This window comes from Streptomyces sp. WMMB 322 (assembly GCF_900090145.1).
GTDB lineage: Bacteria > Actinomycetota > Actinomycetes > Streptomycetales > Streptomycetaceae > Streptomyces.
In genome coordinates, this window is sequence record NZ_FMHI01000009.1 from 1 (window position 1) to 228,645 (window position 228,645).

A 228,645-nucleotide genomic window follows, 5' to 3' on the forward strand; every position below is an offset into this window, starting at 1 on the left:
CGTGCTCCGTCGGTGGCGCAGATCGCGGAGCATGCGCGGATGTCGCAGGAGGATGTGCTGGTGGGGCTGGAGGCTCTGGAGAGTTACAGCACGTTGTCGCTGGATGCGCAGTTGCCGGGGTCGGATGACGGGTATTCGCTGGCGGACACGCTGGGGCGCAGTGAGCCGGGGTTCGATCATGTGATCTACCGGGAGTCGGTCAAGCCGCGGTTGGAGCGGCTGCCGGAGCGGGAGCGCCGCATTCTGTACATGCGGTTCTTCTGCGACATGACGCAGACGAGGATCGCTGATCAGCTGGGTATCTCGCAGATGCACGTCTCGCGTCTGATCAGCCGGACGTGCGAGCGGATCCAGCAGGAGGTCGACGCCGGCACGGACCGCGAAGACGACACCGGCGAACACCGGCCCGAACTCACCGCCGCCTGACCCCGGCAGCAGCCCTTCCGCACGCGACAGGGCCAGGGACGACCGGACATGGGAGCGCACGCCCGACCCGTTCGCGAACCCGCGGCGAGGTCGGGCGACTGCCCGGTCACGCCTCCCCGTTCCGCGTTCCGCGGCCACACGGTCCCGGGCACCAGCGCCTGGCACACGGCACCCGGCACCCGGCGACGCGACCACGACATCGGCCGGCACCTTTCCTTCCGTCCCGCGGCCGGCCAACACGTCTGCCCCAGGTTCACCACGGCCCGAGCCTGGGGCAGACCCCCACCCGTCCCGCGCAGTCGGCCGCATGCCCAACCGTTCGCACAGGCTTCGCAGTTCGCCGTCGTGGAGCGTGGCCCGGGCCCGCCGTCGCAGCGCAGGCCGACGCGGACATCCGGACGGCCCCGCGACTACTCTCCGGCGCGGAAGTCGTCCCTGCCCCCGGCCACATCCGCCGCCACCTCGGTGACGGTCCTGCCCAGGGAGAACGCACGTGCCCGAAGCCTCGTCATCGCTTCCTCGGCGTCCACACCGAGCCGCACCATCAGCATCCCGACGGCCCGGTGGACCTCCTCGTGATTGGCCTCCGCGTCCAGCCACCAGGCCACTTGCGCCTGTTCGTCCTCCCGCGGCTGATCCCGGTGGAGGCTGACGAGTCTCAGGCAGAGGACGTCGGCCGCGCGCATGCCCAGCCGGAAATCAGGCTCCTCCAGGGTGCTGGGCCCGGAGTTGTAAAGGTCGACCGTGCCCAGCACGCGGCTGCCCTGGCTCATCGGGAACGAGAAGGCGGAGCCGGCACCCGCTTCGACGGCATGGCGGGCGAAGACCGGCCACCGCCGCGTGTCCGGTCCGGCCGTGAGGTCGGCGGCGGCCACCGGCTCTCCCGACCGGGTCGCACAGTGCCACGGGCCCTCGCCCAGCGTGTACTGGATCTCCGCCAGTTGTGCGGCGATGCCGTCGCTCGCGCACAGGGTCACATGTGACCGTTGCTCTCCGCCGGTCAGCGAAAGCGATCCGCCGGCCGTCCGGAGCAGCCGCACACATGCGGCGCACAGCCCCGCCGGTATGCCGTCCGCGGGCTGGTCCGGCGGCGGGATGGCCGCCTCGGCCACGAAACCGCGCCACCGGCGGTCGCGGTCGTCCTCTTCCGGCTCCGCAGGCCCCTCCTCCGGCTCGCCGGGATCCGTGCCGTCAGAGTCCCCGCCGGGTCGCAATGTCCTCACCTCCGCCTTTCGTCATCACTACCGATCCGCCACCCCTCGGACTGTGAACTGCCCTGCCGCCGACGGCCGGACAGCAACCCGACAGCGACCGGAGCGCCACTGAAGGGCAACTTCCTTCACCACTCCGGGAGTCGAGCCGCCGGGGCCGGTGCACCCCCACTTGCCCCACCTGGGTCGAGCTGACCCGTCAGACGCGCCAGTCCTGTCTGTTCTGCATGTCCCTCCTGTCCCTCCTGTCGCGCCTGTTCGGGCGCCTCAGTCGCGGGTGAGATTCCGGACGGCCCCTACACGCAGGGTTTCCAGCACCTCGGCCTGGCTGCTCGCGCGGGAGACGAGTCCGGTGAGGCCGGCCCGGTCGATTCCGTCGACGTGGGGCGCGAGTTCGAGCAGCGTGCGCCGGCCACTCGGCGCGCACGGCGATTGGTGCGGCCGCGTCACGGACTTCCGCCGGCCGGGCCCCGACGGCATCCGGCCGCCGCACCGGAGGGTCGGTCTTCCGGTGCGGTCTTCCCGGGATCAGCGGCCGAGGGCCCTCTCCAGCTCGCGCTTGCTCATCGAGGAACGTCCCTTGATGTTGCGCTGCTGCGCCTCGTTGTAGAGCTGATCGCGCGTGGGGCCGCCCCTGGGGCCCATCCGGTTGCCGGAGCGCCAGCCGCCGCGTTCCGGTGCGGACCTGCCCGCCGTGGACGTACGGCTCGCCCGCCGGGCCTCGCCGGTGCGCGCGCGCTCCTTGTTCACGGTCCGGGACGCCAACTCCTCGGCGCGGCCGGCGGAGGCGCCGCGCTTCTCGGCGCCCTCCTTGATGTGCTCGTACTGCCTCTCGCGCTTGGCGTTCGCTCCAGCAGGCATGACTCTCCTCCTGCCTGTCGACGACTTTCGGCCCCGAGTGCCCCGCATGCACAGGGCACACGTGAGGGCCGGACATCTCTCCCGGAACGTGCCCGTCGAACCGCGCCCGCAAGGACCGTGCCCGCAAGGACCGTGCCCGCCGGGCAGGGCGGTCGGGCCGCCGCCATGCCGCGTTCGCGTGCCGTTCGACGAGCCGGCCGCCCGACCCGCCGAAACAGGCCTCGCAGACGGTCAGTTCGGGCCGGGTGCCGTCGTCCTCCTCCAGGCAGAGGAGCTCGCTGACGTACTGCAACTCGTCCGTGAGGCGGACGGCTTCACGCACGTTCCGGAACCGCCGCGCCCTTGGCTCACGGCCCGGACGGCCGCGCCACGGGCCCCGGAGGCGCCGCGTCCCCGGTTTGAACGTCTCATGCGGGTCAACCGGATGTGAACGTCGGACGTATGGACGAGCTTCGAGGCAGAACGGACACTTGTGTCACAGCTGTCCCGAACAGTGGAGGCGGCGGCAGGTGCCCCCTGCACGAGCACTCTGGAGGGTGCGCAATGGACTGGCGCTACCGGGCCGCGTGCCGGGACGAAGACCCGGAGTTGTTCTTTCCGATCGGTTCGTCGGGACCGGCGCTCATGCAGATCCAGGAGGCCAAGGCGGTCTGCAACGCCTGCCTTGTGAGAAGTCGGTGCGAGGCGTTCGGCTTCGGCGAGTACGACGGGGTGTGGGGCGGACTTTCGCCCGCCGAGCGGCGACTGGCCAAAGGGACCGGCGGGACGAGCCCGGGCTCCCGGCGGGCATGACCAGGCCGGGGCCGGGCCCCGGGCGGTGACATGACCGAGGTGCCGGGGCCGGGCCCCGGCCCGGGGGGCTTGCGCGGCGCGGGCGCGGGAGTCGGAGTAGGCGTCTGCGCGGGCGTCGCCGCCCGCGGGTGCGCGCTCAGGCGAAGTGCGGCGGCCCTTCCGGCCCGTCGTCCGTGACCGGCCCGGGCCGCGGCCCGTCCGCTTCGGGCGCCGGGTGCGGCGGAGAAGCCTCTGACCGGAAGTTGCGGCGGTCCTGCCGCGCGGGGCCGCGGTCCGCCCCGGCGGGCCTGTGCATCTCCGTCCTGGTCATCCGGCGGGCACGGTTGTTATCCGCGGGACGATGCGGGGTACCCAGGCGCCTCCCCCGGACCCAGAGGAGGCGCACGATGCCCGGAACCGATTCGGATCACCCCGTGGAGCAGCAGCCGCAGCCGCCGTTCCCCCAGCAGGACGACGAACATCCCGGCTACACCGACCGGATGAGCCCTCGGCCCGACCACGGGGAGTCCAGCTACGAGGGCAGCGGCCGCCTCACCGACCGCAAGTGCGTGATCACGGGTGGGGACTCCGGCATCGGCCGCGCGGTGGCGCTGGCCTTCGCGCGGGAGGGGGCGGACGTGCTGCTGACGTACCTGCCGGAGGAGCAGGGCGAGGCGGAGGAGACGGTGCGCCTCGTGGAGGACGCCGGCCGCCGTGCGGTGTCCCTGGGGTGCGACATCAGGGAGGAGGACGAGTGCCGGCGCGTGATCGACACGGCCGTCGGCGAGTTCGGCCGCATCGACGTCCTGGTCAACAACGCGGCGTATCAGATGTCCCAGCCGGACGGCATCGAGCACATCACCACCGAACAGTTCGACCGGGTAGTACGAACCAATCTCTACGGCATGTTCTGGCTGTCCAAGCTCGCCCTTCCGCACATCCCCGAGGGCGGGACCATCATCAACACCACGTCGGTGCAGGCGTACAAGCCCAGTCCGCATCTGCTGGACTACGCCATGACCAAGGGCGGGATCGTCAACTTCACGCAGGGGCTGGCGGCGATGCTCGTGGAGCGGGGCATCCGCGTCAACGCGGTGGCGCCGGGCCCGGTGTGGACGCCGCTGATCCCCGCGACGCTTCCCGACACCTCGGAGTTCGGCAAGCAGGCCCCCATCGGCCGTGCGGGCCAGCCCGCCGAGATGGCGCCGGCCTACGTCTTCCTCGCCTCACCGGAATCCAGCTACATCACCGCCGAGATCATCAACGCGACCGGCGGAACCCCGCTCCCGTGATGCCCGGAGGCGCGGCAGTACGGACGGCGGCGGCAGGTCCGCGGGTCCGGCGTCCGTCCGCGGATGCGTCTCAGCGGGCTCGCCGCGCCGCACTGCCCGCACCCCGGGCAGGTCCGGTCCGTGCTGTGCGGCACCCCACGTCCTCCGCCCGGGTACCGGCCGGTGGACGGCTGTTGAGACATTCCGCGATCTCCGCGCCGTGCGGCAGCGGAGAGGAGCAGTGGAGCGGAGCAGGAAGGACACAAGAACGGCTGGTCGGTCCTCGGCGCGATTCCCTGCCTCCCGCCAGGGACCGGCAGGTGTTCATGACGAGGGTGTTCATGACGAAGAACCCCTGAGGACCGCACGCGCGGAGCGAGTTGCCGCCAAAGGCGTGCGGGCCGCCGGGCGCTCCGCTGCCGGAAAATCCGTTCCTTCCGGCTCCGGAAGGACGGAGACTCATCGCATGGACGGCATGGGGGAGTTCCGGGAGGCGGTCACCGCATGGGCGGCAGGTGGCCACGGCGGCCCCGCACGCGAGCTCGCCGCGCGGCTGCCCGTCCGGACAGCGGTCCTGCTGGAGGGGCCGAGCGACGTCGCAGCGGTCAGCGCGCTGGCCGCGGCCCGCGGCAGGAACCTGGACGAGGAAGGAGTCTGCGTCCTGCCGGTCGGCGGTGCGATGAGCGTGGGACGCTTCACCCGCGTCCTCGGGCGTTCCGGCCTGGGCCTTCGTCTGACGGGCCTGTGCGACGAGGCGGAGAGCCGCTACTACGCGCGCGGCCTGGAGCAGGGGAGCGCGGCCCGGCCGGAGTTCTTCGTCTGCGCTGCGGACCTGGAGGACGAACTCATCCGGGCGCTGGGCGTGGAACGGGTGGAGGAACTCGTCCGCGCGGAGGGCGACCTGCGTTCCCTGCAGATCTTCCTGCGTCAGCCCGCCCAGCGCGGACGCACCTCGCAGCAGCAGCTGCGGCGCTTCCTCGGCACCAAGAAGGGACGCAAGATCCGCTACGGCCGCGTCCTCGTCGAGGCCCTCGACCCCGACCGCACACCCGCCCCACTGGACGGGCTGCTCGCCGGCCTCTGACTCCCGGGCGACGTCAGCGGCTTCTCCCCCCGACGTCGGGAAGACAGGTGAGCTGAAGGCCGCGCACGGCCACGGGGCCGCGCAGCGGCCGGAGTTCCACGGGCGGGCGCTACTGCCCCACCCGGCCGTCGACGCGTTCGCGCAGCAGGTCGGCGTGCCCGCAGTGGCGGGCGTACTCCTCGATCCGGTGGACCCACAACTCCCGTACAGCGGTGCCGTCCTGCCCCACCACCCGTGCGCCCGGATCCGCGTACTCGGCCAACGCCGCGTCGGTTTGCGCCTGTTCCCGCTCCAGGTCGGCGAACGCGGCCTCGACCGCCGCCTGTTCCCCGACTGCCTGCTCGAAGTCGGCGTCACGCGCCCCGTACAGCTTCGGTGCCGGATCACCGGGAGTGATCCAGTTGCGCCAGTCACGCTCCACCTCGGCGAGATGACGGACCAGACCGAGCAAGGACATCGTCGACGGCGGCACCGACCTGCGCGCCAGTTCCTGCGGACCCAGCCCGTCGCACTTCATCCGCAGCGTCAGCCGGTAGTCCCGCAGGAAGTCCCGCAGCGTCGCCAACTCGCCCTCCGGGGCGGCTCCGTCCTTGTTGCGGGGATCCTCGTCGGGGTCCGCCCACATGTCGGGGTGGACGGCGGCCTGGCTCCAGCGTTCGGGTACGTCGCTCACCGGGTTCACGATGCTGAGCGGTGGCCCGGCTTGCAAACGATTATCCCGGTCCTCCGCCCGGTGCTGCGCGGGCCGGTTCCGGACGCGACCGGGAACGACCGGCCCCGGCGGAGTCCACCGGGGCCGAACCGAAGTCGGCCAGGGACGGTTGACAGCCGGACGGACCGGCTCGCACACCGCGGCCCGGCACGGCCGCCGCCCGGCCTGCTCAGCCCGGGCGGTGGCCGGTGGGCGGATCTCCGCCCGTGGTGCGCGCGTTTCAGGAGAGGGCCAGGCCGTAGGCCGCGAGAACTTCCCCGACGGGCTGGTAGAAGGTCGACCCGCTGCCGGCCCCGACGATGAAGCCGAGCGCCGTGCCCCCGGAGAAGGCGGGACCGCCCTCGTCGCCCGGCTCCGAGTGCGCGGTGGAGCGGAAAAGGCCGCTGACGGTGCCCTCCGGGTAGTTGACCGAGACGTTGACCGCCTGGACGGTGCCGCACTGCAGGCCGCTCACCCGTCCCGCGTGGCACATCGACTGGCCGACGGCGGGCGAGGCACTGCGGGTGATGTCGACAGGTCCGCCTGCGCCGGTCTCCACCTCGCCCGGCCGTGCGACGTCGGGGTTCGTGTAGCGGATCAGCCCGTAGTCGTTGCCGGGGAAGGACGATCCGGCCGTCGAGCCGACGGGGACGGTCATTGCGGGATCGGCGTACCAGGTGTCCGCCCCCGTCACGCAGCGGCCGGAGACGATGGCGTAGTCGGTGCCGCCGTTGGTGGCGTTGAAGCCGACGGTGCACACGCGCCCCGCAGCGTAGAGGGAGTCGCCGCCCCGGACGGCCACCTGGCCGGCGGCCGGTCCCGCGTCCCGGTCCTGCGTGGCGGCGTCCCGGTCCCGGTCCTGCGTGGCGGGGCCGGCCGTGCCGGGCGTTCCCGCGTCGGGTGCGGCATGTGCGGCATGTGCGGCATGTGCGGCCTGCGCGGGCAGCGCCCCGAGCAGCATCACCGCGAGCAGGGCGGCACCCGCGGCGAGGCGCCCGCGCAGTGTGCCGCGCCGGTCCGCGTCAGGTCTTCGGCAGCTTCGTGATCTCATCGTCGAGTCCTCCTGGGCTGTTGGAGCCGATGGTCCGACGGGCAGTCCGGCCGGCCGGGGCACTGCGCAGAAGCCCGGCCCGCAGCCCGGCCGGTCCCGGGCACTCGGGCATGCCGCCAACCGCCCGCCGCTGCTTGCGTGTTGGGCCCGTCATCGGCCGGTCTGTCCGAGCCTGCCCATTGTGTGAGAACGGTGACGGGCGCACCAGACGGCCTCGCGCCGGGCGGGACGGGCTGCCGCCCCGCCGCGCGCTCAAGGGCGCGGGACCGGAGCCGTCCCTGCCCTCGCCTCGCCGCTTTCGGCGACGCCGAACGCAGCCACCTTGCGGACGGCGATGATCGCGACCGTCAGCAGGATGGCGTCCCAGGACAGATCGCCCGCGAGGCGGATCAAGCCGGCCGACATGAAGAAGTCCAGAAGGACGGGCAGGGCGGTGCGGATCGCGCGCGTGGTCACATAGGCCGCCAGGAAGGTCACCACGCCGGCCGCGGTGACGAGCAGCGCGGCCGCTTCGATCGCCGCTTTCACGCTAGGGCGCCTTCCGTTCGCCGGGACCGGCCTCCGCGTGCTGCCGCTCTCCTTCCGCTTCCCGCTCCAACTCGGCACGTTCATGAGCGATCTCACGGCCCAAGAAGTAGTTGAGCGCCGTCCGGATGGCGGCGATCGCGGCGAGCTGTCCGATCTCGGTGAATCCGGGCGAGACCGCGGTACGCAGCACATCGCCCGCCAGCTGGAATTCGAGTCCCAGTACGAGGAACCTGCCCAGCGTCAGGCGGATCCGGTTGAAGCCCTTCCCGTGCTTCCCGCCACGCGTCACGGCCGCGATGAAACGCACGAACGACCAGCACGCGCCGACAAAAATGATCAGTGCGCCCGCGGCCTCCACCACGCTTACGAGGACATCGATGGCCTCACGCAGGTTCGACTCCGGCAACAGCTCCCACGAAAGGATCATTCCTGCCGGTTACCCGGCGGCAGCAACCCCGTCCACCTGGCGCCTGCCACGCCCTTCCAATGGCAGACACCGGGCGGACACGATTCAGGTGTGCAGTCAGAGTCCCTCGTCGCTCTTCACGGGCGCCGCGGTGTGCTGCTGCTTGACGGCTCCCCCGGTGGGCGGGACCGCTTCCGCGACGCCCTCGTCATGGGTGCCGGCGTCCGCGATCCGGCGCGGGAGCCTCGCCGCGACGACGACCGTCACCACGGCCAGGGCGGCCGCGACGCCGAAGGCCAGCTTCATCCCGCTCACCTGCGCGGGCACCGCGGCGACGCCTTCGGCCACCAGGTGGCTGGTCCGCGCGGACATCACGGTCACCACGAGCGCGGTCCCGAACGCCGCGGCGACCTGCTGCAACGTCCCGAGCATCGAGCTGCCGTGCGAGTACAGGTGCGGGGGCAGTCCGCCCAGGCCGAGCGTGAAGACCGGCGTGAACGTCGCCGCCAGACTGACCATCAGCAGTGCGTGCAGTCCCAGCACCTGCCAGTACGGCATCGTCATCGAGACCTGGGTGAACCCGACGAGGGCGAGCAGGGTGACGATCGAGCCGGGCAGCACCAGCGGCCGGCTGCCGAACCGGTCGAAGAGCTTTCCGACGGTCGGCCCCAGCAGGCCCATGGCCAGACCGCCCGGCATGACCAGCATGCCGGTCTGCAGCGGGCTGAGTCCGCGCAGGTTCTGCAGATACAGCGGCAGCAGGATCATCGATCCGAGCATCGCCAGGAACCCGACGGACATGAGGATCAGGGACAGGCGGTAGGTGCGGTTCCCGAGGATGCGCATGTCCAGCAGTGGCACACCTCTGCGTTGCAGCTTGAGCTGACGGATCACGAAGACCGCGATGGTCGCGACCCCGGCGACGACGATGCCGATGCCGGCCCCGACGTCGCCGCCGCTGCCGCCGAAGAGGCTCAGGCCGTACACCAGACCGCCGAAGCCGAGCGCCGCCACGCCCACGCTGAACCAGTCGATGGAGCTCGTCTGCGGGTCGCTGATGTTCTCCAGCTTGCGCAGCCCGAACACGGTCACCAGAGCCGCGATCGGCAGGACGACCACGAACAGCAGCCGCCAGGAGCCGAGTTGCAGGATCAGCCCCGACACGGCAGGTCCGAGCGCGGGCGCCACCGAGATCGCCAGGGTGACGTTGCCCATCACCCGGCCGCGGTCGTGCTCGGCCACCACGATCATCAGCGAGGTCATCAGCAGCGGCAACATCACGGCCGTGCCCGCGGCCTGCACGATCCGGCCGAGCAGCAGCACTGCGAAGGACGGCGCGACGGCCGACAGGCCGGTGCCCGCGAGGAACACACCCATCGCCATCGCGTAGGCCCGGCGGGTGGTGACCCGCTGCAGGAACCAGCCGGTGACCGGAATCACGGCGGCCATGGTGAGCATGAACGCGGTGGACACCCACTGCGCCGACTGCTCGGTGATGCGGAACGAGGACATCAGACGCGGAATGGCGTTGATCATGATGGTCTCGTTGAGGATCACCACGAACGTGGCCAGCACCAGCAGCCGCACCACCGGCGGTGTTCGTCCGGCCTGCTTGGCCGGACGTTCTTGTATCGCAGCTGACACGGCAGCACCTCGTTGGGTTTCTGGTCACAGTCGCCTCGGGCAGCCGAGGGCCGTCGGGACGGACGTGGGTGTGGGCACCGGTGACGACCGGCATGCCAGGCAGAACTCATCGGCCGGCCCGAGTGTTCCGCATAGTTGCGCAGATCTCCTCCGATTTCTCGTCGGCTCCACGAGCTTCCGCCGGACCCCGCCGCGTTGCTCCCGACCGCTGCAACGAGATCGTCATACGGCCCATCGGCCGGCCGTGGGGCGCTGATCCGTCGACGCCGTGAAGGGGGTCGTGCTCCCGCACTGCGATCGCCGACACCGAGTGGGGGCCGGCGGCGAGTGGGACCGGCGGCGGCCCCCGACCGGGGGCGCGCGGTCGTGCGCCGTACCAGTGGCCGTCGGCGGACGGGGGCGGCAGGGGGGCGCCGCCGCTCCGCGCCCGTTGACTTGTCGCAAGGCATGACGCACGATGTTGCGACAAGATTTGAGACAAGCTGCCGGGCAAGGGCGTGGGAGCTCGTCATGGTGAAGGGACTCGTCATGGTGGAAGGAAGGGCCGTCGGATGACTGAGCGGCCGGTGCGTCCGGCGGATCTCGAGCGGGCCCGCGTGTGGCTGGTCGGGCACGGCCTGAACGACGCGCGGCCTACACCGCTGCTGGCCGCGCGTCTGGCGGTGCGGAGCGGCAGCCGGCTGGCCTCCGGCGTCCTGCTGGCCGCGTTCATCATCGCGGTCGCCCTCGTCTACAGCGTCGCCCGGTCTCCCGGCGCGGTCGACGGGCCGGGGGCCTACCGGCACTGGCCGCTGCTGGTCCTGACTGCGGTGGTGGCGGGCCTGGTGCTGGCCCAGTCCCTGCTGGACCGGCGGGTGCGGCGGGCCGACCGGCGCCTCGGCGCGACGTTGCCGCGACGGGCGGCCCACCCGGTCCGCCCCGGCTGGCGGACAGTGGTCGGCGTGCCGCGTGCGGTGTTCGCCGCCGCCACGTTCGCGGGCACGCTGGTGCTGGCGATCGGCGCCCTGACCACGCTGGATTCCACGGCGCGGTACGCGGCACTCGTCCTGATCGTCGGGCTGTGCGGGGTCGCGTTCGGCACGGCTGTCCAGCTGCGCCATGTTCTGACGCACCCGGTCGTGGCCGACGACGAGGTCTCGCTGGCCACCGACGTCATCATGCGGGTCGAGGACGCCCGCCATGTCACCACGCCGACCGTCGTGTGGTGTCTGCCGGCCGCCTCGGTGCTCGACGCCGTGCCTCGCTGGTGGATCATTGCCTGGTGTCTCTTCGTCGCACTGGGCGCCGTCACGCTGGCGCTGATCACTGTGGGAACCGCTCTGGCGGCACGGCGGCGCGGCACGCCGCTCGCGCCCCGGTGAGCCGATGATCGTCATCGACTCGGCCTCGCCCGTCCCGCCGTTCGAGCAGCTCCGCGCCCAGCTCGCCCGGCAGATCCAGGACCGCACACTTGCCGTGGGCACCCGGCTGCCGACCATCCGCCGCCTGGCCGCGGACCTCGGTCTGGCGGTCAACACCGTCGGCCGGACCTACCGGGAGCTGGAGGAAGCGGGGCTGATCGAGACCCGCGGATCGGCCGGCTCGTTCGTCTCCGCGGCCGGCGAGCAGGGACGCGAACGGGCACGCCGGGCCGCCGCCGAGTACGCCGCCGTCATCGCGAGCGCAGGCATCGACGCCGACGAGGCCGTCCGCATCGTCCAGGCGGCGCTGGCCGAGGGCACCGCGGCATCTCCCTCGTCCCGGACCGCTCAGAAATAAGGACCGGGCGCAGCGACATCCTTCCGGGCCGCCCGGGACAAGCCGGGTCGGACGGCCCCGCTTTGTTGTGGGCGGCCCGGGGCGTGGCCGCCGCGGACCGTCCGGCACGACCGACTCGACGGCGCGGGCATCGGCTCCTTGCTTGTCTCCGGTCCTCCGGGTCTCCGGGTCTCCGGTCCTCCGGTCCTCCGGGCCTCCGGGTCTTCGGGCCTCCGGGCGGAGTCGGGCGGCGCGGCGGCAGGCGATGTGTCAACGCGCGTGAAGGAGGGCGAAGTTCACACTCACCTGCCGGTCCGTCATCTCGCCCGTCACATCCTCACAACACAGGCCCGATGTCTTTGATCACGCTCATAAGCCCATGTGAGGACGGTGTAACGGGGAGACCGAACTCATTGGTCATCAGGTCACCTCCGGTAACCTCAACGGCTACGCCGAAACCCCGAGAGCGCAGGCCGCCCCGACGCCTGCGCTCATCACCGGAGCGACCAACCGACATGACCCCCCTTCACCGAGCAGGCTGTTCGACCCATGAGTGACTTCCTCGAACCGCGCTTCCTCGCCGTGTCCCTGTTCATGCTGTTCATAGCCGCCTGCCTGTTCCTCGCGATGTGGGTCAGCCCGGATCTGCGCCTCGGCGACGGATTCTTCCGCGAGGGCAAACAGCTCGGCACCGTGCCCACGGGCCTGGCGTTCGCCAGCGAGATCATGCCCACCGCCGCCGTGCTCTACCTGCTCGGCACGGTTGCCGTCAGCGGTGTCGACGGCGTGATCCTCTTCGTTTGCGCGGCCGCGTCTCCCGTGCTGATGCGACGATGGCTGGCCGGTGGGCTGCCCGAAGTCAGAGGCCGGACGTTCGGTGAGATGGTCACCCGCCACCTGCCGCACGGGTCCGCCAAGCGCTGGGTGGGAGCCGCGTGTCTGGTGGCCGTCCTGCCCCTGCTCATCGCGCAACTCCAGCCGCTCGGACACGCCGCCCAACTCATCGGGCTGAGCGATCCGTTCTCCCGGCGGCTGTTGATCGTACTGGCCGGCGGACTGATCCTCGCCTGTGCGGCGATAGGTGCCGCCCGCGGCGCGACCTTGCACCAGATCGGCACCGCCGCTTCCTTCCTGCTGATCGCCCCCGTGATGGCGGGAATGGTGCTGCTGCGCTTCGACGGTGACATCGGCACCCTGCTGGAGGCCGCGGAGCGGCAACAGGGGGGCACCGGGGCATATCTCGGCACCGGCGGCCTCTTCGGAGGGGGCGTCGCCGGGCACCTGGACCTCCTCAGCTACGCCGGCTGCGTGCTGCTCGGTGCCGCCTTCCTGCCGCACATCGCCGTACGTCTGGCCGGATCGCCGGATGCGCGCACCGCCCGGAGGGCGGCCGGGGTGGGGGCTGCCGCTCTGTGCTTCCTCGTCAGCATGGCCATGTTCCTCGGCTTCGGCATCGCCGCTCTGGTCGACCGCGAGGAGCTGGCCCAGGAAGGCCCGTTCGGCGGCGTGAACCTGGCATTGCTCGCCATGGCCCTGGACGGCGGCGAGACGGGCGAGGTGGGCAAGCTCCTGTTCTTCATCATGTGCGCCGTCTTCCTCACGATTCTCGCCTCCGCCTCCGTGCTGCTGCTGTCCGGATCAGCGTCGATCGTGCACGACCTGGGTCTCGGCGGCAGCTCCGAGGTGGAACCGAGCGCCCGCGACCGAGGGGCGGTGCGGGCCCGGGTCGCCATGGTGTGCCTGGGCATCGTCGCCATACTGATCTCGGCGTCGACGATCGACGTGAACCCGCAGTTCTGGCTGGTGATCACCTACACGGAGACGGTCTCGACGCTGCTGCCGCTGCTTGTGTTCAGCATGAGCAAGCGGTCGGTGCCGTCCGCTGCGATCAAGTACTGCGTCCTGGTGACCACCGTGATCAACCTGGCCCTCATCGCCCTCTCGCCGTTGGTCTCGGGCAGCACCCACGCGCTCTTCCCCCACGGGGACTGGAGCATGTGGCCGCTGACCTCCCCGAGCCTGCTGAGCGTGCCGGCCGGATTCCTGATCTGCAGGGCCTTCGCCCGGCGCGCACGCACCGGCAAGGACGCAGCGGCCGGCGACGAGTACGTCCCCCCGGCCACCGCACCGCTTCGCCGCTGATCGCCGGAGAGGGAGCCAGGGTTCCGTTCCGGGCGCGGACATGGCCACCGCAGTGCTCACGCCGCGGTGGCCATGTCGCCGTGTGGGCCTGCCGGTTGGGGGCCGGCGGGCGCCGGCCGGTCAGTCGGGTTGCGCCGCGTCCGCCGGCCCGGGCTGTCCCGCGTCGGCCAGCCGCTCGGCTCGCAGCGCGGAGCGCCTCAGCTTGCCGGCCGCGCTGCGCAGCGGGGTGTCGACGAACTCGACCGACCTGGGCCGCTTGTGGGGCGACAGCCTTGCGGCGAGGAAGGTGCTGATCTCCTCTGCCGTGATCGTGCCGATCTCTTCGACCTGGACTATGGCGTGGACCCGGTTCCCGCGTTCGGCGTCCGGCAGCCCGACGACCGCGCTGGACAGTACGTCGGGGTGCCCGGCGAGCGCGCTCTCGATCTCGGCGGGATAGACGTTGACGCCGCCGACCAGCAACATGTCCGAGCGGCGGTCGCGAAGGTAGAGGTACCCGTCCGCGTCGAACTCACCGATGTCGCCGAGGGTCGACCACCCGTCGGTCTCCTCCACCTCGGCGCCGATGTAGCGGAAGGTGGACGGGTTTCCCGGAACGGCCCGCATGAAGACCTCACCGGCGGTCCCGGGCTCGGTGACGGGCGTGCCGTCGAGCGAGACGATCCTGATCTCGCCCCAGGTCACGCGGCCCACCGAGCCGCGGTGCCGAAGCCACTCCGGGCCCGAGATGGTGCATCCGGCCTGGGCCTCGGTCCCGGCGTAGAGCTCCCAGATCCGCTCCGCGCCGAGCCAGTCGATCCACGCCTGCTTGACGGCGGGAGGGCACGGTTCCGCGCAGTGCCACACGGACACCAGCGAGGAGAGGTCGTAGCGTTCGCGGGTCTCTTCCGGCAGTGCCAGGATGCGCCGCATCATGGTCGGCACCATGTACATCCAGGTGATCGCGTGCCGGTCGGCCTCGGCCAGTACCCGCTCCGCGTCGAACCTGCCCAGGAGCGTGACGGTGCCCCCGTTGAACAGGGCCGTCATGGCCGTGGAGAAGGGCGCGTTGTGGTGGACCGGCGCCGTGATGAGTACCTGCTCACCGTGGCTGAGGCCCCAGGCTTCCGTGTCGAAGGCGTTGAACGTTCCCGGCGAGCCGGAGAGGATGATCTTCGGCCTGCCGGTGGATCCTCCTGAGGTCGGCGCCTTCCACGACGGGGCGATCTCCGTCGCGACGTCGGCGTCTGCCCCGCCGAGCCGGCGCAGCTCCGCGACCGTGGTGGACCGGAACCGCCCGCCGCCCAGGGGCACGCCGCTCTCCAGGCCGACGACGGCCGCGGGATCGGACAGTTCGAGGATCGCCTCCTCCTCGGTCGGCGCGAGTCTGGTCGAGAGCGGCTGAGGGACGGCGCCGACCTTGAGACAGGCGAAGGCCGCCACCACGACGTCCAGGCCGTTCGGCAGCATCAGAGCGACGATGCGTCCTCGCTCGACACCGGACAGCTTCAGGCCGAGAGCCGCGGAAGTGCTCGCCCGGTGCAGCTCTTTCCAGGTCAGCTCCTCGTCGTCCGCGCGCACCGCGACGGCGTCCGGACGCTCCGCGGCATGAGCCCCGGGGATGTCACCGAGTGGGAATCCGACTTCGGGAGTGAACATGTGCAGTCTCTCTTCGTCGTTCATGGGGTGGCCGGGCCGGCCGACTGGTCAGCGGTAGAGGTGCGTTCCGGGGATCGCCTCGGGGTCGCGGCGCACCTCCACCGGGTTCGTCTCGGGCAGGAACCAGGCGCAGACGAAGGTGATGACGCCCATGAGGGCGATGTAGGCCGCGACGAGTGTGGTCGTCCCCGTCTCCGCGATCACCGCGGTCATGAGGATCGGTGTGCCGCCGCTGACGACGATGGCTGAGAGCTGGTACGCGAGGGAGGCGCCGGAGTACCGGACGTTCGGCGCGAAGAGCTCACCGAGGAAGGCGGCCGCCGGGCCGTAGGTCAGTCCCTGGAAGAGGAATCCGACGGCGACCGCGACGAAGATCAGCGGTGCCGACCTCGTGCCCACCAGCGCGAAGTAGGGGAAGGCCCAGGCCGCTACCCCGAACCCGCCCACGAGGATCAGGATCCGCCGCCCGAACCTGTCCGACAGGTGTCCCGCGAAGGGGAGGACCGCTGTCATGAGCGCCGAGCTCAGCATCGTCACCATCAGGATCGAGTTCCGCTCCATGTGGAGCGTGGTCGTGCTGTAACTCAGCAGGCCGGTGATGCTGACGTAGAAGAGGCTGTTCGTCGCGGACAAGGTGCCGCAGCCGAGGAGGATGAGCCGCCAGTTGCGGCGCACGGCCTCCCTGAGGGGCGCCCGCACCACGCTCGCCTGCTGCTTCCGCGCCGCCTCGTTCTTCAGTTCCCGGAAGTCGGGGGTGTCCTCGACCTTCTTCTGGATGTACAGAACCACGGGGAACATCACCACGCTGATCAGGAACGGGATGCGCCACCCCCAGCTCAGGAAGGCCTCGCCCGGCACGAAGGTGCTGGCCCCGATGAGAATCAGGTTGGCGAGGATGACCGCGACCGGGACGCTCGTCTGACCGAACGTGCCTGCGAACCCACGGCGTTTCGGAGTGGCCGACTCCGTGAGGAGGAGCGCGATCCCGCCCCACTGGCCCCCCGCCGCGAGCCCCTGGACGAAGCGCAGCGCCACCAGCAGGACCGGAGCGAGTACGCCGACGCTGGCGGCGCTGGGCAGACAGCCGATGAGGAAGGTCGCGGCCGTCATTCCGACGAGGCAGGCCACGACCGTGGGCTTGCGGCCGTACTTGTCGCCGAAGTGACCGGCGAGAAGCCCGCCGAGGGGACGGGCCACGAAACCTGCCCAGAAGGTGCTGAAGGACAGCAATGTGCCCATGAGGGGGGAGGAGTCGGGAAAGAAGACGTGCGGGAAGGCCAGCGCCGCCGCCATGCCGTACAGGAAGAAGTCGTACCACTCCATCGAGCTGCCGATCAGCCCGGCTGTGAGCAGCTTCCAGGAGGTACGGCGCTCGGCCGTCGAGGCGGGAGCGGAGCCGCCGCCGTGGGCGTGCGTCTGCGCGGATGAAGTCATGCGATTCCCCTCGGGGTTGGGAAGAAGACGATGGGCGGGCGTCGGCAGACCGGCTCCCCGGGCATTCAGTGGGCCCCCGCCGGCCTGGGCCGGCCCGCTACCGGTACGGGTCGGGCGGCGCGCCGAACGGCGGTGACCTGCTACTTGCGATGTGCGTCACGACCAGGTGACGTGGAGGGTGAGACTAGAGCCGCCCAGGCGCTCCACAGGATGCGAAGCAAATACACTCCTGGCGACGGCAAGGTGTATGAAACCTCCACCCCGCTTCTCCGTAGGGGTATCGATGGCACGCATGGAATCCGGCAGGCCACGCAGGGAATCCGGCAGGCAGCCAGCGCCCGCGTCCGCCGGCACGGACCACGACGAACTGGCCTCCTACCGGCTGCGGCGCGAGCGCGAACTCAGCAGCCTGTACGCGACGACTCGTTCCCTGGCGGCGCTCGGCGAGGTCGACGAGGTCCTGCCCTCGATCGTCAGACACGCCCACGAACTGATCGGCAGCGACTTCGCCTACCTGTCGCTCCTGGACGCGGAGGGAAACCTCGCCCTCAAGGCCTCGGCGGGCACCATTTCGCCGGAGTTCTCCTCGGCGCGCATGCCGCAGGGGGACGGTCTGGGCGGGCGTGTGATCGAGTCCAGAGCCCCGTACTGGGTCAGCAACTACCGTGAGGCCCGCGCCCTCAGACACAATTCCGCCTTCGACCTGCTCGTGGCCGGTGAGGGCCTCATGGCCCTGCTCGGCGTGCCGCTCCTGGTGGGTGAGCGGGCGGTGGGGGTGCTCTTCGCCGCCGACCGCACCGAACGGCCCTTCGAGACTGATGAGGTCGCCCTCTTCAGCGCCTTCGCCGACCACGCCGCGATCGCCCTCAACAACGCCCGCCTCTACGAGGAGAGCCGCATCTCGGTGCAGCAACTCCAGGAGGCTTACCGCACGATCGAGGACCAGGTCACCACGATGGAGCGGGCCGCGGCCGTTCACGAGGCGCTCACTCACGTAGTGCTGACCGGCGGCGGACCCGGAGACCTCGCGCAGGTTCTGGTCGAGCACCTGCGGGGGATGGTGACCATCCTGGACCGCGACGACACAGTCGTCGCGAGCCGTTCTTCGGGGGCAGACGCCGCGGACACCGGCCGGGAACCAGCGCGGGAGCTGCTCGAGGCGGCGCGCAGGACCGGGCGGTGCGCCACCGCGGAGGGGGAGGACGGGGCCGTCCACAGCGTGGCGGTCATCCAGGCGGGCGGCAGTCATCTCGGTTCGCTGTCCCTGACGCGTCACACCGCGCCGGAGCCGCCGGACATCCGCATGCTCGAGCGTTCGGCCCAGATCATGGGCCTGTTGATCCTGATGCGTGATGCCCGCGTCGAAGCGGAGGAGCGGGTCTGCGGCGAACTGCTCACGGAACTGCTGTCACGTCCGGCGGTCCACCCCGCTCAGCGCGACAGAGCACTCGTCCGCGGGGTCGACGTCGATCGCCTCGACGTGCTCGTGGTGGCCGACTGCCCGGGGAAGTCCACGAGCCACGTGGTGCGTGAGCTGCATGCCGCCTCGCCCGAGTGGTCGGGACTGGCCGGCGAGTACCTCGGGCGGGCCACGATGCTGCTGCGCGCCGACGACGTGCAGGAGGCGGCAGGCGCCCTTCACCACCGGCTGCGCCACACACTCGGCGCGCCGGCGCTCGTGGTGGCCGATCGCATCCAGGGGCACGAACGTTCCCGCTCGTTCACCCTGGCACGGCGCTGCCTCGAGGTGATGCGCTCACTGGGAGAGACCGACCGTGCCTCGACCACACAGCAGTACGCGATGTACGCGCTCGTCTTCGACCCCGAACGCTCGCACGACCTCGACCGGTTCCTCACCGACGTCCTCGGCCCGCTGCTGGAGTACGACCGACGACGCTCCACCGACCTCGTCACCACGGCATCCGCCTACTTCGCCCACTCGGGGAACCTGAGCCGGACCGCTCGCTCCCTTCACGTGCACATGAACACCCTGCTCAAGCGCCTGGAGAGGATCGGGTCCCTGCTCGGCGGCGACTGGCGCTCCCCGGACGCTGCACTGCGCCTCCACTTGGCGGTCCGTCTGCATGAGTTGCGGGGGGTGCTCGAAGGGGGAAGCTCCGGCGCCCCGGGCTGAGCAGGTTCCTCTTCGCCTCCGCGGAACTCCGGGAAGCCGGAACGGCAGCGCCGGGCTGCTACTTCGAGCGCCTGGCCGAGTTGGGGCCGAGGCCGTGGAGGACCTGGCCGAGCTGGTCGGGAGTGAGCGGCGGCGCGGGCAGGGACGGGACGGCTTCGACGCGAAGTCCGTCGAGGACGAGGGCGAGACAGCGGCGCCATGCACCCGGAACGACATCGGCGGACGCCGGCACGACCCTGCCGAGTGCGGCCAGGACGAACAGCAGGTCCTCGGCCACGACGTCATCGCGAACGGTGCCCTGCTCCTGGGCGCGGGAGATGAGTATGCCGATCGTCTCGCGGTTGTGGAGATGGAGGGCGTCGAGGGAGGCGGCGCCCCGAATGGCCGTGGTCATCAGGTCGTTGGCTGCCCGGTTGGCCGCCAGTGTCGCGAACACCCCTTCCAGATAGCCGGTCAGGCCGGCCCATGCGTCGGCGTCGGCACGCGCCTCTTCGCCCAAACGCGTTGTCTCGGCCAGCAGTTCGTGGAAGACCGATTCCACCAGCGCGGCCCGGTCGGGGAAGTGCCGGTACAGCGTCGCGTTGCCGACTTCGGCACGGCGGGCGATTTCGTCGAGGGGGGCGTCGAGCCCCGATGTCGCGAACACCTCGCGCGCGGCGGTGAGGAGCGCCTCCCGGTTGCGTTGAGCATCGCGGCGCAGAGTCACCGCAGTTCCTTGCCGACCGTCATCTCATGACCCCAACTCTTCGGATTGCAGGCAAGCGTGGACCACTCCCCGGTTGTGATGCTAGCGTCCCGTCAACCGGGGAGCCGTCCCCGGTTGACGGGGGAGGTGGGCGTGGCGGACACGGCGCTGGTCCTGGGAGGGGGTGGCCTGACCGCGTACGCGTGGCAGACCGGTGTGCTGGCAGGGCTGGCAGGGGCCGGCGTCGATCTCAGGTGCGCCCACCTGCTCGCCGGCACGTCGGCCGGCTCGCTGCTCGCGGCCGAGCTTGCCGCGGGAACGGCGCCGGCCGACTTGTACGAAGGGCAGGTTCGCGGGGAGCGGCCCCTGCCGGACGTGCACTTCACGCTCGCCATGACCGCCAAGTACCTGTGGGCCGCTCTCGGTTCGCGTGATGCGGAGACCGTGCTCAGGCGGCTGGGCCGACTGGCGCTGGCAGTGCGCAACGTGCCGGAGAGGGAGGTCCTCGACGCGATCGGTTCCCGGCTTCCGGTCAGGGCCTGGCCGAAGAGGATGCTGCGGGTGTTCGCGGTGGACGCTCTCACCGGGGAGCCCACCGGCTTCAGTGCCCACAGCGGGGTCGACCTGGTTCGGGCGGTGGCGGCCAGTTGCGCGCTGCCCCCGCTCTTCCCACCGGTCACGATCGGAGAGGGGCGCTGGATGGACGGGGGCGTACGCTCCACGACCAACGCGGACCTGGTGCGCGGCTGCCGGAAGGCCGTCGTGCTGGCTCCGATACCCAAGGGCCCCGGGGCAAGTCCGGACGCCCGGGGCCAAGTTGCCTCACTGGAGGCCGACGGTACTCAGGCCGTCCTGCTGATCCCGGACAGGGCGGCCCGCCGCGCGTTCGGCCGCGATCCCCTGGACGCGACCCGCGTTCCCGGCGCGGCACGGGCAGGGCTGCGGCAGGGCTCTGCGAGCGCGGAGCGTGTCCGCGCGATCTGGTGCAGCTGAGCCGGCAGAGCGCTCCGGGCCCGGGAGAACTCACGAACAGGCCATTCCCGGCGACGAGTTGAGCTGCAGAGTTGAGCCGGGCGAGTTGAGCCGGAAAGTTGCGCCGGAAAGTTGAGCCGAACAGTCGGACCGAAAACGCGGCGTCCGTCCCCCGGCTCCGCTGCTTCGACGGACGACAGGGTGTGGACGGCGGTTCGCCGTCACCGGGCTGTGAGAGCGAGCAAGGTCCGTACGGCATCGCCGAGTCTGCGTGGGCGCAGCGTGCCCGCCGGGTGCGGCCGGGCCCACCCGGGCCCCGCCACCATGACGGCCGGGTGCATGCGTGCTCCGCGTACGCCCCACTTCAGGGAGCTCAGATGCCGGGCGAGGGGGCGGCTCGCCGTGCCGAACGACTGGGCCCACAGCACGACCGCGGCAGGACCGGTACGGCGGACCGCTGCGTCGAGCGCCTCGGTCGGTACCGCCGCGCCCAGCATCGAGATCGCGACGCCGTGTTCCGTCAGGGCGGCGTTGAGTGCCTCCAGCGGCAAGGTGTGCTCCTCGCCCGGGACGCATGCGAGGAGCACCGACGAAGCGGACGCCCCTCCTCCCCGGGGAGCGGCGGCTCGACGCAGAACCGTCGACACATGCCACGAGAGCAGGTGCTCCACCTCTATGTACCGCTCGCCGGAGCGCTCCCACTTCCGGCCCACCGCGTTCAGGGCGGGCATCATCACTTCGTCCCAGGCAGCCACGAGACCACGTTCCTCAACGGCGGCCGTCAGCAGACCTTCGATGGCGCGGGAGTCGAGCCGCCACGCGGCGCGGCGGAGCCCCCGCAGCTGCCGGCCGTCCTTGCCGGGCGGGCCGGCCGGCGGGGTGGGCGGTTCGTCCGCTCGTCCACCGGCCTGGTCCGCGGGGCGCGCGGAGGCCACGCCGGACGACTCGTTCAAGGCGGTGCGGGCCGCTTCGGACGGCGGTATCCCGGTACTGGTGAGCTGGCACATCCGCTCCAGCACCGAGAGGTCGTGTCGAGTCCACCGGCGGTGGCGGCCGCCTTCGTGGGCCGCCGGTCCGATGCCGTAGCGGTGGTCCCAGGAGCGCAGCGTCGTCGGGGCGATGCCGAAGCGGCGTGCCACCGCACCCGTGGTCAGGCCGACGGCCGGGATGTCGAGAGGCTGTGGAGTCCGGGAGTCGCTCACCCCGTCACCGTACGACGCACAATCGACGCGCTTTGCGCCGGCATCGCCCTGCCGCAAGCCTCGGGGCACCGGGGCGCACCGAACGCCCGGCGGGCCGGGGGGTCCGTCCAGCCGGCCCGACGGGCCTTCCGGCCCCTCCTCGTCAGGTCCCGCCGGGCTGCCACGGTCTGGCAGGAGGTAGAGCTCATGACCGCGACTGCGTACGCGGGTCTGACGACGTGTCCCCCGCTCACCGAGGAGGAGGTGAAGGCGGAAGAGATCGCAGCAGGTTTCGTCGAGGGCGACGAGCGGTGCTTCGCCGAGCTGTATCAGCGGTGGGAAGCCCTGGTGTTCAACCTCGCGATGCGGGTTCTCGGCGATCCCCGGGAAGCGGAGGACGTGACTCAGCAGGTCTTTCTCGCGGCGTGGCGCGGCCGGCACTCCTACCGGCCCGAGAGGGGGCCGTTTCCTGCGTGGCTCGCCGGGATAACGCGCCGGAAGACCGTGGACACCCTTTCCGCGCGCACCCGGCTCACCCAACTCGCCGTGGCAGCCGGTTCCGGAAGCCGCCCCGACGATGCCGCGGCCCAGGACCAGCCCGAGCGCGTGGTCGACCGGGTCCTGATCCTCCAGGTCCTCACGACGCTGCCGCATGTGCAGCGCGAGGTCCTCGTCCTGGCGTTCTACGAGGACCTCACCCACAGGCAGATCGCGGAGCGGACCGGTCTCCCGCTGGGCACCGTGAAGAGCCACATCCGCCGCGGCCTGCACCGGCTGCGCCGCTCTCTGGACGGCAACCCGGAGCCGGACCATGAGCGCGAGGGGATTCAACGATGCGCAAGCGACGCGAGGAACGAACCCCGTGTGCTGCGGGACGCCGCCTGAGTGCGAGGCCCGAGGAGAGGGAGGCCCGAGGAGAGGGAGGCACTCGGGGAGAGAACTGCGCCCGCTCGCCCGGGCCTTCGTGAACGTTGCGCTGCGCGGACGACGTACCGCGGCGGCCGGATCGCTGCGGTGGCCCTCCACGTCGGTCCACGACGGGAGTCCCCCGGTACGGAATCCTGACTGACCGGGCGGAGAGACAGGGAGCTTCATGTACGACACGGAGATCGCCATCGTGGGCGCGGGAGCCGCCGGCCTCTCCCTCGCATACCGGCTGTGCGCGGCCCGCCCCGGTCCTGCTTCTCCTTCGGTGGCGCTGATCGACGCACCACCGGGGCCGGCGAGGCCGCCGGAGAGGACATGGTGCTTCTGGGAGGGCGCGGGCGGCGAATTCGACGCGGCCACGTCCGCCGTGTGGGACACGCTGCGCGTGCGCGCCCCGGACGGAACAGCCGTGACGGGGTCCCCCTCACCACTGCGGTACAAGATGCTGCGCTCCAGCTCCTTCGAGGCGATGGTGCATGAGCGTCTCGACCGGGTGCCGCAGCTGCGCCGCGTCGAGGCGGAGGTCGGCGACGTCGTCGACCTGGCCCAGGGGGGCGAAGTCCGCGGGGTGACCGCTCAGGGCCAGTCGCTGACGCTGCACGCCAGATGGGTCTTCGACTCCCGCCCGCCGCGGAAGCTGCCGCCCGGCCGTACCGCCTTGCTCCAGCACTTCCGGGGGTGGTTCCTGCGCGCCGGCCGGCCGGTCTTCGACGTCCGCGTGGCGGACCTCATGGACTTCCGGACGCCGCAGCCCGCACACGGCCTCTCCTTCGCCTACGTGCTGCCGACGAGCCCGTCCGAAGCGCTCGTCGAATACACCGAGTTCTCACCGGCCGTCCTCGGCGAGGACGGGTACGAGCAGGCACTGACGTCGTACGTGACGAACGTGCTCGGCCTGGAGAGGTTCGAGGTGACCCGGGCCGAACAGGGCGTGATCCCCATGACGGACGCCCGGTTTCCCCGACGGGCGGGCCGGTCGGTCTTCCGCATCGGAACAGCCGGCGGAGCGACGCGCCCCTCCACCGGCTACACCTTCGCAGGCATCCAGCGGCAGACCCGGGCCGTGGCGGCCGCCTGCCAACGGGGCAGCACGCCGTTGCCCCCACCGGTCCACTCGGTTCGCTCCCTTGCCATGGACGCGATACTGCTGCGCGCTCTCGACACCGGGCGGGTCGACGGAGCGCGGTTCTTCACCGACCTGTTCCGGCGGGTGCCGATGGAGCGCCTGCTGCGGTTCCTCGACGGAGGCACCCGGTGGCGCGAGGACTTCTCGATCGGTCTGCGCACGCCCGTGGGGCCCATGCTCCGCACCGCCGCCGAACTGCCGTTGCTGCCGAGGCGTGATCAGCGTCCGGTGCAGCCCACCGCCAGGTGAGGCGAGCCGGATTCCGGTACCGGCCCCCGGCCTTGGACTCCGGTCCGGGATGCCGGTCCTGGAATCCGGTCCTGGAATCCGGTACCGGTCCCCGGCCCTGACTCCGGCCCTGACTCCGGCACTGACTTCCGAAAATGAAAGAAGGAGACGACACGATGTCCCTACTGCGGGACGAGGCCCTGGCAGCCGCGTTCGACCACGCTGCCCGCACCTACGACGGCCTCGTGGCCGTCAACCCCGGCTACCACGCGCACCTGCGGCGGTCCGCGCGCCGACTGCGGCTGCCGGGTGGGGGTGCCGGTCTGCGAGTGCTCGATCTGGGATGCGGCACCGGCGCGTCCACGGCGGCTCTTCTGCAGGTGGCACCGCTGGCGGAGATCGTCGCTGCGGACGCCTCGGAGGGAATGCTGGAGCGGGCCGCAGCAAAGCGCTGGCCTGCCGGTGTCACGTTCGTCCACGCGACCGCCGAGCAGCTTGCGCAGGCCGGTGTGGAAGGGCCGTTCGACGCGGTCCTGGCCGCCTACCTGTTCCGCAATCTCGACGACCCCGACGCTGTGCTCGGTGCGGTACGCGGCCTTCTCACCGCCGAAGGCCGCCTGGCCGTGCACGAGTACACGCTCAGCGGTCGCCGGGTCGACCGCGCCGTGTGGTCCGCCGTCTGCAACGGCGTGGTGCGGCCCGTCGGCACCCTGGCCGGCGACGGCCGTCTCTACCGGCATCTCCACCGAAGTGTCGTGGACTTCGACACGGCCGACGAGCTGGGCGAACGCGTGCGGCGAGCAGGATTCGCGCGCGTGCGCGTCCTGCCGATGCCGGGCTGGCAGACCGGGATCGTGCACACGGTGGTCGCTTCCCCGGCCCCAGCCGCTTCCCCGGCCCAAGCAGCGCCGCCGGCCCCTTCCCCTTCCCCTTCCCCAACCCCAGCCGAACCCGCCGCGAAGGAGGCCAAGCCGTGAGCCGTCCCGAAGCCGGCCGGGCTGGGGGCGCTTCGCACCGCCGGGGCCGTGACCGCAGGGCCCGGGTGCTGCCGGGGCACACCGGCACGCCGCGCATCACGGGCGAGGCGCCCGGGGCAGCCGTGATCGGTGGCGGTATCGCCGGCCTCGCCGCAGCGACCGCGCTCGCCGAGCGGGGCGTCAGGGTCACCGTCTACGAACGGGAGCCCCAACTCGGAGGCCGGCTGCGGGGCTGGCCCGTGGAGCTCGCCGACGGCTCCGCGGTGACGATGAGCCGCGGGTTCCACGCCTTCTTCCGTCAGTACTACAACCTGCGTGGCCTGCTGCGCCGTGTCGATCCGCAGCTGAGCATGCTCACCGGCCTGCCCGACTATCCGCTCCAGCACAGCAGGGGTTTCCGGGACGGATTCGCACGGGTGCCGCGTACGCCTCCGTGGAGCGCACTCGGATTCGTGGCGCTCAGCCCCAGCTTCGGCTGGAGAGACCTGGCGAGGATGCGGCCCCGCGCGGCGCTCCCGATGTTCGACGTACGGGTGCCGGACGTCTACGAGCGGCTGGACGGCGTCAGCGCATGGGACCTTCTGTCGCAGATCCGGTTCCCGGAGGCCGCCCGCCATCTGGCGTTCGAGGTGTTCTCGCGCAGCTTCTTCGCCGATCCCCGGCAGCTCTCCGCGGCGGAGCTGGTCCTGATGTTCCACATCTACTTCCTGGGGTCCAGCGAGGGCCTGCTGTTCGACGTGCCGGACGAACCGTTTCCCGCCGCGCTGTGGGAACCCCTCGCCCGCCATCTGGCCGGCCATGGTGCCGACATCCGTACCGGACGGACCGTCGAGAGCGTGCAGCCGGCGGCCGGGGGAGGCGCGCACGTCATCACGGGGGAATCCGCAGAGCGCCACGACGGTGTCGTTCTGGCCCTGGACACCGGCGGGTTGCGGCACGTCGTCGCGCAGTCGCCTCAGCTGGCCGACGATGAGTGGAGGGCACGCGTGCTGCGGCTGCGCACCGCGCCGCCCTTCCTCGTCACGCGGCTCTGGCTGGACCGCCGGGTGGCTTCCGACCGCCCCGGGTTCCTGGGGACGAGCGGATACGGCTCGCTGGACAACGTCAGCGTCCTGGAACGCTGGGAGGGCGAAGCGGCCCGCTGGTCCGCCCGCACCGGCGGCTCGGTGCTGGAGCTGCACGCGTACGCGGTCGACCAGGGGGCCGACCGGAAGGCCGAACAGGAGGAACTTCTGGCCCAGTTGCACCGCGTCTACCCGGAGACGCGTGATGCGAGGACCGTCGACGAACGCCACGAGTGGCGGGCCGACTGCCCGCTGTTCCCCGTGGGCGGTCACTTCGAGAGGCCCACCGTCCGCACGTCCGACCCGTCCGTCACGGTCGCGGGCGACCTGGTGCGTACGGATCTCCCCGTCGCGCTGATGGAGCGGGCGGCGACGACGGGCTTCCTGGCGGCGAACGCCCTGCTCGAACGGTGGGGCGTACGCGGGCAGACTCTCTGGACCGTTCCGGACAGAGGAAGGGTGCTTCCGCTGCGTGCCCTGAACCGCCTGGTCCGCTCCTGACAGTCCGCCGTCCGAGAGGCCATTGGCGAGTCAGCCGGGGAAGCGTCCCGTGCTCCGCAGCGCCCATCGCCTCTCCGCGTAGGCGATGTCGTCCCGCCACAGGCGCCCGGCCGCCGCCTGCATGAAGGGACGGAGCACCGGAGCCGCCGCTCTGGCGACCGCGAATCCGCGCCGCTCGGACGAGGCGACCACGGCCTCGATGACAGCGGTGCGCGGCCGTCCGGACCCGTCCGTTCCCAGCGGCGTCGCATGTGTTTCGACGACGGAGCCCGCGCCCTCGCCGTGGGTGATGCGCATCAGGACGGTGCGCGGTCCGGGAGCGGTGAAGACGGCCCGGACCGGCACCACTGCGCGGCTGGCCACCTTGAAGGAGACGTCCACGGCGAAGGAGTCGTCGTCCGGTGCTGCGTCCGACGAGTCGTCACCCGGCCGGCCGGCGACGGTGAGATCGACGAAGGAATAAGGGTGGAGCCACGCGCCGTGCCAGGGGTCGAGGCGATTGGCGATCACGTCTTCGGGTTCACAGCGTCCCGTGACCGTGCAGACCGCCGCCAAGTGCCGGTCGTGGTGCGGACGTTCGGGGACGACGGGCCTCTCCAGAGGCTGTTCGCCGCCGGCCTCGTCGAGACGCACCCAGGCCAGCACCCCGTCGTCGAACGCGGGGAAGGGTTCCCAGCCCGCTGTGGCGTCGCCGTCGAGCGCGAGCCCGTGCCAGTGGCAGATGAGGGTGCCGCAGCGGACCGGGCTGTCCTTGAGCGGCGCACCGAGGTGCGGACAGGCTCCCGGACCCGCACGAAGGCGCCCGGTGGCGTCCCGCCAGGCGACAACTTCGGTGCCGGCGACGGTCCGCCCCAGCGGGCGGCCGGGCTTGATCTCGCGGGTGGCGCCGAGCACGTACCAGTTGCCGGAAGGGCGGGTCTGTGCCCGCTTGAGTGCCTCGGCGATGATGCGGGGCTTCGCATCGCGCCACGTCGGACGCTGGCGGTCCCAGGGGACGGGGCGGCGGCGGAGCCGCAGCGGACAGCGCCCTGGAGCGGAGGACCGGCCGGGGTTCATACTCTCTCCTTCCCGGAACGCCGGACGCCGGCGGCCGCGTGCCTGTGCGGGACGGGGTGGGTGTGGGCCGGCGCCGGCGCCGCTGCCGGTCCGGGGACGCCGCGCCGCATCCGGGCGGCGGCCAGCCTGATCAGACCGTCGCAGGCGACGGCGCCGCGACGGCGGCGAGGAACGACCGCCCGGCGGTGCAGCACGGAGTACCCGTCGTCGTCGATGGCGTCGAGGATGGCGCCGTACAGCACGAGGGCGGTGCGGATGCACGGCCGGGAGACCGGGTCGAGCATGCGCACGCCCGGCACCGCCTCGCGGTACACGCCGCGGGTGAGCGAGGCGGCTGCCCGCAGGGCGGAGGTGATCCGCGGGTCGCGGGCCCCCGTGCTGCGGCTCCACTGGAGGAGTTCCCGGTCGACGCCGTGGGCGGACAGCAGATCGGACGGCAGGTAGATCCGGCCGCGGTCGAGGTCCTCTCCGACGTCGCGCAGGAAGTTGGTCAGCTGGAAGGCCACCCCGAGCGCGGCCGCGTGCGGTTCGGCTTCCTCGCGGGGTACGACGGTGCCGAGCACCGGCACCATCTGCAGGCCGATGACGGCGGCGGATCCGTGCATGTAGCGGCGGAGAGCGGCGTAGTCCGCGTACTCGGTGACCACCAGGTCCTGGCGCATCGACGTCATGAAGTCGGTGAAGTGCCGATGATCGATGCCGTACCGGGCCGCCGTGTCGACGACAGCGGCGACCACCGGTTCCGTGCTGGTTCCTTCGCGCACCCCGGCATCGAGCCGTTCCTGAAGACGGTGCAGGACCGCCGCCCGTTCGGCGGGTGTGGCGGAGGTGTCCATGTCGTCGACGATGTCGTCCGCCCACCGTGCGAAGCCGTACAGAGCATGCACGGCCGGTCTGCGCTCGACCGGGAGGAGCCGGGTGGCGAGGAAGTACGTCTTCCCGTGGCGGGCGTTCAGCTGCCGGCAGCGGGTGTAGGCGGCGCGCAGGGCGGGGTCGGTGATGCCCGCGGCGTCGAGTTCGCGGAGGGTCATGCCGACGCGGCCTTCGTGACGGTGCGCCGTGCCCGGGGCGGTGCGGACGACGGGTGCTGCCGGCCGGTGACCCGTGCCGCCGCGAGTTTCCCCGAGATGAGGACCGTCGGCACGCCGACGCCCGGTGTGGTTCCGCAGCCGGCCAGTACGGCGTTCCGGGTGCCGCGCACCAGGTTGCGGGGGCGGAAGGGACCGGTCTGGGCGAAGGTGTGGGCTGTGGAGAAGGGCGTGCCGGCGGCGTGCCCTTGAGCGGTCCAGTCCGCCGGTGTCACCAGACACTCCTCCTCGACGGCGGATCCGATCCCTTCGAGACCTCGCCGTTCGAGCTCGGTGAGGATGCTGTTGCGGTACCGGGGCGCGAGGTCCCGCCACTCCCGTGCACTGGGGCCGATGTCGGTGTTGGGGCAGGGCGCCAGGACGTAGTGCAGGTGCCGGCCGGGGGGTGCCAGGCCGGGGTCGGTCGCCGTGGGGCGGGTGATGAGCAGCGAGGGGTCGGACATCAGGCTTCCGGTGCGGGTGAGCTCGTGGAAGGTGCCCTTCCAGGCAGAGCCGAACGAGATGGTGTGATGGGCCAGTTCCGGCCAGGTGCGGTTCGTGCCGACGTGAAGGATCACGGCCGAGGGGGAGTGCCGGAGCGGGAGGGCACGGCGCGGCCGGTGCGTGAGCAGCCGGTAGGCGACCGGCAGGTCAGGGGTGAGCACGACGGCGTCGCAGGGGATGCGCCCCTGATCGGTGACGACGGCCGTGATGCGGTCGCCCGAGCGCTCCAGGCGGGTCACACCGTGGCCGAAGCGGAATTCGGCTCCGGCGTCCGAGGCGGCGTCCGCCATGGCCCGCGGCAGGGCGTGCATCCCGCCTCTCGGGAAGTAGACACCGGCGACGGTGTCCATGTAGGCGATGACCGCGTACGCGGCCAGGGCCCGGGCCGGCGGCACTCCCGCGTACAGGGCCTGGAAGGAGAAGACGCGCCGCAGCCGTTCGTCGGAGATGAACCTGCCGATGCGGGAGTCCAGGCGGCCGAAGCCGCCGAGCGCCGCGAGCCGGGCCAGATCAGGTGTCAGAAGTTGCAGCGGAGAGTCGAAGTTGGTGTCGATGAACCGGCGCATCTGGACCTTGTAGAGACGCTCCAGCCACCTCCTCAGCTGCCGGTAGCCCAGCGCCTCTCCGGCGCCCGCGAAGCTTTCGATCTCGGCCTCCATCGCCTGGGCGGAGGTGTGGACGTCGAGACTGCTGCCGTCGGCGAACTGCGCCCGGTAGGCGGGATGCAGCGGAACGAGTTCCATGCGGTCGCCGAGCTTGTCACCGACCGCGGCGAACGCTTCCTCCGCGATGTCGGGCATGGTCAGCACCGTGGGCCCGGTGTCCATCCGGTAGCCGTTCTGCTCCAGCAGACCGGACCGGCCGCCCGGCTGCTCGTCCCGCTCGACCAGGGTCACCCTCCGCCCGGCGCCCAGCAGATGCAGCGCGGCGGACAGGCCGGCGAGTCCCGCCCCGACGACCACGACGTGGTCGGTGGGTCCTTCCAGGGTCTTCATCGGTTCCTCCCGTCGACGGGAAGGCCGACCGGTTCCGGACCGCCTTCACCTCCGGCAACGGGCCCGCCCGCCTCCCGGCCGGGCGGCGCCGCGTGGAGGGGTACGCCGGCAACCGTGCCGAAGAGTTCGAGCAGGTGCTTCTCGGCGTGCGGGGCGAGCGCGGCACTGCGGAGGTGCCGGACGCTCTGTTCGAGCACCTGCTGGATCTTGTCCTCGACGATGCTCCGGGCTCCGGTCGCGACCAGCGCGCTGCGCACACGGTCCAGGTCCCCGTCCGTCAGCCCGCTGTCGCCGACAGCGGCGTCCAGCAGGGCCAGCGCGTCGTCCTGCCCCGTTGCCGCGGCGCGTGCCCGGGCCACCGCGACGAGGTAGGTGACCTTGCCCTTGCGGACGTCGTCGCCCGAGGGCTTTCCCGTCAGACGGGGATCGCCGAACACTCCGAAGAGGTCGTCGCGGAGCTGAAAGGCGACGCCGGCGCAGCGGCCCGCGGAGCACAGTGCGCGGGTGGTCCGCTCGTCCGCTCCGGCGAGGGCCGCGCCGAACGCAAGTGGCCGCTCCACCGAGTACAGGGCGCTCTTGAGGGAGGCGACGCGTTCAGCCACGGCCGTCGAACGGCAGCCGGTCACCTGTCCTTGCAGGTCGAGGTACTGGCCGGCGACCATCTCGGTCCGCATGGCCTGCCAGATGCCGCGCACGGTCCGAGCCGTTCCCGGGCTCATGTGCGTCGCCGCCACCACGTCGTCGGCCCAGGCGAGGGCGAGGTCACCGACGAGGATCGCGGCTGCCCTGCCGAACGACTCGTGCGGGCTGCCGGTCCGGCTTCCCCGGTACTGGGCGTCGAGGTCCGTGTGTACGGCGGGACGGCCCCGGCGGAGCGAGGAGCCGTCCATCACGTCGTCGTGCACCAGTGCGCACGTCTGGATGAGTTCGAGCCCTGCCGCCAGACGCAGTGCCGCCTCGGACTGTTCGGTGGTCAACCCCCGTCCGCAGCCCCTCAGTCCCCACCAGAGGAACTGCGAGCGTGTGCGCTTGCCGCCGCTCTGGGTGAAGCGGGCGACGCGTCCGGCCACGTCCTCGGCGAACGTGGGGTCGATCGCTCCGGCCTCGTCGAGCCGCTCGCGCAGGAGCCGGTCCAGCACGCGTCCCACGGCTGCGGGGACGTCGGCGTCGACGAGGGCCCATTCGTCCTCGCCGGGACGGCCGCGGTGCGGTTTCCGCGCCCGGTGACCGGTCGGATGCGGCCGGACTTCCGCGGGCTCGTGCCCGGCCCCCGGCCCTTGCAGGCCACCCGTGAAGGGGAGTGCCTCAGCTCCGCTACGGCGCATCGCACTTCCTCTCGTCGCGTTCGATCGGCTTGAGGTTCCGGCTCATTCCGTTCGGATGCGCCGTTCGGATGCAGCTCCGGGCATTTCGGCTGCAGCAGATCCGAGACGGGCGGTGACTCTCTGCACTCAGTCCATCACGTTCGGAGGCCTGCGGCCTGACCGCCACGGTCGGCGCATCGGGGGTCTTCTCGCCCCGTCCGTTCCTCTCCTTCGCCGCTCAGCGCCCATGACCACCGGTCGGTGCGGCCGGCGTCGCGCTCCGGGGGAGGCGGACGAACGACCGCCGGCGCTGTCGCCGAGGGCTACGAGCCGCCGGGTGACGGCGGGCAGGCCGTCCTTGCCGGTGGATGGCGAGACCCCGGTGCGGCGACCACGGCCGGTCGGCGCTCCTCGCACATCGGCTGTTCACGCGGATCGCCCGGAGTCAGCCGGCCTGCTGCACCGAGGAGTTGGCCGCGCGCCGCACAGATGTCCCCCCGCCCGGCCCGGCACACGCGCGCAACACCCGTACGACCTGCGCAGTCATCGACATGTCAACGGGATGTGATCACCGGTGCATAGCGTCTGCTGCGTTGCCTGCCCGGCACGTTCACTACCCGAGGGGGACTTCACTCAATGGCGAGAACGAGCAAGGTGGCGCGGTCCGTCCGCGCTGCCGTCCTGGCGGCGGCGCTGGCCGCCGGAACCACCGTCGCATTCCCGTCCGCCGCACAGGCGGCCGGCGCGGAGCACTACTACATCGAGATCGGCGGCACCGGCCCCACGGTGGACCAGGACGGTTGTCCCACCGCCAACACCTCGTACGACACCGCGAACAAGGCCCTCGGCCTCGGTTCCTCGGCGATCAAGGTGTGCTACCCGGCCAGCGCCGGCCCGCTCATCGGCCCCACCGGCGGGCTCGTCGAGCCGCCCGCGAAGGTCAACCCCGAAGCCCTCACCGCACCGACCTACGACGCCAGCGTGCGACTGGGCGTCGAGAGAGGGCTGCAGGCGGCGAAGGACACCCACAAGGCGCATCCCGGCGCCCGGATCACGATCACCGGATACTCCCAGGGCGCCCAGGCGGCGGACGAGGTGCTCCAGAGGATCGCGAGCGGCAGCACCGGCATTCCGCTCTCCCAGGTCGACGGTGTGCTGTACGCCGACCCGATGCAGCCCGAAACCGGTTTGGGGGCTCACCTTCCCAGAGGGCTGGGCATCCCCGGGGTGGCCACCTCCCCGGGCGCCGGCCCGGCGGAGTTCAACGGAATCCCCGTCACGCGGTACTGCATCGTCGGAGACCCGGTGTGCGATCTGCGGTCCGTCACGAACGCGCCCGGGTACTTCAGCCTGCACCCGAAGTACCCGGAAGCCGTCATCCCCAAGAACCTCACCCGGACCGGCCAGCACGGCGTCCGGTGGCTGAACGCGAACGGCGATCCCGTGTAGCCACCTGACGGAACGGGGGCGGAGAGGCAGCGGGGAGGGGGAACAGGCCCGGCCGGACCACGCTCCGGCCGGGCCTGGCCCCGCTCCACTCCGGCCGGGCTGGCCGGCTCGCCGCGGCGCTGCCCGGGACGGCCCGGGACGCTATGACTCGTCCTCGTCCTTGTCGTCGTCGGCGTCCGGCCCGCGTCCCGCCCCTCCACCGCCGAGGTCGTCCAGCGCGCGGGAGATTCTCGCGCGGGTGGCGTCGGTGCCGGGGAGGGCGGTGCCCCGTTCGAAGAAGTCACGGGACGCGGACAGGTCTTCGGCCACGGCGTCGTGCCAGGTCAGCCGGTGACGTGTCCGGATCTCCCGGGCGGTGCCGGTCTCCTCGTCCAGGACCGTGCGTGACCGGAGGCGGAGTTCGGCAGCCGCCCCCGCGTTGCCCATGGCCGCCTCGGCCGTGGACAGCCTGTCGAGCGCGGCGGAATACAGGGGAACGTCGCCGAGGCGCCTGGCCAGGTCCTCGGCCTTCCCGAGGGTGCCGACGGCCTCGGCGGGCCGAGCGAGGTCGAGTTGGAGACCGCCGAGGCGGAGGAGGGTCTTGCCCAGCAGCCTGGGGCTGTCCGCCTTCTCGGCCAGGGCGATCGCCTTCAGGTAGCGGTCGTGTGCCTTGTCGTGCTCTCCGAGCTGGTGGTGCACGTCGCCGGCGCGAGTCATGATCGAACCCGTGAGCCAGTGGTCGTGTGTCAACCCGCCCGCGAGCCGCAGGACTTCTGCGAAATGGGTCATGGACTCGGCGATCCGCCCCTCCAGATTGGCGAACGTTCCGAGACCGGCTGCGGCTCTGGCCTGCTCATGGGGGTCATCGGCCCTGCGGCTGATGTCCAGCGCTTCCGTGAACCAGGAGGCGGCCTGCCGGTAACGGCCCTGCACCCCGTACAGGATGCCCAGGCCCGTACGCAGCGCGGAGTCCATCCGCCGGTCGGTGGCCCGGCCGAGCATCGGCAGCAGCATCTCCAGCGAGGTCCGGCACTCGTGGAACCGGCCCTGTCTGGTGAGGTAGTCGACCAGGCCCTCGGCGATCCAGCAGGCCTCGTCCAGCCGCCCCACGGCCACCGCCTGACCGATCACGTCGACCAGTTCACCGCCCGCGTCGTTCAGCCAGACCGTTGCCTCCTCCCAGTCCGCGAAGGGGCCTGTGCCCTGCGGGCCGGTCGGGCAGGACGAGGTGCCCCAGTCGCCGGCGCAGCGGGCGGCGGCCACATACAGCCGGAAGACGCCCTCCCGGGCTGTCGCGGCCTCTTCGGGCGACGCGGCGGCCACGCGCCGGGCGTAGACCGCCACCAAGTCGTGCATGCGATAGCGGTCGGCCGTCACCCGCTGCACCAGGCTCGCGTCGGCCAGGCTCTCCAGGGCGCGCTCGGCGTCGGGGGGCGTCCAGCCGAGAAGGGCGGCCAGAGTCAGCCGGTCCAGCCGTATGGTGGGCGACAGGCCCAGGGCACGGAACGCACGCTGCTCGCCGACCGGAAGCTGACCGTAGGAGATCCGGAACGCGGCTTCGACGCTGCGGTCCTCCACCGCCAGTTCGTCGAGCCGCCGTTCGTCGTCGGCCAACCGCGCCGCCAGTGCCTCCACCGCCCACGACGGGAGGTCCTGTATCCGTGCCCCGACGATGCGCAACGCCAGCGGAAGCCGGCCGCACAACGTGGCCAGTTCGCGTACGGCCGCCCGCTCGCGACCGGACCCGTCCTCGCGACCGGACCCGTCCTCGCTACCGGTTCCGTCCTCGTGTCCGGCCCCGCCCTCGCGATCGGTCCCGTCCTCGTTGCCGGGCCCGCCTGCGGGGCCGCTCCCGTCGCCGCTTTCCGCGCCGCGGACGATACGGGTCAGGAGCCCCGTCGCCTCGTCGATGCCGAGAGGGGACAGCGAGACCCTGCGGTCCACGTCCAGCCCTGTCAGGCGCCGGCGGCTCGTCACCATGACCAGGGTGCCGCGGCCGGCTGGCAGCAGGGGGCGCACCTGCTCGGCGCGGGAGGCGTCGTCGAGTACGAGAAGCAGCCGGAGGGAAGCGGTCGCCGCCCGCCACGACGCGGCCAGCTCGTCCAGGTCCTCGGAGCCCTCCCCCTCGTCGGCACCCACCGCCCGCAGCAGCCGGCGCAGCACGCGTTGCTGCACCGCCGGCTCGCGGTCCTCGCGGTGCGCGTGCAGTTCGACGAAGAGGCAGCCGTCGGGGTACCGGTTGCGCAGGGCCCGCGCCGCGCGTACCACCAGGGCGGTTTTCCCGACTCCGGCCATGCCGTCCACCGCCCGGACCGTGACCTCACGGGTGTCGGCGGGCGCGACGAGAATCTGATGCTGCCGGTCCCGGCCCGTGAAGTCGGCTGTTTCGACGGGCAGTTCGTCCCGTCCTCGACGGCGCCGTCGGGTGTGGTCCTGTGCCGGGGGCGCGGCCGGCCGACGAGTCCCGCGTCCGGCCGGCCGTCCTTGCCGTACCGCGTTCTCGTCGAGCAGGGAAGCGTCCTCGCCCCGGAGGACTGCCGCGTGTACGCGCCGGAGTCCGGCGCCGGGCTCCACTCCTTGCTCGTCCACCAGGCGGTGGCGCACCCCGGCGTAGACGTCCAGGGCGTCGGCCTGCCGGCCGGCGGCGTAGAGGGCGCGCATGAGCAACGTGGCCAGCGCCTCGTTGCAGGGGTGGGCCGTCATGAGGGAGAACAGCTCTCCCACGGCCTCGGTGTGCCGTCCGGAACGGAGTTGGCACTCCGCCTTGTCCTGTACCGACAAGAGCCGCTGCTCCTCCAGGCGCAGCCGCTCTCCTTCCGCGAAGGGTCCGGGGATGCCGGCCAGGGGCTCGCCGTGGAACAGCCCCGATGCGCGGGACCAGGCGTCCACCGCGGCGTCCAGATCCCCGGAATCCCTCGCCGCACGCCCTTCGGCGATGAGCTCCGCCCAGCGTGCGACGTCCACGCGCGCGGTGCCCGGAGCGAAGCGGTAACCGCCGCGAACGGTGTCGATCACGGAATGCGCCGGGTTCCCTCCGTGAGCGTCCAGTCGTCGCCGTAATCGGTGGACGTAGACCGGAATCACTCTGGTGCCCGTACCGGGGGGCTCCGTGCCCCACACTCCGTCGAGGAGTTGCTGCGGGCTGACCGTCCTGCCCGGCCGAAGCAGCAACGCGACCAGGAGAGCCTGTTCACGAACCGGCCCGAGCTCCTGGGCCACGTCGCCGCGGAACGCCTGGGGCGGGCCGAGCAGCGCGAAGCGAAGCTGCTCATCTGCTTGCTGCTGATCTGCTTCCGTGGACACCTCGCGCGGAATCGGCACCCGGCAACCCTATCCACCGCCCCACCCTGCGACGACCCCCGCAGGACCTGCGCACATCGCGTACGACCGCACCGCAGCGCCACCGCGGACGAGTCCGTATCCGTTTGTGACGGCCGCTCAGATCATGCGCCGCAGCGCGGTCTCCACGGCATCGATCAGCGGATCCCCCTCGGTTCGCGGGTGCCGTGCGAGACCGAGTTCGACGTCCGGCAGGGCGGGCAGGGCGTCCGCGTCGTGGCAGACCATGGCCGGTTCGAGGTTCGTGGGCATGAGCGCTGCGACGCCGAGCCCGGCCCGTACCGCGGCGAGCACAGCGACCAGGCTGTTGCTCTCGAACGCCACGCGCCAGCGCCGGTCGGCACCTTCCAGCGCCGCCAGCACCGACGTGCGCCACGAGCACGCGTTCGAGAACAGCACCACTGGCAGCGGATCGGCCCTCACGTCCACACCCTGGCCGACGGCCCAGTCCAGCGGGCGGCGCACCGTCCAGCGCGGCGGACCGGGAACGTCCGGCACTTCGTCGAGCACGAGGTGGACGCGGCCGGTGTCCCAGGCCTCCCGCATCGCGGCCCTGGAACAGCTGAGCACCTCCAGCGTCGCCCCCGGGTGCAGCCGGGCGAGGTCGGCGAGGGCCTGCGGAAGCTGGGACGCGGCGAGATCCTCGAGCAGCCCGACGCCGCAGCGGCCGGTGAGCGCACGGCCGGTTTCGGTGAGTGCCTGCGCGGAGAGCGAGAGGATGCGTTCCGCGTAGGGCAGGAGCTCTGCACCCGCCCGGGTCAGCGAGACGCCGGACGGCGACCGGTGAAGCAGCGGACGGCCGACAGCGCGCTCGAGCTTGCGCACCTGCTGGCTGAGCGCGGGCTGGGTATGTCCGAGCGCGGTCGCGGCGCGGCTGATGCTCCCGGCCCGCACGACGGTGACGAATGACCGCAGCAACGCGGTTTCAAGATCCCTGGCCATTAATATTCATTATGCCTGCCCCAGCAAATTAACCACTTCCTATGCCTGGACGGATGACCTAGCGTCACGAAGGTGACCGGATACCGACAGGTGCTCGGCGTGCCGGGGATGGCATCGCTGCTGGGTATCTCGCTGCTCGCCCGTACCGCGATCACGGCGGACGTGATGGCCCTGACGATGTACGTCGTTCTGGGCCTGGAGATGAGCTACACCGCAGCCGGTGGTGTGGCTGCGGCTCTGACCGCCGGACTGGCACTGGGCGGGCCGTTGCTCGGCCGCATGATCGACGGGCGGGGACTGCGTCCCGTGCTGCTGGTGACCGTCGTCCTGCAGCTCGTGTTCTGGATGAGCGTGCCGGTCCTGCCGTACGGGGCCCTGCTGGGCGCCGCCTTTGCGGCGGGTCTGCTGATGGTGCCGGCCCAGCCCGTGACCAGGCAGGCCATCGCGGCGATGACCACGGCGGGACAGCGCCGGGCCGCGTTCGCGCTGGAGTCGGTGCAGGGCGAGCTGTCGTACATGATCGGCCCGGCGGTGGTGATCCTGTGTGCCGCGAAGATGTCCCCCGGTGTGGTGGCGTGGGGCGTCGGCGCCGCGATCGTGGCCGGCGGAATCGGGATCGCCCTGCTCGACCCCCCGCTGCGTGCCGAGCACGAGGCGGCTGCCGCCGTGGCCCGCCGGCCCCCGCGCCGCGAATGGCTCGGCGTCGGCATGATTGCCGTGCTGACGATGGCGTTCGGCACCACGACGCTGCTCAGCGGCGTCGACCTCGCCATCGTCGCCGCACTCGAAGAAGCGGGTCAGGTCTCCTGGGCCGCCGTGGTCGTAGCCGTGTTCGGCATGGCCTCCGTCGCCGGTGGGCTGATCTACGGCGCACTGCCCCGGCAGCTGCCCACGTGGCTGCTGCTCGGCCTGCTGGGACTCGTGACGGTTCCCGCCGGACTTGCCCGTGACTGGCCCTGGTTGTGCGTGGCCGTCGTCGGCAGCGGGCTTCTCACCGCGCCGGCCCTTTCCGCGGTGGCCGACGCGGTCAGCCGACTGGCGCCGGCCGGAGTGCGGGGTGAGGCCACAGGTCTGCAGTCCTCCGCGCAGAGCGCGGGTTTCGCGCTCGGAGCCCCCATGGTCGGGGTGGCGATCGACGTCTCCGTGCCGGCGGGCGGCTTCGCGGCGGCAGGGCTGGCCGCACTCGCCACCGCGTTGACCGGATTCCTGCTCTCCCGCCGCCCGTCCGCCCGTCCGCCCGGACACGGTCTCCCCTCCGCGACCCCGGCCTCGCCGGAGCACCGGACGTCGGACCGTGCGGAGCCGACGCCCGGCCCCGAGCATGAGGGACGCCCGGCGCCGCGCATGAGGTAGGACCCGTGCCCGCGGCCGCGCCGCTCCGGCGACGAAAACGTACGGCCGCGGGTGCCGGTCCGAGGCGCGGTCCGCCTCGACGCACAGGGCCCGCTGCATCCCACGGGGCTCACCCGGCCGCCAGGCCGGCTTGCTGATTCCACGGGCGGTGAAATGCCGTGGCCCGTGCCGCCGCAGGCGGTCAGAATGGCCGGATGCGCCGCATCGTCGTCATTGACGCTCCGTCCAACCTCGGCCTCCGGCCGCCCGTCGAAGGCGCCGTGCCCGGCTGCTACAAGCTGGCGGGCGCGCTGCGCGAGCAGCGGCTGCTGCAGCGGCTCGGGGCGTACGAGGGCGGAGTCGTCGTTCCGCCCCGCTACGACCGCGGTGGCTGGAGGGAGGGCGACGGCGTGTTCAACGCCGAGGCGATCGCCGCGTACACACGGAAGCTCGCCGACCGCATCGAACACCACGTCCGGGCAGGGGACTTCCCGGTCGTCCTGGGCGGTGACTGCTCCATCCAGCTCGGCGCCTCACTCGCCCTCCGCCGCATCGGGCGGTACGGACTCGCCGCCATCGACGGATCCGCGGACTTCCGCCACCCCGGGAACTCCGGCCGCATCGGTGCCGCCGGCGGTGAAGAGCTGGCCATCGCGACCGGCCGCGGCCAGGCGGACCTGACGGACCTCGAAGGGCTGCAGCCGTACGTCAGGGACGAGGACGTACGGGTCTTCGGCATCCGGGACTACGACGAAGAGCGGGGCGAACTCGCCGAATTGAAGATCACGAACGCGACGGTGGGGGAGATCCGGGAGTGGGGCGCCGAGGAACTGTCGCGCGCGGTTCTGCAGACTCTCGAAGTGCCCGTGACCGAGGGGTTCTGGGTGCATCTGGACGCGGACGTGCTGGACCCGTCCGTCATGCCCGCCGTCGACAGCCCCGACCCCGACGGCCTCCTGCCCGGCGAACTCGCCCCGCTGCTGCGGACCTTGGTGACATCGGATCGCTGCGCCGGCCTGAACCTCACCATCTACGACCCCGATCTCGACCCCGACGGCTCCTGCGCCGCTCTCCTCGCCGACCTCCTCGAGACGGCCCTCACCCGATCCTGACCGGCTTCGGACCGGTGGCGGCCGACGGGTGCCTGTCCCGGGCGTGCCGGCAAGCATCCGGAAGGTCGCCCAGGCCTTCCACGAGTCGCCGGGCAGAAACCGGAACGCGTGGTTGCCGGTGAGCGGGGTGACGGCCCGGACGTCCCAAGCGGTCCAGGGTCAGAGTGATCCCGGTGCCGTACGCCTCGGACAGAACGACGTCCACCGCATCGGTCGGACCGGGCGGAGCGCCCTCAGCCGGCGTCCCAGGCGTCCTCGATCGGAACGGGACGACCGAGGACGTCGCACGCGGCGCGGTGGCCGGAGCGGAGCGCCGCGTTGACCGTCGCCGGATCGTCGGTCCACGTCGCCTCGCCCGCGAGGTGCAGCACGCCGCCCACGGGTGTGGCGAGAAGGTCGTGGTCCTCGGGCGCCGATCCCACGGTCATGTACGCGTACGAGCCTCGCGAGCAGGGGTCGTCCTGCCACGAGGTCACGTGCACACGGGTGGGGTCCTCGACGCGGTCGCCGTAGAGCCGGCGCAGTTCGCGGAGGACCGAGCCGACGATCTCCTGCTGTTTCCATCCTCGCGTCTCCTGCGCGGCCGGACCGGCGGCGAACGTGAGCAGCGTCGGCACGCCGTGGACGGCCGTCAGGTCGTACCAGGAATGCCACCAGACCCCGCTCGGCCCCTGCTGACGGATGGCGTACACCTCGTCGTCCCAGAACTTCGAGCGGAAGCTGAGGAAGACCTTCTCGAAGGCGTTCATCTCCAGGCGTGCCAACGCACCGGCCACCGGTTCGGGCAGCGGGGGTTCGATGGTGAACTCCGCGGACTTCAGGACCCCGACCGGGACGGTGACAACGACACGCCGCGCCGTGAACACGCCGCGACCGGTGGTGACTTCGGCGCCTTCCGCCGACCAGCGCACCGAGGTGACGACGTGTTCGAGCCGCACGTCGAGCCCGGTCGCAAGGTGCGTCGCGAGGGCGTCGTAGCCGTCGGGGAAGACGACCTCGTCGCCGTCGATCGAATCGTCGTCGAGCCCGTGCGCGTCGAGCTCGTCGATCCGGACTCCGTACTGCTCCTCGGTCCGATGGCGCAGGTACTCCCGGACACGCTCGGCGCGTTCCGTCCCCCAACCCTGGGCGGCCAGGGCCGATTCGACCGCCTCGCCGTACGAGCGCCCGGGCGCGAGGGCGGACACGACGCGGGCCAGCTCGGCGTCCACCGCGCCGATGTCGGCCACGAAGCGCTCCACTTCGTCGTCGGTGAGACGAACGCCCGAGGGGCTGTAGTACGCGATGGGCCTGCTGTACGGCTGGTACCCGCCGACCGTGAACTCCGCGGTCCGCAGCCCGAATGCGGCTGCCGCTGCGGCGACCGGGCTGTCGGTGACCCCATGGATCCAGGACGCGCCGAGATCGGTGACGACCCCGCCCTCCCGGTCGCTCCGCACCCGCCCGCCGATGCGGTCGCGAGCCTCGAGCAGGACGACCCGCTGACCGCTCCGGGAAAGCAGCCGCGCCGCGGTCAGACCCGCGACACCCGCACCCACGACGATCGTGTCCGCTCGATCCATCAACACTCCGTGGTGTCTCGATCCCTGGGGCCCGGTGTGTCCTGCGGACGGCCGGGCGGGCGGTCTCTATTCTCCCGAGCGGCTGCCGCAGCCGAGCAACCCGGCCGTGATCCCGACGGGAGAACAGCGATGATCCGTATGAGCCTGCAGGACATGGCGACCGTTGTGGGCGGCAGACTCCACAACGTACCGGACCCCCATGCCCTGATCACGGCGCCTCCCACCCCGGAACCGGAAGCGAGCGGCGGGGGGCTGTTCGTTCCGGTCGTCGTGGAACGCCCTGACGGTTCGCGGGAGGACACCCACCCGCTCGCCGCCCTGGCCGTCAAGTCGGGCGCGGTGGCGGTGCTCACCGGGAAGCCGGCCGAGGAGCCTGCCATCGTCGTGCCGGATGTGCACGCGGCTCTCAAGGCCCTGGCGGTCCATGCGCTCGCCCGTCTCACCAGGACCACGGTGATCGGTTTGACGGGCTCATCGGGCAAGACCAGCACAAAGGACATGACGGCTCACCTGCTCGGACACGCGGGACCGACAGCGGCAACTCCGCACAACTTCAACGACCGGACCGGGCTGCCGCTGGCCATCGCCGCGGCCGACGCCTCCTCCCGTTACCTGGTGCTGGAGTTGGGTCATCACGGCCCCGGCGACATCCGGTACCTCGCGGACATCGCGCGGCCCGTGGTGGGCGCGGTCCTCAACGTCGGAGCTGCCCACATCGGCAACTTCGGCAGCCTGAGCGCCATCGCCCGGGCCAAAGGCGAGCTGGTCGCCTCGCTGCCCGCCGACGGGCTCGCCGTCCTCAACGCCGACGACCCCCTGGTGCGCGGCATGGCCGCCCGGACCAGGGCTCCCGTGGTCCTCGTCGGCTGTACGCCGGAGGCGGAGGTCCGGGCCGAGCACGTGCGTCTGGACACGTCAGGTCATGCGCACTTCACCCTCCGCACCCCTGAAGGGGCGGCACCCGTCGACCTTCAGCTGGTCGGTCAGCACTTCGTCGCCAATGCGCTCACCGCCGCCGCCGTCGCACGCCACGTCGGCCTGCCGGTCGACCGGATCGCCGCGGCGCTCGGGGAGTTGAAGACTGTGTCACCACGCCGCATGGAGGTCTGCGAACGGCCGGACGGTGTCACCGTCATCGACGACACCCACAACACGACGCCCGAATCGGTGCGAGCCTCCCTCACAGCTCTGACCGCGCTCGCGAACGGCCGCGACACCGTTGCGGTGCTCGGCACGATGCACAAGCTCGGCGACGCCACCAAAGAGGCGCACTTCGAAATCGGCCGGCTGATCGCCGAACTCCGCATCAGCGGACTGGTCGTCGTCGGAGGGGAGGACGCTCCCTGGCTGGAAGAAGGAGCACGATGGCTGGATGAAGCGGCGCGTTCCCACGGGGTGGACAGCGTCCTCGTCCCCGGAGTGCGCCAGGCCCGGGCGGTGCTGAAAGCACTCCTGGAGCCCGGCGACGTGGTTCTGCTCAAGGGCCCGAGGTTCAGCCGGATGCAACAGCTCGCCCAGGAAGTTCGGAACGACTTCTCGCCCGCCGACGTCCGCGGCGCGGACCTCAAGGGGCGAGAACCGCAGACGCCAACACCTCGGTGACATCGATGAGGTGGGTGCGGCCGGCCGCCGCCGGGGCAAGCATCGACAGCTCCGTGCAGGCCAGCACCGCGCAGTCCGGGTCCGGGTCACCCTCGTGGCCGATCTTCAGTTGCTCGATCCACTGAGCGAACTCGTTGCGCAGTTCGGGAATCGGTTCACCCCGTTTCACCCGCGCGATGAAGTCGCCGATGTCGTCCTGGTGTTGCGGACCGGGGTAGCGGGCCACCGTGCCGAGGGCCAGATGCGGTTCGAACAGGCCCAGGCCCACCGTCGCTTCGGTCGCCAGGAACAGCGGCCGCCGGTAGCGGTTCCGTTCGAGTGCGGCCGCGGTCTCAGCCAGGAGGTCGCAGATGGGCACGCTGACAGCTTGCGTGAGCTGGGGCCGGTACGCGTGCGTCGTGGCGGACGGGATGGCGATCACATCGACCCCTGCCTGCTCCAGTTGCTCCACCGTGCGCAGCAGCAGGGGAAGCGGACTGGCTCCCCCTCCGAGCAGGTGTGCGATGCGGCTCGGCAGCTGCTCGGCCACGAGCACGGTGGCCGGGTACGCGTCATCCGTGGTCGCGCCGCTGAGGCGGAGCACCTCGCTGCAGAAATGCAGCGACGCGTACGGGCCGACACCCCCCACGATTCCGATCCGTCGCTTCACAGGGCCCTGCCGCTCGATCCCCGATGAGGGCTGCAGCCCGTTCACCGCGGTGACGACCCGGTCCGGCATCGCTGATCGCACCTCCCCTCCCGGAGCCGGACCAGCCGAATGGTGACCGAATGTGATTCCGGCTCAGGTTCCCTCCAGCATGTCCCGGTGCAACGGCCGTCGGCAGAGCGTGAACCGGGGCGCTCGAAGCGCAGGTTCCGGCTCCCCGTGCGTGCAGGAACCTCCGGGACCATGCGCGCTCCGGCCGGCGGAGCGAATGCCCGTACACGTGCACGGGCCGGTCATGCCGACAAGGGGCAAAATTGGACACCGAGGATGAGACCGCAGTAAAACTGCGTGAATGCGCATCCTTTGGCGTCGCGTGAATCCGGGGCCCTCGGCGCTCGCTGATCCCGCATCCCAACTCGCCGCGAGCCCCCTCCTGCCCTCAAGTACGGACCACTGCAACCTCATCCGCTCAGACCCCTGTTCGGCAACGCGTGCCGACAGGCCGGTCACGTCACTGAGTTCTTGAGGCAGTCAGTCACATGAACTGGTGCGACGTGAAGAATCCGGAGAAGCGCCACTACTCCCTGCTCTGCCCGTTGTGCGGACAGAGACGGGCGGACGACGGGCTGATGCTCTCCTGTGCCCGCAACCATTCGCCGGCACTGCTGCAGACCTCCTACGAGGAAAGGGAGTTCAAGCCGCTCACGGACGTCGACGGGGTTTTCCGCTACCGGTCATGGCTGCCGGTCACCCGCACCTTCGCCGGGGCCGGAGGTACGACCGTGCTGCGCAGCGAGCGCATCTCCCGCTTTCTCGGCCTGCCTCGACTGTGGCTCGCCTTCAACGGCTACTGGCCGGAGAAAGGGTGCTTCCTGGAGACCTGCACATTCAAGGAGCTTGAGGCCTATGCGGTCCTCGGCCGAATGCCGCAGGAATCCCCCGTCCTCGTCGTCGCCTCCGCCGGAAACACCGCCGCGGCCTTCGCCGCCGTCTGCTCCCGGTACGCCCGACCCTGCCTCCTGATCATCCCGGACAGGGGGCTCGGGCGGCTGAGGCTGCGGGAAGCACTTCGTCCGGACGTACGCCTCGTCGTGCTGGAGGGCGCCGACTACGCCGACGCCATCGCCCTGGCCGAAGCGGTTGCGAACCGGCCGGGCTTCACCTTGGAGGGCGGCGTTCGAAACGTCGGGCGTCGCGACGGTCTCGCCACCGTCATGTACCGGGCGGTGGAGGAGACGGGCGAGCTGCCCGAGCACTACTTCCAGGCAGTGGGCAGCGCCGCGGGGGCGATCGCCTCGCACGAGGCCGCCAAGCGCCTGCGGGAGGGGACGGCCTCCCGGAGGACCGCGCTGCCCCGGCTGTTCCTCTCGCAGAATGCCGGCTTCGCCCCCATCCACACCGCATGGCAAGGCCGGACCGGCGCCTTGACGCCCCACGACGGCAGCCATGCCTTCGCCGACGAACTGACGAACCGGTGCCCTCCCTACGAGGTGCATTCCGGCGTACGCGATTCTCTGACCGAAAGCGCCGGAGAGGTGCTCACCGTCGAGCGGGCCTCGGCGATGGCAGCGACGAAGGTCTTCTGGGATCTGGAGCAGATCGACCTCGAACCGGCTGCCGCAGTTGCTGCGGCCTCCCTCTTCACCGCGGTCAACGAAGGTAAGGTGCCGCGCGATTCCTCCGTGCTTCTGAACGTCACGGGCGGGGGGCGGGCTCGGCTCTCCCAGGACTTCGCTCTCCAACAGGCCGAGCCCCACCTGCGTTTGAAAGCGGACGGGCCCCGCGACGAATCCCTGGATCTGATCGAAGGCCTCTTCGCCACTCCCGACGCCGCCCGTCCCCGCAAGCCCCCGGTGCAGCCGACCGCACCTGTCTGAGGGCCCGCCGCCGGCTGGGCGCGGGACACGAACGTCCGGTCAGTGACTCTCCGAAAGGCAATGGAGGTCGCTTCACTTGGTGAGTCGGCGGTCGTTGATGAGCCTGCTTCGGCGGTGGGCCTCACAGAGTCGCTCACTGCCCGTAGCCTGCGGGCATGCAGCCACCAGTCTTCTCCGTGCAGGCCGACCCGGGCGACGCCGCTTCCTGGATCTTGTTGGCCCGGCGTCTGGAAACCGACGGTTACGACGCGCTGTTGACGGCTGACCACCCGGGCACCGCGGCGTCTCCGTTCGTCGCGTTGGCCGCCGCTGCAGCCGTCACCGAGCGCATCGGGCTCGGATCCTATGTCTCTCAGGCCGGCGTTCGCGAACCCCTGCTGCTCGCCTCGGACGTGGCCACTCTGGATCTGGTCTCCGACGGACGCGCACGTGTGGCGCTGGGCGCCGGACACACCCCGGCCGAGTGGGAGATGACGGGGACGGAGCGGCCTGACGTCGCCGGGCGCGTCCGGCGTTTCCAGAAGGTGGCTGAAGCCTGCTGCGCACTCCTGGCGGGGGAGACGGTGACTCTCGAAGGACCGGAAGTACGGGCCCGCCAGGCCCGGTTGACCTTCCCCCGGCCAGTACAGTCCCGGGTGCCTTTCACGTTCGGCGGCGGCAACAGCGTCCTGTTGGACTGGGCCGGAGCGCACGCGGACATCGTGGGTCTGAGCGGGCTGGGACGCACCTTGCCGGACGGCCATACGCACGAGGTGCGTTGGAGTGCCGCGGACATCGATGGGCAGGTGGAGCTGATCGAGCAGGGAGCCTCGGGGCGGGCCGGCGCCCCGGCACGTGAGGCTCTCGTCCAGGTGGTGAAAATTACCGATGACGCTGAGCATGCCGCGCGTGACCTCGCCCGACGGCTTGGGTGTGACGCCGCCGAGGTGCTGGCCTCGCCCTACGCGTGGATCGGCACACCGGATGAGATCCGGGCGGCCATGGCTGACCATGAACGCCGCTGGGGAATCACCCGCTACGTCGTCCGTGAAGCCCACCTGGACGCTGTCGCCCTGGTACGCGCAGGCTTCGATGGTTCCGACAGCCTCAAGGACCGAGGTGGGGCATCGTAGACATGACCTGCGTGCGCAATGCCCTTCCCTGTTGGCCGTGTTCGGTTCCGGGCCCGCTGTCCGCCCCGATTCCCCGTGGTTGCCCGCCCGTTCCTGGCGTGTACGGCACAGCCCGATGGCTGGGCCCTGTCGTCCGGATCTCCGCGGGCCCGCGACGACAGCTACGGCACCTCTCCCCCTGGCTTCGCCGGGCGGTGCCCCCAGCGTTGTCGGAGTCTTCCGAGCACTCCCCTGGCCTTCGGCATGGGGGACCCCAGTACGAGGACGCTCCTCCGCCTGCGATGCGTCCCCTCGCTTTCGCGGGGGAGGCCCCATGCATCTGACGCCGCGCTGATCCACGAAGATCCAAACGAAGAACCTAGCGCAGCTCGCCCTTCAGCATGCCCATCGTGTACTGGTCGTACCACCGCCCGTCACGATGGAACCCCTGACGCAGACGGCCCTCTTCCACGAAGCCGACCTTCCGGTAGACGTGGTGCGCCGCATGGTTCTCCGTGACCACCGTCAGGGAGATCTTGTGCAGTCGCATGCTGTCGAACCCGTACCGGCACATGGTGCGCAGCGCATCGGTGGCGTACCCGCAGCCCCAGCGGTCCTTCTCGCCCACGTAGATGTCCAGCTCGGCGCGGCCCGTCTCCGGCTTGGCGTCCCGCAGCCGCACCAACCCGATCAGCGTCCCGTCTTCACGTACTTCGATTCCGTACAGCGTGTCTCCGTACGAGTTCGGTCCGCGCTCCTCGAGGCGCTTGCGCACCCCGTCCAGGTTCTGGTCGTAGTAGGCGTCCATCCAGCGCACCACGTCGGGGTCGTTGTTCCACCGCCACAGCGACTCCGCGTCGGACGGTGCCAGCGCGCGCAGCAGTACGAGTTTTCCGAGAGTCATGGAGCGCATTGCAGCACGGCGTGGGCGGCGCCTCCAGCGAATTCCGCCCGCCTCATATGGCAGGCATATGAGGGGAGTTGTGGGGGTTGTCCTGGCATGGAGAGGCGGTAATCCATACCCCTGCGGATCGGTGCCAAGTCCGCCGGCCGGCTCTGTTCACGAGTTCTGAAAGCAGTTGAGGGCTTGCCAGGACAGCCTCGTGATGTTTTCTGGGTGAAAGATCCTGGTCATGCCGCAGATGTCGAAGGTCGAGCTGTAAGCGGCGGTCAGGCGTCAGGGTCGATTTCGGGGTGCGTGAACCGCACGGGCTTGCCCAGCGACCGGGCGTAGGTGATTTCGGCTCGGGTGCTGTCTCCGATGTAGTCGCCGACTACGAGCACCTCATCAGCGAGCCGGATCTTCGCCCGGTGAAGATCGTCGAGGCGAACCTTCAGCGCCTCGGCCTCGACAGGATCGGACCAAAGCTCGTGCGGCGACTTCATGTCACAGCCCGGTTTGACGACAATCTTTCCAGCTGTGGTCTCCCGCAGGTCGGCCTCTGTCATCTCGGTCATGAAGCGGGTGGAGCCGCAGACCACGACGATACGCGGGAGGCTCAGCCGCTTCTTCGCATCGGCGAGCTTCTCCTCGGGGGTGAGCGGTTGCGGGTATGACACTGGTTCCTCCTGGGGGGTGGTCCAAGGGGTGTCTGCGGAGACAAGAACGAGGGTGTCCAATTTCAGCAACCGGTCGACGGCCGCACCCTGGCCGCTCGCCCGGGCATCACGGGTCGTCGTCCTGCGCGCTACGCGGGCCGCCGCACAGGTTGGAGCGCCGTCATTCCCCGCGGACATCCAGCGACCTCAAGATCGTCGACTGCCGTCAGAACCGATGCACGATCCCTCTCACTTGAAGTGAACGAGGCCAGCCGGCTCTTCGCCGACCGCCGGAAAGAGGGAGATCCCTCCTACCGGCCCAGATGTCGGTGACCTGCTGGCAGGAGACCGCAGAAAGGCTGCACCCGCGCCGTCCAGGGGAGCGCTTACGTCGTTTCTGAACGCTGACCTACTGTCAGCACACATGGTGGTTCACCCGCCCTTCTTCGGACGCGTCTGGTGCGGTAGCAGTGCCGTGAATACGACGGCTGTGCCGCGTCGTTCCCCGTGAAACGACCGCGAAGGCGGCTTGTGCACGTGCTGGAGTGGAGTGCGGTCAGCGCGGTGTGGATCCGAGGAACTCCAGGAGAGCGTGCGCGGCGTCGTGCGGGTTGTCCTCGGTGATGAAGTGTCCTGCCTGGGCGATCCTGACTTGCTGGGCACCGGGTAGCGCTGCGGTGAGTTCGTCGCCGGTGGCCGGCACGAGCCACTCGTCGTTTTCGCCCCAGAGGACAAGTGTGGGGATTGAGATTCGGTCCAACGTCAACTGATCACCGGCGTGACTCGTCCTGACCGACTCGTTCCGCTCGGCAGGTCAAGCGAGCAGGCCGCACGCGACAAGTGCGGTGCGGACGACTTCTGTTTCCTGCTGGTCGGCTTCGACCAGCGGCAGGCGCAGGCCGCCCACCCGGTGTCCCAGCAGGTTGAGAGCCGCCTTGACCGGAATCGGATTGGTCGTCACGCCGAGCGCCTGGTAAAGCGGCTGCAGCACGGCGTCGATCTCCGCACGCCGGTCGGGTTCGTCGACCATGCGCCGCATCAGGTGTCCGGCGACGTGGCTGGCGACGAGGATTCCCCCGCAGCCGTCCAGGTCGAGGACGCGGGCGAAGGCGTCGTCGTTGCCCGCATACAGGCCGAGCCCGTCCACTGGGGCGAGGTTGGCGTTGTTGGCCTGCTTGACGTAGTCGATGTGCTCGATCTGGGCCAGCTCGGCCAGCAGATCGTTCGGCATGTCGATACCGGCGCGCGTCGGGACGTTGTACAGCACGACGGGTTTCCCGGCGGCCTTGGCGATCTCCGTGTAGTGTCGCACCAAGCCACGGCGGTTCGGCCGGTTGTAGTACGGCGCCACCGACAGCACCGCGTCAGCGCCCAACTCGACGGCGCGTTCGGTCATTTTGCAGGCCTGAGCCGTGTTGTTCGAACCGGTGGAGGCGATCACGCTCGTACCGGCCGGCCGTTCGGTACAGGCGAGTTCGATCAGCCGGAGATGTTCGGTGTTGGTGAGAGTGGAGGGCTCCCCTGTTGTCGCGGCCACCACCACACCGTCGGACCCGTTCGCGAGCACATGGCGCAGCAGTGACACGAAAGCCTGCTCGTCCACCTTGAGGCCGCTGTCGAAGGGGGTGACGATCGCCGTCAGCACAGACCCCAGCGACGCACGACTCATTTCAGTCATTTGACCACCCCTCGGACACTTCGTTGTGCGGCACAGCCTCTCCTACTGGCACATAGAGGGGCAACCAACTCGGCTTTCCATCCGGACGAGGCAGCCGGAAGGACCATCCCCGAGCGCCGCGCAGCCCTGGCGGATGTCGCCGCGGGGACCAGCGGCCCGCACGTACAGGTGCGGCCAGGGGCTGTGTCCCCTGTTGTTCCTCGTTCGCCGCGCTTCACCGTCTTGACGCGTACGCCTCGGGCGCGGGGCGGTTCGCGCGCGAACGCGATGCCGCGGGGAGGCGGGGGCGTTTCTCCACGATGCGAAACCGATGCTCCAACCCTTGCCATTGCTATCGTCTTTCGATAGATTCCTATCGTTGAGCGATGCAATGGTGAGGGGTGGGTCATGGGAAAGCTGGCAGTGCGTGCGCTGCGCGCCGTGCTCGTAGTGGTGCTCGCCGGCACCGTGTTCGTACAGGCATTGATGGTGTGGGTGTTGGTCAGCGGCAGCGACCCGGAGGACGGATCGCTCCCTCTGACCCCGCTGCGTGTGATCACGATCCTGGGCCTCGGGACCGTCCAGGTCGTCGGGGTCTGCGTATGGCGGCTGGTGACGATGGTGCGACGCGGAACCGTCTTCTCCCACGCCGCCTTCCGCTACGTGGACGTCATCATCGGCGCGATCATGGCGGCTGCCCTCGTGTGGTTCACGGTCACGGTCCTCAATGCACCGGGCCAGCGGGCCGACCCGGGCGTCACCGTCATCATGGGCGGGGTCGGGGTGGCCATCCTGGGGGTCGCGCTCATCGTGCTCGTGCTGCGGACGCTGCTTGCCCAGGCCGTCGCGCGCGATGTCGAAGCGGCGCAGATGCAGGCCGAGTTGGATGAGGTGATCTGATGCCGATCGCCGTTGACATCGACGTGATGCTGGCCAAGCGGAAGATGTCCGTGGGCGAGCTCGCGGAGCGCGTAGGGATCACGCCCGCCAACCTGGCGGTACTCAAGAACGGCCGGGCCAAGGCGGTTCGCTTCGCGACGCTCGCCGCGCTCTGCCAGGTGCTCGAGTGCCAGCCGGGCGACCTGCTGCGCTGGGAGACCGATGACGCCGCGGGCGGATGAAGTGCCCCAGGGCGGGCGCGAGATGCGCCCGGCACCACCGGACCTGTGAAACGGCACGGAGACCGGGGGAGTTGTGACTGCGACCTGAACGCCTCCCAAGCGTGACGGTGGTCAACGTCTCGGTATCTGCCCTACGTTCACCGGGCCATACTGGTGCGATGAACCGCTACCTGCTCGACAATCGTTGCCCGGAGGCAGGCGAGCGGTTCGCGGCGCTCGCCGAGATGTTCGATCCGTGGACCTTTCGTCACCTCGACGACCTGGGGCTCGGTGAAGGATGGCGGTGCTGGGAGGTCGGCGCCGGCGGCGTCTCGGTGCCGCGCGGGCTGGTGGAGCGCGTGGGGGCCGGCGGCCGGGTACTGGCAACGGACATCGACGTGTCGTGGGCCGAGCCTGCGGCCGGCGGCGCCCTCGAGGTACGCCGGCACGACGTGATCCGCGACCCGCCGCCGGCGGAGACGTTCGACCTGGTCCACGCCCGGCTGGTCCTGATCCATCTGAAGGATCGCGCGACCGCGATGCGAGCCGTGATCGATGCGCTCCGGCCCGGCGGATGGCTGGTGATCGAGGACGGGGACCCAGCCCTGCAGCCACTTGCCTGCCCGGACGAACGGGGCCCGGACGAAGCGCTGGCGAACCGGCTGCGAACCCGGATCCGAACGCTGATGGCCGAGCGTGGGGCAGACCTCGCATACGGTCGCACACTGCCCCGGCTGCTGCGTGAATCAGACCTGACGGACGTCGGCGCCGAGGCCTACTTCCCCATTGCGTCACGCGCGTGCAGCGTCCTGGAGGCGGCCACGGTCCAGCACGTCCGCGACCAGCTCCTGGCCGCAGAACTGACGACGGCCGAGGAGATCGAGACGCACCTTGCGAACCTCGCGCACGGCGACCTGGACCTCATGCCCGCACCGATGATCACCGCATGGGGTCGCAAACCGGCCTGATGCTCCGGGACAACCGGCCGCTGGGCACTGGCACAGATGCCAGTCCAACCGGCGCCTCCACCTGGCACCTCGAAGCGGGAACGGCACGGCACGACCAACAGGAATCGGCGGATTTCTACTGGGAGTTGGCCCAGATCATTTTCTGCGGAGGGGTGACGGAATCGAACCTGCGCTCCGGGCTTGGGAATTACTGAGCCGCTGGAGCCATCGAGGGTTGATCCGCACTGATGAAGGCTGTGTGCGGCGGCCCGGGACTGGCCACGCGTGACCGGTGTTGACCCTGGCTGTCCGGCCGGTTCGGCACGGTCGCCCAGGTGGTCCTACAGACCGTCAGGCAGAAGCCGAAAGGCGTGGTTGCCGGTGAGGGGGGTGACGGCTCGGAAGTCCCGGCGGTCGAGGGTCAGGACGATCTCGGTGTCGTACGCCTCGGCCAGAACGACGTTCACCGCATCGGTCAGATCGAGCCGCAGGGCCCCGTAGTGGGGGACTTGCGGACCCAGGTCCGCACCGTGTCCGCACCGTCTCGGCGGCAACGATGCCCAGTTTCGCGGCGACCGCCTTCATAGCGGCCCACTCTATGGGGCAGTGGGGGGCGGATCTCCGAGACCATGCGCACTGCACGATCACGAAGCTCAGCCGGGTAGAGAGACCGACGGGCCATGACTCGAGCGTCTCAGGGAATCGAGCCTCCATCAGACCCGGAGCGGTTCAATCTCGGGGCACATCAATCTCCCCCCTGCCGTCGTGGCAGGGCTGCTCGAGTGCCGTGCCTTCGCGCGGCTGTTCGTTGACCGCTTGCACCCGGTGGTGCGGATACGAGCCACCTGAGGCGGCTGTCGACGACAGCTGGACTGCCCGTCATCGAGTGCTCCAGTGCCAGGCCGTCGATGATCAGGCGATGCGCATGGAGGGCGGTACGGGACACCTTCGATTTGACAGTTCGACATTCTGCGCAAGAATTGTCAGTCTGTTGGGCGGCGAGGGATCCGCGCTGAGCTGTATCTCGGCCCGGGAGAGCCTGGCTGACGGCTTGTCAGCCACGTTGCAGCGCCTGCACAGCCACCAGATCTGCTGAATCGATGGAGGAAGTGACAATGACTCACGTAGCAACCGCCGCCCCGCCGACCGACTTCGATCTCATCCGCTCCCGTCTGTCTCAGGCCATGCCCTTCACTCGGACGATCGGCATCGAGTACGTCGAACTGTCCGCTGAGCGCGCTGTACTTCGCCTGCCGGACCGAGCGGACCTCCACAACCATGTAGGCGGTCCGCATGGGGGTGCGGCCTTCACCCTGGGCGACTCCGCAGCCGGCGCCCTCAGCATCGCCGCGTTCTCCGACCTGTACGACGAATACATCGGGCTCTTGGCGAGCGGGACGATCCGGTACCGCTCCATCGCCGAGGGCGATCTCACCGCAGAAGCACGTCTGGCCAGACGGAATGCCGACATACGCGCGGATCTCATGGCCCACCAGAAGGCCCGGTTCGACGTCGAGATCGCCATCCGGGACTCATCCGGGGAAGTCCGGAGCGAGATGACCGCGAACATCGCCCTGTCCCCGGTCAGGCCGTAGAGGACTGAGCCGCCTTCTCCAAACTGTCGACGGAGCACGGCAGTCGAGGGGACGGGCGGCTTGTGCACGCAGCGAAGCTCCTGGCGGACGATTTGGGAATCGAATCCCAGCCGCGCTGCCGGGAGCTCTGCGCACTGGTCCACCTCAGCTCCGCGTTCTGCCGCCAGTGCACCGGCGGCACATCGCCCGCAACAGCGCAGCGATCTCGTCGACTCATCCTCGGAACACAGGCGTTGCTGGTCCTGGCCATCCGGTGGATTGCGTAACGGGCCGTGTCGGCGGCAGAAGTTGAGTCGACGTCAGAAGTTTTCTGGACTGCTGTGTTACCTGTGCGTAGGGTTCCGTGCTGCATCGGCACCACAGGGCTCAGGCCTTGGACACGAGAGAGGGTATAAGGCATGGAAGACAGGACTCGGCGCACCCTGCTGAGATCTGCGGGAGTCGCCGGAGCGTCCGCGGCAATCGGCGGGGCGGCAGCGTCTTCGGCTTCGGCCCGGCCCAAGGAGGAACGATTCCCTCGGACCGCCGATCATCCGAGCACGTACGACTGGACTGAAGCGGAGCTCAAGGATCGCAAGAGGGTGCTCGCCGCAGGATTCACCGAGCAGGAAGCCGACGGCTGGCTGCTGCTCAACCGAGGTGCGGCAATATTCTTCGAGTTGCCCGAGCAGCATCCGTCGGACCTCCCGGAGGCGGTCGAGGCGATCCACGTCCTGCAGGGCAAGTACCTGGCGCGTCCGACGTACCGCAGATATCTCGAGGCCGCCAGGGACGAGGGCGCGGAGGGACGCGCTCGCTGAGCCGAGCGGCTCGAACCCGACGGCTTCTCCGAGGGCTTCGCTCCCGCTGAGCGCTCACTTCCGGGCGCGTACACCGCAACTTCCACACTACGGGAACAGGCCCGGTCATAACCGGTGTTGACCGTGACTTGCTTCCGGTTCTGGCACGCATCTGGCACGGAGAACGAGAGGGCTGGGGGCGGGCCGCTCAGTCCTCTTCGAGGTCTTCCGGATCGTGGAGCCGCACGGCGATGTCGTGGGCCCACGAGAGTGCCCACCGACGCAGTTCGTCGATCGCCTCGTCGTCGAGGCCGTAGGCGCCGAATTCGCTGTCGTCGATCCAGTCCGCTCCGCCGAGCCGCGCTTGGAGTTCGGAGAGGTCGAAGTCATCCCGAGCATGGCGTTGACCCAGGGCTTCAAGTTCCGTGCGGCTCCAACGATCTGCTGCGGCCCGCACGTCGATGAGGTCCCGTGCCAGCCCGCGGTCGGCCAGAGCGCGGACTTTGGTGCCGACGACGTCATCGAGGGAAAGGACCAACCCGAATTCGGTCGCCACCGGCGGACGCCAGAAAGCCTCTTTGAGGATGTCCACCTCGCACTGTTCGCCGGAGTTGGGGTCGGTGACGATCAGTCGGGCCGAGAGCGGGTCGGCCTCCAAGGCACGTACGCTCCAGCCGCGGCCTTCCAGACCGGTACGTACAGAGGCTGCGATGTTCTCCATGCGGTCGGGGTTCTCGGTGGCGACGTCGAGGTCCTGGCTGAGCCGGTCGACCAAGCCGTGGGCCTGGACGGCGTAACCTCCTGTGACCGCGAGCGGATAGGCCTCGCCAACCGCGAGGACATCTGCCAGGAGCCGGCGATGGAGTTCCGTGAGATTCATGCAGCGGTCTGGTTGCCCGGCCTGAGTTCGGTGAAGGCGCTCTCCCAGACCTCACGAATGTCGCGGCTGATCAAGGTGCGCAGCACGGGCCACATGCTGGTGAGCAGATCCCGGTTGAGGTAGCGAACCAGATCTTCATGCATACCCTCGGCAAGGACGATCCGGTAGCAACTCATCCGCAGACGGGGCTGGTCGAGGTCGAACTCGGTGAGACCGGACCACGCCAGGTGGAGAGGAAGGCTTACGCTGCCGTGCAACGGGCCTTCGAGCTCAGCGAGATCGGCAGGTCGCCGCCGGGCGAACCGGTTGCGACGCACGTCGGACATGCTGGGCGTGGATGCCATGGCTCCATTATCCCGCAGGATCGAGTGCACTGCGTCCCTCTCGGAGGCCGGAGCCACGACGGCGGTTCCGGAAAGAGACCATGAGCAGGAGGAGTCATGAGGGGGGCCGCGAGAGATCGTGCAACAAACAAGGCCCGGGTCTGTGACCTGGGCCTTCGTTGTGGAGCGGGTGACGGGAATCGAACCCGCGCTCTGAGCTTGGGAATCACGGAGGCACGGAGCCCAGCACAGGACAGGTGACCTGCGCCCACGACAACGTGTCACATCTCTGAAGCCCTCTTGTGATGCCCACAGTCGACCGCGACTCGCTGTCCGTTCTGGCACACATCTGGCACAGACTCAGTCGTGGCGCTAGAGATCGTCAGGCAGGAGCCGAAAAGCATGGTTGCCGGTGAGTGGGGTGACGGCTCTGAAGTCCCGGCGGTCGAGGGTGAGGATGGTCTCGGTGTCGTATGCCTCGGCCAGGACGACGTTCATCGCGTCGGTCAGATCGAGCTGCAGGGCCGCGTAGTGGTTCTGGACCTTTCGGGCCTTGCGCAGTGTGCTGGCCGGCAATTCGGGAATGGCAACGCGTCCGGTTCGCTCTTGACCGAGCAGCCAGTCGTTCACCGCGTACGCGGCTTTGCGGTCGACGTTGCGCGTGGTGATGTGTTCGATCTCCAGGATGACCAACGGCGATACCACGATCAGTGCTGCCTGGCGCATGGCGGTCCGAGCGGCTCCGTTCTCAGGATCCGAGGTGTTCAGGGCGGACACCAGGCCTGAGGTGTCACCGATGACGATCACTCGGTGTCCGCCACGCCGTCCGAGACCGCTCGGTCGATCTCCTCAGCGGTGACGGGCCCGCCGAAGTCCAGGCTCGGGATGTCCCACTCCTCGTCCCAGCGCCGGGTGCGCAGCGCCGCGAGGTGGAACGCCTCCCGGAAGTACTCCGACTCCGAGCGCCCCTCTCGCGCGGCCGCCTTCTTGATCAGCGCGAGGTCTTCCTCGTCGACCATGACGGTCGTCTTCTTCAAAGCCATAAGGTTATGGTACCTCAACCATAACTGTTGAGGTGCTTCTGTCGCGCCGCCGAACCTTGGCCCCGACGGCCTCTACGCCCGTCTTGGAAGGGGTGCCGCTTGGGCCGAGGAAGTAAGCGTCCGATGCCGGCGCCCCAGGAGGCCAAGATCCTCCGTCTTGCTTTCCGCATGCCCGTAGCCCCGCCGTCCGCGGCGCTGAACGCCGGGTGGTGGAGGTCTGCGGCGCCGTGACGGAGGCAGACCCGCGTCGCTGCCTGCCAGTTGCCGACTGCTTGACTCACTCGGTCTTGTACGGTCGCGCAACAGCTACGCGGCGACGGGAGGTTGGGGCAACAAGCATGCTCTGGGCCGCTGACCTGGACCTTCGTTGTGGAGCGGGTGACGGGAATCGATCCCGCGCTCTGAGCTTGAAATCACCGTGCGAATCTGCCGAGTTGGCCCGCTGATCTGCATCAATGGTCTCTGGACGGTCGTTCTTGTGCTGGGATGCGACCGCTGTTGACCGGTCCTGGCTGCCTGATCTGGTGCGCGTCTGGTGCGGCTTGCCGGAGGCACGCGGCTGGGGCGCCCCGGACTACGGAAACCATGGTCGCTGAGATCCACCCGAGCCGGTTTGGTCTATCGCCAACGGCGTCGCGAACGCCAGTCTTCATGTCGCCCACGCGCCGTTGAACAGTGCGCACTCCAGTAGGTCGGGGGTCGTGTAGGACGGCCAGGTTCCCGTAGAGGCCACTTGGCATGTGGCTGCGTGCATGTACGAGAGGTAGACGTTGTAGCGGTGGGCCGACCAGTTCCAGTCTCCCCAGGCCCAGGCCGCGACCGAGCCATCGGGATCGATGCCGGTCTCCCGGCCAATGGCGCTGGCGAGCGACCGTAGACGCCTGGAAATCCTCCCGTCGAGGATCAGCGGCGCCGGGTCCGACACAGTCGGTAGAGCCTGGCCGGTGAAGTACAGGAACTTTGTGAAGAAGGACGGCCCGAGCCCAGGGACCGCCTGGTGAAGCACCGCGTAAGCCTCCTTTGCGCCCCGCTCTTGCAGAGTGGTGACTGAGGCGGTGAGAGCCGCATCCAGGTTCTCGGCCGTCAGGATCCTCTGCAGCGTGGAGGGCCCGCTGCCCCCGGGGGTGCCACGCTTACCCTTCCCCCATACGTAGGTAGCGATCAGGGCTTCTCTAGGGATCCCTCGCTTCAGTGCGTCAGCGACGATCAAGGCCACTTGTGCTCGGCTGACCCCGGCCTCCCCGGCGTGAGAACGGCCTGCCAAGCCGGCCGGCCACGGGGTGATCTGGGCCCACCGCGCGGGGACGTAGCTGATGGTGTGGGCGCCAGGCGTGCCCTCTGGATACATCACCTCGTTCCGGGCCCACCAGCGACCCAATGCAGTCAACGCCGTCTCGGGCAGCAGGCGCGCGGCCATCTCTCGGTCCACAGCGTCCGCACGGCTTTGTCTGTCCATGGTTCCCAACTTGGATGTGCCCCCTATCTCGATCCGCCGTCCTCACTGCCAGCCCGGTGACAGTCCTGCACAGCTCTCTCGGCACCAGGCTGCTTCCTGCTGCCGACGTCGACCTTCGCTTCACTTCTGCCAAGACTGCGCATGTGGCCAATGTTCAACGCCGGCGCCTTCCGAGCGTGGGGAGTCCTCCCGAAACCGTCCGCACGCTCACCGAGGACGAGTGGGGCTTGCTCGAGACACTCGGACGACTCCTATTCCGTCGAGCCGGCCTGCCGACAGGGTTCTCCGGTACGCCAAGTTGCTTCATTCGGCGTCGGATCTGCTGGTAGAAGCTGTCCAGCCGATTCGCGTCTGTCGGAAGATCAAGCCGAACTCTCTTAATGAAAGAGCCGTTCCTCGGACGCAGAACCACACATGGCTTGCCCCAAGGGTCAACGAACGACCATGCAGAGATCTTTGGCGAGACTCGATGCACTCGCGCCTTCTGTTGATGGTTCTGCACCTGCGTCCGAGTCGATCGGTAGAGCGTCTGGAGCCTCTTGACGTCATCCGGGAGCTCCACATCCAACCGGACAGCGTTGCGTTGAAGCAGCGGATCTAGGGAAGCAACAACAAACCCATCCGCCCCCCGACGGACCCAGATAGCAACTGTCGGTATCCCCGAACCATCCCCCATGGCAGCCCCCTTGATGGCACTTCAACGCGCCTCGTCCCGTAGTACTCCCCTTGCTCGATGGGTTCGCAAACCAGACATGTCGGTCGGATGGGTTGGTTGGATCCCCTACCACCTGGCACGTGAGAGTAAGTACGCGTAACCAACGCCCTCGACTGGGGACCATGCGTTTGACAGGGGCGCACTTGGGTGGACGCCTCTAACTGGTGCGCACTGACCAGGGTCAGCGATGCCGGATAGCTTCTCCGCATGAGTGAAGACGAGGATTACCTCGACAAGAGTCCGTCGGCAGCGCGTATGGGGAAGGCAGCCGAGTACCTAGTCGCAGCCTCATGCATCCTCGCCACAGGTGGAGAGTTGAACGTGTCGACTTCTCTCGTCGACGATGAAGGGGTAGATCTCGTCTTTCATCAACGCGGACGCTCCGCAACCTTGGCCGTACAGGTAAAAGCCCGCATGTCCACCGCTGCGAATGTCCAGCGCGGCCGGCTAGTGGCGAATGTGCGCTCCCAGACGTTCCAGCCCCGCTCTGACCTGGACATGTTGTTCATCGCCGTGAACGTAGAGCACGGCACAATCATGACCGCTTGGCTTGTGCCAAGTGGAGCGTTCGATGAGATGGCAGGGGAGCCCAACAGCAGCGGGCTCCGCAGGTTCTCCGCATCGATGAAGTCGGAGTCCAGGGATCGCTGGAGACCATATCGCCTGTCCGCCGCCGAACTCGCGGGACGCATCCTCGCCCGACTCGACGAGTTGGCTCAGACAGACACGTAGCTGCCCCTCAGGAGTCCTTGCGCCGTCACCGCTAGCTCGTTCCGCATCAAACAGAAATAGGGCCGGGGTCGTGATCTGGCCCTTCGTCGTGGAGCGGGTGACGGGAATCGAACCCGCGCTCTGAGCTTGGGGAGCACTGTGCCTACGAGGGCAGTTGAGGCCCTGACCTGCGTGTCGGCACTTGCGGTTGGTGGGCTGGCGTCCTCAACGCCCCGCTCCTGACCGCGACTAACCGCCCCTATGGGCACGGCACGGGCACGCGACCCTCTCTGGTGGAGATGGTGAAGAGCTGCGGCCGGGAGGGTTGTCGAATTTTCCAAACGCCAGGACGAGTTCGCGGCCAGGTTCGGCCGTCACGGTTCCGCCTTCCGCAGCTCCGCCTGGTCCTTCGTCATGGTCACCTGGTCGCCGTCGACTATGCAGCTCACATGCCCTGTCCATCGACCGTTCGGACTTCTCTCCCACCTTGTGAGCAGTCCTGACCGCCAACTGCCTTCCACTAACACCAGGCACGGCTTGGCTTCGATGGTGGGGCGGTACGAGGGGAAGCAGGCGATGCACGCGCCTCTCCCCTCACTCATCGCCACAGAGAGTGCGACGTTCTGGGGGTCGTGGAGGTCTCTTCCGTAACGGCGGGCCTTCCGCTGACCGTCGTGAAGGGCCTCGCACTGCGTGTTGCGGTGAAACACCGAGCCGCCGGCGGTTGTCACGACTCGGGGAGTGAGCCCTTCCGGTACGGGCGCACAGTGCAGGCACTCCCCAGGTAAGAATTCGTGTTTGCAGCGCTCACCTGACACACCGCAAGGCTGTCAGGCCCAGCTCACGCTCCACAGCAGCGATCAAGCCGATTTCGCTCTCCGGCAGGAGCTTCCAGGCTGGCAACTCGTCTGGGCAGGCCATTGGTTGGGGTCTGGGGACAGCCTGGGCAACAAGCACGGCCCAGTCCTGGGACCTGGGACTTTTCTATGGAGCGGGTGACGGGAATCGAACCCGCGCTCTGAACTTGGGAATCACCGTGCAGATCTGCTGAGTTGGCCGCTGACCAGCACGGAGAGGTCCCTGTCCAGTCGCCGAACGGAGCCTCTCGTGGCCCGTGTTGACCGTCTCTTCTGGTGCGCATCTGGTGCGGTAGTCGTGTGGCGAACACGACGGCTGGGCCACAACGTTGCCGTGAAGCCACCGCTCCCCGCCGAAGCCCCGTGGCTCTCCGCATGAAGCTATCGTTGCCGGTCGAGTGCTCCAGGTAGCCCCGCGATTCACTTTTCGGTAGGGGGGCATCGACCTCTTCGTTCCGAAGCACTCGAGCAGCGAGTTGGACTCCCCGGACGCGACCGCGTACAACTGCGACAACGGGGTCTCCTCCGCGCTCGTGGCTTCAACGACCTTCGAGCTGTGCAGGAGACCCTGCCTTCATGCGCGCTCCGCAGCCGACTTACCCGACAGGGAACCACCGTTCGAGCCGCAAGCGAACCTCTCGATACGACAGCGGCTTCTCAGTGCTTCGGCAGGTGGTCCAGGAACTGTTTCCAGCCCGGGCCCGGACTCTTCGCGCTGATGTCGCACCATGACTTGTCCGCGAAGTGGAGGCGCACGGTGGCCCTCGCTTCGCCGGGGTGCCTTTCCCAGGTGGTGCTCTCGACCCCGGTCAGCTGCTCGCGCGGCATCGACCACGCCAGCTCGGCCGCCTCCGGGCCGACGTAGACGAGGGACATGAGTCGGTCGCCCACGACGAGCATCTGATGGTCGGCAGGGCGGGTCTTGCTCAGCAGACCGCCCGCGAGGCTGTTCCAACCGCCCTTGAGTCGCTTGAGCTCGCGGCGGCGCTTGGGGCTCCGGAACAGCCAGCAGATGCCATCCCAGATTTTCTCCCCGAGCCAGCTGAAGGGGAGGGTCACGAAGTGGTAGACGGAGAGCAAGGCGACCAGCGGGTACTCCCACCAGGGGACGCGGCGGCGTTCAGTCTTGGGCCTGGGCGGAAAGACCGAGGGCTGCGAACGCAGCCCCTTGGGCACCGTCCTCCCCAGTTCATCGACGCACTTCACGGGATGGAGCGCCCTCACGCGGTCGTTGCCGCGGAGGACTCCCTCCACCATGACGCGTGACTGCTGCTCGGAAGGGACCGGGTAGTGCGGCTGCCTTGCGCTCACTGCATACCGCCGTACGTGCTCGTGCTCACCCGAAGTCCTCCTTGACCTTCTGCTGGTTCGTCTTGCCCGCGTCCATGCGCTCGTTGAAGCCCTGTGACGGCGGGCGCTGATCGTACGCCGTGGGCTCGTCCGGCTTCGTCCCGGGCAAGTCGCTGGGGGCGTACTCGGCGTACGCCTCCTTGGCCGTGCCGACTGCATCCTGGCCGACCACCGGGGCAACGATGTAGTCCCGCACAGCGCCCTTGGCCTCCCTGTAGGTTTGCCATTTGGCGAGGTCTTCCCGCTTCCTTCCATCCATGAGGTATCGGTTGCGGGCGCTCTTGTATCCGTTCCGCCCCTTGCTCCCCAAGCGTCTGATTTCCGTGCGCAGCTTTGCTGCGCGCCTGAGAAGCTTCAGCCGCTTGGCCAGGTCGCTCAGTTTGTCGGAGTCTCGGTTACCAACTCGCTCATGGGACAACAGGTTTCCCCGGCCCACCTCGACGCGAGTGGCGCGGATGCCCCCTCGTTGCGAACCATGGGCGGACGTCGGTGAGGTCATCTCGGCCGGTCCACTGGCTGCCTGGAGCCATCAAGGTGCGGCTACGTCGCCGTGGTTGCCGTATTTCGATGCCCTACGGCGCACCGCACGATCACCGCGTTGGGAGTGATGTAGGGCGACTGCCGACCTGCAAGGGTGCGTGCCGGCGTGACGAGGGTCAAGTCGTCCCCATGCACCTCGTTTTCCCGTGAGTCCCCCGTCCGATGTGGCACGAGACTGGCACGGGGCCGACGGTGGTAGTGAGGCAGCCGACCCTTGTCGCACCCCGGGTCGCGGCCTTTACCGTGCGGACGACCTCACCACCAACTGACTGAGGATACGGCTTTCTGGTCCGTAGCTCCAGATGGATCGGGCGGCTGCGTTCATTCAGGGCAGAGTTGAGTCGTCGCCGGTCGCGATCAGTCCCGCCCTTGCTCGTGAAGGGCTGGTGTCAGTACCAGATCGCGATCGGCCGCCCGCGGCGGTCGAGTTGCGGTGGGTCGGGCAAGCAGAACGCGTCCTGTTTGGCGATGCGATGTGCGCTCCACGCCGCAGCCGCCGCATCCAGGACGTCGTCCGGAGGTACTCGACCCGCGAGCCCCAGATCGTCGGGGAGGACGACGCCGGCTTTCCGGAGCAGGGCGCGCCGGGTCATCTGGCCTTCCCAGCTGGTCTTCTTATGAGGGAGCGGCGCCTTCCCGTTGAGTGCCCAGAACGACACCTCAGGGTGGACCTCGTACAAGCGGCCGCCGTCGCTCTCCAGACATTCGTTGGCGGCCCTCAGCTTGGCTGCCAGTCCCCAGGTCTGCTGACTCAGCCCGCTCCCGGTCAGTTCCTGGCACCGCCGGTTGGCGGCCTCGTAGTGATTCTCGAGCCACACCTGTTGCGGTGGCACACGGAACACGGAGTTCGCTCGGGGCCCCAGGACGGCTTTTGCCTCCGTGTCCGCCTTCCGCCATCCGTGACTCACGAGGCCGAGGGGCATGTCCACTGCGACAACTTCGGCTCTGAGAGTGGCATCGAGGATGTCTCGTAGGTCATTGCTGAATTGCGCGTCGGTATAGGCACCGTCGGAGAGTTCGACGGCGACCCACCCCTGTTTGCATGCGTCCACCCCGAGGATCACCATGCGGTCAGTATCGCGTCTGGGGCCCATAGGCTCACCCGTCCTGCGGCAAGAACCGGGTTCCGGTACTTGCCGTGACTCGCCCTGGCTGGCCACGGCTGGGGAGGGTGCGGAACGGCGCGAGCCGCCGAGCACTCAACGGCCCGAGACCAATAGAAAAGTCTGGACAACAAACAAGGCCCAGGTCTCCGACCTGGGCCTTCGTTGTGGAGCGGGTGACGGGAATCGAACCCGCGCTCTGAGCTTGGGAAGCTCATGTTCTACCATTAAACTACACCCGCGAGGAGCCGTTGACTGCTCGGCTTCCATCGGTTCAACGCCGGACACTCTACCCCATCACCGACCCCCGCCGCACAGGTCGAGGGGTCTTTTTGCTGCTCCGGGGCGGGGTGAGGGGACGGGCTGGGGGCCTTCGGAGCAAGGGAGTTGGGGCGTAGCGTGGGGTGAGGGGAGGCGCCCGGAGGGCTGTCGGTTTGATCCCCTAATGTGGCTTTCGTCGACCACGTACTTGGGGAGAGGAGAGCGATGGAGGCCACCGTCGTTCAGTGTGCCGAGGGGCATGTGTTCAGTACCTCGATGTTCCCGATGCAGAACCTCCGCAGCGGGCGCATCGGTCCCGGGCGGTTGCTGCGGTGTCCGCGGTGTGCGCGGCTGAGGCAGGCGGTGCCGGTGGGGGATGTCCCGTCCGTGCCGCGTCCCGGTCGCGGCGAGCGGTAGCCGCAGGGAGGGTCCGTACGGGTAGCGTCCGGCACGGGGAGAGTCCGCGGACAGCCGGACAGCCGGACAGCCGGACAGCCGGACAGCCGGACAGCCGGACAGCCGGACAGCCGGGGAGGCAACGGCGACTGCCGTGGGCGGGCCGCCCGCCGGAGTTCGCATTTCAGTGCATATGGACAGCGCCGCACGGTTCCGTGTGACAGTGACGTGTGGCAGTGGGGCCGGTTCGATTGGGCCGGCCCTTTGCCGTGCGCGTAGTCTCTGGCCGTGCTTCTCTCTGACAAGGACATTCGCGCCGAGATCGACACCGGCCGGGTGCGGATCGATCCGTACGATCCCGCGATGGTGCAGCCCTCCAGCATCGATGTCCGACTGGACCGCTATTTCCGGGTGTTCGAGAATCACCGGTACCCGCACATCGACCCCGCCGTCGAACAGCCCGATCTGACGCGGCTGATCGAGGCGGAGGGCGACGAACCCTTCATTCTGCATCCGGGCGAGTTCGTGCTCGCGTCGTCGTACGAGGTGGTCACTCTGCCCGACGACATCGCGTCCCGTCTGGAGGGGAAGAGCTCGCTGGGGCGGCTCGGCCTGCTGACGCACTCCACCGCGGGTTTCATCGATCCGGGCTTCTCGGGTCACGTGACCCTGGAGCTGTCCAACGTGGCGACGCTGCCGATGAAGTTGTGGCCGGGGATGAAGATCGGGCAGTTGTGCATGTTCCGGCTGACGTCGCCGGCCGAGCATCCGTACGGGTCTGCCCTGCACGGTTCGCGCTATCAGGGTCAGCGGGGGCCGACGCCCTCGCGTTCGTACTTGAACTTCCACAGGACGCAGGTCTGATCCGTCCGGCCGAGAGGGAGGAGCGCACGTGGGTGACGAGAGCGGTGACGAGAGCCGGGAGAACCTGACGTATCCCGTGTTCGGGGAGGCGGTACGGGAGTTGGCGCAGGCAGTCGCCGACGACGGGTACGACCCGGACATCATTCTGTCGATCGCGCGGGGTGGTCTCTTCGTCGCCGGCGGGCTGGGCTACGCGCTGGACGTGAAGAACCTGCACGTCATGAACGTGGAGTTCTACACGGGAGTGGGCGAGACCCTGGACATGCCCGTCATGCTGCCGCCGGTGCCCAACGTCGTGGACCTGAGCCGGAAGAAGGTGCTCATCGCGGACGATGTCGCCGACACGGGCCGGACGTTGAAGCTGGTGCAGGATTTCTGCGCGGAGCACGTCGCCGAGGTGCGGAGCGCGGTGATCTACGAGAAGTCGCAGTCCGAGGTGAAGTGCGAGTACGTGTGGCGGCGTACGGATCGGTGGATCAACTTTCCGTGGAGCGTCCTGCCTCCGGTGCGCAGGCCCGGCGACCCGGTCACGCCTTCACGGGAAGCGTCGCTTTGAGCGGACCTCCGTCTCGCTCTCACGCGCCGTCGCGGCCCAGACTCCGGTCGGCCCGGCAGGCTCCAGTTCCCTCGCCCGTCGCCCGTCGCCCGTCGCCCGTCGCCCGTCGCCTGTCGCCTGTCGCCCGTCGCCCGTTCATCGCGTCCCGGAGACGCGTCCCGTTCATCGCCTCCCGGTGACACGTCCCGGTGATACGTCCCGGTGACACGTCCCGGTGACGCTTCGCGATGACCGGTCCCGTTGCCGTCTCGTCGCGCCCCGGTGACGCGTCGGAGCCCGGCCGGTCACTCCCGGGAGGCCTGCCAGGCGGGCCGGGCGATGCCCGTCGCGACGAGGATCTGCTGCCCTGCCTCCGTGTTGCCGATGTGTGTTGCCATGGTCATCGCGGCATGTGCCTCGTCGACGGTGGCGTCGGGGGCGATCGTCAGGAGCGCGAAGTTGTCGAGGGTGCCGCGGGTGATGACGACCGTGTCGTCCCCGAGGGGGAACCAGTCGACCTCTATGAGCCGGCCCGCGACGAAGAGCGGCTCGCCGAGCCCGTCCCAGACGTCGGCGTCCAGGCCGACGCGCTCTATGGGGCCCAGGTGTTCGCTCAGTACGGTCACCAGTCCCGGCAGCTCCGCGTGAATGTCGCGCGAGTGCGGCCACCAGGCCCCGTCGAACAGCCCGTCGTGGGAGGGCTCCGGCTTCAGGCGAAGCGCCAACAGGCCTGGTTCGACGGGGAGATGGAGTGCGCTCAGCGCGGAGAGATCCACGAGCGGCGTGTTCGGTTCCGTGTCCGCGCTGCCCGCGATGTGGATGCCTGGTATGCCCGGGGTGTCTGGTGTGCCCGGAGCGTCGGAGACGTGCGGTGCCGTGCCCGGGATGCTCGATTCGCCCCTCATGGTGCCCGCCCCCTTTGTCGCCCGACTTTGTTGCCCGGATTCGCCGCCCGGAGAGATCAGGCCGAAGCCGGCAGCCGGACACCTTCGGAGCGGACGGTGGTCTCGGCGGGCGTTTTCTGCCGTTTTTTCCCAGGCTACTACCGGAGGGCCGGTGCCTCAGTGCGGCGCCGAAGACCCGTCTACCTGCGAGGACGCCGGGTCCAGGCTTCGAGCGGGGGGCGGTCGGGCGACGGTGTGATCTTTCCGAGGCTCTCCCAGCCCCACGAGCCGAGCGCCTGACGGGCCGGGGCGTCCTCCTGGTCGATCAGCGTGACGGCGAGGCCGATGCCCGAGGGGGACAGCAGGTGCTCCTGGAGGCGCGTCGCGATGCCGAGGCGACGGAAGGACGGCAGCACCATCAGTTCGGTCATCACGAACACCCGCCCCGCGGCGGTGAGTTCGGCCATCTCCGCGGGGAGCGGGCCGTGGAGCCCGTGCCACCACTTGTGGGTGCGTTCCGGGCGGTAGCCGTAGACGCTGCCGACGAGCGTTCCACCGGCGCTCGCGATCACCAGCTCGAAGCCGGCGAGCTGGACGTGCTCGCCGAGGCGGCGCAGATACTCGTCCCGGTCGTGGAACGCTTCACCGGCCGTGCCCCGGTACGCCTCGACGTACAGGTCGGCGACGGCGTCCCGCTCCCGGTCCGCCTGCCACCGGCTGAGTCGCCGCAGGAACACCTCTGCCATGTCTCCGCCCCCTCCCCGTCCGGCCGCCTCTCCCTTGTCTCGCGACCAGGCCGCACCGGGCTCGACCGGTATTGACCGGCAGTGACCGATCATCCACGGGGAGAAGCGGGAAATGCTGAGAATACTCCGGTTTCGGGGATTCCGGCCTGCTCCTTCGCGTCCTGAAGTCACCGCGCGCGGGGCCGCGTTGCCCGGAGGGGCGGCAGCGGCGCGGTCCACGGGGCGTGCGCGGGCGGAAGAGGCGCTGTGTTTTGCAGGCGAAATGGGCACCCGCGCCCTGGAGAGGCATCAGCGGGAGAGGTATCCGCGCAGGCAGCCCCGGACATCCCGCCCCGCGCGAGCCGCTGGAGAGGAGCGACCATGCTGGACATCCTCGTCACCGTCGGCGTCATCCTCGTGCTGATCGCGCTGGCAGCGCTGCTGCTGCACCTGATCAACACGCACCGCGACCGGAGCATCGCCACGGCCCGCTACGAAGACTTCCACCCCGGCAACCCGCCGCGGTCCCCCGGCGACCGGGAGGAGAGCACCGGCCGCGGCGCGCCGCGGGAGCAGCAGGACCGGGAGGGGCCGGAAAGGGGCGGCGACGGACCGCCGCCCCGGGCGGAGTAGCAGCACCGGCGGGCCGACGGCGCTGTCGGGCGAGGTGCCGGGAGAAAGAGGTGCCGGCAGAAGAAGCGCAGCTGTCCGGCTCGAAGGAGGGACCTCGAGGGACGGGACCTCGAGGGACGGGACCTCGCAGGACGGGACGTCCCCGCCTCAGTTCGCGGCAGCGCACAGCGGCGCCGGAATCACTACGGGCTCGAGCCGTGTCCGGTCAGGAAAACCTCCGCCGGGCGAAGGCCGTCCGGCTCGGTCGGTGCGCGCTAGAGCGTCCCCAGCTTGATCAGTACCAGCAGTGCCACGAGCTGGACCGCCGAGGCGCCCAGCGCCCGCGGCCATGCGAGGTCGTGGGAGCGGCTGACCATCATGGTGAACAGCGCGCCCGCAGCCACCCACGTCACCCAGCCGAGCACCTGGACGACCGGTGCGGTGCCGCCCATGAAGAGGGCGACGAGCAGCCGCGGAGCGTCCGTCAGCGACATGATCAGCATGGACAGTCCGACCGTCGGAGCCCATGCGCCGTCGCCGCCGAACTGCCGGGCGAGCGTGTGCGTCACCGCGCCGAGGATGAGGCCGGCGAGCACCACCGCGATGCCCGTGCTGAGGACGTACGGGATCGCGCTGGAGAGCGTGGCGTTGATGACCTCCTCGCGGGCCTGGTCGAGACCGAATATGGCCAGCAGTCCGTAGAGGAACGTGACGAGGACCGCCGTGGTCCACACGCTGTGGTCGCGCATCTGCCAGAAGGTCGCGCCGGGGCGCAGCAGGATGCCGCTCAGCAGGTCCTTCCAGTGGAGCCGCGGGCCGGAGGGCGGCGCGGGGCGGCTGTAGTCGTAGCCGTCGTCCTGGCCGTAGCCGCCGGCGTGGGCGTACGGGTCGGGCACGGTGAAGGACCGGGTGTGTCCGGCGGAGTTCGCGTACGGGTCGGAGACGGGGCCGCCCTGCCGCTGCCCGGGGCCCGCCGCGTAGGGGCCGGGTCCGAACTGCGGTCCGCCCTGCCCCCGTCCGGGATGCGGCTGTCCGCCCCGGTCGTCGAAGTACTCCGGCTCGCCCTGGCCGCCGCCCATGCGCGGCCACTGCTGGGCCGGACGCTGTCCGTACGCTCCGGCGCCGGGTGGCGGAGCGCCGACCCCCGGTCCCTGAGGTCCGCTGTACTGCCCTCGCTGCTGCGCGTTCCGGGAACCCCGGCCGCGTCCGATCCTGAAACCAGCCACGCCTTCGAACGTACCTTGTCCGCAGGGGCGCGATGCGGGGCCGGAGAGATTGGGGACGGCATTGTGGCCGATCCGGTACAACCCGTAGGGGTCACCCGCAGGGACGGCTGAGGGCGTCGTCGTTCGCGGGTACGAGGCGCGGGTACGAGGCGCGCGTCGCGAGCCGCCGGACGGAGGGCCGTACGGGCGGGACGTGCAGAGCCGGGGCCGCACCCGTGAGCAGGCCGCGGCCCGGGAATGTGCGACCCGGGGGTGCGGTGTCCGTGCTGCGCGGTCCGAGCGGGGAGACCCGCGTCCGCTCCCGCGCGGCCTGCGCTCCTCACGCCTGTGACGTGGCCCTCGCGGCTGCGGAGTCGTTTCAGCCGCCCGGCAGTTTCACCGCCAGGGTCACCACCGCGCCGGAGTCCGGGCCCGCCGGTTCGACGCTGAGCCTGTCGGTGACGAGGCGCGCGAGCCACAGGCCGCGGCCCGCGGTGGCTCCCGCGACGCCCGGAGCGAGTTCGGGAATGACGTCCTCGGAGAATCCGGGGCCGGAGTCCTCCACGCGGCACTCCAGCTCGCCCGCGAGGTGACGCATCACCAACCGGCCCGTTCCGCCCGCGTGTTCGACGGCGTTGGTCGCCACGGCGTCGACGGCGACCACGAATTCACCTCTGCGGGGCTCCGCGAGCCCGGCAGAGGCCGCGCACTCCTCGACCTCGATGCGGATGCGCGGAAGGTCGCGCGAGGTGAAATGCAGTCGGCACAGGCGCTCGTTGGTCAGCATGCGCCCATCTCCTCGACGGTGGTCGGTCTACGAACCGGGTGGTCCTCTCCGTGCCTGGACGGTGTGCGGACCCGGTTGCTTGTGCCCAGCACGTTATCGGGCTGTGAGCTCCGAGTGGAGAGGTGTAAGTGCCAATCATCGGCGACAGCGGGCCGCGCCGGGGCGTGACGCGTCTCCCGTCTCGCGGAGACAGGGGGGACAGGGCGGGCCTTCACCGCCACGTCGCCGCCGTCCAGCAACGGGGTCGCCTCCTTCTGTCCGGGATTTCGCAGCCGCTGGTCAGCGAGGCTAGGACGCGGGGTGCCGGTTGGGTATCCCCCGAAGGCGATTGACATGTGAAGAACGTTAAGTGACCGAATAAGAACGGAGGTTGTCGCAAACGAGCGGAGCTTGCCGTTCTGCACGGCAAGCTCCGCTCGATCACGCGTATTTGTGCCGGGAGTCGGGACCAGGAGGCCTAATTGGCGGGCTCGGGCTCCGTGCTCTCCTCCTTCTCCGGCTCGTCCGACGGACCGTCCGACGAGCCGCCGTCGTCACCCGGCGTGCGCACGGAGTCGAGCAGCAGCTGCGCGACGTCGACGACCCGCAGGTCCTCCTTGGCCTGAGCATCGTTCTTCTTGCCGTTGACCGAGTCCGTCAGCATGACGAGGCAGAACGGGCAGGCGGTGGAGACGATGTCCGGGTTCAGGGAGAGGGCTTCGTCCACGCGCTCGTTGTTGATGCGCTTGCCGATGCGCTCTTCCATCCACATGCGGGCGCCGCCCGCGCCGCAGCAGAAGCCGCGTTCCTTGTGGCGGTGCATCTCCTCGTTCCGCAGGCCCGGCACCTTGCCGATGATCTCGCGCGGCGGTGTGTAGACCTTGTTGTGCCGGCCCAGGTAGCACGGGTCGTGGTAGGTGATCAGACCCTCGACGGGCGTGACGGGGACCAGCTTGCCCTCGTCGACGAGGTGCTGGAGCAGCTGCGTGTGGTGGATGACCTCGTAGTGGCCGCCCAGCTGCGGGTACTCGTTGGCGAGCGTGTTGAAGCAGTGGGGGCAGGTCGCGACGATCTTCTTCTTCGACGCGGGCTTCTTCGTCGACTCGTCCTCGTCGTCCTCGCCGAATGCCGCGTTCAGCGTGGCGACGTTCTCCTCGCCGAGCTGCTGGAAGAGGAACTCGTTGCCGAGGCGGCGGGGCGAGTCACCGGTGCACTTCTCGTCGCCGCCCATGATCGCGAAGTTGACGCCCGCGATGTGCAGCAGCTCGGCGAAGGCCTTGGTGGTCTTCTTCGCCCGGTCCTCCAGGGCGCCGGCGCAGCCGACCCAGTACAGGTAGTCGACCTCGGTGAGGTCCTCGACGGTCTTGCCGACGACGGGCACCTCGAAGCCGGTGGCCTCCGCGAGCTCCTTCGTCCACTCCAGACGCTGCTTCTTGGCCAGGCCCCAGGGGTTGCCCTTCTTCTCCAGGTTCTTCAGCATCGTCCCGGCCTCGCTGGGGAACGCGCTCTCGATCATCACCTGGTAGCGGCGCATGTCGACGATGTGGTCGACGTGTTCGATGTCGACCGGGCACTGCTCGACGCACGCGCCGCACGTGGTGCACGACCACAGCACGTCCGGGTCGATGACGCCGTTCTCCTCGGCGGTGCCGATCAGGGGGCGTTCGGCCTCGTCCAGTGCCGACTGCGGCACGTCCTTCAGCTGCTCGTCGGTCGCCTTCTCCTCGCCCTCCATCGTCTTGCCGCCGCCGGCGAGCAGATAGGGGGCCTTGGCGTGCGCGTGGTCGCGCAGCGACATGATCAGCAGCTTCGGAGAGAGCGGCTTGCCGGTGTTCCAGGCGGGGCACTGCGACTGGCAGCGGCCGCACTCGGTGCAGGTGGAGAAGTCGAGGAGGCCCTTCCAGGAGAAGTCCTCGACCTGGGAGGCGCCGAAGCGGACCTCCTCCTCGTTGTCGTCGTCGAGGGCGGTCTCGAAGTCGATCTCCTTGCCGCCGGAGACCATCGGCCGCAGCTCGCCCAGCGCGGTGCCGCCCTGCGCGTCCCGCTTGAACCAGATGTTGGGGAAGGCGAGGAAGCGGTGCCAGGCCACACCCATGTTGGTGTTGAGCCCGACGACGATCATCCACACGAAGGACGTGCCGATCTTGATGAGCGCGACGAGGTACGTCAGGTTCTGCAGCGCGCTCACGCTCAGCCCCTCGAAGGCGGCCACGAGCGGGTACGAGACGAAGTACGCGGCCTCGTAGCCGTCGACGCCGTGCAGCGCACCCTCGAGCCCGCGCAGCACCAGGATGGCGACGCCGATGGTGAGGATGACGTACTCCACGAAGTACGCCTGGCCGGCCTTGGAGCCCGCGAAGCGGGACTTGCGGCCCGCGCGCGAGGGCAGGCTCAGCAGGCGGACGACGATGAGCGTGATGATGCCCAGCGTCGTCATCAGGCCGATGAACTCCGTGAAGATCTCGTACGGCGCCCACGTGCCGATGAGCGGCAGCGTCCAGTCGGCACGGAAGAGCTGGCCCATGGCGTGCACGAGCGTCAGCACGAGAGCGAAGAAGCCCACGGCGACGAACCAGTGCGCGAAGCCGATGACGCCCCAGCGGTTCATCCGGGTGTGGCCGAAGAACTCACGGGCGACGGTGAGCGTGCGCGCTCCCGGCTCGTCGGTGCGAAGGCCCTCCGGCACCGGCTGTCCCAGCCTGACGAAGCGGTAGATCTGCGCGATGGCGCGCGCGAACAGCGCGATGCCGACCGCGGCCAGCACCAGCGAAACGACGATCGCGGCGAGTTGCATGAGGGCTCCTCGGGCGGCCTTCGGGCGAGACCTGATCGATTGGCTTACTAAGCAGTAACTTAACTGGTCCGTATGACATTACCCAGTCCTCCGGTCCTGCTGATACCCGGGCGGGCGGTGATATGCGTCGCGGGGCGCCATGGCACGCGCGTGCGCCGTGCGGAGCCGCCGGTCCCGCTGCTCCGTCCCTGGTGAGGGGCGGGTGCGCATAAACACTGCATAAGAGTTGAGTGGACCACGCTCAAGCCAGTTGACGTTATCGGGGCGGCCATGCACTCTTGAGTCAGCTTCACTCAAGACATCAGCTGGAGGAAACCGAAATGGCACGTGCGGTCGGCATCGACCTGGGCACGACGAACTCCGTCGTCAGTGTTCTCGAAGGCGGTGAGTCCACCGTCATCACCAACGCCGAGGGCGCCAGGACCACGCCGTCCGTTGTGGCGTTCGCCAAGAACGGCGAGGTGCTCGTCGGCGAGGTGGCCAAGCGTCAGGCCGTCACCAACGTCGACAGGACGGTCCGGTCGGTCAAGCGCCACATGGGCACCGACTGGAAGATCAACCTGGACGGCAAGGACTTCAACCCGCAGCAGATGAGCGCCTTCATCCTGCAGAAGCTGAAGCGCGACGCGGAGTCCTACCTCGGCGAGAAGGTCGAGGACGCCGTCGTGACCGTCCCGGCGTACTTCAACGACGCCGAGCGTCAGGCCACCAAGGAGGCCGGCGAGATCGCGGGCCTCAACGTGCTGCGCATCGTCAACGAGCCGACGGCCGCCGCCCTCGCCTACGGCATGGAGAAGGAAGACCAGACGATCCTGGTCTTCGACCTCGGTGGCGGTACCTTCGACGTCTCGCTGCTGGAGATCGGCGACGGCGTCGTCGAGGTCAAGGCCACCAACGGCGACAACCACCTCGGTGGTGACGACTGGGACCAGCGCATCGTCGACCACCTGGTCAAGCAGTTCCAGTCCGGGCACGGCGTGGACCTGTCCAAGGACAAGATGGCCCTCCAGCGTCTGCGTGAAGCGGCGGAGAAGGCGAAGATCGAGCTGTCCAGCTCCACCGAGACCTCGATCAACCTGCCCTACATCACGGCGTCCGCCGAAGGGCCGCTGCACCTGGACGAGAAGCTGACGCGCTCGCAGTTCCAGCAGCTGACCGAAGACCTGCTGGCGCGCTGCAAGACCCCGTTCCACAACGTGATCAAGGACGCCGGCATCCAGCTGTCCGAGATCGACCACGTGGTGCTGGTCGGCGGCTCGACGCGTATGCCCGCCGTCGCCGACCTGGTCAAGGACCTGACCGCCGGCAAGGACGCCAACAAGGGCGTCAACCCGGACGAGGTCGTCGCCATCGGCGCCAGCCTGCAGGCCGGTGTGCTCAAGGGCGAGGTCAAGGACGTCCTGCTGCTGGACGTCACCCCGCTGTCCCTCGGCATCGAGACCAAGGGCGGCATCATGACCAAGCTGATCGAGCGCAACACCACGATTCCCACGAAGCGTTCGGAGACCTTCACCACGGCCGAGGACAACCAGCCGTCGGTGCAGATCCAGGTCTTCCAGGGCGAGCGCGAGATCGCCGCGTACAACAAGAAGCTCGGCATGTTCGAGCTGACGGGCCTGCCGCCCGCGCCGCGCAACGTGCCGCAGATCGAGGTCAGCTTCGACATCGACGCGAACGGCATCATGCACGTGTCCGCGAAGGACCTCGGCACGGGCAAGGAGCAGCGGATGACCGTCACCGGCGGCTCGGCGCTCCCGAAGGAAGACATCGAGCGCATGATGCGCGACGCCGAGCAGTACGCCGACGAGGACGCCAAGCGCCGCGAGTCGGCGGAGACCCGCAACCAGGCGGAGCAGCTCGTCTACACGACCGAGAAGTTCCTCAAGGACAACGAGGAGAAGGTCCCGGGCGAGATCAAGACCGAGGTCGAGACCTCTCTCGAGGACCTCAAGGAGAAGCTGAAGGGCGAGGACACCGCGGCGATCCGCGAGGCCAGCGAGAAGGTCGCGTCCACCAGCCAGAAGCTCGGCCAGGCCATGTACGCCGACGCCCAGGGCGCACAGGAGGAGGCCGCAGGTGCGCAGGCCGGCGCCGGGGCCGCCGGTGAGGGCAAGGCCGAGGGTGACGAGGACGTCGTCGACGCCGAGATCGTGGACGACGAGCAGAAGCCGAAGGGTGGTGCCGCGTGACGGAGGAGACTCCGGGCTTCGACCAGAAGCCCGACGTCCCCGCCGACGCCGTACAGCCCGATGACGCTGCGGCGCAGGCCGCCGGACCCGTCCCCGCGGAGGACGCGGGGGGTCCGGCGGAGCCCGCCGGGGACGTGACCGAGAACGAACAGGAAGGCCGGGCCGGAGCGGACTTCGGCGGGGAGACGGGTCAGAATCCTCAGGAAGCGGCGCTGACCGCTCAGCTGGACCAGACCCGTACGGCTCTGCACGAGCGGACGCAGGACCTGCAGCGGCTCCAGGCGGAGTTCCAGAACTACCGCCGCAGGGTCGAGCGCGACCGCGCGGCGGTGAAGGAAGTCGCCGTGGCGAATCTGCTCACGGAGCTGCTGCCGGTGCTCGACGACATCGGCCGGGCCCGGGACCACGGTGAACTCGTCGGCGGCTTCAAGTCGGTGGCGGAGTCGCTGGAGATGGTCGCGGCCAAGATGGGTCTGATGCAGTTCGGCAAGGAGGGCGAGCCCTTCGACCCGACTGTGCACGAGGCGCTGATGCACTCGTACTCGCCCGACGTCACGGAGACGACGTGCGTGCAGATCCTTCAGCCCGGGTACCGAATCGGCGAACGGACCATCCGCCCCGCGAGGGTCGGTGTGGCCGAGCCGCAGCCGGGTGCCCAGGGTCCGGCAGGTGAGGAGTCCTCCGACGAAGAGGAGAACGGTGGCCCCGACCAGGGCTGACCAGACAAGGCAGGACGGCACGCGCGAATTCGGCACCGGGGAGGAGGGACGCCGCGGATGAGTACCAAGGACTTCATCGAGAAGGACTACTACAAGGTTCTCGGCGTCCCGAAGGACGCCACCGAGGCCGAGATCAAGAAGGCGTACCGCAAGCTCGCCAGGGAGAACCACCCCGACGCCAACAGGGGCGACGCCAAGGCGGAGGAGCGCTTCAAGAACGCTTCCGAGGCCTACGACGTGCTCGGCGACGCCAAGCGCCGCAAGGAGTACGACGAGGCGCGCGCCCTGTTCGGCAACGGCGGCATCCGGACCGGCGGTCCGGGCGGCCCCGGGGGTGCCGGCAGCTTCAACTTCGACCTGAGCGACCTCTTCGGAGGCGGTCAGCCCGGAGGAGCCGGCGGTGGTGCGGGCGGCTTCGGCGGTGGTCTCGGCGACGTGTTCGGCGGCCTGTTCAACCGCGGCGGTGCCGGTACGCGCACCCAGCCGCGGCGTGGCCAGGACATCGAGTCCGAGGTGACGCTCAGCTTCACCGAGGCCGTGGACGGGGCGACGGTCCCGCTGCGGATGTCCTCCTCGGCCGCGTGCAAGGCGTGTGCCGGAACGGGCGACAAGAACGGCTCACCGCGCGTGTGCCCGACCTGTGTGGGCACCGGCCAGGTCTCGCGCGGCGGCGGTGGCGGCTTCTCCCTGACCGATCCCTGTGTGGACTGCAAGGGCCGCGGGCTCATCGCGCAGGACGCCTGTGACACGTGCAAGGGATCGGGACGGGCGACGAGTTCGCGGACCATGCAGGTCCGCATCCCCGCGGGCGTCAGCGACGGGCAGCGCATCAGGCTGCGCGGCAAGGGCGCACCGGGCGAGCGCGGAGGTCCGCACGGCGACCTGTACGTCGTCGTGCACGTCGACAGCCACCCGGTCTTCGGGCGCAGGGGAGACAACCTGACTGTGACCGTGCCCGTCACCTACCCGGAGGCGGCGCTCGGCGGCGAGATCAAGGTGCCCACGCTCGGCGGCCCGCCGGTCACGCTGAAGCTGCCGCCGGGTACGCCCAGCGGCCGTACGATGCGGGCCCGCGGCAAGGGCGCCGTGCGCAAGGACGGGACGAAGGGCGACCTGCTGGTCACCATCGACGTATCGGTTCCGAAGGATTTGAGCGAGAAGGCAAAGGGCATCCTGGAGTCCTACCGCGACGCGACCGCTGCGGAGGACCCGCGGGCCGCTCTGTTCAAGGCCGCGAAGGGAGACTGAGGTGAACGGCCGAGGTGGACGACGCAACCCCTACCAGCTGACCGACGAGTCCCCTGTGTACGTCATCTCGGTCGCCGCTCAGCTCTCGGGCCTGCACCCGCAGACCCTGCGCCAGTACGACCGCCTCGGGCTGGTCTCCCCGGACCGAGCCGCCGGGCGGGGCCGGCGCTACTCGGCACGCGACATCGAACTCCTGCGCCAGGTACAGGAGTTGAGCCAGGACGAGGGAATCAACCTCGCGGGGATCAAGCGCATCATCGAGCTGGAGAATCAGGTCGCCGCGCTGAAATCCCGGGTCGTGGAGCTCCAGCAGGCGGTCGAGGGCGCGGCCGCGGCCATGCAGCAGCGCGAGGCACAGGTCCACGCCTCCTACCGCCGCGACCTCGTCCCGTACGAGGACGTGCACCCGCAGTCCGGCGCGCTGGTGGTCTGGCGGCCCAAGAAGCAGCGCCGCGACTGACGCGCCCACAGGCTCCCGGCGGGCATCGGCCCCCGGGAGCCGTGCTGCGGCCGACGGGGCTCAGACGGCGGCTGCGGGCACGGCGGCGACGGCCTTGAAGTACGTGTAGTGGAAGGTGCCGCCCGGCGCCGCGGCCCGGTACAGGTCGGCGATGCCGCGGTCCCAGTCGGCGCGGCACATGAGGCCTGCGGCCAGGACGTCGTCGCGGATGAGTTCGTACATGGCGATGAAGGTGTCGCGGGTGAAGCCCTGGACCAGGTCCGGCCGGTTCTCGTCCGCGTAGACGGTGAGCGGCCGTACGTCCACGCCCGCATAGCCCGCTGCTGTGAGCAGCGGGTGCAGCCGTCGGCCGATCAGCGCGTCGCCCCTGGCCGCGGACTGGAGCCGCACCTGGGTCTCGACCACCGCGTGTGCGCCGGCGCTGTCGGGGTGGAAGAACACCGATCCGTGGTCTCCCTCGATCACGGTGATGGTGCCTCCGGGGCGCAGCAGCCTGCGCAGGCCCGTCAGTACGCGCTGCGGCTCCGGCAGATGCTCCAGCACGAAGCAGACGAACAGATGGTCGAACTCCCCGTCCCCGTACGGGAGATCGAGCAGATCGGCCCGGCACCACTCCACTTTCGCCCCGGGCGCCCGTGCCGCCACACGTTCTCGCGCGATGGCCAGAGAGCTCTCCGAGGTGTCGACGGCCACGATGTGGGCCTGCGGGCTGGAGGCGACCAGGTGCAAGGTCTGGGCGCCCGTTCCGCAGCCGGCTTCCAGCACGCGGCTGCCCGGGGGGTAGGCCGTGCCCTGGTGCAGGAGCGCCGCGAGGGTGTCCGCCTGGTCGCTGAGGCGGCCGGCCTCACGCGCCGAGTAGCCGTGTACGTAGCGGGCCGATGTCACTGGTCGGCCTCCCTCCCGGGGCGTGCGCACCCGTCGTCGACGTTGTCCGATCTCACTCTGCTGGGACGATGGACCTGTGGACAGGGCCAAAGAGAGGGCAACTGACAGGTCCGTATCGGCGTCACCGGCGGTGGGCTCCGACTTCCTCCAGCTCGACATCGCCGACGCGCCGCGGGGAGGGCTGGCCGACTGGCTGGCCCGGCGGCTCCGGCTCGCGATCTCGGACGGACGGCTCCCGGTGGGCAGCAGGCTTCCCGCCTCGCGGGTGCTGGCAGCGGAGCTGCGGGTCTCGCGCGGCGTTGTCACCGAGGCGTACCAGCGGCTGAGCGAGGACGGGCATGTCGCGGGACGCGGCCGGGGCGGGACGGTCGTCGTCGCCGCGGCCGCGAGTCCTGCCCCCGCGACGACGGAGCGGCGCCGGCCCCGGGCGCGCGGGGAAGTCTTCGACGCCGAGCCCCGTACGGAGATCCTCGAGACGCTCCGGGCCGTCCCCGCCCGCGTCGATCTGACGCCCGGCGTGCCCGACCTGGCGGCGTTCCCCCGTACGGCCTGGCTGCGCGCCGAACGCTCGGTGCTGGGAGAGCTCTCGGTCTCCGGCCTCGGGTACGGGGACCCGCGCGGGGAACCGGAGCTGCGCCGTGCCGTGGCCCGCTGGCTTGCCCGCAACCGTGGCATCGGTGCCGACGAGGACGAGGTGGTCGTCGTCGCCGGCGTCTCGCAGGGGCTTGCTCTGCTCGCCCAACTACTGCGGGAGGAGGGTCTGCACGAGGTGGCCGTGGAGGAACCCGGCTCGCTCGGGGGCCGTCAGGTGCTTCGCAGATGGGGGCTGAGCACCCCGCCCGTCGAGGTCGACGAGGACGGCGTCGACGTCGGCCGGCTGCGCGCCTCCGGAGCCGCGGCCGTGCTGCTGACCCCGGCCCACCAGTTTCCCACCGGCGCGGTGCTCGGCGGCGACAGGCGCCGTGAGCTGATGCGCTGGGCGTACGAGGGCGGCCTGGTCATCGAGGACGACTACGACGCGGAGCACCGCTACGACCGTCCTCCCGTGCCGGCGCTGCGGTCGATGCTGCCGGAGCGGGTCTGCTACGCGGGCAGCGTCTCCAAGCTCCTGGCCCCCGCGCTGCGCGTGGGGTGGGTGCTGGCACCGCCGCGTCACCGGGAGGCCCTGGTGGACGCCAAGCGGCACACCGACCTCGGCAACGCGGTGCTGCCGCAACTCGTGCTGGCGAGGCTGATGGAGTCGGGGGAGCTGGAGCGGCAGCTACGGCTCATGCGGCGGCGGCACCGCCGTCGCCGGGACGCGATGATCGGCGCCGTGAGGGCGCATCTGCCGGATGCCACCGTGCACGGTGCCGCGGCCGGACTGCATCTGACGGTCACTTTCGACGACGCGCGGTTCACCGACACCGCCCTGGCGGCGACGGCGCTCGAGAGGGGGACCAAGGTGCAGCCGCTGTCCTGGCACCGTCAGCGCCACGGCCCGCCGGGGCTCGTCCTGGGGTACGCCGCGCGGACGGAGGCCGACATCCTGGAGGCGGTGAGGGATCTGGGCGAGGCCCGCCGGCGCATGTCCTGACGCGTGCGTCCTGGCCGCGGCGGGGCATTTCCTGCCGGTGCCTGCCGGTGCCTGCCGTGACGGCGCGGATCGCCGGGTGTGCCGACGGGAGGGGGCGCATGTTCCGGGCGCGGGGTGGTCGCGAAGCGCACCTGTGACCCGACCGGGTGTGTGCGGTTGGCCGCCGGGGAAGCGGAGGCGGAGCGTAGATGCATGACGTCGACTCGTGCGGCGCTCGCCGCCCTCCTGACCTGCACCACTTCGCTGGCTCTGATGGGGGCGAGCGCGCCCGCGCCGTATCCGCCCGCTTCGAAGGGGAGCCCCTGGCCGCAGGGAACGGTGAGTACGGTCGGGAAGCTCGTCGCCGAGCTGCCGGGTCGTCAGGCGGAGTCCTGCTCCGCCGCGATCATCGACTCGCCGAGCGGCAGCGTCGTCGCCACCGCCGCGCACTGCATCTTCAGCCCGGAGCGTCCGGCCAGGCCGCGGGCGATGTACTTCCAGCCTGCCTACAAGGGCCCGAGCGGCGGCAAGAAGGGCAGGCGCGGCGGCACGGGCGACGCCCCGAAGGCGGTGATCGCTCACGGATGGAGGGTGACGGCGTGGAGGACGGCGCCCGGCTGGAACAGCAAGAAGGACCTGGAGTCCGTGCTCCCGTACGACTGGGCGTTCCTGCGGATGGAGAAGCGGAACGGCCGCACGATTCAGCAGGTGTACGGCGCGAACAAACTCAGGACCGAGCCACTGCGCGGCGGCACGACCGCGACGCTCGGCTACCCGGCCTCCTCGCCGTTCGACGGGGAGACGCTCAACTACTGCGCGGGCAAGGCACATCGCTACAAGCGCGGTGAGATCGCGGCAGGCAACGTGGGCGCCCTGTCGCTGTCCCCCTGCCGGCTCACGCAGGGGGTCAGCGGCGGCCCGTGGCTGCGCGACTTCGACAAGAAGCGGGGCGCCGGGACGCTGGTGGCCGTGACCTCGGTCGGCTCCAAGAACGAGCTGCTGGGGCGGCCGTATCCCAAGTCGGCCCGGGCGGTGCTCAAGGAGTTCGGGGCCGTGCACGGGCGCTGAGCCGCCCCGGTCCGCTGTCGGCCGGCCGGCACGCACGCCCGCACGCCCGCCGGTCGGCCCGCTGAACCGCCGGGCTCCGACGGGGCCGCGTGCCTGCTCCGTGCGGGCCCGCCCCGTGTGCGGCGGACGGGAGCTCACGCCTCCCGGCTCATGCCCAGGGTCCGGTCGACGGTGATCTCGATCAGTACGCGTTCGGGGTTGGGGGTGGGCCGCCGCCCGTATCGCTCCTCGTAGCGGCGCTCGGCGTCGGCGACCGACTCGGCGTCCGTACGGATGCGTGCGCGGCCCTCCAGCGTCGACCAGCGCCCGCCGTCGACCTGGCAGAGGGCGACGCGCATGCCCGCTTCGCCGGCGGCCGCGATGTTGCGCGCCTTCCTGCTGTGGCGGCGGGTGACCACGCGGGCGGTGCCCACCGCTTTGCGCGCGGGGCCCGCGCCCGGCGTCGCGTCCGCCTTCGCGGGGGCGTCCGGCTGTGCGGTCGTGTCCGCCGCAGGCCCGTCCGGCCGTGCGGGCGGGCCGGGTTCGTAGGTCACGCTCACGGGCACCACGTGCGGTGTGCCGTCCGGCCGGAGGGTGGTGAGGGTCGCGTAGCGGCGCTCCCTCCAGAAGGCGTCGAGGGGGGACGCGGCGGACGGTTCGGGCGGGTGGGTTTCCATGCTCGTCATGGGAACGAATCTAGTCGCGCGATAGTTGAGTGGAATAGACTCAACTTGCTGGATGCTGAAGCTAGCAGTGAGCAGCAAGCCGCATACGAAGGAGGCACGCACGCCAGTGGACGCGGAGCTGACCAACAAGAGCCGGGAAGCGATCAGCGCGGCCAGCGACAGGGCGGTGACGGACGGGCACCCGGACATCACCGCGGCCCATCTGCTGCTCGCGCTGCTTCAGGGCCAGGACAACGAGAACATCTCCGACCTGATCGCCGCCGTCGACGCCGACCAGGCCGCCCTCCGCTCGGGCGCCGAACGCCAGATCGCGGCGCTGCCCAGCGTCCAGGGGTCGACGGTGAGCAAGCCGCAGCCGGACCGGCCGCTGCTTGCCGTCATCGCGGACGCCACCCAGCGGGCGAAGGAGCTCGGCGACGCCTATGTGTCCACCGAGCACCTGCTCATCGGCATCGCCGCCAAGGGCGGCCAGACGGCCGACCTGCTCAAGGAGCAGGGAGCCACGGACAAGAAGCTGCTGGAGGCGTTCCAGTCCTCGCGCGGCAGCCGCCGGGTCACCAACCCCGACCCGGAGGGCACGTACAAGGCCCTGGAGAAGTTCGGCACGGACCTGACCGCCGCCGCGCGCGAAGGCAGGCTCGACCCGGTCATCGGCCGGGACCAGGAGATCCGCCGCGTGGTGCAGGTGCTCTCCCGCCGTACGAAGAACAACCCCGTGCTCATCGGTGAGCCCGGCGTCGGCAAGACGGCCGTCGTGGAGGGCCTGGCCCAGCGCGTCGTCAAGGGCGACGTGCCCGAGTCGCTCCGCGACAAGCGCCTGGTCGCGCTCGACCTCGGGGCGATGGTGGCGGGCGCCAAGTACCGGGGCGAGTTCGAGGAGCGGCTGAAGACGGTGCTCTCCGAGATCAAGGAGAGCGACGGCCAGATCATCACCTTCATCGACGAGCTGCACACCGTCGTCGGCGCGGGTGCCGGGGGCGACTCCGCCATGGACGCCGGCAACATGCTCAAGCCGATGCTGGCCCGCGGCGAGCTGCGCATGGTCGGAGCCACGACGCTCGACGAGTACCGCGAACGCATCGAGAAGGACGCCGCGCTGGAGCGCCGCTTCCAGCAGGTGCTGGTGGCCGAGCCGACCGTCGAGGACTCCATCGCGATCCTGCGCGGGCTCAAGGGGCGCTACGAGGCGCATCACAAGGTCCAGATCGCCGACAGCGCGCTCGTGGCCGCCGCGGCGCTCTCCGACCGCTACATCACCTCGCGGTTCCTGCCCGACAAGGCCATCGACCTCGTCGACGAGGCTGCGTCCCGGCTGCGCATGGAGATCGACTCCTCGCCCGTCGAGATCGACGAACTCCAGCGCGCCGTCGACCGGCTGAAGATGGAGGAGATGGCGCTCGCCAACGAGACCGACCCCGGCTCCGTCGAGCGCCTGGAGCGGCTGCGCCGCGAACTGGCCGACCGCGAGGAGGAGTTGCGCGGACTGACCGCCCGCTGGGAGAAGGAGAAGCAGGGCCTCAACCGCGTCGGCGAGCTCAAGGAGCGCCTCGACGAGCTGCACGGCCAGGCCGAACGTGCCCAGCGTGAAGGGGACTTCGAGTCGGCGTCACAGCTGCTGTACGGGGAGATCCCGGACGTGGAGCGTGAGTTGGAGGAGGCCTCCGCCGCGGAGGAGGAGGCCGCGTCCCAGCCCGAGCGCGAGACGATGGTGAAGGAGGAGGTCGGCCGCGACGACATCGCGGACGTCGTGGCGTCCTGGACGGGCATTCCCGCCGGCCGGCTGCTGGAGGGCGAGACGCAGAAGCTGCTGCGCATGGAGGACGAGCTGGGCAGGCGCCTGATCGGTCAGACCGAGGCCGTACGGTCCGTCTCCGACGCCGTGCGGCGCACGCGCGCCGGCGTCGCCGACCCGGACCGCCCCACCGGATCGTTCCTCTTCCTCGGCCCCACCGGGGTCGGCAAGACCGAACTGGCCAAGGCGCTCGCGGACTTCCTCTTCGACGACGAGCGCGCCATGATCCGCATCGACATGAGCGAGTACGGGGAGAAGCACTCCGTCGCCCGGCTGGTCGGCGCGCCTCCCGGCTACGTCGGATACGAGGAGGGCGGGCAGCTCACCGAGGCGGTGCGCCGCCGCCCGTACTCCGTCGTGCTGCTGGACGAGGTCGAGAAGGCGCATCACGACGTCTTCGACATCCTGCTCCAGGTCCTCGACGACGGGCGCCTCACGGACGGCCAGGGCCGGACGGTCGACTTCCGCAACACCATCCTCGTCCTCACCTCCAACCTGGGCAGCCAGTACCTGATGGACCCCCTGGAGAAGCAGGAGGAGAAGCGCGAGAAGGTGCTCGCGACAGTGCGCTCGTCCTTCCGCCCGGAGTTCCTGAACCGCCTGGACGACGTCGTCGTCTTCTCCGCCCTCAGCGGGGAGGAACTGAGCCGCATCGCACAGCTCCAGATCGAGGCGCTGCGGCGGCGGCTGTCCGACCGGCGGCTGGAGCTGGAGGTCACGCCCGACGCCCTGGCCTGGCTGGCCCGCGAGGGCAACGATCCGGCGTACGGGGCAAGGCCGTTGCGGCGTCTGGTGCAGACGGCGATCGGCGACCCGCTGGCCCGCGAGATCCTCTCGGGCGAGGTGCGCGACGGTGACACGGTCCGCGTCGACCACGTCGAGGGCTGGGAGGGCCTGATGGTCGGCAGCACCACACCCGAGGCCGCGGGAGACGCGGACACCGTGAGCGCCTGACCGGCGGTGACGCGGGTACGTCCCGCGTCGCTTGCCAGGAAGGGCCCGGCATGGTGGAGGATGGCGACATCCGTACGAAGGGAAATACACGGTGAGCATCGATCCGTCCTCGATTCCGAACTTCGGGGGCAAGGAGCCCGGCCCGGAGGAATCCGGCCCGACCGGCCCTGTCATCCCCGACCAGGAGCTGGTCAAGCAGCTGCTGGACCAGATGGAGCTGAAGTACGTCGTCGACGAAGAGGGAGACCTCGCGGCGCCGTGGGAAGAGTTCCGCACGTACTTCATGTTCCGGGGCGAGGAGGAGCAGCAGGTCTTCTCGGTCCGTACGTTCTACGACCGGCCCCACCCGATCGAGGACAAGCCGAAGCTGCTGGAGTCCATCGACGACTGGAACCGGCGCACGCTGTGGCCGAAGGTCTACTCCCACACCCACGACGACGGCACCGTCCGTCTGATCGGTGAGGCGCAGCTGCTGATCGGCACCGGTGTCTCGCTCGAGCACTTCGTCTCCAGCGTGGTCAGCTGGGTGCGTGCGTCGATCGAGTTCGACAGGTGGCTCGTCGAGCAGTTCGGCTTGGAGAAGGACGCGGAGTCCGGCGAAGAAGGGCCCGACGGCTCCGCCTGACGCCAGGGCCTGTCCGGCGGGCGGCCGGGCGCCCCCGTTCCGGGGCGCCGGTCGCTGCGTCAGGCGTTCCGCAGCGCGTTCCTCACCTGCGTGACCATGGGTGTGAGGATGCGGCGGCCACCGATCTCGTGGAAGTCCGGGTCGTAATCCGCGATGGCCCGCTCGACCGAACGGCCCCACAGGACCGGGTGGTCGATCTGCGCGGCGAGTTCGCCCGCGATGCCCTCCGCGGAGTGCGGCCGGGCCGTCGTGTTGGCGATGACGGGCACGGACGGCGGCGCCCACGCAGGCGCGGCCCTGTCCAGAACGGCACTGAACTCGCCCGCGGCGGGCCCCATGAGCCGCGAGTGGAACGGCCCACCGACGTCGAGCCTGCGCACGGAGCGGGCTCCGCTGCCGAGCAGTGCGGACGTCAGGTCTTCGAGTTCGTCGTCCGGGCCCGCGAGGGTGTGCAGACGCGGCGCGTTGGCGGCGGCGAGGTCGACCCGCGTCGGGCCGCGCTCGTCGAGAACCGCCCGGATCTCCTCCTCCGCAAGGCCGTTGACGGCGATCATTCCGCCGCCGGAGACGCGTGCCATGGCCGCGCCGCGCTCCGCGGCGAGCCGCAGCCCCTCGGCGAACGGGAAGACTCCCGCGGCCTCCAGCGCGTTGTACTCGCCGAGGCTGTGACCCAGCACCACGGACGGCCGGTCGCCGTTCTGCTCCTGGTGCTGCCGCAGGGCCAGCGCGTTCACGGTGTAGAGCGCCGGCTGGGTGTACGCGGTGTCCCTGAGCGGGCGACGCGGGTCTCCGGCGCACAGGTCCGCGACCGAGTAACCGAGGACCTCGTCCGCCTCGGCCGTCAACTCGGGGTAGCGGGCGAAGAGTTCGCGTCCCATTCCTTCGAACTGGCTGCCCTGGCCGGGGAAGAGCAGCGCTGAGGGACGGTGCTGCCGGTGCTCGTCGGCGGCCGGCGCCGGGACACGTCCGGGCCTGTCCGCTGCGAGGGCCCGGTCGTAGGCGGCCGCCAGCTCCGGGAGTTGGGGCGCGTCGAACATGCTGAAGTGGTGGCCGGGGACGACGGTGGCACGCAGCTCGCCGGTGAGCAGATGCCGCCAGCTTCCGACCGTGCAGTCGGCGGGGGGCGCTCCGTGCGCGGTGCTCAACAGCCCGTCCGGCACGGGCTGTTCGGCCGTGAAGAGATGGACGGGGCCGCTGTAGCGGCGCGGCCGGTACGCGGTCAGGGCCCGGTCGCACACGCGCCACACCTCGTACATGCGGCGCAGCTCGCGGACGGTGGCCTCGCTCCAGCCCGACGGGCGCACCGACTCGATGGCCTCCTCGGCCGTGCGCGGCGGCCGCTCCGGTGCCGGGGCGGGAAGCCCGAACATCAGCCGCAGCAGACGGGGATACAGGGTGAGGAACTCCGGCTCGGTCAGCGCCCGGTCGCCCGGCTGCGGCGGCGGGGTGTCCCACATCAGCACCCGCTCGACCTCCTCGCCCGCCTCGGTGAGCAGGTGGGCGGCCTCCAGCGCGACCGCACCGCCCATCGAGTAGCCGCCGACGCGGTACGGGCCGTGCTCCCGCACCCGGCGGATGAGGCGGACATAGTGCTGCGCCATGCGCGGGACGGTGGTCAGGGAGCCGGCGAGCGCGGACGGGTAGCCGATGCCGTACACCGGGCTCGCATCGTCGCTGTGCGCGGCGAGCGCCTGCGCGAAGGAGACGGAGCCGCCCGAGGGGTGGATCAGGAACACCGGCACGTCCCTCTCCGAGCGGTCGGGGCGGCCCTCCTTGACCAGCACTACCGTGTCGCCGGCCTGGCCGGGGAGGCCGGCACCGGCGTCCTCGGCGGCCTCCGCGTCCTCGGCGGCCTCGTCGTGCGGTCCCGTGGACCACTCGGCGACGCGGCGGGGTGTTCCCAGCGCCGTGAACTGCTCCGGCGTCAGGTCCGCGCCGAGCTGCCCGCGCAGCGCGTCGACGAGGCCGATGGCGTGCAGCGAGTCACCGCCGAGCTCGAAGTAGTCGTCGTCGGGGCCCGCCGACGCGATGCCCAGGTGAGACCGGAAGAGCGCGGTGGCGGTCTCCACCGGGCCGGCGGAGCCCTCCGCTCCGGTGGCTTCCGCTCGGGTGGCTTCCGCTCCGGCGCCCCCTCCCGAGCCTTCCGGTCCCGAGCCGTCCGGTCCCGAGCCTTCCGGTGCGGGGCGCGCGCGCTCCTCCCCGCGGCTCTCCGGCTGCCGGTCACCCGGCTCCGGTTCGATCCAGTGGCGGGTGCGCCGCAGACGCAGCCCCGGCAGCGGCGTCTTCCGCGCCTCGCCCGTCTCGCCCGCGCCGCCCGCCCGCGGGGAGCCGCCGCCGGAGTCCCCGTGTGAAGTCCGGTCCTCCTGGGCCGCAGCCGCGTCGAACCGGCTGTCGAACCGTCCGTCGCGCACCTCCTGCAGCCCCGCCCGCGCCTGATCCATGTCGCCTGCGGTCACAGTGGTGCGGCACGGCAGCGCAAGCCGGCCGTGGGCCAGCGTGTACGCGAGGTCGTCGAGCCGTGTCCGCGGATTCCGGTCCAGATGGGCCAGCAGGTCGCCGGCGAGTTCGCGCAGGCGGTCCGCGTCGGGTGCCGACAGCGGCAGCACGTGGGCTGCGCCGGAGCCCGGCCGGAACGGCCCACGCGCGGGGGGAGCCGGCGCCCTCTCCAGAACGCAGTGCGCGTTCGTGCCGCCGATGCCGAGGGATGTGACGGCGGCGGCGTCGAGAGGCCGCTCCGGGCGGGTCAGCCGTCGGTGGACGACGAAGGGCGTCTCGGACAGGCGCAGTTCGGGGTTGGGCTCGGTGAAGTTGATCTGCGGGGGGAGCGTCTGGTGATGCAGCACCAGAGCCGTCTTGATCAGTCCGGCGATGCCCGCGGCCGCGTCGAGGTGGCCGATGTTCGCCTTGATGCTGCCCAGCGCGCACTCGTCCGGCGGGTCGCCGGTGGTCTCGTACGCCTGTTGCAGGGCGGCCACTTCGATGGGGTCGCCGAGGTAGGTGCCCGTTCCGTGCGCCTCGACGAAGCCGACCGCCGAGGCCGGGACGCCGGAGACCTCCAGGCATGCGCGGACGACCTCGTCCTGGCCGGCGGCGCCGGGCGCGCTGTAACCCGCCTTCGCCGAGCCGTCGTTGTTGACGGCCGTGCCGGCGACGACGGCGTATATGCGGTCCCGGTCGGCGATCGCGTCGTCCAGCCTCTTCAGCACGGCCACTCCGCAGCCGCTTCCGCGCACCATGCCCGAGGCGGCGGCGTCGAACGGACGGCACTGGCCGTCGCGCGAGAACGTGCCGCCCGCCTGATGGCGGTAGCCCACGGTCTGCGGTGTGAAGACGCTGACTCCGCCCGCCACCGCCACGTCGCACCGCCCCGACCGCAGTGCCGCGCACGCCTCGTCGACTGCCACGAGCGAGCTGGAGCAGGCCGACTGCACGGTGACGCTCGGGCCGCGCAGATCCAGCGCGTACGAGACGCGGGTGGCCAGGAAGTCCTTGTCGTTGCCGAGCAGTACGGGATACGTGAACGCCTGGTCGCGGTGTTCCGCCGAGCGCAGGACGTTGTGGAGCAGGTACGAGCTGAGGCTGGTGCTGCCGAAGACGCCGACGCGGCCGCCGTGCGCGGTGGGCGGTGTGCCCGCGTCCTCCAGGCCCGCCCACACGCATTCGAGGAAGATCCGGTGCTGCGGGTCCATGAGACGGGCCTCGGCCGGGGTGATCCCGAAGAACTCCGCGTCGAACTCGTCGATGCCGGGAAGGTCGGCGCCGAAGGGCACGTAGCCGGGGTCGTCGAGCCGGCTCTGCGGGACGCCCGCGGCGCGGAGTTCGGCGTCCGGGAAGCGGCGCACCGCCTCGGTGCCGGAGGACAGCATCGACCAGAGGGCGTCGATGCCGGCCGCGCCGGGGAAGCGGCCCGCCATGCCCACGATCGCCGTCCGCCCGCTTCCCGCGCCGGGCCCCGAAGGGACGCGGGCGGGACTGCCGGCCGGGGTGCGGGCCGGGTTGCCGGTGGGGGTGCCCGCCGGGTTGCCGGTGTTCAACTCCCCTCACCCGCCTTCTCCTTCATGCACAGCCTGTGGACATGGGCGGCGTACGTGCGGACCGTGGGGTGGCTGAAGACGTCGACCATGCGCAGGCCCGCCAGCCCGAAGCGCCCGGCGACCTGCTCGTGGATGAGCGCGACGTGCAGGGACGCACCACCGATGTCGAAGAGCCGCTCGTCCGGGTCGAGGGAGTCGACCGTGATGACGTCGCGCCAGATTCCGGTGATCTGCTCCTGGACGGACGCCAGTTCGGGCACCGCTGCCCCCGCTTCCGCCGCCGGTGCCGTCGCTGCTTCCGCCGCCGGTTCCGCCGCCGCCGTCCCCGCCGCCCGTTCCGCCGCGGGCGCGGTGGGCCCGCCCTGCTGACCGCCGGCTTCCCGCGCACCGTCCGCCGCCGGCGGGACGGGCAGCGCCGCGCGGTCGATCTTGCCGCCCTCGGTGAGGGGGAAGCGTTCGAGCGCCGTGAGCACGCGGGGGACCATGTACGCGGGCAGTCTCGCGGCGGCCAGGTCCGTCAGTTCCCGCGAGGTGACCTCCTGCCCCGCAGCAGTCGTGTAGTACCCGGCGAGATACGGGCTGCCGGGCCGGTCCTCGCGCCTGACGACGACCGCGTGCGTGACGTGCGGGTGCGCGCGCAGGGCGGCCTCGATGTCGCCCGGCTCCACGCGGAAGCCGTACAGCTTGATCTGCTCGTCGCCGCGGCCCACGTAGTCGACGGTGCCGTCGGGCCGCCACCGGGTCAGGTCGCCGGTCGCATAGAGCCGTTCACCGGGGGGACCGAACGGGTCGTCCGTGAAGCGCTCGGCGGTCAGCTCGGGGCTGCCCAGATAGCCGTGGGCGAGTCCGGGCCCGCCGAGGTGGAGTTCGCCCACGACCTCCACCGGCACGAGCTGCCGGTGCGAATCGAGGATGCGGACCCGGGTGTTGGGGGTCGGACGGCCGATCGGCACCGGCGCGGTGACGTCGTCCGGAGAGTTCATGACGTGGTACGTGGCGTAGGTCGTGGCCTCGGTCGGCCCGTAGGCGTTGATCAGGCGCATTCCCGGCGCGGCCTCCAGCGCGGCCGCGGCGAGCGCGGGGTTGAGCACCTCGCCGCCGACCACGAGCGTCTCCAGCCCGGCCAGGGACGACGGGGCCGCCTCCACCTGGCGGTGGAAGAGCGCCGTGGGCATGTCGGCGTGCGTGACCGCGTGCCGCGCCATGTGGGAGGCCAGCCCGTCGGGGGTCAGGGCGCCCGACGGCGGCAGCACGAGCCGCCCGCCGTTGCCCAGCGTGCCCCACATGTCGAAGGTGACGAGGTCGAAGGAGAGCGACGCCACGAGCAGCAGCCGGGTCGCGGTGCCGATTCCGGCCCAGCGGGGCGCGCCGAGGGCGAGGTCGACGACGGCGCCGTGCGGGATGCGGACGCCCTTGGGCTTCCCGGTGGAGCCCGACGTGTAGATGACGTACGCGATGTCCTCGCCGGTGAGGGCGACGGCGGGCGCACGGGAGGGGCCGGCGGCGATCGCCGCCCGTTCCGCGTCGAGGAGCTCCCCGGTGAGGGTGACCACCAGGTCCGCGTCGTCGGCCATGAACGACAGGCGGTGTTCGGGATACGCCGGGTCGAGCGGCACGTAGGCGCTGCCGGTCTTGAGGACGGCGAGGAACGCGACGACCGCGTCGCTGCCGCGCGGCAGGCACACGCCCACCCGCGAGCCGGGCTCGGCGCCCCGTTCCGCGAGATAGTGGGCCAACTGATCGGCGCGGCACACCAGTTCGCGGTACGTCAGCTCCTCCTCGTCCGACACCACCGCCACCGCGCCGGGCGTGGACCTTGCCCAGTGGTCCACGAGCTGGTGCACGCAGACGTCCGCTCCGGCCGTGCCGTGCGGGGCGGCGCCGGGCGGTCCGCCGGCGAACGTGCCGAGGATCTGGGCCTGTTCGGCCGCCGTCAGCATCGTCAGCTCGTGCACGGGCAGGTCCGGCTCCGCCGTCGCCGATTCCAGGACCGCGCGGAAGTGGCCCAGCATCCGCTCGACGGTCGCCGCCCGGAACAGGTCGGTGCTGTACTCCGCCGTGAGGCGCAGTCCGCCGCCGGGGTCCGGGATGAGGTTGACGGTCAGGTCGAACTTGGCGATGCCCGTGTCGTAGTACTCGAAGGACGATTCGATGCCGGCGAACGTCATCTCGTGCCGGTAGACGTCCTCGGGGACCAGGCACACCTGGAGATACGGGTTCTCCGTCGCCGACGTGCCGCCCAGCTTCTCCAGCAGCAGCCCGTAGGGCGCCCGTTGGCGGGCGTAGGCGGCGGTGACCTTCCGCCGGGTGCGGGTCAGCAGCTGACGGAAGGAGGGCGCGCCGTCCAGGTCGGCGCGCAGCGGCAGCATGTTGAGGTAGTAGCCGACGGCCCCGTTGGTCCGGAGCTGGTCGCGCCCGGAGAAGGGGGCGCCGACGGCCACGTCACCGGTGCCGCAGTACCGGGAGAGCAGCACGTGGAGGGCGGCCAGGAATGCGCTGTAGCGGGTGGCTGCGGCCGACCTGGCCAACTCCTCGACGCGGCGGACCAGTTCGGGCGACAGATGGCCGCGCACGAGCGCTCCGTTCCCCGAGGCCGTCTCCGGGCGCGGGAAGTCGGTGGGCAGATCCGTCGTCTCCGGCAGGCCGGCGAGCTCCTCGCGCCAGTACGCCACGTCGTCGTCCACGTGGCCGCCGGTGACCAACTCGTGCTGCCACAGCGCGAATTCGCAGTACTGGCCCTCGGGCGGGCCGAGGCCGTGGGGAGAGCCGGTGGTGTACTGCGTGTAGAGCGCGGAGAGTTCGGCGAAGAGGATGTCCGCCGACGCTCCGTCGAACGCACTGTGGTGCAGGGTCAGCACCAGCAGGTACTCCTCGTCCCCGCACCTCACCAGATGTGCGCGCAGGTGCGGGCCGCGGGAGAGCTCGAACGGTCTGTGCACCGCGTCCCGTACGGCCTGCCGCAGCGCGGCGTCCCGGTCCCCGGAGGTGCTCACGTCCTCGGTGGTCATCTCCACCGGTTCGGCCGGGCGGACGATCTGCCGCAGCGTGCCGCCGCTCATGACGAGGTCGGTGCGCAGGGCCTCGTGCCGTTCGGCGACGGTGTCCAGCGCGTAGGACAGCGCGTCGCGGTCCAGCGGCCCGCGCAGCCGCAGTGCGAGGGGTTCGTTGTATACGGCGCTCCCGGGGTGCAGCGAGTCGTGGAACCAGAGTCCGCGCTGCCCGTACGTCGCGGGAACGGGTTCGCCGGGCTGCGCGGCCCGCATCCGAGGGGCCGCGGCGGGCGCGGCACCAGCCGCGGTGTCCGGCGGCGAGGGTTCGGCGAGCGTCCTGCTGACCACTTCCTGAAGGTCGCCGAGGTCGTCCGCCAGCAGGATCTCGAGCACCGGCACCGCTCTGCCCAGGCGTTCGGTGAGGTCGGCCGCCATCCGGCCGGCGGCGAGCGAGTCCCCGCCGTTCGCCAGGAAGGACAGCCCGGGGTCCGGCGTCCGGTCCGTGCCGGACGTGCTGCCGAGCACCTCGTTCCACAGGCGCAGCAGTTCGGGCTCGACCTCGGTGTCCTGCGGGTGCTCGCCGACGGCCGGGCCGAATTCCGGTACGTGCGTGTCGGCGGCGAGGGCCGCTCTGTCGATCTTGCCGTGCCCGGTCAGCGGGAACCTCTCCCGCACGACGATCCGGTGGGGCACCGCGTACCAGGGCAGCCGCTCCCGCAGCTGCTTGCGGACGCGGGCCACGTCGAGCGACTGGCCGGCGGGGCCGGGCGCCGGTACGACGTACGCGACGAGCTGATCGGTGCCGGAGCCGCCGCCGGTGTCCTCGGCGGGGGCCGTGCTGCCGTCGCCCCGGCCATCGGCGGGGCCGGTGCCGGAGCCGGGCGCCGGGAGCTTGAGCACGACGGCCTGCGCGAGCCCGGGCTGGTCGAGCAGGGCGTGCTCGACGTCCCCGGGCTCCACCCGGTGACCGCGGATCTTGATCATGTGGTCGACGCGGCCGAGGAAGGTGTACACGCCCTCGCGGTCCACGCGGACGATGTCCCCGGTGCGGTAGTACGGCCGAGGTGTGCCGTCCTCGGCCGTGCGCGTGTAGAAGGCGGGCCGGTCCCCGCCCTGCGGGTGCATGTAGCGCCCGACTCCCACCCCGCCGATGTGCAGTTCCCCGCGTGTGCCGTCGGCGTGGTCCTGGTCCGTCCCGTCGGCCGCGACTGCCGCCGTCCCCTCCGGCTCCGTCTCCAGCGGCTCGACGAGCAGGTCCGTGGCGCGGATCGCGGTGCCGATGGGCGTGCGTTCCGGCCCTTCGTCGGCCTCCGTCACCTCGTACATCGACACGCACACCGACGCCTCGGTGGGCCCGTAACCGTTGATCAGGGTCAGGCCGGGAAGGGCCCGCTTGATCTCGCCGAGCAGGCCGCGGGGAATGGGCTCGACGGCGACGATGATGCGCTCCAGCGACCGCAGGTCGAGCCCGGAGCGCAGCCCCTGCGCCATGGCGGGCAGGAAGGCCGCGGGAACGTACGCGTGTGCGATGTGCTCGTCGGCCAGCCACTGCGCGAACTCCGCGGGGTGCCAGCGGCGGTTGTCCGGCGTGACGACGAGCTCGCCGCCCGTGGTCAGCGACGTCCAGGTCTCCAGCACGGCAGCGTCGAACCCCGGGCTCGCGCATGTGCTGTACCGGCTGCGGGGCGCCAGTTCGCGCCTGGCCACGCACTCGTCGAGGAGGTTCAGGATGCCCGCGTGCCGGATCACGATTCCCTTGGGACTCCCGGTCGACCCCGACGTGTAGATCACGTAGGCATCGTCGGCGGTCACCCGGGCCGCGTCTCCCCACGATCCGGCCGATATGTGCTCGTGCGGGTCCGGCCCGCTGATCACGGCGGCGGGCGCGGCGTCGGCGAGGATGCTGTCGATGCGCTGCCGCGGGTAGGACAGATCGACCGGCAGATACGGCTTGCCGCAGCGCATCGCCGCCAGCGCGGCGTTCACCTGGTCCGGGCCGGGTTCGATCAGTACGGCGACCGGCCCCGGCCGGTCCTCCACGAGGGGCCCGAGCTGCCGGGCGAGTGCGTGGGAGGAGTCGCGGAGCTCCCGGTATGTCGCCGCGGCCGTTGCGGACCGTACGGCGACGGCCGACGGGTCGCGCTCCGCGGCCGCGTCGAAGCGGCGCAACAGGGTGTCCGGCTGTGTCCTGGGGGTCCTGGGGGTGAGTTCCTGCTGTGTCATGGCGGATGCTCGCAGGGTCGGCGTGCTTCAGCGTTGCGCCCTGGCCGCAGGCCCCCGGGTCCCTCCGGCCGGTTCCGGACGGACCTGTCCCGATCCGGTTCCCTGGCGCCAGGTTCCGTGCTCACGTACCTCCAGCATATGCGCCGAGCGCGGAGGTTCCCGATCAACTCCGTTACGGGGCAGGGAATCCCGTGGTCAGCCGTTGATCGGCAGCTCGAACCAGACCACCTTGCCGGACGTCACCGACCGCGCCCCCCACTTTCCGGCGAGCTCGTTGACGAGCACCAGCCCCCTGCCCCACTGGCCGTCGGCGGTCAGCTCCGCACGGTGCGGAAGGCGCTCGTCCCCGTCGGAGACCTCCACCACCAGGCTTGCACCCTTCGCCAGCTGGATCCCGACGTCTCCCCGCCCGTGCTGGAACGCGTTCGTGACCAGCTCGTTCGCCAGCAGCCGGGCCGTCTCCCGCAGGGCCCCGAGACCCCAGTCGGTCAGCGTCCGGTCGATGAGCTGCCGGGCCCTGGACGCCATGGGCGCCTCGGGCGGAAGGATCCAGCGGACGCTCCTGTGCCCCGGCATGGGTGTCGCCCGGGCCATCAGGACGGCGAGGTCGTCGCCCGCCGACCAGGGCGCGAGCTTGCCGACCACGTTGTCGCACCACTTCTGCACCGACAGGACGGACGGCCCCGGAGCGGTCAGCGCCGACTTCAGCGCCTCGATGCCCTCGTCTATGTCCTTGCCCCGCTGTTCGATCAGGCCGTCCGTGTAGAGCACCAGCGTGCCGCCCTCCGGCAGCACCAGGTCGGTGACGGGATAGTCGGGTACGCCGAGCCCGATGCCGAGCGGCACCCCGGGCTCCACGGGGACCGGACCGGTGGAGCTGTCCCGGTGCCGCAGCATCGGCGGCGGGTGGCCGGCGCTCGCGATGCTGCACTCCCGGGTCACGGTGTTGTACACGGCGTACAGGCATGTGGCGTGCTGCATCGCGGGACTGCTCTCCACGATGTTGTCGAGCCGCGTCAGCAGGTCGACCGGCTCCAGGTCGAGCCTCGCGAGCGTGTGCATCGCGGTGCGCAACTGGCCCATACCGGCGGCGGCGTGGATGTCGTGGCCCATCATGTCGCCGACGACCAGCGCGACGCGGTGGCCCGAGAGCGGTATGACGTCGAACCAGTCGCCGCCGACGTCCGCGGAACGGCTCGTGGACCAGTAGTGGTAGCCGATCTCCAGGCCCTGCCGTACGGGTATCTCCCTCTCCCCCGGCAGCATGTTGCGCTGGAGCGCCAGTGCCGTCCGGCGCTCCTCGTCGTACATCCGCGCGTTGTCGAGATTCAGGGCGGTGCGCGCCGTGAGTTCCTCCGCGACCCGCCGGTCGTCCTCGTCGAGGGGGTCGCGCTGCGCGGACCGGCCGAACGTGACGAGCCCGAGGCACAGCCCGCGTGCCACCAGCGGCGCCATCACGACCGAGCCCAGCCCGGCTTCCCGGAGGCACGGCAGGGCCGCCTCCGAGGCGAGGGCCGCGGCCTGTTCTTCGTCCGGCCTCTCGGTGTGCCAGGAGAGCCCCGAGAACAGGCTCGTGTGCGCGGGCGATCCCACCGGGTGCTCGTGCCGGCTGCCGGAGACCGCGGAGCGCGGGCTGCCCGAGGGGCCGTCGGCGGCGGCGCGTCCGGCGAGCAGCACCGTGGACACCGGGACGCCGTGGTCGGCGAAGGCGCTGCCGTCCAGGAAGTCGGTGCGTATCTCCACGGTGGCGACGTCGGCGAAGTCGGGCACGACGAACTCGGTCAGCTCCCGCGCCGTCTTCGTCATGTCCAGGGTGGTGCCGACCTTGCTGCCGGCCTGGTTCACCATGTCGAGCCGCTGGCGCACTGCGGAGGCCTCCAGCAGGGCCGTCTCCCGCTGCGTCACGTCGACGATCAGCCCGCCCAGGCCCAGGACGCGGCCGTCCTGTGCGGTCAGCCGGAAGAACGTCACGGACCAGACGCGGTCACGGTCCCGGTGGCCCTCGGTACGGCCGGAGATCAGGACGTTGTGCAGGGGCACGCCGGTCTCCATGACCTTGCGCAGGTGCTTCTCGTACTCGCCCCGGTCCGCGGGGCGCACGATTTCGCTCACGCTGCGCCCGACGTGGTCCTCCGCCGGTACTCCGTTGAAGCGGGCGAGCACGTCGTTGACCATCACGTAGCGGAGGTCCGTGTCGAGAATCCCCATGCCGTGCGGAGAGGTCTGCACGAAGGCGTCCATGAAGGGCGCGAGGGCTCCGTCAGGGGCGGACGCGGCCTTTCCTCCCCCGGCCCCGCCGCCGTCGTGCTGTGCCGGGTCGCTCACCTCGCACAGCAGCCCGGTGGCGGCCCGTCCCTCCGGTTGTCCTCGCGTCCCGCCCTGCGCGCCGTCCTCCCACAGGGGTGAGCAGCTCAGCAGCACGTCCTGCTGCACCCCGTCACCGAATGTCACGGGCACGACCCGCCTGTAGTTCTCCCCGGCCGCGGCGCGGCCCCTGGCCTCGGCCAGGGCGCTCTGCGCGGTCTCCGCGAAGAGCACGCGGCAGTGCCTGCCCAGCACGGCGGCGGCCGGTCGGCCGAACCATGCTGCGGCAGCGGGGCTCCACGACGTCACGTGCGACGCGTGATCGATGGTGAAGGAGGCTGTAGGCATCTTCTTCCAGGGCTGTGTTGGATGAATTGCCCGTTTTTTAGTGTATTGGCCGATTCCTGCTCCTGCCCGGCGGTGCGGGCGACGCCGGACCGCCCGGGCTTCCGCGTCCGGAGCATCCGTGCCCCGGTCACCCCGCGCCCCGCGTGAACCCCGTGACGAGCAGCTCCGGGGACATGGATCGGCACTCTCGTCAGGGCCTCAGCCGGGAGCGCCCTTCAGCCGTGTGACGGCGTCCGCCAGCACCTCCTGCCGCTTGCAGAAGGCGAAGCGGACGAAGGGGGCGCCCGCCTCCTCGTGGTCGTAGAAGACCTGCGTGGGCACGGCCACCACGCCGCAGCGCTCGGGCAGCGCGAGGCAGAAGCCGATGCCGGAGCTCTCGCCCAGGGGGCGGATGTCGGTCGTGACGAAGTAGGTGCCGGGCGCCCGGAAGACGCCGAAGCCCGCCTCGGCGAGGCCCCGGGAGAGCAGGTCACGCTGGGCGCGCAGGTCTTCACGCAGCTGCGTGTAGTAGCTGTCGGGCAGCGCCAGCGCTTCGGCGACCGCGTACTGGAAGGGCCCGGCCGAGACGTACGTGAGGAACTGCTTCGCGGAGCGGACCGCGCTCACCAGTTCCGGCACCGCGGTCACCCAGCCGACCTTCCAGCCCGTGAAGGAGAAGGTCTTGCCGGCCGAGCTGACGGTGACCGTGCGCTCGCGCATGCCGGGGAACGACGCGATCGGGATGTGCTCGCCCTCGTAGACGAGATGCTCGTAGACCTCGTCGGTGACCACCAACAGGCCGCGTTCGACGCAGAGTTCGGCGATCGCCGCCAGCTCGTCCCGGCTGAGCACCGTGCCGGTGGGGTTGTGCGGCGTGTTGAGCAGGATCAGCCGCGTGCGGTCGGTGACGGCGTCGTGCAGCTCGTCCAGGTCCAGCCGGAAGGTGCGCTCCCCCTGTGCGCCGCCCTCCGAGGGGGACGGCCGCAGCGTGACGGGGACGCGGGTGCCGCCGGCCATGGCGATGGCGGCGGCGTACGAGTCGTAGTACGGCTCCAGGGCGACGACCTCGTCGCCGGGCTCGACGAGCGCGAGCAGCGCCGCGGTGATGGCCTCGGTCGCGCCGGCGGTGACCAGCACCTCGGTGTCCGGGTCCGGGTCGAGGCCCAACTGCCCGTACCAGCGCCGCTGGTGGGCCGCGACGGCCGTGCGCAGCTCAGGGACGCCGGGACCGGGCGGGTACTGGTTCCCGCGTCCGTCGCGCAGCGCCCGTACGGCGGCCTCGCGCACTGCTTCGGGGCCGTCGGTGTCGGGAAAGCCCTGGCCCAGGTTGATCGCGCCCGTCCGGACGGCGAGAGCGGACATCTCGGCGAAGATCGTGGTGCCGAACTCGGCGAGACGCCGGTTGAGCAGCGGGCGTCCCGTGGCGCCCGGATCAGCAGTCATGGCGGTCATCCTGAGGGAAGCGTCCGCGTTCCTCAACTCCCTGGCCCCAGCGCACGCAACCCCCCGCTGCCGCGACCGGTCGCGGCAGCGGGGGCCACCCGTTGCGAGCCGTCAGAGCTGTCCGCGAACGGCTCCGGCCGGGAACTGCGCGTTGTGGACGTTGGTGTAGAAGAAGAACGGGTTCTGCTTGATGCCCTGAAGCTCCCAGTAGGTCAGCACGGTCGAGGCGTTGGCCTCGGTCTGGGTCCGCTGCGCGCGGATGCAGCCGGAGGACGAGCCGTTCTCGGGCGGGGTGTTCAGGGTGACGATGACCGGCCCCGCCTCGCCGCTCTGCCCGATGTGGATGTGGGCGGCGGTCGGGGGAGCGACGTTCTCGACGCTGAGCTTGTAGCACAGCTTGCCGTGCGAGATGCGGTACAGGAACCTGCCGGTGCCGTCGGGGTCGCCCGGGCCGGGGACCTCCTGCGCGCCGTCGAGCAGCACGAGGTGCGTGCCGTGGCCGCCGACGGGGTCGGCGGGGGCTGCGGGGGCTGCGGTGGCGGTGCCGGCCGTCGAGGCCAGCAGGGCGGCGGCCCCGAGTGCGGCCGTGGCGGCAGCGGTGGATACGCGCATGCGAATGCTCCTCTTCTCTTCCGTGCACATTCGGTGCTGGATCAAGAACGCTCCGTACATGGCGGTCGATGGCGACGCTATGCACGGCACGGGACATCCGCATCCGCAGCAGGCATTCGGCTCATGCGCACGCGTCCCGGGGGAGGGCACGCGCAGCCGGGGTCCTCAACCTCTGCTCTTCCTCAACTGTGCTTTGAAGGGCGGGAGTGCGGGGCAGGAGCGCCACACGCCGGCAGTTGGCCGGCGGGTCCGGGCGCCCTGGGGGCGTCCGAACCCGGGTGCTCAGCGGTGCGAGGCGGCACCGCGCAAGTGACGAGGGGGAACCGCCCATGGCAGGTGTCGCCGAAATGCTCGTGTTCATGGTCTTCGTGGGAATCGTCATCGGGATCGTCGCGATCGTCGCGAAGAAGTCGTCCTCGTCCTCCGGGGGCGGCCGCAAGCGCCGTGCCCGGTACTCGGGCGGCGGCGCGGCCGCGGGCGGCGGCTGGTGGGCCGGCGGCGGCCACGACGCCGGTGGTTCGTGCGGCGGCGGTTCGTCCTGCGGCGGGGGCGGCTGCGGTGGTGGCGGCGGCGGTGGTGGTGGCTGCGGAGGCGGCGCCTGACCTCCGCGCCCGGCATTCGCGCCTGGCCTTCGTGCGGGCGGGCGCGCTCCGGGGGCCCCGAGCGCCTTACAGGGAATCCGTCCTTCCGTCGAGAGAGCCCGGCAGTTGAACATCTGAACTGCCCGGCCCCCGGGGGGATGGAAACCCGGAGAATATTGGGCCATGGAGCTGTGGCAGTACACATTTCATGATTCGGTGATTCTGTATCCCCGGAACTGGCGTGGGTACGAGCCGGCGGCGCACGACCCCTGATCACTCGTCGAGAGTGCGCCCGGTTCACCCCTCCACTGTGTGCCTGCGGAGCCGACCCATGCTCACCACTGTCTCCACCCCGTACACCGACACCCGCGCGGACGACCTCGCTTGGGCCCTCGGCCGCGGGCCGCTGCCCGCGCTCGCCTGCCGCGAGCTCGAACTCGACGGCATCAGCGTGCAGTTGAGGCTCCTGGGTGCATCGCACCAGGTGATCCTCGACGAGGGCGGACGTACCTGCTCGGAAACCGTCGCCTGCATGCCCGGCAGTACGCCGCTGCCGCTCGCCGTCTCACGCCGCACCGGCGCGTGGGACTACGACTTCGCGGCGCGCGTCGAAACGCTCACGCCTGCCTCGTTCACGGGCCGCGCCCAGGAGTTGCTCGAACTCGTCTCCGGCCATCCCGGAGGTCTCGCCGGTGTGTTCCCCGGAGCACCGGACGCGTTCACCGCCCTGATGGTGCAGCGGTCGGCGGGCCAGGTGCGCTGGCGCACCTGGCATTCCTATCCGCAGGAGCTCCGGCTGGTCTCCACCCGTACATGCCTGGTGCGTTCGGCCGCGCGTTCGCGGGGCGCCCCGTCCTCGGCGCTCTCCGGGGTCGCCGAACCGTCCGCGACGGTGCGGTAGTTGACCGGCTCGTACCCGTGCGCCCGGACACGGGGTGTCCGCGGCCGCTTCGCCTCACGCGGTCCGCGGCCGCGGCATGCGTGTGGGTGACCGGGGGCACGGAAACAGTCACGTAGCGTTCGCGCCATGACCGACCGCCTTCTCGCCCAGCCTCAGGACGTGCGGCTTCCGGTGCCCGCCGGGCTCGGTCGCGGGCTCGTTCTCGCGTCGGTCTTCGTGTGCGCGGCCTGCGGTCTCGTCTACGAGCTCGAACTCGTCGCGCTCGCAACCTACTTGGCGGGCGACTCGGTCACACAGGCGTCCGTCGTCCTGTCCGTGATGGTCTTCGCGATGGGCATCGGCTCGCTTCTCGCCAAGAGACTGCGCTGCCGGGCGGCGACGGGATTCGCCGCCGTGGAGGCGCTGCTCGCACTCGTCGGCGGCGGTTCGGCGATGGCGCTGTACGCGAGCTTCGCCTGGTTCGGCGGCGCGCACGTCGCGCTCGTCGGCTTCTCGCTCGCCATCGGTGTGCTGATCGGTGCCGAGATGCCGCTGCTGATGACCCTCATCCAGCGCATCCGGCACCAGGACGCGGGCGGTGCGGTCGCCGACCTCTTCGCCGCCGACTACGTGGGCGCGCTCGTCGGCGGGCTGACCTTCCCCTTCCTTCTGCTGCCGCTCTTCGGCCAGTTGACGGGGGCTCTGCTGACGGGCGTGGTGAACGCGGGCGCGGGCGGAGTCGTCGTGCTGTGGCTCTTCCGCCACGACGTGAGCACCCGCACGCGCTGGGGCCTGCTCGCCGCGAACGGCGCGGTGGTGGTGCTGCTGGTCGCCGCCACGTCCTTCGTCGGCCCGTTCGAACGGGCCGCGCGGCACGCGGTGTACGGACACGACGTGCGGGTCGCCGTCCGCGACGGCGAACGCGAGGCCGTCCTCACCGGCGACCCGGACCCCACGGCCTACCGGCACGGCGCCGAGCCGTTGCGGTTCTTCCTCAACGGGCGGATGCGGGCCTCGTCCGCCGACGGCGACCGCTACCAGGCCTCCCTCGTCCGCCCCGCCATGGCCGTCCCCCTCGGCCCCGGGGGGACCCCCAGGCCGCGACGGGTGCTGATTCTCGGAGGTGCGGACGGGCTGGCCCTCCGTGAAGTGCTCCGTCACCCGGGCGTGCGGGAGGTGACCGTACTCGGAGGCGACGAGGCAGCGGTGCGGCTCGCCCGCACGGACCCGGGGCTGCGGCGGCTGAACGAGGACGCCTACGCCGACCCGCGCGTGCGCGTCGTCCAGGATGCCGGGATCTTCGAACGGCTGCGGGACCGGGCGCGCGACCCGGGGGCGGCGCCGTACGACGTCGTCGTGTCCGACCTGCCCGAACCCGCAGTGCGGGACGTCGCGAAGCTCTACTCGCAGGAGTTCTACGGTCTGGTGGACCGTGCGCTGGCGGCCGACGGACGTCTCGCCGTGCACGCCGGCCCGGCGACCGCCGACCCGCGCACGTACTGGACGGTGGAGGCGACGCTGCGGTCCGCCGGGCTGCGCACCTCTCCGTACGTGGTGCCCCGCTCCCGCGACGGGGACGCCCGAGACCGGGACGCCCGCGGCCGGGGTCCCAGCGACTGGGGGTTCGTGCTCGCCTCGCGGGGCGGCCCGGCGAAGCCCTGGACCGAGGCACCCGCGGGGGCCTCGGAGCTGACGGCTGTGAGCAGCAGCGCCGCCCCTGCTGCGGGCGACGGCAAGGTGTCACCGCCGTACCCGCTGACTGCGCATCAACTGCGTTCGGCGGGGCTGCAGACGGAGCGGACCCGCCTGCCGGGCCTTCCGCCCTCCACTCTCACGCGCCCTCGCTACTGACCTCCTGCCGCGCGGGGCTCCTTCCGCGTCGGCTGCCCACCGCCCCCACGCGGGTGCGCTGCGCGGGCGGAACGGCGCAGAGGCGGTCACATGTACGGGGTCTCGTGGGTAGGCTCCGCCCTATGGAGCACGAGGTGAACGTTCCGTTTTCCGTCGGATCGGTGCGGGCCGCGCTCGCTGAGCCCGGACGCGTGGCGCACTGCGTGCCCGGTCTGCAACTCGACGGCGACGAGGCCGTCAGGCCCGCGAAGACCGGCAGGAGCACCGGAAGCGCGGACGCCCGGAGCACCGGAAGCACCGTCGAGGGACGCCTGCGCGTCCGCGTCGGCGGCTCCACGATCACGTACCGGGGCAGCCTGACGATCACGTCCCGCGGTGAGGAGTTCACCGTCAAGGGCACCGGCACGGAGGCGCGCGGCAGCGGCTCCGTGCGGCTGAACCTCACCGTCGTACCGAGGCGGGCGAAGGACGGCGAGAGCACCCGACTGGTCTGCTCGGGGACGGTCAAGGCGGACGGGCGCCTCAAGGACGTCGAGCCGAAGACGGTGACGTCGGCCGGGCACAGGCTGCTTGAACGGTTCGGGGCCGCCCTCGGCGAGAGCATCCAGCAGGACCCGCCGCCGGCACTCGACTCCCCGGACGCGCCTGCGGCGGAACCGGCCGCGACGGCCGGGCCCACGGGCGGCATCGGCGAGCCCGACGACAACGAGCGCGTCATCCCCGGCATCCCGGGCCCCGACAACCGCGAGGCGGCGCAGGAGGAGAAGCACGGCAAGGGCCGGGCGGAGTCCGCCGAGGACAGGGCCGCTGCCGACGAGAGCGCCGGTGGCAAGGACCGGGCCGGTGAGCAGGCCCGCGACCGGGCTGAGCCCGGGGGCACAGACAACGGCACCGGCGACGGCACGGGCAAGGGCACCGACAACGGCACAGCCGAGGGGACGGACGCCGGCCGGGACGCGGGCCCGGACAAGACCAGGGCGGAGACCCCGGGCCCGGACGGTGACACCGGCGGGAAGAAGGGCCGCGGCACCGGCGGGAAGCAGGCCGGCGGGGAAGCCGAGGGGCAGGAGGCGGACAAGGACCGCACGGCCCCGGAGGGGGAGGCTCCGCAGCGCGAGGGCATCTTCGGCACCGAGGTCCCGCCGTCCTCCCTCGACCCCTTCAACGAGGAACCCCTCGACGAGGCCGAGGTGGAGGCCGCGGCCGAGGCCGAGGCGGCGCATGCACGCCGCACGATGATCGGGCGCAGCGCCGAGGAGGTCGACCACGCGCCGCCGCGCGGCCGCTACGCCCCCATCCCGGTGCCGGAGCCGATCGCCAACTCGGCGGCGCTGCGCTGGGTGGCGCCGGCCGCGGCTGCCGTCGTCGCCGGTTTCGTCGTCATCGGGCGCGCCCTGCGCCGCCGCCGCTGAAGGTGCAGGCGCAGGCCGGCGCGTACGGCCGGGTCGTGCTCTGCCGGGAAGTACCGAGGTTTAAGGTCGCGTCATGACTGACACCGCCACCACCGACGCCGATGTCACACTCCGTGCCGGAGACGCCGAGTTGACGGTCGAACCGCACCGGGGCTGCCGGATCGCCTCGCTGAAGGTCGGCGGTACGGAGCTGCTGCGGCAGGGCAACAGGTACGGGTCGTTCGTCATGGTCCCCTGGTGCGGACGCACCGACCAGGGCCGCTTCCGCAGCGGCGGCGAGCTGTACCAACTCCCCCTGGACAGCGGCCCGCACGCGATCCACGGCACCGCGCGCGACGGCGCGTGGCGCACCCTGCGGCACGACGAGCGGTCGGCGGCCTTCACGTGCGACCTGAGCGACCCCTGGCCGTGGGAGGGCCAGGTGACGCAGATCGTCGAGCTCGACGAGGCCGGCAAGGGCCTCACGCTCACTCTCGGGGTCGAGACGGCTGACGCGAGCTTCCCCGCGCAGGCCGGCTGGCACCCGTGGTTCCTGCGCAACCTCGGCGGGCGGGGCGGTGACGTGCGCATCGACTTCGACCCGGAGTGGCAGGAGGAGCGCGGTGTCGACCACCTTCCCAGCGGCTCGCGCATCGCTCCCCGCCCGGGCCCCTGGGACGACTGCTTCGGCATGCCGCAGGGCGTCGACGTCACCCTGACCTGGCCGGGGCAGCTGGAGTTGAACGTGGCGAGCCGCGCCGAGTGGGTCGTCGTGTACGACGAGCAGCCGGAAGCCGTGTGCGTGGAACCGCAGACGGGTCCGCCGAACGGTCTCAACTCCCATCCGCAGCTGGTCACTCCGATCCAGCCGCTGGAGACCTCCACGACCTGGACCTGGCGGCCCCTGTCGTAGCGTCCCCGTCCTGCCCGCATAGGCTCCGGGGCATGAGCCGGGACATGAGCACTGCAGACGCGCTGCTGCGGCAGATCAAGGAAAAGGCCGTCGTGCACGGCAAGGTCACGCTCTCCTCGGGGCAGGAGGCGGACTTCTACATCGACCTGCGGCGCATCACCCTCGACGGAGAGGCCGCGCCGCTCGCGGGCCAGGTCATGCTCGACCTGACGGACGGGCTCGACTTCGACGCGGTCGGCGGCCTGACGCTGGGCGCCGACCCCGTGGCCTCGGCGATGCTGCACGCGGCTGCGGCCCGGGGCCGGAGGCTGGACGCGTTCGTCGTGCGCAAGGCGGGCAAGGCGCACGGTCTGCAGCGCCGCATCGAGGGGCCGGACATCGCCGGGCGGCGGGTGCTGATCGTCGAGGACACCTCCACCACCGGCAACTCGCCGCTCACCGCCGTCGAGGCGGCGCGGGAGGCCGGCGCGGAGGTCGTCGCGGTGGCCACCATCGTCGAGCGCGGGGCGGCGCAGGCGATCGAGGCGGCGGGGCTGAGGTATCTGCACGCGTACGAGCTGGCGGATCTCGGCCTGACCTGAGGAAGCCCGCCGCCGAGCGGCCTGCCCGGAGCGGCCTGCCCAGGGCCGGGAGCCCGCGGCGGGCGACGGCCGGGGACGACCCGGATGACGGCCGGTGGCCGGACACTGCCACATCCCGTGGCGGCGAGCACGGCGGTCGGTCTGGGAGTATGGGGGTGACGATGACGTCGTTCCGTTGATTTCGTTGATTCCCGTCGATCCGGCCACGGACTGACCGTCGACCCGGATCCGGCCTCCGCAGCAGAGCCGATACACACCCAAGGAGCGGACAGATGCCCATCGCGACCCCCGAGGTCTACAACGAGATGTTCGACCGGGCGAAGGCGGGCAAGTTCGCCTACCCCGCCATCAACGTCACCTCGACGCAGACCCTGCACGCCGCCCTCCGGGGCTTCGCGGAGGCGGAGAGCGACGGGATCGTCCAGATCTCCACCGGCGGTGCCGAGTTCCTCGGCGGGCAGTACAGCAAGGACATGGTGAGCGGTGCCGTGGCGCTGGCCGAGTTCGCGCACATCGTCGCGAAGAAGTACCCGGTCAACGTCGGCCTGCACACGGACCACTGCCCGAAGGACAAGCTCGACGGCTACGTGCGTCCGCTGCTCGCGGTCTCGAAGGAGCGCGTGGACGCCGGGCAGAACCCGCTGTTCCAGTCCCACATGTGGGACGGCTCCGCCGAGAACCTGAAGGACAACCTGGAGATCGGCCAGGAGCTGCTCGCCCAGGCCGCCGCCGCGAAGATCATCCTCGAGGTCGAGATCACCCCGACCGGCGGCGAGGAGGACGGCGTCACCCACGAGATCAACGACGAGCTGTACACGACGGTCGACGACGCGCTCCGGACCGCGGAGGCGCTCGGCCTGGGCGAGAAGGGCCGCTACCTGCTGGCCGCCTCGTTCGGCAACGTGCACGGCGTCTACAAGCCCGGCAACGTCGTCCTCCGCCCCGAGCTGCTGCGCGACCTCCAGGAGGGCGTCTCCGCCAAGACCGGGAAGCAGAACCCGTTCGACTTCGTCTTCCACGGCGGCTCCGGCTCCACGGACACCGAGATCGCCACGGCGCTGGAGAACGGCGTGGTGAAGATGAACCTGGACACCGACACCCAGTACGCCTTCTCGCGTCCCGTCGCGGACCACATGTTCCGCAACTACGACGGTGTGCTGAAGGTCGACGGCGAGGTCGGCAACAAGAAGACCTACGACCCGCGCAGCTGGGGCAAGGCCGCCGAGAAGGGCATGGCCGAACGCGTGCAGCAGGCGTGCGCGAACCTGCGCTCGACCGGCACGCGGCTGAAGTAGTACGCAGGGGCGCAGGGAGCCCGGGCAGAACAGCGCCCGGGCGGAACAGAGCCCGCCCGTCCCGTTTCGAGGAGGGCCGGACCGCGCCGCGGCGGGGGCCGGCCCTCCCGTGCTGTGCGCCGGGCCTGCCCGTGCCACGGGGGAGCGGCGGGTTCGCTCCACCCGGGACCGCGTCCCCCACCGACAAGGCAGACTGGAAAGCATGAGCATTCACGAGAACCTGCTCGGGGGTCCGCCCCCGACCCACCTGCCCGACGACCCCGGTCCGCGCGAACTGCTCGCGTCGGGGGCGGCGCCCGTCGAGGTGGCCGCGGAGTATCCCGCGTCCTCGCTGGCGTGGGCGCTGCTCGCGGACGACGCCTTCGAGGCAGGACGGGTCGTCGAGTCCTACGCGTACGCGCGTACGGGCTACCACCGCGGTCTCGACGCGCTGCGCCGCAGCGGCTGGAAGGGCCACGGTCCCGTGCCGTTCGAACACGAGCCGAACCGCGGCTTCCTGCGTGCGCTGCACGCGCTCGCGCGGGCCGCGCAGTCGATCGGGGAGCACGAGGAGTACGAGCGCTGCTCGTCGTTCCTCAAGGAGAGCTCGCCCACCGCTGCGGCGACCTTGTCGTAGGCAGGGGACGGCGGCACAGGCGGTCGAGTCGGGGCAGGGCCCGTCAGGGTCGGCGGTTCCGGCCGCGGACCGCGTTCAGGCAGTTCGGGCCGCACTCGCGGCCGCGGACCGTGGACGGCCTGACGCAGGCGAGCCCGCTGGGCATATGACCAAGGCGCTGACCAGGTGCTCTTGTCCCGGCGGGCCGCCTCCCCGATGATGAGTTCCAGGCCCGTACGCCCGGAATCCGGGGCGGGCCTGAGGGGACCGGGGCTCCATTGCCGATCGAGAGATTGGAGCGGACCGCTACCCGGACACCACGTCGAGGAGAAGCGATGTCGCACGACGTCGAGGACCCAGCGGCCGGTTCGCAGGCCCCCAATCTGGACTTCAAAGGCACCACTCCGTACGAGGACTACGTGCAGGCCGACGTCCTCACCCACCTCCAGCACCCGCTCTCGGAAGACCCCGGCGAGATGGTCTTCCTCGTCACCACGCAGGTCATGGAGCTGTGGTTCACGGTCATCGTGCACGAGTGGGAGACGGCCGCGAAGGCGCTGCGCAAGGACGACCTTCCCGTGGCGCTGGCCGCGCTGAAGCGCTCCACGTACGAGCTCAGGTCGCTGAACGCCTCGTGGGAGCCGCTGGCGCACCTGACTCCGGCGCAGTTCAATTCCTACCGTTCCGCGCTCGGCGAGGGTTCCGGCTTCCAGTCCGCGATGTACCGGCGAATGGAGTTCCTGCTCGGTGAGAAGTCCGCGTCGATGCTCGTTCCGCACCGCGGAGCACCGCGCGTGCACGACGAGTTGGAGAAGGCGCTGCACGAACCGAGCCTGTACGACGAGGTGTTGCACCACCTTGCGCGGCGGGGTGAGCCGGTGCCACAGGAGGTGCTGACCAGGGACGTCTCCCAGGCGTACCGGCCGCATCCGGAGGTGGAGGCCGTGTGGGCCGACGCGTACGCCCGGGAGGCGGACGAGGCCGGCGGCGAGGAGAAGGAGACCGTACGGCTCGGCGAGGCGCTGACCGAGGTCGCCGAACTCGTGTGGCGCTGGCGCAACGACCATCTCGTCGCCACCCGGCGGGCCATGGGCTCGAAGGTCGGCACCGGCGGCTCGGCGGGCGTGGCATGGCTGGAGAAGCGTGCCGCGAAGAACGTCTTCCCGGAGCTGTGGACGGCGCGCAGCCATGTCTGACGCGGCAGGACCGGGGGCGGGCTCTTCCACCGCCGCCGCAGAACTCGACGCGCGCGACGAACTCGCCCATCGGCGCAAGGACTTCGTCCTGGATGACGGCACCGTCTACCTGGACGGCAACTCCCTCGGCGCGCTGCCGCGTTCCGTGCCCGCACGCCTCGCGGAGGTCGTGGAGCAGGAGTGGGGGCGGCTGCGCATCCGCTCGTGGAGCGAGTCCGGATGGTGGAGCGCGCCGGAACGGATCGGCGACCGCATCGCACCGCTGGTGGGAGCGGGCGAGGGGCAGATCGTGGTCGGTGACTCGACCAGCGTCAACGTCTTCAAGGCGGTCGTGGGCGCGGTGCGCATCGCCCGCGGGGAGGATGCGGAGCACGGCGTCGGGCCCTCGCCCGCCGCGCGGGGCTCCGGCGGCCGCGACGAGATCCTCGTCGACGCGGCAACCTTCCCCACCGACGGCTACATCGCCCGCTCGGCGGCGCGGATGACCGGAGCGACGGTACGGGCGGTTCCCGTTTCCGGGATGGGCGCCGCCGCCGGTGCGAACACCGCCGCCGTGCTCGTCAACCATGTCGACTACCGCACCGGCGAGTTGCACGACCTGCGGTCCCTCACCGCCGACGTGCACCGCGCCGGCGGCCGCGTCGTGTGGGACGTCTGCCACAGCGCCGGGGCGCTCCCCGTCGAACTCGACGCGTACGAAGCCGACTTCGCCGTCGGCTGCACGTACAAGTTCCTCAACGGCGGTCCCGGGGCGCCCGCGTTCCTGTACGTGCGGCGCGAGTTGCAGCCCCGCTTCGACACGCCGCTGCCCGGCTGGACCTCGCACGCCGACCCGTTCGCCATGTCCGACGGGTACGTGCCGGCGGAAGGCGCGGTACGCGGGCGCGTCGGAACGCCGGACATCCTCTCCATGCTCGCCCTGGAGGAGTCGCTGAAGGTCTGGGAAGGCGTCGCCGTCTCCGCGGTACGCGCCAAGAGCCTCGCGCTGACGGACTTCTTCCTCCAGCAGCTGCATGCGTACGTCCCCGATGGACGGGCCGGGCGCCTCCGGCTGCGCTCGCTCACGCCGGAGGCGCACGAGCGGCGCGGCAGCCAGATCTCGCTGCTGTGCGAGACGGAGGGGCACGACGGGACCGACGTCGCGGAGGAGCTGATGGCCCGGCTCCACGAGCGCGGCATCGTCGGCGACTTCCGCCGGCCCGGCGTGCTGCGGTTCGGATTCACGCCGCTCTACACCTCGTTCGGCGACGCCGACCGCGCGGCGAAGGTGCTCGCGGAGCTGGTGCACGCGCGCGGGGACGGGTGAGCGGCGGTGAAGTTTTGACAGCCGACGAGGAACGGGCGCTGCTGGGCCTGAAGCCGGTGCCGCCGGAACGGACGGTCGCCTACGGCGAACACCCCTCCCAGGTCGTGGACTTGTACGGGGTGGGGGCGCCGGGGCCGCGCATCACCGTCCTGCACGGCGGCTTCTGGCGCGAGGCGTACGACCGCACACACCTCTCCCCCTTCGCCGCTGCGCTGGCGCAGCGCGGCATGGCGGTGGAGCTCGTCGAGTACCGGCGGGTGGGCGGCGGTGGCGGCTGGCCGGAGACGGCCCGGGACGTGGGCGCGGCCCTCGGTCTGCTCGGGCCGCCGGACGTGCTGCTGGGGCACTCTGCCGGCGGCCAGCTCGCGCTGTGGGCGGCGGCGGAGACCGGCGGTGCGGCGGACCCGCCGGGCCGGGACCGGGCCGCCGGGCGCGTCGTCGCCGTCGCCCCCGTGGCCGACCTCGAGCGTGCGCACCGGCTCCGGCTCAGCGCGGGAGCGGTGAGCGAATTCCTCGGTGGCGAGGCGTCGTTGGCGCATCGGCTCCCCGAGGCGGACCCGATGCGGCTGCCGCCGCGGGTGCCGGTGGAGGTCCTGCACGGCACAGCCGACGACGTGGTGCCCGTGGAGATGTCGCGCCGCTACGCGAACGACTGGGGCGCGCGGCTGAACCTCCTGACGGACGTCGGCCACTACGCGCCGTTCACGCCGGGCACGCCGGCGTTCGGCGTTCTCGTCGACGCCCTGGGGTGAACGTCCCCGCGGGCCTGCCCGGTTGGTCAGGACCACGCCGGCCCGCTGATCAGGGCGGCACCGTTCCGGGCCGGGGCACTGCGGCCTGCGGCGATCCGGGGGTGCGCCGCTCAGGGCAGCATGCGGAAGTCGGCGAAGTCGAAACCCGGCGAGACGACGCAGCTGACCAGCGTCTCCCCTTCGCGGTCCACCGGACGGGCCCGCTGCCAGACGCCGGGCGGCACAACCGCCTGCGGCTGCTGGCCGGTTGGGACGTCGGGGCCGAGCGTGAGCGTCTCCGGCTCCCGCCCGGGTGTCTCACCGTCGCCGCCGAGCTGGAGGTGCAGCGGCGAACCGGAGTGCCACAGCCAGATCTCGGCGGACCGCACGACGTGCCAGCGTGACTCGTCCCCCGGCCCCAGAAGGAAGTAGATCGCGGTGGCACCGGCCCGCTCGCCGTCGTATCCGTCCGGGTGCAGTGTCACGCCGCTGCGCCACGTCTCGCGGAACCAGCCGCCCTCGGGATGGGGTTGCAGCCCGAGCGCGTCGGCGAGCGGGGGTGCCGAACGGCTCGTCCGGCGGTGGTCCGTCATGGGCGCGTGCTCCTCGTCTCGTCCGTGGCCGGGAGGCGCGGTGCGGCCCGGGACGCGGGCAGCGCGCCCCGGGCCGTGCACCGTCGGCCCTGCCTCTACAGGAAGGAGTTGATCTGGATGGTCTCGTCCCGTCCGGGACCGACTCCGACGGCCGAGACGGGCGCCCCCGACATCTCCTCCAGCGCCTTCACGTATCCCTGCGCGTTCTTCGGCAGGTCGGAGAACGACTTGGCCTTGGTGATGTCCTCGGACCAGCCCGGCAGGTACTCGTAGACCGGCTTGGCGTGGTGGAAGTCGCTCTGGCTGAAGGGGAGTTCGTCGAAGCGCTTGCCCTCTGCCTCGTAGCCGACGCAGACGGGGATGCGCTCCCAGCCGGTCAGCACGTCGAGCTTGGTGAGGAAGAAGTCGGTCAGACCGTTCACGCGGGTCGCGTAGCGGGCGATGACCGCGTCGAACCATCCGCAGCGCCGGTCGCGGCCGGTCGTGACGCCCCGCTCGCCCCCGATCTCGCGCAGTGCCTCGCCGTCGGCGTCCAGCAGTTCGGTGGGGAAGGGGCCCGCGCCGACGCGGGTCGTGTACGCCTTGAGGATGCCGATGACGCGGCTGATCTTCGTCGGTCCTACGCCCGACCCCGTGCAGGCGCCGCCCGCCGTGGGGTTGGAGGAGGTCACGAACGGATATGTGCCGTGGTCGACGTCGAGCAGCGTGCCCTGGCCGCCCTCGAAGAGGACGACCTTCCCCTCGTCCACGGCGTCGTTGAGGATCAGGGTGGTGTCGGCGACGTAGCCGCGCAGGGCGTCGGCGTAGCCCAGCAGCTCCTCGACGATCTGCTCGGTGCGCACGGCACGCCGGTTGTAGAGCTTGGCGAGCACCTGGTTCTTGAAGTCGAGGGCCGCCTCGACCTTCTGCGTCAGGATCGACTCGTCGAAGAGGTCCTGGACGCGGATGCCCACGCGGTTGATCTTGTCCGCGTAGGCAGGGCCGATGCCCCGCCCCGTCGTGCCGATCTTCCGCTTCCCGAGGAACCGTTCCGTCACCTTGTCGACCTCGGTGTGGTACGGCGTGATCAGGTGCGCGTTGCCGCTGACGAGGAGCTTGGAGGTGTCGACGCCGCGCTCGTTCAGCCCGCTCAGCTCGGAGAGCAGGACCGAAGGGTCGACGACGACGCCGTTGCCGATCACGGGCACACAGCCCGGCGAGAGGATGCCCGAGGGGAGCAGGTGCAGCGCGTACTTCTGGTCGCCCACGACGACCGTGTGACCGGCGTTGTTGCCGCCCTGGTAACGCACCACGTAGTCCACCGAACCGCCGAGGAGATCGGTGGCCTTCCCTTTGCCCTCGTCACCCCACTGAGCACCGAGCAGCACAAGTGCGGGCACAGGCGTACACCCCTTCCGGGCGGGGCATGTCCCACGTGCGTGGCGAGTGCCATCGCAAGAGCCGCGGACCGGTGCCCCAGATAGAGGAAGCCCCTGGCGCAACAGCGACAGGGGCTCTTGCACCGAGAGGTTACCTGAGAGAGGAACAAGGTGTCGGCTCCAGACCCCGCGGGGAGCTCGCAGCCCTCGCTGCTCCTGGTCATCGACCCCGTCGCCAAGCTGTGGGACGGGGAGTCCGTGCGCATCGCACGGGACGTGCTGTGCGCGGGCGCGTCCGGCGTGAAGGTGTGCCTGCCGGAGAGTCCGGAGGAGACCGAGCGGGCCCTGGCCCGCCGGGGAAGCCGGCGTCCGGTGGTCGTCGGTGACGACAGAGCGCTGCTGCGGGCCGTCCGACTGCTGCACCGCGAGCGGGAGTTGGAGGAGGCGACGCTGTCGGTGGTTCCCGTCGGCCCGGAGGAGACCGTGGCGCTGATGCGCGGTCTGGGCGTGCCGCCGGACGCGGTCTCGGCCGCCCGCACCGTTTTCGGCGGCGCCGAGCGGCGGCTGGGTCTGCTGACGGACGACAGCGGCGGTGTGGTGCTCGGCGGGATCCGCATCCCGGGGTCACCGTGCACGGGTGAACTCTCCGCACGCGGGGGTGCGTTGAGGGCGAAGGCTGCTCTGTCGCGCACGCGGCGCCCGCGGCGCTCGCGGACGGCCGGGCAGCGGCTGCGGGTCGAGGCGGACGGCGAACTGCTGGCGGATCTCGACCGGCCGGTGACGGAGGTCTCGGTCTACTCACCCCGCTCCCCGGGACGGGGAGCGCCGCCGGGCCCCCGCTCGCCCCGGGGCAACCAGGAACCCGGCCCGGGCGGTGAGGGCACCAGGGAGGGTGCGCGGAGCCTGGCGCAGGTGACCGTGCTGCCGCAGGGAGCGGACCGGGTGCAGGCGCGGGCCAAGGCGGTGACGGTCTCGGGCCCGGACTTCCGCTACCGCGCGGACGCCCTGGACGGCGGGCCGGTGCGTGTGCGGACGTGGACGGCGCTGGCAGGGGCGTGGAGCCTCATGCTCCCTGCGTGAGGGGCCGGCGGCGGTTGCTCCTGTGGTCTGGTGGCTGGTGGTTCAGGTCAGGTTCCGGCTACTGCCAGAAGCACTCATCGATCACGATCTGCGGGTCGGTGACGCGGGATACGAAGCTGTACCGCAGCCATCCGCGTCCGTGGTCGAAGTAGAGGACGTGCTGACCGGCAGGACGAGTGGACTGGACGGGCTCGACGCTCATGCCGGCTGGCAGGTCGCGATCGGCATCGATACCTCGGAAGTACGGGTCGGGGGCGGTCACGAGCTCGGCGCGGGCGGCATGGAGAAGGGCCCGGGCGTCGTCGGGCAGGGCGTTGCGGTTGAGTTCAGCTTCCGTGGTCCAGTCGGCCTGCCAGGGCGGGCCCATGAAGTCGTCCGTCACTGGCCGGGTTCTGCCTTCGCTGCTTCACGGCGGATGCGCCCGGCTTCTTCGATGAGGGCCTTTGCACGGGTGTAGTCGCGTTCCTGGGCAGCCTCGTCCTCCAGGCTGTGAACCCTGGCTTCGGTCTTGGGGTCGCGGGCGAGGGCGAATTCACCCCACCAACGGGCCAGGAAGGCGGGGACGGGAGCGAGGTCGTAGGCGTCGGCGATGTCGCGGCGCCAATGCCGGTCGAAGTCGACGAGGAGTTTGGGCGCGTGCTGCTGGATCGCGGCTCGGAGGGCCTTCGGGTTCCTCTCCGGCATGGGGGGGACGGTGTTCCCCTCGGGATGTACCGGCTGAGCGGGCATGTCGGGGGTTCTCCTGGTGCCGATGGTGTGGGGCCAAGGCTACGGCAGAGGGTGGAATGTGGCCGACGATGTTCTCAACTTCCCGGGCGTTCTGCTTTCCTGCCGGCGACTGTCCGCCTCTGCCGGTCCGGCGTTCGCCGGCGGATGGGCGCTCCTGTGGCCTGGTGGCCCGCGTCCGGGCCCCGGCGGACGGTTCGACGGCCACCTGCCCGGCCTGTCACCGCGGCATGCGCGACCCGCCACCCACCTGACCGAGCCCTGCTACGACTCCGCGTCGCGGGCGGCGCGGAGCGCGCGCCAGCGCTCCAGCATTCCCTTCAGTTCGCCCTGCATGAACTCCAGGAAGTCGTAGGTGTCCTTCACCCGCCGTCCGGCGGGAGTGCCGGCTCCGAGGGCCTGTTCGCCGGCGCGCAGGGTGGTGGTCCAGCGGCCGATGATCTGGTCGCGGTCCAGGAGCGCCTCGTACCAGACGTTCTCGTGGACGCGGTAGATCTCGCGGCGTGAGCCCGGCTCGCGTTCGCGGCTGACCATGTGGACCTGGGAGAGATAGCGGACGGCGCCCGAGACCGCGGCCGGGCTGACGCGGAGCCGTTCCGCGAGCTGTGCGGAGGTGAGCCATCCGTCCTCGGAGGCCAGCAGGCAGGCGAAGACGCGGGAGGCCATGCGCTGCATGCCCGCCTCCGTCATGTCGGCGGCGAAACGTTCGACGAAGGCGGACGCGGCCGCGTCGTACCCCGCGTCGCCTTCCGCCTCGTGTCCGGTGGTTCCGGATCCGGGTTCCGGTCTGTCTGCTGGCACCGGTTCGGCTCCCTCGATGATCAGCTGCGTACCGCAGATCCTAACGCTTCCTTAACTTCACAAATTTATGAAGCAAGCGTAGCTTCTTGTCCATGGACACATCCGCCACCGCGATCTCGGTCAGCGGTCTCGAGAAGACCTTCGGCCGGGTACGTGCACTCGACGGGCTCGACCTCGAAGTCCGCACCGGCGAGGTGCACGGCTTCCTCGGGCCCAACGGAGCCGGGAAATCGACCGCCATCCGCGTCCTTCTCGGCCTGCTGCGCGCCGACGCCGGAACCGCCCGGCTGCTCGGCCACGACCCGTGGAAGGACGCCGTCACCCTGCACCGGCGCCTCGCATACGTCCCCGGCGACGTCGAGCTGTGGCCCGGCCTCACCGGCGGGGAGGCCATCGACCTGCTCGCCCGCCTGCGGGGCGGCCTCGACCCCGCGCGCCGGGACGAGCTGACCGAACGCTTCGACCTCGACCCGACGAAGAAAGGCCGCACCTACTCCAAGGGCAACAGGCAGAAGGTCGCCATCATCGCCGCCCTCGCCTCGGACGCGGAGCTGCTGCTGCTCGACGAACCCACCGCGGGACTCGACCCGTTGATGGAGGTCGTCTTCCAGGACGTCATCCTCCAGGCGAAGGCGGCCGGCAAGACCGTGCTGCTCTCCAGCCACATCCTCGCCCAGGTCGAGAAGCTCGCCGACCGCGTGAGCATCATCCGGCTCGGCAGGATCGTCCAGTCCGGGACGCTGAGCGACATGCGGCACCTGACGCGGACCACGATCGAGGCGGAGACCGAGCGGCCCGTGACCGGGCTCGAAGACCTGCCGGGAGTGCACGACGTACGCACCGAGGACCCACGGGTGCGCTTCGCCGTCGACGGCGCGCACCTCGACGGGGCCGTGCGCCACCTCAGCGGGCTCGGCGTCCGCAGCCTCACCAGCCACCCGCCGACGCTCGAAGAGCTGATGCTGCGGCACTACGGCGACGAACTCGCCGCCAACGGGCACCGGGGCGACGCCGGGGGAGCGGCACGATGAGCACCGGGACCGGATCGGAAACCACCGGAAGCACCACGCCCCGCACCGCGGACGCGGCCCGCGACAGGCCGGGGAGCACGCCCCCGGCGGCGGCGTCCGGCACCGGAGGCCCGCCCGCACTCCACCGGCTTCTGGCGGGCACGGGCACGCTCGTCCGCTTCGCCCTGCGCCGCGACCGCGTCCGCATCCCCGTGTGGATCGCCGCGCTGCTGATGGCCAACCTCTCGACCCTCGCCCAGTTCGAGGGCCTCTACGGCGGAGCGGCCGAACGGGCCTCCATCGCGAAGACGATGGGCAGCCCCGCCGCGCTCGCCATGACCGGGCCGCGCCACTACCTGGAGGGCGGCTACGGCCTGGGCGCCATGCTCGGGCACCAGGTGATCGGTTTCTACGGTGTGCTCACCGGCCTCATGGCGGTCCTGATCGTCGTGCGGCACACACGCGACGAGGAGGAGACCGGCCGCGCGGAACTGCTGCGCTCCGCCGTCGTCGGCCGGCATGCAGCGCTGACCGCCGCCCTCACCGTCGCCGTGACCGCCTCGCTCGCGCTCGGGGGGCTGCTGGCGGCCGGCCTCGCAGCGGCCGGCGCACCGGGCGTGAACTGGGGCGGATCGCTGCTGTACGGGGCGGTGTTCGCGGGCCTCGGCATCGTCTTCGCGGGCGTCGCCGCCGTCACCGTGCAGATCACGGAGCACGCCCGTGGCGCCGCCGGGATGGCCCTGGGCGTGATCGGACTCGCGTATGCGCTGCGCGCCGCCGGTGACGTCGGCGACGGCACGCTGTCGTGGCTGTCGCCGATCGGCTGGGCGCAGCGCAGCTATCCGTTCGTGGACGACCTGTGGTGGCCGCTGCTGCTCACGCTCGCCGCCGCGGTGGCGCTGTGCGGCACCGGCTACGCGCTCAGCGTGCGCCGCGACGTCGGTGAGGGCCTGCGCACGCCGCCCGCGGGGCGCCGCACCGCCTCGGCGGTGCTGGTGCGTCCCTTCGGGTTCGCGCTGCGGCTGCACCGCGGCATGCTGGCCGGCTTCGGCGCCGGGGTGTTCCTGCTGGGGACGATGTACGGGTCGATGCTCGGCGACGTGGAGGAGATGCTGAAGGACATCGACGTGATGGACCAGGTCCTCGCGCAGGCCGGTGGTTCCTCGCTGGTGGAGTCCTTCGCCTCGGTCGTCATGATCGTCAACTCGGTCGTCGCCGCCGTCTACGTCGTGCTCGCGGCGCTGCGTCCACGGGCCGAGGAGGGCGCCGGGCGGGCCGAACCGCTGCTGGCCACGGGTCTCTCCCGCACGCGCTGGGTCTGGAGCCATCTGTCGGTGACCCTCGTGGGCGGCACGTTCACGCTGCTGCTGGCCGGGCTCGGTTTCGGCGTCGCGGGTGCGGCGTCCACCGGCGACCGCGGCCTGGTGCTGTCGCTGACCGGTGCGGCTTTGGCGTACGCGCCGGCGCTGTGGGTGACGGCCGGTGTCGCCGCGGTGCTCTTCGGCTGGCTGCCGCGTGCGACGGCGGCGGCGTGGCTCGTTCCGGTGTACGCGTTCCTCGTCGGATACCTCGGCCGGCTCCTGCAGTTCCCCGACTGGATGAACGACCTCTCCCCGTTCGGGCACGTGCCGCAGCTGCCCGCGAAGGAGATGGACTGGACGCCGATGGCGGTGCTCACCGCGGTCGCGGCCGTCCTCCTCGCCGCGGGGCTGGCGGGCTTCCGCCGCAGGGACCTGGAGACGAAGTAGCCGGCGGAGGCAGCCCGCCGCGGCAATCGGTCCGCGGCGGGCTGCCTCCGCCTGGAGAAGGCCGTCAACGGGGGGCCGGGGGCGGTCCGTTCGTCCGCGTGTTCAGTTCAGGCGGGTGTTCGGTTCACCCGCGTGTTCAGTTCACGCGGGTGTAGGCCAGTTCCGCGCCGTCGGGGAAGGTGCGAACCAGTCCGCCGTTCCCGGTGTGCAGCGTGGACGAGGCACCGGTGGCGCAGGTGCCGGAGGAGGCCGTCCTGTCCACGGCGGGCGGGCCGATGCGGACGTCGTCGCGGCCCGCGCCCGCCGAGAACAGGTCGGCCTTCGCCTCGCAGTGCTGGTTCGGGGCCTCCGAGACCAGGGAGACGGACCTGCCGCCGGCACCGACCTGCTCGACCGTCATCCGCTGGGTGCCGCCGGCGGGCAACCGGCGCTGCCAGGTGCCGAGATACTCCCGCGGCAGCTTCTCCGGCCCGGCCACGCGGTGGAGGGTGGCGGTGCGGCCCGCCGCCTCCCACCTCAGCGTCGAGCCGGAGCCCTTGGTGAGCTTGTGCGAGCCCAGGGCAGAACATGCGTCCTCGGGCACGCTCTTGACGACCTTGGTGTCCAGCTCCACCGAGTCGCCGGCCGAAACGAGCTTTCCGTCGCTCTTGCACACGTATTTCTTGCCGAGGCTGATGCTGTTGGCGACGACCTCGCCGATCTTGCCGTGTGAAAGCACGAAGCGCCGGTGCTGGCCCGTGGGTTCGCCGTCCCGCTCGACGGGGCCGCTCCACGTGCCCACGTAACTCCCGGGGATGTCGGAGGAATCGCCGGTGCCCGCGGCCTTGCCGGAGTCCAGCAGGGGGAGTTCGGCCCCGGACGCGGCGAAGGCGACGCCCGCCACGGCGACCGCAGCCAGCGCGCCGATCGCAAGGCGTCTGCGCGGACGGCGCGGGGGAGCCGGGTGCGCCGTCGGCCGCACCGGGTCCCGCGGGGCCGGCGGACGGGGCAGCGTCGAGGTGCCGGCGTTCCCGGCCCGCTCGCCGCCGGGCACCTCCGGCGCGCCCGACCCCGAGGGCGGGGTGTCGGTGTCCAGCAACTGCACGGCGTGACGGCCCAGTTCGGCGATGAGCGTCGCAGGCAGCCACGGTGCCGAAGCGGTGCCGGACGGGACGGGCCGCACCTTCGCGATGACGTCCTCCGGGGCTGGACGGTCGGCCGGGTCCTTGGCCAGGCACGAGGCGATCAGTCCGCGCAGCGGCTCCTCGACCCCCTCCAGATCGGGCTCCTCGGACGCGATGCGGAACATCACGGCGTGGATGCCGCCGCCCTCGCTGCCGAAGGGCCTGCGGCCCGTCGCGGCGTACGCGAGCACCGAACCCATGGAGAAGACGTCGCTGGCCGGGGTGACCTGCTGGGCGCGGATCTGCTCCGGCGACATGTAGCTGGGGGAGCCCACGATCACGCCGGTGCCGGTCACCGTCGAGTCGGGGAGGGCGTCCAGGGCGCGCACGATGCCGAAGTCGATGACGCGCGGGCCGTCGATCGTGACGAGCACGTTGGACGGCTTGAGGTCGCGGTGGACGACCCCTGCGCCGTGGATGTCGACGAGGGCGCTGGCGAGCCCGTAGGCGAGCACGCGGACGGAATTCCCGGGGAGCGGGCCGCCTTCCTCGCCGCCTTCGCCCTCGCCCTCGTCGCCGTCTTTGCCCTCGTCGCCGCCGGCGGGACCGGTGGACGCTCCGCGCTGCGTCCGGTTCGCCACGACCTGTTCGAGGGAGGGCCCGGCGATGTAACCGGTGGCCACCCACGGGTTCTCGGCCTCGGTGTCCGCGTCCAGCACGGGGGCCGTCCAGCGCTCCCCCACGCGCCGCGCGGCCTCCACCTCCAGGCGGAAGCGCGCGCGGAACTCCGTCTCGGCCGCCAGTTCCGATTTGATGAGCTTCACGGCGACCGTGCGTCCGCCCTCGGACCGCGCCAGATAGACCCGGCCCATTCCCCCGGCGCCGAGCCTGCTCAACAGCCGGTAGCGGCCGATCGATTGCGGGTCGTCCGCCGTCAGCTGAGCCATTGCATTCCCCACGTCGGTCTTTCCACTCGGTGCGCCGGAACCCTTTCACCCTCGGCCGCGAAGGTCACAGCCCGGCTGCCAACACGTTCCCGTTTGATGGTCGCGGCCCGATGAGGAAGGCCCGCAGGTCAGTTGACCCGGCCGGTGAGGCGGTCGCTCTGCATGGAGCTGAGCCGGCCGACGAGGACGAGCGCGAGGATCGTGGCGGGGATGCTGAAGAAGTCGGTGAAGATCGCCACCGCGACGGTTTCCTGAGCCGCCTCGACGCCGGTCTCGCCGTACCAGCTCTCGTAGTCCAGCAGGGAGAAGAGGAAATAGAACAGCCACATCGTCCACCAGCCGTTGACGATGCCCCGCCGTACGCGGGGTTTCGGCCCGTAGCCCTGCCACTGCGGTGCGGACGGATCGCTCGCGGACCAGACGTCGTTCATGACCTGCTTGGGCATGAACAGGTTGCACACCGGTACGAACCACGAGCCGACCGCCATGGCCGACGAGTAGCGGACGCGGCCGGGCGCGAAGTTCTCCGCGTTGACCCGCACCCGCCAGAACCAGACCAGCCAGAGAACGATCACGCTCAGCGCCAGCAGGCCCTCGGCCGTCTCCACTCCGACGGTGGCGCCCCGGAGCCGGCCGTAACCGGGGATGCGCCGGAGGTCGTCGGCGAGAACCACGTTCGCCTGCACGCTGTCGAGCTTGCCGACCACGAGACCGTCCACGACGACCGCGATCACACCGATCAGCAGGTGGAGGCCGAGGAGCACCGTGAGGGCGTGCGCGATCCGGCGGGGCGAAACGGCCGGCCGGAGCGGCTGCGCCGGCCGTGCGCCGCCGGGCCCGCCGGGAGCGGGCCCGTGGACGGGTCCCGGAGCAGGGCCGTGAGCAGGGCCGGGAGCCGGGCCCGGGAAGCCTGCCTGCCACGGCTGTTGCGGCGGCGGTTGCGGTGGTGGCTGCAGCGGCGAGTACGGGCCGGGGGCGGGTGGGCCGTAGAGGCCGTGCGGCGGCGGGGTGGATGCCGCGGGCCGTCCCGAGGGCGGCGGTGCCGAGGGCCCCTGGGGAGCAGCGGGAGGCGGCGTCGACGGCGTGAGCGCCGCGCCCTCCTCCCGGCGAGGCCATGAGGACGGCGCGGCCGGACCGGATGCCGCGGGCGCGGGCCCGGCAGCGCCCACGGCCTCGGCGCGCGGCTGCTCGACGCTCTCCGGGTCCTCGCTGTCCAGCAGCTGTACGGCGTGCCGGCCCAGCTCGGCGAGCACCTCACCCGGCAGCCAGGTGCCCTTCAGCTCGCCCTCCGTGCGCTGCATCAGCGTCTCCAGCGCCGGTCTGTCGCCCGGCTTCTTGGCGAGGCAGGAGACGACCATCTCGCGCAACGGGCCCTCCAGCCCGGACAGTTCGGGCTCCTCCTCGGCGATGCGGAACAGCAGCGCGTGCACCCCGCTGTCCGCCGTGCCGAACGGCATCCTCCCCGTCGCCGCGTATGCCAGTACGGCGCCCAGGCAGAAGATGTCGCTGGCGGGCGTCACCTGCGTCCCGCGCACCTGCTCCGGCGACATGAATCCGGGGGAGCCGACGAGCGCGCCCGTCTGTGTCAGCCCGCCCGCCGACTGCACGGCGGAGTCGAGGGCGCGGGCGATGCCGAAGTCGATGACGCGCGGGCCGTCGATGGTGATGAGGATGTTGGAGGGCTTCAGGTCGCGGTGGACCAGCCCGGCCCGGTGGATGTCGCCCAGCGCGCGGACCAGTCCGGAGGCCAGCCCCGTCACAGTCCGGTGCGGCAGCGGCCCGAACTGGTCGTCCACGACCTCGGAGAGGGAGGGCCCGGCGATGTAACCGGTGGCGACCCACGGCGTCGCGGCCTCGGTGTCCGCGTCCAGTACGGGCGCCGTCCACGTACCGCCGACCTTGCGGGCCGCGGTGATCTCCTGGGCGAATCGGCGCCGGAAGTCGGGCTGCCGGGCGAGTTCGTCCTGCACGGCCTTCACGGCGACGGTGCGGCCGCGGCCCGAACGGGCGAGATAGACCCGGCCCATGCCCCCTTCGCCGAGCCTGCCGAGCAGCCGGTAGTCGCCGATCCAGCGTGGATCCCCGGCGCTGAGCCCCTTCATCTCCGTACCTCTTCCCCCCGGATGATTCGAGTGCCACGAGAATAGATCGGCGGGCACCGGGGGTTGAGGGGAGCCGGGAATCCGATCCCGTAACGCGTCCTGCACGGGGCACGGGGGCGCATCCGGAGGGCGCCCCAATTGAGATGACAAGCTCTCAATTCGCCCTAATTGATGGGCTGATGAGCGTAAAGCCTTCGCTGTTCACCGGCTGCCTTATTTTCCCGCTATGGACTCGGTCAGCCAGATCCTCTTCCATTTCGCGCTGGATCTCGTATCCGTGTGCGTACTGACATTCGCCGTCTACTATCCGCGGCACCGGCGGCGGGACCTGATTCCGGGGTATCTCGCCCTGAACGTCTCGCTGTTCGCGCTCGCCTCGGCCCTCGGCCGCAGCGGCGACAAGGGCGGCATCGCACTCGGATTCGGGCTGATCGGGGTCTTGTCGATCATCGGCCTGCGTTCGGAGTCCATGCAGAACGAGGAGATCGCCTACTACTTCACGGCGCTCGTCCTCGGTCTCATCTCCGGCCTGCCGAACGTGAGCCTGCTGCTCGCGGCGATGCTCTGCACACTGCCGCTGGCAGCCGTCTGGATCGGCGGCCACCCGCGGCTGTTCGCCCGTACGCTGCGCGCCCTCGTCACGGTCGACGAGGCCGTCACCGAACCGGCGGCCATCGAGTCCTTCGTGCGGGAACGGCTGGGGGAGCCCCTGTCCTGGAAGATCCAGGAGGTCGACTACGGACGGGACCTGACGGTCGTCGACGTGCGGTACCGGCGTGCGGGCACCGCACGTCACGGCGGCGGGCCGAGGCTGCGGGCGGTCGTGCGGCCGCCGCGGCCGCGGGAGTCGCCCCGGGGGGTGCGGGAGTCCCCGCGGGACCCCCCGGGGGAGAGCGTGCCGTCGTAGAGCGGGCCCGGCCCCGGCGGTGCGCGCGGCGCCGGAGCGGACACGGAGGCGTCGTTGCCGGGGGCCGGGAAAAGCGGGCCCGTGGCAACCGCCGGCGCGGTTCCGCGTGCCCGCGGCGGGGAACGGCCCAGGGTACGGCGGTGCAGCGGTGTTGATTGCCCTGCTGGGGCACCCTCTAGGCTGTGGCCGTCCCACCCGGCGCCTTCCCCGAGCTGAGGAGCCACCACGTGACAAGTACGAGCACGAACCCGTCCACCGCCGCGGGCCCTGCCGCCGCCGTCCCCGACCCGGCCGCCGGCGAGGCCGTACGAGCCGCGGACCGGGCGCACGTCTTCCACTCCTGGTCCGCGCAGGGGCTGATCGAACCGCTGCCCGTGGCCGGCGGCGAGGGCTCGTACTTCTGGGACTACGACGGCAACCGATACCTGGACTTCTCCTCCCAGCTGGTCAACACCAACATCGGGCACCAGCACCCGAAGGTCGTCGCCGCCATCCAGGAGCAGGCGGGCCGCATGTGCACCATGGCCCCCGGCTTCGCCGTCGACGTGCGTGCAGAGGCGGCGCGGCTCGTCGCGGAGCGCACTCCCGGCGACCTGGACAAGGTCTTCTGGACGAACGGCGGTGCGGAGGCCGTCGAGAACGCCGTCCGCATGGCCAAGCTGCACACCGGACGCCCGAAGGTGCTGAGCACGTACCGCTCGTACCACGGCCACACCCAGGCGGCGATCCACATCACCGGTGAACCGCGCCGCTGGGCCAACGACACGGGCTCGGCGGGCGCCGTGCACTTCTTCGGCCCGCACCTGTACCGCTCGCACTTCTACGCCGAGACGCAGGAGCAGGAAGCCGAACGCGCCCTCGCCCACCTCGAGGAGACCATCGTCTACGAGGGCCCGGGCACGATAGCCGCGGTGATCCTCGAGACGGTTCCCGGCACCGCCGGCGTCCTCGTGCCGCCGCCGGGCTACCTTGCCGGGGTCCGCGAACTCTGCGACCGCCACGGCATCGTCTTCATCCTCGACGAGGTCATGGCCGGATTCGGGCGCACCGGCGCATGGTTCGCCGCCGACCACTTCGGCGTCACCCCGGACCTGATCACCTTCGCCAAGGGCGTCAACTCCGGCTACGTACCGCTGGGCGGCGTGGCCATCTCCGCCGAGATCGCGGCCACTTTCGACAAGCGGCCCTACCCGGGCGGCCTCACCTACTCCGGCCATCCGCTGGCGTGCGGTTCCGCCGTGGCGACGATCAGCGCCATGGCGGAGGAGGGCATCGTCGAACACGCGGCGCAGATCGGTGAGAACGTCATCGGCCCCTCGCTGCGGGAGATGGCCGAACGCCACCCCTCGGTCGGCGAGGTGCGCGGCATGGGCGTCTTCTGGGCGCTGGATCTCGTACGGGACAAGGAGACCCGCGAGCCTCTCGTGCCCTACAACGCGAGCGGCGCGGACAACGCCCCCATGGCCGAGTTCGCGGCCGCCTGCAAGCGCGGCGGTGTGTGGCCGTTCGTGAACATGAACCGCACCCACGTCGTTCCGCCGTGCACGATCAGCGAGGCGGAGGTCAAGGAGGGGCTCGCCGTCCTCGACGAGGCACTCGGCGCCGCCGACGCCCATACGACCTCGGGGCGGGACTGAGGCCGGGTCCGGGCGAGTTCGTCTCGCGAGCCGATTCGGGCCGAGCCGATGATCAAGCGAAGTACGCTGCGGGCGCAGCTCGCCGGCGCTCTGCGGGACGAGATCCTGGCCGGGAGACTCCCGGCCGGGAGCCACTTCACGGTCAAGGAGATCGCCGAGCAGTACGGGGTGTCCGCAACACCCGTGCGCGAGGCGCTGGTCGACCTTGCCGCGCAGGGGCTGCTGGACGTGGAGCAGCACCGCGGCTTCCGCGTCCACGAGTTCACGGTCGACGACTACAGGTCGATGGTGAAGGCCCGGATGGCGGTGCTGGACGGGCTGTTCCACAGCTACTTCACGGCCGACGGGCCGGTGCCGATGCTCACGCTCGACGACGCGGTCCTCGCGTCGGTGCGGCGCCGGGCGGAGGCCGCGGTGCGGGCTGCCCGCGCCGGTGACCTCGACGTGCTGATCGGCTACGACCTGCGCTACTGGCGGGAGTTGGGTGAGGTCATCGGGAACCGTTACATCTCGGACTTCCTCGACCGGCTCCGCGTGCAGTGCTGGGTCTGCAGCGTGCCCTGCCTGCGCAGCGACCCGGATCTGGTGAACCGGCTGTGGTCGGGGCACAGGGAACTGGCGGACGCCTTGGAGCGCGAGGACATGGAGGAGACGCGGCGGATCATGTCCGATTACCACCGGCACGCGCTGGCGCTGGCGGACAAGGCCTCGGGGTTCGGTCCGTGAGCCCGGCCCGCGCGTCGGCCGGCACCGGCACCGGCTCCGGCGTCCGCGCGGCCGGCACCGGAGGCGGTGCTCCTGTGGCCGGAGCCGCGGCCGGAACTGGCGCTCCTGTAGCCGGAACGGTGGCCGGAACCGGGGCCGGAGCGGTGCTCCCACGGCCGGAACCGCGGCCGGGGTGACCGGTACCGGCGCTCTTCCCCACGTCACCGCCGTCGGCACTACGCTGTTGCGACCGGGCCGGGAACTCCCCCGGCGAAGCGAAGGGAAGGGTGGAGAATCCCTTGGCATGTGATCTCTGGTTGGTTCCTCTCGTCGACGTGCTGTGCCACAGCCCCGACAACCCCTTCGCCGAGGAGATCGCCACGTACGACAAGGCGCTGACGGAAGCAGGACTGCCGCCCGTGCCCGTCTACAACTACATGCCGGGCCTGTCGGGGGACGTTGCGCCCGTCGCCGGGTTCGACTACGACGCGCTCCACTTCCTGCGCCGCGCGCACATCCTGCAGATGTGCAACCTCGAGGTCACCCCCGTCGACGAACTGGGCGGCGACTACGAGCAGTTGCTGGAGATGTTCGAGACGACGGTGCAGCAGTCCCACCTGGTGTGGCACTACGACCACGCGGGCGCATACGTGCCCCTCGACTTCCCCGTGCCGCTCGCGAACGACGAACTGATAGACGGCGGCGGGCCGCTGGGCTCCAGCCACGGTCTGCTGCGTGAACTGGAGGCCGTCGCACCGTACCTGGGCATCGACCCGGCCGCGCCGCCGCCGGTGCCGCAGGCCCCGACGCGGCCCACGGACCTGGCGGAGCCGGCGGAGACGCCGGTCGCCCACGGGGACGGGCCGTTCGCGCGGGAGCGGCACGTGTGGCTGGGGCTGCACGCGGCGGCCACGCGGAGCCTGGCCCAGGGGTCGATGATCGTCTTCAGCTGACGCGAAGTGCGCGGCCTCCCGGCACAAGTGCGCGGCCTTCCGGCCCGGGCCGGAAGGCGGCCGTCACAGCGGCCCCTCGGGCGGTCGCTGGCGGGGCATGCTCGGCCGGAACCCCGGCGGGGCGGGGAAGCGGTGCACGTTGTGTCCGGCGGCGCAGACCTCCGCGGGGCGCGCCGCCCGGGTACCGACCGCCTGCGGGGCCGGCGCCGCGGGAGCGGCCCTGAACTCCAGCATCCAGTCGGCGGTTTCACTCCTCACGATCTCCGAGACGTCCTCGGTGAAGCGGCGCAGCAGCGACAGGCCGCGCTCCGCCGCCTCGCTCGCCCCGCCCTCCGCCGGTCCGAGCATCTCGCGCACGGATTCCGACGCCCAGTCGTACTGCAGGGTCTCCAGTCGCCGCTGGATGGCCTGCGCGGTCGCGACGTCGCGGATCCAGCCCGAGGTCAGCCCGAAGTACCGGTCGGCGCACACGCACGCCAGGGCGCCGAGCAGCGCCAGATAGCCCCACACGGCGTGCCGCGCGGGCAGCGTCCCGGTCAGGGTCAGCAGGGGCAGCACCGCGGCGCCGGCGGCGCCGAGGGACACACCGGTGCGCAGGGCACGCGCGCCCCACTGCTTCCAGGTGCGGTCGGAGAGATACCAGTCTGCGACGATCAGCGCGCGCTGCTCCACCCATACGTACAGCTCGTCGAGGCGCTCCCCCGGCTCACCCCAGTCACCGAGCGGGAACGCCCGTCCCGCCCCGGGCCGCATCTCCGGCTTGCTCACCGCCACACCCCACAACACACGCGCCACGACGACGACTTTTCGAAGGGCCCTTCCTACCGCCATAAGTGGGGGCGCACTGCCGGTTTGCGGACGAAGTACCACCGAAATGCGCACTGTTCAGGTATAGGACGGATTCCACTCTCACTCGAAAGAGTGCCCCGTGAAGGACGTGCAGGCCGACGTCTAGGCTGCTCCCGTGAGGATTCTGGTCATCGGCGGCGGCGCCCGCGAACACGCCCTGTGCCGCTCTCTTTCGCTCGACCCCGAGGTCACCGCGCTGCACTGTGCACCCGGCAACGCAGGCATCGCCGAGGTCGCCACGCTGCACGCGGTGGACGCGACGGACGGCTCCGCGGTCGCGGCGCTCGCGGAGACGCCGCAGGTGAGGGCGGACCTCGTCGTCATCGGACCGGAGGCGCCGCTCGTCGCCGGTGTCGCGGACGCCGTACGGGCGCGCGGCATCGCCGTGTTCGGCCCGTCGGCGCGGGCGGCGCAGCTGGAGGGTTCCAAGGCGTTCGCCAAGGAGGTCATGGCGGCTGCGGGCGTGCCGACCGCCCGCAGCCGGCTGTGCACCACGCCGCAGGAGGCCGACGAGGCGCTGGACGCCTTCGGTCCTCCGTACGTGGTGAAGGACGACGGGCTCGCCGCGGGCAAGGGAGTCGTCGTGACAGGCGACATCGAGGAGGCCCGCGCGCATGCCCGCGCCTGTGAGCGGGTGGTCATCGAGGAGTTCCTGGACGGGCCCGAGGTCTCGCTCTTCGCGGTGACGGACGGCGAGACCGTCGTGCCGCTCCAGCCCGCTCAGGACTTCAAGCGCGCCTACAACGGCGACGAGGGCCCCAACACCGGTGGAATGGGCGCCTATTCGCCGCTGCCCTGGGCGGACCCGAAGCTCGTGCAGGAGATCGAGCAGACGGTGCTCCAGCCGACCGTCGACGAACTGCGGCGCCGCGGAACGCCGTTCTCCGGGCTGCTCTACGCGGGCCTCGCGATCACTTCGCGCGGTGTGCGCGTCATCGAGTTCAACGCCCGCTTCGGCGACCCGGAGACCCAGGCCGTACTGGCGCGGCTGCGGACGCCGCTGGCCGGGCTGCTGCACGCCTCGGCCACCGGAGGGCTGGCCGGCTTCCCGCCGCTGAGCTGGAGCGAGGAGGCCGCCGTCACCGTCGTCGTCGCGGCGCGCGACTATCCGGCGACGCCCCGAACCGGTGACGTGATCGAGGGGCTGGACGCGGTGGCCCGGCAGGACGCACCCGAGGCCTACGTGCTGCACGCGGGCACCAAGCGGGACTCGAAGGGGCGCGTCGTCAGCGCGGGGGGCCGGGTGTTGTCCGTCACCGCGACGGGGCCGGGGCTCTCCGGAGCACGCGAACGGGCCTACCGGGCGCTGGGGCGCATCCGGCTCGACGGCTCGCACCACCGGACGGACATTGCGGCCGGGGCGGCGGAGCAGTAGGCGAAGCCCAGGGCCGCCCGGTGGCCGCCGGCGACCGCGCCATCGAGGACGCCCCGCGCGCCACGGCCGCGCGCCACGGCCGCGGCGGCCCACTTGCCCATACCGGACCGCACGCCCATAGCCGACCGCACCCCCCATAAAGGGCACGCGGGGACAGGACGGGCACCCTGCTCACCCCCCGGTGACGCAAGAGCTCTGCCCAAAGCCATTCCATCGAGTGACCGGACACCGGAGCGGCTGACGGCTGACAGGCCCCCAACTAGGGTTCCGCGCAAGCCGTATGGGCGTTCGCGGCCCTGTTTTCTGGCCGTGCCCGGCTCTGCCTTCTCGGCCGTGCCCGGCCCAGTCCCGAGTGGCCCTGCGCACGTTGCGGTGTCGGCGCGCGGTGCCACAGTGGGACCACCGAAACCCGGGAAACCGGACACGTCGTGATGGGGGTGAGCAGTTCGTGGTGGGCCGCCAGGCAGGGACGCGCTCCGCGCGCTCGCACGCTCTCTCCGTGCTCCGCATCCGCGGCACGGCGCTCGCTCTCGCGCTGCTGCCCGCGGCCGCCGCGGTGATACTTCTCGCCGCCGAGACGACGGGCCGGATCGGCCCCGGCTGGTCGGGCGTCCGGCTCGCCGTGACCGGCCTGGCGGCGCTGGCCCTGGCGGTGGCCGGCGGCGTCGCGGCCGTGATCGCACGGTCGCGTCCGGCCGTCTCCCCCACCGTTCCCGTGGAGGAGGCCTCCGCCGCCGACCTGTACGACCTGGTGCGGGACCTGGCCGAGCGGCTGGAGGTGCCGGTTCCCTCCGCCGTGGCCCTCACCCCGGACTGCGACAGCTGGCTGGAGGACCGCTCGCACCGCACACGGGGGCGCGTGGCCCCCGTGCTGGTCATCGGCTCGCCGTTCCTGTGGTGGATGAGGGTGGCGGAGCTGCGTGCCCTGCTGGCGCCCGTGGTCGCGGGCACGGGGCCTTCCCTGCACCCGGACATAGCCGCCGCCCGCCGGTTCGTGCGTGGGCTGGACGCGGCCGTCGCCGTCGCCGACAAGGTGCACGCCGGGCGCCCCGGCGCGGGCGGGCCCGGCGCCGCGGTGCGCCGCGCGTGGCTCCGCTTCGCGGGCGGCTGCGCCCGGTTGATGCTGCGGGCCTGCGCGCCGCACGCGGCCGAGATGGAGCGCGGGGTCGCCGCAGCCGCCGCAGCCCGTGCACAGGGTGTGGATCACGCGCTGCGCACGGCGGCGCAGGAGCAGGTTGGCCTCGCCTACGCGGGCTGGGACAGGCTGCTGACGCGGGTCGCCCTGCCCGCCTGGCGCATCGGCCGGTGGCCGGCCCGCCTCGACGCGGGAGTCGTCTCCGCGCTGACCGACCTCTCCCACCGTGACAGTCTCGCCGAGGGCTTCACCTCGCGCCTCGGCGAGCGGCCCGCCTGCGATCTGCTCGACGAGCCGGGTGCCGTCGACGAGGCGGTCTCGCTGCTCGCCGCCCGCCTCTTCCACGGCGGCCCGCCGGAGCCGGGCCCGGACTGGGCGCCCGTCGACTGGCAGAAGTATCCGGAGGAGGTCGTCGACCGCATCTGGCGCACCCGCGCATCCCGCCTCTTCACGCACCTCGCGGCGCTGGACCGGCCGGGCGGCGGCGCGGTCGGCGGTGGAGCGACACCGGCCCGGATCATGGAGTGGCTGACGGACGGCGCGGAGGCCCGCACGGAGGAGCTGGCCGCCCGCATAGGCGCCGCCGTCGCGCGCGAGTCGTCGCACGAGTCGTGGGAGGACCCTCTCGTGGCGCCGCTGATAGCGCGCCCGGGCGACGGCGCCGGTGTCTCGCCCATGGGTCTCCCGCTCCATGAGCCCCGCAGCGGGCGGGAGTTGATGACGGAGCACATCACAGCGCTGATCTGCTGCGCGGCTGTGGACACCGCGGGAGCCGCCCCCGGCCTCGACTGGCTCGACGGTCCGGCGCTGCTCGTCGACGGTGCGCGCACGGCCGACCTGACGGGCCCCGTGCTCGAACTCGTCGAGGGCGGCGACGCCGAGCCGCTGCGGGAGTGGATGGCACTCGTGGGGGTCAGGCCGGACAAGCCCGTACGCCTCGTATGATGCCGGGCGGTGACGTGCTGCTCGCGTAATGTGACGGTGCGGCTCTGTCGGGGGCGTCGACAAGCAGGGGGGTTGGGGCAGAGGTGGGCAAGGCAGACATCCGGCGATGGGAGTCCGGGGCGCTTGCGCACGCGGTCACGGACCCGTTCGGGCAGGGACCGCTTCCCTGGCTGCGCTTCGGTGAGCAGTACTTCGACAACGGCCGCATGGTCCCCTGGTACGTGGACCACACCGGCCTCGAGGACGTGCTCGCCGGCGAGCGCATCCGGCGCAGCACGGGCGTCGGCCGCCCCCGCACCGCGGACGACCTGCACTGCCAGATCAAGGGCTTCGCGGGCAGCGACGGCGGCACGGCCCCCGGCGAGTCGCTCGACTTCCGCATCACCGTCGACCCGCCCCAGTCCTTCGGCGTCGACATCTACCGCATCGGCCACTACGACGGCGACGGCGCCCGGAAGATCACGACCAGCCCGCGCCTGTCGGGCATCCGCCAGCCCGACCCGCTCGCCGCCGGGAGGACGGTCTCCTGCCACCACTGGTGGCTCTCCTGGCGGCTGCAGATTCCCGAGGACTGGTCCACCGGTGCCTACGTCGCGGTCCTCACCACCGCCGACGGGTGCCACCGCTCGCACATCCCCTTCACCGTCCGCGACCGCACCCCCGGGGATCTTCTCCTCGTCATGCCGGACATCACGTGGCAGGCCTACAACCTCTTCCCCGAGGACGGCCGCACGGGCGCCAGCCTCTACCACGCATGGGACGAGGAGGGCCGGCTGCTGGGCGAGGCGGACGCGGCCGTCACGGTCTCCTTCGACCGCCCGTACGCCGGGGCCGGCCTGCCCCTGCACGTGGGTCACGCCTACGACTTCATCCGCTGGGCCGAGCGCCACGGCTACGACCTCGCATACGCGGACGCCCGCGATCTGCACGCGGGCCGTGTCGATCCGTCCCGCTGCCGGGGCGTCGTCTTCCCCGGCCACGACGAGTACTGGACGGTGCCCATGCGCCGTGCGGTGGAACGGGCGCGTGACGCGGGCACCTCCTTGGTCTTCCTGTCCGCCAACACCATGTTCTGGCAGGTGCAGTTGGACCCGCTGCCCGGCGGCGCCCCCGACCGGCTGCTGACGTGCCGCAAGCGCCGCGGCCCCGGCCGCGCCGCCCAGTGGCGCACCATGGGCGAACCCGAACAGCTCGTGCTGGGCATCCAGTACACCGGCCAGGTCCCCCGCCCGTACCCGCTGGTGGTGCGCAACGGCGGCCACTGGCTGTGGGAGTCCACCGGGGCGGCCGAGGGAGACGAACTGCCCGGCCTGGTCGCGGGGGAGGCCGACTGCTACTTCCCCCGTACGGGCCTGCCGGAGCACTCCGAGCGCGCGCTGCTCGCGCACTCCCCGTACAGCGACGTGCGGGGTGTCCGCCGCCACCAGGAGACGTCGCTCTACCGGGCTCCTTCCGGCGCGCTGGTCTTCTGTTCCGGCACCTTCGCCTGGTCGCCGGCGCTGGACCGGCCCGGACATGTCGATCCCCGCATCCAGCGGGCGACGGCCAACCTCCTCGACCGGGTGAGCAAGCGGAACTGAGGGCGAGGGCCGCGGGAGCCAGGCGTGCGAGGCGCCGAAGCGACCGGCGGCGGCCCGGACCGCCGCCGGTCCGCCGGGCCCCGAGAGGTGTGCGAACCCCTCGTACGGGACAATCGGGAGCCGAAGCGCTTCCTGCGGTGTGTCCCTCGCTCCCCCTCGCCTCTCCCCGCGCTCGCCGGGAGGGCTCCAGGGAGGTGCCCGGGGCACCGGGGAAGACCCTGAACCGACCCCGGAGGACTCGTGTCCGGATTCGTGGAGAAGCCCGACCCCGTGCAGGTCCCGGGCCTGCTGCATCTGCACACAGGCAAGGTGCGCGACCTGTACCGCAACGAGGCGGGTGACCTGGTGATGGTGGCCAGCGACCGCATCTCGGCGTACGACTGGGTGCTGCCGACCGAGATCCCCGACAAGGGCAGGATCCTCACCCAGTTGTCGCTGTGGTGGTTCGAGCAGCTCGCCGACCTCGTCCCCAACCACGTCCTCGGCACCGACGTGCCCGAGGGCGCCCCGGCCGACTGGGAGGGGCGCACCATGGTGTGCCGTTCGCTGCGGATGATCCCGGTGGAGTGCGTCGCACGCGGCTATCTGACGGGTTCGGGTCTCGCCGAGTACGAGCAGTCCCGCACGGTCTGCGGGCTCGCACTGCCCGAAGGGCTCACCGACGGCTCCGAGTTGCCGGGCCCGATCTTCACGCCCGCCACGAAGGCGGCGGTCGGCGACCACGACGAGAACGTCAGCTACGAGGAGGTCGCGCGCGAGGTCGGCGCGGAGACCGCCGCCCAGCTGCGGCAGTTGACGCTCGCCGTCTATCAGCGCGCCCGTGACGTCGCCCTCGACCGGGGCATCATCCTCGCCGACACCAAGTTCGAGTTCGGGTACGCGAACGGAGCGGACCGCGGCGACGGCATCGGTGTGCAGGCCGAGTCGGACGTCGGCCTGGTCCTCGGCGACGAGGTGCTCACCCCCGACTCGTCCCGCTTCTGGCCCGCGGACAAGTGGCAGCCGGGGCAGGCGCAGGAGTCGTTCGACAAGCAGTTCGTCCGCGACTGGCTGTCAGGCCCGGAGTCCGGGTGGGACAGGAGGGGGGAGGAGCCCCCGCCGCCGCTCCCGGAGAGCGTCGTGGAACAGACCCGCACCAAGTACGCGGAGGCGTACCGGATGCTCACGGGGCTCGGCTGGGAACAGGTGAACTGATCACGAGCGTGGGCCCCTCCCGTGGGCCCCTCCCACTGCGCGTCGCGGTGGGGCGTCTGCGCATCCCGTGTGATCCACGAGCTGAACGCACGGCGCTTTACCCGGAGTTGAATCGTCCGTCCGGGAGGGTGCATACGGGGGCAGATGCGCAGTAAATGAAGGGCCCTTTCGAAAAGGTATCCCTCCGAGGGGTGTTCGGCGCCTTCGTTTTTTCTATGCTCGGTGTTCTGTTCCGCATGTGGGTGCTCAACTTCTGACCACCGCCCACGTGCACGGGTCCAGGCGGGGCGACCGGGCAGGGGGAATTCACCGTGGGTACGAATGAGATGTCCTATCTGGGTCTCACCGAGGAGCAGGAACACATGTACCGGCTCTGTCTGAGGGAGCCCGGCATAGGACTCGACGGCCTCATCGACCAGCTCCGTCTGCCTCCGAACACGGCACGCAGGGAGCTGCGAAGACTGCGTGAACTGGGCCTGCTGCGATCCGTGGGCGCCACCGGCGGGCGGGGCCAGGCGGGGGAGGAGGGGCTCGCCGCGGCGGACCCGGACGTGGCGGTGGCCAGGCTGCTCGATCTGCGCCTGCACGAGCTGCACGAGAAGCTTCAACGCGTCACGCAGCTCCAGCCGTTGGTGGCGTCGCTCCGTGCGGAGCGGGGCGAGGTGCGGGAGCCCGCCGTCGTCGGCATCGAGCAGGTCACCGACCCGGCGAAAATCCGCGACCGCATCGACGACCTGGCCTTCTTCGCCCGTGAGGAAGTCGCCCTCGTGGAGCCCGGGGTCGCGCTGCGCCAGGACGAGATCGACGAGGCTCGCCCGCGCGTGCTGCGCTGCCTGCGAAGAGGGCTGACGGTGCGCACCGTCCTCGTCCGCAAGGCCCTCGACCACGAGCCGACCGTGGCCTATCTGCGGGAGCTGGAGTCGTACGGGGCGCGGATACGGCTGGTCACCCACACCACGGCGAAGATACAGATGTACGACCGCCGCACGGCCGTCGTCCCCGTCGACCCCGAAGACACCGCTCCCGGCGCGTTGTTCGCGCAGGAGAGCGGACTGGTCTCCAACATCCTCGCCCTCTTCGAGTCCATCTGGGCCGAGTCGGAGGATCTGACGTCGCTGCTCGGGGAGTGGAGATCCGACGCCGACACCCCTTCGGAACTGGAACGGATGGTGCTGCGCGCGATGTGTTCCGGAGGCAAGGACGAGGCGGGAGCGCGCGATCTGGGTGTGTCCGTACGTACGTACCGGCGTTACATCGCGGACCTGATGCAGCTCCTCGGTGCCGGGAACCGGCCGCAGGCGGCGCTGCTGGCGCGGGAGCGCGGCTGGATCTGACCGGCGCAGCGGGTGCCCGCGGCCAACGGGCAGGAGCCGGCGCCGGAGCGGCGGAACGGGAGCCGGTGGCGGACCTGCTGGCGGGACCAACGGCGGGGAAGCGGAGGCCGGTTCGACCCGGCCGGAAGGATGCGGGAGCGGACGCGGCGCGGCCCGGGCGCGCCCCGGACACGACGCGGGACTCGGACACGACGCGGGACTCGGACACGACGCGGGACGCGGCCACGCAGGGCTCGGACACGTAGGACTCAGGCGCGCGTGCGCCCGGGTTCCGGTCGGGGCTCAGGCGCGCGTGCGTCCGGGGCTCAAGTGGGGGCTCAGGCCCGGGCGCCCGACGCGGCGGGGCCCATGGACGGCGCCAGCGACGGCGCCTCACGCACCCCGAAGCGGTGCCGCAGCGCCGAGAGCGCCGCGAGATGGCCGCACATGCCGTGCACACCGGGCCCGGGCGGCGTCGAGGCGGAGCAGAGGAAGACGCCGGGCAGCGGCGTGCGCCAGGGGTCGAGCCTGGGGACCGGCCGGGCCAGCGACTGGTACAGCGTCATCGCGCCGGACCCGATGTCCCCGCCCACATAGTTGGGGTTGTACGTCTCGTAGTCGCGGGCGGAGACGCCGCGTGCCGCGATCACCGTGTCGCCGAAGCCGGGTGCGTACCTCTCGATGCGTGAGCGCACGAGGGCCACCGGGTCGCGCGGATCGCCGTTCGGCACGTGCGCGTACGCCCACACGGGACGCCTGCCCTTGTGCGCCCGCCCCGGGTCGGTGGCCGCCGGATCCACGAGCAGCACGAACGGCTCGTCGGTGGCCTCCCCCCGCACGGCCAGCCGCTCCTGACGGGCGATCGCGGTGTGGCTGCCGCCCAGATGGACGGTGCCGGCGCGGCCCACGTCCGGGTTGGTCCACGGGACGGGCTCCGAGACGAGGAAGTCGGCCTTCGCCGCGCCCGGCCCGTAGCGGAAACGCCTCAACTGCCGTGCGTAGCGGGCCGGGAGACGGCCGTCGGCGAGAGTGAGCAGCTGGGCCGGAGTCGTGTCGAGCAGGACGGCACGCGCGTGGCCGAGTTCGCGCAGGCTGCTGATGCGCGAGCCGGTGTGGATGCTCCCGCCGTGGGCGCGGATGTCGTCCGCCATGACCCGGGCGATGCGTTCGCTGCCGCCGCGCGGCAGCGGCCACCCGGTCGCGTGGGCGAGGTGCCCCAGCAGCATCGCGACGGCGTCCGCGGAGAGGGACGGCAGCTTGCCCACGGCGTGCGCGGCGACTCCCGTCAGCAGCGCCGGCGCCACGTCCCCGCGGAAGCCGCTCAGCAGCCGCCGGGGCAGCAGCCGCGCCGCGAGCAGCAGCGGTGCGACGGGGTCCGACGGCAGGGAACGCTGGCCGCTCATGATGAAGTCCACCAGGCCCGTGCTGTGTTCGACCAGCGGCTCCATCAACTGCCGCCAGCGCGCGCCGTCCTCGCCCAGGCTCTCGCAGGTGGCGTCCAGGCCCGGGTGGGCGAGGCCGGCGCGTCCGTCGTCCAGAGGGTGCGCATAGCCGATCCGGGGGGCGAGGAGTTCCACGCCGCGCGGGGTGAGGTCGAACTCGCGGAAGAACGGGGAGGCGGCGGCCATGGGGTGGACGGCGGAGCACACGTCGTGCAGGACGTCGCTGTCGAAGTACCGCTCGCCGCGCAGACCGCCGCCGATGGACTCCCCGGCCTCGTGGAGCTCCACGCGCAGGCCCGCCCGCGCGAGCGTCACCGCCGCGGCGAGCCCGTTCGGGCCGGTGCCGACGATCGCCGCGTCGACCGCCTGTGTCACCGCGGCCCGCCGACGGGCGTGCCGTTCGCCACCGGCGTCCCGTTCCGGCTCGCGGTGTCCGCGGACACCGCCGTCCCGGACGGGTCCATGGGCCACGAGGCGGCGGAAGTGGCGGCCTGCAGCTGGGAGTTGGCGAGGCGGTGGTAGAGCGCGTCCCGCTTCATCAGCTCGTCGTGCCGGCCCGTGGCCTGCACACGGCCTTCGTTCATCACCACGATCTTGTCGGCGTCGACGACGGTGGAGATGCGGTGCGCGATCGCGATCACGGCGCAGCGGGCGGAGACCTTGCGCAGCGTCTCGCGGAACTCCCGTTCGGAGTCGGAGTCCAGGTGGGAGGTGGCCTCGTCGAGGAGGAGCACCGCCGGCTTCTGCAGCAGGGCCCGCGCGATGCACAGGCGCTGCCGCTGCCCGCCGGAGAGTCCGCTGCCCTGGTCGCCCAGTTCGGTGTCCAGCCCCTGGGGCAGATCGTCGACGACCTTGGTGAGTCCGGCGAGTTCGATGACTTCGCGGATGTCCTCGTCGCGGGCGTCGGGCTTCGCGTACACGACGTTGTCCCGCACGGTGCCGCGCATGGCCGCGGTGTCCTGCTGCACGTAGCCGACGAGGCCGCGGAGCGTGGCCAGCGGCATGGTCTCGATGTCCTTGCCGCCGACGGTGATGCTTCCGGAGTCGAGAGCGTGGAAACGCTCGATCAGCTGGAAGAGCGTGGTCTTGCCCGCACCGGACGGGCCGACGACCGCGGTCATCCCGCGGGCGGGCACGGAGAAGGTGATGTCGGAGAGGGTCTCGGCCGGCTGCTCGCCGGCGGTCTCGTCCGCCGCTGCGCCGTCGCCGTTCGTGCCGTTCTTCGCGGCCTTCGCCGCGCCTGCGTCCTTGCCGCCGTACGTGAAGTGCACGGAGCGGAATTCGACGGCGTCCTGGTCCTCCGAGAGCGACGCGCTGGACGGCGCCTTCGGCCGGTGCCGCATCCTGTCGAGAACGCCGCCCTCCTGCGGGAGCGTGGTGAGCTCGTCGACCCTCCGGATCGCGGCGCGCCCCTGCTGGAACTGGCCGATGGCCAGGAAGAACAGCACCAGCGGGGAGACCATGTAGAAGAGATACATCACGAAGGCGGTGAGATCCGCCATCGACATCGTCCCCCGGGTCACCCGGGTCATGCCGACACCGACGACGACGGCGAGCGCCGCCTGCGTACCGACGTTCATGGCAGGCATGAACAGCGCGTTGAGTCCGTTGACCCGCACCCCGGAGTTGCGTGCCCGCCAGGCCAGCAGGCCGATGCGGTGCGTCTCACGGTTCTCGGCGCGGGACGCCTTGACCGTGGGCAGCGCCGACAGCGCACGCTGCACGTCCGAGCCGTAGGCGCTGGTGTCCTCGCGGTTGACGACCGCGGCCCTGCGCACGCTGCGTGCCAGCACCAGCGAGACGCCGCTGGCGATGCCCAGGCAGGCCAGCGTGATCAGCATCATCCACACGTCGATCAGGAACATCACGACGACGCCGCCCACGACCGTGAACCCGTTGATTACGAGCTGCGCCAGGCTCTGTGACAGCGCGATCTTCGCGAGCGAGGTGTCGGCGACGGTGCGTGTGAGGACGTCGCCCTGCTGCTGCTTGCTGTAGGCGGCCAAATCCACGTGGAGCAGGCGCCTGGTGAGGAGCATGCGCACGTCGTAGACGACGTTCTCCCCGGCCCGCCCGATCAGGTACGACTGGAGCGCGGAGAACGCGCCGTCCACGCAGAACAGACCCACGAGGATGAGGACCGCCGTGGTGAGCGGCTTGTTCTCCGCCGCCTGTTTGATCAGTTCCCCGATCGCGTACGGCTGTGCGAGCTGCGCCGTCACCCCGACCAGGCCGATGACGATGCCCGCGGCGAGCAGCCCGCGGTGGCGGCGCGCCAGATACCAGACGGCGGCCGGACCGGTCCCGCCCCGCCGTCTGCGCGCGTGAGCCGGGCCCAGGTACTCCGGCGGATCCTCCGCCCGGGGGGCCTCGGTCTCCGTCGTGTCCTTCGCCTCCACGGTGCTGCTCATGCCGGGGTCACCTCGTCGTGTAGGTGCTGACGAACATGGGGGAGTCCTCCGCGTAGGGCGTCTCCTCCCAGTCCGCCCAGCGGTCGACCGGCTTCAGGCCGGCGGCTGCCGCGTACTCGTCCACCTCCTCCGGCGTGGTGAGCCGGGCGAGTTCGGAGCCGACGGAGGACTTGCCGTCCTCGAACCAGATGTGCGAGGCGTGCCAGAGGCTGCGGTCCTCGAAGACGGTGGAGTACGTCAGCAGCCCCGTGTTCGGCTCCGGGTAGGGGATGAAGTACGAGGTGCGCTGCTGCCCCTCGTGGAGGGCCCGCAGGCCGCCCGGGTTCGACGTCTCCACGACGAGGACGCCGCCGGGAGCGAGCCGGTCGGCCGCGTGCTGCATGACGGCCTGCTGGTCGTCGGCTTCGAGGACCATGGAGAGGGTCGCGCAGACGCAGTAGACGAGTTTGTACTTGTTGTCGTCGGTGTACTTGCGGATGTCGCCGTGCACTGCTTCGACGTCGGCGTCCGCGTCTTTCGCCTTGGCCGTCAGCTGCTGAAGCATCTCCGGCGAGGAGTCGACTCCGGTGACGGGAAAGGCCCGTTGGGCCAGCGGTATCGCCACCCGTCCGGTGCCCACGCCCAGTTCCAGGGCGCGTTCACCGGGGCTCGGGTGCAGGGAGGCGAGCTTGCGCACGGTCGGCTCGGTGTAGGCGCCGCTCGGAAAGATCCGGTCGTAGAAGTCTCCGAACTGCCGCCCGTAGCCTATGTCGTCCACAGAGCTCATCAGGGGCCCCCTCTCGGTCTTGTGGTGCGGGTCTTCCGCTGTGCTCCGCCGGGGCTTTCGGGTTCCCCGGCGGCTCGGGTCGTCCGGCTTTGCCGTGTGTTCTCGGCGCCGGGGCGGCTACTTCTTCTTCTTCGAGACGTTCAGCGCGATGGCGGCGACGACGATGATGGCGATGACGAAGATGACGATCGAGCCCATGCTCATGTGCTTCGACCCCTTTCGGAATCAGGTGGTGGTTCACCCGCCGACGCAGGCGCGCAGGCGGACACTTGTGCGTACTGCTGCTCACGCGGGCTGTGCGGGTACCTCCCCGCGTGAGTCATCCCTTATGTGTGATTCGTAGGACGGGCCCCAGCCGGAGGTGTCGCCGGCCGCCGTCTCGTCCGGACCCTTCATCCGGGTGTACGGGGAGACGAAGACGACCTCCGGCTCGGTCTCCTCGTACCCGGTCGCCCGCACGAGCGTGAACTGGAAACCCTTCACGCCCTCCGCGTTGCCGTCCTCACGGATGCGGTGGCGCAGAAAGGCGCAGAGAATCCGGTAGGAGGGGAGCTTCATCATCCCGCTGAAGCCCTTGTCGAGCTGGGTGATGAGTTCGGTGACGATGTCGAAGATGGCCTTCTCGGGGCGGCGGCCCGGGAACCAGAACATCTGCGGGAGCTTGCGGCCGACGATGACCTCCACCATCCGCCAGGGGGAGGTCTCCCCTTCGTGATTCAGCGTCCGGTAGAGGATGTGGTAGTCGTGCTGCGCCGGAGTGGGCGCGAAGAAGCGCCAGTTGGGGAACATGGCCGAGAAGATGTCCAGCTTCTGGGCCTTGTTGAACAGCGGATTGGGATGCTGCGCCGACAGCGTGCCCAGCAGCAGCGCCGCCCCCGCCGCCCGCGTCAGACCGCCCGGCCCGGTGAACGCGGTGGACAGACCGGAGCGGGCCGCGCGCACCAGGGTCCCGGTGAGCGAGCCGGGAGCAGCCGGGGTTCGGGTGCTGGTCATCGTGCCTCCTTGGACTGGTTCCCGTTGGAGCTGTGCCTGCCCCCGGCCCGGCCGCCGTCCGCGTCGTCGCCCTCGACCTCACGCAGGAACTCCAGGATCCGGCGGCCCACTTCCCCGCCGAGGCGCGCGTCGGTGAGCATCGTGTCGTGCTCGGCCGCCTCGATGACGGAGTTGCGGACGATGCGCCCCTCGCCCCGGTGGGCCGCGCCGAGTTCGTTGTGCATCAGCAGCTGTTCGGGGTCGCGGTCGACGGTCCGCTGCGCCGAGAGCACCAGCGCATGCGAGGAGATCGGCGGCAGATCGCCGCTGAACCGGTGGAAGTCGGCCTCGGTGGCGTCCCATTCGCGCAGCCCGGCCCGCCACATCCTGCTGTCCGCGTACTGCGCGAAGGCGCGGCTGCGCACCTCGGTGGGCAGGTCGTGGACCCAGCGCGGACGGACCAGCGTGGCCCCGAGCCCGGCCCGCAGGCTGCCGCTGAACATGCTCAGGCCTTCCTTGAGCCTTTCGGCGGACTCCTTCTGCTGCTTGGAGCGGGACAGCTCGTCCGGGTGCGAGCTGTCGAGGTAGATCACGCCCCGTATGCGGTCGCCGAGTTCGGCCGCCGCCCGCCGGCCGATCTCGCCGCCGAGCGAGTGGCCGACCAGATACACGGGCCGTCCCTTCGCGACGGCGCCCTCGACCAGGTCGACCAGGTCGTCCACCGACTCCTGGAGGGTGAACGGGCCGGCGCAGCGGCGCTTGCTCGGTCCGTAGCCGGCGCGGCTGTAGGTGATGATCCCGTAGTCGCTCTCCTCGACCAGCTTGTCGGTGATCCAGCCGAAGTGCTCCATCGTGGAGATCATGCCGGTGCCGAAGACGAGCACCGGAGAGCTGTCGTCCTCGGAGATCCGCTCGTTGTAGTGGAGTTCGTTGCCGTGGCGGGTGGTGAGCACCCGGCCGTGGGGCCAGGGGTCGGTGGCCCGCATGCGCCGCATCGCCGCGAGGAAGCCGGCGACGGTCACGCCGATCGCCGCCATGGATGCCGTGGCCTTCAGCATCCGGTCGTCGCGCCCCGCCACGGCGGGGTGGCTCCTGGGGGTGCTGGTGTAGGCGACCATCGGGTGCATCGCCTCGAAGGCGGTGATGAAGCGGCCGAGCCCCATGAAGTAGCCGTTGGCCACGTGGAACGCGGCGGCGCTCGCCATGACGGGCCGTGCCAGCATGCCGCCCTTGAGGTACGCCACGGGGAAGAGGCACTCCAGTGCCAGCACGCCGTGAGCGAGGTAACGGGCCGGCACGGGGTAGCGGTTGGTGAGGTTCCACATCCCCTCGTGCCCGTATGTGCGGGTGCGCATGATGCCGTTGAGCGCGGACCCGTCACGCCAGGGCTGCCCCAGCAGCTTCACCCAGCCCGACACCAGGTACGAGAGGTTCGCCTGGAGCGCCACGTACCACAACAGGGCGTCCTGCACGGCGGGTTGTGTCGACAGACGGGCCAGGCCGGCGGCGGTCTGCACGAACGAGGAGACCTGGTCCGATCCGTCGGTGCCGTAGCGGTGGCGCGGATAGAGGGCCGCGTTGCTCAGCCCGAGGAAGATGTTGGCGGCCCCGCGCCAGCGCGCGTTTCCGGGGGCCAGCAGGGCGGCGCTCGCGGCAATGCGTGCGACGTGGAGCGCCCGCGTCGTCCCGGGATTTCCGACTGCGTCCAGAATGCGCCGGGTGGGCCGGGTGGACGAGGCGTGCATTCCGCGCGCGATGGTCCAGTCGTTCAGTCCGCCCTTGCGTATCTGCCGCTGGTGGGTGATGTATTCGAGGCTCGATGTGAGCGACGTCACTGCCGTCAGCCGCTCCGAAATGGCGAGCGCGCGGCCGCGGGAGACCGGAACAGGTCCGAGAAATGTCGAGGTCAGCTTTTTGGCAAGCGATTTCACGTCGGTCTCCTCGGTTCCCGTGTTCCCGAGAGGGGGTGGCGAGTGTGGTCGGAGTGGGGGTGGCGTCTGAATCGCGTCAACGACGGACGGCGTGGTGCGAAGTCGGTTGCTGCGACGAGTGCAAAGAATCAGGAAGGAGCGGGGAAATCATCGGCCAAGACCAATTCGGCCTCTTGAAAGAAATCTTCAGAGGTGATGGTGTGACCCGGTCGGCCGGTGTCAGGACCGGCCGACCGGGCGGAGCCCCGATCTCACAAGGCCCTGCAGAAGGGGGTACTGCGGGGCCGTGCGACTAGCGGGTGCGAGCCGGGATCAGCCCTGGCCCGCCTCGAAGGCCGCAACCGTCGCCGAGGCGATGGCGACGCCGCCGAGGAAGGCGCCGGGGGTGCCCATCACCGGGGTGTAGTCGGTGAAGACGACACCCTCGGTGTCGGCGATGTCGACGGAGGCGAGCTCTGCCGACTCGTTGATCTGCGAAGTCACATCCTTCATGTGCGTACTCCTGTTCTGTTCCGGATCCTCCGGAGTCCCTGGGCCGTGGGCCCGTGGGGGAGGAAGTGGTCGACGGCCGGACCGAGTTGGCCGGCCGGGGTAACGCGCTTGGTCAGCCGACGGCCTTGCCGGCCGCGTACGCGCCGGTCACGACGGCCGCGCCGCCGACGAAGGCGCCCGCGAGCGCGGGGGTGGCGAGAACCGGAGCGGCTTCCTCGGCGATCTCGCCCTCGTGGCCCTCGTGCAGCTGGTCCTGAATCTGCAGATTCAGCTTCTCTTCAAGCATGAGTTTCCTCCGAGCCTGTGGGACATGACTGGCTGTTTTCTCGCGAAAGTGGTCGAAGCCAGGTAGCTCAGGGTGGTCATCGGGCGCGGAGCCCCCGTCGATTGAGCTTTCGGTCGTCACCGCAAACTGCAGCGAAGCGGGTCTAGCGCACGCTTGCCTCCCCGTGAATGCCCAGGTTCGCTTCCGCAGGGATGAAGATGCCAGCACGGAGTGCGCGGCAGAAGGGGAATCCGTGACAGTTTGCTGCAATGCGAAGCGTCAGCTTCATGCCACGCAGGAAAAAGGCCTGGACCATCTGGCAGTCGGTCGAAGCCTGTTTACGGTTTGCCGCTCGGCAAGCTCAAGTAAACCTCAATTGTTGAGAATTGGCACGAGGGTAAGCAGGGGATTGCCAAAGATATCCGCCTCGGGAATGGATGTCCCGTCATGGTGCACCACTGCTGAATGGTCCGAATTCGTCCGCGTGTGAGCCCCGTTGACGTATCGGGGCGCATCCCGGCGCACCGCCGCCCGGCCCCGCACACCGTGGACGCGGGCGAGGAACGCGGGAGCCCGGGCCGGCCCCGGCCCCCGCGTCACAGCCAGCCTCGCTCGCGCGCCATGCGCGCCGCCGCGTGCCTGTTCTCCGCGCCCAGCTTCGCGGTCGCCGCGGAGAGATAGTTCCTCACCGTCCCGGGCGTGAGCGAGACACGCTCCGCGATGTCCGCGACGGGAGCCCCGTTCGACGCGAGGCCCAGCAGCTGGGTCTCGCGGGCCGTCAGCGGCGAGTCGCCGGTGCTGATGGCGTCCGCCGCCAACTCCGGGTCCACGTAGCGGCTTCCGCCGTGCACGGCCCGGATGATCTCCGCGAGTTGCTGCGCGGAAGCCGTCTTCGGCACGAAGCCCCGCACGCCCGCCGCGAGCGCGCGCTTGAGATGGCCGGGACGGGCGTGGCTCGTCACGATCATCGTCCGGCACCCGGGCAGCTCGTCGCGCAGCTGCGTCGCGACCTGGACACCGTCGGCGCCGGGCATCTGGAGATCCAGCACGGCCACGTCCGGGGTGTGCGCGCGGGCCATGGCGACCGCCTCGGGCCCGGAGGCGGCCTCCGCGACGATCGTGAGGTCCTCCTCCAGGGCGAGGAGCGCGGTCAGGGCGCCGCGGATCAGATGCTCGTCGTCGGCGAGCAGCACGCGGATGCCGCCGTCCGGGCCGCCGTCCGGGCCCCCGCCGTCGTTGCCCCCGTCTCGCCCGCCGCTCACTCCGCCATGTCCTTCCCGTACGTGCCGGTGCCGGGGCCGGTGCCGGTGCCGTGGGTGCCGTTGCCGGTGCCGCAAGTGCCGGTGGAGCCGGCCCGGTCCGGGCCTGCCGGGCCCGTGACGGTCCCTGCCCGCGCCCCGTCCCGGTCCGCTGTCCCGTCTCCGCCGGGCCCGTCCCGGCCCCCGGTTCCGCTCCCGCCGTCGGCCCCGTCCCAGGCCGCGTCCCCGGCCCCGTCCTCGCCGTCGGTCCCGTTCCCGGCCGCCAGCGGGACCTCGGCCGTCAGCCGGAATGTACCGCGCTCGCCGTCACCTGCCACGCGCAGCGTGCCCCCGACCCCGTCGAGACGTTCCCGCAGGCCCGCGAGCCCCGAGCCCGCACGCCCGCCGGGCGGCCGGCCGCGCGTGCCGTCGTTCTCCATCACCAGCAGGGCGCTGCCGCCCGCCGGGTCCGTGCCCACCCACACGGTGCACCATGTCGCGTCCGCGTGCCGCAGCACGTTCGTCGCCCCCTCCCGCACGACCCAGCCGAGGGCGGCCTGGACCGGGCCCGGAATCAGTGAACCGCCGTTGTCCGTACGGCAGTCGACGCCGGCGGCGCGCAGAATCCCGCGGGCGCCCGCGAGTTCGGTGGAAAGGTCGGCCTCGCGATAGCCGCGGACCACCGCCCGCACCTCCGACTGCGACTCCCGGGCGATGCGCTGCACCTCGGTCATCTGCTCGACGGAGGCCCGGGCGTCGGACCCGCGCTGCGCCAGCTGGGCCGCCAGTTCGCTCTTGAGCGCGATGGCCGACAGGTTCCGCCCCATCACGTCGTGCAGGTCGCGGCTGAAGCGCAGCCGCTCCTCGGCGACGGCCAGCCTCGCCTGCACACCGCGGGCCTCCTCCAGTTCCCTGATGACGGCGATGTACCAGGCGGAGGAGCGGCCGGTGAAGACGGACAGAATGCCGCCGAGGCCCCCCACGGTGAGGGCCGCGAGCACGCCCGCCCCCGGCAGTCCCGCCGCCGCGAGCGCGGCGGCCACGGCGGCGAGGTAGCCGCACAGCGCCAGCGCCGCCGTCCTCCTCGGCACAGCCACACCGAAGGTGACGGCGAACGGCGCCAGCGTCCCGTGCAGCCCGAGGCCCACGTTCAGTCCGCCCTCGACCGCCCCGATCGCGACGAGCGCGACCGTCAGCGCGGTGGTCGCACCCACCAGAGCCGCCGGCGCCGCGAGCCGGGCACCGGTGACGCTGCTCGTGCCCAGATAGCTGTCGACGGCCTGGTGCAGCAGGCCCGTGCACAGCAGGCACTGCACCAGGCCCAGCGCGAGGACGGTCCAGGCGAGGGTGAGGGGAAGAGCACCGGGGCCCGCCTCCGGTACGAGCTGCACGACGAAGCCGACGAGCGTGAGCCAGGCGTACGCGACGAGCATCCACCGCGTGGACGCCTCCACCTGTTCGTGGCTGCTGCGCTCCTGCCAGCGGCGGTACTTCGGGGCGACCCCCCACCAGCCGATCACGTGCCCGTGCTCCTCATCATCCCTCTAGCGTCGCGGCTCCCAGCGGAACCAGCGCCGCACGGCCACGGTCCCGAGGACGATCCACGCCACCAGGACCGTCAGCGCCTTCACCGTGTCCATGCCGCTGAGCGTGCCGACCCAGCCGTTGCGTACGAGCTCCATCGTCGGTGACACCGGCAGCAGTGAACACACATTGGCCAGCGCATCCGGCATGACATCCAGCGGGACCACCACTCCGGATCCGACGAAGGAGACCGCCATGAAGGGGAATGTGGTGATCTGCGAGGCTTCCGTGGTTCGCGTGAACGCGGCGGACACCGCCGCCAGCAGCACCATCAGCACCAGCCCCAGCAGCAGCCCGGCCGCGACGAGCTCCGGCCGCTCCGGCGGCGCCAGGTCCAGCAGGACCGCGCCCCCGCCGAGCAGCAGAAGGCACTGCCCCAGCGCCAGTACGAGTGACGGCAGCGCGCTGCCCGTGAGGATCTCGCCGTCGCTCGCCTCACCGGTGCGCAGCCGTTTGAGCACCAGCTCCTCCCGCCGCGTGACGTAGATGCCCGTCAGGTTGGCGTAGACGGCGAAGACGAGCACATAGCCGATCGATCCCGGGATCAGCACTGTCCCCATCGACAGTCCGGTGCCCTTGAGACTCATGCCGCTGATGGTCTGGCGCATCAGGACCGTCAGCAGGACCGGGGTCGCGAGCGCGACGAAGAGCATCGCCTTGTTGCGCATGAGGAGGGTCAGTTCGGCCCGCCCGAGGGAGCGCAGCCTGCGCCAGACCGCCGAAGTGTCCATCGTCCCCGGCGCCTTCACCGTGGCGGCGTCCGTGCTGCTCATACGCGCTCCACCTCCATGTCACCGGCTGCCGTACCGGCGCCGTGCTTGCCGCCTTCCGCGGCCCGGCCGTCCTCGTCCGTCTCGTCGGGCAGTTGCGCGATCTCCAGGAACACCTCTTCGAGGGTCGCGGTGCGGGCGTGCAGCCCGGGCAGTTCGACCCCTGTCTGCCGCGCCCACAGCAGCAGATCGGTCAGCGCCGCCTGGAGATGCGGCGTACGGATCTCCACGCGCCGGTCCCGCAGCGTGGCCGGGGGCAGCGACGGCGGCAGATGCTGCGGCGAGAGCCCGTCCGGCAGCGTGAAGCGGATGCTGGACGGCCGCTCCGCGACGACCTGTTCGGGGGTGCCGGCGGTGACGACGCGTCCCGCGCGCATGATGGCCAGCCGGTCGGCCAGCTCCTCGGCCTCCTCCAGGTAGTGCGTGGTGAGCAGCACTGTCGTGCCGGCCCTGCGCAGCTCGCGCACCAACTCCCAGGTGTCCCGGCGCCCTTCGGGGTCCATGCCGGTGGTCGGCTCGTCCAGGAAGAGCACTTCCGGGTGTCCGACCAGCGCCATCGCCAGGTCCAGGCGCCTTCGTTCACCGCCGGAGAGCTGCTTCACGCGGACGTTCGAGCGCCGGTCGGAGAGCCCGACCTGGGCCAGCACCTCGCCGATCGGTCGGGCGTCGCTGGTGCAGCCGGCCCACATCCGTATGGTCTCGGTGACCGTGAGCTCGGAGGGGAAGCCGCCCTCCTGGAGCATCACGCCGCTGCGGGGCCGCACCGCGGCGCGCTCCGAGTACGGGTCGAAGCCGAGCACCTTCACGGTGCCGCCGCTGGGCCGTGCCAGGCCCTCCAGCAGCTCGACCGTGGAGGTCTTGCCCGCTCCGTTCGTGCCCAGCAGCGCGAAGATCTCGCCCTCCCGTACGGAGAACGAGACACCGCGCACGGCTTCGAAGCCCTTCGCATATCGCCGTTTGAGTCCATCGACCTCGATCGCATCCATGCACTCAGTCTTCCGCGGGGATCGGCGGTCACCTGGTGCGTGCTGTCACGAGTGCGTATGACGAACCTCATGCGCGGGCAGGGAGGTCCGCACACCCGGGGTGCACGCGTGGGAAGGAGGTCCGCGAACGCAGAAGCAGAAGCAATTGCGGTCCGGAAACGGAACGAGCCCCGGTCCGAAGACCGGGGCTCTCTCATTCGTGAATCGTCGATCCGGTGGAACCGGAAGATCCCGATGAGCCTGGAGCGGACGACGAGGCTCGAACTCGCGACCTCAACCTTGGCAAGGTTGCGCTCTACCAACTGAGCTACGTCCGCCTGCTTCCACCCTGCTTTCTTTCCCGGCTTCCCGGGAGGTCCTGCTGAGTGGTGCGCCCCCACTGTACCTGATCGTTACCGATACCGGTCCTGCGAGAACGAGAGCGGGTGACAGGAATCGCACACTGCGCCTCCCCCTTGGAAAGGGGGCGCTCTACTACTGAGCTACACCCGCGCGCTCCGTGAGGTTTCCCTCGCGGCGACGGGCCCGACTCTAGCGGATCAACCGGGGTCCGTGGCAAGTCGGGCCGCCCGGCCCGCGGTACGGGTGCGCCGCGCGCACCGCATACGTGCCGCGGGGGCCGGGCGCGGAGGTCAACGGGAGGCGTTGAAGGCGTCGTAGACCTTCTTCGGGATGCGGCCGCGGGCGGGCACCTCGAAGCCGTTGGACTCGGCCCAGGCGCGCACGGCGCGCGGGTCGGGGGCGACGGAGGTGCGGTGGTAGGCCTTGCCGGACTTGGCCCGCTTGCGGCCGGCTTCGACGAAGCGCGCCAGGTCCTCGCGCAGCTTCTTCGCGTTCTCGATGTTGAGATCCACCTCGTACGACTTCCCGTCGAGCCCGAAGGAGACCGTTTCCGATGCTTCTCCGCCGTCAAGATCGTCGGAGAGGGTGACCACTACACGTTGTGCCACGGATATCGGACCTTCCATCAGGTTCGCGAATCGGATCACGGGATTCCCGCGCTGACGTGGGAGGACCAGGGGGAGGTGCGAGTGATCCGCATGATTGAGGTGGGACATTTCTTTTGTACAGCTGCGGACTTTGCAATGTGAAGCGAGAGTATTTCGACTCGCGTGTCAGACCGCAATCGGGACCATACTTTTTTCACGGCATTTTTCCCAGAGCTCCGGGCGGTGCCGGTGCCGTGGGGCGGGGGTGGAAAGCGGGTGCGGTGAGTACCCGGCGAAGATATCCACGCGCGTAGATTCTCGTGGCCGGTAGGCTGGCCGGGCGCGTCGCTTCGCTGGCAGCACGCACCAACGCTCAGCAAAACCACCATCACCGGGAGTACCTGTGGCTCGCGTCGTAGTCGACGTCATGCTGAAGCCGGAGATCCTCGACCCGCAGGGACAGGCGGTGCAGCGAGCACTGCCGCGTCTCGGCTTCGAGGGCATCGAGGGCGTACGCCAGGGCAAGCGCTTCGAACTGGAGGTGGCGGAGCCCGTCACCGACGAGGCGCTGGCCCGTGTCCACGAACTGGCGGGGACGTTCCTCGCGAACACAGTGATCGAGAACTACACGGTGCGCGTCGAAGAGGGGGCCGCTGCGTGACCGGCGGTTCCGGCGCGCGCCTCGGACGCATCGGCGTCGTCACCTTCCCCGGGTCCCTCGACGACAGCGACGCCCGCCGCGCCGTGCGGCTCGCGGGCGGCGAGCCCGTCGAACTGTGGCACCGCGACAAGGACCTGCGTCAGGTCGACGCGGTCGTGCTGCCGGGCGGCTTCTCCTACGGGGACTACCTGCGCTGCGGCGCCATCGCCCGCTTCTCGCCCGTCATGGAGCCGCTGCTGGAGCAGGCACGCGCCGGCATGCCGGTGCTCGGCATCTGCAACGGGTTCCAGGTGCTGTGCGAGTCGCATCTGCTTCCCGGTGCGCTCACCCGCAACGACCACCTGCACTTCGTCTGCCGCGACCAGAAGCTGCGCGTCGAGCGCGCGGACACCGTCTGGACGTCGGACTACGCCGAAGGCCAGGAGATCACCGTCCCGTTGAAGAACGGCGAGGGCGGCTACGTCGCCGACGAGCGCACCCTGGACGCGCTGGAGGCCGAGGGCCGTGTCGTCTTCCGGTACCTGAACGGCAACCCCAACGGCTCCCGCCGCGACATCGCGGGCATCTCCAACGAGGCCGGGAACGTGGTCGGTCTCATGCCGCACCCCGAGCACGCCGTCGAGACCCTCACCGGGCCGACGACCGACGGGCTGGGCTTCTTCACCTCGGTACTCAAGAGGCTGGTCACCGCATGACTCCGTCCACGCAGCCCGCACACCGCACGGCCCTCGACACCGTCAAGCACGCCACCGACACCCCCGGCACCGAGCAGCCGTGGGCCGAACTCGGCCTCAAACAGGACGAGTACGAGCGCATCCGCGAGATCCTCGGCCGGCGCCCCACCGGGGCCGAGCTGGCCATGTACTCGGTGATGTGGTCGGAGCACTGCTCGTACAAGAGCAGCAAGGTGCACCTGAAGCAGTTCGGCGAGAAGGCCCCCGAGAGTGACGCGATGCTCGTGGGCATCGGCGAGAACGCCGGCGTCGTCGACATCGGCCAGAACTACGCCGTCACCTTCAAGGTCGAGTCGCACAACCACCCCAGCTACGTCGAGCCCTACCAGGGAGCGGCCACCGGCATCGGCGGCATCGTCCGCGACATCCTGGCGATGGGCGCCCGTCCCGTGGCCGTGATGGACCCGCTGCGCTTCGGCGCCGCGGACCACCCCGACACCAGGCGCGTCCTGCCCGGCGTCGTAGCGGGCGTCGGCGGCTACGGAAACTGCCTGGGGCTGCCCAACATCGGCGGCGAGGTGGTCTTTGACCCCTGCTACCAGGGAAACCCGCTGGTCAACGCCTTGTGCGTGGGTGTGATGAAGCACGAGGACATCCACCTCGCGCAGGCCTCCGGCACCGGCAACAAGGTCATCCTCTACGGCGCGCGCACCGGCGGCGACGGCATCGGCGGCGTCTCGGTGCTCGCCTCGGAGACCTTCGAGGAGGAGGGGCCCGCCAAGCGGCCCGCCGTCCAGGTCGGGGACCCGTTCCAGGAGAAGCTGCTCATCGAGTGCACCCTGGAGATCTTCAAGGAGAAGCTGGTCGCCGGCATCCAGGACCTGGGCGGCGCCGGGCTGTCCTGCGCCACCTCCGAGCTGGCCAGCGCCGGCAGCGGCGGCATGCGCGTCGAGCTGGACACCGTCCCGCTGCGCGACTCCTCACTCTCGCCCGAGGAGATCCTCATGAGCGAGTCGCAGGAGCGGATGTGCGCGGTGGTGGAGCCGGACAAGGTGGACCGTTTCCTGGAGATCTGCGAGAAGTGGGACGTCATCGCCACGGTCATCGGCGAGGTCACACCGGGTGAACGGCTGGAGATCTACTGGCACGGTGAGCAGATCGTCGATGTGCCGCCGCGCACCGTCGCTCACGAAGGCCCCGTCTACCAGCGGCCGTTCGAGCGCCCACCCTGGCAGGACGAACTTCAGGCCGACGACGCGGCCGCGCTGCCCCGCCCCGCCACGGGCGACGAACTGCGGGCCGCCGCACTGGCGTTGGTCTCCTCCCCCAACCAGGCCGCCAAGTCCTGGATCACGGACCAGTACGACCGCTACGTGCTCGGCAACACCGTCCTGGCGCAGCCGGAGGACGGAGGCATGATCCGCGTCGACGACACCACGGGTCTCGGCGTCGCGGTCGCCACCGACGGCAACGGCCGCTACGCCAAGCTCGACCCTTACGCGGGCGCCCAGCTTGCACTGGCCGAGTCGTACCGCAACGTCGCGGCCACCGGCGCACGCCCCCTGGCGGTCACCGACTGCCTCAACTTCGGCTCGCCGGAGGACCCTTCGGCCATGTGGCAGTTCGCCGAGGCGTGCCGCGGGCTCGCCGACGCCTGCCGGGAGCTGGGCACTCCGGTGACCGGCGGCAACGTCTCCCTCTACAACCAGACGGGCGACGCCGCGATCCACCCGACGCCCGTCGTGGGCGTCCTCGGCGTCATCGACGACGTGACCCGCCGTACGCCGATCGCGTTCGCGGAGGAGGGACAGCTGCTCTATCTCCTCGGCGAGACGCGGGAGGAGTTCGGCGGCTCCGCCTGGTCCCAGGTCGCACACGGGCACCTGGGCGGGCTCCCGCCGGCCGTCGACCTGGAACGGGAGCGGCTGCTCGCCGAGATCCTCATCGCCGCCTCCCGTGACGGGATGATCGACGCCGCGCACGACCTGAGCGACGGCGGACTGATCCAGGCGCTCACCGAGTCCTGCCTGAAGGGCGGCAACGGTGCGCGCGTGGTCGTGCCGGACGGGATCTCGCCGTTCGCCTTCCTCTTCTCCGAGTCGCAGGGACGCGCGCTGGTCGCGGTCCCGCGCAGCGAAGAGGTCCGCTTCAACGACATGTGCGGGGCGCGGGGACTTCCGGCCGCGCGGATCGGTGTCGTGGACGGCGAAGAGGTCGAGATCCAGGGCCAGTTCAGCGTGTCGCTGCGTGAGCTGCGCGAAGCGCACGAGGGCACGCTGCCGGCGCTGTTCGGCTGACCGGCTCCGGTTCGCGGTCGCTGCGGCGCGCGTGCGCGGGAACAGCGCCGCCTCCGCCGCGACGGGATGTGGGCGCGCGGCGCGGTGGACCGTCTCCGGCGGCGTGGCGACTGCCGGTCCGCCGACCCCCGCGGGGCGGGCCCCGGAGCGCGTGTTCGGCGTTGCGGGTAACGGGCGTTCCCGGTGGGCGAGTTGGCCGCATCGAGGTGGGTTCGGCGCCGCCGGGCCCGCGCCGCGGAGCGTCCCGCCGTCCCGCCGTCCCGCCGTCGCGCCGTCGCGCCGTCGTGGCGGGATGTGGGCGCGCGGCGCGGCGGCCGACGCCTGCGGCGCGGGCGGCGCCTGCGGCGCCCGAGCCGGGAGTCCGCGCCTGCGGCGCGAGGCGCGATGGGGAGTCCGCGTGCCGGGGTCGGACCGCTCCGGCTCCCGCCGGGCCGACGCCTGCGGCGCGAGCTGGTTCCCGCCGTCGCGGCGGGATGTGGGGCGCGCGGCGCGGCGCGGTTCCGGCGCCGGGAGCTCGCGCGCCGACGCTTTCGGTGCGCCGCGTCCCGCGGTCGCTACGCCGCCGGCGCCAGCCACGCCCCTCCGCCGCCACCCCTCCGGCGCCAGCCGCGCCCCTCCGGCGCCAGCCGCGTCCCGCCGTCGCTACGCCTCCGGCGCCAGCCGGATCAGGCTCCAGGAGACCGGCGGCAGCACCGCCTCCAGTTCGCCCTCCGCGCTCACCGCCGTCTCCCTCACGGGGCGTGGCGTGACGCGTTCCGGTTCGGCCTGTGTGTTGACCGCGTCCGGGTCGTGGTCGGCGATCATCAGGTGCTCGATGACGCGGTACTGCTTGCCCGGAGCGCGCAGCGCCGCCCGCAGTCCGAGGTGCTGCTCCTGGTCGCGGTTGACGGCCAGCACGGTCAGCTCGCCGGTCTCCTCGTCCAGCGTCGCGGCCGTGTCGATCGCGGAGACGGCCCCGTACCGCGGCGTCTCGACGACGGGTCCGGACACCTCGGTCCGCAGCACGGTGCCCCGGGCGTACCGGGCCGTCAGCGCGAAGGGGTGGAAGGTGGTCTGCCGCCAACTGGGGCCACCCGGCTCGCTGCGGATGGGCCCGATGACGTTGACGAGCTGCGCGAGGCAGGCGACCGGGACCCGGTCGGCGTGGCGCAGGAGTGTCATCAGCAGCGAGCCGACGACGGCCGCGTCCGTGACGCTGTACGTGTCCTCGATGAGGCGCGGCTGCTCCTCCAGCGGCAGTGCGCGTTCGCCGGGGAAGCGGGACTGGTACCAGACGTTCCACTCGTCGAAGGAGAGCATCATCCGCTTCTTCGAGCGGCGTACGGCGCGCACGTGGTCGGCGGTGGCGATGATGTCGGAGATGTAGGCGTCCATCTCGGCGCCGCTGGCGAGGAAGCTGGCGCGGTCGCCGTCGGTCTCCTCGTAGTAGGCGTGCAGGGAGAGGTAGTCGACCTCGTCGTACGTCTCGTGGAGGACCTGCCGCTCCCATTCGCCGAACGTGGGCATCCGCGCGTTCGAACTGCCGCACGCCACAAGCTCGATGGACGGGTCGACCTGATGCATCGCCTTGCCGGCGGTGGCCGCGAGGCGCCCGTACTCCGTGGCCGTCTTGTGGCCGGTCTGCCAGGGGCCGTCCATCTCGTTGCCCAGGCACCACAGCTTCACGCCGTGCGGTTCGCGTACGCCGTTCTTCACCCGCAGGTCCGACCAGGCGGTGCCGCCGGGGATGTTGCAGTACTCGACGAGGGCGCGGGCCGCGTCGATGCCGCGGGTGCCGAGGTTGACGGCCATCATCGGCTCGAGGCCCTGGCGGCGGGTCCAGCCGAGGAATTCGTCGGTGCCGACCTGGTTCGACTCCAGGCTCCTCCAGGCCAGGTCGAGGCGGCGCGGACGCTCCTCGGCCGGGCCGATGCCGTCCTCCCACCGGTAGCCGGAGACGAAGTTGCCGCCGGGGTAGCGGACGAGGCCCGTGCCGAGCTCGTTCACGAGTCCGGCCACGTCGCCGCGGAAACCGTGTTCGTCGGCGGTCTCGTGCTCCGGTTCGTAGATGCCCGTGTAGACGCAGCGGCCCATGTGCTCGACGAAGGTCCCGTACACACGGGGGTCCACGGTTCCGAGGGTGAAATCGGGGTCGATGGTGATGCGGGCGGTGCCGTCGGGCTGTTCGGTCATGCGGTGGGTGCCTCTCTCGGTGCTGTTCCTGGTCCGGGCTCGCTCATGAACGGGCGCTGTGCCGCTGTCACTTCAGGCCGGTGCCTGCGATTCCTTCGACGATCCGCCGCTGGAAGAAGAGGAAGACGGTCAGCAGCGGCAGGGCACCGAGCACCGCCGAGGCCATCAGCTGGGCCTGCGGCAGCCCGAAGGCGTCCTGTACGGAGTTGAGGCCGACGGGGAGCGTCATCATCTGCGGGTCCGTGACGGCCAGCAGCGGCCAGAGGAAGTTGTTCCAGGACCACACGAAGACGAAGATCGTCACGGCGGAGATGGCGGGACGGGCCAGCGGCATCACGATCTGCCAGTAGATCCGCAGCCAGCTCGCGCCGTCCGCGCGCGCCGCGTCGGTCAGTTCGACGGGAATGCCGTCGAAGAACTGCTTGAAGACGAACACGGAGACGACGTTGGGGACCTGCGGCAGGACCACGGCCCAGTACGTGTTGAGCATCCCCGTGGCCTGGAGCGTCAGGAACTGCGGAATCATCAGCAGCTGCGGCGGGATCATGACGCCGGCGAGGATGACCAGGAAGACCGGCCGCCGGTAGCGGAACTTCAGCCGGGACAGCGCGAAGGCGGCCAGGGACGTGGTGCACACCGCGAGCACCGTCGTCAGCGTCGAGGTGATGAAGCTGTTCAGGTACCAGTACTGGATGCGCCCGGCCGACAGCAGCTCCTCGTACGAGGAGAGCGTCGGGTTGTCCGACAGCCACGAAGTCGGGTCCGTTGCGACGTCGTTGGGCGACCGCAGGGACGTGGCCACAGCCCACGCGATGGGCACCAGCCACAGCAGCGCGAGAGCGATCAGCACGCCCAGCGTCACGCGGCTGAACAGCCGCTCCGCATCGGTGCGCCGGCGGCGGGGCCCGGACGGTGCCGCTTCCGTGCTGCGGGGCGCTGCCGGTGTGAGGGTCGTCATCGTGCTCAGACCTCCTTCTCGGTGCGCCGGATCAGCGCGAACCAGACGAGCGAGATCAGCAGGATGATGACGAAGAGCAGCAGCGCGACCGTCGAGGCGTAGCCGGCACGTCCGTCGGTGAAGCCGGTCTGGAAGATGTACAGCAGCGACGGCCGGGTGGCGTCGTCAGGGCCGCCGTTCGTCATCATGTAGATCTGGTCGAAGACCTTGAGCGATGCGACGAGTTGGAGCACCGCGACGAGCGTGGTCGCACGACCCAGCATCGGGACGACCACCAGCCGGATGCGCTGCCACGGCCCGGCGCCGTCGATCGCGGCGGCCTCGTGCACGTCCCGCGGGATCTCCTGGAGCGCGGCCAGGTAGATGACGAAGTTGAAGCCGATCGTCCACCAGATCGTCGCGGCGGCTATGGAGATCATCGCCCAGTCCGGGTCGCCCAGCCAGGAGGGCGCCTGCACGCCGAACCAGGTGACCACGTTCTGCGCCAGCCCGATCTCGTCCGCGTAGATCCACATGAACAGCAGCGCGATCACGGAGGAGGGCAGCATGAACGGGGCGAAGAACGCCAGCCTGAAGAACCACTTGCCGCGCGAGAACCGGTCCGTCATGAGGGCCAGCGCCAGCGAGAAAACGATCAGTGGCACCGTCGTGAGCACGGTGAACCAGAGCGTGTGGCCGAGGCTGGACCAGAACTCCGCGGATGTGAGGGCCTCCGCGTAGTTCGCCGTCCCGACCCACTCACCGGGTCCGTCCTTGACGAGGCTGTCGTTGAAGAAGCCGGCGACCGCCGTGTAGAGGAGCGGGCCCAGGAGGAACAGGACGTAGAACACGCCGAATGGGAGCAGCATCCCGGATGCCGTCCACCGCCCGCCCCCGGTCCCGCGTCCGGACGCGGGCACGCCCGCCCCGGCGCCCGGGTGCACGCTCGTGCCCGCGCTCATACGGGTGCCTCCGTTGCTGCCAGGTCCTTCACGGCCGCCAGCATGCGTGCCGCGCCGGGGCCCGGACGGGTGTGGCCGCCCACGACGGAGGCGACGACGTCGCCGAAGCGCCGGTAGAGGTTGCTGTCGGCGCCGGAGTACCAGGCGGCCGGGTCGTAGGCCGCCCCGTCCGCCGCGTCGGCGTAGTGCGCCTGCGGCACCAGCTCGTGGTACGCGCCGGAGTCCGCCGTCGGCTGCCAGGCCGGTATGTGGCCGCCCTTGGCCCAGTCGAGGCTCGCCTCCAGCATGGAGTGGGTGAAGTCCAGTGCCTTGTCCGCCCGTTGGGCCTTCTCGGACGGGGCCTTCGGCAGGATGAAGGCGTGCGAGTCGGCGGCGCACGCGTACGGCGCGTCGCGGAAGATCCGCGGGAAGGTGCGGATGTCGAACTTGTCCTTCACCGCGCCCTGTACGGCCAGGAGCTGCCACTCCCCGTCCATGAGGAACCCGGCCTTGCCCGAGGTGAGCAGTGTGATCGCGCCGCCGTCGCCGTCCGCGCCGGGTGGGATGAGCTTCTCGGCAGACATGCGCCGGATGTAGGCGAGGGCTTCCCCGGCCGCTCCCACGTCCATGACGACCTTCCGGCCGCCGTCGGTGACCAGGTCCGCACCGAGCTGCCGGTAGAGGGACCAGAACAGCCGCCAGCAGGTCGCGGGGTCCTTGACGGTGGCGATGGAGCCGCCCCAGACGCCGGTGACCTCCTTGGCGGCCCGCATCGCGTCGAGGAACTTGTCGGGTCCGTCGACGTCCGTCAACTTGCCCTTGCCGTCGAGCAGTCCGGCCTTCTTCGCGACGTCGGTGCGGTAGTAGAGCACGAAGGGGTGGGTGTCCAGCGGCAGCGCGTAGAGCTTGCCGTCGTGGTGCGCCGACTTGAGGGCGGCCTTGGCGAACCGGTCCGGCCGCAGCCCGTTCTCCTCCAGCTCGGAGCGGGATATCTCCCGCAGCAGCCCGGAGGCGGCGAGCGTCGGCAGCCGTGAGACGTGGGTGATGGCGACCTGCGGGGGGCGGCTGCCGAGCGTCGCCAGGGTGAGCTTCGTGTAGTACGGGGCGCCCCAGACCAGCGTGGTCGACTTGAGGTCGACGTCGGGGTTGGCCTTGCGGTAGCCGCTCTGCATGGTCACCAGCTGGGCGCCGTCACCACCGGTGAAGGGATGCCAGAAGTTGAGCAGCGACGGCGGGCCCGCGGAGCCCGTGAACGCCTGCCCCACCGGAGTGCCGCACCCCGCGAGCGCCCCGGCGGCCGTGAGGGAGCCCACGGTGCCGAGGAACCTCCTCCTGCCCTGCACACGCACCACGTCCGTCCATTCGACGTTGAGAGCCGCGGGAGACGAACGGCCGGGAACCGCCCGTCGGGACCAGCCCCGGCCAAGCGGCCGGACCCAGCGGAAATCCGCTGTTCCAACGTTGTACGCAGGGCGTAATCTGACGTCAACACGTCCGACGGATCTTTCCGTCCGGACATACGGGGCCGGCGGGAGCAAGGGCGGGCACACCAGCCCGTACGAGGGGAGCGGAATGGGCGGGACGAGACTCAAGGACGTCGCGGAGCGGGCCGGCGTGTCCATCAAGACCGTCTCCAACGTCGTGCGCGGCAGTGTCCGCGTCGCCGAGCCCACCCGCCAGCGCGTGCTGAGCGCCATCCAGGAGCTCGACTACCGGCCCAACGTCTCCGCCCGCCACCTGCGCACCGGCCGCAGCGGCGTCATCGCCCTCGCCGTGCCGGAACTGGTCCAGCCGTACTTCGCGGAACTCGCGAAGGCCGTCATCGACGCCGCACGCGAGCACGACGTCTCCGTCCTCATAGAGGACACCGGCGGCGACCCCTCGGCCGAACTGCGCGTCGCCTGCGGCCTGTCCGACCCGCTCATCGACGGCGTGCTCCTCTCCCCGCAGCGGCTCGACCAGTCCACCCTCGCCCGCCGTGAACGGCGCGTGCCGCTCGTCCTGCTCGGCGAGCGCGACTACGAGGTGCCCGCGGACCACGTCCTCATCGACAACGTCCTCGCCGCGCAGGAGGCCACCGCCCACCTGATCGCCGGCGGACGGCGCCGCGTCGCGGCCGTCGGCTTCCAGGCCGACCCGCTCTTCACCACCTCGCAGCAGCGGGCCCGCGGCTACCTCAGGGCGCTGGAGTCCGCCGGCCTCCCGCACGATCCCGCACTGACGCCGCTCGTACCGGCCTTCACCCGTACCGACGGCATGACCGCGATGCGCGAACTCCTCGCCCTCCCGGAGCCGCCGGACGCCGTCTTCTGCTTCTCCGACCTGCTCGCCTCCGGGGCCGTGCGGGCCGTGTACGACGCGGGCCGCACCGTGCCGCACGACGTCGCGGTGATCGGCTTCGACGACATCGAGGAGACCCGGTTCAGCGTCCCCTCCCTCAGCACCGTGGCACCGGACAAGCACCAGGTCGCCAAGCTCGCCGTCGAGGCCCTGCTCGCCCGCATCGCCGGGGACCCGGAGGCGCCGCACACGACGCTGTACGCGGAGCACCGCCTGGTCGGGAGGGAGAGCACGGCCCGGCCCGCGGGAACGGCGTGACCGGCACGGGCCGGGGTCCGAACCGGTCCGAACCGGCCCGGCGCGGCCGCGAGCAGCCACCGCCCGCCCCACGCGGCTACCGCCCGCCCCGCGCAGCCACGGCCCTCCGCGAGTGGCCGGGCCCCGGGTGACCTGGCACGCTCCGCCCACCGGCCGTCCGTCCAGCGCCTAATCTCTTGACCATGCCGCCCGTCAAACGAAGCAAGGCCCCCGCAAGGCGCAATTACGACCCCGCACGTGTCCGTCAGGCGCTCATCGGCCAGGTCGAGGCCGTCACCGCCGCCGCGCACGCGCTCACCGACGAGCAGCGCGCCCGTCCCTCAGGTCTGCCCGGCTGGGACGTGCACCGTCTCCTCGTCCACATCGCGCTGCAGATCGACTCGGTGCCCCGCTTCCTCGCCGGTCCGGAGTCGAAGACCGCCGCCCCCGAGGTGGACCTGCCGACCTGGGCGCTGTCCACCGCAGGCGCCGCCGCCGAACTGGACCTGGAGACCCGCGAGGAGGCCGACCGCGCGGCCGCCGGCGGCGCCGCCCGCATCGACGAGGCCGTCGCACAGCTGGAGCCCGTGCTGGAGTCGGCGGTGCGCGAGGACCTGCTCATCCCGCACGGTGCCGGCGCGATGCGGATGCTCGACTTCACCGTGACGAGGCTCGTCGAACTCGTCGTCCACAGCGACGATCTGGCCCGTGCCACCGGCAGCGCCGTCACCTTCGACCGGCAGGCGCTCGCCGCCACGGTGCGGCTGCTTACCGACACCCTCGCCGTGAAGGCGCCCGGGGCCTCGGTGGAGGTGCGGGTGCCGCCGTTCGCGGTCGTCCAGTGCGTCGAGGGCCCGCGGCACACTCGCGGCACCCCGCCCAATGTCGTCGAGACCGACCCGCTCACCTGGATCAGACTCGCCACCGGACGGGTCGGCTGGGACGAGGCCCGCAAGGCGGCGGTGGTCTCCGCGAGCGGTGAACGGGCCGATCTCAGCGGCCAGTTGCCCCTGCTGGGCTGAGCGCGGGGAGCCGTACCGGAACCGGCCGGCGCACGTCGCGGAACAACGCGGAGGACCGGCCTCCGCCTTGCCCGCGGCCTCGTCACCACAGGTAGCGGCCGTGTCACCCGATTCCCCCCTCCGGGTCCGGAGGTGTCCCCGATTCGGAGCAACGCGCCTCCTGTCCTAGACTCGGGGGCGTGCCACGTGGTGACGGACGACTAAGTCACGATCTTCTTCCCTCCGAGAAGGGCCCCCAGGACGCTTGCGGCGTCTTCGGCGTGTGGGCTCCCGGGGAAGAGGTCGCGAAGCTCACGTATTTCGGTCTGTACGCGCTGCAGCACCGCGGTCAGGAGTCCGCGGGCATCGCAGTCAGCAACGGCTCACAGATCCTGGTCTTCAAGGACATGGGCCTTGTCTCCCAGGTCTTCGACGAGACCTCCCTCGGCTCTCTCCGCGGCCACATCGCGGTCGGGCACGCCCGTTACTCGACGACGGGCGCGTCCGTGTGGGAGAACGCCCAGCCCACCTTCCGTGCCACCGGGCACGGCTCGATCGCGCTGGGTCACAACGGCAACCTGGTCAACACCGCCGAACTCGCGGAGCTGGTGGCCGCGCAGTCGACGGAGAGCAGCGGCCGGGCCACGCGCGTCGCGGCCACCAACGACACCGACCTGGTGACCGCCCTCCTCGCCGGGCAGACCGACGAGGACGGCCGCCCGCTCACCGTCGAGCAGGCGGCCCCCGTGGTGCTGCCACAGGTGAAGGGCGCCTTCTCGTTCGTCTTCATGGACGAGCACACGCTCTACGCGGCCCGCGACGCGCAGGGCGTGCGTCCCCTCGTCCTCGGGCGGCTGGAGCGCGGCTGGGTCGTCGCGAGCGAGACGTCGGCGCTGGACATCGTGGGCGCGAGCTTCATCCGGGAGGTCGAGCCGGGCGAGATGATCGCCGTGGACGAGGAAGGCCTCCGCTCCACCCGGTTCGCGGAAGCGAAACCCAAGGGCTGCGTCTTCGAATACGTCTACCTGGCCCGCCCGGACACCGACATCGCCGGGAGGAACGTTTACCTCTCCCGCGTCGAGATGGGCCGCAAGCTCGCGGCCGAGGCGCCCGCCGACGCCGATCTGGTCATAGCGACACCGGAGTCCGGCACCCCCGCCGCGATCGGCTACGCCGAGGCGAGCGGCATCCCGTACGGCAGCGGCCTGGTCAAGAACAGTTACGTGGGCCGCACGTTCATCCAGCCGAGCCAGACGATCCGGCAGCTCGGCATCCGCCTGAAGCTCAACCCGCTGAAGGAGGTCATCAGCGGCAAGCGCCTCGTGGTCGTGGACGACTCGATCGTCCGCGGCAACACTCAGCGCGCCCTGGTGCGGATGCTGCGCGAGGCCGGTGCGGCCGAGGTCCACGTGCGGATCTCCTCCCCGCCCATCAAGTGGCCGTGCTTCTTCGGCATCGACTTCGCCACCCGTGCCGAGCTGATCGCGAACGGCCTGACCGTCGACGAGATCGGCAAATCCCTCGGCGCGGACTCCCTGGCGTACATCTCCATCGACGGCATGACCGAGGCGACGACGATCCCCAAGTCGCAGCTGTGCCGGGCCTGCTTCGACGGCGAGTACCCGATGCCGCTGCCCGATCCCGAACTGCTGGGCAAGCACCTGCGCGAGCCGGACGCGGCCGGCGGCCGGCACGGCACCGAGCAGCCCTCCGTCCCCGACGTCGACGGCGTGGGCACCCTCACCGCGGGAGTCGGCGGCACCGACGCCCTGCGGCGCCCGTAGCCGCGCAGCCCGTCCCGGCCCACAGGCCCGCGGACGCCCGCCCGCTTCCCCCACGACCCGAAAGAGCCGATCCGATGCCTGCCGAGTCTGCCGAGCCCGCTGGATCCGCCGGCGCCACCTACGCCGCCGCCGGCGTGGACATCGAGGCGGGCGACCGCGCCGTCCAGCTGATGAAGGAATGGGTGAAGAAGGCCCAGCGCCCCGAGTCCGTGGGCACGCTCGGCGGCTTCGCCGGCCTCTTCGACGCCTCCGTCCTCAAGCGGTACGACCGTCCCCTGCTGGCCTCGGCGACCGACGGCGTCGGCACGAAGGTCGCGATCGCACAGCGCATGGACCAGCACGACAGCATCGGCCACGACCTTGTCGCGATGGTCGTGGACGACCTGGTGGTCTGCGGCGCCGAGCCGCTGTTCATGACCGACTACATCTGCGTCGGGAAGGTCGTCCCCGAACGGGTCGCCCAGATCGTCAAGGGCATCGCCGAGGGCTGCGTCCTGGCGGGCTGCGCGCTGGTGGGCGGCGAGACCGCCGAGCACCCGGGCCTCCTCGGACCGGACGAGTACGACGTCGCGGGCGCCGGCACGGGCGTCGTCGAGGCCGATGCGGTGCTGGGCGCGGATCGTATCCGTACGGGGGACGCCGTGATCGCCATGGCCTCCTCCGGCCTTCACTCGAACGGGTACTCGCTGGTGAGGCACGTGCTCTTCGAACGCGCGGGCTGGGCCCTGGAGAGGCAGGTGCCGGAGTTCGGCCGCACCCTCGGCGAGGAACTGCTGGAGCCCACCAAGATCTACTCGCTGGACTGCCTCGCCCTGACCCGCACCACGCAGGTACACGCCTTCTCGCACATCACCGGCGGCGGACTGGCCGGCAACCTCGCGCGGGTCGTGCCCGAGGAACTGCAGGCCCGCGTCGACCGCGCGACGTGGACGCCGGGCCCGGTGTTCGACCTGGTCGGCCGCGCGGGGAACATCGCGCGCAACGAACTGGAGAGCGCTCTGAACATGGGCGTCGGCATGGTCGCCGTCGTGCCGCAGGAATCCGCCGAAGCCGCGCTCACCACTCTTGCCGACCGGGGAGTGGAGGCCTGGGTGGCGGGAGAGATCACCGAGCGCCCGGCGGGCGGCGAAGCCGTGACGCTCACCGGTGACTATGCGGCGTGACCCGGACGCCCCCGCGGGCGTGGTGGCCGCTGCGATCACGCCGGTCTGCGCGGCACGTCACGAGCGGCGATGCGAGACGTACGCGCACGCCCCGGAACAGCACAGAACCCGGTCCGGCTGATGCCGGACCGGGCAGGGATCTGTGGACGTCAGCTCCGGCGCCGTTGCGCCGAAGAATCGGAGGACCCGCCTTCGTCCTCCTCGTCGTTGTACACGTCCGCGTACTGTGCGTACGGGTCGTCGTCACGCTCATCGTCCGCGAAGCGGTCGCCGTTCGGCGGCTCGTTCGACGTCGATGCGCCCAGCTCCTCAGCCAGGCGCGAGAGGTCCGTCCCACCGCTGTTGTACTTCAGCTGGCGGGCGACCTTCGTCTGCTTGGCCTTGGCCCGGCCGCGCCCCATGGCTCGACCCCCTCAACGACGGGGCTCGACGGCCCCAGAGTCTTGACACGCGTTCACAATTCAGAGCGGACCCTCGAAGGAGAGACCGGCCCGTAGGGCTTCAACGGTACCTGCTTCCGCCGCCGTACGGTACGCCGCCCGCACGACACGGCCGCCGGCAGACGCGTCCGGTGGCTCTCTCTTCGCTGGTCAGCTCTTATTTTACCGTGCGTCCGAGTGTCGACCCGCCGAGGGGTCGTGAGAAGACCCCCGGCAGCCTCAGCTTCCGGACTTCCCCGGACCTTCACCGCCCGGTCCGCCGTTCGCCATACGCATCTCTGCGATGCGGTCCGCAGCCGCGGCCGGCGGTACTCCGTCCGCGGCTGCCCGCTCGAAGATCGAAAGCGTGGTGTCGTAGATCTTTGCAGCCTTTGCTTTGGCACGTGCGAAGTCGAAGCCGAGGAGCTCGTCCGCGACCTGGATCACGCCGCCGGCGTTGACGACGTAGTCCGGCGCGTAGAGGATCCCGCGGTCGGCGAGGTCCTTCTCCACACCCGGGTGGGCCAGCTGGTTGTTGGCGGCCCCGCACACGGCCTGGGCGGTCAGGACCGGAACGGACTCGTCGTCGAGCGCTCCGCCGAGGGCGCAGGGCGAGTAGACGTCGAGCCCGTCGAAGCGGACCAGCGCTGCCGCGTCCGCGACGGCCTCGACCTCCGGGTGCGAGGAGCGCACCCGCTCCACCGCTTCGGGCCGCACGTCCGTGACGACCACGCGGGCGCCGTCCTCGAGCAGGTGCCCGACCAGGTGATGGCCGACCTTGCCGACGCCCGCGATGCCGACCGTGCGGCCGCGGAGCGCAGGAGCCCCCCACAGGTGCTGGGCGCAGGCGCGCATGCCCTGGTAGACGCCGAAGGCCGTGAGCACCGAGGAGTCGCCCGCTCCGCCCCGCTCGGGGGAGCGTCCCGTCGTCCAGGGGCACTCGCGGGCGATCACGTCCATGTCCTGCACGTACGTGCCCACGTCGCAGGCCGTGACGTAGCGGCCGCCCAGCGAGGCCACGAAACGGCCGTAGGCGAGGAGCAGCTCCTCCGTCTTGATCTTCTCCGGATCGCCGATGATCACGGCCTTGCCACCGCCGTGGGGGAGGCCGGCCATCGCGTTCTTGTACGACATGCCGCGGGCGAGGTTCAGCGCGTCCATGAGGGCGGCTTCCTCGGGCTGCTCCTCCCCCGGGTAGGCGTGGAACCTCGTCCCGCCCAGGCCGGGCCCGAGTGCGGTGGAGTGGAGGGCGATGACGGCCTTCAGGCCGCTGGCCCGGTCCTGGCACAGCACGACTTGCTCGTGCCCGCCGAGCTCGGACCGGAAGAGAGTCCGCAGAATCCCTGTGCCGCTCGCTCCGTCGGCGCTGATGGTGGGCGCCGGGGCGGGCCGCGGGGAGGGACGTACGTCAGCCACGGTGGTGACTCCTGATGTCGGGTTGTACGCCCTCTTGGTCGCCGTCCGGGCTTGTGACGCGCACGGCGGGGAGGGCCGGTCGAGAGCAGGGTACGACCTGCGCGCGGCCGGATCGTTGCGGTGCCACGATCGGTGGTAGTCAACTGTCTTCGGGACCCGCCCGGCACGGCGCGGGCCGGGGCTCCTGACGGAGCCCGATTTCGCGAATTCTGGAGGAGAACGCGTGGGTCAGCAGGCGTCGGTCATCGTCCCGTACGCGGCGTATCTGCGGGTGTACGAGCCACTGGCCGCGTTCCCCGAGCCGGAGCGTGCGCACTGGGTGCGGTACGCGAAGCGGGACCGGGTGCCCACCGCCCAGGACGAGTTGAGGCGTTCGCTGGCCGATCTGCTTCCGGTGCCGCCGGTTGCGGTGCCGGTGCGCGAGAGCGCGGACGCCTTCGTGGCGGAGGTGGACGGTGTGGTCTGCGTGTGCCCCTGGCGGACGCGGCTGCGCGGCTGGCAGGCGCTTGCAGCGCTCTCGCAGGCGGCGGGTGAACAGGAGGTTGCGATGCCGCAGACGGTGCTGGACGCGGCCGTTCCGCCCGTGGTGCGCCGGCAGGCCGCAGCGGACTATGAGCGCTGGTTGACGCGCAATCCGGATGCCCGTCCGTGGATCCGCACGGCGCTGTGGCACGTGCCCGTGCGCTGGTTCGTTCTTTTTTCTTCGGAAGAGAAAGAGTTTGCGAAGCCCGGAAGCGGTGAGGAGAGCGTTCAGCAGTTCGTCCTCCGCTATCGCACCCCGATGGTCGAGGCGAGGCGTCGCCTCGCCCGCGGTCTGAAGGTTCTCCGCGAGGAGTTGGAGGAGGGGCCGCTCGTCGACGGGCTGGTCGACGTGGGCAGATGGCTGGAGGAATTCCATCCGCGGTCCCTCGTCGAACTGGACTACGGCGGTCTGGCGCACGCGATCTCTGAGGAGCAGCTTGCGGACGACGACTCCGCCGCGGATGTGGCGGAGGGAATCGCGGCACTGCGCGCAGGGGACGGGGAGCGGGCCGGCGTCGCCTACGAGCGGCTCACGGACCGCTGGCGGGCTGTGAGAGAACTGCAGTTCGCCAACTGACTACGCGGGTTCGGTCCGTGAGGTTCATGTGCACGGTTGTGTTCGTGAACTGAACGCGGACGGGGGCCTACGGGGTGGTGCACGTCACGGACCTCCAGGACCAAGGTCCCGAAAGGGGCCAAAGCCTCAAGCGTGACGGACAGCACTTTCTTGGGCCTTGCTCTCAGAGCCGTCCCTCGTGTCAAAATAGGACAAGGAGTTCGACGGGGGCTCCATCCATCCAACTGTGGTCGGAAAGATCGGTATTGCCCACCTTGGTGGGGCTGGTGCCAGTTGGTCACGCTGTGACTGTTCGTCACGGCGGTGTGACTGTCCGCTATGGGCTGGTCCATCGGCTTCCGTCGAGGTTCACCACCTCAGAGGGCAATTCCATCGGTTTGGCCGCCGTGGCTGGACAGATGGTGTAGTTGTAGTGCCGAGGACAAGCCGTTCGTCCTATAACCGACTCGGCTCGCGTAGGTCCATATCGGGCAACGCGGGCCAAGGTGCAGAATTTTGGGAAAGAACCGTATGGTTCGGTTCCTTCGAGGAGGCCGCTCATGACCGCTCGCACCCCTGATGCCGAGCCGCTGTTGACCCCGGCGGAGGTTGCCACGATGTTCCGCGTGGACCCGAAGACGGTCACACGCTGGGCAAAGGCAGGCAAGCTCACGTCGATCCGCACGCTCGGTGGTCATCGCCGATACCGCGAGGCGGAGGTGCGCGCACTGCTGGCGGGCATCCCGCAGCAGCGCAGTGAGGTTTGATCAGACGAAATAACTGCATATACGGGCGTATTCGGGGCCCTCATCCCCGATCGGCGCCCGAGGCAACAGACGTCAGGCAACTGTCCCCAACGGTGCTTGATCGTTGATCGCGCTGGACTCCGCCGGGTCCGGCGCGATCTTTTTGTGTCCGGATCTGCCGTGTCCGGACTGGTCGTGCCCGGAGCCGCGGCATGCCGGACCGGTGCCGACGGGTGGGAAACCGCATGGTCGGCAGGGGTCCGACTGGTGTTGCGCGAGGGCGAGTTGGCACGCCGGCAGGACTGCTTCGGACGGCCGGGACGCCGATGAGTCCCAGTGCAATTGCACATATTAAATTGGCCGGTGATGAGAAGGGCATATGGTCCCGTGCGCCCGGAACCGGAGCGGTGACTCCTGTCACACCTGATGTCGGTTGTGGAGAACGATCATTCTCCTATATCAGGACGGACTCGTCGCCCGGTTCTTCGCAGCTTCACAGTCCGCCACCGAACGCCCTTATGCGGAACGGGCGTTGAGTAGTTGGACGCGGCAGGTGGTGCGCGTCGGCCCCTGGGGGAGTCCGGGGGCGGTCCTTCTGCTCACTCCGCGGGCCTGCCCGCAGGCTCCTCCGCCGCGTGTTCCATCGCCAGGCGCTGCAGTCGGTGGCAGACGGGGCAGTGGTGTGTCACGTGCCGGTAGCGGGTGGCAGCCGCCAGGTGTGCACGCAGCAGCGCCTTCGTCTCATGTCGCCGAGCACGGCGCGGAGTTGTCCCCATTGATGCCCCACCTCCCTTTACGAGAAGTACCGGCCGGGCGGTTGGCCGTCAAGGAGTGCTGAGCGGGGCGCACGCAGCACCGGGCACGGCGCACGGACGGCTGCGGAAGCCGCTGACAGCGCTTGTGGCGGCTCGGGCGCAGGGCTGACGAGGTGTCACGTCATCGCGCACCCTGGGGCCCCGTATGCCGCTTCACAGCGCCGCAGCAGGGCTGCCGGCCCCGCACCACAGCGCCGCAGCCCGCCCCTGTGTACGGGACGGGCTGCGGCGCTGCTTGTGCCTTGCTCGACGGAGTCGAGTGTCAGGTTGATCATCACTGCAGTCGTCGTCGAGGGGCGTCATCGAAGCCAGACCGTAGTTGTGAGTGGCACCGCCTTCTCTCAGGACAGCACGCGATAGGTCATGTGTGTGACCGAGTTCCCTGCTCGCGACTCCACCTGCTCAAGATTCAGTGACGGCACGCCATCGAACAGCCGTGTGCCGGCGCCGAGCGTGAACGGCACGATGTGTAGCCGAAGCTCGTCGATCGCGCCTGCGGCGAGGTACTGGTTGATGGTGGTCGCACCCCCGTGAATCGACACGTTGCGGTCCCCGGCCGCCTCGCGAGCCTGCCGCAGTGCGGATTCGATGCCGTCGGTGACGAAGTGGAACGTGGTGCCGCCGTCCATCGGTTGCGGGTCGCGTGGGTGGTGGGTGAGCACGAAGACCGGTGCGTGGTACGGCGGATTGTCGCCCCACCAGCCCTTCCACTGCCGATCCCACGCACCGCGTACGGGGCCGAACATGTTGCGCCCCATGATGAAGGCGCCGAACTCCGTCAGCCGGTCGAGCTCTGCCTGCCGCGTCTCCGCGGTTGCGAACATCCAGCCGTGCAACCGGTCTCCCCAGCCGTCTCCGGCGTCGTCGCCGAACGGGCGCTGCTCGGACTGATTGAGCCCGGCCGCGTAGCCATCGACGGAGATCGAGAGGTCGCAGGTCACCCTGCCCAAACGCTTGGTCACTGCACCATCCTCCTGGTGGCGAGCTTCCGTCGCCTCAAGGTGAGCCGCCTGGTCCTGGTAACTACCGAGGCAGACCGTTCCGGGACTGCGAACTCATCGCACGGCCCCAAGCGCCGTTTTCGCCGCTGCTCAACAGCCCGCAGCGACCTCTGTGAACTGGAGTGATCACAACTCTCGCCGGGGACAGACAGCCAGCGGTGCTCGGTCGCCCGGCCGACACCCACGACCGCATCCGCCGCGACCGCATCGACACCAGCTGCGACCACCAGCCCCCCGCCGACCACCCCACAGCGACGGCACACAACAAAACTCCCGGACCCACATACCGTGGGTCCGGGAGTTTCCGATGTCCTGAGACATCACACTGCGGTCCTGACGGGATTTGAACCCGCGGCCTCCACCTTGACAGGGTGGCGAGCACTCCAAACTGCTCCACAGGACCTTGTCCGCACCCGGCGTCCGGGCGCGAGCGAGACTCTACAGCAGCCCGACGAGCGGAGCGAACTCACCTTGTGCGACGGGTTCGTCACCCTCACGGCGCTGCCGCATCCACCGCCTTCATGATGCGTTTGTCCGAGACCGAGTAGGCGGTGCCCAGGGCGTGGGCGTAGTAGCTGACGCGCAGCTCCTCGATCATCCAGCGGATCTCAAGCGCCGCCTGCGGCACGGGACGTCCGCGAGGGAACTGCTCGAGCAGCCAGAGGTATTCGTCCTGCATCTCCTGAACCTTCGCCATCCGCGTGCGGTCGCGTTCGGCGTTGTTCGGCATCTGCTGCAGACGGCGGTCGGCGGCGACGAGATAGCGCAGCAGGTCCGGCAGCCGGGCCGCGCCGTGCCGGGTGACGAAGCCGGGGCAGACCAGGTCGGCGAGCTGCCGGCGGACGTCCTCGGCGGACTCCGCGAGGGCAGGGCTCGTGACGCCGCGCAGACGCTGCTCGCAGGAGTGCCAGGCGGCAAGCACCTCCTGAACCTGCTTGACCGTCTTGAGCGTGGCGTCGACCAGATCCGTACGTACGGCGTCGAAAAGCTTCCGGAAGGCCTCCTCGTCCCACGCCGGACCGCCGTGCCCTGCGATGAGGTGGTCGGCGGCGGCCGTGACGCAGTCCTCGAAGAGCGCCTGCACGCTGCCGTGAGGGGACCGCGAGAGGGCGAGCTTCTGCGGGTTGGACAGCTTCGAGGCGGCGAACTTGGCAGGGTCGGAAGGGATGTTGAGCAGGATCAGCCGGCGCGTCCCGCGCCACATGGCCTGCTGCTGCTCGGCCTCGGTGTCGAAGAGGTGAACGGAGACGGAGTCGCCGTCGTCCACCAGCGCCGGGTAGGCCTTCACGGGCTGGCTGCCGACCGTGCCCTTCCCGCCCGACGCCCGGGGACGCGTCTCGAAGACGCGGGGCAGGGAACCTATCGTCCACTCGGTCAGACCCTTGCGTGAGGAGAGGGCAGGTGCCGCGTCCCCCGGGCCGGATGCGGGCGCCTGCGCGGAAGGTGACTTCGCCCCCCGCTCCCGCTCACCCTTCCGCTGGGCGCGTGCGGACGACTCGAAGGCGCGCGCGATGGCGGCCTGCGTCTTGTCCCGCAGCCGGTGCTGCAGTTCCTCCAGGTCCTTGGACTCGGCAAGGGTGCGGCGCCGTTCGTCCGTGACCCGGAAGGTGACCTTGAGGTGGTCGGGCACCTTCCCCGGGTCGAAGTCGCCTGCCTCGAAGGGCACTCCGACCATGCCCCGCAGCTCACGGGCCATCGCGGTGGTCAGCGGCTCCTGCCCGGGCGTGGCGACGCGCAGGAAACGCGCGGCGAAGTCCGGAGCGGGGACGTAGTGCCGCCGGACGGCCTTGGGCAGCGAGCGGATGAGCTCCGTGACGAGGCTTTCGCGCAGGCCGGGGATCTGCCAGTCGAATCCCGCCGGCGTGATCTGGTTGAGGACCTGGAGCGGGACGTGCACCGTCACGCCGTCCGCGTCCGTGCCGGGCTCGAACTGGTAGGTGACGCGCAGCGTGAGGTCGCCCTGCTGCCACACGTCCGGATAGTCGCTGCGGCTGATCTCCTCCGCCTGCTCGTTGATGAGCATCGACTTCTCGAAGTTGAGCAGGTCGGCGTCCTCATGCCGTTGCTTCTTCCACCAGGCGTCGAAGTGGGCGCCGGAGACCACGTGTCCGGGGACGCGCTCGTCGTAGAAGTCGTACAGCGTCTCGTCGTCGACGAGGATGTCGCGGCGGCGCGCGCGGTGTTCCAACTCCTCGACCTCGTCGAGGAGTTTGCGATTGTCATGGAAGAAACGGTGGTGCGTGCGCCAGTCGCCCTCGACCAGGGCGTGCCGGATGAACAGGTCACGGCACGTCTCCGGGTCGATGCGGCCGTAGTTGACCTTGCGCTGGGCCACGAGCGGCACCCCGTAGAGCGTCACGCGCTCGTACGCCATCACCGCCGCCTGCTTCTGCTCCCAGTGCGGCTCGCTGTAGGTGCGCTTCACCAGGTGCTCGGCGAGCGGCTCGATCCACTCGGGCTCGACCTTGGCGTTGACGCGGGCCCACAGGCGCGAGGTCTCCACGAGCTCCGCGGACATCAGCCAGCGCGGCTGCTTCTTGAAGAGCGACGAGCCGGGGAAGACGGCGAACTTGGCGCTGCGCGCGCCGAGATACTCGTTCTTGTCGGTGTCCTTGAGCCCGATGTGCGAGAGGAGGCCGGCCAGCAGCGACTGGTGCACGGCGTCGGCCGGCGCCTCCCGGTCGGAACCGGCCGGGAGGATGTCCATCGCTTTGGCCACCTGGCGCAGTTGCGCGTAGATGTCCTGCCACTCCCGTATACGCAGGTAGTTGAGGAACTCCGCCTTGCACATGCGGCGGAAGGCGGACGAGGACAGTGCCTTCTGCTGCTCGCGCACGTAGCGCCACAGATTGAGGAACGCGAGGAAGTCGCTGCCCTCTTCGCGGAAGCGCGCGTGCTGCTGGTCCGCCTGCTGCTGCTTGTCCGAGGGGCGCTCGCGCGGGTCCTGGATCGAAAGGGCCGCAACGATCACCATCACCTCACGCACGCAGCCGTTCCGCTCCGCCTCCAGCACCATGCGGGCCAGCCGCGGGTCGACGGGGAGCTGCGCGAGCTTGCGGCCGGTGCCGGTGAGGCGCTTGCCGCCGTCCTTCGACGCGCGGGAGGCGGCGGAGGTGCCGAACGCGTGCAGTTCCTCGAGGAGTTGGACGCCCGCCTTGATGCTGCGGTGGTCCGGGGGGTCGATGAAGGGGAACTTCTCGATGTCCCCGAGGCCGGCCGCGGTCATCTGGAGGATGACGGAGGCCAGGTTCGTGCGCAGGATCTCGGCGTCCGTGAACTCGGGACGGGAGAGGAAGTCCTCCTCGGAGTAGAGCCGGATGCAGATCCCGTCGGACGTACGGCCGCAGCGGCCCTTCCGCTGGTTGGCGCTGGCCTGGCTGACCGGTTCGATGGGCAGCCGCTGGACCTTCGTGCGGTGGCTGTAACGGGAGATGCGGGCGGTGCCCGGGTCCACGACGTACTTGATGCCGGGCACCGTGAGGGAGGTCTCCGCGACGTTCGTGGCCAGGACGACGCGGCGCCCCTGGTGACTCTGGAAGACGCGGTGCTGCTCGGCGTGGGAGAGCCGGGCGTAGAGGGGAAGGATCTCCGTGCCGCCGGCGGCTCCCGCGGCGCCTCCCTTGCGCCCCCTGCCGGCGATGCGTTTCTCCAGCGCGTCCGCCGTGTCCCGGATCTCGCGCTCGCCGGAGAGGAAGACGAGGATGTCGCCCGGGCCCTCGGCCTGCAGCTCGTCGACCGCGTCGCAGACGGCCGTGGTCTGGTCGCGGTCCTTTTCGTCGGAGTCCGCTTCGAGCAGCGGTCTGTAGCGCACCTCCACGGGGTACGTGCGTCCGCTGACCTCGACGATCGGCGCGTCGCCGAAGTGCCGTGAGAAACGCTCCGGGTCGATCGTCGCCGAGGTGATGACGACCTTCAACTCCGGGCGTCTGGGCAGCAGCTGGGCGAGATAGCCCAGCAGGAAGTCGATGTTGAGGCTGCGCTCGTGCGCCTCGTCGATGATGATCGTGTCGTACCGGAGAAGATCGCGGTCCTGCTGGATCTCGGCAAGCAGGATGCCGTCCGTCATCAGCTTGACCAGGGTGTTCTCCCCGACCTGGTCCGTGAAACGGACCTTCCAGCCGACGGCCTCGCCCAGCGGCGACCTCAGCTCGTGGGCGACGCGCTCGGCGACCGTGCGTGCGGCGAGCCGGCGTGGCTGGGTGTGGCCGATGACGCCGTGGATGCCGCGGCCCAGCTCCATGCAGATCTTCGGGATCTGCGTCGTCTTGCCCGAACCGGTCTCGCCCGCGACGATCACGACCTGGTGGTCCCGTACCGCCTCGAGGATCTCGTCCTTCTTGCGGCTGACCGGAAGCTGCTCCGGATACGAGATCGCGGGCCGCGACTCACGGCGAGACGTGACCGTCAGCTCGGAGTCGTCCATGGCCGCGGAGATCTCCGCGAGGACCGCCTCGCGGGCCTCGGGCTTGCGGATCTTGCGCGCGCCGTCGAGGCGCCGCCCCAGCCGCCGGCGGTCGCGCAGCATCAGCTCGGGCAGGCGCTCGCGCAGAGCGTCGATGGACGGGGAGGGGGACGTGGATGTCGGCATACCGGATCCAGGATCGCATTTCACCGAATCCAGCGGCCAGCCAATTCCCCCGGCGTCCGGCTGTGCGCGTCCTGCTGCCCCGCGGGTGCGGGCCCGGGCCAGTGCCGCCCGGGGTGCGGAAGCGCATGCGGCGGGGTCGGGCGACCGCACGGAGACACCGGAACAGGGGTCACAAAGCCCCTGAAAGGCACAAACCGCTCCTAAGGTTGCGCACATGAGCGAACCGCGCGAGCCGGAACCGGACGATCCGAGTGATCCGCGCGACGAGCGTGATCTGCGGGGTCCGCGCGACGGGCGTGAACCGGGGGGTCCGCGCGTCTCGGGTTCGGGCGGTTCGGGCACCTCTGGCGGTTCGGGTTCGGGCGGTGCGGGTTCGGGCGGTGCAGGCGCCTCCGGCGGTCCGGGCTCGGGCAATCCGCGCCGCGCCTCCGGCGGACCGGACGGCTCGCCGGACCAGGACCGCACCGAGAGCCCGCACGTCCGGCACGTCCCGCCCGGCGGGCACGGTGCCCGGGGTGTGCAGCGCCCGCCGACGGATCTGCGTTCCGGATGGCGGACCTTCAGGCGCACACCGTTCTTCCCCGCGGCCGTACTCGCGCTCATCGTCGCCGCGGCCGCCGGGCTCTTCGCGGGCTCCTACACCTACGCCCTGGCCGACCCCACGCCGCGGACCATCCCGGCGGCCGTCGTGGTGCAACCCGCGGGCGAGCAGGGCGCCCGGGCCTTCGTCAACGGTCTGGAGAAGGCGCTCGGATCGTCGCTCCAGGTCCACCGATACCGGACGTTCTCGCAGGCCAAGGAAGCCGTAGACGACCAGAAGGTGTTCGCGGTGCTGCGCGCGGACAGCCGCGACCGCGTCGAGCTCGACCTCTCCAGCGCCGCCGGCGCCTCGGTGGCCGAGGTGCTGCAGGAGGCCGCGCCGAAGGTCGCGAAACAGGTGGGTGTGAGCGTGACCGTCAAGGACCTCAAACCGCTGGGGAAGGGAGACCCGCGAGGGCTGACGATCTTCTACATGACGCTGGCCGCCGACGTCATCGGGTTCATCGGCGCGATCCAGCTCACCATCAACGTCCCGGACCTGTCCCCGGCGGCCCGGCTCTCATTCATCGCCGCGTACGCGCTGATCGGCGGCTTCGTGATCGCGGCGACGGTGGGCTGGGCCCTGCACGCCGTGCAACTGCCGTTCGTGCACTCCTGGATGATCCTCGCGCTGACCATGTTCGCCTCCGGCATGGTCTACGTGATGTTCAACGCCCTCATCGGACGCTGGGCGATGATCCCCACCTGGCTGGTGATGGTGCTCCTCGGCAACCCGTCGTCCGGCGGTGCGGTCTCCTGGCCGCTGCTCCCGTCGCTGCTGGGCGCGGTCGGCCGCTGGCTCCCGCCGGGAGCGTCCGTCAACGCCCAGCACACTGCCGTCTACTTCCCGGGCAACGTGCACGTGATGCCGTACTTGGTGCTGGCCGCGTGGGCGGTGGTGGGCATGGCTCTCTTCCTCGCCGTCGACGCCCGGCGGAAGCCCGGCGAGTCGTGACGGGCCCGCCCCGACTGCCGTGTCGCGGCGGCGTGTTCGACGGGGAAAACCGCTGTCGCCGCGCAGCACCGAGCTGACACCCTGTCACCGGACACCTCACAGCGGACGAAGGGAGGCGATGGCGATGGAACCGTTCGATTTCGTGAACGCGCTCAGCGCCGTCGTCAGCGCCGTGGCCGCCGTCGTGAGTGCTGCCGTCTCGGTGAAGTCGTCGAACGGACGACGGCGGGCTGCGGAAGCGCACCGGTCCGGACGTGAGGAGGGCATGCCCCCGTTCATTGCCTCGCGCGGCCGGAAGCTCCCTGCCCCGGGCGTCCGGCGACTCGTCCCGGCCTGAGACCGGAGCGGACCGGCAGCCCGGCACGGACCGGCACGGCGCCTGAGACGCCGCGGGCACTGACCCGGCACGTCCGGCAGATTCGAGGGCACCCCCGGCCGGCGGACGCACCCGCCCGCCGGCCGGGGTCACTCGATGCTCGTCCGGTGCTACGAGGACCGCTCTACGACGCCGGGCCGCCGATCACCGGATAGTGGTCGGAGAGATTGGTGAAGGTGCCCTCGGAGGTCTCCCAGGGCGCGCACTCCTCCTTGACGACCTCGTTCTGCCAGTTGGCGGGACGGACGTGGCCGTTGCGGTGCAGGACGTAGTCCAGGTCGGAGCGCTTGCCGTTGTCGTTGCGGCCCTTGGCGATGGTGTTCTCCACGTGGTCCGAGGAGTAGGGGTGTCCCGTGCGGGCGTCCGCGGGAGCGAGGTCGGCGTTGGCGAGCATGGACGCGTACTCGTCGCTCCGCGAGTCGGTGTTGAAATCGCCCGCGACCATGACCTCCTCGTCCGCGGGGATCTGCTTCTCGTCGAGGAAGGAGTCGATCGCCCGGAACTGGTCGGCTCGTATCTCCTTCGCCTCGCCGTCCCCGCATGCCGAGTCGCCCGCCTGTACGTGAGTGCCGACGACGTGCACCCTGGTGCCGCCGACGTCGAGCACGGCGTAGACGAAGCCCTTGTTGGAGAGGTAGTCGGCGCCGCATCCGTGGTCGTAGACGAACTGTTCCTTGTGGACGACGGGCCACTTGCTGAGGATCGTGACGCCGCCGTCCTCGAGCGCGATGTCCGACCACGAACCGCCCGTCGCGTCCCAGCCCTTCTTGCTGCGGCCGAGTACCGGCGTCTGGTGCGGGTACTGGCCGGCGGCCTTCTCCTGGAGCTTGTCGGAGACGGAGTTCTCGAACGCCTCCTGGAGGACGACGACGTCGTTGCCCTGGAAGAAGTCCGCGTCGGGGATCGCCTCCCCCCTGTGGTCCTGGCCCCAGTTGGGATAGATCAGCTTGCTGAAGAGGAACGCGTTGTAGCTGAGGACCTTCAGGCCCGGGGCTTCGGCGGCGGCCTCCTGCCCGGCCTGCCCGGCCTTCCCGGTCGCCTCGGGGGCGGCCGTCGCCGAGGAGCCGGTCGCCACGAGTGCCGTGGCGGCGAGGACGCCGGCGGCGACAAGGCTCTTGAGACGGCGCGCTCTCCCCGGCCTTCGGGACGGGGGCGTCGGTACGGGGCCGGCGGATGCTGAGGGTGGCATGTTCGTCTCCCGTGGGGGGTGAGGGATCCGTACGTCCCATATCCAAGCAAGCGGGCTTGATTTCTGTAACCGTGCTCGCGCGCCAAAGTTGCTTCGCCGGGGGCGAGTCGGGACGGCGCGAGGGCGCGAGCGCGTCCGGCGCGGAGGTGGGCCGGGCGGCTTGGGAGGTTGTTCCCGAGACAGGGCGAATCTTCTGCGGTGCAACTTTTCGGACGGGCGGAGCGTCTTGTTCGTATCGGCGCCACCTGGCGCACCGGGGGGACTTGCCGGGGGATCGGGAGGGGCAATGCGCGTTCGCACGCTGTGCGCAGTCGTGGCGGGGCTGGCCGTCGCGCTCACGGGAGGAGCGGCATCGGCGGCCGGCCAGGCCGGCCTGGCCGGAGCCGCCGCCGGGAAGGGGGGAACGACGGGGGCGGTGGCGACGGCGGGTACGGCGCCCGAACAGGCCTCCGTCCAGGAGGACTTCAACGGGGACGGATTCCAGGACGTCGCCACCGCGGCGCCCGGTGCCACGATCGCCGGGCAGACCAGGGCGGGGTACGTCGTCGTCACCTACGGCTCCGCGTCCGGGCTGTCCGCCGGCAGCAGCACCTACATCAGCCAGAACACCGCCGGTGTTCCGGGAACGGCCGAGACCGACGACTTCTTCGGCGCCAGGCTGATCGCCCGTGACCTCGACGGCGACGGCCTCACCGACCTCGCCGTGCGGTCCTCCAGCGAACAGGTCACCAACGGCTACGGCTCGGTGACCGTGCTCTGGGGCCGTCAGGGAGGGATCAGCGGAGAGGACGCGACGCTCGTCGAGGCCCCCTCGGACCCCTACTGGGAGATGGGCGCCAACCTGACCGCCGGCGACTTCGACGGCGACGGCGCCACGGACCTGTTCATGCAGCACGGTGGCGACTGGGAGTCCCGCTCGGTGCTCTTCGGCCCGTTCACCCGCGACGGCAAGGCGGCGGACGAGCAGCAGATCGGCATGTTCACCAGCGACAACGACATCTTCGTCACCACCGCGGGCGACATGACGGGCGACGGCATCGACGACCTGGCCACGTTCTACGTCTACCAGAACCACGCCGAGGGGGGCCGGTTCTGGCGGGGCACCGAGTCCGGTCTCTCGACGCAGGCGACGCACCTGAACTCCGCGGCAGCGGCGGCCGTCGGCGACTTCGACAAGGACGGCAAGGGCGACCTGGCGACCCGCACCGTCCCGGGCGGCATCACGGAGGACCTGCCCTACGACTCCGGCACCGTGAAGATCTACTACGGCACCGCGGACGGCCCCAGCGCCACCCGCACCAGGACGATCACGCAGAACAGCGCGGGCGTCCCCGGGACGAGCGAGAACGGCGACCAGTTCGGCGCCCGGCTCGACGCGAACGACGTCAACGGCGACGGCTACGCCGACCTCGCCGCAGGCGTGCCCTTCGAAGCCATCGGTACGAAGAAGGCGGCGGGCGCCGTGGTCCTGCTCAAGGGCGGCTCCGGCGGCCTCAGCGGCACCGGCGCGCAGGCCTTCCACCAGGACACCTCCGGCATTCCCGGCGTGGCCGAGGCCGATGACCGCTTCGGCGGGGCCGTGCGCCTGCTCGACGTCACGAAGGACGGCAAGGCCGAACTCGCCGTCTCCGCACCGGAGGAGAACGACACGGGGGCGGTCTGGTCGCTGCGCGGCACTGCCGGCGGCCTGACGGCAACCGGCTCGCTCGCCTTCAACCCCGTGGACCTGGGCACCCCGTCCGCCGGCGCCGGCTTCGGCTACGTCTTCTCCAACGAGCCCGGCACATTCCTCTACACGCCCTACTGACAGAGCCGCTCGGCGGGCCCCCGGCGGGACTGCCGGGGGCCCACCGCGCGCGTGAGCCTCACACCCGGTCGGCAGCGATCAGCAGGTACTGGAAGCTGCCGTTGCGGTACGCGTCCAGGAAGGTCTCCTCGATGCCCGTCACCAGGTGGCCGGCCTGCCGGCGCAGCTCCCAGTACGGAATCGTCTCGGCCGTCAGATCCTGGACGTGTACCGGTACGAGCCTGTTCCGGGCCATGGCGCGGAAGTACTCCGAGCGGGGGTGGATGTCGCAGATGTAGTGGGCGTTGATGAGCGACACCTCTCGGGATGCCTGCCCGTAGGTGTCGTTGTAGCAGCCCGTGATCACCACGTACCGGCCGCCGCGGCGCAGCAGCCGGGCATGCTCGGCGAACAGCAGGTCCAGCTCGACGTACATGGTCGACTCGTTGTTCCAGGACGCCGCGTACGCTCCCGAGGCGAACCCGGTGTCGAGCATGTTCCGGTGGTGGTATCGGACCTTGCCGTCGATGCCTCGCGTGCGCGCCTGCTCGTTGGCGAAGTCGGCCTGCTTGGCGGAGAGGGTGACCCCGTCGGCGTGACAGCCGTACCGCTGGTGCGCCACGACGCTGCCTCCGCCGCGACCGCAGCCGGCGTCGAAGACGCGGTCGTCGGGGGAGAGTTCACCGAGGTGGGAGGCGAGGAGTTCCGCCTGGGCGTGCTCCAGCCGGTGCAGTTCGCGCGTGATGCGCTCGGCCCGCTTGTCGTCATCGGGTTCGTCCAGGACCGACAGGTCGGCCGCCCCCACCCCGTAGTGATGGTGGTAGAGGTCGTCGATCTTTCCGAGTTCGAGGTTGACCGGGTTCTCTTCGGTGTTCCAGTAGTCCGCGACTCTGGACTGGTACGTGGACTGGTTCGGCACCTTCGCGTAGGCGGTGCCGGTGTGAGACGTGGCCAACGATGGCTCCTTGCCGTAGTGCGTCTGCGTTCTGCGCCGCTGCGTCCGGCCGGACGACCAGCCGGGCGACCGGCCCTTGATCACCAGTAGTCGGGCAGGCTGTAGCGGTCGGTGTTGGTGGCGTGCCACTCGTGGTTGCCGGACACCCAGGCGGCCAGGCCCCGGGCGTATCTCTCGACGAGGGGCGACGCGGCGGAGGCCAGTGCGGCCTCCGTCTCGAACGCGTCCATGACCTGGTTGTGGATTTCGACGCTCTTCAGATAGGCGGCCTTGAGGCCGCACTTGTCGTTCGCGGCCACCACTTGGGGCAGGTTCAGGTGGTCAGGGTCGCTGGCCAGCTCCTTGGTGAAGGAGTACAGATCGTTGACGATCGTCGTCGCGTTGCAGGCGAGGGCCGTGATCCGCTGGGTCTCGGGACGGGCGTAGAGCGCCTCGGGCAGTTCGTAGCCGTCCACGGCGTCGACGACGGACAGGCAGGGGCGGAAGTTGTTGAACTGCCGCATCACCAAGTACTCCCAGATCTGCGGCGTATGCCGCGTCTCCGCCCAGGAGGCCTCGGCGAGGTAGCCCAGGTGCAGCCGCGCGACGTCGTGCACGAACCGGTCGGTCTGGCTCGGCGTGGCGATCGCCGCGTACTCCTGCAAGGCGCAGTGGTACGAGCGCAGCGGACCGTCCGCCTGCACTCCCCGTCGCCACTCCTCCTCCAGCGCGGGGGTGCCGTGGAACGGGTCGAGGGCCGACTGGGCCACGACGAGCCGGCCGCCCAGCCCGCGCCGCGCACCACCCCTGCCCTCGTCCTCCTCGCAGTAGCAGCTGTCGACGATGTTCTCGGCCAGCAGCAACTTGCCGGCGACGGTGAGGCGTTCCAGGTCCGCCGCGCCCGGATGCTGGAGCGTCACGGCACGGCCGAAACGGAACTGGGCGAAGTCCCCGGTCCACTCCGGGGGGAACAGCTCCAGCCGGCGTGCCCACTCCTCCAGCCTCCGGTCGATCTCGGCGGCCTTCTGCGGGTCGGCCGGTGCGGCGGGCCTGTACCTCAGTCCGGGAACGGCTCCCGTGCGCCGGCCACGCCCGGCACCGACGGGCCGGGGAGGGCCGGGCGGTGTGAACCGTGAGGAACCGGCGGTGACGTTCGTGGGCGTGCTCATGGTGCGTACTCCACACGGTCGGTCCGCAGCCGGGCCGGGCTGGACGTTCTCCAGGACTCCGGCTGCTGCGTCGGTACGGGGGCCAGCGAGCGAAGCGGTGACGAGGGGGTCGGTCGGGTCCGTCGGGGTTGTGAACCGGGAGGGGCGGTGAACCGGGCGGCGCGCAGAATGATCTAAGCAAGCGGGAGGAGAGCGCCGGTAGGGCGTGCCGGGGCACCCCCACGCGCGGAGCGCATAAACCGGCGCGAGGATTCGGACGGCGCACGCCACGCCAGGCCGTACGCGGCGAACCGCGCCGGCCTCTGCCGACAGTTCGCTCGTCGGGGGCGGGGCCCCGCACCCCTTCGGCGGGCCGGCGCACGTCCGGCCGCACGGCGAAGCCCCCGCCGGGAGCCCTGGACCTCACGTCCCGGCGGGGGCTTCGTGCTTCGCTCTGCTGGTGTGACTAGATGCCGCGCTTCACTTGCCGGCCTTGATGTCGGCCGCGGGCGGGAGCTTGGCCGAACTCGGCGGGGCGACCGTGCCGGTGGGGTTGGAGCAACCGGGGACGCTGCCTTCGGGGGCGCAGTTGTCCGGGCTGTTGCGGACGACCCTGCTGGCGGTGAGCGTGACCTGACCGCCGGCCTCGTTGAGGATGCCACCGCCGGTGTTGATCGCGGTGTTGCGCGTGACCGTGCTCCGGACGAGCGTGACGGTGCTGCCGGAGCCGAAGTTCGAGATGCCCGCGCCCGACACGGCGATGTTCTCCCTGACCGTGCTCGACTTCAGGCGCACCGTGGAGCCGTTCACGTTGCGGATGCCGCCGCCCGTCGTGGAGACGTTGTCTCTGACCGAGACGTCCTCCATAGACGCCGTACCGTTGATGTTCTCCAGACCGCCGCCGATGCTGCCGGACCGGTTCTCGCGCAGGGATCCGCCCTTCATCGTCATGGTGCCGCTGCTGTCGTTGGTGATCCCGCCGCCCCAGGTGGACGCGGTGTTCCGTTCCACGGTGCTGCGGCTGAGGTCGAGCCGCCCGCCCAGGTTGGCGAGACCACCGCCGAAGCCGGCCTCGTTGCTCCTGACGACCGAGCGGTTCAGCTTCAGCGTCCCTCCCTGCTGGTTCGCGATGCCGCCGCCGGACCCCCCGGAAGACAGGCTTCCGTCCCTGATCGTGAGCGAGTTCAGGGTGAGCCTGCCGCCGTTGAGCACGTGGAGGATGCGGAAGTCCTGTGTCGCTGTGGGGGCGCGCCGGATGGTGGTGTTGCGGCCGGAGATGGTCACGTCGCTTCCGGTGATCTCCGGAAGGCCGTCGTCGGCGTTGTCGGGCGAGGTCAGGTTGTAGGTGCAGTTGGACGCCAGGGTGATGGGACCGGTGTTGGGGTGGGTGTTGGCGAAGTTGATCGCCTTCTTCAGGGCGGTGATGTCGTTGCACCGCACGTGGGTCCCGCCGGTGGCGTTCGCCGGCACGGCCGGCAGGACCGCGACGGACAGACCCACACCGACCGCAGCCGTGACGGCACCGGACCGCAGAACGAGCTTCATCGTGCGACTCCCTCGACGCTGGAGAGTGGAACGGCACATTGCCGTCCCCCCAGCGGTCACGCAGGTCGGCCGGGGTGACGGAATGCCGGGATGACGTGTCACTCGTAGCCACGGCGGAGAGCGGTCCCACTTGGCTCGCCGCCGAACGGCCCCGCTCCCCGGCCCTCCGGCCTTGTGCCGTTCGGCGGCGCCTCCTCCCGCGGCGTCAGGGGTCTGTTGCCGAGACGGTTCCCGTGGCGTCTATCGTCACCCGGTGCGAACAATCGTGATGCCCGTCCGCGGAGCGGGGGGCTTGTCGTGGTGACGCGGCGGCTGCGCCTCGGGCATCCGGCGCAAGCGGTCGTGGCCGGCTTCGCCGCGGCTGTCGCCGCTGGGACCGGCCTGCTCATGCTGCCGGCGGCCAAGGCGGGCCCGGGTGGCGCAGGTGCACTGGAGGCGTTGTTCACCTCCACATCAGCGGTGTGTGTGACCGGCCTGATCACAGTCGACACACCCGCCTACTGGAGCGGATTCGGGCAGGCGGTGATCCTGGCGCTGATCCAGGTGGGCGGTTTCGGCATCATGACCTTTGCCTCCGTGCTGGTTCTGCTGATCTCCAACCGCATCGGACTGAAGGCGCGCCTGACGGCCGCCGCGGAGACCAAGACACTGGGTCTGGGCGATGTCCGAGCGGTTGTGACCGGTGTGGTCAAGGTCAGCCTGCTGCTGGAGGCAGTCACAGCGCTGGTGCTGACTCTGCGGTTTGCAACCGCCTACGGCGAGCCGTGGCCGCGGGCGGTGTGGCTGGGCGTCTTCCACGCCGTTTCGGCCTTCAACAACGCCGGCTTCGCCCTGTATTCGGACAGCCTGATGGGGTTCGTCACCGACCCCTGGATCTGCCTGCCCATAGCACTGGCGGTCATCGCCGGCGGCCTGGGCTTCCCCGTTCTGTTCGAGCTTCGCCGTCGGTTCCGCAAGCCGCGTGGCTGGTCCCTGCACACCAAGATCGTGCTGTGGGCAACGGGTGTCTTCCTGGCCGGCGGCAGCGCCTTCATCACCGCGATCGAATGGTCCAACCCCGACACCCTGGGCACTCTCGACGTGCCCGGGAAACTGCTGGCCGGGTTCTTCCAGGGCGTCATGCCGCGTACCGCCGGATTCAACAGCATCGACACCTCCCAGATGAACCCCGCCAGCTGGCTGGGAACGGACGTGCTGATGTTCATCGGCGGCGCCAGCGCCGGCACCGCCGGCGGAATCAAGGTCACCACGTTCGCCGTGCTGTTCTTCGTCATTTACGCCGAGATCCGTGGTGAGAGCGCCGTCAACATCTTCCACCGCCGCCTGCACGGCGACCTTCAGCGCCAGGCCCTGACCGTGGTGCTGCTGTCGGTGGCCGCCGTCGCAGCATCCACCATGATCTTCATGGTCTTCACCGACTACAGCCTGGACCAGTCGTTGTTCGAAGTGACCTCCGCCTTCGGCACCGTCGGACTGTCCACAGGCATCACTGCAGACCTGCCTTCCGGCTTGCAACTCCTGCTGATCGTCTTGATGTTCATCGGCCGGCTCGGTCCCATCACCTTCGCCTCCGCGCTCGCCCTGCGCCAGCGCGTCCGCCTGTACGAACTCCCCGAGGAGCGACCTGTCATTGGCTAGGAAGACCGTCCCGAAGAAGCAGCGCACCGGCGCGGGGGGCTCCGTCGTCGTCCTCGGCCTGGGCCGCTTCGGCCGCGCCCTCGCCCTGGAACTCGTCGACGAAGACACCGAAGTCCTCGGAATCGACGAAGACGCCGAAATCGTCCAAGCCCTCTCAGGCTCCCTCACCCACACCGTGCGGGCCGACTCCACCAAGGAAGACGCCCTGCGCCAACTGGGCGTCCACGAATTCGACCGGGCCGTCGTCGCCATCGGTACCGATCTGGAAGCCAGCATTCTCACCGCCTCGGTGCTCATCTCCTTCGGCGTCGAGAACGTCTGGGCCAAGGCCATCAGCGAAGCCCACGGCCGCATCCTCACTCAGCTCGGCGTCCACCACGTCGTCTATCCGGAGCACGACATGGGCCAGCGCGTCGCCCACCTCGTCCGTGGCCGCATGCTCGACTACATCGAATTCGAAGACGACTTCGCCATGGTCAAGACCAAACCGCCCGCCGACGTCGTCGGCCTTCCCCTGTCGAACAGCGCCGTCCGCTCCCGCTACGGCATCACCGTCGTCGCCATCAAGCGCCCCGGCGAAGGCTTCACCTACGCCACCCCGCAAACGGTCGTGGAAGCCGACGACACCATCATCGTCGCCGGACGCACCCGGGCAACCGAACGGTTCAGCGAACTCTCGTAAAGCTGCCGCTGCCGCTGCCGCGGTGCCGTCGGCGCCGGAGCCGGCAGCACCCGGCACAGCGAAGCCCCTGCCGAGATGACTTGGGTTCTAGTAGTCGTCGCAACACCCCAGCTCAAGGGGTGCGATGGACTTCGAGATCCGAAAGGACAGAAGCCCGGGGGCCGGTCGTCGCCTGACTCGTGAGCGGGAGGTATATCTCCAGCTCATGAGTCAGGGCTACGGCAACGCGGAAGCATGCAGGATCGTGGGGGTCAACCGGCGGACCGGCAAGAGATGGCGCAACGGCTACCACTCACCGACCTACGGCAAGCCGAAGCCACCGATCTGGGAGAAGATCCCCCGGCACGTCGAACTGCGCGCGGATATGCAGGACAAGGCGTCGTTACCCACCGTCTGCTGTCCCGCCTGCGCGCCGGGGCCGGGAAGGTGCGCGGCGGGGAAGGCCACCCATGGGCCGCTCTCCTGCCTGATCAGATCAGCCGTACATCGCCACGCGGTACAGAGCCGCAAGCGCGTCGTCGATGGGATGGGGCTGTGGCTTGCCGGACGAGCCGAGTCTGTTCCACCTCTGCATGTTCACCGCGACAGACATCTGCCGCTTGCCGTCGGCACGGGTCATGGCCAGCGCTCCACCACCCCAGACCGTGCCGCCATGTCCCCAGAAAGCGCCCGGACCGGGCCCTTCCATCGGGTGCAGGCCGAGGCCGTAGTCGATCGTCTTTCCCTCTTGGGAGACGACAGGGACGGTGCGTTGCATCTGCGCCAGCGACGACGGACTGACGATCTCGCCGGCGAGCAGCATGCCGTAGAAGTGGTTGAGGTCCGTGACGGTCGATATCAGTGAAGCCGACGGCCCCACCCAGGACATGTCGTAGACGCTGTAGTCGCGCGGCGGGTCGATCATGCCGAACCACTTCTCGTAGAGCCGCGAGTGCGGTCCGTCGATGTTCGGTTCATCGGGCAGTTCGGTGGCCCGGAGCGCGGCGCGCTCGATGACGTTCCGGGTTATGCATCGCTCGGCCGTAGTGGCGGTCACTTGTTCCAGGAGTTGGGCCAGGAGCAGGTAGTTGGTGTTGGAGTACACCCCCGGAGTGCCGCCCGGGGCGCCGACGGCAGGTGCGGCGACCCCCATCTCGATCAGCTCGGCGGGGTGAAACCGCGTGAACCTGTGGTCGTCCAGGCTCTGGGGCCCCGTGTCTGCGAGGACGGGAAACGCCTTGAGGGAGGGATAGGCATACGGGAGGTACTCGGCGAGACCGCTGGTGTGGTTGAGCAGCATCCGTACCGTGATCGCGTCGCCGCGCTCTCCAGGCACCAGCTTCGGTAGGTACCGGCCGATCGGTGTGTCGAGAGCGATCCGACCGGTCTCGACCTGCTGCAGAACCGCGGCAGCGGTGAAGGTCTTGGTGATGCTGCCGACGCGGTGCCGCATGTCGGCGGTCACGGGGCGACCGGTGGCGACGTCGGCGGCCCCGGCGGCGGCGCGCCAGACCTGATCTCCGTGACGCACCTCGGCGAACAGACCCGGCATCCCGGCTCGGTGGACGTTCTCGACGGCTGCGTTCAGTGCCGCGGGATCCAGTGGGTTCTTCACGTCATGCGTCCTCTCGTGTTCCCCGGGGGTGAGCTCCGCGTCGGTCGCCTGGCCCGGACAACAAGTCACGAATGGCATGCCGGCCCGCCCGGCATACTCATGTCCCCAGTATGCACGCAGTGCGTGCAACGCTGGGTGCACAGGTAGGGTGACATTCTGCGAAAGGAGCGGAGTGACAGGCCGAAGGCGTTGGTCAACCGAGGAGATCCTCGATGCGGCGGCGGAGCTTCTGCGTACGAGCGACGCGGATTCGTTCAGCGTGCGCAAGCTGGCCGCGGCTCTCGGGACCGATTCCTCAAGCCTGTACCGGCACTTCCGCAGCAAGACCGAGCTGCTGCGCGCGGTCGCCGACCGGATCCTCCTGGCAGCGATGAACGGCTACCGCCCCGACGGCGACTGGAAGCAGCGCATCACAGCCTTGGCCCTGCGTGTGCGGGAGGCCTTCGGCGGGCAGCCCCAGCTCGCCGCGGTCTGGGGACGTTACGCGTCGAGCGGCACCGGTTCCCGGCTGGTCATGGAAGAGATGCTGCAGGCCCTGCGAGCGTCGGGACTGCCCGACGAGGAGATCCCGGCGCGCTACCACCGGATCGCGGTCCTCCTCGTCGCATTGATCGCCTCCGAGGCCGGCGTCAGCACCATCACCCCCGAGGAGCAGGAACAGGGCATGGAGCTGTTCCGCGTTGCGGTCCTGGGCGCAGACCCCGAACGCTTCCCTGCTCTGGCCCACTTCGCCCGCGACGTCCGACCCCTCGGGGCAGACCGCCGCGCCGCATTCGAAGAGATCCTCGCCACCCAACTCGCTCACATCGAGGCCGCAATCTGCCCGAGCTAGCCGACCGGCTCGACCGAGAGCGTCGGCGGACAATCGCTCGGCGGACTCGGATCCCGCGACTCCGATGATGACTTCGCGCAATCGCCGACACAGAACCGCCCCGGCTACAGCACAGCTCACCACTTCAACGAGCTACGACAGACCGACTGAGTTGACCCTGACTCCACAGCTGGGAGCAGAGCCAGGAGGAGAGCCGTGCCCTCACGCCGGACAGCATCCGCGAACGTGTCGAACTGCTCGTGGAGAAGGTGGGCACACCCGTCGGGGTCCACGCCCACAACAACACGCCGGGGCCGTGGTGCTGCACGCGACGGCCGCTTACCGCGACGGCAGCGCCGTGCTCGTGACCGGGGGGAAGGGCGCGGGCAAGAGCACCGTGCTGCTCGAACTGGTCGAGCGCTTCGGTTATCGGGTCATGAGCGGCGACAAGACCGTCGTTCACGAACTGCCGGACGGCAGCGTCCTGGCCGCGGGCTGGCCCGACTACCCGCACCTCGGGTACGGGACCGTCGCCAAGTACCCGGGACTGCGGGAAATCGCCGGGATCCCTGAGGACTACCGGCCCGCACAGGACCACGCGTTCTCGCCCGTCGGCAAGTTCGCGGTGGACCCCGTCCGGTTCCGCGACCGGTTCCCGAGCGCACAACTGGGCGTGCAGGCGCCCGTTTCCGCGATCATCCACCCGTCGATCGGCCCGGGCGACCATACGGTGCTGGAACCGGTCGGCGGGTCAATGGCGGAACGCGCTGCTGCGCTGGATGCGAACCTCGAGTCGGCGTTCGACGGAGCCACGCCGGGTGGAACAGCTACCTCCACGACGGCCGTGGCGCCCAGGCCGGCACGCGTGGCCGGATCCTGGCACAACTCGCCACCGTGCCGGCGTGGTTGCTGACCGGCCCGGGCGACCTCACCCCGGAGAACTGGCCGCCGCCCACCGCCCCTGCGGACAACACCCCGGGCGATGCCGCATGATCGAGCTGACGGTACCCAGCCCTGGTTCCTCCTCGGAGCGCTGTTCGCCGTCGCGGGCCTGCTCGCCCCCCTGACCGTGCGCCGGCGCTCCGCAACCGGTGCCTCCCAGGGACACGGATGGGAATGAGACGACCACGAGACGGGGTCCCGGATCGTGACCGATGCCGCGCCGCCGCAGACGGCCGGCGCGTTGATGAACAACGTCGCATCCGTCGCACTCGCTCTCGGTCTCCGGCAGGGGAGGTTTGTGGCTGCGCTGGTCGGACGTGGACCTTGAGGCAGGCATTTTCGGGTTCGGAAGAAGTCCTCCCCTGAAGTACTTGCACGGGTCCGGCGGCATCCTGCGAGACGTCTCGAAGCACGTCGGCGGACTCATCTGGGAGATCGCGAAGAGCGACGATGGGTCGACAGATGAGGTTCAGATGTCAGCAGGTGATGTCACAGTCAGCAAAACGCCCCCTCCGGTGACCCCGGAGGGGGCGTTTTCACTGCTCAACTGCTGTGGCTGGGGCCGGGGTCGAACCGGCGACCTTCCGCTTTTCAGGCGGACGCTCGTACCAACTGAGCTACCCAGCCCGGTGTCTGAGGCGAAGCCTCAGTCGGGTGGCCCTCAGGAGGTGCAGCATCCTGAGGCAAGCGGTCCTGACGGGATTTGAACCCGCGGCCTCCACCTTGACAGGGTGGCGAGCACTCCAAACTGCTCCACAGGACCAAGCATCGCGCGAGAACCAGTCTCGCACAGGGTGGTGCGTGCCCCCAACGGGATTCGAACCCGTGCTACCGCCTTGAAAGGGCGGCGTCCTGGGCCACTAGACGATGAGGGCTGATGGCCCACCTGCGCGCTTCACTCAGTCAGCGCGTCGGGGACGTGAGAAGCATATGGGATAGCGGAGCGTTCGCCAAAACGGTTACGGGGAGTCCGCCGGGGAGGCCGGGGGCGTGGGCCCGGGGGAGCTGAAGGCCGCGCGCGGGCCGGGCGAGCCCGACTCCGGAGACGGCGAGCCCGACCCCGGAGAGCCCGACCCCGGAGAGGGCGAGGGTGAGGGCGAGCGGGTTGAGGGCGCCTTGTCGTCCGCCAGATGGCGGGTGACCTCGGCGGTGGTCAGGCCCAGCCCGCCCAGAGTGATCTCGTCCCAGGCCTGGAGCCTGCCGTCGTCCCGGCCCAGGTAGAGGACCGACGCGGAGACCTTCTGGGGCTCCTCCTTCTCCACCGCGCGCAGGCCGCCGCCGCCGGTCGAGCCTTCTATCATCAGCCGGGTTTTCCGAGGCAGCCGCTCGTGGGCGCGCTGGTGGGTGTGGCCGGCGAGAGCGAGCGGCACGAGCCCGTCGGCCTCCTTGACCAGCACGGGGTTGTGGGCGACGGCGATGTCGACCGGGGTGTCCGCGGCCTTCTGGGCGCGCAGCGCCAGGGCCAGGCGCCGGCCTTCCTTGCGTTCCCGCGGGTCGCCCTGGGGCTTGATGGAGCGGTCGGGTGTGAACTGCGGGTCGCCCCAGCCGGCGAGGCGCAGTCCGGCGACGTTGGTCGGGACACCGTCGTCGAGGACGTGGACGCTGCTGCCCTTCTTCTTCCCGAGCTTCTCGAACGCCTTCTGCGTCTCGTCGGAGTCGTGGTTGCCGCGCACCCAGACGTACGGGGCGCCCAGGTCGGTCACGGGTTCGAGGAATCCGTTCTCGGCGGAGGTGCCGTGGTCCATCGTGTCGCCCGTGTCGATGATCGCGTCGATCTCGTACTGCTCGACGAGCGATTTGATGATCTGCCAGGCGGCCGGGTTGAGGTGGATGTCCGAGACGTGGAGGAGGCGCGTCGTGGAAGGGTCCGGCTGGTACGCGGGGAGGGTGGAGGTCGCCTCGTAGAGCTTGGTCACGTTGGTGACGAGACGCGCCAACTCCCGTTGGTAGATGTCGAAGTCGGCGACGATGCTGCGCGCGTTGCCGACGACGGAGGGTGCGCCGGCCAGCAGCCCGGAGAACTTCGGTTCGAATACGGACTTCGGGTTCCACGTCGCGTATGCCGCCGTCCCGGAGGCCCCCAGCAGCGCGAGGGCGAGACCGCTCGCGACGAGGGCGCGTCCGGGGCGCCGGTACACGGCGAGCCCCAGCACTCCGGCGCCGACGACGACTGCGACGGCGGAGCGCAGCGCGAGGTCGCCCGTGCCGGCCTGCACGTCGGAAGTGATCTCGCTCTCGAGGCCTTCGAGGCGTTCCGGATGGTCGACGAGTGCGGAGGCCCGCTCCTGGTCGAGCTGGTCGACATCGACGTCGAGGCGGAGCGGGGCGGCGTGGCTGCGCAGTTCCAGGGCTCCGAGCGGCGAGACGTTGACCTCGGTGCCGCCCGTGAGGGAAGGGCGCAGCGCCATCTTCGTGTCCATGGGGCCCACGGGCGCCTCGATCCCGCCGACGACGAGCAGGCCCAGCCAGGCGCCGACAAGGGTGGTCGCCGCGAGTCCGAGGGCACGTACGTACGGGCGCGGGGCAGGGCCGAGGCCGAAGGCTTCCGGGGAGGCGGCCCCGGCGCCGTGGGCGCTCCGGCCGCCCGGGGCGTCCCGACGGGTCCGACGGGACGGAAGGCGGTTGCGCAGCGCGGATGCGAGGTCCGTGACGGACGTTTTGCGTATCCATTGCGGCAGAGCGGGCGGTTTACGGGGCTTCCTGGCATCACGGCCCATGAGGCCCCCTATGCCCGTCCGGCCGGGAGCCTATGCCCAGCTCCCGGGACCGGCCGTGCGCGGCGGAGCGGCGTTGGCCGACAATGGCCGCGTGCTGGAGATGACGCGTGAGGACTTCGAGGAGCTGGTGGCCGAGGCGCTCGACCGCATTCCGCCCGAGCTGACGCGGCTCATGGACAACGTCGCGGTCTTCGTCGAGGACGAGCCGCCGGCGGAGGACCCGGAGCTGCTCGGTCTCTACGAGGGCACGCCGCTGACCGAGCGGGGCGAGTGGTACGCGGGCGTGCTGCCGGACCGGATCACGGTCTACAGGGGACCGACGCTGCGCATGGTGGACGGCGAGGACGGCGGCCGCACGGATGTCGTCTCCGAGGTCGAGGTGACCGTCGTCCACGAGATCGCGCACCACTTCGGGATCGACGACGAGCGGCTGCACGAGCTGGGGTACGGGTGAGCGCGGACAGCGGGGCGGAGGGGGAACCGGGCGGAAAGCCGGAGGGGGAACCGGACGCAAACCCGGGCGGGCGGCCGGGCAGCGGGCCCGGCCGGAACTCCGGGGGAAGGCCGTCCGGCCCGGAAGGGACCGGCCCGCCCCGCTCCGGCGGACCGGGCGGCCCGGACGCACCGGACGGCCCCGGCGGCCCGGACGCACCGGACGGCCCCGGCGGCCGGCCGTCGTGGCAGGAGGCCGTCGACCCCGACGTCGACCTGCACGTTCCGGCTCAGCGGGCCGAGACCGCCGGCCGGCACGGGCTGGTGGTGCTCGCCGTCATCGGTGCGGGTGGTGCGCTGGGCTCGCTCGCCCGTCATGCGCTGTCGCTGTGGCTGCCCGCCCGCGGTGCCGCGGGGTTCCCGTGGGGGATCTTCGTCGTTAACGTCTCGGGTTGCGTGCTGATCGGCGTGCTGATGGCGCTGGTCGCCGAGAGCGGCCGTGACGCCCGTGCGCCCGCTCTGCTGAGGCCGTTCCTGGGGGTGGGCGTGCTGGGGGGTTTCACCACCTTCTCGACCTACGCGGTCGACGCCGCGCATCTCCTCCGCGCGGGCCCCCACGCGGCGCCGGCCGCGGTCGCGTACGTCGCCGGGACGCTGCTGGGGGCGCTGGCAGCGGTGGGCGCCGGTGCGGCGGCCACGCGTGCGCTGCTGGAGGTGCGTCGACGGTGACGTGGGTGCTGGTGGCCCTGGGCGGCATGGTGGGTGCCCCGCTGCGGTATCTGACGGACCGTGCCGTGCAGGCTCGGCACGAATCCGTCTTCCCCTGGGGGACGTTCACGGTCAACGTCGTCGGCTGTCTGCTGCTGGGCCTGCTGACGGGGGCTGCCGCCTCGGGAGCGGCGGGTTCGCGGGTCATGGCGCTGCTGGGCACGGGGCTGTGCGGCGCGCTGTCGACGTACTCGACGTTCTCGTACGAGACGCTGAGGCTGGCAGAACGGGGTCGTTGGGGGCCGGCGTCGGCGAACGCGGTGCTTTCCGTGCTGGTCGGCCTGGGTGCCGCGTTCGCCGGACTCGCCCTGGGACGCGGCGTGTTGGCCTGACGCCGGCGTGACCTGTTGCGCGGGGCGGCAGTTGAGCAGTGGGCTTGCCGTTCCCGCTCCCGGCGCCTGGAGGTTCCCCGTGGGCTCGTCACGTTCCTCGTTCCGCTCCCGGGCCGTCCCTCCCGGCCCGATTCCCGTGCGTCCCGGGAGAGTTGGAAGATGTGCCGTCCGTACGGCCGCGGGTGCGGTTCTGCTTGCACTGCTCCAGGGGTGCATGAGCGTTCAGGGCGGTGCGGGCGGCGACGGCGCCGGGCGGGGAGAGGGGAGGTCCTCCGCCGGTGCGGCGGACGAGGTGCCGGACGGCGGCTTCAGGGGCGGCGTGGAGCGACACGGGGAGGACGCCCGCGGCGGCGAGGGAGCCGGGAGCGGAGGCGGCTCCCACCGTGCGCGCCACGGCGGCGACGCCGGGGCGAAGGACGCTGCCCGGAAGCGCCGGGCGGACGGCGGCGAGAAGCGGCAGCGCAAGCAGAGGACCGCCGATTCCGGTGCGGAGAAGGACAGTTCGCGGAACACCCCGAAGGTTCCCGGCTCCTCCGTGCCGCCCCGGCCTCCGCGTCCCGAGCCGCCCGCACCGCCGAGGCCGAGTGTGCCGAAGCCCACTCCCAGCCGGCCGGAGCACCCGTCGGAGGTTCCGACGTCGCCCACCAGGGGATAGTCCTCCGCGGGGGGTCCTCCGGGGCCTGCTCGCACTCTCCGGGGCTCATTTGCGCCGTGCCCCGCGGGGTGCGTATGCTGGGTGATCGTTTGATCCCATTTGCCCGGCGCCCTTGCAGAGCGCGCCGCGTGGCGCGTTTCTCTCAGCCGTGGCTGACCGCATTGAGGCGGTCTTTTGCGAATTCACGGAGTCTGAGCGCGTGCTGCTGAACTCCGGAAGGTTCGCATTTCGCATGTCTGTTGCCTCGATCGACGCTGTCCTCCCGCAGGACGAGGACACCGTCACCTTCGCCGATCTCGGGCTCCCCGAGCCCGTCGTGCGCAAGCTCGCGCAGAACGGCGTGACCATCCCCTTCCCCATCCAGGCCGCGACCATCCCGGACGCGCTGCAGGGGAAGGACATCCTCGGCCGTGGCCGCACCGGCTCCGGCAAGACCCTCTCCTTCGGGCTGCCGCTGCTGCACGGTCTGGCCGGCGGCCGCACCGGGCGCAAGCGTCCGCGCGCCGTGATCCTCACGCCCACGCGCGAGCTGGCGATGCAGGTCTCCGACGCGCTCCAGCCCTACGGTGACGTGCTCGGCCTGAAGCTCAAGGTCGTCTGCGGCGGCACGTCCATGGCGAACCAGATCACGGCTCTGGAGCGGGGCGTGGACATCCTCGTCGCCACTCCGGGCCGCCTGCGCGACCTGATCGGACGCGGCTCGTGCTCCCTCGAGGACGTCGAGGTCGCCGTGCTCGACGAGGCCGACCAGATGTCCGACCTGGGCTTCATGCCCGAGGTCACCGAGCTGATGGACCAACTGCCCGAGGGCGGCCAGCGGATGCTCTTCTCCGCCACCATGGAGAAGGAGATCGACACGCTCGTCAAGCGGTACCTGGATGCTCCCGTGGTGCACGAGGTCGACGCGGCGCAGGGCGCGGTGACGACCATGAGCCACCACGTGCTCGTGGTGAAGCCGCGGGACAAGGCACCCGTGACCAGCGCGATCGCCTCCCGCAAGGGCCGCACGATCATCTTCGTGCGGACGCAGCTCGGCGCCGACCGCGTCGCCGAGCAGCTGCGCGAGGTCGGCGTGGGCGCGGACGCGCTGCACGGCGGCATGACGCAGGGCGCACGGACGCGCACCATGGCGGACTTCAAGGACGGCAAGGTCAACGTGCTGGTCGCCACGGACGTGGCGGCCCGCGGCATCCACGTCGACAACATCGACCTGGTGCTCAACGTCGACCCGGCCGGCGACCACAAGGACTATCTGCACCGGTCCGGACGGACCGCGCGGGCGGGGCTGTCCGGCACCGTCGTCTCGCTGGCGCTGCCGCACCAGCGCCGGCAGATCTTCCGGCTGATGGAGGACGCGGGCGTCGACGCCTCGCGGCACATCATCGGGCGGGGCGACGTCTTCGACGAGGAAGTGACGCGGATCACGGGCGCGCGTTCCCTGACCGAGGTGCAGGCCGACGCGACGGCGAACGCCGCCAAGCAGGCCGAGCGCGAGGTCGCCAAGCTCACCCGGCAGCTGGAGCGTGCCCAGCGGCGTGCGACCGAACTCCGCGAGGAGTCCGAGCGGTTGACGGCGCGTGCGGCGCGCGAGCGCGGGGACGACCCGGAGGCCGCCGTCGCGGAGGCCTCGGCGGCTCTGACCGCGGAGGTCGAGGCCGAGGTGCAGCGCGAGCTGCGCCGGGAGCAGCGGCGTGAGGAGCGCGAGCAGCGCGACCGTGACCAGCGGGACAAGGGCGACCAGCGCGACCAGCGGGACCAGCGCAGGGACGGGAAGCGCGACGATCGCGGCGGCGACCGGCGTGACGGCGGGCGTCCGGCGTACAACCGCGACCGGGACCGCCCCCGTGACCGGGACCGCCGCGAGGGACGCCCCGCGTACAACCGTGAGCGCCGCGACGGCGACCGGGGCGGCTTCCGCCGCGACGACCGCCGCCCCTCGTCCTCGTACGGGTCCTCCTCGCACGGGCGGGACGCCCGCGGCCACGACGACAGGCGCCCGTACGGCCGCCGTGACGATCACCGCGGAGGCGGCCGCCAGTTCGACCGCCGCGCCGACAAGCCGCGCTGGAAGCGCAACGGCTGACGGTCCTCTGACACCTCCCCCAGCACGAAGGCCAATGCCTTCGAAGCCCGGCGGTCCGCCGGGCTATGCTGCGGGGGCGGGCCGTTAGCTCAATTGGCAGAGCAGTGGACTTTTAATCCATTGGTTGAGGGTTCGAGTCCCTCACGGCCTACGAAGGCGAGAGGCGACGTGTGCCCGCGGTCAGCGCGGGCCGGGTCGCCTTCGTTGTTTTTGCGCGGCTTCGCCCGCGCGAGGCGGGGGCTCCGCCACCCGCACCCCCTTGGGCTTGCGGGTGTTCGGGTTGTGTGGCGTCGGGCCTACCGGGACGGAGGCCAGTACACCTGGCTGAACTGCGAGGGAGTGCCCGGACCAAGGTGATCGGTCCGGGCACTTCGTGGCTCGGAAACCCTCTGCGTGAGCGACGCGTGAGCGGACGGGCCCTGACTGGGTGGCAGGAGAGCGCATGCACGCGGCTGGAGCCGACTGCTGCACCCTGACAGCCCGGTCCGGGCTGGGGCAGCTCACACCTCTTTCCTCACGCGCCACTTGTTGAACTCTGCCAGTCACTGAGCCGTCCGATGAGCCAGACGAACGGCTGTGTATGGCCGGCGAGCACGCAGCTGCCCGCGATCACGCTCCCCAGCAGGCTTTCCACGTTCCGTGAGCACAGTGCGGCTGTTGCCTCATCGTCGACCAGGCGAAGCGAACAGGCAGGCATCGCGGCGGTGTTGTCGGGTTCTCGGGTGACGCCGTGTTCGTTGATCCGGACTACAAGATCCTCTTGCCCTCCTGGCAGCACGATCGTGACCACGAGATGTGGCGCCGGCGCGGGAAGCTCGGCCAAGTTGGATTCCAGATAGGTGGTGAACGCGTCAGCCCAGTTCGTCACGTCGAATCGTGTGGACTCCTCGTCCCTTTCCTTCCGCAGGTCCATGGCATCGGGCGACGTGGGAAATGCCGCGGCTTCCTTCTCTGCTTCGATCAGGGCCTGCAGCGTCTCGTCGACGTCCGCTCGGGTGTGGGACGCCGAGCAGATGAACCTCAGGCGGCCTCGCCCGCGCTCGACAATGGGGTAGGTCACGGCAGCGGCATGGACACCCCGCCGGAAAAGCCCTCGGGCTGTCGCATGCAGCTTCTCGCCGTCCGAGAAGAAGGGGGTGATGATGAGCCCCTCCCCGGTGCCGAGTTCGTAGCCGGCGTCCGAGAAGCGCTTCCGCATGTAGTGGGCGGTGTCCCACAGCCTGGCCCGCAGCGCGTCGCCCGCAGCGACCCTCCGCAGGGCGGCAAGGGCCGCCGCCACGTCGGCAGGTGAGATGTTCGCCTGGAAGACATACGACCTCGCCGACGCCCTCAGCAAGTCGATGTGCTGCTCCCGGGCGGCGACCACTCCGCCGATGCTCCCGAGGGCCTTGCTCAGGGTCGTGAGGACGAAGTCGACGTCCTCGGTGACGCCTTCCGCGGCGCACAGGCCGGCACCTCGCACTCCGTAGAGCCCGAACGAGTGGGCCTCGTCCACGAGGACGAGCGCGCCGGACTCCTTCGCGGCAGACACGATCTCTCGCAGCGGCGCCGCCCCCTCACCCATGCTGTACACGCTCTCGAGTACCACCAGCGTCGTACGGTAGGGCGAGGTCTCCGCTTCAAGGATCGCCCGCAGGTCGGTGGCGTCGTTGTGCCGGAAGGTCCGCACCCTCGCGCCGCTCAGGCGGGCCCCGTCCACCAGGGAGGCGTGGCAGAGCTGGTCCATGACCACGACGTCCTGATCGCCCACGATTCCGGCGACGGCTCCCAGGCTCGCGGTGAACCCGGTGGGGAACAGGCAGGCGGCCGGCTTGCCCACCATGGCGGCGAACTCCTGCTCGAACTCAGTGTGTAGGCCGGTCTGCCCCGAGCCCGCCGCTGATATCCCCATCCCGGTACCGAACCGGCCCAGCGCACTGCGTGCCTCCTCGATGACCTCCTCGTCGCGGTTGAGTCCGAGGTAGAGGTTGGTGGTCCAGATGAGCGCCTCATGCTCCTCGCCCGTACCGGGGTCGGCGACGACGCCTCGCTCGGCGCTTCCGGTGCGGACGACCTTTCCGTACGGGTCCAGCCCCGAGCGCGCCAGGAGACGCCGGAAATGCTGTACGAGCGCGCCCCGGTCGGTCGCGGACCAGGCCGGCACCTTGGCGGCGAAGGCCGGCGGGTGCCCGGACCGGACCTGCTCCTGGAACACATCGAGCCGATCCGCGGCCCCGACGCCCTGCGGTCTCGCGCGCACCTCGCCGCCGCCGGAAGCACGGCCCAGCACCGCCAGCAGCCCCTCGACGGCCTCCTTGGGAGTCATCTGCTCCACCAGGGTGGATGACGGCAGGTCAGTGGCCAGCCCTCGTGAGAGGCGCACCGTGAGCTCCGCGATGTCCAGCGAATCGAACCCCAGCGCAGCCAGCGGCTCGTCCGGCCGGACCGCATCGGGGCCGGGGGCGCCGAGGAGCAGCGCCGTCTCTTCCAGCACCCTGGCGAGCAGTACCGAGCGCTGCTGCCCGTGCGGCGAGGGCAGCGCCCCGGGTCCGGTCCGGGAGGCGGCCGGGCCGTCGCCGCCTGCCTTCTCTTGGGGAGCCGCCTTGTCTTGGGCAGCCGCCTCGTCGCCGTGGTGCACGGGGGTGGGGAGCCGAAGCCGGTCGACCTTGCCGTTTGGCAGTTTCGGTATCTCGGACGGCAGCATGACGTGGTGGGGGATCATGTACTTCGGCAGGCGGTCGGCCAGCCGGGAGCGCACGGTCGATGCAGTCACCGACTCCTGCCGGCTCACCGCGTACGCCGTCAGGAAGCTCTTGCCTTCGCCTGTGGTGGCAACGACTGCAGCCTCGTCCACTCCGGGCATCGAGGCCAGCACGGCCTCGATCTCGTCGAGTTCGATCCGGTGGCCCCGGATCTTGACCTGCCGGTCGGCGCGGCCGAGGAACTCGAGCTCTCCTGTTTCCGTCCACCGGCACAGGTCGCCGGTCCGGTAGATCCGCTGCTCCGGGATCGGGCCGTCCGGCGCGGGGGCCGGGAAGCTGTGCCGGGTGCGCTCGTCGTCATGGAGGTACCCCCTGGCCAGCTGGTCGCCGGCGAGAGCCAGCTCTCCCGCCGTGCCGGCCGGCACCGGCTGCAGGGACTCGTCCAGCACGTACGCTCGGGTGTTCAGGACCGGGCTGCCGATGGTGATCGGCCCGCTTCCCGCTTCGACGGCGGTGACGAACACGGTGGCCTCGGTCGGGCCGTAGACGTTCACGACCCGCGGCGCACAAGGATCAGTGTGCAACCGCTCCAACAGAGAACGGGACAGGACCTCACCACCCAGCACCACACACCGCAAACCACCGGGCAGCGGCCCGGTCGCGAGCAGCGCCTGCATCGCGGACGGCACCATGATGGCCGTGCGTACGCGGTGCGCTGCGGGCAGCTCGCGCAGGGCGAGCACGTTCTCGGACAGGACGACCGTGCCGCCGAGGACGAGCGTCCCCAGAATCTCCATCACCGAGGGGTCGAAGCAGACCGAGGCCGCGGCCAGGACGCCCGCAAGGTCCTCGTCGCCCAGCAGCTCGCGCATCGAGGCGGTCATCGCCACCACGCTGCGGTGCTCGACCGCCACGCCCTTGGGCTTCCCGGTGGACCCTGAGGTGTAGATGACGTACGCGAGATCAGCGGCCGAGCAGGCCGCCGGCGATGCCGCCGGGCGGTCGGGCACAGCGTCGAGGCGCACGCGATCGGGGGCCGCCGAGCACAGCGCCGCCGTACCGGCGTCGACGACCACCGACGCCGCCCGGGAATGCTCGATCATGTAGCGCACCCGTTCGGCCGGGTAGGCGGGGTCCATGGGCACGTAGGCGCAGCCTGCCCGCAGTACTCCCAGCAGGGTTGCGACGAGCTCCCACGTCCGGCCGAGGCACACGCCGACGAGCGCCCCCGGCGCCACGCCCCGGGCTGCCAGCTCCCCGGCGATTGCCTCCGCCCGGGCCCGCAGCCGCTCGTAATCGATGTCGACCGTCCCGTCCACGACGGCGATCCGACTGCCCTGGCGCGACGCCCGGGCCTCGAACAGCCCCCAGACGGTCTCGTCCGGACCACCGCCGCCTGCAGCGGGTGTGCGCGCGTCCCAGCGGTCCGGGGCGCCCGCTCTGCCGTGGGCGGCCTCGTGTTCTGCGTGATGCATCTCCTGCTCCCGAAGACTAGATGTCAATTCCAGGGGATGGGCTGCGCGCATGAAGTGAGGGAGCCCAAAGTCCGGTCGTGACGCCAGACTTGGACTCCCTCGCGATCGCACTGTACGTGAAGACGGACAATCTGCTGAAGGACTCGCCTTGACCGGCTCCGTGCCGGCCGGCAGCGGCATCGCCCCGCAGCGCAGCACGGGCCGAGCAGCCGTCCCGAGCACGATCTGTTCGTCCAGCAGAGCGAGTTGAAGAACGTGCCTCGCCGCCTCATCGGGGAAAAGCCGCTCCGCCCCGGGAGTTGAGCGCCCGGAGCTGATTCGTCCCCGGGAGCCTCGAATGACTGTCACCTGCCGTGCTCACAACCGGCTAGCGGCTTGCTCCCACCTTCTCCGCAGCCCTGGTCGGTGGTCCTCCGCCGACCCGGGCCTATTTGTTTCTGCTGTTCCTGCGTCGCTGCGGGACTGCGGGGCCGGGGAGGCGTGGTCCGTGACGGTGGCGCAGGCGGCCGGTGCGGGCTGCCCGGGAGAGGGGGGCCAGGTGAAGATCGTTCGCGGGCGGGGCCGGGAGGCTGTGAAGACCCGGCCGGGCGGGCAGTGCGGGCTGATAGATAATCATTCCGACGAGCGTCACCTTCCGGCCCTCGTGATCCCTCTCGCCCCGAACGGAGCCCGACTCATGCCCAAGCCCCGCTTTTCCGCCGTTACTTGGGGCCTCGCAGCCGCAGCCGCCGGCGCGCTGCTGGTCGGCTGTTCGTCGGAGGAGGCGAAGCTGCCCAAGGACGAGGTGGCGAACACGGTGGCCGAGAAGCTCGCCGCGCAGACGGGCCAGCCGAAGCCGGATGTGACCTGCCCGAAGGACCTCGTCGGAAAGGTCGGCACCACGATGCGCTGCAAGCTCACCGCGAGCGACGGCAGCAGCCTCGGCGTGACCGTCAAGGTCACCTCCGTCGACGGCGACGACATCAAGTACGACATCAAGGCCGACGGGTAGTCCTCCCGAGGCGGACCACGGCCCCCGCTCGCCGGACCATCCGCCGAGGCCGGGGGCCGTTGGCTACTGCCAGGCACGCGCCGGTGCGTGGTCGACCACCCGGGACAGGTAATCGAGCTTGCGCAGCACGTCCTGCGGGCGCAGCCGCTCCTCCTGCCAGGTGAGGACCTCACCGTTCTCGAACCGCAGGGGCCGGTCCTTCAGCGCGGGCTCACGTGCCAGGTGGCGAGTGAGACCGGGTGACGCGAGCCGCTTCGCCGCAGCCGGGTCCTCGGCGATCACGTTGTTGTCGGCATCGAATCCCGCGTTCCCGGTCCCGACGATCTCACCGCCCCCGAACACCGAGTCCAGGAAGCCGTCTTCACGGATGACGGTCCGGGGCACCTCCCCGGGTGTCGAGACGGCGAACACCGCGAAGTACTCCGACTGCTCCCTGCCGTTGACCCGCGTGCCCGTCGATTCGTCCTCGTACTCGAAGTACCGGAACTCCCGCCCCTTGTACCGGCCGTGGGTGTAGTCCGACACCTGCAGCCCGGTGCTCACATCGGGAAACGGCTCCACGCCCTCAAGCCGGTCCACGACCCCCGACCTGCTCGGCTCGTGCGACCAGCCGTGCTCGCGGGCCAGCTCTGCCAGCCCGGCATCCTCGCCCGCACTGCGCGTGTCCTCCTGCTTCCCCCAGTAGATGAGCCCGAGCACGCCGGCGAAGAACCCGCCCATCACCAGCACCACTGCGCCCATGACGAGCACCGCGACCCGCCGCGGGTACTCCTTGTCGCCGACGACCAGCGTGAACTTCTTCTTGCTCAGCCCGTGTTCGGCGATGCTCCGGCCGCCCGTCCACTTCTCGCTCACGAATCCCCCTCCGGTGGTGTGACGCCCTCGCCTGCCCGCAAGGCCCCACGCGGGCCGGGGAGTTCGGGCCGGGCCAGCGTAGGGAAACCGAAGCGGCTGCGCGACGTGGGACAGCCCCGCGCGGTCATCGCATGTGATGCCATGTGAGGCTGAGGTGCAGGTTGTATCGGAGTGCGCGGGGGCTGGGCCTGCCGGGGCACAGGAAGGCATGCTGACGTCATGGAAGCCTTGGTGTACGTGCTTTTTTTCGCCGCGATGGCGGCGCTGCTGATCTGGTCCCGGAAGCGAACTCTCCAGCGTCAGCAGACCCATGTGCAGGATCGTGCCGAGCTGAGGGCCCTGGCGGAGGGCCGTGGCTGGACCTTCCAGACCGGGGTCCCCGGGCTCATCGACGAGTTCTCCGGTGCCGGTCCCCTGCCCGCCGCGAAGGGAGTGGCGGGCGGCAACGTCGTCACGGGAACACATCGCGGATTCGCCTTCCGGGCCTTCGAGTACCAGACCCGCCTGTCCATCGGGTCCGGGATCGACGACCACATGAAGCAGCAGATTCACTACTTTCCCGTGTGGGCAGTGCAGTTGACCGCATCTGTTCCCGACATCCGCATCCAGCACCGGCGCTGGCACAGCAAGTTCACCTCGGGCACTCCGCTCGTCACGGGAAACCCCCAGCTCGACGAGCAGTTCCACATCGTCGCCGAGGATGAGCAGAGCGCTTTGATGTTGCTGCAGGGCGGGCTGGGCCAGTTCCTGACCTCCGACCCGCGCGCGGGCGAGTGGCCGCTCGAGGTGCGCTACGGACACCTGTTGACCTGGCGTCGGGAGGAGAAGCTCTCGACCGAGAACCTCGACGTGATGCTGGAGTTCGTCACGGATGCCGTCGGAAGGCTTCCGGCTCAGACGTCCTGACGGGGCCGCCCCGGCCGCCGTCAGCCCGGTGGCCGGGACGCCGTTCTCTCTTTTCCCTCGCTCATGGACGCCGCTCCCTTGTCGGCCGGGCGCCCGCCAACGGTCCTCGTGTGAATGTCTCTTGCAGAGACTGTGGTCTTGCCCGTTGCCGGTGCAATCGGCAGGGGAGCATGCTTGACTGCGCGTCAAACAACGGGGCGGTGACGGCAGTTCACCCCGCGGGGTAACGAGTCGAAACGGGGGGTCCGCATGACGGACATGCGAGTGGAACCGAGCGAACTTCGCTCGGCTTCGGGAAAGATCAAGAAGGCCGTCGGCAAGGGCGACGACACCAAGCTCGCTGACATCGCGAACGGCGCCGACTTCGGACACGGCGACGCGGCCAAGGCCTTCTCAGAGCTGATGGCCACCTGGGACGTGGCCGTCACCAAGACGCTCAAGAAGGACGCGGAGTCCTCCGCGGAGAAGCTCAACGACAACGCCGCGTCGTACGAGCGCTCCGAGCAGCAGTCACAGAACCACTTCACCGGGCCCGCGGCCGGCGTGCCGGGTCCGCTCTACTAACGGGGAAACAATGGCGGCACAACTCGGCGAGACCCGCGATCCGCGCCAGCTGATACCGGGCGATCCCGAAGACCTCAGCGGCCGGGCCGACAAGCTCCGCGCCAGGTCCAAGACCCTCGAAGGCATTGGCGACGACCTGGGCGCCGTCCGCATTCCCAGCTGGGAGGGCAAGGCCAGCGACGCCTTCTGGAAGGACTTCTCACCACAGAAGGCGCGCTGGCACCGCGGATCCGACTCCATGACCGACGCCGAGAATGCCCTGCGTGACTACGTCAGGACCCTCACCTGGGCCCAGTCGCAGGCGGAGCGGGCGATCGAGCAGTACGAGGACGGGAACGAGGCCGCGGCTCAGACGACGCTCAACTCCGCGCGCAGCCAGCTCGAGACCGCGGGTGACACCGCAGCGAAGAAGTTCAAGGCCGAGGGCGGTAAGGCCGAAGGCGCCCCGGACTGGCTGTTCTTCTCGGCAGAGGCGGCCGAGAGCAACGTGGGCAAGACGAGCAGGGAGATCGCCGGCGGTCCTCGCGAGTTCACGGACCGGATGAACCCGCTGATCGAACCGAAGGCCTGGGGCGACTACAAGAACTTGTCGGAGGAGCAGCGGGACGCGCTGCGGGAGAAGACTTCCGGCAAGGGCCCCGGCATCTCCGTGATGGGCCCCTCCGTCTCCGGCGGCGCGAGCGTGTGGGGGGCGGAGGCCCAGGGCCGCACCGACTTCGCCGGCGGCGAGGTCTCCGGCAAGGCGGGCGTGAACCTTCTCGGCGTGGAAGGCCAGGCAGGCGTCGGTCTGCAGGACGGGAACGCCACCGCCTCGGCCTCCGGAAAGGCCTACCTGGCCCAGGCCTCGGCCGAGGGCAAGTACGAGATGGGCCACCTCGAGACCTCGGGCAAGGCTTCGGCCTTCGCCGGCGCACAGGCGGAGGCCAAGGGGTCCGTCGGCATGGACGGCGTCCACGGTGAGGCGGGAGCCTTCGCCGGGGCCAAGGCGGAAGCGGAGGGACACGCGTCGGTGGCGGGCATCGGCGTCGGTGGTACCGCAGAGGGCTGGGCCGGAGCCGGAGCCGAGGCCAAGTTCGACGCCGGTTTCAAGGACGACGGAACCTTCGTCGTCGGCGGCGAGGTCGGGGTCGGCCTCGGCCTCGGCGGCAAGCTCGGTGGTCAGGTCGAGATCGACCCGGGCAAGGTCACCGACGCCGCCGGCGACGCGGTGGACGCGGTCGGGGACTGGGGCTCGAGTGCCAAGGACACGGTCGGCGGCTGGTTCGACTGATCCGCGGTGGGGAGCTCCGCAAGGGGGCTCCCTTCCAACGGGGGAGTTCCGCAAGGGGGGGCTCCCCGCCAACGGCCTCTTCCCGTCGTTTCCCGTACCGTCGAGATCCGTATCGCAAGGAGTTGATCCACCATGGCGGGCACACTTCCGGTGCCGCTCCACGTCGAGCTTCCGCAGGGCTGGGAGGCGGCACCCCCGGACAAGGCCGGTGCACCGCATGCCGCCTTCGTCGGACTGCACAAGGCCTCCCAGGGCCAGGGCTTCACGCCCAACATCACGATCACCGGCCGCACCCACGAGGGTTCGGCCAGCCTGCACCGCCTCGCCGAGGAGTCGGTGCAGCGGCTGCGCGAGAATGTCGGCTCCGTGGCCCTCGTCAAGCGCACCGAGGTGGGCACCTCGACGGCGCCGGGCCTCGTCGAGGCTCCGGGGATCGTGCAGAACCTGCGCATCCAGGCCGACGTCAACGGGCAGCCGATGGAGCTCGGGCAGAGCCAGTTCATCCTGCTGCTCCAGAACGAGCAGCAGCGGGGTGAACTCGTCGAGATCGAGGTCGCGTTGACGGCGAAGACGAGCCAACTCGACGACGTCCTGGAGGACTTCCAGACCTTCCTCTCCGCGCTCCGCCCGGCCGGTCCCAGCCAGGAGGGCGACGGGTCGGCCTGACGCCGCGACGCGAACCAACCGCTTGCGTCGTTGCTGTCCCTTTGCAGGGACCGACAGGCGACCTCGGCGTCACCCGCGCCCCGCCGCCAGCGCCGGTCGCCGCCCGGCCGGTCCCTCCCGCCGAGCCCGGCGCCGCGGAGGTTCGTCCGCCGGCACCTCGATCGAGTAGCCCCGCAGCGGCCGCGCGAAGCGCCAGCCCCCGCAGCCCAGTTGGAGCTGCAGGTCCCAGGTGCCGGGCGCCAGTGGCTTGCCGTTGTCGGCCGTGGAGGGATCGACGGTGAACTCGGTCTCGAAGCTGAGGGAGTAGGAGTCCGCCTCCTCCTGTGTCCCCTCCTCCTTGGTCCGTGTCTCCTGCGTCCGTGCGGTGCCCGGCAGGCGGGAGGTGAGCCGGGCCGGCAGCCTCATCCGGCGCGCGGCCCTGGCCACCCTGGCCACCGTCTCCGCCGCGGCGCCGCCGTCCCGCGCGGGCACTTCGACGACGCGGTGGTCGAGGGGCACGCTCAGTACCGTCCCGCCTTCGCGGTGGCGGAGCAGGCCGCGTACGTTGCTGCGCTGCACCGCCTTGGTGAAGTCGGCCGCTTCCCGGGCCCCCGGCACGGCGGCGACGCGGGGCGGCAGCCGCAGCAGACGGCGACGGCCCGCGCGGGAGAAGACCAGGGGGGCGGTGGAGGTGCCCTTGCCCTTTCTGCGGACCAGCCGGGTTTCGCACCTGACGGTGAGTCGTCCGTCCTTCCGTGCGGCCGAGCGGACGCGGGGCCGGTGGTCCACCCCGGCTTCGAACTGTGCGTGTTCCACGAGTGGTTGGAGCTCGCGGTGCCTGGCGAGCGCCGCGACGATCCGCAGCCGGGTCGTCAGTGCCGCGTCCGCCTCGGGCGGCATCTCGGCGGCCAGAGCGCCGACGGCGTCGAGCCATTCGGCCCTGCGCGGCCCGGGCTGGTCCAGGAAGCCCTGCCCGCTGAGCCGGGCGAGCGCCTTCTTGCCGTACCAGTTGGCCGCCAGCCGGTAGCGGTGCCTGCCCGGGGCGACGCGGGTGTCGGGTGCGTCCAGGATGGCGAGGACCCTTCGGATGCTGTCCACGTACGGGCCCGGCTCGATCGTCCCGTAGCTGATGTTGTGGTCCTCGCCGGGATGGCGCACCCAGTGGTAGCAGGTGTAGTCGTGCACGGTGGCGACGCGGCTGGTGAGGAGGTAGGCGCGCAGGGTGAACATGTGGTCCTCGAGCCGCACTTGTCCTTCCGCGAAGCGCAACTCGTTCTCCCGCAGGAAGGAGCTGCGGAAGAGTTTGTGCACGGTCATGGAGGCGAGCAGTTCTCTTCCGGTGCGCAGATCCGCGGCCGCGAGGGGCTTTTCGAACAGTGCGCGTGGCGCTCGCCGTCCGTGTCCGGCCATGCGTCCCACGACGATGTCGGCACCGGTCTCGTGGGCCCGCGCCCAGAGGCGTTCCAGGGCTTCGGGTGCGAGCCAGTCGTCGTCGTCGACGAAGTGGACGAACTCGCCCCGGGCGGCGTCCATGCCTATGTTGCGCGGCTTGCCGGGCCAGCCGGAGTTCGCGATGCGTATGACGCGGACGACGGATTCGGCTTCCTGGGCGGCGACTTCGGCCTCCAGCAGCGCGACCGTGTCGTCGGTGGAGCCGTCGTCGACGTAGAGGACTTCGAAGTCCGTGCGCGGCATGGTCTGGCCGAGGAAGGAGCGCAGTCCGGTCAGAACCGTCGTGCCGGTGTTGTGGGTCGGGACGACGATGCTCACCTTCACCGGTGATGCGCGGACCGTGGGCGAGGTGTTTCGCACTGCTGCCTTTCGAGTGGATTGCGGCTTATCTGTATGCCTGCCCGCAACGTTTGAAGCGAGGGTGAACGGCAGCCCACAGGCCGGCAGGAATGCAGTGACCACCACGTCCATGTCCCTCGGGCAGTGCCGGGTGCCACGGACGCCGTGAAAGATGCCGTGGGGGATCTCACCCGCCGCGCACCGGCGGAGCGTCGCCGGCAGGGAACGGGCCGACGTGGCGTGCGGTCGCCCGCCGCACGCCACGTCGTCCGGTTCACCGCGGATTCAGGCCGGTCGGGCCGGAGCCGCCGCCGCGCGGGCCAGCACGCAGTCGAATTCGACGACCCGTCCCGTGGCTCCCTCACGCGTGACGGGATACATGCCGGTGATCTCGAAGCCCGCGTCCTCGTACGCGGCGATGGCCTCGGACATGTGCGGGCTGCCCTCGTAGAGCTGAAGCGCGGCGACTTCCGACTGCATCCCGACGAACTCGCCTATGCGCTCCCCGGCGCCGGCGAACACCTCCATGTCGAAGCCCTGGGTGTCCATCTTCAGATAGGGCCTCGGGGAGGCGATGCCCGCGACGGCCTCGTCCATGACGGCGTCGAGCCGCCGCACCGGCACCTCGGTGGTGGTGGCGGTGTCGGCGAACCGCTTGTAGCGCTGCTGTCCGTACGCGCTCGGCTCCAGCAGCGAGTTCATGGTCTTCCACCCCAGATGCATGTGCTCGACCGACTCGCTGCGCCCCAGCGCGAAGGGGTGGACCTGCCAGTCCGGGTCGCGTTCGGCGGCCTTCCGCAGCTTGGCCAGTGCGTCCGGTACGGGCTCGAAGGAGACGATTCTGCCCCGGTAGCCCAACTCCCGCAGCTGCCTGCCGTACTGCCCCTTGTTGGCTCCGACGTCGAAGACGCAGTTGACGTCGTAGTTGGCCAGCAGTTCGGCGACGTGACGGGCGCACAGGCCGCTCGCGGCCGCCTTGTGCAGGCCCCATCCGCCGGCGGGCGTGCGGGTGCGCGACCGCTTGCCGCCGACCATCCAGGCGTCGTCGGTCATCTTCGTGGCGGTGTAGCCGCCGCGCCGGGAGACGACTGCGGTGCCCGGCCCGAGATCGAGCACCTGAACTCCCAGGCGCGGCAGCGCACCGAGCGCCTTTCTGAACACAGTTGTCATCTTGTGAGGCTAGGTGCGGGTCGTCCGGCCGTGTCAAACACGAGCTGAGGCCCCTGGGGGGAGATCCCCGGCCCGGCCCGGCTCGTGGGTCGGGCGCCGGGCCGGGAACCCGCTCGGGGGGCTCGCTGCGGGGGCCTTCTCAGGCGGCGTGGGCCGGCGGCAGCCTCGGTACCGGCGCCGGCGGCAGGGGCCCGGTGTAACGCGCGGAAGGCCGAATGATCTTTGAATCCCCGGCCTGTTCAAGGATGTTGGCGCTCCAGCCCACCACGCGTGCCGCGCAGAAGGTCGGCGTGAACATCGAACGAGGCAGGCCGCACAGCTCCATGACGACGCCTGCGTAGAACTCCACGTTGATGTGCAGCTCGCGGCCCGGCTTGAGTTCGGCCAGCACGGCCTCGACGCGTTCCTCGACCTGTGTTGCGAAGTCGACGAGCGGGCCGCCGAATTCATGGGCGATCCCCTTCAGCATGCGCGAACGCGGGTCCTCCGTACGGTAGACGGGGTGCCCGAAGCCCATGATCCGCTCGCCCGCCCGTACTTGCTCCCGGACCCAGGCGTCGGCGCGGTCCGGGGTGCCGATGGCGTCCAGGGCGTCCAGCGCGCGGCTGGGCGAACCGCCGTGCAGCGGCCCGGACAGCGCGCCGATCGCACCGGTGAGGCAGGCGGCGACGTCGGCCCCGGTCGAGGCGATCACGCGCCCGGTGAAGGTCGAGGCGTTGAAGCCGTGGTCGACGGTGGAGATGAGGTAGCGCTCCACGGCCCGGGCCTCGCGCGGCGCGGGCTCCTCACCGGTGAGCATGTACAGGTAGTTGGCCGCGTGCGGCAGGTCGTCGCGCGGCTCGACGGGTTCCAGCCCCTGGCCCAGCCGGTGCAGCGCCGTCAGCAGCGTCGGTACGAGCGCGCACGCGGCGAGGGCGTCGTCGCGGCGCTCGTCCGGCGTGAGGTCGTAGACCGGGCGGAACCCCGCCGCCGCCCCGGCCAGTGAGAGCGCGGTGCGCAGCCCGGCCAGGGGCCCGGAAGCGGCGGTGGCCCGGGACACGGCGGGCAGTGCCGCGCGTACGGGGGCGGGGAGGTGGCGCAGTGCGGCGGTGCGTTTCGTGAACTCCTCGCGGCCGGCGCGGTCGGGGAGTTCCCCGTGGAACAGCAGATGCCAGACGTCCTCGAACGTGCGGTGCTCGGCCAGCTCCACGGCCGAGTACTGCCGGTAGTGGTAGAAGCCTTCGCGTCCCCGTACGTCGCCGAGGGCGGTGTCCGTGACGACGACTCCGGACAGTCCGCGCGGGACCTCGATGCCCTGTTGCTCCATGTCGGATCTCCGTTTCCGTCCCCGTCCCCCTTACGTGATCCGACTGTCCATGCTTTACTCAGTTGCGTCAATATTGATTCAGTCAATGCTGGCCGATGCCCGGTGACCGACTCAGGTCTGGTGGATGAGCGTGAGCGAACTGAACGGCGACGGCCCCGGGGAGCGGCCCCGGCTCACCACCCGGCAGGCGGCGGAGCGGCTCGGGGTGAAACCCGAGACCGTCTACGCGTACGTCAGCCGCGGCCTGCTGAGCAGCCGCCGCTCGGCGGGCGGACGCGGCAGCACGTTCGACGCGGCCGAAGTCGAGGCACTGGCCGTCGCCGCCCGCAGGCCCGCCGCCGCAGCACGGGAGGCGGCGCCCGGTGCCATGTCCGTACGGACCGGGATCACGCTGATCGAGCCGGACGGATGCTGGTTCCGCGGCGTCGACGCGCGTGAACTGGCCGCCGCGCACACCTTCGAGGAGGCGGCCGACTGGCTGTGGACGGGACGGCTCACACCGGGGGCGCGGTTCCCCGCCCCGCCTCCACTGCTGGAGGCCGCCCGTGCGGCAGCCGGCGCGCTGCCCGGCCACTGCGCCGCCACCGACCGGCTGCGCGCCGCCGTCGTCGCGGCGGCCGTGGCCGATCCGCTGCGGTTCGACCTCGCGGAGGAGGCGGTGATCGCGCGGGCGCGCGGGCTGCTGCCCGTCATGGTGGATGCGCTGCCGCCGTGGGGGAGCGCTTCGGACGAGGAGGCCGCCGCGCCGGTTGCCGAAGGCGGGCTGGCCCGCGCGCTGTGGCCACGGCTGACCGGCCGCCGCCCCACGGAGGCGTTCGTACGCGCCCTGGAGCGGGCGATGATCCTGCTCCTCGACCACGACCTCGCGGCGTCGACGCTCGCCGCACGGGTCGCCGCCTCCGCACGGGCCCACCCGTACGCCGTCGTCTCCGCCGCCCTCGGCGCACTCGACGCCCCGCTGCACGGGGCCGCGGGCGCGGGGGCGCACCGCATGCTGGCCGAGGCCGTGGAACGCGGCAGTGCCGCGGCCGTGGTGGCCGGCACCCTCCGGGCCGGGCGTCCGGTTCCGGGCGTCGGACACCGCGTCTATCCCGGTGAGGACCCGCGCGCCCGTGCCCTGTTCACCTGGCTGGAAGAGGTTCCGGCCTGCGCCCGGGCCCTCGAGGCGGCCCACGAGATCGCGGCGACGGCCGGGCGCCCGGCCAACATCGACCTCGCCCTGGCGGTGCTCACCCTGGGCGCCGGCATGAGCCCCGAGGCGAGCGAGGCGGTCTTCGCCGTCGCCCGTACGGCCGGCTGGATCGCCCACGCCCTCGAGGAGTACGGCGAACCGCCGCTGCGCCTGCGGCCCGGCGGCCACTACACCGGCCCGCGGCCGCCCCGCCCGCTGCCCTCGCCGGACGAGTAGGGGACGGGAACCCGGTACCCGGAGGGGGTGCGGCCGGGGCCCGGCTCCCTCATGCCGCCGGCGTCCCCCTCGCCGTCGGCCGGCGGCTGTGCGACGCACGGGCGCGCGTCCGGAGAAATTCCGCTTGCACCTCACGCCGCGTGAGGACTCATCGTGAGGTGCGTACGAGAGAGGAGCGGAGATGAGCTACTCCGTGGGGAAGGTCGCCGGACTCGCCGGGGTGTCCGTGCGCACGTTGCACCACTACGACGAGATCGGCCTGCTGGTGCCGAGCGAACGCAGCCACGCCGGTCACCGCCGCTACGGCGACGCCGACCTGGACCGGCTCCAGCAGATCCTTTTCTACCGGGAGCTCGGCTTTCCGCTCGAAGAGGTGGCGGTCCTGCTCGACGACCCGGACGCGGACCCGCGGGAACACCTGCGGCGGCAGCACGAACTGCTGCGTTCGCGGATCCGGAGACTGCAGAAGATGGCCGCCGCCGTCGAACACGCGATGGAGGCACGGAAGATGGGCATCAACCTCACGCCCGAGGAGAAGTTCGAGGTCTTCGGCGACAACGACCCCGACCAGTACGCGGAGGAGACCCAGCAGCGCTGGGGCGACACGGAGGCCTACCGCGAGTCGCAGCGCAGAACGGCTTCCTACACCAAGGAGGACTGGCTGCGGATCAAGGAGGAGGGCGAGGAGTGGGGCCGGCGCTTCGCCGCCCAGATGGACAGCGGCGAAGGCCCGCAGTCCGAGGCGGCGATGGACCTCGCCGAGGAGCACAGGCAGCAGATCTGCCGCAACTTCTACGAGTGTCCGTACGAGATGCACACCTGCCTCGGCGAGATGTACGTCGCGGACGAGCGCTTCACCGCGTACTACGAGGCGATCAAGCCGGGGATGGCCGGGCACCTGCGGGACGCGATCGTCGCGAACGCCGCGCGCCACGCCTGAGCCCGGAGGAACCGCGACCCCGACCGCGACGGGATCGGGATCGGGCCCCGGATCGGCGCCGGGCCCGCGACCGGTCCTGCGCAGTCATCTGATCCGGGAGCCGGCCGGCCCGCCCCTGCACGGCCGGCCGACCGCTCGGCCGCCCGCCCCACCCGGCCGGACCGCCGTGCAGACGGTCCGGCCGGGCCGCCCGTGGTGACGCGGAGGCACAGCCGCGGCGACGACGGCCGTGCCTCCGCCAACTCCTGTCCGCCGCTCGCCCGTTCTTAGTCCACGTGGGTCAACATCCCCTCCCCAGGTCCCCCCGTTCGGTGCGCCCCGTAGGAGGCGGCACCGCCCCCGCACGATGTTGGAGCGGTCATGCCGAGATCGGGGGCGACGAGCACCACGGGCGAGTGAGGGGCTTCGCGATGGCCGAGCTGTACATCGACGGTGAATGGACCGGAGGAGTCTCGGGCCGGTCGCGCGACGTGATCAACCCCTTCGACGCCTCCGTCATCACCACCGTCTCCGAGGGCGACGAGACGGACGTCGACATCGCGGTACGGGCCGCCAAGCGGGCCTTCGAGCGCGCCGACTGGGCATGCGCGCCGGCCCGCCGGCGCGCGGACGTCCTCTACCGCGTGCACGAGCTGCTCCTGCGCGACCTGGAGCAACTGGCCCGTATGGAAACCCTGGACACCGGGAAGACGCTGGCCGAGTCGCGTCTCGACATCGAGGACATCGCGAGCGCCTTCCGCTACTTCTCCGAGATCGTGGGGAAGGAGGCGGGACGCGTCGTCGACGTCGGGCCGGACGTGCTGAGCAGGGTCGTGTACCAGCCCGTCGGCGTGTGCGCGCTGATCGCGCCGTGGAACTACCCGCTGCTCCAGACCTCGTGGAAGGTCGCACCGGCGCTCGCCGCGGGCAACACGTTCGTTCTCAAGCCGAGCGAGGTCACGCCGCTGACGACCATCGCGCTGATGGGCCTGTTGGAGGAGGCGGGCACGCCGCCGGGCGTCGCCAACCTCGTGCTGGGCGCGGGCGGCACCGTGGGAGCGGCCATGACCTCGCACCCGGAGGTCGACATGGTCTCCTTCACCGGCGGCCTGGCGACCGGCCGGAAGGTCATGGAGAGCGCCGCGTCCGGCGTGAAGAACATCGCCCTGGAGCTGGGCGGAAAGAACCCCAACATCGTCTTCGACGACTGCGACTTCGAAACCGCGCTCGACTACGCCCTGGACGCGGCGTTCCTGCACTCCGGCCAGGTCTGCTCGGCCGGCTCGCGCCTCATCGTCCAGTACGGCATCCACGAGCGCTTCCTGTCCGAACTGGCCTCCAGGGCGGAGGCGATCCGCCTCGGCAACGGTCTCGAGCCGATGACGGAGAGCGGCCCCCTCGTCTCCGCCGAGCACCGCGCGAAGGTGGAGAGCTACCTGGAGATCGCGCGCATGGACGGCGCCCGGCTCGTCACCGGCGGGCGGCGGCCCGACGATCCCGAACTGGCCCGCGGATTCTTCCTGTTGCCCACCGTGTACGCCGACTGCAAGTCGACGATGCGCATCGTGCAGGAGGAGGTCTTCGGGCCCGTCGTGACGGTGGAGCGCTTCTACACCGAGGAGGAGGCGCTGGAGCTGGCCAACGACACGCGTTACGGGCTGGCCGGCGGCGTGTGGACGAACGACGCGGGACGCGCGCAGCGGATGGCCGGCCGGCTGCGTCACGGCACCGTCTGGATCAACGACTTCCACCCGTACCTGCCGCAGGCCGAGTGGGGCGGCTTCGGCAGGTCCGGCATCGGACGGGAGCTCGGGCCGAGCGGGCTGCGTGAGTACCAGGAGGCCAAGCACATCTACCACAACCTCTCTCCGGCGCCGTCGGGTTGGTTCAAGGGCTGAGTGCCGGAAACGCGGCGTGCGGGAAGGCGGAGGAGAGAGCGCGGTGGCAGACACGTCGGCAACGAGCGGGTCCGGCAGGGACGAGGACGCCTACGACTACGTGATCGTCGGCGGCGGCACCGCCGGCTGTGTGCTGGCCGCGCGGCTGAGCGAGGATCCGCTGACGCGGGTGTGCGTCATCGAGGGGGGTCCCAGCGACGTCGGCGACGAGAACGTGCTGAGGCTGCGGAACTGGATCAATCTCATCGACACCGACTACGACTACCGCTATCCCATCGTCGAGCAGCCACGCGGAAACTCGCACATCCTGCACTCGCGGGCACGTGTGCTGGGCGGCTGCTCCTCCCACAACACCCTCATCAGCTTCCTGCCCTTCCCCCACGAACTGGAACAGTGGGTGCGCGACGGCGCGGCCGGCTGGGACGCCGCAACGCTGCTTCCCTACCGGCACCGGCTGCGCAACTCGATCCGCCCCGTGGCCGGCAAGGACCGCAACCCCATCGCGCACGACTTCGTCACCGCCGCCGTCGACACCCTCGACGTCCCCGTCGTCGACGACTTCAACGCCCATCCCTTCACCGAAGGCGCCGGGTTCTTCTCCGTCGCCTACGACCCGGCCACCGGGTGCCGCTCGTCCGCGTCCGTCGCCTACCTCCACTCGGTGATGGGCCGCTCCAACCTCACGCTGCAGCTGGAGAGTTGGGCGTACCGCCTGCTGCGGGACGAGCAGAGCCGGCTGACCCGTGTACAGGTGCGGTACGCGGACGGGTCGGAGGGCACCGTGCGCGCCGAACGTGAACTGGTGCTGTGCGCGGGGGCGATCGACACCCCGAGGCTGCTGATGCTCTCCGGCATCGGTCCCGCGGACGAGCTGCGCGAGCTGGGCATCGACGTCCTGACGGACCTGCCCGGCGTGGGGGAGAACCTGCTCGACCACCCGGAGTCGGTCATCGTCTGGGAGACGGCGGGCCCGCTGCCACCGAACTCCGCGATGGATTCCGACGCGGGCCTTTTCGTGCGGCGCGACGCGGGTGAGCCCGGCCCGGACCTGATGCTCCACTTCTACCAGGTGCCGTTCACCCTCAACACCGAACGCCTCGGCCTGCCCACACCCCCTCACGGGGTGAGCATGACGCCGAACGTGCCCAAGTCCCGCTCCCGGGGGAAGATCTGGCTGCGCAGCGCAGACCCCCGGGAGAAACCCGCCCTGGATTTCCGCTACTTCACCGATCCCGAGGGCTATGACGAGCGGACGGTCGTCGACGGTCTGCGCGTCGCACGCGAGGTGGCGGCGACCGGGCCGCTGCGCGAGTGGCTGATGCGCGAGACCGCGCCGGGCCCCGCCGCGACCACCGACGCGGAGCTGTCGGAGTACGGGCGGCGGGCCGCGCACACCGTGTACCACCCGGCAGGTACGTGCCGCATGGGCGGTGACGGCGACGCCGGCGCGGTCCTCGATCCGCTGCTGCGGCTGCGCGGCGAAGAAGGCGTGCGGGTGGTCGACGCGTCCGTGTTCCCGAGCCTGCCGCTCGTCAACCCGATGGTCACCGTGCTGCTCGTCGCCGAGCGCGCGGTGGACCTGATCACGGGCCGTGCCGGTCCGGCGCACGGGGCGGTGCCCGCGAGCGGCAGCGACATGAGGGGAGAGCAGCGATGACGGACGCCGCGGGTTCCGCAGCGGCAGGTGGCGGAGGGGAAGGCGGCGGCGCCGGCGAAAGCGCCGGGCACGGCTCCGAGTTCCGCAAGGAGATGGGGCCCTGGGCGAATTTCGCGCTGGGCTTCACCTACCTCTCTCCCGTGGTGAGCACCTACACCCTCTTCGCCACGGCGCTGGCCACCGGCGGCCCGCCGATGATCTGGGCGTTCGTGCTCGCCGGAGCCGGGCAGTTCCTCGTGGCGCTCGTCTTCGGCGAGACCGTCGCGCAGTACCCCATCGCGGGCGGCGTCTACCCTTGGGCGCGCCGCCTGTGGGGCATCCGCTGGGCGTGGATGACCGGTTGGGTCTACATGTGGGCGCTGCTGGTCACCATCACCGCCGTCGCCTACGGGGCCGGCCCGTACATCGCGATCCTCTTCGGCTTCGAACCGTCCGTGCACACCACCGTGTTGTGCACCGTGGCTCTCATCGTCGTGGCCGCGCTCATCAACTACGCCGGGACGAAGGCCCTTTCGAAGGCCGCAGTCATCGGCTTCACCGCGGAGCTGATCGGCGCCATCGTCGTCGGGGTCTGGCTGCTGAGCACGCACCGCTTCCACGGGCTCGGCGTGATCTTCGACAACTTCGGGGCGACGGAGGGCGGTTCGTATCTGCCGGCGTTCCTCGCCGCCGCCATCATCGGCTTCTACCAGTACTACGGCTTCGAGGCGTGCGGCGACCTCGCAGAGGAGGTCGCACACCCGGGCACGGTCATCCCCAGGGCGATGCGCCGGACCGTCTACGTCGGCGGGGCTGCGGCGACGTTCACGTGCCTGACGCTGCTGCTCGCCGTCTCCGACTACAAGGCGGTGATCGCCGGCGAGGACACCAACCCCGTCGTGCGGGTGCTCTTCGACGCGCTGGGCGAGGTGGGCGCCCGCATGGTCATGGGCGTCGTGCTCATCTCGTTCCTGTCCTGCACGGTCAGCCTCCAGGCTGCCGCCGGGCGTCTCATCTACTCCTACGCGCGGGACAAGATGGTCGTCGGGCACCGGGTCCTGCGTTCCTTCTCCTACGCGCGCGCCGTGCCGCACAACGCGTTGCTGGTGGCCGCCGTCATCCCGACGGTCATCGCCTTCGGCTCGCTGATCTCGGAGGACGCCCTCACCAAGATCGTCTCGTTTGCGATCCTCGGGATCTACGGCTCGTTCCAGATGGTCGTACTCGCCGCGCTGCGCGCACGGTTGAAGGGGTGGCGGCCCTCGGGGGAGTTCCAGCTCGGGCGCTGGGGGCTGCTCGTCAACGCCGGCGCGCTCGCGTACGGCATCTTCGCGATCATCAACATCTCCTGGGCGCGCACCCCTGACCAGCCCTGGTACGAGAACTGGATCGTGCTGCTGAGCGGCGGCGTGGTCGTGGGCGTGGGCCTGCTCTACATGTTCACCACACATCACTACGGGCGCAGCGACACCCCTGCGGGCGACGCGATTCCGCCGCGCTCCACGGTCTGAACGGGCAGCATGCGCGGGGGGTTCGCGGGCCGTGGGGCCGCGCCCCGGTCCACAGCGGCGACGTCCGTGCCGGGACCGCGCGCATTCGCCGCGGACCGGCGGTCGCGCGCGCAGGTCTGCTGCTGCGTCTCTGCTGCTGAGTGCCCGACTCGTGTACGGTCCCGTTCGTGCAGCAGCAACGTGCCGCCGCCCGCCTGGAGTTCAAGGGCCGGGCGGCGGCCCGTGCCCTGCTTGTGCTGCCGGTGACAGGAACCGCTCGGCCTTGCGGCGGGCGCCGCTTCACCGGCTCCCCTTCCTCCTGGTGCGCCGGGCCCCGGTCCGGCGCAGCGGATGAACTGATGTGCGGGGATCGTTCGGTGCAACCAAACGGGGCGCAGCACTGTCCTTGGGACAACGGACCTTTGTTCACGGGCCGCCGCCCGCACGCATGTGCCGGTGCCGGCCCCGCCACTGACGATGGAGCTTCGAGTTGATGCGTGTATCCAAGAGGGCCCGCCGGACCGGCGCTGTGGCGGTGGCGGCCGGAGCACTGCTGGCCGCGGGACCCTTCGTCTTCCCGGCGCAGGCGGCCGGGCCCTCCGGCGTCAAGGCCAAGGGCGCCTTCCTGCTGGACAACTCCTCCGGTGAGGAGCTGTGGGGCAAGGGCTCCGACACCAAGCGGCAGATGGCCAGCACCACGAAGGTCATGACGGCCGCGGTGGTCGTCAGCTCGGGCGTCGACCTGGACCGCAGGGTCACGGTCAAGAAGGCCTACCGCGACTACGTCACCAAGTGGGGCGCCAGCACCGCGGACCTGAGGACCGGCGACAAGCTGAAGCTGCGGCAGCTCCTCTACGGCCTGCTGCTCCCCTCCGGCTGCGACGCCGCGTACGCGCTGGCCGACGCCGTCGGCAAGGGCGGCTCCACGAGCGCCCGCGTCAGCTCCTTCATCGGGAAGATGAACGCGAAGGCACGCCAACTCGGCATGAAGAACACCGAGTTCGACTCCTTCGACGGCATCTCGAAGAAGGGGCGCAACCAGTCCACGGCACGCGACATGGCCAAGCTCGGCAGGTACGCCCTCGGCAGCACGAACATCCGCAAGGCCGCGAAGTCCATGTCGACGAAGCAGAAGGCGACCAACGGCCGCACCTACACCTGGTACAACACCAACCGGCTGCTCGGCTCGTACCAGGGCGTCATCGGCATCAAGACCGGCACCGGCACCAAGGCCGGTCCGTGCCTCGTCTTCGCCGCCGAGCGCAACGGCCGCTCGATCACCGGCGTGCTCCTCAACAGCAGCGCCCGCTACACCGACGCGAAGAAGATGCTGGACTGGTCGCTCCAGCAGAAGACCCCGAAGCTCGACCTGCGCTCGCTCCCGGAGGGCGCGGAGCGCGACTGACGCGACCGCGCGGAGCGCCTGCCGCTCCGCGCGCGGACGGGCGCGTGCGGACGAGCGGCGCATGCGGACGAGCGGCGCGTGCGGGGTGCGGGTCCGTACCCCGCACCCCGCACCCCGCGCCCCGCACGCGCCGGCGCCCGTCGCGTCAGTCGCGCCTGGCTCCGCGCGACCCGCTCCGCGACCACCGGCTCCGCGCGGCCCGCTCCTGTGCCCGCGACTGCCGGTTGCGGCGCTGCTCCGGGCGCCCCGCCCGTCCGCATCGCTCCGGCGCCCGCGCGCACCGCGCGGCCCCCACGCACCCCAGCCGTCCGAACCGCCCGGGGGCGGCCGTCACCGTACGGCCGGCCCCGGGCCGCGTACCGCGGGGCCCGCCGGCTCACCGCTCCAAGGACGCCCGCGTGGCCGTGTGCGCGCCCGCGTCCTGCTGGAGGACGACGATCACCAGATCGTCGTTGATCGACTCGGCCCACCGTGTGACGTCCCTGTGGACGAAGGAGACCACTTCCGACGGGTCGATCCCCCCGGGCCCGCCCACTCCCCGGAGATGCCCGCCGACTGCGCCCCTCCCCGTCCCCGAAGCGCCGGAATAGCGTTCTTCGAGCCGCCGCTCCAGCGGGTAGAACCCGCCGTCGCGGCTCCGCGCCTCAGTGACCCCGTCCGAGCAGGCGATCAATGCCTCGCCCTCCGTCAGCCGGTACGTCGTCTCCCTCACCGGTCCGCCCGGCCAGAGGTCGCCGAATCCGAGCGGCAGCGCGGGTTCGGGAGTCAGGGGTACGACGCCCTCCGGGCCGCCGAGCCGGAACACCGGCGGATGGCCGCGACTGAGAATCCGCACGCATCCCCCTTCGTGGGGAAACTCCAGCAGCACCGCCGTCGCGAACATCTCCTGCGCCCAGCCGCGCGGCGTGCCCATGACGGGGACGGCCAGCGAGCCGCCAACCTCCATGTCCTCCCGGTCCATGGCCATCGCCCCCTCGATGCGCTGGGCCACCTCGGACAGCGCGGGGCAGGACATGGCCGCCTCACGGAAGGCCGAGGTGATCGTCGCGACCCCCTCGGTCGCCCCGATGCCCTTGCCGCGTACGTCGCCGATCACCGCCCGCACCCCGTACGGCGTCGGCCGGACGCTGTAGAGATCGCCGCCGATGAGAGCGGCCTCGTCGGCGGCGCGGTAGAGGCCCGCCATGCGGACGTGACCCAGCCGTTCCGGCAGCGGCCGCAGCAGCGCCCGCTGCGTGGCCTCGGCGACCGCCTGCACCTGTACGAGCTGAAGCGTGGTGCGTTCCAGGATCATGGACAGCAGAGCGGAGAAGCCGGTGACCAGGATGAGGGTGATGACGGGGCCTGTGACGTTCTCCGGGTACACGTCCGTCAGGGCCACGTGCAGCCCGATCAGCAGCCCGACCGAGAGCAGTCCGATCAAGAGCGTCACGGCGGGCCGGGACAGCAGCGCCGCCAGGACGACGGCGGCGGTGAGGAACGACGCGAACGAGTAGCGGCCCGGCGTCAGCAGCTCCAGGACGAGCGCCAGCAGCACCAGCGACGGCGGCAGGGCTTTCACCCATCCCGGCAGCAGGTCCGTGCGCCGTCCCCCCACCATGTTCCTGGCGTGCAGCACACCGGCCGGAAGCCTCAGGCGTTCCAGGAGGTGCTTGGTGGTGCTCGTGCCTCCCGCGTCCACGTCTGTCGTTCCCTTCTGCGGGTGCGCCGCCGCTGTCGCTGCCTTCCGCCCCCTGATCGGTCTTCGCACGGACCCTGCCGCGGGTGCCTGTGCGGCTGAGGGCTGTCCGCCGGACACACCCCGGCCGTCCCGCGCGGTGGGCGACGGGACGGCACGCACCAGCGGTTCAGGCGAGGCGCGCCTCCACCACTCCGTCCACGTGCCGCGTCTCGAAGACGGGCTGGGGGGACGTCGCGGGTCCGCTCACGTTCCAGCCGTCCGAGAGCCGGAACACGCTGCCGTGCCAGGGGCAGCGCACGCATCCGTCGACGAGCTCTCCCTGCGAGAGCGGTCCCGCCATGTGGCTGCACCGGTCGGCCAGGACGTGCACCGTGTTGCCGCTCGCCCGCACCACCAGAACCGGGGTCTCGCCGACGATCCGCCGCACCGCCTTCCCGACGGGGAAGTCCGCGACCGCACCCAGCGCGTGCCAGCCGGGCTCCGTACGCACCGGGATGTCCTCGGCGTGGTTGACGGCCGCGGCCTGCCGGTAGGCCAGGTGACCGCCGAGCGCGCCGCCGACCGCGACGACGGTGAGCCCGGCGTAGCCGAAGGCCCGTCCGCGCACGGTGTGGCCCCGCACGCGCGCGCCCAGCGAGTAGGCGTAGAGGATCACCCCGGCGGAGTTGGCGATCGCGTGCAGCAGACCGACGCGCATCTGCGGTTTGCGCAGCTCTGCCCAGTCGACCCATCCGGTGACTGCGGCGGGCACGGCGGCGACGAGCCCCGTGGCGATCAGCACCGCCGGCGCGTAGTGCCGGCGCTTGCCCGGAATCAGGTCCAGTACGGCGGCCGAGAACCAGGTGCCCAGCGGCACCTGGACGAGCGCCGGATGCAGGGGGTGGCCGAGCCAGTGGCCGTGCAGTACGTCGCGGTCCTCGTCACTGAGGGGGAGTGCGTGCACGGCCCGCTGGAGTCCCTGGACCGGGGGGTCCAGCCGGGTGTCCTGCTCGGTTCTCTCGATGGCGGCGAGTACGCGTCCCTGCCGCTCGGAGTCGGGCAGCACGGCGCGCAGTGCGCTGGCGCAGGCAAGCAGCTTCTGTGAATAGGACATACAGCCCGGTTCCCGTCAGAGAGAAGGACAAACCGTGACATCGAGGGCCGTGGCCCCCGGCCCGGGCCCGGCCGATGGGCCGGTCGGATTGCTCCGCCGCCCGCCGCCCGCCGCCCGCCGCCCGCCGCCCGCCGGCCCGCCGATCCTCCGGAGCGCCGGCCCTCCGGAACGGCGCCGTACAGCGTGGGGTCGTGACGGTCCGCCGGGGTGAACACACAAGGGTGCAGAACAACGGCCGGGCGAGGGAGTGGGCGAGCCTCCCGGCCCGGACGGGCGGGCTCCGCGGTCTCCCCTCGTGAAGGGTGGCCGTCACGATTGGTTCACCGGTCACGCACAGCGACCACACTCGTCGTGCAGAGTGAGCAAGTGCCCCAATTGGCCCTTCCTGTCCAGGAATCCGCATGTCATGGAGCTACAAATCTCACTGGAACCGCTTGGAATCTCAGCGGCGGCTCTATTAACGTTCCATAACGCAGCGCGGTCGTCACTGCCGTCACGAGAGACGGCTCCGTGCGCCGTCGCCGAATCCTGAAAGTGCACCACCCCGAGCCACAACTCGATATCGCTGCACCAAGGGAACCGGGGAACCACCCCCTGCCACACGGCAGGGACTGGGGTGAATCGGCAAGTTCCGCCCACGGGCGGGCAGTTCGTAGGAGACCTTCCTGCTCCGAACCCGTCAGCTAACCCGGTAGGCGAGAAGGAAGGAAAGGAGAACGGCCCCCGTGGCGTCCAACAGGCATGCCCCCGAGGGTGCGTACGACCCGTACCTGGACGACGAAGAGTCCGACAGATACGGCGAATACGGCCCCTTCGGCAACGATGGCCCGCACCAGCAGCCCGGCGGCTTCGACTTCTTCGAGCAGACCGGCAGCTACGGCCAGTACGACTCTTACGCATCACAGCCGGCTGACACCTACGCCGCGTACGACAACTACGGCTCGTACGGCTACGGGACCGACGGGGCATACGCCACACAGGAGTTCGCGGCGCCCGAGTTCGGCGCGTACGACTTCGGCCAGGGTGAAGTGCCCCCCGTTCCGGACGCGTTCGATGACGCTCCCGGGTCGGCCCCCGGCGAGGAGTGGAACCCCACCGAGGAGTCCGTGCGCCCCGTGCGCGGGCGGCACAAGCTCGTCAGGCAGCGCGGCGGCAGCATGGCTCGCAGCAGCGCCGTCCTCGGAGTCGGCATGATCGCGGCGGTCGGCGCCGGTGGAATGGCCACCGCGCAGGAGAAGCCGGTGGCGTCGATCTCGATGCCGGACGTGGCCGAGAAGGCCAAGGACCTCCCGGGCGTCAAGCTGCTCGCCGGTGGCGACGAGAACGTCACTGGCCAGCCGCTCACCCAGGCCGCTCTCACCGCGAGCGACACCCGGGAAGGCCAGACGGACGCGGGCGAGGCCCTGCGCTCCCGCATCCTCCAGCAGGCCCAGGCGCAGCAGTCGCAGGCCGAGGCGGCCGCGCGCGACGCTGCCATCGAGAAGGCGGCGGACGCGGCACAGGCGAAGGCCGCGAAGGCCAAGGCCAGCGCCGAGGCCGCGGAGCGCCAGAAGGCGGAGGAGGCCCGCCTGGCCAAGCTCGCCAAGAGCTTCAAGCTCCCCCTCTCCGGCTACCAACTCACTTCTCAGTTCGGCGAGTCCGGCAGCCTGTGGTCCAACGGCCACACCGGCACGGACTTCGCGGCACCGTCCGGCACGCCGATCAAGGCGATCCACTCCGGCACGATCAAGGAGGCCGGCTGGGCCGGTTCGTACGGCTACCGCACCATCCTCCAGCTCGACGACGGGACGGAACTCTGGTTCTCCCACCAGTCGTCGATGAACGTCTCTGCGGGTCAGAAGGTCCGTACGGGCGAGACGATCGGACGCGTCGGCTCCACCGGGAACGTCACAGGCGCTCACCTGCACCTGGAGGTCCACCCCGGCGGCGGCGACGCGATCGACCCGGCGGCGTGGCTGCGGGGCAAGGGCCTCACCCTCTGACCCTGGCCGCGGAAGGAGGGGCGGCCGCACGGCGGCTCCCCTCCCGCACGCCACACCGACACCGTCACCATTTCCGGCACTGCTGCGGCGGCGGTGCGGCATCAGCGGCACCGCCACAAGCACCCCTACTCGTACGCGAGTTCATGACGCAGTTCATTACGCGTACCCACGGCGGCACCCCCGCATCCCGGGCGTAGGCCACCTCCACATCTTCACAGCACGACGAGTGCCCGTCGCGAAGACCTGTCGCGCCGCCGCCGCCTCGCACCGTCGAGGTGCGCTGGACCACGCACAACTCGCCCATGCCCCTCGGCGTACACAAGGAGGGGACGAGGCGGCGGCGGACGGGGGCCTCTTTCCTCCGCGGGTTTCCTCCGCGAGCAAGGTCCCGCCCACAAGTTCCGGCGGCCCTGGTGGACCGACCCCCCGACGCCAGGGCCGTCGGTCTTTCCTCGCGCGGGCGCGGGAACCGGTGGCCGGGAGCCGGGAGCGGGAAGCCGAGGGTCGGGCCGAGGGCCGGGAGCCGGGAGCCGGGGGAACGCAGGAACGCATGCCGGCGGCCGATGTCGCAGGCGCGGGCGCGGGCCGCACGGCGCGCACACGTGGGAATGGTTGGGAAAGGCCAGGGCAGGGCGGGAAAAGAGCTGGGTGGGCGACCGCAGGTGCCGCTACGGTCGGCCCATGTCTGAGACCGATTCCCCTGACGCGACCGCCCCGACGACCGGCGGGCTCGCCGCACGCCGTCCGCTCGGGCAACTCTCCGTGTCGTCGCTGTGCCTCGGCGGCAACGTCTTCGGCTGGACGGCCGACGAGGCCGCCTCGTTCGACGTCCTCGACGCCTACACCGCGGCGGGCGGCAACTTCATCGACACCGCCGACGTGTACTCCGGCAGGCGGCAAGGCGTGGACGGCGGCATGGACTCCGAGACCGTCATCGGCAACTGGACGGCGGCGCGCGGCAACCGCGACGACCTCGTCATCGCGACCAAGGTGGGTGCTCACCCCGACCGCAAGGGACTCTCCGCCGCCAACATCAAGGCCGCCGCGGACGATTCGCTGCGCCGGCTGCGCACCGACCGCATCGACCTCTACTACACGCACTTCGACGACGAGAGCGTCGAGGTCTCGGAGATCGTCTCCGCGCTGGACGATCTCGTGCGCGCCGGCAAGGTCCGCGAGATCGGCGCGTCCAACATCTCACCGGAACGCCTCGAAGCCTCCCTCGACTTCAGCGACGGGGCCGGCGCCGCCCGGTACGCCGCGCTCCAGCCGCACTACAACCTCGTCTCGCGCGACACGTTCGAGGGCCCACTGGCGGAGCTCGCCGAGCGCCGGCAGCTCGCGGTCATGCCGTACTTCGCCCTGGCCATGGGCTTCCTCACCGGCAAGTATCGTGCGGACGACGGTGGTTCAGCCGGTTCAGCCGGCACGGCCGGTACGGGAGGAAGCCCGCGCGCCGAGCGTGCCTCGAAGTACCTGGAGACCGAGCGCGGCCGGCGCGTACTGGCCGCACTCGACCGGATCGCCGAGGCGCGGGGAATCGCCCACGCGACGATCGCCGTCGCCTGGCTGCTGACCCGCCCCACGGTCACCTCCCCGATCGCCAGCGCCCGGTCGACCGGGCAACTCGCCCCGCTGCTGGCCCTCGACGAGGTCCGGCTCACCGAGGAGGAGACGAAACTCCTGACGGACGCGTCGGAGTGATCGCGGAGCCGTCGGCCTGATCGAGGAAGCTCGGGCGTGACGGCGGACGCGTCCCGCCGGGTCAGCCGGCGGGACGCGTGCCGGGCCGCTCCTGCAGCTCATCGAGCCGCGCAAGGTCGTCGCGGACCGACTCCCGTTCCTCGTCCGAGAGTTGGACGGCGGCGGCCTCTGCCAGCAGGCGCGCCGACGTGGTGTCGTCGCCGAGCCGTCCCGCGACGTCCGCGCGCAGCACCAGCAGACGCAGCAGCTGGACCGGCGTGGGCTGCTCGTCCTCCAGCCGCAGCACCCGGTCGATGATCTTCGCCGCGCCCCGTGGATCCTCGCGCGAGTCCGCGAAGAGCGCCGCGTTGTGCAGGGCACGTGCGAACGTCTCCCTGGGCGCCGGGCGGTGGTGCTGGTCCTCGCTGGTCTTTTTGCCGATGCGGATGCAGTTGCCCCCCGGATCCGACATCAGGAACTGGCGCACGCCGTACGACATGTCCTTCAGCGGCCCTATGCGCGGCAGCCCGCGGGTCGGGATCCTCCCGTACGCGGCCCTGAGCCCGGAGCGGAACGACTCGTACAGCGTGTCCACGTCGTCGGTGAGGACGTAGCACGTGCTGAAGGACTCGGCGGGCTCGTACTTCTTCATGCCGAAGAACTGGAGCTCGATGCCGCCGCGCTGCACGACGGCGAAGGGGTTCGGGCTCCTCTGCTGGAAGGTCACCTCGAACCCGAGGGCGGTGTAGAAGTCCAGGACGGGCTGAATCGTCCGGCACGGCAGGATGGGAATGGTCTTCTCGCTCATGCCGAGCACTCTAGTCAAAGTTGAATAGCAGGCCCAGGCCCTTTCCTGCGGTCACCCGGAACCACTTCTCAGCGCTGCGGCTGCCCGTACGCGTGCTCGACCTTCAGCCGTACGACCAGGCGCCGGTCGGCGACCATCGCCGCCCGGTACTCGTCCCAGTCGGGATGCTCGCCCTGGATCGCGCGGAAGACCTCGATCAGTTCCTCGACCGTGTCGTCCTGGGGGTCGGCTGCGACGGGCGTCAGCTCCGCGTCGCCCTCGGCCACCGTCCAGGCCCAGCCGTCGTCGCTGCGGACGTGGAAGCTGGCGCGAGGGTCGCGCAGGAGGTTCCGCGTCTTGGCGCGGTCGGCCGTGACGGAGATCCGGATGAGACGACGGGCCGAGTCGTAGGTGTAGTTGACGTTCGACAACTGCGGCCGCCCGTCGCGCTTCAGCGTCACGAGCACGCCCAGCTTGTGCTCGGCGAGCAGCGCGAGCAGTTCTTCGTCCACGAGCCTGGCCCGTCCTCTCGGTCTGTCCGGTCGGTCTGTCCGGGCCGTCCGCCCGGAGGCGTTTGCGGGTGCGCCCGTCAGATCTGCCCGCGCTTGACGGCGTCCACGAACACGCCCCAACCGCCGGCCGGGAACACCACGACGGCGCCGACGCTACCGGCCCGCTTGCTGTCCCGTACGGGAACGACACCGGCCAGGCCAGGCGCGACCTCGACGCAGTCACCGCCACTCCCGTTGCTGTAGCTGCTCTTGCGCCACAGGCAGGTGCTCAGGTCAGTGCTGGTGCTCATCTCGGTAGCCCTTTGCTGCCGTCTGGATCATTGCCAGGGAAGCTCCCGGTGGCAGAGCTGATGCCCTGAGCAGATCGTAAGACCTGGTGTACTGCTTCACGAGCGTTGGTTCATCGATGAGTTGGCCGCTGTGGAGTCCCTCCGTGTACATCACGGGCGGAGCATCCGTGAAGGTCATGAACTTGCTCATGCCCATCATGAACGGAAACGCTCCAGCGTTCACCGGAACCACCTGCGTAACGACGCGGCAGTCTTCCGCGAGTCGGACTACGTGCTCAAGCTGCTCTGCCATCGTCGCGGCAGAACCGATCGTCTGGAGGAGCATGAGCTCGTGCAGCACCACCCAAAGCTCTGGAGGGCGGGCGGCGTCGAAGAGATCGGCTCTGGAAAGCCGGGCGGCTACTTTGGCCTCGACATCGCTCGCTGCCTCCAGAGGATGCGTTGCACGCACGACCGCACGGGCATAGTCCTCCGTCTGCAGCAGCCCTGGTACCAGGGCGGGTGACCACTCCTCCACGGTCAGTGCATGCCGTTCCATCTCGGCGACGTCGGCGAAGTACTCGGCGTGCCCTCCACGCTTGGCCGTTCTCGCATCGTCGCAGCGCCGCTCGAAGAAGCCGTCGGTGCCGAGCAGTTGATCGGCATGACGGGCGAGGTCCAGCGGCATCCGCCGGTCACCCATCTCGATCTGGCTCAGGAAAGCGACGCTGTAGAAGCATCCCTCCGCCAACTCCTGAAGCGTCAGCCCCGCGTTCTCCCGTTTCCAGCGCAACTCGGCCCCGTAGAACGCCGGAACGCTCGCAGCCGCATCGACATCCTTGCGTGGTGGCATGGTTGAAGACCTCCGCATTCAGCACGGTTCGCCGCAGAACCTGAACCCCTGTCACATTACGCAGTGAGCTACCACTCTGTGAGCGAAACGTCACAGAGCGCACCGAAAGGCTGTGGAACCGATGACCGGCGGCGAAGAACGCCCCGCCCTCGCGGAGCTCGAACGGCAACACCTGACCCGCAGGTGCTGCGTCACCCTGACGATCCCGCTGCTCGCGGAACCTGAAGCACTCTCGCCCGTACGCCACCGCATCGGCGCCTATTTCGAGCTGTGGGGCCTTCCCGAACTCGCCGAGGTGGCCCGCCTCTGCGTCAGCGAACTCCTCACCAACGCCATCGTCCACGTCGGCCCGGGCACCCCGGTCACCCTCCACGCCTCCATGGCCGGCCCCCGCCCGCGCCTCAGCCTCACGGACCCGGCCCCGGGTGCGCCTCCGGTCCTCCAACAGGCGCCGCACGAAGCCGAGTCGGGCCGCGGGCTCGCCCTCCTGGAGGCGCTGACGCATGGGTGGGGGGTTGAGCGGAGGGCGGGAAGTAAGACGGTGTGGTGCGAGCTGGGCACATGAACTGAAGCTGCTCACCACGAAGCAGTAGGTTCCGAGCATGGACAAGGCAGAAGCACCGCGAGTGGTGGTCGGGGGCGCTGTGTGCGACCAGGGGAGATTGCTCGGAGCCAGACGAACTGGCCCGCCGGCCCTCGCCGGACGCTGGGAACTGCCAGGTGGCAAGGTCGAGCATGGCGAGACACCGGCTCAGGCACTGGTTCGGGAACTACGCGAGGAACTGGGGATTGAGGTCGAACCTCTGGAGCGCCTGCCCGGAGAATGGCCTCTTCAGCCGGGAGTTGTCTTGCACGTCTGGCGTGCGCGCTTGTTGAAGGGCCAACCCCAGCCGCTCCAGGACCATGACGAAGTGCGGTGGCTGACGCCCGCAACGGCCTTCGAAGTTGACTGGCTGGACCAGGACCGACCGGCGGTCGCTGCTGTCGTGCAGTCACTCACTCGCTCCACAAGCCAGTGAGAGCGGCGCCCTGGTCGGACGTGCCTGGAGCCTAGCCGCGTGTGCTGAACCGGGCGTGCCCTCCAGCATCTTTCGCCTCACCGCAGTCGTCCAGGCCGTCGACCGCTCCCTTGATGTGCCCTGCGCAAGCTGCGGTTGAAGAGGCTCAGTTGTTCGTGGCGTATGGTCCTCAAGTTGATGTGCCGTTAGCTAAGCGTGATTGTCCTGTGCGCTGCAGTCAATGTGGCATTGACAGCGTTGGCGGATGGTCAACTCTTCTAAGCCTGTTTCGTTCGGCGAGCCCGAAGGTGTTACTGAGGGCGACTGGTTTTCGAGTCACGCAGCGTTGTACGAGCACGGACTGCACAGGAGGCCGGGGCGCGGAATATCTGGTTCGGCAGAAAAAGGAACCGACTCCATAGTGCTTTCGGGCGGCTACGTCGATGACGTCGACGAGGGTGACGTCATCCTGTACACCGGTGAGGGAAAGCAGGAGGACAATGAACTCGTAGAAGATCAATCCTGGGACTCGCCCGGGAATGCAGGCCTGGTACTTACAGCCGCCCTGGGAAAGCCGGTGCGAGTGATCGAAGGGCTTGAGATTCGCGGAGGTCGCCGTAAGAGAGTGACTGGTGGCTACAAATATCGTGGTCTCTACCGAGTCGCGGATTTTTGGACCGACATAGGTAGGGCCGGGCTTCGGATCTGCCGATTTGAGCTCCGTAAGATCACTTCCGGTGAGCAGATTCCTCGAATCCCGGCATCGCCGAAGGTAGAGGGTGATACTGACCTTGAAGCGCAAGCCCGTCGTTACATTACAAGGCAAGCACTTTCCCGGGATTCCGCAGTCGTCCGACAGGTCAAAGACATGTATGAGGGCATGTGTCAGATCTGCTCGACCCAAATTGTTGTGTCGCCTTCAGGTAAAACGTATAGCGAGGCGGCGCATATCCAGGCCTTGGGTAAGCCGCACGAGGGGCCGGATGAACTGGGCAACGTACTTTGCCTATGCCCGACTTGTCACGTGCGCTTTGACCGAGGTGTTTTGCAGATTCAGGACGACTGGTCGGTCCTCGACACGATTCAGGGTGAGGTCGTGGCGGTTCTTCGCCGCGATGAGGGTCACGCGATTCGGCTGACCTATGTCCGACAGCACCGCTCTCGATGGTCAGATCGCCTCTCGACCGAGCGGGCTTGAAAAGGCACACGAAGCAGTTGGGCGTGGAGGCGGCGTGCTTCAGGATGACCCCCTGCCCACCGTCGTCGCCTTCCACGCGCACCCCGACGACGAAGTCCTACTGACCGGCGGGACTCTCGCCCAGTCGGCAGCGCAAGGCCACGGGGTCATACTCTGCACACCAAAGCCCTGGATGTTGGCGCTCAATGGCGCCTGCTGCGCCCCCCATTGGCCGCGTACGCCTCCGTCGTTGCGATGTCCGGGACGATGCCCGCCACTGGCGGCAGCACCTTGCCGTCGCCGGTGCCTGCGTCGAGTGCGACGCCGCATGGCCGACCGGCCGCGGGTACGACGAAGTCCAGGAGCTTCCAGCCCATGACCTTGCGGTGGTCCCAGGTCTGCTTGCCGTCCGTTTCGCAGGTGCCGGGCTGCCGCATGCCGATGTCGGCCTCGCTTCCGTTCTTCGCGAAGGCGGCCAGGATCTTCTCGTCGGAGAACGCGAGAAGCCAGCGGATTCCCTCGACGTCGGCGGACCAGATGCCGCCCTGGTCGTCCATCGGCACGAGCAGGGTGCGCAGACGGATGCTCCGGAGGAAGGCGGTGAACTCGGGTCCTCCGGCGGCGGCTTCTTCACGGACCTGCTTCTGGGCGGCCACCAAGTCGGTCAGTTGCACGACCGCCCCCAACCCTCTGCTGCCACTCCCGTATCAATGGGGGCATGCTGGCAGCGATACGAGGTGCCCGCAAGTATGTGCTAGTCGATGCAACGGGCGTATGAATGGGCGAACTTGGGCTGCTTGATCCCGGTTTGTTCGCCGCCGGCTTGTCCGTCCGGTGCCGAACTGTGCCGTCGGCTTCCTCCGTTCACATGCCAGCTCGGTCTCAAGGAACCCCCGGACCGCTTTGCGCAGTTGAAACCCGGGCGCAGTCACCGGTCCGGCAAACGTGGCCCGGCAAACGACCCCCGGCACCAACCCCCGTCAGCGGACCGGGAACTGGAGCGGACCGTGCGGCGCCGTTCCTGCGCCGCCGGGCGGGCCGCCCGGTGCACCCGCAGCCGGGCCTCCCCAACCCGGGGGCCTGGGCGGACGGTAGCGGTTGAGGTTGATCGCGGCCGAGGCCGTCGCGGGCCCGGCGATGCCGTGCCGGTGCCAGAGGTGGTGCAGGAGTTCCTGCTCGCGTGCGTGGAAGTCGGGTGCGGGCGTCCCGTGGTGGGCGCGGGCCCGCAGCAACGCCAGGGACGTCGCGAAGTGCTGGTATTCGGCGACGGTGCGGGCGCCGGTCGGCCCGTGCCTTCGCCGGGCGAGCGTGCGGGCCATCGCGCGTGCCCGCATGGAGGCCAGGCCCCACGGTTCCGGTGCCTCGAACCAGCCGGCCGCGGCGTACGCGGGAAGCGTGTCGCGCACCGTACGCAGCTCCAGCCGCCGCAACCAGATCGCCAGCCATGTGAGCGCCGTGAAGACCGGAATCATGAACAGGGCGTAGACGAACAGGAACGTGAAGTCGGGCAGGGATGCGGAGCCGTTCCAGATCGCGTGCAGCAGCGCCGCGGTCAGCAGTCCGAGGACGGGGATGAGGATGCGCAGTGTCCGTCCGAGGCTTGGCAGTGCTGCGGCGATGCCGAAGGCGATGCCGGTCAGTGCGGTGAAGAGGGGGTGCGCGAACGGGGCGACGATGATGCGTATGAAGAACGTCATGGCGGTCACCGACTCGTGCAGTGCGTCGGGGCCGAGGAGTTGGTCCTCGCCGAAGGCGGTGCCCAGGTAGAGCACGTTCTCGGTGAAGGCGAAGCCCGTTGCGGTGATGCCGGCGAGGGCGATGCCGGATATGACGCCGTTGAACTGCCGCCTGCGGAAGAGGAAGAGCAGCAGGATGGCCGCACCCTTGGCGGTCTCCTCGACGACCGGGGCGACGACGGCGGACCCCAGCACGTCCGCGCGGGACTGCGCGTCGGCGTCGGCGAAGGACGTGATGAGCCAGTTGGCGGCGAGGCTGTTGGCGAGCAGCGCGACCAGGGTCGCGGCGAACGCCCCCCAGGCGAAGGCGAAGAGATGGTTGCGCCAGGGCGTCGGCTCGACGCCGTCGATCCAGCGGAACGCGGAGACGAGCAGAGGCACCGGCAGGACGGCCAGACCGAGCCCGACGAGGAGCCCGAGCGTGCCGGTCTGCTGCCGCACGATGCCGAGGATGATCAGACCGCAGAGCGCGAGCAGCGTGATGAGCGCGAGAGCGCGCAGCGTGCGGCGGTGACGGCTCCACCACGAGGGCGTCTCCGGCACGCGGTAGCGCCACTCGGCGGGGGAGGCTGGCATCGCCGGGA

At 70.7% G+C, this 228,645-nt stretch carries 188 protein-coding genes, 8 tRNA genes, 4 pseudogenes and 1 riboswitch; of the genes and pseudogenes, 99 read left to right on the forward strand and 101 right to left on the reverse strand.

The window, feature by feature from the left end:
- Positions 1-426 (forward strand): sigma-70 family RNA polymerase sigma factor (locus H180DRAFT_RS15735; protein ID WP_139151395.1); only part of this gene is annotated, 426 nt, incomplete at its 5' end.
- A 410-nt stretch (positions 427-836) separates the two neighbouring features.
- Here the strand turns inward: H180DRAFT_RS15735 and H180DRAFT_RS15740 are convergent.
- Positions 837-1,640: a GAF and ANTAR domain-containing protein gene (locus H180DRAFT_RS15740; protein ID WP_055486718.1), complete on the reverse strand. Its 804-nt coding sequence runs from the start codon at positions 1,638-1,640 to the stop codon at positions 837-839.
- 525 nt (positions 1,641-2,165) lie between these two features.
- Positions 2,166-2,498 (reverse strand): hypothetical protein, encoded by a 333-nt coding sequence (locus H180DRAFT_RS15750; protein WP_055486720.1) that lies wholly within the window; start codon positions 2,496-2,498, stop codon positions 2,166-2,168.
- A gap of 543 nt (positions 2,499-3,041) precedes the next feature.
- On the opposite strand from H180DRAFT_RS15750, the gene H180DRAFT_RS15760 reads away from it, so the two are divergent.
- From H180DRAFT_RS15760 to H180DRAFT_RS15770, 3 genes are all read left to right on the forward strand, one after another.
- Positions 3,042-3,290, forward strand: coding sequence for a WhiB family transcriptional regulator (locus tag H180DRAFT_RS15760; RefSeq protein ID WP_055486722.1), 249 nt, complete (start codon positions 3,042-3,044; stop codon positions 3,288-3,290).
- Between the two features lie 386 nt (positions 3,291-3,676).
- Positions 3,677-4,561, forward strand: a complete 885-nt coding sequence (locus H180DRAFT_RS15765) for an SDR family oxidoreductase (RefSeq protein WP_055486723.1) — start codon at positions 3,677-3,679, stop codon at positions 4,559-4,561.
- Between the two features lie 445 nt (positions 4,562-5,006).
- Entirely contained in the window at positions 5,007-5,624 is a 618-nt protein-coding gene (locus H180DRAFT_RS15770) for a TOPRIM nucleotidyl transferase/hydrolase domain-containing protein (RefSeq protein ID WP_055486724.1), read from the forward strand.
- 109 nt (positions 5,625-5,733) lie between these two features.
- Here the strand turns inward: H180DRAFT_RS15770 and H180DRAFT_RS15775 are convergent, their stop codons facing one another.
- The 5 genes from H180DRAFT_RS15775 to H180DRAFT_RS15795 all read right to left on the reverse strand — a co-directional run bounded on the left by H180DRAFT_RS15775 (position 5,734) and on the right by H180DRAFT_RS15795 (position 9,944).
- Positions 5,734-6,297 carry a DinB family protein gene (locus H180DRAFT_RS15775; protein ID WP_055486725.1) on the reverse strand — a complete coding sequence of 188 codons (564 nt, stop codon included), beginning with the start codon at positions 6,295-6,297 and terminating at the stop codon, positions 5,734-5,736.
- Positions 6,298-6,556: 259 nt separating this feature from the next.
- Positions 6,557-7,366, reverse strand: a complete 810-nt coding sequence (locus H180DRAFT_RS29135) for a S1 family peptidase (RefSeq protein WP_055486726.1) — start codon at positions 7,364-7,366, stop codon at positions 6,557-6,559.
- 252 nt (positions 7,367-7,618) lie between these two features.
- A complete protein-coding gene (locus H180DRAFT_RS15785; protein WP_055486727.1) occupies positions 7,619-7,894 on the reverse strand; it encodes a hypothetical protein in 276 nt (91 codons plus the stop codon).
- Position 7,895: 1 nt separating this feature from the next.
- Complete coding sequence (locus tag H180DRAFT_RS15790; RefSeq protein WP_055486728.1) at positions 7,896-8,321, reverse strand: DUF1622 domain-containing protein; 426 nt, start codon at positions 8,319-8,321, stop codon at positions 7,896-7,898.
- A 96-nt stretch (positions 8,322-8,417) separates the two neighbouring features.
- Positions 8,418-9,944 (reverse strand): MDR family MFS transporter, encoded by a 1,527-nt coding sequence (locus H180DRAFT_RS15795; RefSeq protein WP_055486729.1) that lies wholly within the window; start codon positions 9,942-9,944, stop codon positions 8,418-8,420.
- 551 nt (positions 9,945-10,495) lie between these two features.
- Here H180DRAFT_RS15795 and H180DRAFT_RS15800 point away from each other — a divergent pair.
- The 3 genes from H180DRAFT_RS15800 (at position 10,496) to H180DRAFT_RS15810 (ending at position 13,823) form a co-directional block, all read left to right on the forward strand.
- Positions 10,496-11,305 carry a hypothetical protein gene (locus H180DRAFT_RS15800; protein WP_055486730.1) on the forward strand — a complete coding sequence of 270 codons (810 nt, stop codon included), beginning with the start codon at positions 10,496-10,498 and terminating at the stop codon, positions 11,303-11,305.
- A 4-nt stretch (positions 11,306-11,309) separates the two neighbouring features.
- Positions 11,310-11,702 carry a GntR family transcriptional regulator gene (locus H180DRAFT_RS15805; RefSeq protein ID WP_055486731.1) on the forward strand — a complete coding sequence of 131 codons (393 nt, stop codon included), beginning with the start codon at positions 11,310-11,312 and terminating at the stop codon, positions 11,700-11,702.
- Between the two features lie 528 nt (positions 11,703-12,230).
- Positions 12,231-13,823, forward strand: coding sequence for a sodium:solute symporter family transporter (locus H180DRAFT_RS15810; protein ID WP_055486732.1), 1,593 nt, complete (start codon positions 12,231-12,233; stop codon positions 13,821-13,823).
- 120 nt (positions 13,824-13,943) lie between these two features.
- Here the strand turns inward: H180DRAFT_RS15810 and H180DRAFT_RS15815 are convergent, their stop codons facing one another.
- Entirely contained in the window at positions 13,944-15,461 is a 1,518-nt protein-coding gene (locus H180DRAFT_RS15815) for an AMP-binding protein (RefSeq protein WP_055486874.1), read from the reverse strand.
- Between the two features lie 48 nt (positions 15,462-15,509).
- Complete coding sequence (locus H180DRAFT_RS15820; RefSeq protein ID WP_055486733.1) at positions 15,510-16,895, reverse strand: MFS transporter; 1,386 nt, start codon at positions 16,893-16,895, stop codon at positions 15,510-15,512.
- Between the two features lie 283 nt (positions 16,896-17,178).
- Here H180DRAFT_RS15820 and H180DRAFT_RS15825 point away from each other — a divergent pair, with 283 nt between their 5' ends.
- Positions 17,179-19,029: a helix-turn-helix domain-containing protein gene (locus H180DRAFT_RS15825; protein ID WP_254666042.1), complete on the forward strand. Its 1,851-nt coding sequence runs from the start codon at positions 17,179-17,181 to the stop codon at positions 19,027-19,029.
- A 58-nt stretch (positions 19,030-19,087) separates the two neighbouring features.
- On the opposite strand, the gene H180DRAFT_RS15830 is transcribed toward H180DRAFT_RS15825, so the two are convergent.
- The gene (locus H180DRAFT_RS15830) at positions 19,088-19,729 is read right to left on the reverse strand and encodes a TetR/AcrR family transcriptional regulator (RefSeq protein WP_055486876.1); all 642 of its coding nucleotides are present in this window, start codon (positions 19,727-19,729) and stop codon (positions 19,088-19,090) included.
- 138 nt (positions 19,730-19,867) lie between these two features.
- On the opposite strand from H180DRAFT_RS15830, the gene H180DRAFT_RS15835 reads away from it, so the two are divergent.
- A complete protein-coding gene (locus H180DRAFT_RS15835) occupies positions 19,868-20,707 on the forward strand; it encodes a patatin-like phospholipase family protein (RefSeq protein ID WP_055486734.1) in 840 nt (279 codons plus the stop codon).
- 200 nt (positions 20,708-20,907) lie between these two features.
- Here H180DRAFT_RS15835 and H180DRAFT_RS15840 read toward each other — a convergent pair whose 3' ends face one another.
- Positions 20,908-21,888, reverse strand: a complete 981-nt coding sequence (locus H180DRAFT_RS15840) for a cobalamin B12-binding domain-containing protein (RefSeq protein WP_055486735.1) — start codon at positions 21,886-21,888, stop codon at positions 20,908-20,910.
- A 186-nt stretch (positions 21,889-22,074) separates the two neighbouring features.
- Here H180DRAFT_RS15840 and H180DRAFT_RS15845 point away from each other — a divergent pair, with 186 nt between their 5' ends.
- From H180DRAFT_RS15845 to H180DRAFT_RS15860, 4 genes are all read left to right on the forward strand, one after another.
- Entirely contained in the window at positions 22,075-22,752 is a 678-nt protein-coding gene (locus tag H180DRAFT_RS15845) for an RNA polymerase sigma factor (protein WP_074466830.1), read from the forward strand.
- Between the two features lie 208 nt (positions 22,753-22,960).
- Positions 22,961-24,169: a lycopene cyclase family protein gene (locus tag H180DRAFT_RS15850; protein WP_055486736.1), complete on the forward strand. Its 1,209-nt coding sequence runs from the start codon at positions 22,961-22,963 to the stop codon at positions 24,167-24,169.
- 155 nt (positions 24,170-24,324) lie between these two features.
- A complete protein-coding gene (locus tag H180DRAFT_RS15855; protein ID WP_079100146.1) occupies positions 24,325-25,125 on the forward strand; it encodes a class I SAM-dependent methyltransferase in 801 nt (266 codons plus the stop codon).
- Positions 25,122-26,690, forward strand: a complete 1,569-nt coding sequence (locus H180DRAFT_RS15860) for an FAD-dependent oxidoreductase (RefSeq protein ID WP_055486737.1) — start codon at positions 25,122-25,124, stop codon at positions 26,688-26,690. Before H180DRAFT_RS15855 ends, H180DRAFT_RS15860 begins: the two co-directional genes overlap by 4 nt.
- A 30-nt stretch (positions 26,691-26,720) precedes the next feature.
- On the opposite strand, the gene H180DRAFT_RS15865 is transcribed toward H180DRAFT_RS15860, so the two are convergent.
- Genes H180DRAFT_RS15865 through H180DRAFT_RS15880 form a run of 4 tightly spaced genes read right to left on the reverse strand, consistent with a single transcriptional unit; the run spans position 26,721 to position 31,637 of the window.
- Complete coding sequence (locus H180DRAFT_RS15865; RefSeq protein WP_055486738.1) at positions 26,721-27,746, reverse strand: Rieske (2Fe-2S) protein; 1,026 nt, start codon at positions 27,744-27,746, stop codon at positions 26,721-26,723.
- The gene (locus H180DRAFT_RS15870; RefSeq protein ID WP_079100147.1) at positions 27,743-28,777 is read right to left on the reverse strand and encodes a phytoene/squalene synthase family protein; all 1,035 of its coding nucleotides are present in this window, start codon (positions 28,775-28,777) and stop codon (positions 27,743-27,745) included. The genes H180DRAFT_RS15865 and H180DRAFT_RS15870 overlap by 4 nt, the downstream gene beginning before the upstream one ends.
- On the reverse strand, positions 28,774-30,312 hold the full coding sequence (locus H180DRAFT_RS15875; protein ID WP_055486739.1) for a phytoene desaturase: 1,539 nt from the start codon (positions 30,310-30,312) through the stop codon (positions 28,774-28,776). Before H180DRAFT_RS15875 ends, H180DRAFT_RS15870 begins: the two co-directional genes overlap by 4 nt.
- On the reverse strand, positions 30,309-31,637 hold the full coding sequence (locus tag H180DRAFT_RS15880; RefSeq protein WP_074466831.1) for a polyprenyl synthetase family protein: 1,329 nt from the start codon (positions 31,635-31,637) through the stop codon (positions 30,309-30,311). Before H180DRAFT_RS15880 ends, H180DRAFT_RS15875 begins: the two co-directional genes overlap by 4 nt.
- A 615-nt stretch (positions 31,638-32,252) precedes the next feature.
- Here H180DRAFT_RS15880 and H180DRAFT_RS15885 point away from each other — a divergent pair.
- Positions 32,253-33,065 carry a cutinase family protein gene (locus H180DRAFT_RS15885; protein WP_055486740.1) on the forward strand — a complete coding sequence of 271 codons (813 nt, stop codon included), beginning with the start codon at positions 32,253-32,255 and terminating at the stop codon, positions 33,063-33,065.
- Positions 33,066-33,206: 141 nt separating this feature from the next.
- On the opposite strand, the gene H180DRAFT_RS15890 is transcribed toward H180DRAFT_RS15885, so the two are convergent.
- Positions 33,207-36,365, reverse strand: coding sequence for an AfsR/SARP family transcriptional regulator (locus H180DRAFT_RS15890; RefSeq protein WP_074466832.1), 3,159 nt, complete (start codon positions 36,363-36,365; stop codon positions 33,207-33,209).
- Positions 36,366-36,482: 117 nt separating this feature from the next.
- Entirely contained in the window at positions 36,483-37,325 is an 843-nt protein-coding gene (locus H180DRAFT_RS15895) for a LysR family transcriptional regulator (RefSeq protein ID WP_055486742.1), read from the reverse strand.
- A gap of 72 nt (positions 37,326-37,397) precedes the next feature.
- Between H180DRAFT_RS15895 and H180DRAFT_RS15900 the strand changes: the two genes are divergently transcribed.
- Together H180DRAFT_RS15900 and H180DRAFT_RS15905 are read left to right on the forward strand one after the other, a co-directional pair.
- Positions 37,398-38,678, forward strand: coding sequence for an MFS transporter (locus H180DRAFT_RS15900; protein ID WP_199822491.1), 1,281 nt, complete (start codon positions 37,398-37,400; stop codon positions 38,676-38,678).
- A gap of 194 nt (positions 38,679-38,872) precedes the next feature.
- The gene (locus H180DRAFT_RS15905) at positions 38,873-39,769 is read left to right on the forward strand and encodes an arginase family protein (protein WP_055486877.1); all 897 of its coding nucleotides are present in this window, start codon (positions 38,873-38,875) and stop codon (positions 39,767-39,769) included.
- Positions 39,770-40,002: 233 nt separating this feature from the next.
- Here H180DRAFT_RS15905 and H180DRAFT_RS15910 read toward each other — a convergent pair.
- A pseudogene (locus tag H180DRAFT_RS15910) lies at positions 40,003-41,310 on the reverse strand (flavin monoamine oxidase family protein); the annotation flags it as partial.
- 150 nt (positions 41,311-41,460) lie between these two features.
- On the opposite strand from H180DRAFT_RS15910, the gene murF reads away from it, so the two are divergent.
- Positions 41,461-42,933 (forward strand): UDP-N-acetylmuramoyl-tripeptide--D-alanyl-D-alanine ligase, encoded by a 1,473-nt coding sequence (gene murF, locus H180DRAFT_RS15915; RefSeq protein ID WP_055486744.1) that lies wholly within the window; start codon positions 41,461-41,463, stop codon positions 42,931-42,933.
- On the opposite strand, the gene H180DRAFT_RS15920 is transcribed toward murF, so the two are convergent.
- Positions 42,896-43,663, reverse strand: coding sequence for an aspartate/glutamate racemase family protein (locus H180DRAFT_RS15920; RefSeq protein ID WP_199822492.1), 768 nt, complete (start codon positions 43,661-43,663; stop codon positions 42,896-42,898). The two genes, murF and H180DRAFT_RS15920, sit on opposite strands and share 38 nt — an antisense overlap.
- A 455-nt stretch (positions 43,664-44,118) precedes the next feature.
- Here H180DRAFT_RS15920 and H180DRAFT_RS15925 point away from each other — a divergent pair, with 455 nt between their 5' ends.
- Both H180DRAFT_RS15925 and H180DRAFT_RS15930 read left to right on the forward strand, forming a co-directional pair.
- Entirely contained in the window at positions 44,119-45,456 is a 1,338-nt protein-coding gene (locus H180DRAFT_RS15925) for a cysteate synthase (RefSeq protein ID WP_055486745.1), read from the forward strand.
- A 176-nt stretch (positions 45,457-45,632) separates the two neighbouring features.
- Positions 45,633-46,568, forward strand: a complete 936-nt coding sequence (locus H180DRAFT_RS15930) for an LLM class flavin-dependent oxidoreductase (RefSeq protein ID WP_254666043.1) — start codon at positions 45,633-45,635, stop codon at positions 46,566-46,568.
- A 358-nt stretch (positions 46,569-46,926) separates the two neighbouring features.
- Here H180DRAFT_RS15930 and H180DRAFT_RS15935 read toward each other — a convergent pair whose 3' ends face one another.
- The 4 genes from H180DRAFT_RS15935 to dapA form a co-directional block, all read right to left on the reverse strand.
- On the reverse strand, positions 46,927-47,451 hold the full coding sequence (locus tag H180DRAFT_RS15935; RefSeq protein WP_055486879.1) for a GNAT family N-acetyltransferase: 525 nt from the start codon (positions 47,449-47,451) through the stop codon (positions 46,927-46,929).
- Between the two features lie 266 nt (positions 47,452-47,717).
- Complete coding sequence (locus H180DRAFT_RS15940; protein WP_055486747.1) at positions 47,718-48,107, reverse strand: hypothetical protein; 390 nt, start codon at positions 48,105-48,107, stop codon at positions 47,718-47,720.
- Between the two features lie 535 nt (positions 48,108-48,642).
- Positions 48,643-48,846: an alpha/beta fold hydrolase gene (locus tag H180DRAFT_RS15945; RefSeq protein WP_055486748.1), complete on the reverse strand. Its 204-nt coding sequence runs from the start codon at positions 48,844-48,846 to the stop codon at positions 48,643-48,645.
- Positions 48,847-48,900: 54 nt separating this feature from the next.
- Positions 48,901-49,764: a 4-hydroxy-tetrahydrodipicolinate synthase gene (dapA, locus tag H180DRAFT_RS15950; protein WP_199822493.1), complete on the reverse strand. Its 864-nt coding sequence runs from the start codon at positions 49,762-49,764 to the stop codon at positions 48,901-48,903.
- 387 nt (positions 49,765-50,151) lie between these two features.
- Between dapA and H180DRAFT_RS15955 the strand changes: the two genes are divergently transcribed.
- From H180DRAFT_RS15955 to H180DRAFT_RS29515, 4 genes are all read left to right on the forward strand, one after another.
- Complete coding sequence (locus H180DRAFT_RS15955; protein WP_055486750.1) at positions 50,152-50,643, forward strand: DUF2975 domain-containing protein; 492 nt, start codon at positions 50,152-50,154, stop codon at positions 50,641-50,643.
- Complete coding sequence (locus H180DRAFT_RS15960; protein WP_055486751.1) at positions 50,643-50,864, forward strand: helix-turn-helix domain-containing protein; 222 nt, start codon at positions 50,643-50,645, stop codon at positions 50,862-50,864. Before H180DRAFT_RS15955 ends, H180DRAFT_RS15960 begins: the two co-directional genes overlap by 1 nt.
- A gap of 158 nt (positions 50,865-51,022) precedes the next feature.
- Positions 51,023-51,811 (forward strand): class I SAM-dependent methyltransferase, encoded by a 789-nt coding sequence (locus H180DRAFT_RS15965; protein WP_055486752.1) that lies wholly within the window; start codon positions 51,023-51,025, stop codon positions 51,809-51,811.
- Positions 51,790-52,005 carry a hypothetical protein gene (locus tag H180DRAFT_RS29515; RefSeq protein ID WP_139151397.1) on the forward strand — a complete coding sequence of 72 codons (216 nt, stop codon included), beginning with the start codon at positions 51,790-51,792 and terminating at the stop codon, positions 52,003-52,005. Before H180DRAFT_RS15965 ends, H180DRAFT_RS29515 begins: the two co-directional genes overlap by 22 nt.
- A 126-nt stretch (positions 52,006-52,131) precedes the next feature.
- Here H180DRAFT_RS29515 and H180DRAFT_RS15970 read toward each other — a convergent pair.
- Both H180DRAFT_RS15970 and H180DRAFT_RS30440 read right to left on the reverse strand, forming a co-directional pair.
- Positions 52,132-52,290, reverse strand: a pseudogene (locus H180DRAFT_RS15970) (VapC toxin family PIN domain ribonuclease); the annotation flags it as partial.
- A gap of 31 nt (positions 52,291-52,321) precedes the next feature.
- Positions 52,322-52,472 (reverse strand): annotated as a pseudogene (locus H180DRAFT_RS30440) (IS3 family transposase); the annotation flags it as partial.
- Between the two features lie 433 nt (positions 52,473-52,905).
- Here H180DRAFT_RS30440 and H180DRAFT_RS15980 point away from each other — a divergent pair.
- A complete protein-coding gene (locus H180DRAFT_RS15980; protein WP_055486754.1) occupies positions 52,906-53,385 on the forward strand; it encodes a DUF4442 domain-containing protein in 480 nt (159 codons plus the stop codon).
- A 581-nt stretch (positions 53,386-53,966) separates the two neighbouring features.
- Positions 53,967-54,185, forward strand: coding sequence for a hypothetical protein (locus H180DRAFT_RS15985; RefSeq protein WP_055486755.1), 219 nt, complete (start codon positions 53,967-53,969; stop codon positions 54,183-54,185).
- Positions 54,186-54,372: 187 nt separating this feature from the next.
- Here H180DRAFT_RS15985 and H180DRAFT_RS15990 read toward each other — a convergent pair whose 3' ends face one another.
- The 5 genes from H180DRAFT_RS15990 to H180DRAFT_RS16010 all read right to left on the reverse strand — a co-directional run bounded on the left by H180DRAFT_RS15990 (position 54,373) and on the right by H180DRAFT_RS16010 (position 57,866).
- Entirely contained in the window at positions 54,373-55,044 is a 672-nt protein-coding gene (locus H180DRAFT_RS15990) for a nucleotidyl transferase AbiEii/AbiGii toxin family protein (protein ID WP_055486756.1), read from the reverse strand.
- On the reverse strand, positions 55,041-55,388 hold the full coding sequence (locus H180DRAFT_RS15995) for a hypothetical protein (protein ID WP_055486880.1): 348 nt from the start codon (positions 55,386-55,388) through the stop codon (positions 55,041-55,043). The genes H180DRAFT_RS15990 and H180DRAFT_RS15995 overlap by 4 nt, the downstream gene beginning before the upstream one ends.
- 351 nt (positions 55,389-55,739) lie before the next feature.
- Positions 55,740-56,174, reverse strand: coding sequence for a PIN domain-containing protein (locus H180DRAFT_RS16000; protein WP_055486757.1), 435 nt, complete (start codon positions 56,172-56,174; stop codon positions 55,740-55,742).
- Positions 56,171-56,410 carry a ribbon-helix-helix protein, CopG family gene (locus tag H180DRAFT_RS16005; RefSeq protein WP_055486758.1) on the reverse strand — a complete coding sequence of 80 codons (240 nt, stop codon included), beginning with the start codon at positions 56,408-56,410 and terminating at the stop codon, positions 56,171-56,173. Before H180DRAFT_RS16005 ends, H180DRAFT_RS16000 begins: the two co-directional genes overlap by 4 nt.
- 649 nt (positions 56,411-57,059) lie before the next feature.
- Positions 57,060-57,866 carry an 8-oxoguanine DNA glycosylase OGG fold protein gene (locus H180DRAFT_RS16010; RefSeq protein ID WP_368073129.1) on the reverse strand — a complete coding sequence of 269 codons (807 nt, stop codon included), beginning with the start codon at positions 57,864-57,866 and terminating at the stop codon, positions 57,060-57,062.
- 922 nt (positions 57,867-58,788) lie between these two features.
- On the opposite strand from H180DRAFT_RS16010, the gene H180DRAFT_RS16015 reads away from it, so the two are divergent.
- On the forward strand, positions 58,789-59,313 hold the full coding sequence (locus tag H180DRAFT_RS16015; protein ID WP_055486760.1) for a hypothetical protein: 525 nt from the start codon (positions 58,789-58,791) through the stop codon (positions 59,311-59,313).
- A 1,493-nt stretch (positions 59,314-60,806) separates the two neighbouring features.
- On the opposite strand, the gene H180DRAFT_RS16025 is transcribed toward H180DRAFT_RS16015, so the two are convergent.
- The 4 genes from H180DRAFT_RS16025 to H180DRAFT_RS16040 form a co-directional block, all read right to left on the reverse strand.
- On the reverse strand, positions 60,807-61,460 hold the full coding sequence (locus H180DRAFT_RS16025) for a hypothetical protein (RefSeq protein ID WP_139151399.1): 654 nt from the start codon (positions 61,458-61,460) through the stop codon (positions 60,807-60,809).
- 25 nt (positions 61,461-61,485) lie between these two features.
- A complete protein-coding gene (locus tag H180DRAFT_RS16030) occupies positions 61,486-61,758 on the reverse strand; it encodes a hypothetical protein (protein ID WP_139151400.1) in 273 nt (90 codons plus the stop codon).
- A gap of 670 nt (positions 61,759-62,428) precedes the next feature.
- Positions 62,429-63,106 (reverse strand): DUF429 domain-containing protein, encoded by a 678-nt coding sequence (locus tag H180DRAFT_RS16035; protein ID WP_055486881.1) that lies wholly within the window; start codon positions 63,104-63,106, stop codon positions 62,429-62,431.
- A 204-nt stretch (positions 63,107-63,310) separates the two neighbouring features.
- Positions 63,311-63,384, reverse strand: a tRNA-Gly gene (locus H180DRAFT_RS16040).
- 244 nt (positions 63,385-63,628) lie between these two features.
- Between H180DRAFT_RS16040 and H180DRAFT_RS30445 the strand changes: the two genes are divergently transcribed.
- The 3 genes from H180DRAFT_RS30445 to H180DRAFT_RS16055 all read left to right on the forward strand — a co-directional run bounded on the left by H180DRAFT_RS30445 (position 63,629) and on the right by H180DRAFT_RS16055 (position 65,219).
- The gene (locus tag H180DRAFT_RS30445) at positions 63,629-63,820 is read left to right on the forward strand and encodes a hypothetical protein (RefSeq protein ID WP_055486763.1); all 192 of its coding nucleotides are present in this window, start codon (positions 63,629-63,631) and stop codon (positions 63,818-63,820) included.
- Positions 63,821-64,087: 267 nt separating this feature from the next.
- Positions 64,088-64,663, forward strand: a complete 576-nt coding sequence (dcd, locus tag H180DRAFT_RS16050) for a dCTP deaminase (RefSeq protein WP_055486764.1) — start codon at positions 64,088-64,090, stop codon at positions 64,661-64,663.
- Positions 64,664-64,691: 28 nt separating this feature from the next.
- Complete coding sequence (locus tag H180DRAFT_RS16055; RefSeq protein WP_055486765.1) at positions 64,692-65,219, forward strand: phosphoribosyltransferase; 528 nt, start codon at positions 64,692-64,694, stop codon at positions 65,217-65,219.
- Positions 65,220-65,503: 284 nt separating this feature from the next.
- Here H180DRAFT_RS16055 and H180DRAFT_RS16060 read toward each other — a convergent pair whose 3' ends face one another.
- Positions 65,504-66,103: a DUF5994 family protein gene (locus H180DRAFT_RS16060; RefSeq protein ID WP_107097670.1), complete on the reverse strand. Its 600-nt coding sequence runs from the start codon at positions 66,101-66,103 to the stop codon at positions 65,504-65,506.
- A 179-nt stretch (positions 66,104-66,282) separates the two neighbouring features.
- A complete protein-coding gene (locus tag H180DRAFT_RS16065) occupies positions 66,283-66,828 on the reverse strand; it encodes a GNAT family N-acetyltransferase (protein WP_055486766.1) in 546 nt (181 codons plus the stop codon).
- Between the two features lie 360 nt (positions 66,829-67,188).
- On the opposite strand from H180DRAFT_RS16065, the gene H180DRAFT_RS16070 reads away from it, so the two are divergent.
- The gene (locus H180DRAFT_RS16070) at positions 67,189-67,440 is read left to right on the forward strand and encodes a hypothetical protein (protein ID WP_055486767.1); all 252 of its coding nucleotides are present in this window, start codon (positions 67,189-67,191) and stop codon (positions 67,438-67,440) included.
- A gap of 254 nt (positions 67,441-67,694) precedes the next feature.
- Here H180DRAFT_RS16070 and H180DRAFT_RS16075 read toward each other — a convergent pair whose 3' ends face one another.
- The 3 genes from H180DRAFT_RS16075 to H180DRAFT_RS16085 all read right to left on the reverse strand — a co-directional run bounded on the left by H180DRAFT_RS16075 (position 67,695) and on the right by H180DRAFT_RS16085 (position 72,184).
- Complete coding sequence (locus H180DRAFT_RS16075) at positions 67,695-68,645, reverse strand: Yip1 family protein (protein ID WP_055486768.1); 951 nt, start codon at positions 68,643-68,645, stop codon at positions 67,695-67,697.
- A gap of 358 nt (positions 68,646-69,003) precedes the next feature.
- Positions 69,004-69,411 (reverse strand): ATP-binding protein, encoded by a 408-nt coding sequence (locus H180DRAFT_RS16080; protein ID WP_055486769.1) that lies wholly within the window; start codon positions 69,409-69,411, stop codon positions 69,004-69,006.
- Between the two features lie 457 nt (positions 69,412-69,868).
- A complete protein-coding gene (locus H180DRAFT_RS16085; protein WP_055486770.1) occupies positions 69,869-72,184 on the reverse strand; it encodes a (Fe-S)-binding protein in 2,316 nt (771 codons plus the stop codon).
- Between the two features lie 320 nt (positions 72,185-72,504).
- Between H180DRAFT_RS16085 and dnaK the strand changes: the two genes are divergently transcribed.
- The 4 genes from dnaK to H180DRAFT_RS16105 are packed head-to-tail and all read left to right on the forward strand — an operon-like array spanning position 72,505 to position 76,800.
- Positions 72,505-74,373, forward strand: a complete 1,869-nt coding sequence (dnaK, locus tag H180DRAFT_RS16090) for a molecular chaperone DnaK (RefSeq protein ID WP_055486771.1) — start codon at positions 72,505-72,507, stop codon at positions 74,371-74,373.
- The gene (grpE, locus tag H180DRAFT_RS16095) at positions 74,370-75,092 is read left to right on the forward strand and encodes a nucleotide exchange factor GrpE (RefSeq protein ID WP_055486772.1); all 723 of its coding nucleotides are present in this window, start codon (positions 74,370-74,372) and stop codon (positions 75,090-75,092) included. The genes dnaK and grpE overlap by 4 nt, the downstream gene beginning before the upstream one ends.
- Positions 75,093-75,149: 57 nt before the next feature.
- Positions 75,150-76,340, forward strand: a complete 1,191-nt coding sequence (dnaJ, locus tag H180DRAFT_RS16100; protein ID WP_055486773.1) for a molecular chaperone DnaJ — start codon at positions 75,150-75,152, stop codon at positions 76,338-76,340.
- A 1-nt stretch (position 76,341) separates the two neighbouring features.
- Positions 76,342-76,800, forward strand: a complete 459-nt coding sequence (locus H180DRAFT_RS16105; protein WP_028437518.1) for a heat shock protein transcriptional repressor HspR — start codon at positions 76,342-76,344, stop codon at positions 76,798-76,800.
- 60 nt (positions 76,801-76,860) lie between these two features.
- On the opposite strand, the gene H180DRAFT_RS16110 is transcribed toward H180DRAFT_RS16105, so the two are convergent.
- Positions 76,861-77,685, reverse strand: a complete 825-nt coding sequence (locus tag H180DRAFT_RS16110) for a methyltransferase domain-containing protein (RefSeq protein ID WP_055486774.1) — start codon at positions 77,683-77,685, stop codon at positions 76,861-76,863.
- 76 nt (positions 77,686-77,761) lie between these two features.
- On the opposite strand from H180DRAFT_RS16110, the gene H180DRAFT_RS16115 reads away from it, so the two are divergent.
- Both H180DRAFT_RS16115 and H180DRAFT_RS16120 read left to right on the forward strand, forming a co-directional pair.
- Entirely contained in the window at positions 77,762-79,261 is a 1,500-nt protein-coding gene (locus H180DRAFT_RS16115) for a MocR-like pyridoxine biosynthesis transcription factor PdxR (RefSeq protein WP_055486775.1), read from the forward strand.
- 192 nt (positions 79,262-79,453) lie between these two features.
- The gene (locus tag H180DRAFT_RS16120) at positions 79,454-80,308 is read left to right on the forward strand and encodes a trypsin-like serine peptidase (RefSeq protein ID WP_055486776.1); all 855 of its coding nucleotides are present in this window, start codon (positions 79,454-79,456) and stop codon (positions 80,306-80,308) included.
- Positions 80,309-80,442: 134 nt separating this feature from the next.
- On the opposite strand, the gene H180DRAFT_RS16125 is transcribed toward H180DRAFT_RS16120, so the two are convergent.
- Positions 80,443-80,973 (reverse strand): pyridoxamine 5'-phosphate oxidase family protein, encoded by a 531-nt coding sequence (locus tag H180DRAFT_RS16125; RefSeq protein ID WP_074466833.1) that lies wholly within the window; start codon positions 80,971-80,973, stop codon positions 80,443-80,445.
- A 106-nt stretch (positions 80,974-81,079) separates the two neighbouring features.
- Between H180DRAFT_RS16125 and clpB the strand changes: the two genes are divergently transcribed.
- A complete protein-coding gene (gene clpB / locus H180DRAFT_RS16130) occupies positions 81,080-83,719 on the forward strand; it encodes an ATP-dependent chaperone ClpB (protein WP_055486778.1) in 2,640 nt (879 codons plus the stop codon).
- A gap of 91 nt (positions 83,720-83,810) precedes the next feature.
- Positions 83,811-84,344, forward strand: coding sequence for a type III secretion system chaperone family protein (locus tag H180DRAFT_RS16135; protein WP_055486779.1), 534 nt, complete (start codon positions 83,811-83,813; stop codon positions 84,342-84,344).
- 59 nt (positions 84,345-84,403) lie between these two features.
- Here H180DRAFT_RS16135 and H180DRAFT_RS16140 read toward each other — a convergent pair whose 3' ends face one another.
- From H180DRAFT_RS16140 to H180DRAFT_RS16160, 5 genes are all read right to left on the reverse strand, one after another.
- Positions 84,404-88,378, reverse strand: a complete 3,975-nt coding sequence (locus H180DRAFT_RS16140) for a type I polyketide synthase (RefSeq protein ID WP_055486780.1) — start codon at positions 88,376-88,378, stop codon at positions 84,404-84,406.
- Positions 88,375-93,591 carry a non-ribosomal peptide synthetase gene (locus H180DRAFT_RS16145; protein ID WP_055486781.1) on the reverse strand — a complete coding sequence of 1,739 codons (5,217 nt, stop codon included), beginning with the start codon at positions 93,589-93,591 and terminating at the stop codon, positions 88,375-88,377. The genes H180DRAFT_RS16140 and H180DRAFT_RS16145 overlap by 4 nt, the downstream gene beginning before the upstream one ends.
- 195 nt (positions 93,592-93,786) lie before the next feature.
- Positions 93,787-96,243: a SpoIIE family protein phosphatase gene (locus H180DRAFT_RS16150; protein ID WP_055486782.1), complete on the reverse strand. Its 2,457-nt coding sequence runs from the start codon at positions 96,241-96,243 to the stop codon at positions 93,787-93,789.
- A 198-nt stretch (positions 96,244-96,441) separates the two neighbouring features.
- On the reverse strand, positions 96,442-97,674 hold the full coding sequence (locus H180DRAFT_RS16155; protein WP_055486783.1) for a pyridoxal phosphate-dependent aminotransferase: 1,233 nt from the start codon (positions 97,672-97,674) through the stop codon (positions 96,442-96,444).
- A 102-nt stretch (positions 97,675-97,776) separates the two neighbouring features.
- Positions 97,777-98,277, reverse strand: a complete 501-nt coding sequence (locus H180DRAFT_RS16160; protein ID WP_055486784.1) for a CHRD domain-containing protein — start codon at positions 98,275-98,277, stop codon at positions 97,777-97,779.
- Between the two features lie 329 nt (positions 98,278-98,606).
- On the opposite strand from H180DRAFT_RS16160, the gene H180DRAFT_RS29520 reads away from it, so the two are divergent.
- From H180DRAFT_RS29520 to H180DRAFT_RS16215, 11 genes are all read left to right on the forward strand, one after another.
- Positions 98,607-98,879 (forward strand): hypothetical protein, encoded by a 273-nt coding sequence (locus H180DRAFT_RS29520; RefSeq protein WP_074466834.1) that lies wholly within the window; start codon positions 98,607-98,609, stop codon positions 98,877-98,879.
- Positions 98,880-99,189: 310 nt separating this feature from the next.
- A complete protein-coding gene (locus H180DRAFT_RS16170) occupies positions 99,190-99,759 on the forward strand; it encodes a DUF2617 family protein (RefSeq protein WP_055486785.1) in 570 nt (189 codons plus the stop codon).
- Between the two features lie 126 nt (positions 99,760-99,885).
- Positions 99,886-101,589 carry a polyamine aminopropyltransferase gene (locus tag H180DRAFT_RS16175; protein ID WP_055486786.1) on the forward strand — a complete coding sequence of 568 codons (1,704 nt, stop codon included), beginning with the start codon at positions 99,886-99,888 and terminating at the stop codon, positions 101,587-101,589.
- A gap of 122 nt (positions 101,590-101,711) precedes the next feature.
- The gene (locus tag H180DRAFT_RS16180; protein WP_055486787.1) at positions 101,712-103,001 is read left to right on the forward strand and encodes an SRPBCC family protein; all 1,290 of its coding nucleotides are present in this window, start codon (positions 101,712-101,714) and stop codon (positions 102,999-103,001) included.
- Between the two features lie 73 nt (positions 103,002-103,074).
- Positions 103,075-103,893, forward strand: a complete 819-nt coding sequence (locus tag H180DRAFT_RS16185; protein ID WP_055486788.1) for an aldose epimerase family protein — start codon at positions 103,075-103,077, stop codon at positions 103,891-103,893.
- Positions 103,894-103,937: 44 nt separating this feature from the next.
- Positions 103,938-104,474: an orotate phosphoribosyltransferase gene (gene pyrE, locus H180DRAFT_RS16190; RefSeq protein ID WP_055486789.1), complete on the forward strand. Its 537-nt coding sequence runs from the start codon at positions 103,938-103,940 to the stop codon at positions 104,472-104,474.
- A gap of 272 nt (positions 104,475-104,746) precedes the next feature.
- On the forward strand, positions 104,747-105,769 hold the full coding sequence (fbaA, locus tag H180DRAFT_RS16195; RefSeq protein WP_055486790.1) for a class II fructose-bisphosphate aldolase: 1,023 nt from the start codon (positions 104,747-104,749) through the stop codon (positions 105,767-105,769).
- Positions 105,770-105,971: 202 nt separating this feature from the next.
- Positions 105,972-106,385 carry a DUF3151 domain-containing protein gene (locus H180DRAFT_RS16200; protein WP_055486791.1) on the forward strand — a complete coding sequence of 138 codons (414 nt, stop codon included), beginning with the start codon at positions 105,972-105,974 and terminating at the stop codon, positions 106,383-106,385.
- Between the two features lie 314 nt (positions 106,386-106,699).
- Complete coding sequence (locus H180DRAFT_RS16205) at positions 106,700-107,560, forward strand: tryptophan 2,3-dioxygenase family protein (protein ID WP_055486792.1); 861 nt, start codon at positions 106,700-106,702, stop codon at positions 107,558-107,560.
- Positions 107,553-108,866, forward strand: coding sequence for a kynureninase (locus H180DRAFT_RS16210; RefSeq protein WP_055486793.1), 1,314 nt, complete (start codon positions 107,553-107,555; stop codon positions 108,864-108,866). The genes H180DRAFT_RS16205 and H180DRAFT_RS16210 overlap by 8 nt, the downstream gene beginning before the upstream one ends.
- 14 nt (positions 108,867-108,880) lie before the next feature.
- On the forward strand, positions 108,881-109,618 hold the full coding sequence (locus tag H180DRAFT_RS16215; RefSeq protein WP_055486794.1) for an alpha/beta hydrolase family protein: 738 nt from the start codon (positions 108,881-108,883) through the stop codon (positions 109,616-109,618).
- A gap of 110 nt (positions 109,619-109,728) precedes the next feature.
- Here H180DRAFT_RS16215 and H180DRAFT_RS16220 read toward each other — a convergent pair whose 3' ends face one another.
- Together H180DRAFT_RS16220 and H180DRAFT_RS16225 are read right to left on the reverse strand one after the other, a co-directional pair.
- Entirely contained in the window at positions 109,729-110,190 is a 462-nt protein-coding gene (locus tag H180DRAFT_RS16220) for a cupin domain-containing protein (protein ID WP_055486795.1), read from the reverse strand.
- Between the two features lie 95 nt (positions 110,191-110,285).
- Complete coding sequence (locus H180DRAFT_RS16225; RefSeq protein ID WP_055486796.1) at positions 110,286-111,569, reverse strand: adenylosuccinate synthase; 1,284 nt, start codon at positions 111,567-111,569, stop codon at positions 110,286-110,288.
- Positions 111,570-111,719: 150 nt separating this feature from the next.
- Between H180DRAFT_RS16225 and H180DRAFT_RS16230 the strand changes: the two genes are divergently transcribed.
- Positions 111,720-112,628, forward strand: a complete 909-nt coding sequence (locus H180DRAFT_RS16230; RefSeq protein WP_055486797.1) for a hypothetical protein — start codon at positions 111,720-111,722, stop codon at positions 112,626-112,628.
- A 58-nt stretch (positions 112,629-112,686) separates the two neighbouring features.
- On the opposite strand, the gene H180DRAFT_RS16235 is transcribed toward H180DRAFT_RS16230, so the two are convergent.
- From H180DRAFT_RS16235 to H180DRAFT_RS16245, 3 genes are all read right to left on the reverse strand, one after another.
- A complete protein-coding gene (locus H180DRAFT_RS16235; RefSeq protein ID WP_055486798.1) occupies positions 112,687-113,010 on the reverse strand; it encodes a hypothetical protein in 324 nt (107 codons plus the stop codon).
- The gene (locus H180DRAFT_RS16240; RefSeq protein WP_107097676.1) at positions 113,007-113,312 is read right to left on the reverse strand and encodes a DUF6247 family protein; all 306 of its coding nucleotides are present in this window, start codon (positions 113,310-113,312) and stop codon (positions 113,007-113,009) included. The genes H180DRAFT_RS16235 and H180DRAFT_RS16240 overlap by 4 nt, the downstream gene beginning before the upstream one ends.
- Before the next feature lie 306 nt (positions 113,313-113,618).
- Positions 113,619-114,044: a GbsR/MarR family transcriptional regulator gene (locus H180DRAFT_RS16245; RefSeq protein WP_079100163.1), complete on the reverse strand. Its 426-nt coding sequence runs from the start codon at positions 114,042-114,044 to the stop codon at positions 113,619-113,621.
- A 203-nt stretch (positions 114,045-114,247) separates the two neighbouring features.
- Between H180DRAFT_RS16245 and H180DRAFT_RS16250 the strand changes: the two genes are divergently transcribed.
- Both H180DRAFT_RS16250 and H180DRAFT_RS16255 read left to right on the forward strand, forming a co-directional pair.
- Complete coding sequence (locus tag H180DRAFT_RS16250; RefSeq protein ID WP_055486801.1) at positions 114,248-115,186, forward strand: ABC transporter ATP-binding protein; 939 nt, start codon at positions 114,248-114,250, stop codon at positions 115,184-115,186.
- Complete coding sequence (locus H180DRAFT_RS16255) at positions 115,183-116,913, forward strand: ABC transporter permease (protein ID WP_254666044.1); 1,731 nt, start codon at positions 115,183-115,185, stop codon at positions 116,911-116,913. The genes H180DRAFT_RS16250 and H180DRAFT_RS16255 overlap by 4 nt, the downstream gene beginning before the upstream one ends.
- Positions 116,914-117,049: 136 nt before the next feature.
- On the opposite strand, the gene H180DRAFT_RS16260 is transcribed toward H180DRAFT_RS16255, so the two are convergent.
- Positions 117,050-118,963, reverse strand: coding sequence for a serine/threonine-protein kinase (locus H180DRAFT_RS16260; RefSeq protein WP_055486802.1), 1,914 nt, complete (start codon positions 118,961-118,963; stop codon positions 117,050-117,052).
- A gap of 128 nt (positions 118,964-119,091) precedes the next feature.
- Positions 119,092-121,065 carry a protein kinase domain-containing protein gene (locus tag H180DRAFT_RS16265; RefSeq protein WP_055486803.1) on the reverse strand — a complete coding sequence of 658 codons (1,974 nt, stop codon included), beginning with the start codon at positions 121,063-121,065 and terminating at the stop codon, positions 119,092-119,094.
- A gap of 226 nt (positions 121,066-121,291) precedes the next feature.
- Between H180DRAFT_RS16265 and H180DRAFT_RS16270 the strand changes: the two genes are divergently transcribed.
- From H180DRAFT_RS16270 to H180DRAFT_RS16285, 4 genes are all read left to right on the forward strand, one after another.
- A complete protein-coding gene (locus tag H180DRAFT_RS16270) occupies positions 121,292-121,972 on the forward strand; it encodes a DUF4956 domain-containing protein (protein ID WP_074466835.1) in 681 nt (226 codons plus the stop codon).
- A 227-nt stretch (positions 121,973-122,199) separates the two neighbouring features.
- Positions 122,200-123,609, forward strand: coding sequence for an aspartate aminotransferase family protein (locus H180DRAFT_RS16275; protein WP_055486804.1), 1,410 nt, complete (start codon positions 122,200-122,202; stop codon positions 123,607-123,609).
- A 48-nt stretch (positions 123,610-123,657) separates the two neighbouring features.
- On the forward strand, positions 123,658-124,335 hold the full coding sequence (locus tag H180DRAFT_RS16280) for a GntR family transcriptional regulator (protein WP_055486805.1): 678 nt from the start codon (positions 123,658-123,660) through the stop codon (positions 124,333-124,335).
- Between the two features lie 278 nt (positions 124,336-124,613).
- The gene (locus H180DRAFT_RS16285) at positions 124,614-125,267 is read left to right on the forward strand and encodes a hypothetical protein (RefSeq protein ID WP_055486806.1); all 654 of its coding nucleotides are present in this window, start codon (positions 124,614-124,616) and stop codon (positions 125,265-125,267) included.
- 63 nt (positions 125,268-125,330) lie between these two features.
- On the opposite strand, the gene H180DRAFT_RS16290 is transcribed toward H180DRAFT_RS16285, so the two are convergent.
- Positions 125,331-126,020 carry an SLATT domain-containing protein gene (locus H180DRAFT_RS16290; RefSeq protein WP_079100164.1) on the reverse strand — a complete coding sequence of 230 codons (690 nt, stop codon included), beginning with the start codon at positions 126,018-126,020 and terminating at the stop codon, positions 125,331-125,333.
- Between the two features lie 211 nt (positions 126,021-126,231).
- Here H180DRAFT_RS16290 and purD point away from each other — a divergent pair, with 211 nt between their 5' ends.
- The 5 genes from purD (at position 126,232) to H180DRAFT_RS16315 (ending at position 133,679) form a co-directional block, all read left to right on the forward strand.
- Positions 126,232-127,491 carry a phosphoribosylamine--glycine ligase gene (gene purD, locus H180DRAFT_RS16295; RefSeq protein WP_055486807.1) on the forward strand — a complete coding sequence of 420 codons (1,260 nt, stop codon included), beginning with the start codon at positions 126,232-126,234 and terminating at the stop codon, positions 127,489-127,491.
- Positions 127,492-127,990: 499 nt separating this feature from the next.
- Positions 127,991-129,571, forward strand: a complete 1,581-nt coding sequence (locus H180DRAFT_RS16300) for a hypothetical protein (RefSeq protein ID WP_254666045.1) — start codon at positions 127,991-127,993, stop codon at positions 129,569-129,571.
- Between the two features lie 83 nt (positions 129,572-129,654).
- Positions 129,655-131,151: a N,N-dimethylformamidase beta subunit family domain-containing protein gene (locus H180DRAFT_RS16305; protein WP_055486809.1), complete on the forward strand. Its 1,497-nt coding sequence runs from the start codon at positions 129,655-129,657 to the stop codon at positions 131,149-131,151.
- Between the two features lie 240 nt (positions 131,152-131,391).
- The gene (locus H180DRAFT_RS16310) at positions 131,392-132,345 is read left to right on the forward strand and encodes a phosphoribosylaminoimidazolesuccinocarboxamide synthase (protein ID WP_055486810.1); all 954 of its coding nucleotides are present in this window, start codon (positions 131,392-131,394) and stop codon (positions 132,343-132,345) included.
- Positions 132,346-132,656: 311 nt separating this feature from the next.
- A complete protein-coding gene (locus H180DRAFT_RS16315) occupies positions 132,657-133,679 on the forward strand; it encodes a helix-turn-helix domain-containing protein (RefSeq protein ID WP_254666046.1) in 1,023 nt (340 codons plus the stop codon).
- Between the two features lie 317 nt (positions 133,680-133,996).
- Here the strand turns inward: H180DRAFT_RS16315 and H180DRAFT_RS16325 are convergent, their stop codons facing one another.
- The 14 genes from H180DRAFT_RS16325 to H180DRAFT_RS16385 form a co-directional block, all read right to left on the reverse strand.
- Positions 133,997-135,475, reverse strand: a complete 1,479-nt coding sequence (locus H180DRAFT_RS16325) for a phytoene desaturase family protein (protein ID WP_055486886.1) — start codon at positions 135,473-135,475, stop codon at positions 133,997-133,999.
- On the reverse strand, positions 135,472-137,511 hold the full coding sequence (locus H180DRAFT_RS16330; RefSeq protein WP_074466836.1) for an ABC transporter ATP-binding protein: 2,040 nt from the start codon (positions 137,509-137,511) through the stop codon (positions 135,472-135,474). The genes H180DRAFT_RS16325 and H180DRAFT_RS16330 overlap by 4 nt, the downstream gene beginning before the upstream one ends.
- A gap of 7 nt (positions 137,512-137,518) precedes the next feature.
- Entirely contained in the window at positions 137,519-138,277 is a 759-nt protein-coding gene (locus tag H180DRAFT_RS16335) for a class I SAM-dependent methyltransferase (protein WP_055486813.1), read from the reverse strand.
- A gap of 285 nt (positions 138,278-138,562) precedes the next feature.
- Entirely contained in the window at positions 138,563-139,270 is a 708-nt protein-coding gene (locus H180DRAFT_RS16340) for a hypothetical protein (RefSeq protein WP_074466837.1), read from the reverse strand.
- Positions 139,267-141,180, reverse strand: coding sequence for an alpha/beta fold hydrolase (locus H180DRAFT_RS16345; protein ID WP_079100153.1), 1,914 nt, complete (start codon positions 141,178-141,180; stop codon positions 139,267-139,269). The genes H180DRAFT_RS16340 and H180DRAFT_RS16345 overlap by 4 nt, the downstream gene beginning before the upstream one ends.
- Before the next feature lie 312 nt (positions 141,181-141,492).
- Entirely contained in the window at positions 141,493-141,672 is a 180-nt protein-coding gene (locus H180DRAFT_RS16350) for a hypothetical protein (RefSeq protein WP_055486814.1), read from the reverse strand.
- Positions 141,673-141,784: 112 nt separating this feature from the next.
- Entirely contained in the window at positions 141,785-141,958 is a 174-nt protein-coding gene (locus H180DRAFT_RS29845) for a hypothetical protein (protein ID WP_175437784.1), read from the reverse strand.
- Positions 141,959-142,533: 575 nt separating this feature from the next.
- A complete protein-coding gene (locus H180DRAFT_RS16355; protein ID WP_055486888.1) occupies positions 142,534-143,130 on the reverse strand; it encodes a response regulator transcription factor in 597 nt (198 codons plus the stop codon).
- 65 nt (positions 143,131-143,195) lie between these two features.
- Positions 143,196-144,695, reverse strand: a complete 1,500-nt coding sequence (locus H180DRAFT_RS16360; protein ID WP_055486815.1) for a sensor histidine kinase — start codon at positions 144,693-144,695, stop codon at positions 143,196-143,198.
- Between the two features lie 24 nt (positions 144,696-144,719).
- The gene (locus H180DRAFT_RS16365) at positions 144,720-145,532 is read right to left on the reverse strand and encodes an ABC transporter permease (RefSeq protein ID WP_079100154.1); all 813 of its coding nucleotides are present in this window, start codon (positions 145,530-145,532) and stop codon (positions 144,720-144,722) included.
- Complete coding sequence (locus H180DRAFT_RS16370; protein WP_055486816.1) at positions 145,529-146,515, reverse strand: ABC transporter ATP-binding protein; 987 nt, start codon at positions 146,513-146,515, stop codon at positions 145,529-145,531. Before H180DRAFT_RS16370 ends, H180DRAFT_RS16365 begins: the two co-directional genes overlap by 4 nt.
- 241 nt (positions 146,516-146,756) lie before the next feature.
- A tRNA-Gly gene (locus H180DRAFT_RS16375) sits at positions 146,757-146,832 on the reverse strand.
- Between the two features lie 103 nt (positions 146,833-146,935).
- A tRNA-Gly gene (locus tag H180DRAFT_RS16380) sits at positions 146,936-147,007 on the reverse strand.
- Between the two features lie 140 nt (positions 147,008-147,147).
- The gene (locus tag H180DRAFT_RS16385) at positions 147,148-147,465 is read right to left on the reverse strand and encodes a histone-like nucleoid-structuring protein Lsr2 (protein WP_074466846.1); all 318 of its coding nucleotides are present in this window, start codon (positions 147,463-147,465) and stop codon (positions 147,148-147,150) included.
- A gap of 382 nt (positions 147,466-147,847) precedes the next feature.
- Here H180DRAFT_RS16385 and purS point away from each other — a divergent pair, with 382 nt between their 5' ends.
- The 3 genes from purS to purL are packed head-to-tail and all read left to right on the forward strand — an operon-like array spanning position 147,848 to position 151,076.
- The gene (gene purS, locus H180DRAFT_RS16390) at positions 147,848-148,105 is read left to right on the forward strand and encodes a phosphoribosylformylglycinamidine synthase subunit PurS (protein ID WP_055486817.1); all 258 of its coding nucleotides are present in this window, start codon (positions 147,848-147,850) and stop codon (positions 148,103-148,105) included.
- Entirely contained in the window at positions 148,102-148,800 is a 699-nt protein-coding gene (gene purQ, locus H180DRAFT_RS16395; protein WP_055486818.1) for a phosphoribosylformylglycinamidine synthase subunit PurQ, read from the forward strand. The genes purS and purQ overlap by 4 nt, the downstream gene beginning before the upstream one ends.
- Positions 148,797-151,076 carry a phosphoribosylformylglycinamidine synthase subunit PurL gene (gene purL / locus H180DRAFT_RS16400; RefSeq protein ID WP_055486819.1) on the forward strand — a complete coding sequence of 760 codons (2,280 nt, stop codon included), beginning with the start codon at positions 148,797-148,799 and terminating at the stop codon, positions 151,074-151,076. The genes purQ and purL overlap by 4 nt, the downstream gene beginning before the upstream one ends.
- 642 nt (positions 151,077-151,718) lie before the next feature.
- Here purL and H180DRAFT_RS16405 read toward each other — a convergent pair.
- From H180DRAFT_RS16405 to H180DRAFT_RS16420, 4 genes are all read right to left on the reverse strand, one after another.
- Positions 151,719-153,248 (reverse strand): arabinosylfuranosidase ArfA, encoded by a 1,530-nt coding sequence (locus H180DRAFT_RS16405; RefSeq protein WP_055486820.1) that lies wholly within the window; start codon positions 153,246-153,248, stop codon positions 151,719-151,721.
- A gap of 67 nt (positions 153,249-153,315) precedes the next feature.
- Entirely contained in the window at positions 153,316-154,206 is an 891-nt protein-coding gene (locus H180DRAFT_RS16410) for a carbohydrate ABC transporter permease (RefSeq protein ID WP_055486821.1), read from the reverse strand.
- A gap of 5 nt (positions 154,207-154,211) precedes the next feature.
- Complete coding sequence (locus tag H180DRAFT_RS16415) at positions 154,212-155,147, reverse strand: carbohydrate ABC transporter permease (RefSeq protein WP_055486822.1); 936 nt, start codon at positions 155,145-155,147, stop codon at positions 154,212-154,214.
- Positions 155,144-156,478 carry an ABC transporter substrate-binding protein gene (locus H180DRAFT_RS16420; protein WP_159033580.1) on the reverse strand — a complete coding sequence of 445 codons (1,335 nt, stop codon included), beginning with the start codon at positions 156,476-156,478 and terminating at the stop codon, positions 155,144-155,146. The genes H180DRAFT_RS16415 and H180DRAFT_RS16420 overlap by 4 nt, the downstream gene beginning before the upstream one ends.
- 220 nt (positions 156,479-156,698) lie before the next feature.
- On the opposite strand from H180DRAFT_RS16420, the gene H180DRAFT_RS16425 reads away from it, so the two are divergent.
- From H180DRAFT_RS16425 to purM, 4 genes are all read left to right on the forward strand, one after another.
- Positions 156,699-157,724 carry a LacI family DNA-binding transcriptional regulator gene (locus H180DRAFT_RS16425; protein WP_055486824.1) on the forward strand — a complete coding sequence of 342 codons (1,026 nt, stop codon included), beginning with the start codon at positions 156,699-156,701 and terminating at the stop codon, positions 157,722-157,724.
- Between the two features lie 182 nt (positions 157,725-157,906).
- On the forward strand, positions 157,907-158,725 hold the full coding sequence (locus H180DRAFT_RS16430; protein ID WP_055486825.1) for a maleylpyruvate isomerase family mycothiol-dependent enzyme: 819 nt from the start codon (positions 157,907-157,909) through the stop codon (positions 158,723-158,725).
- A gap of 179 nt (positions 158,726-158,904) precedes the next feature.
- On the forward strand, positions 158,905-160,488 hold the full coding sequence (gene purF / locus H180DRAFT_RS16435) for an amidophosphoribosyltransferase (RefSeq protein WP_055486826.1): 1,584 nt from the start codon (positions 158,905-158,907) through the stop codon (positions 160,486-160,488).
- 74 nt (positions 160,489-160,562) lie between these two features.
- A complete protein-coding gene (gene purM / locus H180DRAFT_RS16440) occupies positions 160,563-161,651 on the forward strand; it encodes a phosphoribosylformylglycinamidine cyclo-ligase (protein WP_055486827.1) in 1,089 nt (362 codons plus the stop codon).
- Positions 161,652-161,800: 149 nt separating this feature from the next.
- On the opposite strand, the gene H180DRAFT_RS16445 is transcribed toward purM, so the two are convergent.
- Together H180DRAFT_RS16445 and H180DRAFT_RS16450 are read right to left on the reverse strand one after the other, a co-directional pair.
- Positions 161,801-162,052, reverse strand: a complete 252-nt coding sequence (locus tag H180DRAFT_RS16445) for a DUF3073 domain-containing protein (RefSeq protein ID WP_055486828.1) — start codon at positions 162,050-162,052, stop codon at positions 161,801-161,803.
- A 258-nt stretch (positions 162,053-162,310) separates the two neighbouring features.
- Positions 162,311-163,441 (reverse strand): Leu/Phe/Val dehydrogenase, encoded by a 1,131-nt coding sequence (locus H180DRAFT_RS16450; protein WP_055486891.1) that lies wholly within the window; start codon positions 163,439-163,441, stop codon positions 162,311-162,313.
- 268 nt (positions 163,442-163,709) lie between these two features.
- Here H180DRAFT_RS16450 and H180DRAFT_RS16455 point away from each other — a divergent pair, with 268 nt between their 5' ends.
- Positions 163,710-164,585 (forward strand): DUF8083 family protein, encoded by an 876-nt coding sequence (locus H180DRAFT_RS16455; protein ID WP_055486829.1) that lies wholly within the window; start codon positions 163,710-163,712, stop codon positions 164,583-164,585.
- A gap of 539 nt (positions 164,586-165,124) precedes the next feature.
- A complete protein-coding gene (gene bldC, locus H180DRAFT_RS16460) occupies positions 165,125-165,331 on the forward strand; it encodes a developmental transcriptional regulator BldC (RefSeq protein WP_027749187.1) in 207 nt (68 codons plus the stop codon).
- A gap of 578 nt (positions 165,332-165,909) precedes the next feature.
- On the opposite strand, the gene H180DRAFT_RS30450 is transcribed toward bldC, so the two are convergent.
- The 4 genes from H180DRAFT_RS30450 to hrpA form a co-directional block, all read right to left on the reverse strand.
- Positions 165,910-166,086, reverse strand: coding sequence for a DUF6274 family protein (locus H180DRAFT_RS30450; protein WP_254666047.1), 177 nt, complete (start codon positions 166,084-166,086; stop codon positions 165,910-165,912).
- Between the two features lie 380 nt (positions 166,087-166,466).
- The gene (locus H180DRAFT_RS16465; RefSeq protein ID WP_055486830.1) at positions 166,467-167,087 is read right to left on the reverse strand and encodes a dihydrofolate reductase family protein; all 621 of its coding nucleotides are present in this window, start codon (positions 167,085-167,087) and stop codon (positions 166,467-166,469) included.
- A gap of 367 nt (positions 167,088-167,454) precedes the next feature.
- Positions 167,455-167,529: transfer RNA gene (locus H180DRAFT_RS16470), tRNA-Asp, on the reverse strand.
- Between the two features lie 90 nt (positions 167,530-167,619).
- Positions 167,620-171,714: an ATP-dependent RNA helicase HrpA gene (gene hrpA, locus H180DRAFT_RS16475; RefSeq protein ID WP_055486831.1), complete on the reverse strand. Its 4,095-nt coding sequence runs from the start codon at positions 171,712-171,714 to the stop codon at positions 167,620-167,622.
- A gap of 517 nt (positions 171,715-172,231) precedes the next feature.
- On the opposite strand from hrpA, the gene H180DRAFT_RS16480 reads away from it, so the two are divergent.
- Positions 172,232-173,248, forward strand: coding sequence for a hypothetical protein (locus H180DRAFT_RS16480; RefSeq protein WP_055486892.1), 1,017 nt, complete (start codon positions 172,232-172,234; stop codon positions 173,246-173,248).
- Positions 173,249-173,344: 96 nt separating this feature from the next.
- Here the strand turns inward: H180DRAFT_RS16480 and H180DRAFT_RS29850 are convergent, their stop codons facing one another.
- Positions 173,345-173,515: a hypothetical protein gene (locus H180DRAFT_RS29850; protein WP_159033581.1), complete on the reverse strand. Its 171-nt coding sequence runs from the start codon at positions 173,513-173,515 to the stop codon at positions 173,345-173,347.
- A gap of 233 nt (positions 173,516-173,748) precedes the next feature.
- Positions 173,749-174,813, reverse strand: a complete 1,065-nt coding sequence (gene sph, locus H180DRAFT_RS16490) for a sphingomyelin phosphodiesterase (protein WP_055486833.1) — start codon at positions 174,811-174,813, stop codon at positions 173,749-173,751.
- Between the two features lie 286 nt (positions 174,814-175,099).
- Here sph and H180DRAFT_RS16495 point away from each other — a divergent pair, with 286 nt between their 5' ends.
- Positions 175,100-176,620, forward strand: coding sequence for an FG-GAP and VCBS repeat-containing protein (locus H180DRAFT_RS16495; RefSeq protein ID WP_055486834.1), 1,521 nt, complete (start codon positions 175,100-175,102; stop codon positions 176,618-176,620).
- A 58-nt stretch (positions 176,621-176,678) separates the two neighbouring features.
- Here the strand turns inward: H180DRAFT_RS16495 and H180DRAFT_RS16500 are convergent, their stop codons facing one another.
- The 3 genes from H180DRAFT_RS16500 to H180DRAFT_RS16510 all read right to left on the reverse strand — a co-directional run bounded on the left by H180DRAFT_RS16500 (position 176,679) and on the right by H180DRAFT_RS16510 (position 180,226).
- Positions 176,679-177,554 carry a geranyl diphosphate 2-C-methyltransferase gene (locus H180DRAFT_RS16500; RefSeq protein ID WP_055486835.1) on the reverse strand — a complete coding sequence of 292 codons (876 nt, stop codon included), beginning with the start codon at positions 177,552-177,554 and terminating at the stop codon, positions 176,679-176,681.
- Between the two features lie 80 nt (positions 177,555-177,634).
- Positions 177,635-178,702, reverse strand: coding sequence for a family 2 encapsulin nanocompartment cargo protein terpene cyclase (locus H180DRAFT_RS16505; protein ID WP_055486836.1), 1,068 nt, complete (start codon positions 178,700-178,702; stop codon positions 177,635-177,637).
- 459 nt (positions 178,703-179,161) lie between these two features.
- The gene (locus H180DRAFT_RS16510) at positions 179,162-180,226 is read right to left on the reverse strand and encodes a hypothetical protein (RefSeq protein ID WP_055486837.1); all 1,065 of its coding nucleotides are present in this window, start codon (positions 180,224-180,226) and stop codon (positions 179,162-179,164) included.
- A gap of 174 nt (positions 180,227-180,400) precedes the next feature.
- Here H180DRAFT_RS16510 and H180DRAFT_RS16515 point away from each other — a divergent pair, with 174 nt between their 5' ends.
- Both H180DRAFT_RS16515 and H180DRAFT_RS16520 read left to right on the forward strand, forming a co-directional pair.
- Positions 180,401-181,864, forward strand: coding sequence for a TrkH family potassium uptake protein (locus H180DRAFT_RS16515; protein WP_254666048.1), 1,464 nt, complete (start codon positions 180,401-180,403; stop codon positions 181,862-181,864).
- A complete protein-coding gene (locus tag H180DRAFT_RS16520) occupies positions 181,857-182,546 on the forward strand; it encodes a potassium channel family protein (protein WP_055486838.1) in 690 nt (229 codons plus the stop codon). Before H180DRAFT_RS16515 ends, H180DRAFT_RS16520 begins: the two co-directional genes overlap by 8 nt.
- Positions 182,547-183,021: 475 nt before the next feature.
- On the opposite strand, the gene H180DRAFT_RS16525 is transcribed toward H180DRAFT_RS16520, so the two are convergent.
- Positions 183,022-184,140 (reverse strand): serine hydrolase domain-containing protein, encoded by a 1,119-nt coding sequence (locus tag H180DRAFT_RS16525; protein WP_055486839.1) that lies wholly within the window; start codon positions 184,138-184,140, stop codon positions 183,022-183,024.
- 172 nt (positions 184,141-184,312) lie between these two features.
- Here H180DRAFT_RS16525 and H180DRAFT_RS16530 point away from each other — a divergent pair, with 172 nt between their 5' ends.
- The gene (locus tag H180DRAFT_RS16530; RefSeq protein WP_055486840.1) at positions 184,313-184,972 is read left to right on the forward strand and encodes a TetR/AcrR family transcriptional regulator; all 660 of its coding nucleotides are present in this window, start codon (positions 184,313-184,315) and stop codon (positions 184,970-184,972) included.
- A 295-nt stretch (positions 184,973-185,267) separates the two neighbouring features.
- On the forward strand, positions 185,268-185,864 hold the full coding sequence (locus H180DRAFT_RS16535) for a hypothetical protein (RefSeq protein ID WP_055486841.1): 597 nt from the start codon (positions 185,268-185,270) through the stop codon (positions 185,862-185,864).
- A gap of 582 nt (positions 185,865-186,446) precedes the next feature.
- Here H180DRAFT_RS16535 and H180DRAFT_RS16540 read toward each other — a convergent pair.
- The 4 genes from H180DRAFT_RS16540 to H180DRAFT_RS16555 all read right to left on the reverse strand — a co-directional run bounded on the left by H180DRAFT_RS16540 (position 186,447) and on the right by H180DRAFT_RS16555 (position 188,610).
- Positions 186,447-186,520: transfer RNA gene (locus H180DRAFT_RS16540), tRNA-Phe, on the reverse strand.
- 61 nt (positions 186,521-186,581) lie between these two features.
- Positions 186,582-186,656: transfer RNA gene (locus tag H180DRAFT_RS16545), tRNA-Asp, on the reverse strand.
- Between the two features lie 39 nt (positions 186,657-186,695).
- Positions 186,696-186,768 (reverse strand) — tRNA-Glu (locus H180DRAFT_RS16550).
- A gap of 84 nt (positions 186,769-186,852) precedes the next feature.
- Positions 186,853-188,610, reverse strand: a complete 1,758-nt coding sequence (locus H180DRAFT_RS16555; protein ID WP_074466838.1) for a metallophosphoesterase family protein — start codon at positions 188,608-188,610, stop codon at positions 186,853-186,855.
- A gap of 91 nt (positions 188,611-188,701) precedes the next feature.
- Here H180DRAFT_RS16555 and H180DRAFT_RS16560 point away from each other — a divergent pair, with 91 nt between their 5' ends.
- The 6 genes from H180DRAFT_RS16560 (at position 188,702) to H180DRAFT_RS16585 (ending at position 193,031) form a co-directional block, all read left to right on the forward strand.
- Complete coding sequence (locus H180DRAFT_RS16560; RefSeq protein ID WP_199822495.1) at positions 188,702-189,064, forward strand: metallopeptidase family protein; 363 nt, start codon at positions 188,702-188,704, stop codon at positions 189,062-189,064.
- Entirely contained in the window at positions 189,061-189,771 is a 711-nt protein-coding gene (locus tag H180DRAFT_RS30955; RefSeq protein WP_368073130.1) for a fluoride efflux transporter FluC, read from the forward strand. The genes H180DRAFT_RS16560 and H180DRAFT_RS30955 overlap by 4 nt, the downstream gene beginning before the upstream one ends.
- Entirely contained in the window at positions 189,768-190,142 is a 375-nt protein-coding gene (crcB, locus tag H180DRAFT_RS16570) for a fluoride efflux transporter CrcB (protein ID WP_055486843.1), read from the forward strand. Before H180DRAFT_RS30955 ends, crcB begins: the two co-directional genes overlap by 4 nt.
- A gap of 214 nt (positions 190,143-190,356) precedes the next feature.
- Positions 190,357-190,797, forward strand: coding sequence for a hypothetical protein (locus H180DRAFT_RS16575; RefSeq protein ID WP_055486844.1), 441 nt, complete (start codon positions 190,357-190,359; stop codon positions 190,795-190,797).
- 232 nt (positions 190,798-191,029) lie between these two features.
- Complete coding sequence (locus tag H180DRAFT_RS16580) at positions 191,030-192,880, forward strand: DEAD/DEAH box helicase (protein ID WP_079100166.1); 1,851 nt, start codon at positions 191,030-191,032, stop codon at positions 192,878-192,880.
- 78 nt (positions 192,881-192,958) lie between these two features.
- Positions 192,959-193,031 (forward strand) — tRNA-Lys (locus H180DRAFT_RS16585).
- A gap of 363 nt (positions 193,032-193,394) precedes the next feature.
- Here the strand turns inward: H180DRAFT_RS16585 and H180DRAFT_RS16590 are convergent.
- Positions 193,395-197,036: an amino acid adenylation domain-containing protein gene (locus H180DRAFT_RS16590; protein WP_254666049.1), complete on the reverse strand. Its 3,642-nt coding sequence runs from the start codon at positions 197,034-197,036 to the stop codon at positions 193,395-193,397.
- 676 nt (positions 197,037-197,712) lie between these two features.
- Between H180DRAFT_RS16590 and H180DRAFT_RS16595 the strand changes: the two genes are divergently transcribed.
- Positions 197,713-198,027 carry a DUF4333 domain-containing protein gene (locus tag H180DRAFT_RS16595; protein ID WP_055486845.1) on the forward strand — a complete coding sequence of 105 codons (315 nt, stop codon included), beginning with the start codon at positions 197,713-197,715 and terminating at the stop codon, positions 198,025-198,027.
- Between the two features lie 63 nt (positions 198,028-198,090).
- On the opposite strand, the gene H180DRAFT_RS16600 is transcribed toward H180DRAFT_RS16595, so the two are convergent.
- Complete coding sequence (locus tag H180DRAFT_RS16600; RefSeq protein WP_055486846.1) at positions 198,091-198,882, reverse strand: hypothetical protein; 792 nt, start codon at positions 198,880-198,882, stop codon at positions 198,091-198,093.
- 219 nt (positions 198,883-199,101) lie between these two features.
- Here H180DRAFT_RS16600 and H180DRAFT_RS16605 point away from each other — a divergent pair, with 219 nt between their 5' ends.
- From H180DRAFT_RS16605 to H180DRAFT_RS16620, 4 genes are all read left to right on the forward strand, one after another.
- Positions 199,102-199,788: a hypothetical protein gene (locus H180DRAFT_RS16605; RefSeq protein WP_055486847.1), complete on the forward strand. Its 687-nt coding sequence runs from the start codon at positions 199,102-199,104 to the stop codon at positions 199,786-199,788.
- 249 nt (positions 199,789-200,037) lie between these two features.
- Positions 200,038-200,352, forward strand: coding sequence for a WXG100 family type VII secretion target (locus H180DRAFT_RS16610; protein ID WP_055486848.1), 315 nt, complete (start codon positions 200,038-200,040; stop codon positions 200,350-200,352).
- Positions 200,353-200,362: 10 nt separating this feature from the next.
- Positions 200,363-201,622, forward strand: a complete 1,260-nt coding sequence (locus H180DRAFT_RS16615; protein ID WP_055486849.1) for a putative T7SS-secreted protein — start codon at positions 200,363-200,365, stop codon at positions 201,620-201,622.
- A 132-nt stretch (positions 201,623-201,754) separates the two neighbouring features.
- Positions 201,755-202,288 carry a hypothetical protein gene (locus tag H180DRAFT_RS16620; protein WP_055486850.1) on the forward strand — a complete coding sequence of 178 codons (534 nt, stop codon included), beginning with the start codon at positions 201,755-201,757 and terminating at the stop codon, positions 202,286-202,288.
- A 69-nt stretch (positions 202,289-202,357) separates the two neighbouring features.
- Here the strand turns inward: H180DRAFT_RS16620 and H180DRAFT_RS16625 are convergent, their stop codons facing one another.
- From H180DRAFT_RS16625 to H180DRAFT_RS16635, 3 genes are all read right to left on the reverse strand, one after another.
- Complete coding sequence (locus H180DRAFT_RS16625; protein WP_159033582.1) at positions 202,358-204,037, reverse strand: glycosyltransferase family 2 protein; 1,680 nt, start codon at positions 204,035-204,037, stop codon at positions 202,358-202,360.
- A gap of 306 nt (positions 204,038-204,343) precedes the next feature.
- Positions 204,344-205,228, reverse strand: coding sequence for an FkbM family methyltransferase (locus tag H180DRAFT_RS16630; protein ID WP_055486852.1), 885 nt, complete (start codon positions 205,226-205,228; stop codon positions 204,344-204,346).
- 139 nt (positions 205,229-205,367) lie between these two features.
- A complete protein-coding gene (locus H180DRAFT_RS16635; RefSeq protein WP_055486853.1) occupies positions 205,368-206,534 on the reverse strand; it encodes a citrate synthase/methylcitrate synthase in 1,167 nt (388 codons plus the stop codon).
- Positions 206,535-206,658: 124 nt separating this feature from the next.
- Here H180DRAFT_RS16635 and H180DRAFT_RS16640 point away from each other — a divergent pair, with 124 nt between their 5' ends.
- From H180DRAFT_RS16640 to H180DRAFT_RS16665, 6 genes are all read left to right on the forward strand, one after another.
- Positions 206,659-207,942 carry a citrate/2-methylcitrate synthase gene (locus tag H180DRAFT_RS16640; RefSeq protein ID WP_055486854.1) on the forward strand — a complete coding sequence of 428 codons (1,284 nt, stop codon included), beginning with the start codon at positions 206,659-206,661 and terminating at the stop codon, positions 207,940-207,942.
- A gap of 181 nt (positions 207,943-208,123) precedes the next feature.
- Positions 208,124-208,882: a MerR family transcriptional regulator gene (locus H180DRAFT_RS16645; protein WP_055486855.1), complete on the forward strand. Its 759-nt coding sequence runs from the start codon at positions 208,124-208,126 to the stop codon at positions 208,880-208,882.
- A 410-nt stretch (positions 208,883-209,292) separates the two neighbouring features.
- On the forward strand, positions 209,293-210,759 hold the full coding sequence (locus H180DRAFT_RS16650; protein ID WP_055486856.1) for an aldehyde dehydrogenase family protein: 1,467 nt from the start codon (positions 209,293-209,295) through the stop codon (positions 210,757-210,759).
- A 43-nt stretch (positions 210,760-210,802) separates the two neighbouring features.
- Positions 210,803-212,416: a GMC family oxidoreductase gene (locus H180DRAFT_RS16655; RefSeq protein WP_055486857.1), complete on the forward strand. Its 1,614-nt coding sequence runs from the start codon at positions 210,803-210,805 to the stop codon at positions 212,414-212,416.
- Positions 212,413-213,906, forward strand: a complete 1,494-nt coding sequence (locus tag H180DRAFT_RS16660; RefSeq protein ID WP_055486858.1) for an APC family permease — start codon at positions 212,413-212,415, stop codon at positions 213,904-213,906. Before H180DRAFT_RS16655 ends, H180DRAFT_RS16660 begins: the two co-directional genes overlap by 4 nt.
- 472 nt (positions 213,907-214,378) lie before the next feature.
- On the forward strand, positions 214,379-215,290 hold the full coding sequence (locus H180DRAFT_RS16665; RefSeq protein WP_055486859.1) for a D-alanyl-D-alanine carboxypeptidase family protein: 912 nt from the start codon (positions 214,379-214,381) through the stop codon (positions 215,288-215,290).
- A gap of 376 nt (positions 215,291-215,666) precedes the next feature.
- Here the strand turns inward: H180DRAFT_RS16665 and H180DRAFT_RS16670 are convergent, their stop codons facing one another.
- Positions 215,667-216,971 carry a PP2C family protein-serine/threonine phosphatase gene (locus H180DRAFT_RS16670; protein WP_055486860.1) on the reverse strand — a complete coding sequence of 435 codons (1,305 nt, stop codon included), beginning with the start codon at positions 216,969-216,971 and terminating at the stop codon, positions 215,667-215,669.
- A gap of 166 nt (positions 216,972-217,137) precedes the next feature.
- Complete coding sequence (locus H180DRAFT_RS16675) at positions 217,138-218,064, reverse strand: Rieske (2Fe-2S) protein (protein ID WP_055486861.1); 927 nt, start codon at positions 218,062-218,064, stop codon at positions 217,138-217,140.
- Positions 218,065-218,617: 553 nt separating this feature from the next.
- Positions 218,618-218,777, forward strand: a riboswitch (cyclic di-AMP (ydaO/yuaA leader).
- A 315-nt stretch (positions 218,778-219,092) separates the two neighbouring features.
- Here H180DRAFT_RS16675 and H180DRAFT_RS16680 point away from each other — a divergent pair.
- Entirely contained in the window at positions 219,093-220,046 is a 954-nt protein-coding gene (locus H180DRAFT_RS16680) for a M23 family metallopeptidase (RefSeq protein ID WP_055486898.1), read from the forward strand.
- Positions 220,047-220,727: 681 nt separating this feature from the next.
- Positions 220,728-221,750, forward strand: coding sequence for an aldo/keto reductase (locus H180DRAFT_RS16685; RefSeq protein ID WP_055486862.1), 1,023 nt, complete (start codon positions 220,728-220,730; stop codon positions 221,748-221,750).
- Positions 221,751-221,811: 61 nt separating this feature from the next.
- On the opposite strand, the gene H180DRAFT_RS16690 is transcribed toward H180DRAFT_RS16685, so the two are convergent.
- The 4 genes from H180DRAFT_RS16690 to H180DRAFT_RS16705 all read right to left on the reverse strand — a co-directional run bounded on the left by H180DRAFT_RS16690 (position 221,812) and on the right by H180DRAFT_RS16705 (position 224,150).
- Positions 221,812-222,537, reverse strand: a complete 726-nt coding sequence (locus tag H180DRAFT_RS16690; protein WP_055486899.1) for a bleomycin resistance protein — start codon at positions 222,535-222,537, stop codon at positions 221,812-221,814.
- A 68-nt stretch (positions 222,538-222,605) separates the two neighbouring features.
- Complete coding sequence (locus H180DRAFT_RS16695) at positions 222,606-223,028, reverse strand: PPOX class F420-dependent oxidoreductase (RefSeq protein ID WP_055486863.1); 423 nt, start codon at positions 223,026-223,028, stop codon at positions 222,606-222,608.
- A gap of 77 nt (positions 223,029-223,105) precedes the next feature.
- The gene (locus H180DRAFT_RS16700; RefSeq protein ID WP_055486864.1) at positions 223,106-223,318 is read right to left on the reverse strand and encodes a DUF397 domain-containing protein; all 213 of its coding nucleotides are present in this window, start codon (positions 223,316-223,318) and stop codon (positions 223,106-223,108) included.
- Positions 223,302-224,150, reverse strand: a complete 849-nt coding sequence (locus H180DRAFT_RS16705) for a helix-turn-helix domain-containing protein (RefSeq protein WP_055486865.1) — start codon at positions 224,148-224,150, stop codon at positions 223,302-223,304. The genes H180DRAFT_RS16700 and H180DRAFT_RS16705 overlap by 17 nt, the downstream gene beginning before the upstream one ends.
- Before the next feature lie 121 nt (positions 224,151-224,271).
- Here H180DRAFT_RS16705 and H180DRAFT_RS16710 point away from each other — a divergent pair, with 121 nt between their 5' ends.
- From H180DRAFT_RS16710 to H180DRAFT_RS30460, 4 genes and pseudogenes are all read left to right on the forward strand, one after another.
- Positions 224,272-224,715, forward strand: coding sequence for an ATP-binding protein (locus H180DRAFT_RS16710; protein ID WP_079100158.1), 444 nt, complete (start codon positions 224,272-224,274; stop codon positions 224,713-224,715).
- A 37-nt stretch (positions 224,716-224,752) separates the two neighbouring features.
- Positions 224,753-225,169 carry a (deoxy)nucleoside triphosphate pyrophosphohydrolase gene (locus tag H180DRAFT_RS16715; RefSeq protein WP_175437785.1) on the forward strand — a complete coding sequence of 139 codons (417 nt, stop codon included), beginning with the start codon at positions 224,753-224,755 and terminating at the stop codon, positions 225,167-225,169.
- A 244-nt stretch (positions 225,170-225,413) separates the two neighbouring features.
- Positions 225,414-226,346, forward strand: a complete 933-nt coding sequence (locus H180DRAFT_RS16720; protein WP_074466839.1) for a YDG/SRA domain-containing protein — start codon at positions 225,414-225,416, stop codon at positions 226,344-226,346.
- A 34-nt stretch (positions 226,347-226,380) separates the two neighbouring features.
- A pseudogene (locus H180DRAFT_RS30460) lies at positions 226,381-226,485 on the forward strand (GlcNAc-PI de-N-acetylase); the annotation flags it as partial.
- 43 nt (positions 226,486-226,528) lie between these two features.
- Here H180DRAFT_RS30460 and H180DRAFT_RS30465 read toward each other — a convergent pair.
- Complete coding sequence (locus H180DRAFT_RS30465) at positions 226,529-226,999, reverse strand: SseB family protein (RefSeq protein WP_175437782.1); 471 nt, start codon at positions 226,997-226,999, stop codon at positions 226,529-226,531.
- A gap of 306 nt (positions 227,000-227,305) precedes the next feature.
- Positions 227,306-228,637 carry a PrsW family intramembrane metalloprotease gene (locus tag H180DRAFT_RS16730; protein WP_074466841.1) on the reverse strand — a complete coding sequence of 444 codons (1,332 nt, stop codon included), beginning with the start codon at positions 228,635-228,637 and terminating at the stop codon, positions 227,306-227,308.
- Positions 228,638-228,645: the final 8 nt, after the last annotated feature.

Excerpts from the sequence above, each read along its gene's own strand:
- H180DRAFT_RS15750 (WP_055486720.1), bottom strand. The coding sequence starts at position 2,498 with ATGCCTGCTGGAGCGAACGCCAAGCGCGAGAGGCAGTACGAGCACATC.
- H180DRAFT_RS15760 (WP_055486722.1), top strand. The coding sequence starts at position 3,042 with ATGGACTGGCGCTACCGGGCCGCGTGCCGGGACGAAGACCCGGAGTTG.
- H180DRAFT_RS15765 (WP_055486723.1), top strand. The coding sequence starts at position 3,677 with ATGCCCGGAACCGATTCGGATCACCCCGTGGAGCAGCAGCCGCAGCCG.
- H180DRAFT_RS15770 (WP_055486724.1), top strand. The coding sequence starts at position 5,007 with ATGGACGGCATGGGGGAGTTCCGGGAGGCGGTCACCGCATGGGCGGCA.
- H180DRAFT_RS29135 (WP_055486726.1), bottom strand. The coding sequence starts at position 7,366 with ATGAGATCACGAAGCTGCCGAAGACCTGACGCGGACCGGCGCGGCACA.
- H180DRAFT_RS15790 (WP_055486728.1), bottom strand. The coding sequence starts at position 8,321 with ATGATCCTTTCGTGGGAGCTGTTGCCGGAGTCGAACCTGCGTGAGGCC.
- H180DRAFT_RS15800 (WP_055486730.1), top strand. The coding sequence starts at position 10,496 with ATGACTGAGCGGCCGGTGCGTCCGGCGGATCTCGAGCGGGCCCGCGTG.
- H180DRAFT_RS15805 (WP_055486731.1), top strand. The coding sequence starts at position 11,310 with ATGATCGTCATCGACTCGGCCTCGCCCGTCCCGCCGTTCGAGCAGCTC.
- H180DRAFT_RS15810 (WP_055486732.1), top strand. The coding sequence starts at position 12,231 with ATGAGTGACTTCCTCGAACCGCGCTTCCTCGCCGTGTCCCTGTTCATG.
- H180DRAFT_RS15815 (WP_055486874.1), bottom strand. The coding sequence starts at position 15,461 with ATGTTCACTCCCGAAGTCGGATTCCCACTCGGTGACATCCCCGGGGCT.
- H180DRAFT_RS15820 (WP_055486733.1), bottom strand. The coding sequence starts at position 16,895 with ATGACTTCATCCGCGCAGACGCACGCCCACGGCGGCGGCTCCGCTCCC.
- H180DRAFT_RS15825 (WP_254666042.1), top strand. The coding sequence starts at position 17,179 with ATGGCACGCATGGAATCCGGCAGGCCACGCAGGGAATCCGGCAGGCAG.
- H180DRAFT_RS15845 (WP_074466830.1), top strand. The coding sequence starts at position 22,075 with ATGACCGCGACTGCGTACGCGGGTCTGACGACGTGTCCCCCGCTCACC.
- H180DRAFT_RS15850 (WP_055486736.1), top strand. The coding sequence starts at position 22,961 with ATGTACGACACGGAGATCGCCATCGTGGGCGCGGGAGCCGCCGGCCTC.
- H180DRAFT_RS15855 (WP_079100146.1), top strand. The coding sequence starts at position 24,325 with ATGTCCCTACTGCGGGACGAGGCCCTGGCAGCCGCGTTCGACCACGCT.
- H180DRAFT_RS15865 (WP_055486738.1), bottom strand. The coding sequence starts at position 27,746 with ATGAACCCCGGCCGGTCCTCCGCTCCAGGGCGCTGTCCGCTGCGGCTC.
- H180DRAFT_RS15870 (WP_079100147.1), bottom strand. The coding sequence starts at position 28,777 with ATGACCCTCCGCGAACTCGACGCCGCGGGCATCACCGACCCCGCCCTG.
- H180DRAFT_RS15875 (WP_055486739.1), bottom strand. The coding sequence starts at position 30,312 with ATGAAGACCCTGGAAGGACCCACCGACCACGTCGTGGTCGTCGGGGCG.
- H180DRAFT_RS15880 (WP_074466831.1), bottom strand. The coding sequence starts at position 31,637 with ATGCGCCGTAGCGGAGCTGAGGCACTCCCCTTCACGGGTGGCCTGCAA.
- H180DRAFT_RS15885 (WP_055486740.1), top strand. The coding sequence starts at position 32,253 with ATGGCGAGAACGAGCAAGGTGGCGCGGTCCGTCCGCGCTGCCGTCCTG.
- H180DRAFT_RS15895 (WP_055486742.1), bottom strand. The coding sequence starts at position 37,325 with ATGGCCAGGGATCTTGAAACCGCGTTGCTGCGGTCATTCGTCACCGTC.
- H180DRAFT_RS15905 (WP_055486877.1), top strand. The coding sequence starts at position 38,873 with ATGCGCCGCATCGTCGTCATTGACGCTCCGTCCAACCTCGGCCTCCGG.
- murF (WP_055486744.1), top strand. The coding sequence starts at position 41,461 with ATGATCCGTATGAGCCTGCAGGACATGGCGACCGTTGTGGGCGGCAGA.
- H180DRAFT_RS15925 (WP_055486745.1), top strand. The coding sequence starts at position 44,119 with ATGAACTGGTGCGACGTGAAGAATCCGGAGAAGCGCCACTACTCCCTG.
- H180DRAFT_RS15935 (WP_055486879.1), bottom strand. The coding sequence starts at position 47,451 with ATGACTCTCGGAAAACTCGTACTGCTGCGCGCGCTGGCACCGTCCGAC.
- dapA (WP_199822493.1), bottom strand. The coding sequence starts at position 49,764 with ATGACTGAAATGAGTCGTGCGTCGCTGGGGTCTGTGCTGACGGCGATC.
- H180DRAFT_RS15955 (WP_055486750.1), top strand. The coding sequence starts at position 50,152 with ATGGGAAAGCTGGCAGTGCGTGCGCTGCGCGCCGTGCTCGTAGTGGTG.
- H180DRAFT_RS15960 (WP_055486751.1), top strand. The coding sequence starts at position 50,643 with ATGCCGATCGCCGTTGACATCGACGTGATGCTGGCCAAGCGGAAGATG.
- H180DRAFT_RS15965 (WP_055486752.1), top strand. The coding sequence starts at position 51,023 with ATGAACCGCTACCTGCTCGACAATCGTTGCCCGGAGGCAGGCGAGCGG.
- H180DRAFT_RS29515 (WP_139151397.1), top strand. The coding sequence starts at position 51,790 with ATGGGGTCGCAAACCGGCCTGATGCTCCGGGACAACCGGCCGCTGGGC.
- H180DRAFT_RS15980 (WP_055486754.1), top strand. The coding sequence starts at position 52,906 with ATGACTCACGTAGCAACCGCCGCCCCGCCGACCGACTTCGATCTCATC.
- H180DRAFT_RS15990 (WP_055486756.1), bottom strand. The coding sequence starts at position 55,044 with ATGAATCTCACGGAACTCCATCGCCGGCTCCTGGCAGATGTCCTCGCG.
- H180DRAFT_RS15995 (WP_055486880.1), bottom strand. The coding sequence starts at position 55,388 with ATGGCATCCACGCCCAGCATGTCCGACGTGCGTCGCAACCGGTTCGCC.
- H180DRAFT_RS16005 (WP_055486758.1), bottom strand. The coding sequence starts at position 56,410 with ATGGCTTTGAAGAAGACGACCGTCATGGTCGACGAGGAAGACCTCGCG.
- H180DRAFT_RS16010 (WP_368073129.1), bottom strand. The coding sequence starts at position 57,866 with ATGGACAGACAAAGCCGTGCGGACGCTGTGGACCGAGAGATGGCCGCG.
- H180DRAFT_RS16015 (WP_055486760.1), top strand. The coding sequence starts at position 58,789 with ATGAGTGAAGACGAGGATTACCTCGACAAGAGTCCGTCGGCAGCGCGT.
- H180DRAFT_RS16030 (WP_139151400.1), bottom strand. The coding sequence starts at position 61,758 with ATGGATGGAAGGAAGCGGGAAGACCTCGCCAAATGGCAAACCTACAGG.
- H180DRAFT_RS16035 (WP_055486881.1), bottom strand. The coding sequence starts at position 63,106 with ATGGTGATCCTCGGGGTGGACGCATGCAAACAGGGGTGGGTCGCCGTC.
- H180DRAFT_RS30445 (WP_055486763.1), top strand. The coding sequence starts at position 63,629 with ATGGAGGCCACCGTCGTTCAGTGTGCCGAGGGGCATGTGTTCAGTACC.
- H180DRAFT_RS16060 (WP_107097670.1), bottom strand. The coding sequence starts at position 66,103 with ATGAGGGGCGAATCGAGCATCCCGGGCACGGCACCGCACGTCTCCGAC.
- H180DRAFT_RS16065 (WP_055486766.1), bottom strand. The coding sequence starts at position 66,828 with ATGGCAGAGGTGTTCCTGCGGCGACTCAGCCGGTGGCAGGCGGACCGG.
- H180DRAFT_RS16070 (WP_055486767.1), top strand. The coding sequence starts at position 67,189 with ATGCTGGACATCCTCGTCACCGTCGGCGTCATCCTCGTGCTGATCGCG.
- H180DRAFT_RS16080 (WP_055486769.1), bottom strand. The coding sequence starts at position 69,411 with ATGCTGACCAACGAGCGCCTGTGCCGACTGCATTTCACCTCGCGCGAC.
- H180DRAFT_RS16085 (WP_055486770.1), bottom strand. The coding sequence starts at position 72,184 with ATGCAACTCGCCGCGATCGTCGTTTCGCTGGTGCTGGCCGCGGTCGGC.
- dnaK (WP_055486771.1), top strand. The coding sequence starts at position 72,505 with ATGGCACGTGCGGTCGGCATCGACCTGGGCACGACGAACTCCGTCGTC.
- dnaJ (WP_055486773.1), top strand. The coding sequence starts at position 75,150 with ATGAGTACCAAGGACTTCATCGAGAAGGACTACTACAAGGTTCTCGGC.
- H180DRAFT_RS16120 (WP_055486776.1), top strand. The coding sequence starts at position 79,454 with ATGACGTCGACTCGTGCGGCGCTCGCCGCCCTCCTGACCTGCACCACT.
- H180DRAFT_RS16125 (WP_074466833.1), bottom strand. The coding sequence starts at position 80,973 with ATGACGAGCATGGAAACCCACCCGCCCGAACCGTCCGCCGCGTCCCCC.
- H180DRAFT_RS16145 (WP_055486781.1), bottom strand. The coding sequence starts at position 93,591 with ATGACACAGCAGGAACTCACCCCCAGGACCCCCAGGACACAGCCGGAC.
- H180DRAFT_RS16150 (WP_055486782.1), bottom strand. The coding sequence starts at position 96,243 with ATGCCTACAGCCTCCTTCACCATCGATCACGCGTCGCACGTGACGTCG.
- H180DRAFT_RS16155 (WP_055486783.1), bottom strand. The coding sequence starts at position 97,674 with ATGACCGCCATGACTGCTGATCCGGGCGCCACGGGACGCCCGCTGCTC.
- H180DRAFT_RS16160 (WP_055486784.1), bottom strand. The coding sequence starts at position 98,277 with ATGCGCGTATCCACCGCTGCCGCCACGGCCGCACTCGGGGCCGCCGCC.
- H180DRAFT_RS29520 (WP_074466834.1), top strand. The coding sequence starts at position 98,607 with ATGGCAGGTGTCGCCGAAATGCTCGTGTTCATGGTCTTCGTGGGAATC.
- H180DRAFT_RS16170 (WP_055486785.1), top strand. The coding sequence starts at position 99,190 with ATGCTCACCACTGTCTCCACCCCGTACACCGACACCCGCGCGGACGAC.
- H180DRAFT_RS16175 (WP_055486786.1), top strand. The coding sequence starts at position 99,886 with ATGACCGACCGCCTTCTCGCCCAGCCTCAGGACGTGCGGCTTCCGGTG.
- H180DRAFT_RS16180 (WP_055486787.1), top strand. The coding sequence starts at position 101,712 with ATGGAGCACGAGGTGAACGTTCCGTTTTCCGTCGGATCGGTGCGGGCC.
- H180DRAFT_RS16185 (WP_055486788.1), top strand. The coding sequence starts at position 103,075 with ATGACTGACACCGCCACCACCGACGCCGATGTCACACTCCGTGCCGGA.
- pyrE (WP_055486789.1), top strand. The coding sequence starts at position 103,938 with ATGAGCACTGCAGACGCGCTGCTGCGGCAGATCAAGGAAAAGGCCGTC.
- fbaA (WP_055486790.1), top strand. The coding sequence starts at position 104,747 with ATGCCCATCGCGACCCCCGAGGTCTACAACGAGATGTTCGACCGGGCG.
- H180DRAFT_RS16200 (WP_055486791.1), top strand. The coding sequence starts at position 105,972 with ATGAGCATTCACGAGAACCTGCTCGGGGGTCCGCCCCCGACCCACCTG.
- H180DRAFT_RS16205 (WP_055486792.1), top strand. The coding sequence starts at position 106,700 with ATGTCGCACGACGTCGAGGACCCAGCGGCCGGTTCGCAGGCCCCCAAT.
- H180DRAFT_RS16210 (WP_055486793.1), top strand. The coding sequence starts at position 107,553 with ATGTCTGACGCGGCAGGACCGGGGGCGGGCTCTTCCACCGCCGCCGCA.
- H180DRAFT_RS16220 (WP_055486795.1), bottom strand. The coding sequence starts at position 110,190 with ATGACGGACCACCGCCGGACGAGCCGTTCGGCACCCCCGCTCGCCGAC.
- H180DRAFT_RS16240 (WP_107097676.1), bottom strand. The coding sequence starts at position 113,312 with ATGCCGGAGAGGAACCCGAAGGCCCTCCGAGCCGCGATCCAGCAGCAC.
- H180DRAFT_RS16245 (WP_079100163.1), bottom strand. The coding sequence starts at position 114,044 with ATGACGGAGGCGGGCATGCAGCGCATGGCCTCCCGCGTCTTCGCCTGC.
- H180DRAFT_RS16250 (WP_055486801.1), top strand. The coding sequence starts at position 114,248 with ATGGACACATCCGCCACCGCGATCTCGGTCAGCGGTCTCGAGAAGACC.
- H180DRAFT_RS16255 (WP_254666044.1), top strand. The coding sequence starts at position 115,183 with ATGAGCACCGGGACCGGATCGGAAACCACCGGAAGCACCACGCCCCGC.
- H180DRAFT_RS16260 (WP_055486802.1), bottom strand. The coding sequence starts at position 118,963 with ATGGCTCAGCTGACGGCGGACGACCCGCAATCGATCGGCCGCTACCGG.
- H180DRAFT_RS16265 (WP_055486803.1), bottom strand. The coding sequence starts at position 121,065 with ATGAAGGGGCTCAGCGCCGGGGATCCACGCTGGATCGGCGACTACCGG.
- H180DRAFT_RS16270 (WP_074466835.1), top strand. The coding sequence starts at position 121,292 with ATGGACTCGGTCAGCCAGATCCTCTTCCATTTCGCGCTGGATCTCGTA.
- H180DRAFT_RS16280 (WP_055486805.1), top strand. The coding sequence starts at position 123,658 with ATGATCAAGCGAAGTACGCTGCGGGCGCAGCTCGCCGGCGCTCTGCGG.
- H180DRAFT_RS16290 (WP_079100164.1), bottom strand. The coding sequence starts at position 126,020 with ATGCGGCCCGGGGCGGGACGGGCGTTCCCGCTCGGTGACTGGGGTGAG.
- H180DRAFT_RS16330 (WP_074466836.1), bottom strand. The coding sequence starts at position 137,511 with ATGAGCAGCACCGTGGAGGCGAAGGACACGACGGAGACCGAGGCCCCC.
- H180DRAFT_RS16335 (WP_055486813.1), bottom strand. The coding sequence starts at position 138,277 with ATGAGCTCTGTGGACGACATAGGCTACGGGCGGCAGTTCGGAGACTTC.
- H180DRAFT_RS16340 (WP_074466837.1), bottom strand. The coding sequence starts at position 139,270 with ATGACCAGCACCCGAACCCCGGCTGCTCCCGGCTCGCTCACCGGGACC.
- H180DRAFT_RS16350 (WP_055486814.1), bottom strand. The coding sequence starts at position 141,672 with ATGAAGGATGTGACTTCGCAGATCAACGAGTCGGCAGAGCTCGCCTCC.
- H180DRAFT_RS29845 (WP_175437784.1), bottom strand. The coding sequence starts at position 141,958 with ATGCTTGAAGAGAAGCTGAATCTGCAGATTCAGGACCAGCTGCACGAG.
- H180DRAFT_RS16365 (WP_079100154.1), bottom strand. The coding sequence starts at position 145,532 with ATGAGCAGCACGGACGCCGCCACGGTGAAGGCGCCGGGGACGATGGAC.
- H180DRAFT_RS16370 (WP_055486816.1), bottom strand. The coding sequence starts at position 146,515 with ATGGATGCGATCGAGGTCGATGGACTCAAACGGCGATATGCGAAGGGC.
- purL (WP_055486819.1), top strand. The coding sequence starts at position 148,797 with ATGACTCCGTCCACGCAGCCCGCACACCGCACGGCCCTCGACACCGTC.
- H180DRAFT_RS16405 (WP_055486820.1), bottom strand. The coding sequence starts at position 153,248 with ATGACCGAACAGCCCGACGGCACCGCCCGCATCACCATCGACCCCGAT.
- H180DRAFT_RS16410 (WP_055486821.1), bottom strand. The coding sequence starts at position 154,206 with ATGACGACCCTCACACCGGCAGCGCCCCGCAGCACGGAAGCGGCACCG.
- H180DRAFT_RS16415 (WP_055486822.1), bottom strand. The coding sequence starts at position 155,147 with ATGAGCGCGGGCACGAGCGTGCACCCGGGCGCCGGGGCGGGCGTGCCC.
- H180DRAFT_RS16425 (WP_055486824.1), top strand. The coding sequence starts at position 156,699 with ATGGGCGGGACGAGACTCAAGGACGTCGCGGAGCGGGCCGGCGTGTCC.
- H180DRAFT_RS16430 (WP_055486825.1), top strand. The coding sequence starts at position 157,907 with ATGCCGCCCGTCAAACGAAGCAAGGCCCCCGCAAGGCGCAATTACGAC.
- purM (WP_055486827.1), top strand. The coding sequence starts at position 160,563 with ATGCCTGCCGAGTCTGCCGAGCCCGCTGGATCCGCCGGCGCCACCTAC.
- H180DRAFT_RS16445 (WP_055486828.1), bottom strand. The coding sequence starts at position 162,052 with ATGGGGCGCGGCCGGGCCAAGGCCAAGCAGACGAAGGTCGCCCGCCAG.
- bldC (WP_027749187.1), top strand. The coding sequence starts at position 165,125 with ATGACCGCTCGCACCCCTGATGCCGAGCCGCTGTTGACCCCGGCGGAG.
- H180DRAFT_RS30450 (WP_254666047.1), bottom strand. The coding sequence starts at position 166,086 with ATGGGGACAACTCCGCGCCGTGCTCGGCGACATGAGACGAAGGCGCTG.
- hrpA (WP_055486831.1), bottom strand. The coding sequence starts at position 171,714 with ATGCCGACATCCACGTCCCCCTCCCCGTCCATCGACGCTCTGCGCGAG.
- H180DRAFT_RS29850 (WP_159033581.1), bottom strand. The coding sequence starts at position 173,515 with ATGCCCTCCTCACGTCCGGACCGGTGCGCTTCCGCAGCCCGCCGTCGT.
- sph (WP_055486833.1), bottom strand. The coding sequence starts at position 174,813 with ATGCCACCCTCAGCATCCGCCGGCCCCGTACCGACGCCCCCGTCCCGA.
- H180DRAFT_RS16495 (WP_055486834.1), top strand. The coding sequence starts at position 175,100 with ATGCGCGTTCGCACGCTGTGCGCAGTCGTGGCGGGGCTGGCCGTCGCG.
- H180DRAFT_RS16505 (WP_055486836.1), bottom strand. The coding sequence starts at position 178,702 with ATGAGCACGCCCACGAACGTCACCGCCGGTTCCTCACGGTTCACACCG.
- H180DRAFT_RS16510 (WP_055486837.1), bottom strand. The coding sequence starts at position 180,226 with ATGAAGCTCGTTCTGCGGTCCGGTGCCGTCACGGCTGCGGTCGGTGTG.
- H180DRAFT_RS16555 (WP_074466838.1), bottom strand. The coding sequence starts at position 188,610 with ATGGGCCGTGATGCCAGGAAGCCCCGTAAACCGCCCGCTCTGCCGCAA.
- H180DRAFT_RS16575 (WP_055486844.1), top strand. The coding sequence starts at position 190,357 with ATGAGCGTTCAGGGCGGTGCGGGCGGCGACGGCGCCGGGCGGGGAGAG.
- H180DRAFT_RS16580 (WP_079100166.1), top strand. The coding sequence starts at position 191,030 with ATGTCTGTTGCCTCGATCGACGCTGTCCTCCCGCAGGACGAGGACACC.
- H180DRAFT_RS16590 (WP_254666049.1), bottom strand. The coding sequence starts at position 197,036 with ATGCATCACGCAGAACACGAGGCCGCCCACGGCAGAGCGGGCGCCCCG.
- H180DRAFT_RS16595 (WP_055486845.1), top strand. The coding sequence starts at position 197,713 with ATGCCCAAGCCCCGCTTTTCCGCCGTTACTTGGGGCCTCGCAGCCGCA.
- H180DRAFT_RS16605 (WP_055486847.1), top strand. The coding sequence starts at position 199,102 with ATGGAAGCCTTGGTGTACGTGCTTTTTTTCGCCGCGATGGCGGCGCTG.
- H180DRAFT_RS16610 (WP_055486848.1), top strand. The coding sequence starts at position 200,038 with ATGACGGACATGCGAGTGGAACCGAGCGAACTTCGCTCGGCTTCGGGA.
- H180DRAFT_RS16615 (WP_055486849.1), top strand. The coding sequence starts at position 200,363 with ATGGCGGCACAACTCGGCGAGACCCGCGATCCGCGCCAGCTGATACCG.
- H180DRAFT_RS16620 (WP_055486850.1), top strand. The coding sequence starts at position 201,755 with ATGGCGGGCACACTTCCGGTGCCGCTCCACGTCGAGCTTCCGCAGGGC.
- H180DRAFT_RS16630 (WP_055486852.1), bottom strand. The coding sequence starts at position 205,228 with ATGACAACTGTGTTCAGAAAGGCGCTCGGTGCGCTGCCGCGCCTGGGA.
- H180DRAFT_RS16635 (WP_055486853.1), bottom strand. The coding sequence starts at position 206,534 with ATGGAGCAACAGGGCATCGAGGTCCCGCGCGGACTGTCCGGAGTCGTC.
- H180DRAFT_RS16640 (WP_055486854.1), top strand. The coding sequence starts at position 206,659 with ATGAGCGTGAGCGAACTGAACGGCGACGGCCCCGGGGAGCGGCCCCGG.
- H180DRAFT_RS16645 (WP_055486855.1), top strand. The coding sequence starts at position 208,124 with ATGAGCTACTCCGTGGGGAAGGTCGCCGGACTCGCCGGGGTGTCCGTG.
- H180DRAFT_RS16650 (WP_055486856.1), top strand. The coding sequence starts at position 209,293 with ATGGCCGAGCTGTACATCGACGGTGAATGGACCGGAGGAGTCTCGGGC.
- H180DRAFT_RS16660 (WP_055486858.1), top strand. The coding sequence starts at position 212,413 with ATGACGGACGCCGCGGGTTCCGCAGCGGCAGGTGGCGGAGGGGAAGGC.
- H180DRAFT_RS16665 (WP_055486859.1), top strand. The coding sequence starts at position 214,379 with ATGCGTGTATCCAAGAGGGCCCGCCGGACCGGCGCTGTGGCGGTGGCG.
- H180DRAFT_RS16675 (WP_055486861.1), bottom strand. The coding sequence starts at position 218,064 with ATGTCCTATTCACAGAAGCTGCTTGCCTGCGCCAGCGCACTGCGCGCC.
- H180DRAFT_RS16685 (WP_055486862.1), top strand. The coding sequence starts at position 220,728 with ATGTCTGAGACCGATTCCCCTGACGCGACCGCCCCGACGACCGGCGGG.
- H180DRAFT_RS16690 (WP_055486899.1), bottom strand. The coding sequence starts at position 222,537 with ATGAGCGAGAAGACCATTCCCATCCTGCCGTGCCGGACGATTCAGCCC.
- H180DRAFT_RS16700 (WP_055486864.1), bottom strand. The coding sequence starts at position 223,318 with ATGAGCACCAGCACTGACCTGAGCACCTGCCTGTGGCGCAAGAGCAGC.
- H180DRAFT_RS16705 (WP_055486865.1), bottom strand. The coding sequence starts at position 224,150 with ATGCCACCACGCAAGGATGTCGATGCGGCTGCGAGCGTTCCGGCGTTC.
- H180DRAFT_RS16710 (WP_079100158.1), top strand. The coding sequence starts at position 224,272 with ATGACCGGCGGCGAAGAACGCCCCGCCCTCGCGGAGCTCGAACGGCAA.
- H180DRAFT_RS16715 (WP_175437785.1), top strand. The coding sequence starts at position 224,753 with ATGGACAAGGCAGAAGCACCGCGAGTGGTGGTCGGGGGCGCTGTGTGC.
- H180DRAFT_RS16720 (WP_074466839.1), top strand. The coding sequence starts at position 225,414 with ATGGTCAACTCTTCTAAGCCTGTTTCGTTCGGCGAGCCCGAAGGTGTT.
- H180DRAFT_RS16730 (WP_074466841.1), bottom strand. The coding sequence starts at position 228,637 with ATGCCAGCCTCCCCCGCCGAGTGGCGCTACCGCGTGCCGGAGACGCCC.